Genomic DNA, 209,193 nt, shown 5'->3' with positions numbered 1-209,193 from the left:
CTGCATGCCAGTCGATCTTGCCGCCGGTGCGGCGATAGACGATCACGCTCTTGACCGCTTCGCAGCCGCCCAGCGCGATCGCCTCGTCGGCGATGCTCTTGAGCGGCAGCGTCTTGCCGCCGCGCGCCTGCTCGTCGGCGGTGATCAGCGCGACCGCGCCGACGTCGACGAGCCGCTCGTTCAGCGATTTCGCGGAGAAGCCGCCGAACACGACCGAGTGGGTCGCGCCGATGCGCGCGCAGGCCTGCATCGCGACGATGCCTTCGATCGACATCGGAATGTAGATGACGACGCGATCGCCCTTGCCGATCCCGCGTTTCTTCAGCGCATTCGCGAAGCGCGATACGCGCGCGAGGAGATCGGCATAGGTGACGCGGGTGACGGTGCCGTCGTCGGCCTCGAAGATCACCGCGACGCGCTCACCGTGGCCGGCTTCGACGTGACGGTCGAGACAGTTGTACGACGCGTTCAGCTCGCCGTCGTCGAACCAGGTGTAGAACGGCGCGTTGCGCTCGTCGAGCACCTTCGTGAACGGCTTGTGCCACGTGAGGCCTTCGCGCGCGAGACGCGCCCAGAAGCCTTCGTAATCCTGCTCGGCCTCGGCGACGAGCGCGCGATAGGCCGGCATGCCGGAAATGGCCGCCGTCTTCTCGAGCGCCGCGGGCGGCGCGAACTGACGGGTTTCGTGAAGAACCGATTCGATCTTGGACAAGCGTGTCTCCATGCGTTCATGTGATTCCTGACGGCGCTCGGGAAAACGCAACATGCGTGCCAGTCGCGTGACGGATGGATGCATGCGGCGCAAGCCGCGACAGTCCGGCGTGTCGCGCCCGCTCCCGGCTAAGCGACGGCATCGCGGACGGTAGCGCGATGCGGCGCGGCGTTCAGAAATGCAGCAGGTCGTGTTGCAGTCCTGAGCAGTTGAGGCGAGCCGGCAGGTGATCGTCCGGCACCGCCGCGTCAGGCGAGCAACGAGCGAAGTGCCGGTGCGTGCCTGAATTGCCGGATGCGTTCGAGCGCCGATACCTCGAGCTGACGAACGCGTTCGGCCGACAGGTTCAGTTGCCGGCCGATCTCGCGCAGCGAATACTCGTTGTCGACGTCGATGCCGTACCGCAGGCGCAGAATCCACGCTTCGCGTACCGGCAGGCTGTCGATCAGCTCGGCAACCGCCGCGCGCAACTGACCGGCGCTCGCGGCTTCTTCCGGCGTCGGCGCGTCGGCGTCGATCGTGACGTCGCACAACGTGAGGTCGTGATCGGGCGAAACCGGCAGGTCGGCAGAGATCGGCTCGCGCACGATGCTCATCAGCTCGCGGACCTTGTCGACCGGCAGTCGCATCTGCGGGGAGAGCGCTCGTGCGTCGGCGACGTCGCCGGTCCGTTGCCGATGGATGCGCGCGAGCCGTGACAGCTTGTTGAGCGAATCGACCGTATGTGCGGGCACGCGGATCGTGCGCCCCAGATCGGCGAGCGCATGCGTGATCGCCTGCCGGATCCACCACGTCGCATACGTCGAGAATTTGAAGCCGCGCCGGTGATCGTAGCGATCGACGGCCTTCATCAGGCCGATATTGCCTTCCTGGATCAGATCGGCGAACGGCAGGCCGCGGTCGGCATAGCGTTTGGCGACCGACATGACGAGCCGCAGATTGCTCTGGAACAGCTTCGTTCTCGCGGGCTGCATCGCGCGCTCGATCCGCGAGAGCCGCGCATCGAGCGCAATCGCGATGTCGAGCGGCAACGGAGACTGCGCCGCGAGGCGAGCGAGCGCGCCGCGCGCGTCGATCAGCGCCGGCGCGTGGCGGGCTAGGGTGGCGGCGCAGTCGGGATGCGCGGCGCTGCATGTGTGCAGCCATGCGCGTACGTCGTCGCACGGCGCGAAGAGTTCGTGGCGCGCGGCATCGAGCGGGATGCCCGTGGCGACCAGCGTGTCGACGAGCCGTTTTTCGAGCGTGCGCGCCTGAGTCGCGCGCTCGCCGTTCGCTTGCCTGATACGCTCGATCGCGCGCGAGGTGAAGCGGATGCGGCCGGTCGACGCGGCCGCCTCGCGCAGCAGCGCCCGGTAAGCGGTGGACGCGAAGCCGTCCGCGTGCAATGCGTGTTGCATCGCCGATACCGGTGCACCGGCGCGTTCGAGTGCTTCGACGACCGTATCGCGCCATGCGGGGCTGTCGAGGGCAAGGCCTGCGTCGTCGTCGGGCGCGGGTGAGGCCATGCTTGGATCGTCGGGTAACGTCGTCGGCGCACTTGCGGCCGATTCGGCATCGCCGGCAAACCCCGTCACGTAAACCGACGCCGCCACCTTGCCGGCGCGGATGTCGTTCGCGATCGCCGCGACGGCGGCGAGTGCCGCCGGATCGCGGCTCAACGCGTCGATGCATGCCGCGCGGCCGCTTTCCAGACGAACCGCGAGCGCGATCTCTTCGTCGCGTTCGAGCAGCGGCGTCGCGCTCATTTCCCGCAGATAGAGCCGAATCGGGTCGTTGGTCCGGCCCGCGAGCAGATCGTCGGCCGCGAGCGGCGTCGATGCGTCGGCGAGCGGCGACGCGACTTCCGTCACTTGCGCGAAATGACGGTCGAGCGTCCATGCGGTGTGCGCGCCGGCATGCTCGCGTACGTCGATGCCGAGCTCACGCAGCATCGACGCGGCGGCGTCCACATCCGCGCCGTCGGCCGCGTCGTCGGGCAACGCATCGGCGATTTCGCCGTGCGTCACATAGCCGCGATCGATGCCCAGCGCGATCAGCGCATGCAGATGCGCGGCGCGGTCGGCGTGGGCGCCGCGACACGGCGACGGCGCGCCGTCGCGTTCGCGAGCGGGCCCGGCGTCAAGCGAGCTTGGCATAGACGTTGCACCAGCCTTCCGCGGCAACCGTCTTGCCCGCGAACATCGGGCACGTCCCGGAGGATTCGCCCGCGGCGGCCTTGTAGAAGCGGCAGTTCGCACACGTCTGGCCGGCCTGGTACTTCGGGAACTTGCCGGCGTCGACGGTCGTCGCCTTGGCGCGGTAGCCGAGCGTCTTCGCCGTCGCGTCGTTTTCGTCGACGGACGGAGCGGCGGCGAATGCGCGCGTGCCGGCCGCGAGCGCGGCGCACAGGCCGGCGGCCTGCACGAAGAAGGTTCTGCGATGACGGGAGATCATGATGCGGTCCTGAATGAAATGAACGGAAAAAGCCCGGCCCGCGCGCCCGGCATGTTGCCCGGCGCGGCGGTCGATCGAAACGAAAGCGGGTGGAGCGGTTACTTGCGCGGCCCGGCGATCAGCGGCGCCTTCGACGCGTTGGCGATCTCGGTGGTCAGCTTGCTCTTCGACGCGTCGTAGCCGTTCGAATAAAGCAGGAACGCCATCAGATCCTCGTATTCCTGTGCGGTCATCTTGCCGGGGCGATCGGCCGGCATGTTGCTCGACATGTACAGGAAGATGCCGCCGACCGTGATGTGCGACTTGCCTTCGGGCGCGAACGATTCCCCGCTCAGCGCGGGTGCGGTATTGCCCTCGAGCTGGTCGCCGTGGCATTTCGCGCACGCATCGCCGTAGAGCTTCTTGCCGTGCTGCACCTGAGCCTGGTCGAACGACGGGACGCCGCTGCCTTCGCTCGTCGACACCTTGATGAAGCCGGGCCGCTGCGCGGACGCGATCGCGCCGTCGAGAAACCGGCCGGGCACGCGCGAGGCGGCGGCTTGCGCGATGCCGTCGGGCAGCGTCCAGCCGCGCGTGAGCGACGCGAGGCGGCCGTTGCCGCTCAGTTGCGACAGCGTGGCGTCGATGCGCTTTTGCAGCGCGTCCTTGCCCGGCCCGAACGCGAACGACAGTTGCCAGTCGGAGTACGGCGACGACGTCGCCGCCACCTGGAACCGTTGTTTCGGATGCGCACGCTCGTACGCGACGACGCTCGGATACCAGACGATCGCGCGTTGCGCGCGGCCCGCGGCGAGCGCGCCGATCGTTTTCTCGCTCGTGTTCTCGAGGTCGAAGCGGGCATTCGTCTGCTGCGCGGCGATCAGCTGCGACGGGCTGCCGTAAGTGGCCGCGATCGTTTCCTTCGCGCCGGACGGCGCGGGCGCATCGCGCAGCGACACGCTGACGTAGCCGGAGCGCAGATAGCCCTGCGAGAACGTCATCTTCGATCCCGACGCATCGGCGATGGCCGAACGCGGGAAGCCGGCGATCACGTCGCAGTCGCGTTCGAGCGATTTCGTCAGTTCGCTGGCGGAGATGCCGTCGTCGTCGCCGTTGTCGTCGACGCCACGTGTGTTGAAGGTCGCGGCGATGCCCGCGATGCGGAACACTTCGCGCGCGACGGCGCGATCGAGCGTGGTGGTCGGGCTGCCAGGCAGCGTGCAGATGCGCACGCCGGCCGATGCGGTTGCCGGTGTCAGCGCCACGCCCACGGCGAGCAGACTGGCGACGGCAACGGAAGTGAGACGAGTATTCATGGTCGTGTTTCCGGTTGAAGCGGGTGGGGCGTCGCGCCCGCATCGGGCGCATGCGGGCGCGACTCGGGCGTGGCGCCGGGTCAGTTGAGCGCGAACACGTAGAGCGTGCCGCCGCGCGGAACGTCCTTCGCGATGTCGGCCATCGGGCCGCCCCAGATCGGGTTCGCGCCGCCGTAGCCGGCGAGCACCGCGACATACTCCTTGCCGTCGACCTCGTACACCGACGGCTGCGAAATGATGCCGCTCGCCAGTTGCGGGCTTTCCCACAGCACCTTGCCGGTCGCCGTGTCGAACGCGTACAGGTGGCCGTCGAGCGAGCCGCTGAACGCGAGACCGCTCGCCGTGGTCGCGACGCCGCCGTTCCACGGTTTCTTCGACCAGTGGCTCCACAGCTTCTTGCCGGTGTTCACGTCGATGGCCGTCAGCTCGCCGTAGCCTTCGCTGCCCGGTTCGGGCTTGATCTCGAAGCCTTCGCCGAGGTACGGCAGGCCTTCCATGTAGCTGACCGACTTGCCCGTCAGGCTCATGCACGCATGCAGCGCCGGCACGACCGCGATGTTGCGTTCCTGGTCGTACGAGATCGACCACCAGTTCTTGCCGCCGAGGAAGCTCGGGCACGTCTCGATCGTCGTGCCGGCCTTCGGGAACTTCGACGCGTCCTGGATCGGCTTGCCGTCTTCCGTGTAGCCGGTGACCGACAATGCCTTCACGAACGGCGTCGCGTAGATCAGCTTGCCGGTCGTGCGGTCGATCGCGTGGAAGAAGCCGTTGCGGTCGGCGTGAATGATCGCGTCGTAGTCCTTGCCCTTGTACTTGATGTCCGCGAGGACGGCTGCGTTCACGCCGTCGTAGTCCCACGTGTCGTTGTTCGTGTACTGGTAGTGCCACTTCAGGTTGCCGCTCTTCGCATCGAGCGCGAGCAGCGAGTCGGAATACAGGTTGTCGCCCGGGCGCAGCGCCGCGAGCCACGGGCCGGGGTTGCCGACCCCCCAGTACAGCGTGCGCGACGCGGCGTCGTACGTGCCCGTGAGCCACGCGGCGCCGCCGCCATGGCTCTGCATCCCGTCGGGCCAGGTTTCCGCGCCCTTTTCGCCGGCGGCGGGGATCGTGTAGCGTTTCCAGACCTGCGAGCCGTCCTCCGGATTCAGCGCCGCGATGTAGCCGCGAATCCCGTATTCGCCGCCGGACGTGCCGACGACGATCGCGCCGTCGATCGCGAGCGGCGCGAGCGAAAACGCGTAGCCGAGGCCCGGCTCGAACATCTGCTTCTTCCACACGAGATTGCCGGTCTGCGCGTCGAGCGCCGCGACTTCGCCGTTCAGCATCGCGATGTAGACGTTCTTGCCGTACAGCGCGACGCCGCGGTTGACGACGTCGCAGCACGCGGTCTTGAACGAGGCCGCGCCGAGCTTCGGCTCGTATTTCCACAACTGCTTGCCCGTCTTCGCATCGAATGCGTAGACGTTGTCCTTCGGCGTCGTCACGAACAGATAGTTGCCGTTGACGATCGGCGTGGCCTCGAAGCCCTGCTTCAGGTCGGCGGGGAACTTGTACGCCCACACCTGCTTGAGATCCTTCGCGTTCGACGCGTCGATCTGCTTGAGCGGAGAATGCGAGCGGCCGTCGTAGGTGCGGTAGTAGGTCAGCCAGCCCGGGTCGCCGTGTGCATCGGTCAGGCGCTGGTAGGTCACGGCCGGGTAGTCCGCGGCCGCTTCGACGAGGCCGGGGTTCAGCGCGACGGCGGCCGCCACCGCGATTCCGATCGTCGCCAGCCGGCTCGCTGAAGCCGAGAGTTTCTTCATGGTTGTCTCCTGGGTCATTGTGGTCGCACCGCCGCGAACGTTGCGTCGCGCCGGCACGGTTGGGGTTTCCGGGCCGAGTGCCCTGCCCGTTACGCAAGTCGCATGCCATCGCGGCCGGAAGCCGGTACGGTGCGGCACACCGGCGCATCGCAGGCGATGCGTCGAGCGACGGCGTGCGCGGCGAGGTCGACGCAGGTGTTGCATTCAGGTACACCGTCGCGCGTGAAGTGTTGCCAAACATGACAGGTGGCGCAGTCGGCCGGACAGCGGCGCGCCGGTCGCGCGCATCGCGTACCCAGGTGATGCGCGGCGCGGCGTGCACCGCTCGTGCTCGCGGTGCTGGCACGGTTCTCGCACGCCGGCTTCGCGACAACCCGTCGCCGTGCGGTGCATCGCACGCGCCGGCGGCATAAAAGTGCGGAGACAACGGAATGATCAGGAGACCAAAGGCCGCCGGGTGGTACGGCGCGATGCGGCATGGCCGGCGTGCGCGATGCGTTGGCGTGACCGTTGGCACGTTGGCGCTGTTCGGCTTGCCGCCCGGCAGCGTGCGCGCGCAGCAGCCGGCGGACGGCGGCACGATCGCGCCGGCCGAGCCGCCGGCCGTCGTGCTGCCCGCGGTCGTCGTCGTCGGCACGACGCCGCTGCCCGGGATCGGCACGCCGCTGTCGAAGGTGCCGGCGAACGTGCAGACGGTGCGCGCGGCGGAACTCGACGCGCAGCACCGCGCGACGCTCGCCGATTTCTTCGCCGCGAACCTGCCGAGCGTGACGATCTCGGACGCACAGGGCAACCCGTATCAGGCGGACGTCAACTATCGCGGCTTCACCGCGTCGCCGCTGCTCGGCACGCCGCAGGGGGTGTCGGTGTTCGTCGACGGCGTGCGCGTGAACGAGCCGTTCGGCGACGTCGTGAACTGGGACATCCTGCCCATGCAGGCGATCGACCGCGTGCAGCTGATTCCGGGCTCCAACCCGGTGTACGGGCTCAACACGCTCGGCGGTGCGCTCGCGATCACGACGAAGAACGGCAGGTCGAACCCGGGCGGCGAAGCGGAGGTGTCGGGCGGCTCATGGGGCCGCAAGACCGCCAGCGTCGAGCAGGGCGGCACGATCGGCTCGAACCTCGACTACTACGCGACCGCGAACGTCGCGAACGACGGCGGCTGGGCCGACCACAACGCGAGCCGTGTGCGGCAGGCGTTCGGCAAGCTGCGCTACACCGATGCGGACACGACGCTGTCGATTGCCGCGGGCGGCGCGGACAACACGCTGTCCGGCACCCAGACGATCCCGCGCTCGTTCCTCGACAACCGGAAGCAGGCGTATACGTATCCGGACCGGAACCGCAACAGCGCCGGCTACCTGACACTGTCGGGCGAGCGATTTTTCGGCGAGCACGTCGAGCTGAGCGGCAACGCGTACTACCGGCACCTGCGCAACACCAACACGAGCAGCAACAACAATACGGATTACGGATCGGTGGACGAGGACGGCGCGATCGATACGGTGCAGGGCAGCAACGCGCAATCGACGATCGTCACCGACAGCTACGGCGGCAGCGTGCAACTCACGCTGCTCGGCAAGCTCGGCGGGATGGCGAACCGGCTGGTCGCGGGCGTCTCGGCCGATGTCGCGAATTCGAGCTACGTCGCGTCGTCGCAGGATGCATCGTTTACCGATGCGCGCGCGGCGATCGGCATCGGCGATTTCGTTCCGCAGACCAGCGCGAAGACGCGCAATGCGAACGTCGGTGTGTACCTGAGCGATGCGCTGTCGCTGACGCCGCACTGGACGCTGACGCTGTCGGGCCGCTACGACTGGTCGAAAGCGCGGATCGGCGACGAGAGCGGCGTGCAACCGCTGCTCGACGGCAGCCATGTGTTCTCGCGCTTCAACCCGGCTGTCGGACTCAACTGGAACCCGGTGCCGGGCTTGACCGCCTATGCGACGTACAACGAAGGCATGCGTTCGCCGACCGCGATCGAGCTCGCGTGCGCGGACCCGGCCGCGCCGTGTTCGCTGCCGAACGACTTCATCGCCGACCCGCCGCTCGAGCCGGTGATCTCGAAGACGTTCGAGGCCGGCATGCGCGGCCGCATCGGCGCGGCGACGACCTGGAGCGCCGCGGCCTACCGCACGACGCTGACCGACGATATCCAGTTCATCAGCAGCCCGGCCAGCGCACAGGGCTACTTCCGCAACGTCGGCGATACGCGGCGGCAGGGTATCGAGCTCGCCGGCCGCACGCGGGTCGGCCCGCTCGGTGTCGGGTTGTCGTACAGCTATGTCGACGCAACCTACCGATCGTCGTGGACCGAACACAGCCCGGCGAATTCGACGGCCGACGCGAACGGCAACGTGACGGTCAAGCCGGGCGACCGCATCCCCGGCATTCCCGCGCATACGGTGAAACTGCGGCTCGACTACGCGGCGACGCCCGCGTGGGACATCGGCGCGAACGTGACCTGGCGCGGCGGCGTGTATGCACGCGGCGACGAGAACAACGGGGACGTGAACGGCCGGCTTGCCGGCTACGTGCTGGTCGATCTCGACATGCGTTACCGGATCACGAAGCGGTTCGAGGTGTTCGCGAGCGTGACGAACCTGCTCGACAAGCGCTACGCGAGCTTCGGCGCACTCGGCCAGAATTTCTTCAACGGGCCGAACCATACATTCGACGGCGCCCGTCCGGTGAACGAACAGTTCGTCGGGCCGGGCGCGCCGCGCGGTGCGTGGGTCGGCGTGCGCTATGCGTGGGATTGAGCGGCGCACGATCGCGTGTGGCGCGCTTGCGTGTGTCGTCGCGTCATGACAGGAACGAGCGCGGGGCCGTCACGTGAGCGGCACCGTCGCGAACATCGCATTGACGGCGCGTGCGACGCTGCGCGCCAATGCCGGGTCGCTTGCCAGATGCCCGGCCTGCACGCGTTCGATTTCCGCTTCGGGTGTGGCCCGCGCGAGACGTTCGACGTTGCCGACCGGGCACACGGGATCGTGCCTCCCGTGCGCGGCGAACAGCGGCACGCCGGCTTGCGCGGCGCGTCGCGCGAGCGCGAGCACGCGGCGCTCGCCCAGCCAGCAGTCATGTTGCAGGTAGTGCGCTTGAACCCGGTATTTGTCGATCAGACGGCCGACGGTCTGGTTCGAACGGATCGTGCGGGCGGGCGAGCGGCGCGTTCGCACTGATGCGAGGATCGCGCTTTCGTATGCGTGCCACGCGAGCGCCACTGCGCGCTGGCGGGCTGTGTTCGCGCCGGGGCGCAGCCCGGCAGCGCAGCGCGACAGCAGGCGATCCGGCCGGCCGCCGCCGGCCGCTGCATGCAGGCGCCGCCACTCGCGCGGCGCACGCGTGCGGGACGTCATGAAGAGTCCGCGGATTTCGCGTCGCGACGTCAGGAACAGGCCGCGCAGCACGACGCCCGAGACCCGCGCCGGATGCGTGCCCGCATATGCGAGCGCGAGCGCCGCGCCCCACGATCCGCCGACGACTCCCCAGCGTGCAATGCCGAGCTGCTCGCGCACCGCCTCCAGATCCGCGATCAGCCGGGCGGTGGTGTTGTGGCGCGTGCCGCCGCGCGGCCCCGACGCACCCGCGCCGCGCTGGTCGACGAGCACGACGCGCAAGCGGCTGAGGTCGAACAGCCGCAGGATGCCGGCCTGGCTGCCGCTGCCGGGGCCGCCGTGCAGCACGACGACCGGGTGGCCCTGCACGGCGCCGGCCACGGCGAAGGCGATCGATTGCGCGTCGCGGTGCAGGTGCCGGCGCGCGGGCGTGGCCGATGACGCTGGGGTATCGGGCAAGGCCCGCGGCGCGGGCGATGGCGTGGATCGAGTCGGGCGACGCGTCATGTCGATAGGGTACGAGAGGGGGGAGTCATCGGCGGCGTGGCGGTGGCCGGGCTTGCCCTGCGACAAAGCGAGAAGCGAGCCAGAAACGCGTCAGCCGCGAAGATCCGGATTCGCACGGGTAGTCACGCGTCGGGAAATCACGGTATCACGAAGGCCTGGCCGTCGCGCGACGCGACACGCTCTGCCCGGACGATTCATTACATCGAGCTTTCAATGTATGCCGCGGCGCCGGTGTGGCCCGATGCTTGCTTGCAACGACGGCAAAGAGTCCGGCAGTTGACCGGAAGGATCCCCCGGAGGAGACAATGCGCGATGACGTAGAGCAGGCGGCCGGATCACGGGCCGCGCATCCCGCTGGCTGGCCCGCGCCGTCGATCCAGAAGGCCCACGAGCGCTCGGAGACGTTCGGCCTGCAGGTATCGGCACGGCCCGACTACGACGTGCTGTCGAACGCGGCACTGGTGCTCAAGCGCGAGCAGAGCCGGGTGCTGTGCGTGCACGCGATGCCGGTGATGGAGACGCTGCACGAGCAGATCGTCAACACGCAGAGCATGATCGTGCTGACCGATGCGGAAGGGCTGATCCTGCATTCGATCGGCGACGACGATTTCCTGCGCCGCGCGGAGAAGGTCGCGCTGCGTCCCGGCGCGAACTGGGCGGAGAGTCGCCAGGGCACCAACGCGATCGGCACGGCGCTGGCCGAGCTGTGTCCGATGGTCGTCCACGGCGACCAGCACTTCCTGGCCGCGAACCGCTTCCTGACCTGTTCGAGCGTGCCGATCCTGGATCCGTACGGCGACGCGATCGGCGTGCTCGATGTGACGGGCGACCACCGCAGCTATCACCAGCACACGATGGCGCTCGCGAAGATGTCGGTGCAGATGATCGAGAATCATCTGTTTACGACGACCTTTCAGGAAACGCTGCAGGTGTCGTTCCATGGCCGCCCGGAGTTCCTCGGCACGCTGATGGAGGGGATCGTCGCGTTCACGGCCGACGGCCGCTTCCTGTCGGCCAATCGCAGCGCGCAGTTCCAGCTCGGCATGCCGCTCGCCGCGCTGCGCGCGCACACGCTGTCGTCGCTGTTCGACGTCACCAGCGCGCAGCTGATCGACCGCATGCGCGCGAGCACTGACCGGCACCTGATGCTGAATCTCGGCAACGGCGCGGTGGTCTGCGCGCGCGTGCACTTTCGCCGCGCGACGCTCGCCGAAGGCAGCCGGCCGACCGACGTGCACGACGCGGCGGCGCCGGCCGCGCGCGCGAACGCGGTGCCCGCGCCGGCGGCGGGCACGTCGGCCGGCTTGTCGCGGCTCAACTATCTCGACACCGGCGATGCGCAGGTCGCGTGCGTGATCGCGAAGGTGCGCAAGGTGATCGGCAAGGACATCCCGATCCTGATCACCGGCGAGACCGGCACCGGCAAGGAGCTGCTCGCGCAGGCGATCCACAACGACTCGCCGCGGCGCGACGCGCCGTTCGTCGCGGTCAACTGCGCATCGATTCCGGAGACGCTGATCGAGTCCGAGCTGTTCGGTTACGAGGAAGGCGCGTTCACCGGCGCGCGCCGCAAGGGCGCGATCGGCAAGCTGCTGCAGGCGAACGGCGGCACGCTGTTCCTCGACGAGATCGGCGACATGCCGTATCCGCTGCAGGTGCGGCTGCTGCGCGTGCTGCAGGAGCGCCTCGTCAACCCGCTCGGGTCGACGAAGACGATCGCCGTGGACATCGCGATCATCTGCGCGACGCACCGCGATTTGCGCGACATGATCGCGCAGAACCGTTTTCGCGAGGATCTCTACTACCGGCTGAACGGCCTCGTGGTGCGCCTGCCGCCGTTGCGCGACCGCACCGATCTCGCGGTCGTCGTGCAGAAGATGCTGCAGCGGGAAGCGTTCGCGGGGCCGGGCCGGCCGCCGCTGTCGGTCGCGCCGGACGTGATGGAGTTGTTCGTGCGCTGCACGTGGCCGGGCAACTTCCGCCAGCTCGGCAACCTGCTGCGCACGGCGGCCGCGATGGTCGACGACGACGGCGAAATCCGCCGCGAGCACCTGCCGGACGACTTCTTCGACGACCTGCGGCGCGGTGATGCGCAGCCCGTGCAGGCGGCGCCCGATTCGCTTGCCGCGGCGAGCGCCGGGCCTGGCGTCGCGGACGCGTTGCCGCTCGCCGACGCGCGCCTGCAGGACGTCGCCGCGTCCGCGATCGCCGCCGCGCTCGCGCGTCATGGCGGCAACGTGTCCGCCGCGGCGCGCGCGCTCGGCGTGTCGCGCAACACGATCTACCGGAAGATGCCGGCCGCCGACGCGGGACGCCATCCGTCGGAAGAGAGCTGACGCGCGGCCGTCGCGCCGTGCGCGACCTGTCACAGCCGGTGTGTCAAGTTGCAACACCGGTGTTCAACGATTCAACACCTGTCACCACTCGCGGACATCGCGTCGCCGGGGTGGCGGACCGCATTCGCGCGAATCGTGTCGGCGATTCGTAAGGTTTCCGCGCCGATGCCCGGACGACGGCCGTCTACCGCCGCGGCGCCGCCGAAATACCGCTTCGGCACGCTCCTTGCTGAAGAGGAACCGACCGCTCGATTGCCGCGGTCGTTCGATTCATCCGGCAACACATCAACTCATCAACTCAACAGGAGACACACCATGCAGTGGACGACACCGTCTTACACCGACCTGCGCTTCGGCTTCGAAATCACGATGTACATCGCCAACCGCTGATCGCCGTGCGTGCCGCCCGTTTCGCCGTGGTCGGCGCGGGCGGCCTCGGGAGCTGACGCCCATGAAGATCAAGATACTCGGCTCGGGAGCCGGCGGCGGGCTGCCGCAATGGAACTGCAATTGCGCGAACTGCCGCCGTGCACGCAGCGGAAGCGGCCACGTGCTGCCGCGCACGCAGTCGTCGATCGCGGTCAGCGACGACGGCATCGACTGGGTCCTCGTCAATGCGTCGCCCGACATTCTTTCCCAGTTGCGCGCGGACCCGGACCTGCAACCGGCACGCGCGATCCGCGACAGCGGCATCGCCGCCGTCGTGCTGTGCGACGCGCAGATCGATCACGTGACGGGCCTGCTGATGCTGCGCGAGCGCTCGACGCCGCTGCCGCTCTACGCGAGCGCGCCGGTGCTCGACGACCTGTCGACCGGCTTGCCGCTCGTGCCGCTGCTCGGCCATTACTGCGGCGTCGCCGCGCATACGATCGCGCCCGGCGAGCCGTTCGCGGTGCCGGCGGCGAGCGGGATCCGGTTCACCGCGATCGCGGTCGACAGCAAGCCGCCGCCTTATTCGCCGCGGCGTGCGTCGGCCGCACCCGGCGACAACATCGCGCTGTCGATCGAGGACGTCGCGAGCGGGCGGCGCGCGTTCTATGCGCCGGGGCTCGCGTCGGTCACCGACGACGTACGCGCGGCCATGGACGGCGCCGATCTCGTGCTGGTGGACGGCACGTTCTGGACCGGGACCGAGATGATCGATCTCGGCCTGTCGCACAAGCATGCGGCCGACATGGGGCATCTCGCGCAGTGCGCGGAACACGGGCAGCCCGGCATGATCGACTGGCTCGACACGCTGCCTGCGCGAACGCGCAAGGTGCTCACGCACATCAACAACACGAACCCGATTCTCGATCCGCATTCCGTCGAGCACGCGCACCTGCGCGCGCACGGCATCGACGTCGCGCACGACGGCATGCAATTCCAGGTCTGACGATGAACGCACCGATCCCCGCTACGGCGTTGCACGCGACGCCCTGGACCGCGACCGAATTCGAGGCGCGCCTGCGTGCGCTCGAATCGCGCTATCACATCCATCATCCGTTCAACCGGCGGCTCAACAGCGGCGCCTGTTCGCCCGCGCAGATCCGCGGCTGGGTCGCGAACCGCTTCTACTACCAGATCTGCATTCCGCTCAAGGACGCGGCGATTCTGTCGAACTGTCCCGATCGCGACACGCGGCGCCGCTGGATCCAGCGGCTGATCGACCACGACGGGCAGGGCGACAACGCAGGCGGCATCGAGGCGTGGGTGCGGCTCGGCGAAGCGTGCGGCCTGACGCGCGACGAACTGTGGTCGCTCGAACACGTGCTGCCCGGCGTGCGTTTCGCGGTGGACGCGTACGTGAACTTCGCGCGGCGCGCGCCGTGGCAGGAAGCCGTGTGCTCGTCGCTGACCGAGATGTTCGCGCCGCAGATCCATCTCGACCGGCTCGCCGGCTGGCCGTCGCATTACCCGTGGATCGAGCCGGCCGGGCTGCATTACTTCCGCAGCCGCGTGCCGCTCGCGCAGCGCGACGTCGAGCATGGGCTCGCGGTCACGCTCGCGCATTTCACGACACCGGACGCGCAGCAGCGCGCGCTCGGCATTCTGCAATTCAAGCTCGACATCCTGTGGTCGATGCTCGACGCCGTCGAAAAGGCCTACCCGTGATGAACGCGATCGAAGCCGCCAGCGGCGTGCCGCTGCGCCCCTGCCTCAGGGGCATGTACCGCCTGCAATGGGAGGCGGCCCAGGATGCGTACGTGCTGCTCTATCCGGAGGGCATGGTCAAGCTCAACCCGAGCGCGGGCGAGATCCTCGCGCGCTGCGACGGCACGCGCGAACTGGACGACATCATCGGCGAGCTCGAGCGCCTGTTCATGCAGTCGGATCTCGCGACCGACGTCTACCGTTTCCTCGATCATGCGCGACTGCGCGGCTGGCTGGACTGACATGACGCCCGACACCCCCCGTCCGTCCGCGCCGCTGTGGCTGCTCGCGGAACTCACGTACCGCTGCCCGCTGCACTGCGCGTTCTGCTACAACCCGGTCGACTTCGCGACGCACGGCGCGGAACTCGACACCGACGCGTGGCGCACGGTCATCAGCGACGCGCGCGCGCTCGGCGCCGCGCAAATCGGCTTCTCGGGCGGCGAGCCGCTGCAGCGCGGCGACCTCGAGACGCTCGTCGCGCATGCGCGCGGGCTCGGCTTCTATACGAACCTGATTACGTCGGGCATCGGGCTGAACGTCGCGCGCATCGAGCGGCTCAAGGCCGCCGGGCTCGACCACATCCAGTTGTCGCTGCAGGATTCGACGCGCGAGCTGAACGATTTCCTGACCAGCACGCGCACGTTCGAACGCAAGCGCGACGTGGCGCGACTGATCAAGGCGCACGGCTATCCGATGGTGCTCAACTGCGTGCTGCATCGCTACAACCTGCCGCACGTGGGGCAGATCATCGAGATGGCGCTCGATCTCGGCGCCGACTACCTGGAACTCGCGAACACGCAGTACTACGGCTGGGCGATGCTCAATCGCGACCAGTTGATGCCGACCGTCGAGCAGGTGCGCGAGGCCGAGGATACGGTCAACCGCTATCGCAAGCTGATCGGCGAGCGCTGCAAGATCCTGTTCGTCGTGCCCGACTATTTCGAGCGCCGCCCGAAGGCCTGCATGAACGGCTGGGGCTCGGTGTTCCTCGGTGTGGCGCCGGACGGCACCGCGCTGCCGTGCCATGCCGCGCGGTCGCTGCCGGGGCTCGCGTTGCCGAACGTGCGCGACCGGTCGCTGCGGGAAATCTGGTACGACAGCGACGCGTTCAACGCGTTTCGCGGCGACGACTGGATGCGCGAGCCGTGTCGGACGTGCGACGAGCGGCATGCGGATCACGGCGGTTGCCGGTGTCAGGCGTACCTGCTGGCCGGCGATCCGAACGACGCCGATCCGGTGTGCGCGAAATCCGCCCATCACGGCCAGGTCGAACAGGCCGTGCAGTTCGCGCGCCGGCGCGCGCCGCGCGACGAACGGCCGCTGGTTTTTCGCAGCAAGGAGAATTCGCTCGCGCAATGCGGCGTGACGTGCGACGGTTGACGGGGCACGGCCGGGACGACGGCAGGCCGCGTCGTCGCCGCGCGTGTCGCTGCCGCCGGCAGTGGCTATCCGCGCTTCGATGCGGTGCTGCGCGATGCGTGGCTCACGCGCCGCTGCGCCACGCATGTAGAAAACGGCGCGCCGTCGCCGATCCGGGCGCGCGTGCCGATCACGTTCAATCTCGATGAATGACGGGGCCCGTCGCCGCCATTACCCGTCATCCGCCTTCGCCTGCAAATCCTTCAGCCCCTGAATCACGACCAGCAGCGCGCGCCCGTGCTCGTCCGAGCCGTCCCACGCGTCGACGATCGCGTCGCGCAGCAGGTCGTTGTACCGGCGGCGCGACGGCTCCGTGTCGACACCGTAGAAACTGCATAGCTTGTTGAATGGCGCGCTGCGGCGCAGCCGGCGCCCGTTCGACAGCCGAAGGCGCGACACGGTGGGCTGGCTGACCCCGGAAAGTCGCGCGATTTCGCTGGACGAGCGTGTATCTGCCAGCAGGCGGCGCAACAGGTCTTGAACGGGAAAATCTTGGTCCGGGGCTTCCATGCGATGCATTATACCTATACAGTTACGGCTGATGAATGGGCTTGCTGTCACCAGCGAGGCTGTATCCCGAGAAAGTTGATGACACTGAAACACCTCCCTCCCACGTTCTGCTGGACCAAGATCGGTACCGAGTCCGGCGAGGAACTGCCGACCGTCGTGCTCCGCAAGGAATGGGAGCGCCGGCTCGGGGGCGGGCGTTTTCTGTGGGGCATCAACCAGCCGCTCGGCAGCAGCGCGCAAGTCGCCGCGCATCGCACGGGTTCGCTGCTCGCGCTGTTTTCGCCGGTCGCGTCGCGTCCGCGCGCGGGCGAGCGCAAGGACGCGCTGCTGTGGAATGCTTGGGTCGACGCAAGCGGCCAGGTGCGGCCGTTGCCGCCGCATACGTTCATCGCCAGCCGCTCGACGTTGCCGTCGGGCCGGCGTCGCGAGCAGCACTACGCACTCGTGTGCGCGTCGTCCACCGCGCTGACGGTCGGCACGCAGTTGCGCGTGTTTCCCGACCACCTGCGCAGCGTGAGCACCGGCAAGCCGCTGGGCGCCGCGCAAGGGGCGGCCGTGGTCGACTGCATCGGGCGGGCGAAGGAGCAGACGGGCAAGAGCTATCCGCTCGCGCTGTCGGTCGAGCTCGAAGCACCGTATTTCGTGCGGCTCGCGCAGCCGTGCGTGCTGAAGGCGCGCGATCTCGCGGAAGTGAACAAGGCCACGCGCGCGGGCGATTTCGATCGCTTCGTCGAGCTGGTCGCGCGCTTGCGCGGCCGTTCGCCGACGGAAGCCGTGCGCGGCGTCACGCGCGATCTGTTCGACGTGCCGCCGCTCGAAACGGCGGCCGCGTATGTGCCGCCCACCCACGTCGCGCGCCTGCGCAACCGGCCGGCGGCCGAGCATCCGCGCGATCTCACCGGCGATCTGTTCGACCTGTCGCCGGGCGAGGCGGCCGCGTTCGCGGGGCTGGCGCATCCGCGCGTCGGGCGCGCGTGACGCCACGCGCGTAGCCGTTCGCGCAAGAATTTGTTGCAATCTCGCCGTAGCGGATCGGCGAGCGCGGAGGGACAATCGGCACGAAGCGCGCGGTGCGGCGGCCGATGCGTCGACACGCGACGGGCCGTGGTTCACGCCGCCGACATGCGTACCACGCACACTGAGCGTCGGCGTGCTTCACACTGCAATCCTGAGGGAGGAGTGTCGATGTCGACCCACATCTGTTCGCCGGAAGCACGGGCCGCACAACGCTTCGTCGAAGCGACGCGCAACGTCGATCAGGCGTTTCGCGCGGTGCGCGGCGAAAGCGACGACGACGGCTCGTCGACCGAATACGCACGCGCGATGTCGCGTCTCGATCGCGCGCTCGACGAGCTGGCGCGTGCACAGGAATTCTTCGATCGCGTCGTCGGCGCGGACACCGCGCACGACAACTGACCGGCTCGCCGCTTTCGTTTGCCGCGCGCGTCGGGCGACGCGCGTTCATCTTCTTGCCGGGCGCGCTGCGCGGCATGCCGGTTCGTCATCCCGTTTCGACTTTCGACGTCAGGCTTTGCCGTCTCGGGCGGTAGCCGCGCCTCGGCCCGCGCGCGTCATGCCCGGCGCGGCGGGCGTGGCACGAACGCGTAGCCGCGATGCTGGAACGACGTCGCGAAGAACCGCATCTGATAGCGGATCGCGTTCGCCCAGTAGTCCCACGTATGGCCGCCTGGCCGCTCCGCATAGTCGTGCGGCACGCCGAGCGCGACGAGCCGTTCGTGCAGTGTGCGGTTCGAGCCGACGAAGGCATCGTCGCGGCCGCAATCGATCGTCAGGTCGAGATGCGCGCGCACGAATGACCGCGCGCTTTCGACGATCACGTTGCGGTTCCAGAATGACGGATGGCGGTCGGGATCGCCGAACACGTGGGCGATCCCCGGCTCCTCCGTGCAGCAGCGCGGATCGACCGCGCCGCTGATGCTGCCGACCGCGCCGAAGGTGTCGGGCCGGTCGAGCGCGATGCGCAGCGCGCCGAAGCCGCCCATGCTGAGCCCGGTGATCGCGCGCGCGTGCTGGGTCGCGATCGTGCGGAAATGCAGGTCGACGTAGGACACGACTTCGTCGCCGATGAAGGTCTCGTAGCGGCTGCCCGAATCGAACGGGCTGTCGATGTACCAGCTTTCATGTCCGCCGTCGGGCATCACGAGGATCACGCGGTAGCGGTCGGCCAGCGCGGCGATGTGCGTGTTCGACGTCCAGTCGGTATGGTCGCCGCCCGAGCCGTGCAGCAGATACACGACGGGGTAGCGTTCGCCGTGGTTGTCGCGCGCGTAATCGTCGGGCAGCACGATGGTGGCCTTGAGCGTCTCGCTCATCGCGGCGCTCGGGATCGCGACGACCCGCGCATGGAATGCGAACGCAGGGGGCGTGACGGCGAGCAGCAGAAGCAGCCAGAAGGTACGTGCCAGGCGCATCGATCCTTGCATGTGTCGACCCAGTCCGGCCGGATGCCGGGAAAACCCTGTTGCGACGACTCTAGCAACCGCGCCTTTCAACCATATTTCGGCGAATCCTACGGGTTGTCAGGCGGCCGGCTTGCATACGATGCGCGCGAGGGCGGCGCGCAACGCATCGGGCCGCTCGGCCGCGATCAGGTGGCCGCAGCCGGCGATCGTGTCGAAGCCGGCGCAGCGGGCGAGCGCGTATTCGGGCACGTGCCAGTCCGCGCGCGAGCGTTCGCCGGCGATCAGCCAGACCGGATGACGCTCGAACACTTGCGCGAGCGCCGGCAGGTAACCCGCGTCGCCGGTCGTCTCGACCACCGAGCGGCCCATCGCGCGCAGCGTCGATGCCGGCTGATGCGCGAGCCAGCGGCGTGCGTCGTCGAGCTGACTCGGCGACGGTGCGTTGATCGCGCCGCGCAGCCAGTCGAGCGGCGCCGCGCGCAGGCCGTCGAGCATCGCGTCGGCTTCGTCGGGCGTCATGCGCCCGACCGATGCGGACCAGAACGCATCGTCGAGCGTGAAATTGCCTTCGACGTTGACGATGCGCCGCACGCGTTCGGGGTGCGCATGCGCGAACAGCATCCCGATCGCGCCGCCGACCGAATGGCCGACGACATCGACCGGCTGCATGCCGACGTGCATCTCGACGGTTTGCCGCACGTGCTCGACCTGTGCGGCAAGCGAGATCGCGTCGGGCGGCGTGGCGCGATGCGCGCCGTAGCCGAGCAGGTCGGGGCACAGATGCGGGCCGTGCCATCCGCGCACGTCGAACGTGCCGATGAAGCCGTGAATGAAGACGACGGGCGTGGGCTGGATCATGCGGCGTGTGCGGAAGGAAGCGGCGGCAATTCGAGTTCGGCGAGCAGTTCGTCGAGCTCGAGCAGGTGCGTGCGGTCGTGGTCGAGCAACTCGCGCACGAGTTCGTCGAGCGACATCCGGCGAATGCCGTCGCGCAGCCCGCAGCGTGCGAGTTGCGATGGGTCCAGCGCGGCCGCGGTGGCGCACAGCGCGGCGCGGCCGCTGCGGAACGCCGCGACGGCGAGATCGAGCGGCTGCGCGAGATAGTCGCGTTGCGCGGCGAGCGCGGTGCCGTCGACGGATTCGATCACGGGCAGCTCGGCCGTGCGCACGGCGTCGATGCGTGCGGCGAACACCGCATCGAGATCGCGCAGGTGGCACGCATGTTCGACGAGCGAGAAGCCGGTGCCGGCCGGGCGGCGCGTGGCCAGCGCCGCCGGTACATGCGCGGCACGGGCGGCGAGCCGGGCGGGCATGCGGGCCAGCGCGGCGACGACGTCGGCGAACGGCAGCCGCTGCGGGTGCGCGGCGAACACCGCGCCGTAGCTGAACAGCGCGCCGCCGAGCCGCCCGCGCGCCTGCACGACCTCATGGCCGTGGCGACGCATCACGTCGGCGACCATTGCGCCGCAGAACTGGCGGGCCGTCGTGTCGGCTTCGACTTCGGGGAATTTGCGTGCGATCTCGTCCTGGATCGCGCCGATCGCGGCGACGCCGACGCGCGACAGCGCCGCGAACTCGAGATAGCGCTCGGGCTGCTCGATCAGCGCTTCGAGCTGGGCGCCGAGCGCGGTCGAGCGGAAACGGTCGAAACGGGAATGCATGACGAAGCCCTGCCGAGTAACGTGACAAAACGATACGTTACTCGGCAGGGCTTCGTCAACGGGCTCGTCCGGGCGCGTGCGAGATTCGCGTGCGCCGCCCGCTTGCGGTTCAGGACTTCTGCCGGGCGTCGACCTCCGCACGCATCCGCGCCTCCTGCTCCTGCAACTCCGGCGTGAATGCGTCGCCGAAATCTTCCGCCTCGAACAGCGGGCGGATCTCGATGTCGGAGTCGCCGGGCATCGGGTTCGGGCAGCGCTTCACCCATTCGACCGCTTCTTCCATCGATTTCACTTGCCACAGCCAGTAGCCGGCGACGAGTTCCTTCGTTTCGGCGAACGGGCCGTCGATGACGGCGCGGCTCTTGCCGGAAAAGTGCACGCGTTTGCCGTGGCTGCTCGGGCGCAACCCGTCGGCGGCGAGCAGGATGCCGGCTTTCACGAGTTCTTCATTGAAGCGGCCCATTTCGGCCATGATTTCGGTGTCGGGCATTTGGCCGGATTCCGAATCGGCGGTGGCTTTGACGATGACCATGACGCGCATTGTCGTATCTCCTTGAACGTGAATAGGACGTTTGCCGACGGTGCGACGGCAAAACGATCGGTTACGACAACACGACGCGCGACGGCGACGCGAATCGACATCGCGGGTAAAAAAATTCAGCGGCGATCGGAATGGCGAGGGGCGCCGTGTCGGCAATGCGTCAGGCCGCGTCGGCCTGCGCATCGAGCACGCTGCGGATCCGCGCGGCGAGTTCGTCGCGCCGGTAAGGTTTGCCAAGCAGCATCACGCCGGGGTCGAGCCGCCCCGCATGGAAGATCTCGTCGCGTGTGTAGCCCGAGGTGAACAGCACCGGCAACGGCGGCTTGCGCAGCGCGGCGCGGCGTCCGAGTTCGCCGCCCTTCACGCGGCCCGGCATGATCACGTCGGTAAACAGCAGATCGATCGGCGTCTCGCTGTCGAGCACGCGCAGCGCGGCTTCGCCGTCGGACGCCGTGATGACCTTGTAGCCGAGCTGCGCGAGCATGTCGACCACCGTCAGCCGGACATCCGCATCGTCCTCGACGACGAGGATCGTTTCGCGGCCGCGCATCGCGTCGTGCTGCGGCGTGCGGGCAGGCTCGTCGGCCGCCTCGTGGCAGCGCGGAAACGTGAGGCGCACGGTGGTGCCCTGGCCGGGCGTGCTGTCGATCGACACGTGGCCGCCGCTCTGCTTGACGAAGCCGAACACCATGCTGAGCCCGAGCCCGGTGCCTTCGCCGTCCGGCTTGGTCGTGAAGAAGGGTTCGAAGACGCGTTCGAGCACGTCGGCCGTCATGCCGACACCCGTGTCGGCGATCTCGAACGTCACGTATTCGCCGGGCGGCATCGGCGCGCGGCGCGTGCCGGCCGCGGGGCCGGGCTGCGTGCTGTTGTATGCGGCGATCGTCAGCGTGCCGCCGCCGCGCATCGCATCGCGCGCGTTGATCGCGAGGTTCAGCAGTGCGTTTTCGAGCTGGTGCCGGTCGGCGAGTACGTTGCCCACGTCGGGCGACAGCGCGGGGACGATTCGCACCGCTTCGCCGAGCGCGTGGTGCAGCATCTCGTGCATGCCGTCGATCAGCCGGCACGGGTTCAGCGTGGTCGGCGCAAGCGGCTGGCGTCGCGCGAACGCGAGCAGGTGCGACGCCAGTTGCGCGCCGCGCCGCACGGCGTTGTTCGCGTTCTCGATCCGTGGCTGCGCGCTCGCATGCGCGCCGAGTTCGACGGAGAGGATCTGCAGGTTGCCGCTGATCACCTGCAGCACGTTGTTGAAGTCGTGCGCGATGCCGCCGGTCAGGCTGCCGATCGCTTCCATCTTCTGCGCGTGACGCAACTGTTCCTCGATCGCCGCGCGCTCGGCGATCGCGTCGGTCACGCGCTGTTCGAGCGTTTCGGTCAGGTTGCGCAGCTCGGCATTGGATGCCTGCAGCGCCGCTTCCGCGCGATCGCGATGGCGCGTGGCGAGCACGCGCTCGGTGGTCTCGACGACGACGGCGAGCACGCCGCCCGGCGCGCCGTCGTCGTCGGGCAGCGGGCTGTAGTGCAGATCCATCCACACGTCTTCGGGTCGGCCGCTGCGCAGCAGCACGAGCGCCTTGTCGCGATAGGACAGCGTGCCGCCGGCGAGACAGGTGTTCATCACGTTGCGGTTGAAATCGGCGACTTCGGGCCAGCCGAGTTCGACCGGCTGGCCGAGCAGATACGGATGGCGGCCGCCGGCGAACCCGGCATACGCGTCGTTGTAGATCATGTAGCCGGGGCGGCCCCACAGCATCACCAGCGGCAGCGGCGAGGCAAGCACGGCGCGGACTGCCGCGACGAGGCTGGCGGACCAGCCGTCGATCGGGCCCAGCCCGGTGGCCGACCAGTCGAATGCGGTAATGCGTCGGGCCATGTCGCCCTGCCAGCCGGGGCAAGCGTGATGCTGCGCGAACAACTCGACATGCATGGAAGCGCTCCGATGAGGACATGCGGCCGCGGGCGGTGCGGCAGGTCGCGTAAGCGTGGTCCATTTTAGAGCAGATCGATCCGCGCGGCCGCTGTCACGGAGCGCCTCGGCAAAACTGGTATGCTGGTCCACACCACGTTTACGCGGAGGGCGCCATGGCTGCTAAGGAAGTCTCGAAGAAGAAGTACCTGAAGATCCTGAACAAACGCCTGCGTGCGGAGCCGGCGGCCCCGGCCGGCGCGTCGTTCGTCTTTTTCCCGCTGGGTGCGAAGGCCAAGCACGCGACGGGCGTCGTGTCCGGCGACGCGCGCAGCAAGCGCGAACTGGCGGTGATGGCCGCAGTTCAGCGCAAGGCGGCCGAAGAGTTCATCGTCGCCGGCGCCTGACCGGCCCCGGCCCCGGCCGTCGCGCCGCCGGAAGACCGCCGCCGCGGCTTACGCGGCGCGGCTTCGCGATGAGCGAGCGCGCCGGCGAGCACGCGCGGGATGTCGTGCGCGATCACCGGGCCGTGCATCGGCAGGGCGATGTCGAGATCGAGCGCGTGGATCCAGCGCGCTCGCCAGGTGCGTGAGCGACGGCAGGTAGGCCGAGCGTGCGATCGAATCGACGATCGCCGGCAGCGGTCGTCCGTTTCCTCGTCGCCGAAACGCATCAGGATGTCCGACGACAGCAGCAGCGTGTACGCGGGCCAGCCCGGTGATCAGGACGCCTTGTCCGCCGCCGTCGCCGGATACCGGCCGCTGCCGCCCGCGTCGTCGCCTGCCGCCAGTTGCTCCAGCGCGAGGCCCTTCGTCTCGATTCCCAGTGTCCACACGGCGATGGCCGCCGCGACGAACGACAGCGCGCCGAGCGTGAACACGCCGCCCTGGCCGAACACCGGCAACACGACGCCGACCACGTAAGGCCCGATCAGCGAACCGACGCGACCGATCGCCGACGCGAAGCCCGAACCGGTCGCGCGTGCGCCGGTGCCGTACAGCTCGGGCGTGTACGTGTACAGCGCCGCCCACATCCCGAACAGGAAGAACTGCATCGCGAGGCCCGTGACGATCAGCAGCGTCGTGCTGCCGCCGTACAGCGCGCTCTGGCCGTATGCGTACGCCATCGCACCGCCGCCGATCAGCGATGCGATGCAGGTCGGCTTGCGGCCCCAGCGTTCGACGAGCCACGCGGCGCACAGGAAGCCCGGCACGCCGCCGAGCGAGATCAGCACCGTGTAGAACACCGATTTCGTGACTTCGAAGCCGGCCTGCTGCAGCAGCGCGCCGAGCCACGACGTGAGGCCGTAGAAGCCGAGCAGCGCGAAGAACCACAGCAGCCACACCATCACCGTGCGGCGACGGTACACGCCGCTCCAGATCTCGCGCAGCGCGCCGCGACCGCGTGCGGCGGCCGGCTCGGCGAGCCGCGACGGCGGCGGCAGCGTCGTGACGCCGGCCGAGCGCATCACCTTCGCCTCGATCGAGTGCATCACCGTGTCGGCTTCCGCGTGCCGGCCCGCATGTTCGAGCCAGCGCGGCGATTCCGGCACGATGCGGCGTACGACGAGCACGAACACGGCCGGAATCGCGAGCAGCGCGAACACGGTGCGCCAGCCGAACTGCGGCAGCACGAAATACGCGACGATGCCGGCCGTGATGAAGCCGAGCGGCCAGAAGCCGTCCATCAGCGCGATCAGGCGGCCGCGTTTCTCGGTCGGCACGAATTCGGACAGCAGCGTCTGCGCGACCGGAAACTCCATCCCCATCCCGATGCCGAGCAACACGCGATAGACGATCAACGCGTCGACGCTCTGCGCGGTCGAGCACAGGTACGACGCGGCGCCCCACAGCACCATGCTCCACTGGAACACCGGCCGACGGCCGAAACGGTCGGCGAGCAGGCCGGCGACGGCCGCGCCGAGCACCATCCCGAAGAAGCTCGCGCTCGCGACGAGGCCGGCGGCCGCGGTCGACAGCCCGAACTCCTTGCGAATCGAGCCGAGCACGAACGTCATCGTGCCGAGGTCGACCGAATCGAAGAAGAACGCGATCGCGATGATGAAGAAGATGCGCTTGTGATAGCCGGAGAACGGCAGGCGTTCGAGCCGGGCGGCGGCGGAGGCGGGAGCGGTGGCGGCGGGCATGGCGTCCTCTGAAATGAAAAAGGGGCCGCGCAGCGCATGCTCGAGGGCCCCGATGCTTCGTATTCAGTAGACGCGACCACAAACTGCCGCATCGGAGGAAAAGCGCCGCCCGCTTGCCGAAATGCGTCATCGGCGGGCGGCGCGCGACGCCCGCTCGCGTCAGTTCTTCAGCTTGTAGCCGGTGCGGAACATCCACGCGACGATCGCGAGCAGGATCACGAGGAACAGCGCGGTCGCGGCGAGGCTGATCCACACGTGCACGTCGGCGATCCCGTAGAACGACCAGCGAAAGCCGCTGATCAGGTAGACGATCGGGTTGAACAGCGTGACCACGCGCCACGCTGGCGGCAGCATGTCGACCGAGTAGAAGCTGCCGCCCAAGAAGGTGAGCGGCGTGATGATCAGCAGCGGCACGAGCTGCAGTTTCTCGAAGCTGTCGGCCCAGATGCCGATCACGAAGCCGAACAGGCTGAACGTGACGGCCGTCAGCACCAGGAACAGCACCATCCAGAACGGATGCAGGATGTGCAGCGGCACGAACAGGCCGGCCGTGGCGAGGATGATCACGCCGAGCAGGATCGACTTCGATGCGGCCGCGCCGACGTACGCGATCACGATCTCCCAGTACGACACGGGCGCGGACAGGATCTCGTAGATCGTGCCGGTGAAGCGCGGGAAGTAGATGCCGAACGACGCGTTCGAGATGCTCTGCGACAGCAGCGACAGCATCACGAGGCCCGGCACGATGAACGACCCGTAGCCGATGCCGTTCACGTCGCTGATGCGCGAGCCGATCGCGGAGCCGAACACGACGAAATACAGCGACGTCGAGATCACCGGCGCGATGATGCTCTGCATCAGCGTGCGGCGCGTGCGGGCCATTTCTGCGCGGTAGATCGCGCGGATTCCATGCCAGTTCATGGGTCAGGCTCCTTGCACGCCGTTGCGGCGGTTGTCGATCAGGCTGACGAAAATGTCCTCCAGCGAGCTCTGCGTCGTGTGCAGGTCGCGAAAGCCGATGCCGGCCGAGCCGAGCGCGTTGATCAGCTTCGCGATGCTCGCGTCGTCGCGCTGCGAGTCGTACGTATAGACGAGCGCGGCGCCGTCTTCCGCGCGTTCGAGACCGAACGGCGCGAGCGCGGGCGGCACCTCCGCGAGCGGCTGCTCGAGTTGCACGGTCAGCTGCTTCTTGCCGAGCTTGCGCATCAGTTCGCGCTTTTCCTCGACGAGCACGAGCTCGCCGCCGAGGATGATGCCGATCCGGTCGGCCATCTCTTCGGCTTCCTCGATGTAGTGCGTGGTCAGCAGGATCGTCACGCCGCTTTCGCGCAGCGAATCGACGAGCTTCCACATGTCGCGGCGCAGTTCGACGTCGACGCCGGCCGTGGGTTCGTCGAGGAACAGGATGCGCGGCTCATGCGACAGCGCCTTCGCGATCATCACGCGGCGCTTCATGCCGCCCGACAGCGTCATCAGCTTGTTGTCGCGCTTGTCCCACAGCGACAGCGCCTTCAGCGTCTTCTCGATGTACGCGGGATCGGGCGCCTTGCCGAACAGGCCGCGGCTGAACGACACGGTGGCCCAGACGGTTTCGAACGCGTCGGTGGTCAGCTCCTGCGGCACGAGGCCGATCATTTCGCGGGCCGCGCGGTATTGATCGCGGATGTCGTGGCCGCCGACCGTCACGCGGCCTTCGGTCGGCGTGACGATGCCGCAGATCGAGCCGATCAGCGTCGTCTTGCCGGCGCCGTTCGGCCCGAGCAGCGCGAAGATCTCGCCGGGGCGGATGTCGAGGGTCACGTGCTTCAGCGCCTGGAAGCCGGACGCGTAAGTCTTGGAGAGGTCGGAGACGGAAAGGATCGGTTGCATGCTCACGGATGGCACGGCCGCCCGGCGCGACGGCGGGCGCCGCGCGTGCCCGGCGCCGCCGCCGCTGCGAAGCGGCCGGGACCGGGGACGGCATGGCGAACGGGCGTCATGTCGAACGGCAGGGTAGTGCGGGATCGCGGGACCGCCATATTAGCAATCGGCAGATCGAAATGCATTCTGATGGAAAGGCTGGGCTGGACTGGCGCCGGATTTGCGGGAATTGCGGTGATATCGCTCAACGATTTGGCGTTTTATTTGAATGATGCGAATAATCCGGATGGTTTTCCGCGAATCGGGCCGCGAGCGCGTTGCCGCTCGACGGGCGGGCCGACTGTGCTGCCTACCGTCCCTCGCGCCGTACCGGGACGGCACGCGTGGCGCTCGCGATAATGCGTGCCTTTCACGGTGATACGGAGCGGGGCGCATGTCTTTGATCGATTTCAAGTCCGTGGCGGACGCGCAGGCCGCTGCATGGAAATCCACGATCGTCGGCGAAGTCGGGCCGGCCCGGATCAAGGTGCTGCGCATGGATGCGCAGCCTTACGAAGCGGAAGTGCACGACTACAACGAGGGGCTGCTGGTGCTCGACGGCACGCTGAGGCTCGAGGTCGAGGCGGAAACGGTCGTGGTCGGCGCCGGGCAGATGTATCTCGCGCGCGCCGGCACGCGCCACGCGGTGCTGCCCGGCAGCCACGGCACGCTCGCGATCATCGACGTATGAGGTGCGCCGCAACATGCGTGCGGGCCGCCGAGGGCCGGCTGGCCTGGCTCGGCGCGGATTGTCGTCCGTCGTTCAAACGCGTGTTCCATGGTCCGTGTATTTGTCTGAGCAAATAAAATGAAGGCTGTTTGAAAATCTGTCAAATACCGTATGAACGCTAGGATCGCGCGGTTTCATCCGTTTGGAACTCTGCATCCATTTACTTGTGGGAATGGTCCGATCATAGTCTCGACAAACGACGCATCACGATAACGAATCAAGCGTACGTATGGAGACCACACCATGAGACGCCTATCCGCGGGGCCAGCCGGACTGCCGTTTCCCGATTTTTCGCTGAATGCAGGCGCGACGCAGGTCGCGTGCCTGCCTCGTCACCACGCCGTGTAGCGGCGAACCGTAGCGACAAGCTACTTTCCGTTTCGATCGTTCCGACGGCGCCGTGCCGCATGACGGCGCTGCGGGAGCGCGCTCGTCTGCCGCCGCGGCATGTGCCGCATCTGCCTGACCGGCATCGCGGCGGCCTTGCGTGCATCGTCATGCGCCGCGCCTTCGTGCGGCGGCGCGATACCAACCGGCGGGCCATGCAGCCCGGCCGGACGAGACTTGTCGTACCTGAAAAGGAGGGGTTGATGATTTGCATTCCTGAATGGCGGAAGGCGGTCCTGTCGTGCGCGGTACTGGCGCTGCCGTTCGTCGCCGGTTGCGGCGGCGGCGACGATCCGGGGCCGATCACCGTGCCGCAGTGCTCGGGTAGCGCCTGCGGGCCGAGCGGCGCCGACACGACGCCGCCCGTCGTGACGAAGCTGTGTCCCGACGCGCTCGATTACACGACGACGTACACGGGCGGCGCCGGCAGCGGCGAATACGTGAAGGTGAAGTTCGACACGACGAAGCTCACCTACCAGCTGCAGTTCATCGAATCGTCGGTGCCGACCTCGGCGGGGCAAGTCAACAACACGCGCGCGGGCCTGACGATCAGCGGTGCATTCCATCATCCGACTAATCTCCCGACGGCCGAGCAGAACCGTTGCGCGTTCGTGCTCGACAGCGGCGCGACGAGCGACGGCGCGTATTCGGTGACGATCAACCGCGCCGGCCCGCCGATGCTGTTCGTCGGCAATGGCGTGGTGGGCGGCGGGATTCCGGGGGCGACGATTGCGTTCGCCGGTATCCCGCTGCTTCCGGGCATCACGCTCGGCGTCGTACCGTCGCGCACCTTCGATTTCTATCCGTTCATCGGCTTCACCGACACGGAGACGGACTTCAGGAAAGTGGCGGGCAACTACAACGAGGTAGGCATCCATCTGTCGCCCATCGGCGGTGACGGTCAGAGCCCGACCGGGGCGGTCGGCTGGGAATCCGACGTCGTCAACTGGAATCAGACGTTGAACGCGGACGGTTCGTGTTCGATCACGCAGGGCAGCGACTACTCGTGTCAGACGACCGGGACGCCGTGGGCGCTGCGCAAGAACGCGGACGGATCGGCGGACAATGTGTTCGTGAGCAATCCGGCCAGCGGGGCAGGGTATCCGATCGCGGGACAGGGCTCGACGCTGATCATTGCACCGAGCCAGGCGAAAGGCATCATGATCGTCGGCAGGCTGAACGGCGTACTGGTGCCGATCGTGATTCGTGTCGGCTACACGCACGTCGATACGGTCAATCTGCTCGCATCGGTCGCCGATGCCGAAGTCGGCATCTCGATGCTGTCGTCGACGAAAGCGATTGCCGCGAACTCCCTGAAGGGCGGGTACATCGGCGCGACCAGCGCCTCTGCATGCGGCATCGTGACATCCAGCGGCCAGGGGAACAAGTTGGCGTCGGCGGGGCCGAGCTTCAACCCCAACGTGCCGCACCCGGACCTGCCCGGCATCTTCGCCAACAACGCCTTCTATTCGGTAGCCGGCAGTTGCAACGACGGCACCGCGGTGTCGACGCTGGCCGCGAACTATACGTCCACGCTGTTCCAGGGCAGTACCGCGGCGTTCATCGATCCGCAGACGTCGTCGGTCACCTCGCAGTTCGCGCTGGACTATACGCAGGCCACGCCCGGCAAGATCAAGGTGACGGCCGCGCAGGACTTCAACGCGAAGGGCGCGAACGGCAACGCGGCGATCTTCGGCAAGGGCGACACGGGCTGGCTCGTGACGGCCGGCAACGTCTACGCGATGGTCGTCAACAACAACAAGGTCAACCCGTTCTTCACGATCGGCGCGTTCGTCCAGTAACCCCGCATTGAACACGTCACACCGGCGGCGCATGCGTCGCCGCCGGTGAATCGAATTTCAAGAGGATTCCTATGAATGTGAAACATTGGATGGTCGCGGCGTCGCTCGCGCCCGTGCTGGCCGCCTGCGGCGGTGACGGCGACCCGCCGCCCGCGCCGGTGGTCCGGCTGTGCCCGCAGACGATCGACTACAACACGGTGTTCATCGGCGGCTCCGGGTCGGGCGAGCTCGTGAAGGTGCAGCTCGACACGACGAAGATGACGTACCGGATGACCTACCTCGCGTCGCCGGTGCCCGCCACCACCGGTACCGTGCAGCCGACGCGCGACACCGCGCCCGCGAACGTGGTCGACGGCACGCTGGCCGACGAGACGGGGCTGCCGACGGTGAAGCTGAACCAGTGCACGTTCCGGATGCAGAACGCGAGCCTCGACCCGAGCCGGCCCGCGCGGCTGTTCCTCGGCGAAGGCGTGCTGGGCGGCGCGATCCCCGGCGCGACGATCCAGTTCGACGGCGTGATCGGCGTCGGCAAGATCACGAAGACGACGTTCCCGTACTACCCGTTCATCAGCTTCTCGTCGCTGGAAACCGACCTGACGAAGATCGCCGGCACGTACAACCAGCTCGGCTATCACCAGGTGCCGTCGCAGAACTTCCAGCCGGTGGCGCTCGACCAGCAGGTGACGATCAACGCGGATGGCAGCTACACGGAAACCGACAACTTCGGCAAGAAGAACGGCGGGCAGCCGCTTGCGTCGAGCGCGACGGTGAATCAGCCGTTCACGCTGCGCCCCGATGCGCCGGCATTCCAGTCGCTGAACTACCAGCCGCAGATTCCACCGACGCTCGCCGCGCTCGATCCGGCGAAGGCCGGCAAGGGGATCCTGATCGTCGGCAAGCTGCGCAACCAGCTCGTGCCGATCTTCATCCGCACCGGCGCCGCGAACGCGGACCTCACGCAAGGCCCGCCGAGCGCGGACGACGAATCGGGGATCTCGTTCCTGAGCCCGCGGACGGCGATCGCGCAGGGCTCGCAGGACGGCGAGTACACGGGCGTCGACAGCGCGTTCAACTACCGCGCGACCGCGCTCGTTGGCGCGCAGGCCACGCTGCTCGATCCGTTCAACGCATCGCAGGCCGCGCTCACGCGCGCGCTGAACCTCGACTACACGCAGAAGGTGCCGGGCGTCGTGACGACCGTGCATGCGGATGCGGCGTCGGGGCCAGCGACCGGCAAGTTCGTGTTCACCGGCGGCGTGTTCGGGTTCCTCGACATGGCCGATACGAGCAACCCGTACTTCACGGTCGGCGCGTTCGTGCAGTGACCGCGTGTGGATGGAGACACGGCGGCGCCGCGCGCGAAGGCGCGGCGCCCGGACAGAATGAGGGGGAGACTTCATGAAGAAGCTGATTGTCGCGGGTGTCGTCGCAGGCGTATCGACGCTCGCATCGGCCCAGCAGGCGGGCGACAACGTCGCGACGCTGGGCTGGCTGCACATCATGCCGCAGGATTCGACCAACGGGCTGACGACGAATCTCGCGAACATGCCGATCAACGGACCGTTGCGCCTGCCCGGTTCGTTCACGTCGCCGGGCACGAGCCTGACGGTCAACAACGCCGATACGGTTGGCCTCACGCTCACGCACTTCTTCACCGACCACATCGCGGTGACGTCGGTGCTCGGCGTGCCGCCGGAATTCACGCTGACCGGACACGGGGTGATCAAGCCGCCTGGCCCGGCCGGCGCGCTCGGTTCGGTCAACATGGACAATCCGGCGAACCAGCCGGCCGTGAAGAACGCGCGGCAGTGGAGCCCGACGATCATTCTGCAGTACTACTTCAATTCGTCGACGGCGAAGTTTCGTCCGTTCGTCGGGATCGGCGTGGCCTACAGCTGGTTCAGCAACATCGAACTGAATGGCAACTTCGCGAGGGACATCAACGAGAACCTCGGCAGCGTGCTCGCCGCCGGCGCCGGCAAGCCGGGGGCAACGTCGGTGGAGGGCAAAGCGTCGTCGTCGTTCACGCCGGTCTACAACATCGGCGCGAGCTACGCGATCGACAAGCACTGGGGGCTCACGGCGACGCTGACGTACATGCCGCTGAAGACCTACTCGTCGCTCGTGATCAAGGCGGCCGACGGGTCGACGCTCGCGACCACGCGCACGAAGTTGAAGGCCGATCCGCTGATCACGTTCGTCGGGATTTCCTACAAGTTCTGAGCCGACCGGCGCGCATGACGCGTGCCGGCGGCTTCCTGCGACCGGCTGGCCGGATCGTTCCGGCCGGACGGTCGCGTTCCTGGCGGCGTGCCGCCATTTGTGAAGAGAGGGGGCAGTTCAAATGAGCATTCGCAAAATCGTATCGCTTGTTGCTGCAGTGGCTTTCACCGCGGTTTCGGCCGCGCCTGCTTTCGCCGTCACCGTTTCGCGTGCCGACGGCCAGCCGATGAATCCGAACGGCGAGCCGTTCTCGGCGACGGGGCTCACGAATCTCAGCAAGGGATCGATCAACGCCAGCTGTACCGCGACCTTCAACGGCACGATCACGTCGACCGGCATCGTCAACATCACGTCGACGACGTTCGCGGGCGGCGCGACGTGCGGCCTGATCAGCGGCAGCGCGAGCAGCACGTCGCCGTGGACGGGGCAAGCCGACAGCACGACGCAGCTGTCGATCAACAACGTGAAGGTCAACGTCACGCTGCTCGGCACCTGCGGGCCGAGCAAGGTCGTGACCGCGTGGAGCGACGCGAACTCGTCGCTGGCGTTCAACAACTCCGTGCTGACGCCGGACTGCACGGTGACCGGTACGGTCCTGACGTCGCCGAAGTTCCACGTGCAGTAAGCGTCGCGCGAGCGAAGCGGGAACCCGCCGCGCGCGAGGGCCGTGCATGCGGTATGCGCGGCGGGTTTTCGCGGCTTCGATGGGTTCGCGCCGTCGCGCGTATCGGCGCGGCGGCCGGATTCGTCCGACAGCGTGGTCGTGTATGCCGCCATCCATGTATTGCCGAAGCGCCGCGTGCAGTAGGCGCCGCGAAGCGGGGCGCCCGCCGCGCATGTGAACCGCGCGGCGCATACGCGAGTTTCCGCATCTCCGATTCATGCGAGCCGTCATGCTTACCAGCGCGACGGCCGGTTGCCCGCCCGTGTCGCGATCCGATACGGGCGGACTTGCAGGGCCGGCGTGGCGTGTATTGCGCCACCCGATCCGATTGAAACAAAACCAGGCCAATTGACCAGAACCATCCCGGACGACCCATGCTGACCGATCCAGCAAAGTATGGCGATGCCCGCGGCGCGACGCCCGACCGGCTGCGCACGGCCGCGTGGTTGCAGTACCTGATCGACCATCTCGACACGCCGGTTTGCGCGATGGCGCCAACCGGCGTGGGCGACGCGACCGTCGCCGCTTCGCACGCGATCCGTGCGGGCGCAGGCGCGAACCTCTCCCGCGAAGCGACTGCGGTTCTTCATCGGCTCGTCCCGTGGATCGCGACGGACGGCGGCGGTTGCGCATGCGACCCGACCGATCCGCCCGGCGCGTGCTCGCATGTGCCTTCGGTCCAGCAACTCGCCGAGGCCGAGCGTTGCTGCCCCGGCTCGCGTGCCGTATTCGACACCGCGCACGGCGTGATCGGTGCATGCACGTTCGACGATCCCGACGTCGGCTGGGCCGCGCTTGAACGAATTGCCGATGGCGTCGAATGCGCAGGCCGCGACTCGGGCGCGCGCATCGCGGCTCGACATGACGGGCGGTGCGAGACGCCGCCTGCAAAGAACCTGAGAGACAGGCTGGCCGCTATCGCGGCAACACCGACTCGTCCCGGCGCGGTCATCGATGCGACCGTGTTGCGCGTATGCGGCCCGCGCGACGACGCGGCGCGCGTCGACGAGATGGCCGCACTCGCGATGTTCGCGGCCGAACTCGCCGCGGGCAACGGCGTTTCCGTTCAGGCGTACGGCGGTCGGCACAACTTCGTCGCGCAAGCGATCAGAACGCATCGCACCGATCTCGCGTCGAAGGACGGGCTGCTTGCTGCACTTGCCGTGTGCCGGCTCGATCGACTCGTTGGCGCCGGCAGCTTCTGGGCCTGCTACCTGCTGGCGGGCATCGTGATCGCCGCGCCGGACACGGTTCGGGAAATCGGCCACCGGTTTTGGGGCGACACATGGCAAACGTGGCTCGACCACGTGCTCGCATGGCCGGCGGTCAGCCGCTTCGGGGTGAAGGAAGATGTCGCATTCGACCGCCTGCGTGACGCGATGAGCCTGACGTCGCGCAGGAACCCGATCGTCCGCGCCAAGCGGATGCGCGGTGTTTCGGCAGCCCGGCCACGCAGCGCAAACGAGAAGGCGCAATGAAATGCGGCTCGCGGCGAGAACGCCGCGAGCCGCGCGGGTGGTATCGCGGCGCCCGGGCAGGCGCCTGCCTGCATCAGACCGTCTCGGGTTGCCGCACGGCCTTCGCGACATTCCTCGCCGGTGCGCCGTTCGCGACGAAGTACGGCACGTCGACCCGCGCGAGCGGCGTGCGGCCGCGGATCTTGTCGGCGATCTTCTCGGCGATCATGATCGTCGGCGCGTTCAGGTTGCCGGTCGTGATGATCGGCATGATCGACGCGTCGACGACGCGCAGCCCGTCGAGCCCGTGCACGCGGCCTTCTTCATCGACCACCGCCATGTCGTCGTAACCCATCTTGCACGAGCACGACGGATGGAATGCGGTTTCGGCGCGGGCGCGCACGAATGCGTCGAGTTCCTTGTCGGTCTTGCAGTCGGCGCCCGGATTCAGCTCGCGGCCGCGATAGCGGTCGAGCGCAGGCTGTCGCATGATCTCGCGCGTCGCGCGGATCGCATCGCGGAACTCGCGCCAGTCGAGCGCTTCGGCCATGTAGTTGAACAGGATGCTCGGATGGTCGTTCGGATCGCGCGAGCGCAGCTTCACGCGGCCGCGGCTCGGCGAACGCATCGAGCCGACGTGCGCCTGGAAACCGTGCATCTCGATCGCGTTCGAGCCGTTGTAGTTGATCGCCACCGGCAGGAAGTGATACTGGATGTTGGGCCACGGATCGTCGTCGCGCGTGCGGATGAAGCCGCCCGCCTCGAAGTGGTTGCTCGCGCCGAGGCCCGTGCCGTTCAGCATCCATTCGAGGCCGATCTTCGGCTGGTTCCACCACTTGAGCGCCGGGTACAGCGAGACGGGCTCCTTGCATTCGTACTGGATGTACATCTCCAGGTGGTCCTGCAGGTTCTGGCCGACGCCGGGCAGGTCGAGCACGACGGGAATGTCGAGTGCCTTCAGCCATGCGCCGGGGCCGACGCCCGAGCGCTGCAGCAGTTGCGGCGATGCGATCGCGCCGCTGCACACGAGCACTTCGCGACGCGCATGCGCGGTCGCGCGCTCGCTGCCGCGCAGGTAGGTGACGCCCGACGCGCGCTTGCCGTCGAACAGGATGCGGTCGGCGAGCGCGTGCGTGACGATCTCGAGGTTCGGCCGCGCCTTCGCCTGGTCGAGGTAGCCGCGCGCGGTGCTCGCGCGGCGGCCCTTCGGCGTGACGGTGCGGTCCATCGGTCCGAAGCCTTCCTGCTGGTAACCGTTCAGGTCGTCGGTGCGCGGATAGCCGGCCTGCACGCCTGCGTCGACCATCGCTTCGAACAGCGGATTCACGCCCGGCTTGCTGGTCGTGACCGACACGGGGCCGCTGCCGCCGTGATAGTCGTTCGGGCCGACGTCGCGCGTCTCGGCTTTCTTGAAGTACGGCAGGCAGTCGAGATACGTCCAGTTCTCGAGGCCCTTGTGCGTCGACCAGTTGTCGTAGTCGAGCGCATTGCCGCGGATGTAGCACATCCCGTTGATCAGCGACGAGCCGCCGAGCCCCTTGCCGCGGCCGCATTCCATCCGGCGGTTGTCCATGTGCGGCTCGGGATCGGTCTCGTACGCCCAGTTGTAGCGGCGGCCCTGCAGCGGATAGGCGAGGGCGGCCGGCATCTGCGTGCGGAAGTCGAAGCGGTAGTCGGGGCCGCCCGCTTCGAGCAGCAGCACCGTGACGTCCGGATCTTCCGTCAGGCGCGTTGCGAGCACGTTGCCCGCGGAACCCGCGCCGCAGATGATGTAGTCGTATTCGCGTGTCGTCATGACGGATCTCCTTGTCTTAAAACACCGGGTTGTAGCGGCCGAGCTCGACCTGCACCGACTTGATGCGAGTGTAGTGCTGGAGCGTCGTGATGCCGTTCTCGCGCCCGACACCGGATTGCTTGTATCCGCCAACCGGCATTTCGGCCGGCGACTCGCCCCACGTGTTGATCCAGCAGATGCCGGCTTCGAGGCGATGGATCGTGCGGTGCGCGCGCGACAGGTTCTCGGTCACGACCCCGGCCGCGAGCCCGTAGTGCGTGTCGTTCGCACGCGCGATCACTTCGTCCTCCGATTCGAAATCGAGGATGCTCATCACCGGCCCGAAGATTTCCTCGCGCACGATCTTCATGTCGTCGCGGCAATCGCCGAACACGGTCGGCGCGACGTACTGGCCGCTGCCGAAATGGCCGTCGGTCAGGCGCGTGCCGCCCGCGAGCAGCTTCGCGCCTTCGGCCTTGCCGCTTTCGATGAAGCCGAGCACCTTGTCGAGTTGCGCGGCCGACACGAGCGGGCCGAAGTTGGTGTCGGCATCGGTCGGCTTGCCGACGCGGATGCGTTTCACGCGTTCGAGCACCTTCTGCGTGAATGCGTCCTTGACCGAGCGGTGCACGAACACGCGCGTGCCGTTCGTGCAGACCTGGCCGGAGCTGAAGAAGTTGGCGGTGACCGCGATGTCGGCCGCGCGGTCGAGGTCCGCATCGTCGAACACGATCAGCGGCGACTTGCCGCCAAGCTCCATCGTCACTTCCTTCAGCGACGAGGCGCCGGCCAGCGACATCACCTTCTTGCCGGTTTCGACGCCGCCGGTGAACGACACCTTCGCGATGTCCGGATGGCCGGTGAGCAGCGCGCCGACCGAGCCGTCGCCCTGCACGACGTTGAACACGCCGGCCGGCACGCCGGCTTCCGTATAGATTTCCGCGAGCTTCAGCGCGGTCAGCGGCGTGACTTCGCTCGGCTTGAACACCATTGCGTTGCCGGCCGCGAGCGCGGGCGCCGTCTTCCAGCAGGCGATCTGGATCGGGTAGTTCCACGCGCCGATGCCCGCGCACACGCCGAGCGGCTCGCGGCGCGTATAGACGAACGACTCGGCGCGCAGCGGCACCTGCAGCCCTTCGATCGCGGTCGCGAGGCCCGCGTAGTACTCGATCACGTCCGCGCCGGTGACGATGTCGACTGCGAGCGTCTCGCCGATCGGCTTGCCGGTGTCGCGCGTTTCGATGGCCGCGAGTTCGTCGTTGCGTTCGCGCAGCAGGTCGACCGCGCGGCGCAGGATGCGCGAGCGCTGCATCGCGGTCATCGCGGCCCATTCGCGCTGGCCGTCCCGAGCGGACGCCACGGCGCGGTCGACGTCGGCCGCGCTCGCCTGCTGCACCTGCGCGAGCAGTTCGCCGGTGGCGGGATCGAAGGTGTCGAAAGTCTTGCCGCTGGTGGCGTCGACGTAACCGCCGCCGATGTAGAGGCGCTGCAAACCGTATACGGACATGAGGATCTCCTTGAGGGCGACTGCGTGACGCGTCAGTCGGACGCGAGCAGCAGGTCGATGTAATCGTGGGCGAGCTTCAACGCGGCTCGGGTGTCGATCGGGCCGCCGGCGAGTGCGCCGCGCAGCCACAGGCCGTCGATCAGCGCGGCGAGGCCGCTGGCGGCTTCGCGCGCTTTCGTCCGCGGCAATGCTTTCGCGAACTCGGCGCACAGGTTCGAATGAAGGCGCCGCGTGTTCACGTGCTGCAGGCGCTTGAGCATCGGGTCGTGCATGCTCTGCGACCAGAATGCGAGCCACGTCTTCATCACCGGCGCGCTGACCTGCGTGTCGTCGAAGTTCGCGGCGACGACCGCGCGCAACCGCGAACGCGGGTCCTTGCGTGCGGCGACGCGGCGACGCGTGGTGGCCGACCACAGGTCGCGCAGCACGTGTCGCATCGTCGCTTCGAGCAGGCCGTCCTTGTCGCCGAAGTAATGGCTGACGATGCCCGTCGAGATGTTCGCGCGTTGCGCGACCGATGCGAGCGTCGTGCCGGGCAGGCCCGCTTCGTCGATCGAGCGCAGCGTGGCGTCGATCAACTGTGCGCGGCGTATCTCCCGCATTCCGACTTTCGGCATCGCGACTCCCTTCGCCCGGGCGGGCCGTCCATGGAAGTCGAGAGCTTATCGGTTTTTTATTGATCGTTCAATCAACAAAAAATCGGGGCCGAACGAGGTGCGGTGTTCTAAACGGGGCACGGTCGTTCGTCGCGAGCGTCATGTGCAGGTGCGGAAAAACGCCTTGAAAGAACGTTAATTAAGTTTGAATCTGTTTAAAACGGTTCATGAAAAAATGACGCAATGCGATGGACCGTTTCCCCACCTGTTTCTATTACAAATCGAAAGAGTGTTGAAATCTGCAACATTATTCACGATGTGAAATTGTCAAATCGGATTGTGAAGATGCGCGGTTTTCTAAAAACCGTTTCAATCGGTCGATTGAAATGATGTAATTGATTGAAAACAATGCGTATTTACGGATTTGTGAATGCCGGCGTGGACTGCTCGCAAACGATTGCGTTCGTTCTTTTTGGGATTCCGCATACCATAGAAATTGATGAAAAAATTTGAATCCGGCGTATTTCCGGGCCGAGTAGAGGGATTTTTGGAATGACTTGAGTCAGTAATATCGACCGTATTAGTATGGCGCCGCACTACGAGGAATGAATGGCGCCGCCGGTCATTGCCGCGGTGCGTCGGCAATGGCCGCGCGGACGGATCGCGCGCCTGGCCGGCGCCAGCCATTGCGCACCTGCAGCATGCCGCGACGTCGAGACGCCGCATCCACCGGAGAACGACGATGCCGACCGAAAAACACGTGGTCCCGCTGCCGAATGGTCTGAAGGTCTACGTCGAACGGAACGTGTTCGACCCGGCGTTCGACACGGCGATGCTCGTCAACGGCGCGCTCGCGACGACCGCGTCGTTCGGCCAGACCGTCCAGTATCTCGGCGAGCGGATGAACACGATCTGCTTCGACCTGCCGTATGCGGGGCAGTCGCGCCAGCACAATCCCGGCTGCTTCATCCTGACCAAGGACGACGAAGCCGCGATCCTCCAGTACCTGGTCGAGCACTTCGCGCCGTCGTTCCTCGTGTCGGTGTCGTGGGGCGGCGTCGCGTCGCTGTTCGCGCTCGCGCGCGGCTGCCCGAGCGTGCGGCGCGCGGCGATCTGTTCGTTCTCGCCGTTCCTGAACGACGCGATGGTCGACTACGTGACGCGCGCCCGCGACCACATCGCGGCCGGCGAGAACCTGAAGGCCGCGCAGTTGCTGAACGACACCGTCGGCCGTTATCTGCCGCGCATCATGAAGCTGTACAACTACCGGTATCTGACGCGCCTGCCGCGCGACGAGCAGGACCAGGTCGCGTTCCACGTCGACCAGATCCTGTCGCTGCAGCCCGAGCGCTATTTCAGCGAATTCGCGAACATCGGCTGCGAGCTGCTGTTCCTGAACGGCGAGCGCGACGAATACACGACGCCGGCCGACGTGCGGCAACTCGGCGCGCACGTGGCGCGCGCGCGGTTCGCGACGGTGCCGGACGCCGGCCACTTCCTCGACATCGAAGGCCGTGCGCAGCGCGAATACACCCGTGCCGCGTTGCTCGATTTCTTCTGTGGCGAAGCGTCCGTCGCGGCCGGCATCGCACGTGCGACCGCGCCGGCGTGCATACCTGCACCGATGCACGCGCTGTCGTCGTGACGCCATCCGCCGCGCATCGCGTTCGTCCCGCGTATCCGAATTCCCATCCCAACGAGGCAGGCCAGCCGTGAATATCGTTCAGACCATCGCCATCGTCGTTCCGTGGGCCGCGTGGCTCGCGTACTGGATCGCCACGTCGCAGGGCGTCAAGACGACCGTGCGCAAGGAGGCGTCGCGCTCGCGCACGCTGCAGTCGATTCCGCTGATCGTCGGCGGCGCGCTGATCATCCTGCCCGATCCGTCGTGGCAGGCGCTCGTGCCCGACTGGCAGCGCTTCGGGCTGCAGGCGCAGTGCGGGCTCGCGGTGCTGGTGGCCGGCCTGCTGTTTTCGGTGTGGGCGCGGCTGCATCTCGGCACGAACTGGAGCGTGTCGGTCACGCTGAAGGAAAACCACGAACTCGTGCGCACGGGGCCGTATGCGCTCGTGCGTCATCCGATCTACACCGGCTGCCTGATCGCGCTGGTCGGCGCCGCGCTGATCGGCGGCGAATGGCGCGGTGCGATCGGCGTGCTGCTCGTGTTCGCGTCGCTCGCGTACAAGGTGCGCGTCGAGGAGAGCTGGCTGACCGGATATTTCGGGCCGGCGTATACGCAGTACCGCCGCGAGGTCGCGGCGCTGATCCCCGGCTTCTACTGACACCCGCGAGGCGCGCGATGGCGAAGATGATCGTGACCGCGATCGGCTCGGCGGGCGACGTGCATCCGCTGCTCGGCGTCGCGCGCACGCTCGCCGCGCGCGGTCACGACGTCGTGTTCTGCACGCATGCGCCGTTCGAGGCGGCCGTGCGCCGCTGCGGGTTCGCGTTCGTGCCGGTCGGCACCGCGGCGGAATACGACGCGGCGATGGCGAACCCCGCGCTGTGGGATCCGCGCACGTCGTTCCGCACGCTGTGGCAGGTGATCGCGCCGACGTTGCGCCCGCATTACGATGCGCTGCGCGCGCTGACCGATGCCGACACGGTGCTGGTCGGCACGCTGTGGGCGTTCTCCGCGCGCTTCATGCAGGAACTGCACGGCACGCCGTACGTGTCGGTGCAGGTGTCGCCGTCGACACTGCTGTCCGCGCATGCGCCGCCCACTCACCCGCGCCTGACGATTCCCGCGCGCTGGCCGCTGCCGGTGAAATCGGCGCTGATGACGCTGATCGAGCGGCAGGTGCTCGACCGCGTGTGCGGCCCCGCGCTCGACGCGGTACGCCGCGAGCTCGGGCTGCCACCCGCGCGGCGCGTGCTCGGCCGCTGGCTGCATTCGACCGACGGCGTGCTGTGCCTGTTCCCCGGCTGGTTCGCGCCGCCGCAGCCCGACTGGCCGTCGAATCATCTGCAAAGCGGTTTTCCGTTGTTCAACGATATCGCGACACCCGACGATGATGTGGCACTCGATGCGTTTCTCGCGGCCGGCGAAGCCCCGGTCGTGTTCACGGCCGGGTCGACGCTCGTCGATCATGCGGCGTATGCGCGTGCGGTGGCGGACGCGCTGCGCGCGACCGGCGCGCGCGGCATCCTGCTGACGCCGCACGATGCGGCGCCCGGCGGCGACCGGCTGCTCGTGCGCCGCTTCGTGCCGATGCGCACGTTGCTGCCGCGTTGCCGCGCGCTCGTGCATCACGGCGGGATCGGCACGGCGGCGCTCGCGTGCGAAGCCGGCATCGTGCAGGTCGTCACGCCGTTCGCGCACGATCAGTTCGACAACGCGCAGCGCGTCGTCGCAAACGGCTGCGGCGTGCGGGTCGACGGCCCGCTCGACGGCGCGCGGCTCGGCGCGGCGCTCGCGCGCGTACTCGACGAACCCGCGTTCGCGGTGCATGCGGAACGTACGCGCGCGCTGCTCGCGGCCGCGCCGGACGGCTGCGACGCGGCCGCCGGTTTCATCGAACGGTTCGTGCCCAGGCGCGGGCGCCTGGCCGCGCGGGCCGATGTCGCGGTGGCCGGCGCATGAGCGCCGCGTCGCCGCTTCACGACGGGCCCGTCGCGCCGTCCGCGTTCGACGCGCCGGCGCCCGCGCCCGCGCCCGCGGCGCAGCCGGTGCGCGGCATCCGGCTCGCGCTGCTGACGTTCGCGCTGTCGCTCGCGACCTTCATCGAGGTGCTCGACTCGACCGTGACGAACGTCGCGGTGCCGGCGATCTCGGGCAGTCTCGGCGTATCGAACAGCCAGGGCACGTGGGTGATCAGTTCGTATTCGGTCGCGGCCGCGATCGCGGTGCCGCTCACCGGCTGGCTGGCCCGCCGCGTCGGCGAGCTGCGGCTGTTCGTCGGCGCGGTGCTGCTGTTCACGCTGACGTCGCTGTTGTGCGGGCTCGCGCGCGACCTGCACGTGCTCGTGATCTGCCGCGCGCTGCAGGGATTGTGTTCGGGGCCGATGGTGCCGCTGTCGCAGACGATCCTGCTGCGCACCTTTGCGCCGACCAAACGCACGATCGCGCTCGCGCTGTGGGCGATGACGGTGCTGCTCGCGCCGATCTTCGGGCCGGTGGTCGGCGGCTGGATCGTCGACAACTTCTCGTGGCCGTGGATCTTCCTGATCAATTTGCCGATCGGGCTGTTCTCGTTCGCGGTCTGCACCGCGATGCTGCGCCCCGACGCGCAGCGCGGCGCGGCCGGCCCGATCGACGTGCCGGGCATCGTGCTGCTCGTGATCGGCGTCGGCTCGCTGCAGGCGATGCTCGATCTCGGCCACGACCGCGGCTGGTTCGATTCGCCGCTGATCGTCACGCTCGCGGTGGTCGCGGCGCTCGCGATCGTGTCGCTGCTGATCTGGGAAGCGGGCGAAGCGCATCCCGTGGTCGACCTGAGCCTGTTTCGCGACCGCACGTTCTCGTTCTGCGTGCTGATCATATCGCTCGGGATGATGAGCTTCTCCGTGGTCGGCGTGGTGTTTCCGCTGTGGATGCAGGCCGTGATGGGCTACAACGCGTTTCATGCGGGGCTCGCGACCGCGTCGCTCGGCGTGCTCGCGCTCGTGTTCTCGATCCTCGTCGGGCTGCATGCGCACCGCTTCGACGCGCGGGTGCTCGCGACGTTCGGCTTTCTCGTGTTCGCCGCTGTGCTCGCATGGGACGCGCATTTCACGCTGAAGATGACGTTCGCGCAGATCGCGGCACCCGGGTTGATCCAGGGAATCGGGCTGCCGTGCTTCTTCATCCCGCTGACCGCCGCGACGCTGTCGCGCATTCCGGACGACCGGCTCGCCGCCGCGTCGAGTCTGTCGAATTTCCTGCGCACGCTGTCGGCCGCGTTCGGCACCGCGATGAGCGTGACGCTGTGGGACAACCGCGCGACCTATCACTACGACGTCGTGTCGCAATCGGTCACGCATGCATCGGCGAACACTCAACGCTTCGTGCACGCGCTGAACGCGATGGGCGTGGACGGCGTGCGAGAGCTGACGACGCTGCACCACGTCGTGATGCAGCAGGCCTACATGATGGCGACCAACGACATGTTCTGGATGGCGAGCATGACGTGTCTCGCGCTCGCGGCGATGATGTGGCTGACGCGCCCCAAGCGCGGCGCGGCCGCGTCGTTCGGGCATTGAGGAGCGGACCATGACGACACTCGGCGCACTCGTGATCCTGTATCACCCGAGCGACGCGCAGCTCGACGCGCTGCGCGGATGGCGGCACGCGTGCGACGCGCTGCTCGTCGTCGACAACACGCCGCAGCCCGATGCGCGGGCTCGTGAACTGTGCGCACGCGAAGGCATCGCGCTGCTGCATCACGGCAATCGCGGCGGCATCGCGGGGGCGTACAACGCGGGGCTCGCGGCGCTGTTTCGCGACCGCGTCGACGCAGTCGCGCTGTTCGACCAGGATTCGTCGGTGCCGGCCGCGTATTTTCCGACGATGCGCGACGTCTGCGCGGGGCTCGCGGGGCGCGCGTTCCTGGCCGGCCCGCGCATCTTCGACGAGAACGCGCGCAGCTTCCTGCCCGAACTCGCGACCAACGGCATCGGCTTGCGCCGCCTGCGCATCGAGCCGGGCACGCCGATGCAGCGCTGCGCATTCCTGATCTCGTCCGGCTGCGTCGTGTCGCGCGACGCGTTCGACGTGCTCGGCCGGTTCGACGAGACGCTGTTCATCGATCACGTCGATACCGAATACAGCTTCCGCGCGCTGGCGCGCAACGTGCCGCTCTACGTCGTGCCGTCGCTGGTGCTGCCGCACCGGATCGGCGCGAAGCAGCGGCACGCGATCGGCCCTTTTGAAATGACGTCGATGAATCACTCGTGGCAACGGCGCTACTACAGCGCGCGCAATGCGGTGCAGCTCGGGATGCAGTACGGGCTGCGCTTTCCGGTGGCGCTCGTGCCGAACCTGCTGACCGTGTGGCAGGTCGTGCAGATCGCGCTCGTCGAGCGCGACAAGCGGGCGAAGCTGGCCGGCATCCTGTTCGGCGTCGCGGACGGCCTGTTCGGCCGGCTCGGCCCGCTCGAGCGCACGCGGCCGCGTCTGGCCGCGCGGGCGCAGCGCGTTCGACAGGGGTGACGATGCAGCCGACGAAGCAAGCGGCGGGTGTGCCGCGGGGCGTGAAGGGCGGTTCGTTGATCGCGGCGGCCGCCGCGGCAATGCTCGCACTGGGCGGGTGCGTGCCGTCGGGCTTCCTGCCGTCGCTGTCGCTGCGTGCGCCGGCCGACGATGCGCTCGTGCATACCGCCGGCCCGGGCGCGAACGGCGCGTGGCCTGCGCCCGACTGGGTGAAGCAGTTGCAGGACCCGCAGCTCGACGATCTGGTCGCCGAGGCGTCGCAGCACAACCCCGACCTGCAGGTCGCGCAGGCGCGGCTGAGGATCGCGCAGGCACAGCTTCAGCAATTCGATTCTCTGACCGGTTTGACGGGCACGGCCGGCGCGACGATCAGCCGCGCGCGGATGCCGAAGCCCGGCGACATCGCCGACGTGACGGCCGGCGGCTATCGCGTGCCGGTGCAGATTTTCGGTGATCCGAACGTGTCGCCGTCTTCGATCTTCGTCGGGCTGAACTACCAGCTCGATCTGTGGGGCAAGAACCGCGCGGCGACGAAGAGCCTGATGTCGTTGCGCGACGCGGCCGGCGTCGAGGCCGAGCAGGTGCGGCTCACGCTCGCCGTCGCGATCGTCACCGTGTATTGCCAGCTCGACCAGGCGTACGCGGTGCGCGACCTGTTGCAGCAGAAGCTGAAGATCAGCCAGCGCGTGACGGCCGTGCTGCGCGAGCGCACCGCGCGCGGCCTCGACAACGCGTACGACGCGAGCGATGCGTCGATCAAGCGCAGCCGCCTGCTCGAACAGATCGCGCTGAACGACGAGCAGATCAAGCTCGCGCAATTGCAACTCGGCGTGCTGTCCGGCCGTGGCCCGGAGCGCGGGCTCGCGCTGCAGCGGCCGCGCGTCGGCGCGTTCGCGGGCGGCGCGGTGCCGGCGCGGCTGCCGGCCGATCTGCTCGGCCGCCGGCCCGACATCGTCGCCGCGCGGCTGCGGGTCGAGGCCGCGTTCGCGAATGCCGACTCGACACGCGCGCAGTTCTATCCGGACGTGAACCTCGTCGCGCTCGGCGGTGTGTTCGCACTGACGCCCGCGTCGCTGTTCTCGCGCGATTCGATCGCGGGCTCCGTCGGCCCGGCGATTTCGCTGCCGATCTTCGATCGCGGCCGGCTGAAGGCGAAGCTCGGCGCGGACGTCGCGCAAGCCGACGTCGCGATCGGGTTGTACAACAAGACCGTCGACGACGCGCTCGGGCAGGTCGCGCAACTCATCACGTCGCTGCAGACGTCGCAGACGCTCGTCGCGCAGCAGCAGGACGCGGTCGCGGCCGCGCAGAAGATCGTGCAGATCGCGGCGGATCGGCATCGGCGCGGCGTGCTGATGCAGAAGGACGTCGATGTCGCGGATCTCACGCTGATCGACGAGCGCACGCAGATGATCGCGTTGCTCGGCAAGCAGCGCACGCTCCGCGTGGGGTTGATCGGCGCGCTGGGTGGCGGGTTCGATGCGGGCGCAACGGTCGCGCAGGCGCAGACGCCGGCCGTGCATCAGGCGCGCGGCGGGGCGGCCCGGCGCGGGGCCGCGACTGCCGTGGCCGCGAACCGGGCGACGGTGGCGGGGCCTTCGAACGACTCGCCGGCGGCCAGTACGGCGAGCACGGCGATGTCGGCGGCCTTCGCCACGACGCGGGCCGCGCCCGCCCCTGAATCCGCGCGACGCGACGACACGGCGCGCCCGTCGACGATCGGCGCGACCCGTCCCGACGCAGCGCCTCGCGGCACGCCCGTGCTCGCGCGCACGGCCGCGGCGAGTCCGGCGCGGAGCGCGTCGCCGATGCCCGCGATTCCCGTCTTCCAGCACGATCGTCTGATCGTTACGCAAAGCGACTGATGCACCACGACAACCTTCATTCCGCCGCGCCGCCTGCCGCGCTGGACGACCCGGCCCTCGATGGGCGCCGCGCGACGCGTCGCAAGCGCTTCACCGTGTTCTTCGCGATCGTGCTGCTGGCCGCGATCGCATGGACCGCGTACTGGCTGTTGAGCGACCGCTATTACGAAGACACCGACGACGCGTACGTCGCGGGCAGCATCGTGCAGGTCGCCGCGCAGATCCCGGGCGCCGTGACCGACGTGGTGGTCGCCGATACGCAGGCCGTGCGCGCCGGGCAGACGCTCGTGCGGCTCGACGACACCGAGGCGTCCGTCGCATTCGCGCAGGCGAAGGCGCAGCTCGCGCAGGCCGTGCGCCAGGTCGCGAACGCGAAGATCTCGAACACGATGTACGTCGAGGCCGTGAATGCGCGGCGCGCCGACCTGTCGCTGGCGCAGCGCGCGCTCGCCGCGCGTTCGGGTGCATCGGTCGAGATCGTCGCGCCCGAAGAACTGGCACGGGCCCGCGCGGCCGTGGCCGGTGCGCAGGCGAACCTTGCGGCCGCGCAGGCGCAGCTCGACGCGGCGCGCGCGCTCGGCGGCAAGCTGCCCGTCGACGAAAGCCCGGCCGTCGTGCAGGCGGCCGCGCAGTTCAAGCTCGCGTACCGGAACCTGAAGCGCACGACGATCGTCGCGCCCGTCGACGGCACGGTCGGGCAGCGCTCGGTGCAGGTCGGCCAGCAGGTCGGGCCCGGCGTGCCGCTGATGTCGATCGTGCAGCTCGACCGGCTGTGGATCGAGGCGAATTTCAAGGAAGGGCAGATCCGCCACATGCGCGTCGGGCAGCCGGTCGAGGTCGTGTCGGATCTCTACGGCTCGCGCATCGCCTATCGCGGCCGCGTGCAGGGCTTCTCGGCGGGCACGGGCAGCGCGTTCTCGATGCTGCCGTCGCAGAACGCGGCCGGCAACTGGATCAAGGTCGTGCAGCGCGTGCCGGTGGTGATCGCGATCGATCCGCGCGATCTCGCCGCGCATCCGCTGCGCGTCGGGCTGTCGATGCGCGCGACGGTCGACACGCACGACCGCAACGGCCACGCGCTCGACAGCGAGCCGCCGACGCCCGCCGTCAGCACGCGCGTGCACGACGGCGTCGCGAGCGACGCGGAAGCGGCCGCCGCCGCGATCATCCGCGAGAATCAGGGCGGGTAGCGCCGGCCCGTCGAGGTTGGGCCGGCCGCAAGGGCCGGTCCGGCCCCCGGTAGATTCCCGCCCGACTTTCGTATTTCCGCCATCGATGTCGGCGCCGATCAAACGCATGTCGCGTTTGAGACATCGGCGCCCCTGCCTCCCGGACTACTCTCGAACAGCACGTTGCGCGTGCGCCGCAAGGGCCGGCGCGCCGCGGCGCCATCCAACGAGACATGGAGACAATACGATGAGCAGCAATCGAGGTGTCGTCTATCTTGGACCGGGCCAGGTCGAAGTCCAGAAAATCGATTATCCGAAGATGGTCGACCCGAGCGGCCGCGCGATCGGCCACGGCGTGATCCTGAAAGTGGTCAGCACGAACATCTGCGGCTCCGACCAGCACATGGTGCGCGGCCGGACGACCGCGCCGGTCGGCCTCGTGCTCGGTCACGAGATCACCGGCGAAGTGGTCGAAGTGGGCCGCGACGTCGAGACGCTGAAGCTCGGCGATCTCGTGTCGGTGCCGTTCAACGTCGCGTGCGGCCGCTGCGCGATGTGCAAGGACACGCATACGGGCGTGTGCCTGAACGTGAACCCGTCGCGTGCCGGCGGCGCGTACGGCTACGTCGACATGGGCGGCTGGATCGGCGGCCAGGCCGAGTACGTGCTCGTGCCGTATGCCGATTTCAACCTGCTGAAATTCCCGGATCGCGACCAGGCGATGGCGAAGATCCGCGACCTGACCTGCCTGTCCGACATTCTGCCGACCGGTTATCACGGTGCGGTGAGCGCCGGCGTGAAACCCGGTTCGACGGTCTATATCGCGGGCGCGGGCCCGGTCGGGATGGCGGCGGCCGCATCGGCGCGCCTGCTCGGCGCGGCCGTGACGATCGTCGGCGACATGAACGCGGAACGTCTCGCGCATGCACGGGCGATGGGGTTCGAGACGGTCGATCTGTCCAAGGACGCGTCGCTCGGCGAGCAGATCGAGCAGATCCTCGGCGTGCCCGAGATCGACTGCGCGGTCGATTGCGTCGGCTTCGAGGCGCACGGCCACGGCTCGTCGGGCCATGCGGAGGAAGCACCCGCGACGGTGCTGAACTCGCTGATGGAAATCACGCGCCCGGCCGGCGCGATCGGCATCCCGGGCCTGTACGTGACGGACGATCCGGGCGCGAAGGACAAGGCCGCGCAGCACGGCAGCCTGAGCATCCGCTTCGGCCTCGGCTGGGCGAAGTCGCATTCGTTCTTCACGGGCCAGACGCCGGTGCTCAAGTACAACCGCAACCTGATGCAGGCGATCCTGTTCGACCGGTTGCCGATCGCGAAGATCGTCAACGTCGAAGTGATCTCGCTCGATCAGGCGCCGGAAGGGTACAAGAAGTTCGACGGCGGCGCGCCGCGCAAATTCGTCATCGACCCGCACGGGTTGCTGGCGGCGTGATGCACTAGCGTTCGACACGCGCCACACGAAGCGGGCGGTTCCGGAAACGGGCCGCCCGTTTTCGTTGCCGGAGCAAAGGCGGGGCCGCGCAATTGCTGCGATAATCATCGCCCGTTCCCGAACCCTCCACCGCCGCGCGGCGGCGCTCCACGGATGGCCAAGTCACTTCCCCTCGCCGCGTTGCACACGTTCGTCGAAGTGGCGCGTTGCGGCAGCATGAAACAGGCGGCCGACCTGCTCTGCATTTCGCCGGGCGCCGTCAGCCAGCATGTCCGCAATCTCGAGGATCGCCTCGCCGTGCGCCTGTTCGAGCGCACCGGCCGCGAACTCGAGCTGACCGGCACCGGCCGCGCGCTGTTCGACCAGCTCGCCGGCGGCTTCAACGAGATCGAGGCCGCGTGGGCGAGCGTGCACGGCGCGAACCGGCGCATCGTCCGGCTCGCGGTGACGACCACCGCGTCGTTCGCGAACACGTGGCTCGTGCAGCGGCTCGGGTCGTTCCATGCCGCGTACCCCGAAATCGAAATCACCGTCGAGACGCGCGCGCAACTGGTCGACTTGCGCCGCGACTACGTCGACGTCGCGATCCGGCACGGGCTGGGCCGCTATCCCGGGCATGCATCGTTCCGCATCTGGACGCCGGAGCTGTGGCCCGTGTGCAGCCCGCAACTGCTGGATCCCGCGCGCCCGATCGACGCCCCCGCCGATTGCCTGTCGTACCCGCTGCTGCAGGACGCCGACCGCGCCGACTGGGTGCTGTGGCTGCGCACGCAAGGCATCGAGGACGCGCGCGCGCCGCGCGGCGCGAGCTTCAGCGAGGATGCGTTGCTGATCAGGGCCGCGGTCGCCGGGCAGGGCATCGCGCTGGTGCGCGACATCTATGCGCGCGACGAAGTCGCGGCCGGGCGGCTGGTTCGCGTGCTGGCGCGGCCCTGGCCGACCGAGTTCTCTTATTACGTCGTGTGCAGCGAAGTGCGCCAGCACGAGTGGAAGATCGCCGCGTTCCGCGACTGGCTGGCGCGGGAGATCGGCCGCGACGAGCGCGACGCCCCCGATCTACTGGCTTGACCCGCGCACGGGAGCCGAGGCGAAGCCCTTGAGCTTGCCGGTCGCGAGCGCCGTGCCGAGCAGGATGATCGCGCACCCGGCGACCGTCTGCACGGTGATCGTCTCGTGCAGGAAGATCGCGCCCCACACCACGCCGAAGACCGGAATCAGGAACGTGACCGACGCCGCGTATTGCGCGCCCGCACTGCGAAGCAGCCCGAAATACAGCAGGTAGGCCACTGCCGTGCAGATCGCGCCGAGCAACACCACCGCGATCCATGCGGACGCATGCACGGGACCGTGCGGCCACATCGGCAGCGCGAGCGGCACGAGTGCGACGGCCGCGAACAACTGGCTGCCGAACGCGGACACGAACGGCCGCACGTTCGCGAGCTTGCGCTTCGAGTAATGCGCCGCGAACCCGTACGACAACGTCGCGAGCATCGCGGCGGCGATCGCGCCCGGCGCGCCGGGCGTGCCGGTGCCGAGCGCCGAACCGGCGAGAACGACGACCCCGGCGAAGCCGAGCGCGAGACCGATCGCCTGCGGTTTCGCCAGCGGCGCGCGCAGCCACACGTACGCGACGATCGCGGTCCACAGCGGGGTCGTTGCATTCAGGATCGAATCGGTGCCGGCCGTCACGAACAGGGCCGCATAGGTCAGCAGGCAGAATGGCAGCGCCGAGTTCGCGATGCCGACGACGAACAGCGGCACGACGTGCGCGCGGAATTCGTGCCGCGCTTGCGCATCGCGCAGCACCGGGGACAACAGCACGGCCGCGATCGCGACGCGCAATGCGATCAGCGGGACGACGCCGAATTCCGGCGCGCCCATGCGCATGAACAGGAAGGACGCGCCCCAGATGGCAGCCAGGGTCACGAGCTGCAGTGCATTCATCGACAGACTCCGTTCGGTGGATCGGACTGCGCCGGCGTGCGATACGCGCCGGCGCGGGCGAATGACCCATTGAACGTCATGCGTCCGTCGCGGCACAAACGAGGTTTCGTGAGGGGCGGTTTAGAAAATTGAATCGACGGGCACGCGGGCCCGGATCGCGCGCTCAGTGGCCGCGATAGAGCTTCGCGAGTTCGGCGTTGCTGGCCGCGGCGCGACGTGTCCGCCCGGTGTGCAGGCTGACGCGGCGGATCGCACGCGTGCGATGGGCGGTGTCGGGGTTGCCTTTCCAGTCGGCGACGCGGACCGCGCCGGTGCGCGTCCGGTCAGGCGCGCGCAACGACGGCGCGGCCTGTGCAACCGCCATCCGGCGCGCGGGTTTGCCGGCGAGCGGGGCGTCCTGTGGCGGATTGGCCAGTGGCGGACGGGCTGCCACCGCCGTTTCATCGGTCGAATGAAACGGGTAGACGGGTGCCGGCACGACCGGTATCAATGGCTCGTTCGACGCTTGAAGTACGGCTCCGGTCGCGACGGCGCCCGGCACACCGGAGCCCCGACAGACGGAATCGGCCTTGCAGGTCTGGTCGACCATCACGTAGCCGCCGACCAGCAGCACGAGCGTCAGTATGCTCAGGATTGGCGCGCTCGATGCGCGCGGCCGCTGGAAAGCCGCGTTGCGCAGCGCTCGGGCGACGCGCGACGACCATGTATGGAACGACCGCGGCGCATGCGCGGCACGCGCGTCGGCCGGTGTGTGGCCAATCGACTCGAACGGCCAGTTCCACTGACCGCAGACGGGGCAATGCTCGAGCGCGCGGAACGCCACGAAACCGCATTCGCGGCAGCGGCAGCAAGCGGCGTGCCGCGATTCGGCGCGCGTGTTCAGCACGGCCCGCCAGGCATCGCGCGCGCGGACACGCCGGTTGGGCAGGACGCGCATCGTCAGCGACCGGCGCGCGCCATCGTCGGGTTACACATCGGCGGTCGTTCGCATGCGGTGTTCATGTCATTCTCCATAACATCGGACGCGTGGAACCCGTTCGTCCGCGGCTGCCTGCCGCTTCATTCTTGGTCGTTCGCGCGTGAAACGCAAGGCGCATGTCGCGCGTCGCGTGCCGCACATTTCGTGCCGCCCGTCTCGTGCTAGCCGCCGTGCCGTTGCCGGGACGCGAGCGTGCCGAGCGTCTCCAGCGCGCGCTCGACGGCCGGTGTCCACGGCCGCCCGTAGTTGAGCCGCAGATAGCGGCGAAAGCCGCCGGTCGCGGAGAAGATCGGCCCGGGCGCGATGCTGACACCGCTCTCCATCGCGTCGTCGAACAGGTGCATCGCATCCATGTGCGGCGGCAGTTCGATCCACAGAAAATATCCGCCGCGCGGCGCGAACACTTCGGTGTCAGCCGGAAAATACGCGCGCACGGCCGACAGCATCTGAGCCTGGTGCGCGGCGAGATTGCGTCGCAGCTTGCGCAGGAACCGGTCGTATGCGCCGTCGCGCAGGTAACTCGAAATCGCCATCTGCGCGGGTACGTCGGCGGCCGGCCCGCTCGCGCCTTTGGCCTGACGGATCTGCCGCACGAAGCGGCCGGCCGCGACCCAGCCGATCCGGAACCCGGGCGCGAGACATTTCGAGAACGACCCGCAATGCAGGACGAGCCCGCTGTCGTCATACAGTTTCGCGGGGCGCGTGGGGGCCGTGCCGAACTGCAGTTCGCCATACACGTCGTCCTCGATCAGCGGCACGCCGCGCGACGCGAGCAGCTCGATCAGCGCGCGCTTGCGCTCGTCGGTCAGCGTCGCGCCGGTCGGGTTGTGGAACGACGTCATGAACCAGCACGCGCGCACCGGATGCGTGTCGAGCGCTTCGGCGAGCGCGTCGAGATCGAGGCCCGTGCGCGGGTCGACCGGAATCTCGACGGCCTTCAGGTGCAGGCACTGGACGACCTGCAGCACCGCGTGGAATGCCGGCCGTTCGATCGCGACGATGTCGCCCGGGCGCGTCAGCGCCTGCAGGCTGAGCGTCAGTGCCTCGATCGCTCCCGTCGTGATGACGATCTCCTCCAGCGGCAGCGACGCGCCCGCATTCAGGTAACGCAACGCGATCTGGCGGCGCAGCGCGTCGTAGCCGGGCGGCAAGCCCGCCAATAGCTTGCCGCGGTCCATGTTGCGGGCGGCCGACGCGACGTGACGCCACAGGCTGCTCATCGGGAACAGCGAATAGCTCGCGAATGCCGAGCCGAGCGGCACGACGTCGTCGCATTTGAGCGAGTCGAGCAGGCGGAACAACGCGTCGTCGTCGCCGGTTTGTGCCGCACCTGGCTTGCGCGGCGGATCGTGGCCGAACCGCACGTGCTTGTCGGCCAGGTTCGCCACGAAATAGCCGGAGCGCGCCCGCGCGACGATCAGGCCCTCGCTTTCGAGCGCGTAGTACGCGCGAAACACGGTGGACGGACTCACGCGATACGCGCGGCATGCCGCTCGCACGGTCGGGATACGTGCGCCGGCCGCGAGGTCGCCGCGCCGGATGGCGTCCGCGATCGTCTGTGCCAGCACCGCATAGCGCTTCATGCTTGTCCCCCGGCCGATCGGGCCTCGATGACAAAGAGTAGTACGGCAGCCGTCACGTGCAAGCGCGCCCCAAATCGCTGATCCGTATGTTTCAGGCGTCCTCTGATCCTTTTCTTTCGTCTGACCAGAAGGCACACTCCCGCAAGTTTTGTTCCCGATGTCCGACCGATACGGAATTCACGCTGCCCGACGGCGGATCCGTGGCGCCCGCGCTTTCCGCGCGGGTCCTTTTCTGCGGCCGTCCTAGTCCTTACCTTACCCGGAAGTATCCAGCGTGAAATTGAAGACCCTCGTCGCGGGCCTCGTGGCCGGCCTCGCCCTCAACCTGTTCAGCGGCGTGGCAGCCGCAGCCTGCGTCAACAATCCCGCCGCCCAGCCGAATGCGACGTTCCCCGCCGCGCTGACCGGCAAGCTCGTCTATCACAGCTACGTCAAGTACGGCGACGGCACGAGCCAGCTGTTCCTCTACGATTTCTCGGCCCGCACGCTGACGCAACTCAGCAAGAGCGCGTGGGGCATCACCGATCCGATGAACGGCGTGTTCAGTCCCGACGGCAAGTGGCTCGCGTTCATGGGCATCAGCAACGGCGCATGGAACGTGTTCATGCTGCAGCTCGGCGCCGGCACGCCGCCCGTCAACATGACGCACAGCACGGGCGCCACGCGCAACGAAGACCCGAAGTTCAGCGCGGACGGCAAGACGCTCGTGTTCAAGCAGAACGGCGACGTCAAGCAGGCGACGCTGTCGTACACGAGCGCGGGCCCGGTGTTCACGTCGATCGTGAGCCTGACGAACGCGCCGGCCGGCGCCGAATACTCGATGCCGTTCCTCGCGCCGGACGCGAGCGCCGTGTACTACGCGACCGGCACCGGCTCGAACATGGGGCTGATGAAGCGCACGATCGCGACCGGCGTCACCGCCGTGTTCGATCGTCCGGCCGGGCTGCAGACGTACTACCCGACCGTGCGTGCGGACGGCATGGTGTACTACGCGCGCTGGAAGGACAGCGGCGGGGCCGACCAGATCTACGCGAAGACGGGCGACCCGGCGTCGACGCCGAGCGCGCTGGCGCTCAACGACTGCATGAGCAACAACTCGGATCCGGCGCCTGTCAGTGGTACGAACTACCTGTTCTTCTCGTCGACGACGGCGGGCGGCTATCAGCTCTACGTCGGCGACGTGACGACCGGCCAGCGCTGGAGCCTGTCACAGTTCGGCGTGAATGCGGATGCGACGAAGGCGAAGCTCGGGGCGAACTACTACGGCGGCCCGGCCGCGGCGCGCACGCTGCTGTCGCAGGGGCGGCCGGCCGCGGCGTCGGCGAGCTACAACGCGTCGCTCACGCCGGACAAGGCATTCGACGGCAACACGACGAGCACGCGCTGGGATTCGCCGGAAGGCGCGGGCGTCGATCCGCAGTGGATCTCGGTCGATCTCGGCGCGACGAAGACGATCAGCAGCATCGATCTATACTGGGACGCGGGCGCGCTCGTCTACCAGATCCAGACGTCGAACGACAATGCGAACTGGACGACGATCTACTCGACGAGCAACGGCGTGTCGTACGGCCATGTGACGCTGCCGAACCTGAACGGGCAGGGCCGTTACGTGCGGATGCTCGGCACGAAGCGGGCGACGCAGTGGGGGTACTCGCTCGATGAAATGCAGGTGTGGGGATCGTAAGTACCAGCAAAAAGCGGCCTTGATTGAAGGCCGCTCTTTTTTTGCTTCAAATGCTGCCCGCTTCACGCATGCAGCACATGCGCCGGAAACGCCGGCGCTGCGCTCGCCGCCCCCTGCGCGAGCGGCGCGACCTGCTTGCGGCGCTCGCGCGTCGGCGCGACGCCGAACGCGTCGCGATAGCTCTTGCTGAAGTGGCATGCCGACTGGAACCCGCACGCCATCGTGATGTGCATGATCGACATGTCGGTCTGCAGCAGCAGCTCGCGCGCGCGGCGCAGCCGCAACGTCAGGTAGTAGTGCGTCGGCGTCATCCCGAGATGCTCGCGGAAGAGGCGCTGCAACTGCCGCTGCGACATGTTCGCGAGCCGCGCGAGTTCCTCGCGCGACAGCGGCTCCTCGATGTTGTTCTCCATCAGCGCGATCACTTCGAACAACGACTTGTTCGCCGAGCCGAGGCGCGCGACGAGCGGCATGCGCTGCTGCGCGCTCGTGTCGCGCACGTGTTCGACGATGAACTGCTCGGCGATCTGCGTGACGCGTGCGGTGCCGACGCGCGCGGCAATCAGGTTCAGCATCATGTCGAGCGGCGCGACGCCGCCCGTGCACGTGATGCGGTCGCGGTCGATCACGAACAGTTCCTTCAGGAAGCGCGTGTCCGGAAACTCCTCCTTCAGCGCCGACATGTTCTCCCAGTGGATCGCGCATGCGTAGCCAGCGAGCAGCCCCGACTTCGCGAGCGCATAGGTGCCCGTGCACAGGCTGCCGAGCGGGATGCCCGCGCGCGCGAAGCGGCGCAGGGTCGACAGATGGGCAGGCGTGGTCGCACGCTGCACGTCGACGCCGCCGCAGACGAACACGATGTCGGGTTGCCCCGCGCATTCGGCCGGGCCCGTATCGACCGTGAGGCCGTTGCTCGCCGTGACCGGGCCGCCGTCCGGACTGATCACCGACCAGCGGTAGAGCGGCTGGCCGCTCAGGTAGTTCGCCATCCGAAGCACCTCGATCGCATTGGTGAACGCGATCATCGTGAAGTTCGGTAAAGGCATGAACGCGAAGTGGGACAGCGACGCTGTGCGGTCGGGCGACATGGGGAGCGTTCCTTGAATCTCTAATAGCTTTTCGCCCGGGGCACGGATCGGGCTGCGGTATTGTGTGAGCGAGCGCAACAAGCGTGCCATACGGCTAAACCCTAGCTCCATACGTTGTCTGGGCGTAAGGCCGATGCTGCACTGCACCGTATCCGGGACAAGCCGCACCCCGAACGAGCGGCAAACGCACTGCCGGTGTGCGTGTCCATAGGTGAATCGTCGATACCGTTTCGGCAGGTCATCCCGAAAAGCACGACCGGTCACTTGTATAAAACGGACGCGCATGGCGGAAAAGGCAAAGAACGCGTCTAAATTCATCAATCCGCCGAAAATCCGAACGACAAGAATAGAGCCGTCGGCAGCCTTGCACTGGACGAGCGGGAAACCCAGGCACGGCGGGCCTTGAGCTTCGGTTACAGCCCTTTATTCTTCGTCACGGACGCACTATGTCGAACACCCAGCCTTTCTTCTCGCAGCCCCTTGCCGAGCGCGACGCGCCGGTGCGCAGCGCCATCCTGAAGGAACTCGAGCGTCAGCAGTCGCAGGTCGAGCTGATCGCGTCGGAAAACATCGTGTCGCGCGCCGTGCTCGAGGCGCAGGGCTCGGTACTGACCAACAAGTACGCGGAAGGCTATCCCGGCAAGCGCTATTACGGCGGCTGCGAATTCGCCGATGAAGTCGAGGCGCTCGCGATCGATCGCGTGAAGCAGATCTTCAACGCCGGCTATGCGAACGTGCAGCCGCACTCGGGCGCGCAGGCGAACGGTTCGGTGATGCTCGCGCTGGCGAAGCCGGGCGACACGGTGCTCGGCATGTCGCTCGACGCGGGTGGCCACCTGACGCACGGCGCGAAGCCGGCGCTGTCGGGCAAGTGGTTCAACGCGGTCCAGTACGGCGTGAACCGCGACACGATGCGCATCGATTACGACCAGGTCGAGGCGCTCGCGCACGAGCACAAGCCGAACCTCATCATCGCCGGCTTTTCGGCGTACCCGCGCGCGCTCGACTTCGCACGCTTTCGCGCGATCGCCGACAGCGTCGGCGCGAAGTTGATGGTCGACATGGCGCACATCGCGGGCGTGATCGCCGCGGGCCGCCACGCGAACCCGGTCGAGCACGCGCACGTCGTCACGTCGACCACGCACAAGACGCTGCGCGGCCCGCGCGGCGGCTTCGTGCTGACCAACGACGAGGAGATCGCGAAGAAGATCAACTCGGCCGTGTTCCCCGGCCTGCAAGGCGGCCCGCTGATGCACGTGATCGCCGGCAAGGCGGTGGCGTTCGGCGAGGTGCTGCATGCGGACTTCAAGACCTACATCGACAACGTGCTCGCGAACGCGCAGGCGCTCGGCGAAGTGCTGAAGGCCGGCGGCGTCGATCTCGTCACGGGCGGCACCGACAACCATCTGCTGCTGGTCGACCTGCGCCCGAAGGGCCTGAAAGGTGCGCCGGTCGAGCAGGCGCTGGAGCGCGCGGGCATCACCTGCAACAAGAACGGCATCCCGTTCGACACCGAGAAGCCGACCGTCACGTCGGGCATTCGCCTCGGCACGCCGGCGGGGACGACGCGCGGTTTCGGCGTCGCGGAGTTCCGCGAGATCGGCCGCCTGATCCTCGAAGTGTTCGACGCGCTGCGCGCGAACCCGGAAGGGGACCACGCAACCGAACAGCGCGTGCGCCGCGAGATCTTCGCGCTGTGCGAGCGCTTCCCGATCTACTGATCGCCCCCCACAAGAACAGTCACACGAGCGAGAGCAGATATGAGCACGCTGCATCAGGACAGCATCATCATCGACGGACTGAACATCTCGAAGTTCGAGAAGCCGGTGTTCGAGGACATGCGCCGTGGCGGCATCACGGCCGCGAACTGCACGGTGTCGGTGTGGGAGAACTTCACCAAGACCGTCGACAACATCGGCGTGATGAAGAAGAAGATCCGCGACAACGGCGAGCTGCTGACGCTCGTGCGCACGACGGACGACATCTTCCGCGCGAAGAAGGAAGGCAAGACCGGGATCATCCTGGGCTTCCAGAACGCGCATGCGTTCGAGGACAACCTCGGCTACATCGAAGCGTTCGCCGACATGGGCGTGCGCGTCGTGCAGCTTTGCTACAACACGCAGAACCTGGTCGGCACCGGTTGCTACGAGCGCGACGGCGGCCTGTCGGACTTCGGGCGCGAAGTGATCACCGAGATGAACCGCGTCGGCATCATGGTCGACCTGTCGCACGTGGGCGGCAACACGTCGTCGGAAGCGATCGCGTTCTCGAAGAAGCCGGTGTGCTATTCGCACTGCCTGCCGTCGGGCCTGAAGGAGCATCCGCGCAACAAGAGCGACGCGCAGCTGAAGGAGATCGCCGATGCGGGCGGCTTCGTCGGCGTGACGATGTTCGCGCCGTTCCTGAAGCGCGGGATCGAAGCGAACATCGACGACTACATCGAGGCGATCGACTACGTCGTGAACCTGATCGGCGAGGACGCGGTCGGCATCGGCACGGACTTCACGCAGGATTTCGCGAAGGAATTCTTCGACATGCTGACGCATGACAAGGGCCGCTATCGCCAGCTGACGAACTTCGGCAAGGTGATCAACCCGGACGGCATCCGCACGATCGGCGAATTCCCGAACCTGACCGCGGCGATGGAACGCCACGGCTGGAAGGAGTCGCGTATCCGCAAGATCATGGGCGAGAACTGGGTGCGCGTGTTCAAGGACGTGTGGGGCGCGTAAGCGCCACCCCCGCCGAACCCGCTACTCGCGTTTCAACATAAAAAAATCGGGACGTGCCAACGCTTGCCGCGTTGGCGCGCGGACGATGTCGCGCCTGCGCACTGAACCGCGCGGCCACTTTCCTCACGGAGTCACCACGATGCAACCGCAACTGCCGATCAACGTCGATCCCGATACCGGCGTCTGGACCACCGACGCGCTGCCGATGCTGTACGTGCCGCGCCACTTCTTCACGAACAACCACGTCGCCGTCGAGGAAGCGCTCGGCGTCGAAGCGTATGCCGAAATCCTCTACAAGGCCGGCTACAAGTCCGCGTACCACTGGTGCGACAAGGAAGCGAAGCTGCACGGCCTGACCGGCATGGCCGTGTTCGAGCACTACCTGAAGCGCCTGTCGCAACGCGGCTGGGGCCTGTTCTCGATCATCGAGGCCGATCCGGCGAGCGCCCGCGCGAAGATCGAACTGCGCCACTCGTCGTTCGTGCTCCAGCAGCCGGGCAAGGAAGGCAAGCTCTGCTACATGTTCGCGGGCTGGTTCGCCGGCGCGATGGACTGGGTCAACGACACGACGCCGGAAGGCAAGGGCGCCCCGCGCGCGCAATCGAAGGAAGTGCAGTGTGCGGCCGAGCATCACGACCACTGCGTCTTCGAAGTGTCGCCGATCGCGCACTGACGCATTGATTCACTGAAACAGAACAACACCCGCAACACGAGACATTCGAACGCCAGAGGTCGCCAGCGATGCGTTATCCCCACCTGTTCAAACCCATGCAGCTGAACCAGCTGACGCTGCGCAACCGGATCGTCAGCACCGCGCACGCGGAGGTGTACGCCGAGCCGGGCGGCCTGCCGGGCGACCGCTATATCCGCTACTACGAAGAAAAGGCGAAGGGCGGCGTCGGCCTGGCCATCTGCGGCGGTTCGAGCCCGGTGTCGATCGACAGCCCGCAGGGCTGGTGGAAATCGGTGAACCTGTCGACCGACAAGATCATCGACCCGCTCACGCGCCTGGCCGACACGATGCACAAGCACGGCGCGAAAATCATGATCCAGGCGACGCACATGGGCCGCCGCTCGTCGTTCCACGGCGAGCACTGGCCGCACCTGATGTCGCCGTCGGGCGTGCGCGAACCCGTGCACCGCGGCAATGCGAAGATCATCGAGATCGAGGAAATCCGCCGCATCATCGGTGATTTCGCGGCGGCCGCGAAGCGCGTGAAGGCGGCCGGCATGGACGGCATCGAAATCTCCGCCGCGCACCAGCACCTGATCGACCAGTTCTGGAGCAAGCGTTCGAACCATCGCACCGACGAATGGGGCGGCAGCCTCGAAAACCGCCTGCGCTTCGGCATCGAAGTGCTGACGGCCGTGCGCGAGGCGGTCGGCAAGGATTTCTGCGTCGGCCTGCGCATGTGCGGCGACGAATTCCACGAGGACGGCCTCGATCACGAGGCGCTGAAGGAAATCGCGCAGGCGATGTCGGAGACGGGCCTGATCGACTACCTGAGCGTGGTCGGCTCGGGCGGCGATACGCACAACACGATCGCCAACTGCATGCCGCCGATGGCGTTGCCGCCGGAGCCGTTCGTGCACCTCGCGGCCGGCATCAAGTCGGTCGTGAAGATTCCGGTGATGCACGCGCAGAGCATCCGCGATGCGGGCCAGGCCGAGCGCCTGCTCGCGAACGGGATGATCGACCTGGTCGGCATGACGCGCGCGCAGATCGCCGATCCGCACATGGTGATCAAGATCCGCGATGGCCGAGAAGACGAAATCAAGCAGTGCGTCGGCGCGAACTACTGTATCGACCGTCAGTACAACGGCCTCGACGTGCTGTGCATCCAGAACGCGGCGACGTCGCGCGAAGCGACGATGCCGCACATCATCGAGAAGTCGCGTGGCCCGAAGCGCAAGGTCGTGGTGGTCGGCGCGGGTCCCGCGGGCCTGGAGGCGGCGCGTGTCGCGAAGCTGCGCGGCCACGACGTCGTGCTGTTCGAGAAGAACGCGGAAGTGGGCGGCCAGGTGATGATCGCCGCGAAGGCGCCGCAGCGCGAGCAGATGTCGGGGATCATCCGCTGGTTCGACATGGAAACGAAGCGTCTGGGCGTCGACCGGCGCCTCGGCGTGGCCGCCGACGAGAAGATGATCATGGCCGAGAAGCCGGACATCGTCGTGCTCGCGACGGGCGGATCGAGCTTCACGTGGCAGGTGCCGGCGTGGGGCGTGGCCGAAGGCCTCGCGGTCAGCTCATGGGACATCCTGACCGGCAAGGTCGAGCCGAAGCAGAACGTGCTGCTGTTCGACGGCGTGAGCACGCATGCCGGCGCGGGCGTGGCCGACTTCATGGCGAGCCGTGGCTCGAAGGTCGAGGTGGTGACGCCCGACGTGAAGGTGGCCGACGACTGCGGCGGCACGACGTTCCCGATTTTCTACCGTCGCCTGTACGCGTTCGGCGTGATTCCGACGCCGAACACGATGCTCGATCGCGTCTATGAAGAGAACGGCAAGATGATCGCCGTGCTGCGCAACGAATACACGGAAGAACTGGAAGAGCGCGCCGTTGACCAGGTGGTGATCGAGAACGGTTCGTCGCCGAACGACGAGCTGTACTGGAAGCTCAAGCCGGAATCGGTGAACCGCGGCCAGATCGATCCGCACACGCTGTTCGCGGCCGAGCCGCAACCGTGCCTGTCGGAAGAGCTCGGCAACGGCCGTTTCCTGCTGTTCCGTGTCGGCGACTGCATCTCGATGCACAACGTCCACGGTGCGATCTACGACTCGCTGCGTCTCGTGAAGGATTTCTAAAAGATGAACCCGTCCTTCCTCATTACCGCCCTGTTGTGGCTGTCGGTGGCGGGGCTCGCGTTCGCGGTCGCGAAGCGCTCGTCCTACTGGCGTCTGGGTCGCGCGACGGCGCCCGGCTCGTTCGGCGTCGCGAACCTGTTCGCGATTCCGAAGCGTTATTTCGTCGACCTGCACCACGTGGTCGCCCGCGATCCGTACATCGCGAAGACTCACGTCGCGACCGCCGGCGGCGCGATCGGCGCGCTCGCGCTGGTGTTCGTCAACTACGGCCTCGCGATCTACTCGCCGTGGCTCGACAAGCTGATCTTCGTCGCGGCGCTCGCGATGCTGGTCGGCGCGGTGTTCGTGTGGCGCCGCCGCGCGGCGAAGGACGTGCCGGCGCGCCTGTCGCGCGGCCCGTGGAACACGCTGCCCTGGCTGCTCGGTTCGTTCGCGCTCGGCCTCGTGCTGTTCATGCTGGTGCCGACCGGCGCGATGTCGGGCGCGTTCGCGGTGCTCTGCGCGCTGCTGATCGGCATCGGCGCGTTCACGATGACGGTCGGCGCCGCGAAGGGCGGCCCGATGAAGCACGCGATCGCCGGCCTGCTGCATCTCGCGTTCCATCCGCGCCAGGAGCGTTTCGCGGCCACCCGTGAATCGTTCACCGGCAACGGCACGGCCACGCCGCCGACCGCACTGAAGCTGCCGGACATCGAGCATCAGGAGTACGGCGTCGCGAAGCCGGTCGAATTCCGCTGGAACCAGTTGCTGAGCTTCGACGCATGCGTGCAGTGCGGCAAGTGCGAAGCCGCGTGCCCCGCGTTCGCGTCGGGCCAGCCGCTGAATCCGAAGAAGCTGATCCAGGATCTCGTGGTCGGGATGGCCGGCGGCACCGATGCGGCGTACGCGGGCAGCCCGACGCCGGGCCTCGCGGTCGGCCAGCATCGCGGCGAGCCGAACGGCCCGATCGTGTCGGGCCTGATCGAGGAGCAGACGCTGTGGTCGTGCACGACCTGTCGCGCATGCGTGCAGGAATGCCCGATGCTGATCGAGCACGTCGACGCGATCGTCGACATGCGCCGCAACCGCACGCTCGTGCACGGCACGGTGCCGGGCAAGGGCCAGGAAGTGCTCGCGAACCTGCGCGAGACGGGCACGATGGGCGGCTACGACACGGCCGCGCGCTACGACTGGTCGGTCGACCTGAGCGCGCCGGTCGCGCAGCCGGGCAAGCCGGTCGACGTGCTGTTCGTCGCGGGCGAAGGCGCGTTCGACATGCGCTACCAGCGTACGCTGCGCGCGTTCGTCAAGGTGCTGAACAAGGCGGGCGTCGATTACGCGGTGCTTGGCCCGACCGAGACCGATACGGGCGACGTCGCCCGCCGGCTTGGCGACGAAGCGACGTTCCAGCAGATGGCGAAGCGCCTGATCGGCACGCTCGGCACGCTGTCGTACCAGCAGATCGTGACGGCCGACCCGCACGTGATGCACAGCCTGCGCAACGAATACCGTGCGCTCGGGCTGCGCGTGACGGTCAAGCATCACACGACCTATCTGGCCGAACTCGCCGACAGCGGCAAGATCGCGCCGAAGGCGGTCGAGGCGCTGCAGGAGAAGCGCACCACGTATCACGATCCGTGCTACCTCGGCCGCTACAACGGCGAGATCGAAGCACCGCGCAAGCTGTTGAAGACGATCGGCATCCAGGTCGTCGAGATGGAGCGCAACGGCATGCGCGGCCGCTGCTGCGGCGGTGGCGGCGGTGCGCCGCTGACCGACATCCCCGGCAAGCAGCGCATTCCGGACATCCGCATCGCCGACGCGCGCACGATCGGCGCGGACGTGGTCGCGGTTGCGTGCCCGAACTGCACGGCCATGCTCGAAGGTGTCGTGGGCCCGCGCCCCGACGTGCTCGACGTCGCCGAACTCGTCGCTGCCTCGCTGGAGTGAATCGATGAATACGATCAAACGAATCGATCCGCGCCGGCCGTTCATCATCACGGCCGCCGGCCTGAAGCGTATCACGCTCGGCGAGGAAGGCAGCGCCGATGCGAACGCCGCGCAGTGGTCCGCGCACGGTCATGGCGGCGCGGCCGCGAAGCCGCGCCGCGCGCTGCAGGACCCGAAGCACGTGATGCTGGTGGTCGCGCACAGCGAACGCGGCGCGCTCGACGACCATTCGCGGCAGGCGATTGCCGCTGCCGCCGTGCTCGCCGATGCGCAGACGGAAGTCGCGCTGCTCGCGTTCGGCGAACTGAAGGATGACGTCGCCGAACTCGGCGTCGACAAGCTGATCGAGCTGGCCGGCTTCGATCGCCGTGCGTTCGATCCCGAAAGCGAACTGCAAGCATTGCAGGCCTGCGTGGCCGCGCTCGCACCGAAGCACGTGTTCGTGCCCGACAACGCGACAGGCGACGGCGATCTCGGCCGGCGTTACGCGGCGGCCGCCGCCGCGAGCGTCGCGACCCACGTCGTCGAAATCGACGCGAAGCATGTGGGCGCGTATGCGCAGGCCGGGCGTGCGTTTGCCACCCGGGCGCTGCCCGACGTGATCCTGCTCGCGCAGAACGCGGTGGACGCGAAGCTGCCGTTCGTCGGTGCGGGCGAGCGCGTCGCCGCCGACTTCATTCGCCCGGCGCGGGATGCCGCGCAGCCGTACCGCGATCTCGGCCTCGACGAAATCGACGCGGCCCAGGTCGCGCTCGAGGAAGCCGATTTCATCGTGTCGGCCGGCAACGGCGTGTCCGACATCGGCGCGTTCGAGCGGCTGGCCGGCGTGTTCGGCGCGGCGATCGGCGCGAGCCGCGTCGCGGTCGACAACGGCCACTTCACGCGCGACAAGCAGGTCGGCGCGACCGGCAAGACGGTCGAGGCGAGCGTGTACATCGCGTTCGGCATCTCGGGCGCGGTGCAGCACCTGCAGGGGATCAAGGACTGCCGCCACGTGATCGCGGTCAACCTCGACGGCAGCGCGCCGATCGCGAAGCGCGCGAACCTGACGGTGGTCGGCGACGCGCAGGCGACGATCGCCGCGCTGATCGAACAGGTCCAGGCCGCGCGGGCCGCGCGCGGCGAATCGCCGGCCGCGGTCGGTACCCGTGAACCCGAAGGAGTCGCCGCATGAACGCCCCTCGTCCCTTGCAACGCATCGCGGTGCTCGTGTCCGTCGGCCGGCATCCGGTCAGCGGCGTCGCGCGCTACAGCCGCAACGATGCGGCCGCGCTCGAAACCGGCCGGCAGCTCGCCGACAAGCATCGCGCGACGCTCGATGTGATTCATGCCGGCGACCCCGCGAATGCGGCGCTCGCCGAGTATCTGGCGCTCGGTGCGCGAGAGGTCGAAGTGCTGGCCTGCCGCGACGGCGACGATGCCGTGCACGCACTCGCCGCGCGCCTCGACGGCTACGACCTCGTGCTGACCGGCACGCGCGCCGAGGGCGCGTACGACACCGGGATGCTGCCGTATCGCATCGCCGCGGCGCTCGGCTATCCGCTCGTGGGCTCGGCCGTCGACGTGACGGTCGACGGCGGCCGCGCGGCGGTTCGGCAATTTTTGCCGAAAGGGCTGCGGCGGCGTGTCGACGCGGCGCTGCCGGCCGTCGTCGCCGTGCATCCGCTTGCGAGCGTGGAGCCGCGCTATGCGTATGCACGGCTGCGCGCCGGCGCGATCCGGCCCGCGCTCGCGGCGCCCGGCGCGGACGCCGATGCGGCCGCGTGGACGGTCGGCCCGGTCGAGCGTAAACCCGTAAAGCTGGTCGCCGCCGAGAAGCGCTCCGGGCATGCGCGGATGCTGTCCGCGACGACGACCGAAAGCCGTGGCGGCAACGTCGTAAATGAAGGGAGTTCGGTCGAAAAAGCACAAGTGATCCTCGCGTATTTGCGCGAGCATCAGCTCATCGACTACTGATTTTGATGCCTGTCGGCAAGAACCCAGGGATGCAAGGAATCCGGAGCAAACGATGAAAGTATCGGCAGACATTCGTGCATTGATCGAGCGGCGCAAGGAAGGGCACAGCCTCGACGCACCGTTCTACACGAGCGAGGACATCTTCGCGCTCGACATGGAGGCGATTTTCCGCCAGCACTGGATCCAGGTGGCGATCGAACCGGACATTCCCGAGCCGGGCGACTACGTGACCGTGGAGCTGGGCAGCGATTCGATCCTGATCGTGCGTGACGACGACATGGCGATCCGCGCGTTCCACAACGTGTGCCGTCACCGCGGCGCGCGCCTGTGCAACGAAGATAAAGGCTCGGTCGGCAACATCGTGTGCCCGTACCACAGCTGGACCTACAACCTGACGGGCCAGCTGATGTTCGCCGAGCACATGGGCGAGAAGTTCGATCGCTGCAAGCACAGCCTGAAGTCGGTGCACGTCGAGAATCTCGCGGGCCTGATCTTCATCTGCCTCGCGGACGAGCCGCCGGTCGATTTCGCGCAGATGCGCGCCGAGATGGAGCCGTACCTGCTGCCGCACGACCTGCCGAACACGAAGATCGCCGCGCAGATCGACATCATCGAGGAAGGCAACTGGAAGCTCACGATGGAGAACAACCGCGAGTGCTATCACTGCGTCGCGAACCATCCGGAGCTGACGATCTCGCTGTACGAATACGGCTTCGGCTACCAGCGTTCCGACGCGAACGCCGAAGGCATGGACGCATTCGCCGAAACGTGCGTGCGGCGCGGCAAGGAGTGGGCCGAGATGGGCCTGCCGTCCGCCGAAATCGAGAAGCTGCTCGACGTGACGGGTTTCCGCACGCAGCGCCTGCCGCTCGATCGTCATGGCGAATCGCAGACGCTCGATGCGAAGGTCGCGTCGAAGAAGCTGCTCGGCGGCTTCGACAAGGCCGATCTCGGCGGGCTGTCGTTCTGGACGCAGCCGAACTCGTGGCACCACTTCATGAGCGATCACATCGTGACGTTCTCGGTGATCCCGCTGTCGGCCGGCAAGACGCTCGTGCGCACGAAGTGGCTCGTGCACAAGGACGCGAAGGAAGGCATCGACTACGACGTGAAGAACCTCACGGCCGTGTGGAACGCGACCAATGACCAGGATCGCGCGCTCGTCGAATTCTCGCAGCGCGGCGCGACCAGCAGCGCGTACGAGCCGGGCCCGTATTCGCCGTACACGGAAGGTCTCGTCGAAAAATTCTCGGCCTGGTACATCGGCCGGCTCGCCGAAAAAACCGGCGCGTAGTACTTAGCAGCGTATATGCGGAGCAAGACATGATGCGAGATGCGGCCAATTTCGAGCCGGCGGACAGCCGGGTGACGCACCCGGCGTTCTGGAACGCGCTGCCCGAGCGCTGGACGAGCGACGTCGAGGAAACGCTGGTGTGCTGCCACGTGCGGCAGGAAACCCACGACGTGAAGAGCTTCTTCTTCCGTTCGCCGCAGGGCCGCACGTTTTCGTTCGAGCCCGGGCAGTTCATCACGCTCGAGCTCGACATCGACGGCGAGACGATCAATCGCTGCTACACGATCTCGTCGTCGCCGGCGCGGCCGCACACGATCTCGATCACGGTCAAGCGCGTGCCGGGCGGCAAGGTGTCGAACTGGCTGCACGACAACCTGCAGCCGGGCGCGGCGGTACGCGTGCTCGGCCCGGCCGGCGAATTCACGTGCGCACGGCATCCGGCGCGCAAGTACCTGTTCCTGTCGGCCGGCTCGGGCGTCACGCCGCTGATGTCGATGAGCCGCGCGCACCATGATCTCGCCGAGGATCGCGACATCCTGTTCGTGCACAGCGCGCGTACGCCGGACGACATCATCTTCGCGCGCGAGCTCGACCTGATCGCGTCGAACCACACGAATTTCCGCACGTCGTTCGTCGTCGAGCGCGTCGGCGCACGTACCAACTGGCCGGGCGTCACGGGCTTCCTGACGCTGCCGCTGCTGAAGCTGATCGCGCCGGATTTCATGGAACGCGAGATCTTCACGTGCGGCCCCGCGCCGTACATGAAGGCGGTGCGCGACCTGCTCGACGAAGCCGGCTTCGATCGCAAGCAGTATCACGAGGAAAGCTTCTCGTTCGAGACGCTCGCGCAGACCGCGAGCGACGAAGTGCTCGCCGAACTCGTGCCGGCCGCCGACGGCGTCGACGCCGCGACGAAGCAGTACACGGTCAGCTTCGCGAAGAGCAACCGCGAGATCGCGTGCGGCTCGGAGCAGCACGTGCTCGACGCGGCGCGCCAGTCGGGCGTGCGGCTGCCGGCCTCGTGCACGCAGGGCATGTGCGGCACCTGCAAGGTGAAGCTGGTGTCGGGGCAGGTCGAGATGAAGCACAACGGCGGCATCCGCCAGCGCGAGATCGATCAGGGGATGGTGCTGCTGTGCTGCAGTAAGCCGCTGTCGGATCTCGTGATCGACAAGTAGTCGAAACAGGCCATCGGCTGTCCGGGCGCGTCGCGTCCGGACAAGCTTCCGTCGGAAAACAACGATACCGCGGATTTGTGGTTGAAGAACCTAGAGAGACAACGCGCACGGTGCGCAGACCAAGGAGATCGACCATGAAACTGTTCGGAAAGCTGTTGTGGACCGGCGCTCTGTCGGCGATGGTGGCATTGAGCGCATCGGCGCTCGCCGATACGAAGCCGACGCTGAAAATCGGCTACGTCGAAGGCTGGGACGACAGCGTCGCGACGTCGAACGTCGCGGCCCGCGTGATCGAGAAGAAGCTCGGCTACGAAGTGAAGCTCGTGCCGGTCGCGGCCGGCATCATGTGGCAGGGCGTTGCGCGCGGCGATCTCGATGCGACGCTGTCCGCGTGGCTGCCGGTCACGCACGGCTCGTACTGGGACGAGTACAAGGCCAAGGTCGTCGACCTCGGCGCGAATTTCCCCGATGCGAAGATCGGCCTGATCGTGCCCGCGTACGTGAAGGCGAAGAGCATCGACGACCTGAACGCCGAGAAGGGCAGCTTCGGCGGCCGGATCGTCGGCATCGATGCGGGCGCCGGCGTGATGCGCAAGACCGACGACGCGATCAAGAGCTACGGGCTGAACTACACGCTGATGCCGAGCTCGGGCAGCGCGATGACGGCCGAGTTGTCGCGTTCGGTGGGCGCGAACAAGCCGGTGATCGTGACGGGCTGGGCGCCGCACTGGATGTTCGCGAAATGGAAGCTGCGCTTCCTCGAGGATCCGAAGAAGGTGTTCGGCGGCGCCGAGCACGTCGACAGCGTCGTGAATCCGGGCCTCGAAACCAAGGCGAAGCCGGTCGTCGCATTCCTGAAGAAATTCCAGTGGAAGCCGGGTGAAATCGACAGCGTGATGCTGGCGATCCAGAACGGCTCGAAGCCGGAAGCAGCCGCCGACGCGTGGATCGCAGCCCATGCGGACCGCGTGAATTCGTGGACGGAAGGCGCGCAGTAAGCACCTCGACATACGTCGTACGAATCATCATAAAAACACGCCGGGAATGGCATGCAGGAATCCGAAACAATCAGGATGTAATGCGGCCATATCCCGGAATTCTTTTTCAGATTCTGCAAAAAAGCCCGTAAGTTGTTACACTACGGCGCTTGTGCAGAATCATCACAGGAGGAACTGGATGAGTCAGGCAGGACTGCGTGCGAACCGCACCAGTGATGTTGGAACACCCATCTCACATGATTCGACGGGCCACACGCTGCATCGTGGCCTGACCTGGAAAGACGCTTTTTGGGTGACGAGCGGCGTGCCGGCAGGCGTGCTGTTCACGATCGGCGGCGTATGCGCGACGATCGGCCAGCCCGCGTGGGCGATCTGGATCGCCGCGATCACGATGGGGCTGATTCAAAGCGCGACTTATGCGGAAATATCGGGGCTATTTCCCCATAAATCGGGCGGCGCGTCGGTGTACGGCGCGATTGGCTGGGTCCGTTACAGCAAGCTGATTGCCCCGGTGTCCGTGTGGTGCAACTGGCTCGCGTGGTCGCCGATGCTTGCGCTCGGCTGCGGCCTCGCGGCGAGCTATGCGCTCACGAGCCTCTTTCCCGCCGATGCGGCGGTGCTGCACTGGCAACTCAAGGTTGCGGATCTCGGTTTCATCAAGCCGGGTCTGTCTCTGCGAATCAACGCGACGTTCATCATCGCGACGATTCTGCTTCTCATCACGTTCAAGCTTCAGCATAGCGGCGCATCGAAGGCTGCGCGTACGCAGCGCATTCTCGGGATTGCATCGCTCACGCCGCTCCTGATCGTCGGCATCGTGCCGTTCGTCACCGGCGACGTGCCGATGTCGAACCTGCTCCCGTTGCTGCCGCTCGGTCACGACGCGCAGGGCAACCTCACGGCCGCGACCTTCGGCTCGTGGAACGGGCAGGGCGTGACGATGGCGCTCGGCGCGATGTTCATGGCCGGCTGGGCCTCGTACGGCTTCGAGACGGCCGTCTGCTATACGCGCGAATTCCGCGATCCGCGGCGCGATACCGCCAAGGCGATTTTCTGGTCGGGTGCGTTGTGTCTCGTCGTGATGACGCTCGTACCGATGGCGTTCCAGGGCGCGCTCGGCACGCAGGCGATGCTCGATCCGGCGATTGGCGACGGCACCGGCGTCGCGGCCGCGATGGCGAAGATCGTCGGCGGCGGCGCGTGGGTCGCGAACGCGGTCGTCGTGATGCTGATGCTGTCGATCCTGCTGATCGTGATGACGTCGATGATGGGCTCGTCGCGCACGCTGTACCAGGCATCGGTCGACGGCTGGCTGCCGAAGTACCTGTCGCACGTGAACGAGCATGGCTCACCCACGCGTGCGATGTGGACCGATCTCGGCTTCAACCTCGTGTTGCTGATGATGTCGGACTACATGACGGTGCTGTCGATCTCGAACGTCTGCTACATGCTGTTCGTATTCCTGAATCTCCAGTCCGGCTGGATCCACCGGATGGATCGCGGCAACTGGGACCGGCCGTTCCGCTGCCCGACCTGGCTGCTCGTCGCGGGCTCGATCTGCGGCTATGCGAACCTCGTCTACGTCGGCGCGGGCGCGAACCTGCAGGGTGAAGGCACGCTGCGCAACGGGCTGATCGCGATGCTGCTGATCGTGCCGGTGTTCCTGTTCCGCCACTACTGGCAGGATCGCGGCCGTTTCCCCGCGCAGATGCAGCGCGACATGGAGCTCGAAGTGCCGCAGCGCGCGATGTGGCTGAGCCTGATGCCGTATGCGGCGCTGATCGGTGCGGGGCTGACGATCTGGCTGTCGTATTACTTCGCGTGGGTGAAGTGATGCGGTAATGCATGCCGATGCGTGCGTGTGGCAGCACGCGATGGCTCCGGAAACCGCACACGGGGCCATCGCGAGAAGCGCCGGCGCAACACGACGGCAAAAAAAGGCCCGAACGGAACACGCCGGTCGGGCCTTGTTCGTTTCTGCCGCCTTCGAACGCGACGGCGGTCTGCTTACGGAAACACCACCGTCCGGTCGCCGTTCAAAAACACCCGCCGCTCGATGAACGCCTTCACCGCACGCGCGAGCGTGAGACTTTCGACGTCGCGTCCCACCGCGAGCAGTTGCTCGGGACGCAATGCATGATCGACACGCTCGACGACCTGCTCGATGATCGGGCCTTCGTCGAGATCGTCGGTGACGAAGTGCGCGGTCGCGCCGATCAGCTTCACGCCGCGCGCATGCGCCTGGTGATACGGCTTCGCGCCCTTGAAGCCGGGCAGGAACGAGTGGTGGATGTTGATCGCGCGATTCGCGAGCTTCGCGCTCGTCTCCTGCGACAGCACCTGCATGTAGCGTGCGAGGATCACGAGCTCGGCGCCGCTCGATTCGAAGAAGTCGAGCCATTGCGCTTCCTGCTGCGGCTTGGTCTCGGCCGTGATCGGGAAGTGCCGGAACGGCAGTCCGTGCTGCGCGGCGAGCGGCTCGAAGTCGGGGTGGTTCGACACGATGCCGACGATGTCCATCTTCAGCTCGCCCATCCGCCAGCGGAACAGCAGGTCCGCGAGGCAGTGCTCGAGCTTCGACACCATGATCAGCACCTTCGGCCGCGCATTGACGTCGTGGATCGCCCATTGCATGTCGCCCGCGTGGCCGCCGAGTCCGGCCGCGATCGGGGCGAATTCCTGGCGCAGCGCGTCGATCTGCAGCGTTTCATCCGTCGGATGAAAGACGCAGCGCACGAAGAAGCGGTTGCTGAGATCGTCGTCGAACACGTTCAGCGCATCGACATAGCAGCGATGGCGATCGAGAAAGCCGACGACGGCGGCGACCTGGCCGGCCGCGCTCGGGCACGACAGTGTCAGGACGAATTGATCGGGGCGGTGCTCGGCGGTCATGAGACTCCTCGGATGGCAGGGGCGCACGGCCGCGCGGCGGCGCACGACAGCGCCGCGCCGCGCGGGTAGCGGGAGACTCAAGTAAATCAGGACGATTTCGGGCGGGATAGAACCAACCCGCCGTGTGGCTGGTATCGGTGCGCCAGCGGGGCCAGCGGGACGGGCGCTGCGTCAGGCCCCCGCGCACGCGTCGAGCAGCCAGCGCCGGAACACGTGCGTCGCGTCCGGCTCGGGCCGCTGCGGCGGCCGCACCAGGAAGTAGCCGCGCGACGTGACGACGGGCGCATCGACCAGTTTCACGAGCTGGCCGCACGCGACGAGTTCGTCGACGAGCGGCGACCAGCCGAGCGCCACGCCTTCGCCGAGCAGCGCCGCATGGATCACGAGCGCATAGCTGTTGAAGGTCACGCCGCGGGCGGCGGGTGGCGGTTCCAGGCCGTGCGCGTCGAACCAGCCCGACCACGACAGCCAGCGCTCGGGGCGCGTCGGCTGCACGTGCAGCAGCGGTAGCGCGAGCAGATGGTCGGGCCGCGTGACGCCCGGGTGCGCGTCGCGGAACGCGGGCGCGCAGACGGGCGTCACGGATTCCGGAAACAGCCGCGCGGCCGTGCACGACGGCCAGTGGCCGTCGCCGAACAGGATCGCGATGTCGCCGTGGTCACGCTGCGCGTCGTAATCCTGTGACGTGACGACGCGCACGTCGACGTCCGGCATCACGCGCTTCAACCCGGCCAGACGCGGCATCAGCCAGTAGGTCGCGAAACCGAAGTCGGTGACGATCGTGAGCGCGCCGTGCTCGCGGCGCGCGCGCAGCGTCGCGGTCGCGCCGCGCAGCGTGTCGAGGCTCAGGCGCACGGCTTCGTACAGGCACTCGCCATCGGCGGTCAGCGTGACGCCGCGCGGGCTGCGTTCGAACAGCGGCACGCCGAGTTCGGCTTCGAGTTGATACACCTGCTGGCTCACGGCCGGTTGCGTCGAGCCGAGCTCGCGCGCGGCGGCCGTGAAGCTCGCGAGCCGGGCGGCCGATTCGAACGCGCGCAGCGCCTGCATCGACGGTAACGGTTCGGGTTTCGACATAAGTCCCTCTAATGGCCCCATAAGGGCCGGACGCCTACCCGCGCGAATTCGGGCGGGCGATAGTGCAGCGGACGGTGCGGCACACGCGCTCCGTGGCGGCCGACAGGCCTCCCGCGATTCTAGCCAGCGCGGCCCGCCCGCGCGGCAGTTTCTTCAGGCCGCCTCCGTCATGCCGGACGTCTCGCTGCCCGAACGGCGAGCCGTTCCATTCGAACACCGCTTTCCCCACGACCGCCGATGACGAACCCGACACCCAACATCCTGATCCTGATGGCCGACCAGCTCACGCCGTTCGCGCTGCCGGCCTACGGCAACCGCGTCGCCCGCACGCCGACGCTCGACCGGCTCGCCGCCGAAGGCGTGGTGTTCGACGCCGCTTACTGCGCGAGCCCGCTGTGCGCGCCGTCGCGCTTCTCGCTGCTGACCGGCAAGCTGCCGTCGGGGATCGGCGCCTACGATAACGCCGCCGAATTGCCGGCGCAAACGCTGACGTTCGCGCACTACCTGCGCGCGGGCGGCTACCGGACGATGCTGTCCGGCAAGATGCATTTCTGCGGACCCGACCAGTTGCACGGCTTCGAGGAACGCCTCACGACCGACATCTATCCGGCCGATTTCGGCTGGGTGCCCGACTGGGACAGCCCGACCGAGCGGCCGAGCTGGTATCACAACATGAGTTCGGTGCTCGACGCCGGCCCGTGCGTGCGCACGAACCAGCTCGACTTCGACGACGAGGTCACGTTCGCCGCGAAGCAGAAGCTGTACGACGTCGCGCGCGAGCGCGCGGCCGGGCACGATGCGCGGCCGTTCTGCATGGTCGTGTCGCTGACCCATCCGCACGACCCGTATGCGATCACGCGCGAATACTGGGATCGCTACGACGATGACGAGATCGACATGCCGGCCGTGCGGCTCGATGCGGCCGACAGCGATCCGCATTCGCAGCGGCTGCGCTTCGTCTGCGAGAACGACCGCACGCCGCCGACCGACGCGCAGATCCGCGCCGCACGCCGCGCGTATTACGGCGCGACGTCCTACGTCGATACGCAGTTCGGCAGCGTGCTGGCCGCGCTCGAGCAATGCGGGTTCGCCGACGACACGATCGTGATCGTCACGTCGGACCACGGCGACATGCTCGGCGAGCGCGGCCTCTGGTACAAGATGACGTTCTTCGAAGGCGGCTGCCGCGTGCCGCTGATCGTGCATGCGCCGGGCCGCTTCGACGCCGCGCGCGTGCGCGGGCCCGTGTCGCACGTCGACCTGCTGCCGACGCTCGTCGAGCTGGCCGGCGCCGCGCCCGCCGGCGGCTGGCCGGACCCGGTCGACGGCGCGAGCCTCGTGCCGCATCTGCACGGCACGCCCGCGCACGAAGTCGCGCTCGGCGAATACCTCGCGGAAGGCGCGCTCGCGCCGGTCGTGATGATCCGCCGCGGCGACTGGAAATACGTGCATTGCCCGGCCGATCCCGATCAGCTCTACAACCTGTCCGACGACCCGCGCGAACTGACGAACCTGGCCGGCCGGCCGGAAGCCGCCGACGTGCTCGCCGCGTTCCGCGCGCACGCCGCGCAGCGCTGGAACCTGCCCGAGCTGGACAGGCAGGTGCGCGCGAGCCAGCGGCGCCGGCGTTTCCATTACGCGGCGACGACGCAGGGCCGCATCCAGGCGTGGGACTGGCAGCCGTTCACCGACGCGAGCCAGCGCTACATGCGCAATCACATCGAACTCGACACGCTCGAGGCGATGGCGCGTTTTCCGCGCGTCGGGCGCTGAGCGTCCGGCATCGCGGTCATTGAAAAACGACGGAGGAAGCGAACCATGAAACGGCAAGGCAATGCAGCAATCCGAAGGATCGGCGCGGCGTTCGCCGCCGCCGCGTGCGTGGTGGCGATGCAGCCTGCGTCTGCCGCCGATCCGCAGACGTGCAGCGACGTGAAGATGGCGGCGCCCGGCTGGACCGACATCGACGCGACGAACGCGATGGCGGGCGTCGTGCTGAAGGCGCTCGGCTATCGGCAGGACGTGGCGAATCTGTCGGTGCCGATCACGTACCAGGGGTTGAAGAAGGGGCAGGTGGACGTGTTCCTCGGCAACTGGATGCCCGCCCAGGCGCCGCTCGTGAAGCCGTTCGTCGACGAGAAATCGATCGACGTGCTGCGTGCGAACCTGAGCGGCGCGAAGTTCACGCTCGCGGTGCCCGACTATGTGGCCGCCGCCGGCGTGCATACGTTCGCCGATCTCGCGCGCTACGCGGACCGCTTCGGCGGCAAGATCTACGGGATCGAGCCCGGCGCGCCCGCGAACCAGAACATCAAGCGGATGCTGTCCGACCACGCGCTCGGGTCCGCGAACTGGTCGCTCGTCGAATCGAGCGAGACCGGCATGCTCACGCAGGTCGAGCGCGCGGTGCGCGACAAGCGCTGGATCGTGTTTCTCGCGTGGGAGCCGCATCTGATGAACACGAAGTTCCATCTGACGTATCTGTCGGGCGGCGATGCGTATTTCGGCCCGAACTACGGCGGCGCGACGGTCAACACGGTCACGCGTTCCGGGTTCGCCGGCCAGTGCGCGAATCTCGCGCGGCTGTTCCGGCAGATGACGTTCTCGGTCGACGTCGAGAACCGCATGATCGCCGACATGCTCGACAACAAGACGTCGCCCGCGCTCGCGGCGCAGCATGCGCTGAAGGCCGAGCCCGCGCTGGTTGCCGCCTGGCTCGACGGCGTGACGACGGCGGCCGGCGCACCGGGCCTGCCGGCCGTGCGCGCGGCCCTCGACGCGCGCTGATTCCCTCCCATCGGGCGGCCGGTTTTCACCGTGCCGCCTGTCTACGTGTTTTCCCGATCCGTCGCATCGTGACCATTTAGTGTCGCCTTCAGACGGGTGACGCGAAATATGGGTTTGTATTTTTCGCCAATGGCTGCGTTATTGCGGAAAACGAAATGCCGAAGCCAGCGGGGCGGTCTGAATTCGAATCCACCGGCGCATCGCGGCACGCGTCGGGAAGCGATTCTATCCATCGAACGGTTCAGGGAGGGTGGTCGACAATGAAGCACACGAAAGTTGCCGTAGCCGCCGCGCTTGCATGCGCGGCCTGTATTCCCGCCATCGGGCATGCGCAAAGCAGCGTGACGCTGTACGGGATTCTCGACGCCGGGATCACCTACGTGAACAACACGGGCGGTTCGCACGTGGTCAAGTTCGACGACGGCGTCGCATACGGAAACCGCTTCGGCCTCAAGGGCACCGAAGACCTGGGCGGCGGCCTGAAGGCCGTGTTCGCGCTCGAGAGCGGCTTCCGTCTCGGCAACGGGCAACTCGGCTTCGGCGGCGCCGAATTCGGACGGCAGGCGTATGTCGGCCTGCAGAACGACTGGGGCACGCTGTCGTTCGGTAACCAGCTCGACATCACGAACGAACTGGTGTCGATCTACAACATCTCGGCGTGGGGCAGCGGCTATGCGATCCACCAGGGCGACTTCGACCGCTTCAACGGCGACCGCCTGCCGAACTCGGTGAAGTTCCTGTCGAACGACATGAGCGGCTTCAAGTTCGGTGCGATGTACTCGTTCGGCAACGTCGCGGGCAACTTCCATCGCAACAGCGCATGGAGCGCGGGCGCGAGCTTCACGAAGGGCGACTTCTCGATCGGCGCCGCGTACACGCGCCTGAACAACCCGAACGGCATCTACGCGTTCGATCCGTACGCGATGATCGGCACGCACACGTTCCTCGGCCAGCAGACCGTCACCGTCGATCCCGCGACCGGCGCGCGCACCGACCTGTTCGCGAACACGCCGATGGACGTCGACAGCCAGGGCACGTTCGGCATCGGCACGAGCTACACGATCGGCAAGCTGACGCTCGACGCCAACTACTCGTATACGACGATCAAGGGCTTCGGCCAGTCGTCGCACATGCAGGTGTACGAAGGCGGCGGCCTGTACCAGTTCACGCCGGCGCTGAGCTTCATCGCGGGTTACCAGCACACGCGCTTCGAAGGCCATCACTGGAACCAGGGCACGGCCGGCCTGCATTACCTGCTGTCGAAGCGCACCGACGTGTACATCTCCGGCGACTATCTGCGCGCGTCGCAGGGTGTCGATGCGGTGATCGGCTACAGCTTCACGCCGTCGACGACGCAAACGCAGGCCGACGTGCGGATCGGGATGCGGCATTCGTTCTAAGCGGGGTGGTGGGGTGGTGTGACGTCTTCAGCGAGGTCTCTCTTTGGCGCGAACCGCGGTTCGCGCTTTTTTTTTTGTGCGGTGTGCCGGCTCGACGGCGCGCGTGCCGGCGGCCGGCCGGTTTTCAGCCGTTGGCATATCATCGCGATTTGGCCGCGTCCGCACCGTTACCGCACGCCCACTCGCGTGCGGCGTCGCTTTTCCCGAACGGTTGCAGTGCGCACCGCCAACCGCCGAGACCCCGATGACTACCCCCGTGCCCGATTCCAGTCCGTTGTCCCCGTTACCCGCCAACCTGTTCCGCCACGCGCCGTTCCAGCGTTTCTGGGGCACGCGCGTGATGTCGTCGCTGGCCTTCCAGATCCTGTCGGTGGCCATCGGCTGGTACGTGTATGCGCTCACGCACAGTGCATTCGCGCTCGGTCTCGTCGGCCTCGCGCAGTTCGTGCCGATGTTCGCGCTGACGCTCGTCGTCGGGCAGGTGGCCGACCGCTACGACCGTCGGCGCATCGCGACGATCTGCCAGAGCGTCGAGGCGCTGGCCGCCGGCGTGTTCCTGCTCGGCGCGATGCAAGGGTGGCTCGCCGCGCCGGCCGTGTATGCGCTCGCGGCGATCGTCGGCACGGCCCGCGCGTTCGAGTCGCCGTCGGTGTCGTCGCTGTTGCCGGCCGTCGTGCCGCGCAGCGACCTGCCGCGCGCGACCGCATTGTCGACGTCCGCGAACCAGGCCGCGCAGATTCTCGGGCCCGCGTTCGGTGGGCTGCTCTACGGTGTCGGCGCGCCCGTCGCGTTCGGCACGAGCGTCGCGGCATTCGCGATCGCGGCGATGCTGAGCGGCACGATTCCGCTGCGCGGCGCGCCGCCCGCCCGCGAGCCGGTCACGCTGCGCTCGGTGTTTTCCGGCATCGCGTTCATCCGGCGCGAACCGGCGATTCTCGGCGCGCTGTCGCTCGACCTGTTCGCCGTGCTGTTCGGCGGCGCGACCGCGTTGTTGCCGATCTATGCGCGCGACATCCTGCAGGTCGGCCCGTGGGGGCTCGGTGCGTTGCGCGCGGCGCCGGCAGTCGGCGCGCTCGCGGGCACGCTGTGGCTCACGCGTTTTCCATTGAAGGGGCGGCCGGGCCGCGCGATGTTCGGCGGCGTGATCGCGTTCGGCGTCGCGACGATCGCGTTCGGGCTGTCGACGCATTTCGCGCTGTCGCTCGTCGCGCTGGCGGCGCTCGGCGCGTCGGATGTCGTGAGCGTCGTCGTGCGACTGTCGCTCGTGCAGCTGCGCACGCCCGACGACATGCTCGGTCGCGTGAGCGCGGTCAATTCGTTGTTCATCGGCACGTCGAATCAACTCGGCGAATTCGAATCGGGCGTGACGGCTGCGTGGTGGGGCGCGCCCGCGGCGATCGTCGTCGGCGGCGCGGCGACGATCGCCGTCGCGCTGACGTGGATGCGGCTGTTCCCGAGCTTGCGGAACATGGCGTCGCTGGAGCGCGATCATTGAGCCGACGCGAGAGGCCGATGCTTTCAGGTGAAGCCGGCTTCTCGTTCACTGCAGTTCATTTCAAATTGCTTTCTCGTTTCAGTCACATGCCAAACGACGGCCGTGCCGGACAATCATTCGACAAAACGGTTTTTCGGCACCCGGTTCGGTCGAATGGCAGTGTGTGCGGCCAGCGCGTCGCGGCGGACGGTCAGGCGCCGGCGGCATGTGCGACCTGCACGGCCGTGCCGTAGCAGATGACTTCGGTCACGCCCGAGCCGATCTCGGTCGAGTCGTAGCGCATCGCGACGATCGCATTCGCGCCGAGCTTGCGCGCCTCGGCGAGCATCTTGTCGAACGCCTGCTCGCGCGCCTTTTCGCACAGCGACGTATAGAGCGTGATGTTGCCGCCGAAGATCGTTTGCAGCGACGCGCCGAACGAACCGACGATCGAGCGCGAGCGCACGACGATGCCCTGGGCGACGCCGAGCGAGCGGACGGTCGTATGGCCGGGCAAGTCGAATGCGGTCGTGACGCGGGCGGGCGACAGGTCGTCGAGGGAGCGGTTGGATTCGGTCATGGTGCGAAAGCGTGTAGCGAGTGGTCGAACGACGATTCTAGCCGGCCGGAGACAACGTATTCGAACGGGCGCACCCGTGCGGGTGAACGCCCGTTTCGTCGCCGAACGCGACAACCGCTCGATGAAGGGCGCTCAGCGCTTGACCGTCGCGCCGGCAAGGCCGCCGAGATCGACCGCGTAGGCGAGCGCCAGCTTGCCGAACTTCAGCGCATGGTTGGCCTGGCGATCCGAGTTCTCCAGCATGTCGTTCACCGTGTGAATGTACGGGCTGTCGTTCTGGTCGGCCTCGAACGGGAATGACGCCGGATACCCCTGCGCATTCCACGACGCGTGATCCGAGCACGCATAGCCGCATTGCGACGTGCCGACCGCGAGCTCCGGCAGGTAGGTCGCCGCGAGGTTCTTCACGTAGGTGTTCTGCGCCGCGTTCGTGTAGTCGGTGATCAGGTAGATATCCTTCGGATCGCCCTTGTAGTTCGTCATGTCGAGCTGTAGCACGCCGACCACGTTCGCATTCTGCGTGCGGAACTGCTTCGCGATCGCCTTCGAACCGAGCAACCCGGCTTCCTCGGCCGCATACCCGACGAACTTGATCGTCCGTTTCGGCCGGTAGTTGTTCGCGAGCAGCACGCGCAGCGCCTCGGTCAGGCTGGCGATGCCCGACGCATCGTCGTCCGCGCCGGGCGAGCGCGTGTTCTCCGTCGTGCGGCCCACGGTCGAATCGAGGTGGCCGCCGAGCACGACGGTGCCCGCGGCCGGATCGCTGCCGCGGATCGTCAGGATCACGGATTTCTGCGGAAAGCCCGTGTGCGCGACCTGTTCGACGGTGATGTCGGCGCGCGCCCCCGCCAGCTGCTTCCACTGCAGCGCGAGCCAGTCGGACGCGGCGACGCCGTGCGACGTCGTGTAGTAGCGGTTCGTGAAGCCGGACAGCGACGTGATCGTGCCGACGATGTTGCTGGCCTGCAGTTGCTGGACCCACGTACCGATCTGCGGCACGTTCGACACCGTGTACGCGGCGGCGGCCTGTTTCGCGAGCGTCGCCGGCAACGGTTGCAGCGCCTGGCGTGCGTCGTCGAACGAATCGTGCACGACGTAGCCGGGCCCGTGGCCGCGCGTGTGGTGGACGGCGCGGGCCAGTTCGCCGAGGCGGGAATCGTCGATTTCGACGACGTGAACGGTCTCGCGACGCGCGGCGCCGTCGGCCGCCTTGCCGGCGTCGACGGTCGTGCTGTATTGCGCGGTTGCGCTTGCATCGATGCGTTGAAGCTGACGGAACGCGGTGTCGCCGAGCGTGATCCAGACGGGTGTCGCGTGCGCGGCGGCGGTCAGCAGCATGCCGCCCAGCGCGGCGCTCAGGCGGGTCGGTTTCAGAGTAGGCATGGTCGATCTCGTGAGGATGGCGATGTCGATGAAGGGAGCGCGCCGCAGATCGTGCGAGGCGCTCCCGCCTGCTGCGGTATTACGACTTCTGCGGGACGGTCACGCCGTACGTGCAGCTCTTGTTGTACGCGTTGCCGATCGCGGTGAGCTGCGCGCTGCTGTAGCCGAGCGCGGACGCGGCCGTCAGCACGGCCTGCGCGGCGGCCTTCTGGTTGGTCGAGCCGTTGGTCATCGACAGCCCCTTCAGGAACGCCTTGTCCATCGCCTGCGCGCCGATCGCGTCGCGCGCGACGAGGTTGCACGACGCCCAGTACTGGCCGGCCGTGTGGATCTCCGCGCCGCGCGCCTGCGCATAGGTGCGCCCGACGTTCCAGTTGGTTACGCGGCCGCCCCAGAACTCGTTGTGGCCGTCCCAGTTGTAGACCCAGTGATACTGCGCATCCGACGGGCTCCACTGGTTGAAGTCGCGGCTGTACGCGGCGGCGAGATAGTCGCCGGTGCCTTCCGACAAGCCTTCCTGTTGCGACAGGCCGCCGTTGGTGATCCAGTCGTGGATACCGTGGCCGAGCTCGTGGATCACGACGTCCGCGTCTTCCGCGTCGTCGACGCCGCCTTGCCCGAAGGTCAGCCGGCCGCTGCTCGACGAATACGACGAGTTGTCGTCGCCCGATTCGCCGTGCGGGTCGTACTGCACGCCGCCCGTGTACTGGTACGGCAACGCCTTGATGCCGAGGGTCTGGTTCACGTAGCGCAGGAACGTGTCGATGTGGTAGTACACGTTCACGGCCTCGAAATACAGGTTGCCGCGCGTGAATTCGAACGCGGGCGTCGACTGCGACGGGCACGCCTTGTCGAGCGGCGCATCGAAATCGACGCACGCCGCGTACGGGCCCGTCAGCGTGTAGCGGGTGCCCGACTGCGCGAGATCCTTCAGCGTCACGCGCACGCGTGCGGCCGTGAGCTGCGTCGAGTCGGCGTCGTTGCCGTCCTTGTAGCCCGTGCTGCCGTAGCTGCTTTTCGTCGGCGACAGCGGATCGGGGCGGAACACGAAGCCGGTGCCGTCGGTCGCGTAGAACGCCTTGTCCTCGGCGCGCAGCACTTCGCCGCTGCCCGAATCGATCAGCAGTTCCCAATCGCCCTTCGGGCCGTCCTGCGGGCGGCCGCGCACCTTCCACGCGGTATGCGTGCCGGCCTTGTCGACGAACGCGACGAGTTGCGCATCGAGATGCGTGAAGCCGCTCACGCCGAGATACGCACGGGCGCGGTCGAGCGCCTGCTGCTGGTCGACGGCCTGCGACTTGCGCGTCGTCGCGACCACGCCGTTGATCGTGTTGCTCGCGACGTACAGGATGCGGCCGTCCTTCGCGACGGTCACCGCGATCTCGCTGCCGTACACGGGCAATCCGGCGGCTTGCTGCTGCAGGCGCACGACGGTGAAGTCGGCGTCGTTGCGTTCCGACGTGACGACGAGGCTCGCGAGCGCGGCCGCGTCGAGCCCGAGTTGCGCCGCCTGCGACGCGACGAAGTCGCGCGCGGTGGCGGCAGGCGTCGCGGCGGCCTTCCTGGCGCGGTAGGCCGGGTTGTACAGCGTGACGGCGACGCCGTCCGCGCGGAATTGCCCGGCGGCCGTGTCGGCCTTCGCGGCCGGCGGCGCGACGCCGCGCGTCAGGCTTTCGCGCAGGCTCGCGGCCTGCGGGTTCGATACTTTCGTATCGGCCACGGTGCCGCCGACGATGCCGAAACCGAGCGCGAGACCCAGGGCGAACGGCAATGCTTTGCGTGATGTCTGCATACGTGATCCTCATCTCAACGGTTGGACACGCCCGCACGCTCGTGGCGAACAGGCACGACACGGCCCGCGCGCCGGTTCGATGGAACCGGTGCGGCGAAGCGGTGTGGAGAGTCTCGACTGACTAAGGAAACCTAAATGTCAGGTCGAAAAGAAGCGGGCAGGCGAAGCGGGGGACGCGCGTGAAGGGATGCGAACGGCAGGCAGGTGCGGCGACGGCGAAGCGAGCATCGTCATGTCATACCCCTCGGATCGGATCGATATCGGTTGGCAGCCTGCGTGGCGCGATGCGCGTCGAGACGCGGCGTGCCGGTCCGTTAGGCTGCCTATCTAACTTTTTTTGGTATGTTACAGAATATTTTCAGCGACATTCCAAATTATTTTCGACGATCGCTTCGGTCGGTCGATCAATCGCCGGCATTGTTCAGCGGGCGGCGGGAAACGCTGCCGGAACGCGCAATACCGCGCCGGATTGTGATTAAAAGCTGCGACGATCAGCGTGTCGCCCGCCGGTCGCTGCGCGGGCTCATCCCGAATCGCGCGCGATAGGTACGCGAAAAATGCGACGGCGATTCGAAGCCGCACGCGACGCACACCGACGTGATGCTCATGTCGGTCTGCTGCAGCAGTTCGCGGGCGCGATCGAGACGCAGGTTCAGGTAGAAGTGCGTCGGCGTGTCGTTCAGCGTCGCGCTGAACAGCCGCTCGAGCTGGCGCCGCGTGATCGAGACTTCCCGCGCGAGCGCGTCGGAGCCGAGCGGGTTGTCCATGTGCCGCTGCATCGTGCCGATCACCTGGATCAGCTTGCGGTTGTGCACGCCGTAGCGCGCGGCGATCTCGAGCCGCTGGCTGTCCGAGCGTTGCCGGATGCGGCTCACGACGAACTGCTCGGAGATCGCCGCCGCGAGGTCGGCGCCGTGCCGGCGACCGATCAGGTCGAGCATCATGTCGATCGACGCGGTGCCGCCCGCACAGGTGATGCGCCGGTCGTCGATCTCGAACAGCTCCTGCGTCGCATTCAGGCCGGGATAGCGCTCGCGGAATGCGGCCAGCGCTTCCCAGTGCAGCGTGAGCGGCTGCGACGCGTCGAACAGCCCGGCTTCCGCGAGCACGAAGCTGCCCGTATCGATGCCGCCGAGCGTTGCACCATGCCGGTGCTGGCGGCGCAGCCAGTCGCCGAGCGTGCGCGTGTAGCACACGAGCGGATCGAAGCCCGCGACGACGAATACCGTATCGACCTGCGGGACGTCCGCGCACGCGGCCTCGGCGGCGACCGGAATGCCGTTGCTCGCGGTGACGGGCGCGCCGTCCGCGCTGATCACGTGCCAGCGATACAGTTCGGTGCGAAAGCGGTTCGCGACGCGCAGCGGCTCGACCGCGGACATGAAGCCGAGCGCGGAAAAGCCGGGCAGCAGCAGGAAATGGAAATCCTCGGGCATCGGGGCAGGGGATCGAATCCGGTGGTCGTCGCGTATCGCGCGACGCGCCGAGCGAGCCGGCGTGGGCCGCGCCCGGTTCGCAGGCGCAGAACGGTCAAGCCGGGATTATCGCGGGTTTTGCCGGTGCTCAGCGCGTTTTTGCGTCGCGCATCGTGCGGCGCGCCGTTGCCGACGGCAGTTCGCCGAACTGGGCCTTGTACGCTTTCGCGAAATGCCCGAGATGAATGAAGCCCCAGCGTGCGGCCGCCTCGCTGATCGGCAGGTCGGATTGCCGCGTGTCGAGCAGCAGGCGTCGGACTTGCGCGAGGCGCAGCGAGCGTGTGTAGTTGAGCGGGCCCGTCTGCACGACCGACTGGAAGCTGTTCTGCATCGTGCGCCGGCTGACGCGCAGTTGCGCGCACAGGCTCAGGATGTCGACGGGCGCTTCCGGGTGCTCGATCACGTAGTCATGCACGCGGCGCACGATGTCGGCGTGGCATGCGTGCGTGAGCCGGTTCGGCGGCTCGGGCATCCGGTACGTGAGGAGATCGACCAGCACATTGCCGACCTCGGCGCGGATCGCGCACTGCGCGCGTGCCGCGTCGAACGTATCGGGTGCCGACAGCACGCGCTCGAGCAGCGTCGCGAGTTGCATGCTCGCACGTTCGCGCGCGGCGACCGGCACCTCCACGACGCCGTGCCGCAGCGTGCGTGCGTCCAGCCGGACGTCGGCGGCATCTTCGATCTGCTGCATCAGTTCGGGGTGGACGACCACCCCGATCAGCGACATCTCGTCCGGTGAATGGAGTTCGAACGGTGTGCCGCCACGCGCCATCACGATCGTGCCGCGCTCGACGCGCGCGCCGCCGAACGCGAAGGCGCCCGAGCCGGTGAGCGGCATCCCGAACACCGTATGGCCGTGTGGCAGACATCCGCGCTGGATGATGCGCACGTTTGCCGTTTCCTGGAACAGCTGCACGCCGTCGAGCACCGCGTGTTTGACCGCGCTGCGATACGCGCCGGAACCGATCTGGTCGTAACGCTGGTTCCAGCCGCGCAGCGCCTCGGCATGCCGGTCTGCGTCGTCGAACCTCTGATGTAACACGAGCACGGTGCCTCCGGCGATCGTTCGGACCGCGCAAGATTAAACCGACCGAGCGGTCGGCGCAATCAGGGCGAGCGCTATTCCGCGCGGGTGTTTCAGAGGGTCGGAAGGCACGCGGCCGCGCGGCTTTCACACGCATTTCCAATATCCCGAATCGGCACGCACACGTTGCCGGTCCGGGTGCTGACGGCATTTATTGTCGAACTACAGTCGCCCCACATAACGTGAATTCCCACTGGAGGCGGCATGAGGACAAGGCGACGAACCGCGGCGCTCGCGGCGACGCTGGCGTTGGCGGCGGCATGGGCCGGCAGCGCGAACGCGACGGAAAAACCCGAGGAACTGGTCGTGCAGAAGATGCCGCCGTGGCATCCGCACGAGATCTATATCGTCGACATCTCGATGCCGTCGATGACGGACGGGCGCATCTACGTCTACGACGCCGACGCGAAGAAGCTGCTCGGCCAGATCGACGGCGGCTTCGGTCCCGGCTTCGCGATCGCGCCCGACCGCAAAGCGAGTGTCGTCGCGACGACCTACTTCTCGCGCGGCTCGCACGGCACGCGTACCGACGTCGTCGAAATCATCGACAACACGACGCTCGATCATGCGGGCGAGATCGTGATTCCGGCGAAGCATGCGCAGCACGTGCCGTCGCCGTACAACACCGCGTTCAGCGCCGACGGCAAGCGGTTGTACGTCGCGAACATCACGCCGGCCGCCTCGGTGACCGTGATCGACGCCGTATCGAAGAAGGTGCTGTCGGAGATCGACACGGCCGCATGCGTGCTCGCGTATCCGGCCGGTAACGACCGCTTCACCGCGCTGTGCGAAAGCGGCAAGGCGCTGACCGTCACGCTCGACGCGAACGGCAAGGAGGCGAAGCGCACGATGTCGGACGCGTTCATCGACGTCGACAAGGATCCGGCGTTCGTGAACGCGTCGCGGTACAAGGGCGATTACCTGTTCACCACCTACGTCGGCAACGTGCGCAGCGCCGATTTCAGCGGCGACAAGCCGGCATTCGGCAAGCCGTGGTCGCTGCTGACGGACGCCGAGCGCGCCGAAGGCTGGCGGCCGGGCGGCATGCAGCAGACGGCCGTGCAGGCGAAGCAGAACCGTTACTACGTGCTGATGCACAAGGGCGCCGACGGGTCGCACAAGGATCCCGGCACGCAGGTGTGGGTGTACGACCTGAAGTCGAAGCAGCGCGTCGCGCGCTGGGATCTCGCGCAGCAGAAGGTCGAGCCGCTCGTGTCGATCCAGGTCAGCGAGGACGACAAGCCGCTGTTCTACGGGCTGACGGCGACCTCCGATCTCGTCGTGATGGATGCGCGTACCGGCGCGCTGCAGCACGTCGAGAAGCAGATCGGCAACACGTCGTCGCTGCTCGTCAACCCGTGAGGCCGCGATGACCCTCGATCCCGTACTCGCCACCAGCGCGCAGGCCGGCGCGGCCGTCGTGGTGCTGCTCGGCGCCTTCGCGAAGATGCGTCGGCCCGCCGAATTTCGCCAGGCACTCGCCGGCTACCGGCTGCTGCCCGACGCGCTGACCGCGCCCGTCGCGTTCGCGCTTCCGCTCGCGGAAGCGCTCGGCGCCGCGGCGCTGCTGTTTCCCGACACGCGCACGGCCGGCGCGATCGGCCTGATCGCGCTGCTCCTGGCGTTCGCGGCCGGGCTCGCGATCAACCTGCTGCGCGGCCACACCGACATCGACTGCGGCTGTTCCGGCTTCACCGCCGCCCGTGCGGACGCACCGCGCGGCATCGGCTGGCTGCATGTCGGCCGCGTGCTGCTGCTCGTCGCGCTGGCCGCGACCGCGTTCGTCGAGCCGGGCACGCGCGTCGTCGTGTGGTTCGACTACCTGACGCTGTTCTTCTCCGTGCTGCTGATCGTCTGCGCGCTGCTCACCGTCGACGTGCTGCTCGCCAACGTCCCGCGCCTTTCCCACCTGAGGAATTCATGATGCAAACCGCTCTCACCGTTTCCACCGCCCTGCTGTGGGTGGCCGTCCTCGCGCTCGGCGCGATCTGCCTCGCGCTGGTGCGCCAGATCGGCATCCTGTACGAACGCATCATGCCGGCCGGCGCGCTGATGATCGACAAGGGGCCGGCCGTCGGCGCGATCGCGCCGACGTTCGAACTGACCGACATTCGCGGCGCGCACGTGAAGGTCGGCGGCATCGACGCCTCAGGCAAGGCCACGCTGCTGTTCTTCCTGTCGCCGACGTGCCCCGTCTGCAAGAAGCTGCTGCCGCTGCTGCCGTCGCTGCAGGCCAGCGAAGCGACGCCCGTGAACATCGTGCTCGCGAGCGACGGCGATGCCGACGAACACACGCGCTTCGCGCGAAAGCACGACCTCGGGCGCTTCCCGTACGTGCTGTCGCAGGAGCTCGGCCTCGCGTACCAGATCGGCAAGCTGCCGTATGCGGTGCTGCTCGACGAAACCGGCACCGTGCGCGCGAAGGGGCTCGTCAACACGCGCGAGCACCTGGAGAGCCTGTTCGAGGCGAAGGAGCGCGGCGTCGCGTCGCTGCAGCAGTTCGTGCACGGCGATCACAGCCACGATGCGCACGACGCGCACGCGCAGCACGCATGACCGGCCGAACCTTTTTCAACGTCATTGGAGAACGACGACATGGGCGTGTTTGATTCATGGTTCGAGCGGTCGGCGCGCGGCGTCGCGCAGCACAGTTCGCGGCGCAGCGCGATGGCAAGGCTCGGCAAGGTGCTGGTCGGTTCGGCGCTGCTGCCGTTGCTGCCCGTCGATCGCACCGCGTATGCGGCCGATGCGGCGTCGGGTCCGTCGGGCGCATCCGGCACCGCCGCCGCGGGTGCGAGCGACGATCCGATGAGCTGCGACTACTGGAAATACTGCGCGATCGACGGCTGGCTCTGCAGCTGCTGCGGCGGCACGTCGAGCAGTTGCCCGCCGGGCACGACGCCTTCGCCGATCACGTGGATCGGCACCTGCCGCAACCCGCACGACGGGTCGGACTACATCGTGTCGTACAACGACTGCTGCGGCAAGACCTCGTGCGGCAAGTGCTTCTGCAACCGCAACGAGCGCGAGAAGCCGCTGTACAAGCTGTCGCTGAACAACGACATCAACTGGTGCATGGCGAACGGTAACTCGAATTACCACTGTTCGGTTTCGGTTCTGCTGGGAGCGGCGAAGCAATGAAAGTGAAGCAAGCAGGAAAGCGCATCGTTGCATGCATGACGGTCGCGACGGCCTTCGCGTTGCCCGGCGCGGGCAACGCACAGGAAACCGTGCGTTACCCGGCCGGGAAAGGCCTGTTCGACGCGCAGTGCGCGGTGTGCCACCAGGCGGGCGGGAAAGGGCAGGACGGCCTCGCACCGCCGCTGACCGAGTATCCGGGCAAGTACGCGACGGTGGAAGCCGGGCGTGCTCAACTGATCGCGACGCTGCTGCACGGGATGTTCGGCGAGATCGAGGTGCACGACAAGCGCTACAACTTCAAGATGCCGTCGTTCGCGAGCGCGAGCGACGACGACATCGCGCACTTGCTCAATTACGTCGTGTTCGACCTCGATGCGCAGCACGGTGACGCGAAACCGTTCACCGCGGCCGATATCCGGGCGGCGCGCGCGAAGCCGATGGACGGCGCGGCCGTGCATGCGCAGCGCGCGGTGGTGATCAAGGGGCTCGGCCTGTGAGCGGCGCGTGCTCGCCGGCGCGGCGCACGCGCTGCGCGGCGGCGTCGCGGCTGGGCAGCGTGGCGCGTCGCGTGTCGGGCTGGCTGCTGCTGGCGGGCGCGTCGGCGTGCGCGTTTGCTACGCCCGCACAGGCCGACGGCGCGGCCGACGCCGCGCTCGCCCGGCAACACTGGGTGCTCAACTGCATGGGCTGTCACACGGCGACGGGCGGCGGCATTCCCGGCAAGGTGCCGCCGCTCGCGAATTCGCTCGGCTATTTCACGCATGTGCCGGCCGGGCGCGAGTACGTGATGCGCGTGCCCGGCGCGTCGAACTCGGCGCTGTCGGATCGGGAACTGGCCGACGTGCTGAACTGGGTGCTCACGACGATGAACCGCGATGCATTGCCGCGCGACTTCAAGCCTTATACGGCCGCGGAAGTCGCCGCGCACCGCCGCCCCGCGCTGTCCGACGTCGCGACCGAGCGCGCTGGTCTCGTCCGCGCGTTGCAGGCGCGCGGCATCGACGGCGTTACGGATCGCTACTGACCGACTCACTCAACGAATGAAGGAAACGTGAACATGGAGACGAACGAAACCTTTGCGCTGCTCGACGCGACGCGCGCGTTTCTCGCGAAGCCGAAGCAGATGCTGATCGGCGCCGAATGGAGCGATGCCGCGTCGGGCCGCCAGCTCGATGTGGTGAACCCGGCCGACGGCACCGTGATTGCGCGCGTGCCCGAAGCGGACGAGCGCGACGTGCAGCAGGCGGTCGCCGCCGCGCGCCGCGCCTTCGATGCGGGCCCGTGGCGCACCGCGAAGACCACCGACCGCGAGCGCCTGATGCTCGTGCTGGCCGACCTGATCGAAGCCAACGCGCGCGAGCTGGCCGAGATCGAATCGCTCGACAACGGCAAGCCGGTGATGGTCGCGCAGGGGCTCGACGTCGCGATGGCCGCGCAGTGCTTCCGTTACATGGCCGGCTGGGCGACGAAGATCGAAGGCAGCGTGATCGATGCCGGCATGCCGTACCTGCCGGACAGCGAGATCTTCGCCTATACGAGAAAGGAACCCGTGGGCGTGGTCGGCGCGATCATCCCGTGGAATTTCCCGCTGCTGATGGCCGCGTGGAAAATCGCGCCGGCGCTCGCGACCGGCTGCACCGTCGTGCTGAAGCCTGCCGAGGATACGCCGTTGAGCGCGCTGCGGCTGGGCGAGCTGATCCAGGCGGCCGGGTTTCCGGCCGGTGTCGTCAATATCGTCACCGGCTACGGTCACACGGCGGGCGCCGCGTTGTCGCGCGATCCGCGCATCGACAAGATCGCGTTCACCGGATCGACGCAGACGGGCAAGACGATCGGCCACGCGGCGCTCGACAACATGACGCGGATGTCGCTGGAACTCGGCGGCAAGTCACCGGTGATCGTGCTGCCCGACGTCGATCTCGACAAGGCCGCCCAGGGCGTCGCGAACGCGATCTTCTTCAACCAGGGGCAGGTGTGCACGGCCGGCTCGCGCGCCTACATCCATTCGAAGGTGTTCGACGGCGTGATCGAGCGCGTCGCGAAGATCGCCGCGAGCCTGAAGATCGGCCCGGGGATGGACCCGGCAACGCAGATCGGCCCGCTCGTCTCGGCGAAGCAGCGCGAGCGCGTGTGCGGTTACATCGACTCGGGGTTCGGCGAGGGCGCGCGTGCCGCTGCGGGCGGCCGCGCGATCGACGGCCCCGGCTTCTTCGTCGAACCGACGGTGCTGGTGGATACGACGCAGGCGATGCGCGTGGTGCGCGAGGAGATCTTCGGGCCGGTGCTCGTCGCGATGCCGTTCGACGACGTCGATACGGCCGTGCAGCTCGCGAACGACACGCCGTACGGCCTCGGCGCGAGCATCTGGTCGAACGATCTGTCCGCGATCCACAAGCTGGTCCCGCGTATTGCCGCGGGGACCGTGTGGGTCAACTGCCACTCGCTGCTCGACAACGCGCTGCCGTTCGGCGGGATGAAGCAGTCGGGCTTCGGCCGCGAACTCGGTCGCGCGGTGATCGACCAGTACACGGAAAGCAAGTCGGTGATGATGAACTACGCGTGAGCGTCGCGGCGAGCGCGTGCGTGGCCGGCGGATCGGGAACGCACGCACGCGCTGTCAAGCGCGGATCAGCACGACCCCGAGGATGAGGCACGCCGCGCCCGCGACGCGGATCGGGCTCGCCGAATGCTGCTGGATGCCCAGTACGCCGAAGTGGTCGAACACGAGCGCGCCGGTCATCTGGCCGACGACGATCAGCGCGAGCGTCGTCGCCGCGCCCAGGCGCGGCACCATCAGGATCGCGACGCCGACGAATACCGCGCCGAACACTCCCCCCGTCCAGCTGAACCACGACCCCGCCCCGGAAAACGTGCCGCTCAGGCGCGGATGAGGCGACAGCAACGCGACCGCCAGCATCGCGGCGAGGCCGACGAGATAGCTGACCGAGCCGGCCCACCACGGTGAACCGATCTGCGCACGCAGGTTCGCGTTGAGCACCTGCTGCAACGCCACGCTGATGCCGGCCGCCACGACCAGCAGGTAAGACAGGAGGGTAGCCACGACGATGAACGCTCCGCAAGGATGGCCGCAACGGTGATTCCGGCACGGAAGGCTTTCATTCTGCGGAGCACGCCGGTATAACGCAAATATCGAATCTGGCGCTCATCCATCTCGTTTCAGCATGCCATCACTCCGGCAAATCCAGTATTTCCTGACCGTGGCGGACCTCGGCGGCTTCACGCCGGCCGCGGGCGCGCTTCATGTCGCGCAGTCGGCGCTCAGCCGGCAGATCGGCCAGCTCGAGGACGAACTCGGTTTCGTGCTGTTCGACCGCGAGCCAAGGGGCGTGCGGCTCACGCCGGCCGGCGCGATCTACCGCGAGCGCGTGGCGTCGATCCCCGCCACGCTGACGGCGGCTGCCGACGAAGGCTCGCAATTGTCGCGCGGGGAAGCCGGCGTGCTGCGGCTGCTGCATTCCAGTACCGTGCCCGTCAGCAGCCTGATGCCGGATCTCGACCGCTTCATGCGGGATTGTCCGGGCGCGCGGATCGATCTCGACCGCGCGTCGTCCGAGGATCAGGTGACCGAAATCGCGAACGGCCATGCCGATATCGGGATCGTTCGGCTGCCGGTGCTGCGGCGCGATGCACGCGTGCGCTTCGTCGAACTGGCGGCCGAGCGCCTGTGCGTGGCGGTGCCTGCCGATCACGCGCTCGCGGGCCGCAAGCGCATCGCGATCGCGCGGTTGCGGCGGGAGCCGTTCGTGTCGGCCGTGTATCGCGAGCGGGGCGGCCTCGCGCGCGTCGTCATCGATCTGTGCCTGAAGCGGGGCTTCGTGCCGGTGGCCGCGCGGATCGTGTCGCCGAAGACGTCGATGCTGAATCTCGTCGCGGCCGGCCGGGGCGTGGCGATCGTGCCGGCGCGGATGGCGAGCGTCGGGATCGACGGCGTCGTGTTCGTGCCGATTTCCGATGAAGACGCGAAGTCGGTATGCGCGCTGGTGCTGCCGGCGCAGCCGACGGTGCTGGCGCAGGCGTTCGCACGGGTGGTGACGGCGGGCTGAACGGCGCGCTTCCTGATCGACACGCGGGTTCGATCGAACCGACGTCATGACTCAGACGCGGTACCCCGCGTCGCGCATCAACCGCCGCGATAGCTCGCCGCGCGGGCCTTCCGCGTCGAATCGCGCGCCAAGTTTCGCATTCGCACCGCGCGTCACGCCGCGATGCATGGCCACGATGATGGCAAAAAGGGCGACGACGAAGAAAGCGACAAGCATCGTATTGCTCCTGGCCGAAGAAACCGGAGACGGACATCGCGACGGCCGGTCATGTTCGTCTCCGTCCATTTCAGTGATACGCAGTACCCGGGCCCGGGGCGGCGCGGCAACTGGCGGGCCGCGCGCGATCGCCCGGCGGCTTCCAGCATAGGGCCCGCCCACGGCATCCGGCGACGTGTCGGAAGTCTGTCAGCAAGGCCGTGGCAGAATCGAAAGGCGTGCGCCGCTTCCGGGCAATCCCGCCGATCCCCCAAAAAACCCCAAACCCCCGTCAGGAAAGCCTCAAGCGCAAGCTAGTGGTTTCCACTCATAGTCGCAAACAGGCAAGAACAGGTCGCCGCCGGTCTTCTCGCGGCGAATATGGCTCGTTACTTTTACTCCCACGATGCAGGCCGGCGCACACTCCGCGCACCGGCTGCCGCGAGACCAACCGGGAGGAATCGAACCATGAAGTCGACGAAGATCGCCGCGCTCGCCGCGGCCGTGCTGGCGACCGGCGCGTTCACGAACGCCGCGCTTGCCGAGACGGAGGCCGCGACCTGCCGCACCGTGCGTTTCGCGGATATCGGCTGGACCGACATCACGTCGACCACCGCGCTCGCGTCGACCGTGTTCGAGGCGCTCGGCTACAAGCCGACCACGACGATCGCGTCGGTGCCGATCTCGTTCGCCGGCCTCAAGAGCAAGCAGCTCGACGTGTCGCTCGGCTACTGGTGGCCCGTGCAGCAGAAGCAACTGCAACCGTTCCTCGACAGCAAGTCGATCAACGTCGTCGAACCGCCGAACCTGTCCGGCGCGAAGGCGACGCTCGCGGTGCCGAGCTATGAATACCAGGCCGGCCTGAAGACCTTCGACGACATCGCGAAGCATCGTGCGGAGCTCGACGGCAAGATCTACGGGATCGAGCCGGGCAGCAGCGCGAACGCGACGATCCAGAAGATGATCGACACGAACCAGTACGGGCTCGGCGGCTTCAAGCTCGTCGAATCGAGCGAGGCCGGGATGCTGGTGACGGTCGAGCGCGCGATCCGCGACAAGAAGTGGGTCGTGTTTCTCGGGTGGGAGCCGCATCCGATGAACATCCAGCTCAGCATGAACTACCTGTCCGGCGGCGACGCGGCGTTCGGCCCGAACTACGGCGAAGCGCGCGTGTACACGCTGACCGCGCCCGACTTCATCGCGCGTTGCCCGAACGCGGGCAAGCTCGTGACGAACCTGCGCTTCTCGACGCAGCTCGAGAACCAGCTGATGCAGTCGGTGATGAACAAGACCAAGCCGGCCGAGGCCGCGAAGGCATACCTGAAGAAGAACCCGCAGGTGCTCGATCCGTGGCTCGCGGGCGTCAAGACGTTCGACGGCAAGGACGGCCTGCCTGCCGTGAAGGCGTATCTCGGCCTGTAACGGCCGGCGCCCACGCGCTATCTGCAATGCGACACAACCCGAATCAAGCGAGGCATCCAGCATGAACCACGAAGTCATCATCACCTGCGCCGTCACGGGCGCGGGCGATACGGTCGGCAAGCATCCGGCGATTCCGGTCACGCCGAAGGAGATCGCGGCCGCCGCGATCGAAGCCGCGAAGGCCGGCGCGACGGTCGCCCACTGCCACGTGCGCGATCCGCAGACGGGGCGCGGCAGCCGCGACCCGAACCTGTATCGCGAGGTGGTCGACCGCATCCGCTCGGCCGACGTCGACGTGATCATCAACCTGACGGCCGGGATGGGCGGCGATCTCGAGATCGGCCCGGGCGAGGACCCGATGCGCTTCGGCAAGGGGACCGACCTGGTCGGCGGCCTCACGCGCCTGGCGCACGTCGAGGAGCTGCTGCCCGAGATCTGCACGCTCGACTGCGGCACGCTGAATTTCGGCGACGGCGACTACATCTACGTGTCGACGCCCGCGCAGTTGCGCGCCGGCGCGAAACGCATCCAGGAACTCGGCGTGAAGCCGGAACTGGAGATCTTCGATACGGGCCATCTGTGGTTCGCGAAGCAGCTGCTGAAGGAAGGGCTGCTCGACGATCCGCCGCTGTTCCAGCTGTGCCTCGGCATTCCGTGGGGCGCGCCGGCCGACACGGGCACGATGAAGGCGATGGTCGACAACCTGCCGCCGGGCGCGCACTGGGCCGGCTTCGGGATCGGCCGCATGCAGATGCCGATGGTCGCGCAGGCGATGCTGCTCGGCGGCCACGTGCGCGTGGGCCTCGAAGACAACATCTGGCTCGACCGCGGCGTGCATGCGACCAACGGCACGCTCGTCGAACGCGCCCGCGAGATCGTCGAACGCCTCGGCGGCCGCGTGCTGACGCCGGCCGAGGGCCGCCGCAAGCTCGGCCTGCCGGCGCGCGGCGAGCGACTGCTCGAACGCCGTGCGGTTGCCGAATTCGCGTGAGCCGTTTCACCGTCTCGCCGACTGAATGACATGGCGGCGTGCGTCCCCGCGCGGCCGCCCCCCGATTTCCCCTGATTTGAAGGATGCGTTGACATGGCTGTGAAGACCGACATCAAGACGTTTGCCGCCATCGGCACCGGCGTGATCGGCAGCGGATGGATTTCCCGCGCGCTCGCGCACGGTCTCGACGTGGTCGTGTGGGACCCGGCGCCGGGCGCCGAAGCGCGGCTGCGCGCGAACGTCGCGAACGCGTGGCCCGCGCTCGAACGCGTCGGCCTCGCACCGGGCGCCGATCCCGCGCGGTTGCGGTTCGTGTCGACGATCGAGGCGTGCGTCGCCGATGCCGATTTCATCCAGGAAAGCGCGCCCGAGCGCGAAGCGCTGAAGCTCGAACTGCACGAGCAGATCAGCCGCGCGGCGAAGCCCGACGCGATCATCGCGTCGTCGACGTCGGGGCTGTTGCCGACCGATTTCTACGCGCGGGCGACGCATCCGGAGCGCTGCGTGGTCGGCCACCCGTTCAACCCCGTGTACCTGCTGCCGCTCGTCGAGGTGCTCGGCGGCGCGCGCACGTCGCCGGAAGCGGTCGAAGGCGCGATGGAGATCTATCGCAAGCTCGGCATGCGGCCGCTGCACGTGCGCAAGGAAGTGCCGGGCTTCATCGCGGATCGTTTGCTCGAAGCGTTGTGGCGCGAGGCGCTACATCTCGTCAACGAAGGCGTCGCGACCACCGGCGAGATCGACGATGCGATCCGCTTCGGCGCGGGCATCCGCTGGTCGTTCATGGGCACGTTCCTCACCTACACGCTGGCCGGCGGCGACGCGGGCATGCGACACTTCATGCAGCAATTCGGCCCCGCGCTCGAACTGCCGTGGACGAAGCTGGTCGCGCCGACGTTGACCGACGCGCTGATCGACAGTGTCGTCGAAGGCACGACCGAACAGCAGGGCACGCGCAGCATCAAGGAGCTCGAACGCTATCGCGACGAGTGCATCACCGAGGTGCTGAAATCGATCGCCGCGGTGAAGGCGCGGCACGGGATGCGATTCGAGGACTAGACGATGACGGGCGATATCCCGCTGACGATTTACCGCGACGTGGTGCGGCCCGAATGGGTCGACTACAACGGCCACCTGCGCGATGCGTTCTATCTGCTGATCTTCAGCTTCGCGACCGATGCGCTGCTGGATCGCATCGGCCTCGACGACGCCGCGCGTCGCGAGCGGGGCCGCTCGGTCTATACGCTCGAAGCGCACGTGAACTACCTGCACGAGATCAAGGAAGGCGCGCCGGTGCGCGTCGATGCGCGCGTGCTGGCGCACGACGCGAAGCGGCTGCATCTGTATCTCGAACTGTTCGCCGACGGGCATGACGACGCGGTATCGGCGAGCGAGCAGATGCTGCTGCACGTCGATACGCGCGGCGGTGCGAAGTCGGCGCCGTTCGACGACGACGTGGCCGCGCGCGTGGCCGAACTGCACGCTTTGCAGCGCGATTGCGCGGCGCCTGCTTATGCGGGCCGCGTGATCGGGTTGCCGCCGCGGCGCTAGCAACGCGCGTCATCTTTTCCATCGTCGTCCTCGATCGCGGAGCGCACACGATGCTCGAACCGGAAATCGCGGCGTTCGTCGCGGCCGTCGACGCGTGGTATCCGGCCGATGCGGCGGCGCGCTCGCCCGACGAGCAGCGCCGCCTCTACGACCGCTTCGCGGCCGAATGGACGCCGGCCGCGCTGCCGGCCGGCATCGTGCGGCGGGACGCCGTGTGGCACGCGCCGGACGGCCGCCCGATCGCGCTGCGGCGCTATACGTCCGCGCACGGCACGCCACGCGGCACGGTGTTGTTTTTTCATGGCGGCGGTTTCGTCGTCGGCTCGCTCGACAGTCATGCGCTGATCACCGCGCAACTGGCGGCCGATACCGGCCTCGACGTGATCGCGGTCGACTATCGGCTGGCGCCCGAATACCGCGCGCCGGCCGCGCTCGACGATTGCGTGGAAGTCACGCGCGCCGCACGCGATGCGCGCTGGCCGTTCGGGCCGTGCGCGCATCCGCTGACGCTCGCGGGCGACAGCGCGGGCGGGATGCTCGCGGCGGCGGCGGCGACCGCGCTGCGCGATGCGGGCGAACGCAACGTGGACGGCATCGCGCTCGTCTATCCGATGCTCGGTTTCGAACCGCAATCGCCCGCGCGCGAAACGGAAGCGCACGCGCCGATGCTGACGCTCGACGACGTGCATCGCTACCGCGCGCTGTACTGGAACGGCGACCTGTCGGCCGTGCTGCTGAACGATGACCCGCTGCTGCGCGCGTCGGTGCCGCTCGAAGCCACACGCTTCGACGGCTTGCCGCCGGTGCTCGCGATCGGCGCCGAGCACGATCCGCTGCGCGACGATGCGCGCGTGTACGTCGAACGGATTCGCGCGGCCGGCGGGGTCGCGCACGGCTGGATGGGAGAGGGGCTGGTGCATGGCTGCTGGCGCGCGCTCGGAACGAGCCCGCAGGCCGCACGGATGCACCGGATGGTCGGCGGGTTCTTGCTCGCACCACACGCGTAGCGGGCGTTTTCGGGGAGGCAACGATGCAGGCAGCGGCGCAACACCGTATCGAGGACTGGCGGACGTTTTCGGCCGACGCGGCCATCGCGGCGGCGACGATCGGCGATGGCGCGGTGGACGTCGAGTGGAGCGACGCGCGACGCTCGCCGTTCCATTTCGACTGGCTGCGCGACAACTGCGCGTGTTCCGCGTGCGTGCACGCGATCACGCGCGAACAGGTATTCGAGATCGCCGATGCGCGCGAGGATCTGTCCGCGCTCACCGTGCACGTCGAAGCCGATGGCGCGCTGCATGTGGAATGGAACGACGGGCACCGCAGTGCGTGGTCGCCGGGCTGGTTGCGTGCGCACGCGTACGACGACGCATCGCGCGCGGAGCGTCTGGCCGTGCATCGGCGGCACGTATGGACCGGCGACGATGCGACGGCGATCGGCGTGTTCGCGTGGCGCGACGTGATGGAGGACGACCGCGCGTTGCTGGCATGGCTCGGCGCGTTGCAGCGCACGGGGTTGACGCTCGTCGAAGGCGTGCCGGCCGAGCGCGGCCGTGTCGACGAGATCGCGCGCCGCGTCGGCCTGATCCGCGAAAGCAATTTCGGCGTGCTGTTCGACGTCGAATCGAAGCCGCGCCCGGACAGCAATGCGTATACGTCGCTGAATCTTCCGCCGCACACCGATCTGCCGACGCGCGAATTGCAGCCGGGCGTGCAGTTCCTGCACTGCCTCGCGAACGACGCGACGGGCGGCGACAGCATTTTCCTCGATGGCTTCGCGCTCGCGGATGCGTTGCGGCGCGAACATCCGGACGATTTCGAGCGGCTCGCATCGACGCCGTTCGAGTTCTGGAACAAGAGCGCGAACAGCGACTACCGCTGTTCGGCGCCGGTGATCGGGCTCGATGCGCGCGGCCATGTGACGGAAGTGCGTGTCGCGAATTTCCTGCGCGGCCCGCTCGATGCGCCGGCCGGCGCGGTGCCGGCCGTCTATCGTGCGTATCGGCGGTTCCTCGCGCTGGCGCGCGAGCCGCGTTTTCGCGTGCAGCGCCGGTTGCGGGCAGGCGACATGTGGGCGTTCGACAACCGGCGCGTGCTGCACGCGCGCACCGAGTTCGACCCGTCGACGGGCCGCCGGCACTTGCAGGGCTGTTACGTCGATCGCGACGAGTTGCTGTCGCGGTGGCGCGTGCTGTCGCGATCGGCGCCGGCCGGGGCTGCGGCCGCGGCGCGCTGACCGGCACGCACGGCGCCTTCTCGCACACCTGTTCGGGAAAAAGCACCCGGACGCCAGGCGTCCGGGCGAAGCCACCCGCTGCCGGGCGGCGGAGGTATGCGTTTCACAAAAAAGACGAGCCCCGCGAAGGGGGCTCGTCCGGACTGCTTGACTTCAGCGCGCGACGCGCGGCGCCCGCCGGGGGCGCGTCGGCTTACTGGCCGAAGAAGATCGAGTCGCGTGCGTTCGACGACGCGGCAGCCGGTGCGCCCGAGTGGACGAGCGGAGCCGGTTGCGCGCCGTAGCCGCTGGTGTCGGCGCCATGAACGCGCGCTTCGGCGCTCTGGATGTCGTTCGGGTAGTACGGGCTCGACAGACCCGGCTTGTAGCCGGCCTTTTCGAGCTGGACCAGTTCGTTGCGCACTTGAGCGCGCGTCACGGTGCTTTGAGCGAATGCGCCGAACGAAGCGGACAGGGCGGCAGCGGCAACGACTGCGGAAACGAGCGATTTCATGGTGACCTCCGGTGTTTTATTGAGTTCGCTCTCGACACCATGTCTTGAGCGATTGATCAAATCTTAGTCACCGGGCGGTTCAGGGTAAACGCTGATTTTGACGATAGATTGTTTCCTGTCTGGTAACAGTGGAGCGCTGAATCAGTCTTTCAATGGGCTTTCTTTTCGGTTGCCGTAATAAGTATGAAGAATATCGAGATCGCGTGCGGGCGGTTCAGCGTGCTTCGACCGCCGCATCGAACGGCCGGCCCGGCGCGCGTCCTGCGGGCGCCCCGGCGCTGAGGAAGCGCACGCCCGTGGCGGCTTCCGAGGCCTCCCACAGCAATGCCGCCGACGCCACGTTGCGTGCCGCGCGCGGTACGCTCGCCGGCGCCGGCAGCCCGCGCGACTCGAACCAGCCGGACGGGCCGATGTACGCGCCGCCCGCCAGATCGGGCGACGTTGCCGCATGGATCGCGGGCAGCGCGCCCTGGTCGGCCGGCTGCGCGAGATAACGGTTCGCGGCACGCATCAGCGCGGCGCGGGCCGGGGAACTGTCCATCGCCGGGCCCGCGAACTGCAGGTTGGTCGCCGCGTAGCCGGGGTGTGCGGCGACGCTGATGCCGGCGAACGCCGCGCGCTCGAAACGGCGCTGCAACTCGATCGCGAACACGAGGTTCGCGAGCTTGCTGTCGCAGTAGGCGAGATAACGGTTGTAGCGCTGCGTGGCGCGCAGGTCGTCGACACGAATCCGGCCGCCGCGGTTGAAGCCGCTCGACATCGTGACGACGCGCGCCCGGCGCGCGGCGCGTAGCGCCGGCAGCAACTGGCCGGTCAGCGCGAAATGGCCGAGGTGGTTGGTGCCGAATTGCATCTCGAAGCCGTCGCGCGTGTGCCGCAGCGGCAGGAACATCACACCGGCGTTGTTGCAGAGGATGTCGACGCGGCCGTGGCGTTCGCCGACGTCGGCGGCGAAGCGGGCGATCGACGCGAGATCGGCGAGATCGAGCGGATCGACTTCGACGCGGGCATGAGGATGAAGCCGGCGGATCGCGTCGGCCGCCTGCGCGCCGCGTGCGGCGTCGCGGCAGCCCATCACGACCGTCGCGCCTTTCGCGGCCAGCGTTTCCGCGAGCTGCCAGCCGAGACCGCTGTTGGCGCCCGTCACGACCGCGATCTTGCCGCCTTGCGCCGGGACGTGGCGCGCGCTCCATGCATGCATGTCTGCCTCCATTGGCGCAGCCGGTCGGCCGCGGCACGTAATCGTTACATTGAGTGGTGTAACGATAGTGCGGGCGGACGGAGCAGACAAGCGGGGGAACTAGACCGGCGCTTCTAGGGCTGGCGCGTGGCGCCGCGAGCCCGGCGCGCGGCCGGCAGGTGTTACCTGCTGCCGGCCAGCGCGAGCACTTCGGCGGCGGAGATCATGGCGGCGGCGTTCGCGGGGGCCGGGCGCTCGGCCGGGCGGAACACTTCGTCGCCGCGATGGATGACCTGGCGCGACAGCGCGCAGGTGCCGGTGCGCTGCGCGAAGCGGCGGCGCCAGCGCTGTTCGCCGTAGTGACAGCGGCCGGGTTCGACCCAGCGGACGACGAGCAGCGTATCGGAACGTTCGAGGATTTCGACGTGGACGTCGGCGGGATCGAGCGCAGGCAGGGATTTGGAGGCCTTCATTTTGCCGTTTCCTAAAGCCCGTGCGGGTTCGGCCATGGCAGTGGGGTGTCACTACCCAAGGGGGAATCCGTAGGGGTTTCCATGAGTGGTGCGCTAAATGTAAGCGTCTGTGACCGGAAAAAACATCCTGTCTGGCTCAAATTACCTTTTGCCGATTTAGAAACAATCCACGCTTATTTTCTTGAAAAACCAAGGACAAAAAGCCCCGGACGGGGACGTCCGGGGCGGAAAATCGGCCCGCGCGCCGTGTCTGCTCGCCCAGTCACGGGATACATCGCCGGAGGACGGAGGTGCCCGCAGGGATCCTGCGCGGGCGGGGAGGCGATGTACCGGAAGCGCGGTCCGGCAACGCCATGATGGCGTGCGCCACCCGTTGACACCCTGACGCGAACATGACTTTTTTGTCAGGTTGCGCCGCTCGCCGTGCCGAACGACGCCGAACAATTGGCGCAAAGGCCCGCCCGTATTGGCTTTGCGCGGATCGCCCAAGCGAGGCCTCGACGCCGCTCTCACGCCGAATCCTTATCCGCGGGACGGGTTCGCCAGCCCCGGGTAAATACTGAATTCCGATTTCGTGACAAACGCGGGATCCGTTCCTATGATTGGTTGGACCTTTAGTCCTTTGTGCCAATCGGCCGACTGGCGGCCGGCTTTTTCGGAGAGTGCTCATGAGATTGCAGGGCAAACGCGCGCTGGTGACGGCGGCCGGGCAGGGCATCGGCCGTGCGACCGCGCTGCGGTTCGCGCGCGAGGGCGCCGACGTGCTGGCGACCGACATCAACGAAGCCGCGCTGGTGCGGCTCGAAGCCGACGCCGAGCGCGCGGGCGGCCGGCTGGTCACGCGGCGGCTCGACGTCACCGACGCGAACGAGGTGGCCGTGCTCGCCGCGAGCGAACGCGCATTCGACGTGCTGTTCAACTGCGCGGGCTACGTGCACCACGGCTCGATTCTCGACTGCGACGACGACGCGTGGGCGTTCTCGCTGAACCTGAACGTCACGTCGATGTACCGGCTGATCCGCGCGCTGCTGCCCGCGATGCTCGAAGCCGGCGGCGCGTCGATCGTCAACATGGCGTCGGCCGCGTCGAGCGTGAAGGGCGTGCCGAACCGCTTCGTGTACGGCACCACCAAGGCGGCCGTGATCGGGCTGACCAAGGCGGTGGCCGCCGATTTCGTCGAGCGGGGCATCCGCTGCAACGCGATCTGCCCGGGCACGATCGAATCGCCGTCGCTCGAGCAGCGGATCGCCGACCAGGCGCGTACGCGCCACGTGTCGACCGACGAGGTGCGCCAGGCGTTCGTCGCGCGCCAGCCGATCGGCCGCATCGGCACCGCGGACGAAGTGGCCGCGCTCGCGCTGTACCTGGCGTCCGACGAAGCGTCGTTCACCACCGGCACGATTCACCTGATCGACGGCGGCTGGTCAAACTGACCGTATCAAACTGACCGCCCCTTTCCATTCACTTTCCGTTTCCGTTCGGACGACGATATGAAACTGCTGAGATTTGGCGACAAACACCATGAAAAACCGGGCCTGCTGGATGCGCAGGGCCACATTCGCGATCTGTCCGGCGTGATCGACGACATCGCCGGCGACGCGCTGACGCCCGCGTCGCTCGCGCGGCTGCGCGACATCCCGCCGTCGTCGCTGCCGCTCGTCGAAGGCACGCCGCGGCTCGGCGCGTGCGTCGGCCGCGTCGGCAAGTTCATCTGCATCGGGCTCAACTACTCGGATCACGCGGCCGAATCGGGGATGGAGGTGCCGAAGGAGCCCGTCGTGTTCGGCAAGTGGACGAGCGCGATTTCCGGCCCGAACGACGACGTCGAAATCCCGCGCGGCTCCGAGAAGACCGACTGGGAAGTCGAGCTCGGCGTGGTGATCGGCCAGGGCGGCCGCTATATCGACGAAGCCGATGCGCTGTCGCACGTCGCCGGTTACTGCGTCGTGAACGACGTGTCGGAGCGCGAATATCAGCTCGAACGCGGCGGCACGTGGGACAAGGGCAAGGGCAACGACACGTTCGGCCCGCTCGGGCCCTGGCTCGTGACGGCCGACGAAGTGCCCGATCCGCACGCGCTGCGGCTGTGGCTGGACGTGGACGGCCACCGCTACCAGAACGGCTCGACCGCGACGATGGTGTTCCGCGTGCCGCACCTGATCAGCTACCTGAGCCGCTTCATGAGCTTGCAGCCGGGCGACGTGATCTCGACCGGCACGCCGCCGGGCGTCGGCCTCGGGCAGAAGCCGCCCGTCTACCTGCGCGCCGGACAAGTGATCACGCTCGGCATCGACGGGCTCGGCGAGCAACGCCAGCGCACCGTGCAGGCCTGATTCCCTTTAACGGACGGTTCGTCATGCCTATCATTCGATCGATGCGCGTCCTCGACGTGCGCTTTCCGACCTCGCGCCAGCTCGACGGCTCCGACGCGATGAATCCGGACCCCGATTATTCGGCGGCCTACGTCGTGCTCGAAACCGACCACGACGGGCTCGAAGGTCACGGGCTCACGTTCACCATCGGGCGCGGCAACGAAATCTGCTGTGCGGCGATCGACGCGATGCGTCACCTCGTCGTCGGCCTGGACCTCGACTGGATCCGCGAGGACATGGGCCGTTTCTGGCGGCACGTCACGTCGGACAGCCAGTTGCGCTGGATCGGCCCCGACAAGGGCGCGATCCACCTGGCGACGGGCGCCGTCGTCAATGCGGTGTGGGATTTGTGGGCGAAGGCCGTCGGCAAGCCGCTGTGGCGGCTCGTCGCCGACATGAGTCCGGAGGAGCTGGTGCGGGCGATCGACTTCCGCTACCTGACCGACTGCCTGAGCCCGGACGAAGCGCTCGAGCTGCTGCGCCGGCAGGCGCCCGGCAAGGCCGCGCGGATCGCCGCGCTCGAGCGCGACGGCTACCCGTGCTACACGACGTCGGCCGGCTGGCTCGGCTACAGCGACGACAAGCTGCGCCGGCTGTGCCGCGAGGCGGTGGAAGAAGGCTTCGACCACGTGAAGCTGAAAGTCGGCGGGAACCTCGAGGACGACATCCGCCGCGTGACGATCGCGCGCGAGGTGATCGGCCCCGACCGCAAGCTGATGATCGACGCGAACCAGGTGTGGGAAGTCGACGAGGCGATCGACTGGGTGCGCGAGCTCGCGTTCGCGCGGCCGTGGTTCATCGAGGAGCCGACGAGCCCCGACGACGTCGAAGGGCATCGCAAGATCCGCAAGGCGATCGCGCCGGTGCAGGTCGCGACCGGCGAGATGTGCCAGAACCGCGTGCTGTTCAAGCAGTTCATCGCGCGCGGCGCGATCGACGTCGTGCAGATCGACGCGTGCCGGCTCGGCGGCGTGAACGAGATTCTCGCGGTGATGCTGATGGCCGCGAAGTACGGGCTGCCGGTGTGCCCGCATGCGGGCGGCGTCGGGCTGTGCGAGTACGTGCAGCACCTGTCGATGATCGATTACGTGTGCATTTCCGGCACGAAGGAAGGGCGCGTGACCGAGTACGTCGACCACCTGCACGAGCATTTCGTCGAACCGTGCGTGGTGCGCGGCGCGGCGTACATGCCGCCGACGGCGCCCGGTTTTTCGATCGAGATGAAGCCCGAATCGCTGGAGCAATACCGGTTCCGCGGCTGACGCGGGGCGACGCGCGACGGCGCGCCGCGCGCGTCGTGCGCGGCGACAACATGAACGACGGAGACGCGAAGTGGATTTGAATCTGCAAGACAAGGTCGTGATCGTGACCGGCGGCGCGTCGGGCATCGGCGCCGCGATCTCGATGCGGCTGGCCGGCGAGGGCGCGATACCGGTGGTGTTCGCGCGCCACGCGCCCGACGACGCATTCTGGCGCGCACTCGCGCGCAAGCAGCCGCGCGCGACGTGCATGAGCGTCGAGCTGCAGGACGACGCGCAGTGCCGCGACGCCGTCGCGCAGACCGTCGCGCGCTTCGGCCGCCTCGACGGCCTCGTCAACAACGCGGGCGTCAACGACAGCATCGGGCTCGACGCCGGACGCGATGCGTTCGTCGCGTCGCTCGAACGCAACCTGATCCATTACTACGTGATGGCGCACTACTGCGTGCCGCACCTGAAGGCGGCGCGCGGCGCGATCGTCAACATTTCGTCGAAGACGGCCGTGACCGGGCAGGGCAACACGAGCGGCTATTGCGCGTCGAAGGGCGCGCAGCTCGCGCTGACACGTGAATGGGCGGTCGCGTTGCGCGACGACGGCGTGCGCGTGAACGCGGTGATTCCCGCCGAGGTGATGACGCCGCTCTACCAGAACTGGATCGCCGGTTTCGACGATCCGGAGGCGAAAGTCGCGGAAATTGCCGGCAAGGTGCCGCTCGGCCGGCGCTTCACGACGGCCGACGAGATCGCCGATACGGCCGTGTTCCTGCTGTCGGATCGCGCATCGCACACGACGGGCCAGTGGCTGTTCGTCGATGGCGGCTACACGCATCTCGATCGTGCGATCAGTTGAGGGCCGCGTTCCATGCAACCCGACCCGACCCCGAACACCCCGCCGCCGCTGATCGCGCTGACCGGCATCGGCAAGCGCTTTCCGGGCGTGCAGGCGCTCGACGATTGCCGTTTCGACCTGCATGCGGGTGAAGTGCATGCGCTGATGGGCGAGAACGGCGCCGGCAAGTCGACGCTGATGAAGATACTCGCGGGCGTCTACCAGCGCGACGCGGGCGAGATCCGGATGGACGGCCGCCCGGTGGAGATCGCCGACCCGCGTGCCGCGCAGGCGCTCGGCATCGGCATCATCCATCAGGAACTGAACCTGATGAATCACCTGAGCGTCGCACAGAACATCTTCATCGGCCGCGAGCCGCGCGGCCGCTTCGGCGTGTTCGTCGACGAAGACAAGCTGAACCGGGACGCTGCCGCGATCTTCCGGCGGATGCGGCTCGATCTCGATCCGCGCACGCCGGTCGGCCGGCTGACGGTCGCGAAGCAGCAGATGGTCGAGATCGCGAAGGCGCTGTCGTTCGACTCGCGCGTGCTGATCATGGACGAGCCGACCGCCGCGCTGAACAACGCGGAGATCGCCGAGCTGTTCCGCATCATCCGCGACCTGCGCGCGAACGGCGTCGGCATCATCTACATCTCGCACAAGATGGACGAGCTGCGCCAGATCGCCGATCGCGTGACCGTGATGCGCGACGGCAAGTACGTCGCGACCGTGCCGATGGCGGACACGTCGATGGACACGATCATCTCGATGATGGTCGGCCGCCAGCTCGATGCGCAAACCCGCACGCCGCCCGATACGTCCGCGAACGAGATCGCGCTCGAAGTGCGCGGGCTGTCGCGCGGCCGCGCGATCCGCGACGTCGGCTTCACGCTGCGGCGCGGCGAGATCCTCGGCTTCGCCGGGCTGATGGGCGCGGGCCGCACCGAGGTCGCGCGCGCGGTGTTCGGCGCGGACCCGGTCGATGCGGGCGAGATCCGCGTGCACGGCAGGGCCGTGACGATCCGCACGCCGGCCGACGCGGTGAAGTTCGGCATCGGCTACCTGTCCGAGGATCGCAAGCACTTCGGGCTCGCGGTCGGGATGGACGTGCAGAACAACATCGCGCTGTCGAGCATGCGCCGCTTCGTGCGCCGCGGCATGTTCCTCGATGCGCGCGGGATGCGCGAGGCCGCGCAGTCGTACGTGCGCCAGCTCGCGATCCGCACGCCGTCGGTCGCGCAGCCCGCGCGGCTCTTGTCGGGCGGCAACCAGCAGAAGATCGTGATCGCGAAGTGGCTGCTGCGCGACTGCGACATCCTGTTCTTCGACGAACCGACGCGCGGCATCGACGTCGGCGCGAAAAGCGAGATCTACAAGCTGCTCGACGCGCTGGCCGCCGACGGCAAGGCGATCGTGATGATCTCGTCGGAGCTGCCCGAGGTGCTGCGCATGAGCCACCGGATTCTCGTGATGTGCGAAGGCCGCGTGACCGGCGAATTGCGCGCGGCCGACGCCACGCAGGAAAAGATCATGCAGCTCGCGACGCAGCGCGAGTCGACCGTATTGTCCTGAATCAGACGCTCAGACGCCTACCCGATCATGTCCAACGATACGCATCCCGTTCCGTCCCTGGCCACCGGCGACACGCCGGCCGCCGCAGCGAGCCTGAAATCGCGCTTCTTCAACCCGGCCGCGCGGCAGAAGCTGCTCGCGTTCGCGAGCCTCGTGCTGCTGATCGTGTTCTTCAGCTTCGCGTCGTCGAACTTCCTCGAAGTCGACAACCTCGTGTCGATCCTGCAGGCCACCGCCGTGAACGGCGTGCTGGCCGTCGCCTGTACGTACGTGATCATCACGTCCGGCATCGACCTGTCGGTCGGCACGCTGATGACGTTCTGCGCGGTGATGGCCGGCGTCGTGCTGACGAAATGGGGCATGCCGCTGCCGCTCGGGATTCTGGCGGCGCTGGGCTTCGGCGCGCTGTCGGGCTGCGTGTCGGGCATCGTGATCGCGAAGATGAAGGTGCCGCCGTTCATCGCGACGCTCGGCATGATGATGTTGCTCAAGGGGTTGTCGCTCGTGATCTCCGGCACGCGGCCGATCTACTTCAACGACACGCCGGGCTTCACGTCGATCGCGCAGGATTCGCTGATCGGCAACCTGATTCCCGCGCTGCCGATCCCGAACGCGGTGCTGATCCTGTTCCTCGTCGCGATCGGCGCGTCGATCGTGCTGAACCGCACCATCTTCGGCCGCTACACGTTCGCGCTCGGCAGCAACGAGGAGGCGCTCAGGCTGTCCGGCGTGAACGTCGACGCGTGGAAGATCGCCGTCTACACGTTCAGCGGCGCGGTGTGCGGGATCGCCGGCCTGCTGATCGCGTCGCGGCTGAACTCCGCGCAGCCGGCGCTCGGGCAGGGCTACGAGCTCGATGCGATTGCGGCCGTCGTGATCGGCGGCACGTCGCTGTCGGGCGGCGCGGGCAGCATCGTCGGCACCATCATCGGCGCGTTCATCATGAGCGTGCTGACCAACGGCCTGCGCATCATGTCGGTCGCGCAGGAATGGCAGACGGTCGTGACGGGCGTGATCATCATCCTCGCCGTCTACGTGGACATCCTGCGCCGGCGGCGCCGCTGACGCAGGTACGGGCGCAAGCACGCATGGGCTTCACCGCCGGCCGGGCCGGCATTTCAGTCGATACCAACCAAGGAGACGCGAAGTGATCAGGAGCAAGGTGTTGAACGCGATCGTCGGGCTGACGTTCGCCGTCGGCGTCACGGCCGGCGCGCAGGCGCAGGAAACCTACATCCCGCTGATCTCGAAAGGCTTCCAGCATCAGTTCTGGCAGGCCGTGAAATCGGGCGCGATGCAGGCGGCGAAGGACTACAAGGTGAAGGTGACGTTCGAAGGGCCGGAAACCGAGGCGATGGTCGACAAGCAGATCGACATGCTGTCGGCCGCGATCGCGAAGAAACCGGCCGCGCTCGGCTTCGCGGCGCTCGACAGCAAGGCCGCGCTGCCGCTCCTGAAGAAGGCGCAGGCCGAGAAGATTCCGGTGATCGCGTTCGACTCGGGCGTGGACAGCGACATTCCGGTGACGACGGCCGCGACCAACAACAAGGCGGCCGCCGCGCTCGCCGCCGACAAGCTCGCCGCGCTGATCGGCGACGAAGGCGAGGTGGCCGTGGTCGCGCACGACCAGACGAGCCGCACCGGCATCGACCGCCGCGACGGCTTCCTCGAACGGATGAAGTCCGCGCATCCGAAGGTACAGGTCGTGACCGTGCAGTACGGCGAGGGCGACCAGCTGAAGTCGACCGAGGTGACGAAGTCGATCCTGCAGGCGTATCCGAAGCTCAAGGGGCTGTTCGGCACCAACGAAGGCTCGGCGATCGGCGTGGTCAACGGCGTGCGCGAGATGAAGCGCAAGGTCGTGATCATCGGCTACGATTCCGGCAAGCAGCAGAAGGACGCGATCCGCAGCGGGCTGATGGCCGGCGCGATCACGCAGAACCCGATCGGGATCGGCTACAAGACCGTCGAGGCGGCCGTGAAGGCGATCAAGGGCGAGAAGCTGCCGAAGGTCATCGATACCGGGTTCTACTGGTACGACAAGACCAATATCGACGATCCGAAGATCACGGCGGTGTTGTACGACTGAACGTGGCGAATGGTGGCGACGATGCGGGCCGTCGCCGCCGCGGCGATTGAACACGAGGGCATCATGGGCGCAGTGCGTATCGATTCGCATCAGCACTTCTGGCGTTATCGCGCGGCCGACTATCCGTGGATCGGCCCCGGCATGGGCGTGCTCGCGCGCGACTACCTGCCCGACGCGCTGTGGCCGCAGATGCATGCGCAGGCGCTCGGCGCGTCGATCGCGGTGCAGGCGCGCGCCGGGCGCGACGAGACGGCATTCCTGCTCGACCTCGCGCGCGACGACGCACGCATCGCGGCGGTGGTCGGCTGGGAGGATCTCGGCGCGCCGGCGCTGGCCGACCGTGTCGCCGAGTGGCGCAGGCCGAAGCTGCGCGGCTTTCGTCACCAGGTGCAGGACGAAGCCGACGTCGGCGCGTTCGTCGCCGATCCCGGCTTCAATCGCGGTGTCGCATGGCTGCAGGCGAACGGTTACGTGTACGACGTGCTCGTGTTCGAGCGCCAGTTGCCGGACGTGCGTGCGTTCTGCGCGCGGCACGACGCGCACTGGCTCGTGCTCGATCACTGCGGCAAGCCGGCGCTCGCCGCGTTCGAGCGCGACGACACGGCATTTCCGCGCTGGCGTGCGGCGCTGCGCGAGCTGGGCGCGCTGCCGCACGTCGTGTGCAAGCTGTCGGGGCTCGTGACCGAGGCCGACTGGCGGCGCGGTCTGCGCGGACAGGATATCCGGCATGTCGAACAGTGCCTCGACGCGGCGCTCGACGCGTTCGGCCCGCAGCGGCTGATGTTCGGCTCGGACTGGCCCGTGTGCCTGCTCGCGGCGTCGTATGACGAAGTGGCGTCGCTCGTCGAGCGCTGGGCCGAATCGCGGCTGTCGGCGGCCGAGCGCGACGCGTTGTGGGGCGGCACGGCCGCGCGTTGCTACGCGGTGCCGGGCGACATGAAGCGCGGCATATAAAATAGGCGCGAGCGGTCTGCCGATTCGTCAGACCGTCCGGAACGAAACCGATTACCAGCGTCAACGTATGTCCATCCAGCCGATTCAGAACCGCCGCCTCTACCAGCAGATCGCCGACAAGCTCAGCGCGATGATCGAGTCCGGCGATTTCCCGCCGGGCAGCTATCTGCCGCCCGAGCGCGAACTGGCCGAACGCTTCGGCGTGTCGCGCACGTCGGTGCGCGAGGCACTGATCGCGCTCGAAGTGAACGGGCTCGTCAGCGTGCGCGTCGGCGACGGCGTGAAGGTGCGCCACCCGGAAGCGGCTGCCGTGCCCGAACCCGCGCCGGCGCCCGACGCGAAGGTCGCGCCGTTCTCGATCGTCGAAATCGATCCCGAACTCGGCATCGCGCTCGACCTCGATACCGAAATCCCGCCGTTCGCGCTGCTGCAGGCGCGCCGGCTGATCGAGCCGGAAGCCGCGTCGCTGGCCGCGAAGCATGGCTCGGACGCGCAGATCGAAGGGATTCACGAAGCGTTCCTGCGCAACCAGGACGACAACCGCAGCGGCTCGCTCACGCACCCGGGCGACCGGCTGTTCCACATCCGCATCGCGGAAGCGAGCGACAACCCCGCGTATGCGCTGATGATCAAGCAGTTGCTCGCGCACAAGTACGATCTGATGTTCCAGCGGCTGCAGTCGCTGTACATGCCGAACGACATGCCGCACCGGTCCGAACTCGAGCATCGCGCGATCCTCGACGCGATCCGCGCGCGCGACCCGGACGCCGCGCGCCGCGCGATGGCCGAGCATCTCGACGAAGTGATCCGCATCTTCGGCCGCGCGCTCGACTGAGCGCACGAATCGATTTCCTGCATGTCGGGAAGCGGCGCACGCGACGCGGACCCTTCCGGGTGTCGATGCGGCGTCCGCACCGTGCGAGCGCACCGGCCGTCGGGACAGAACGAACGCTGCGCTGCGAGCGACGCGCGCCGGTCGACCGGCACGCCGCTCGCGCGCCGAATGGAGTGTGACGAATGCGCGTGAACGATTGCCACAATTTCCACGACTTCCGCGAACTCGCCAGGCGGCGGTTGCCGGGACCGATCTTCAACTACATCGACGGTGCGGCCGACGATGAAGCCACGTATCGACGCAACACGCGTGCGTTCGAACGCTGCGATCTGGTGCCGAACGTGTTGCGCGGCGTGCGTGATGTCGACCTGTCGGTGACGGTCATGGGGCAGAAGCTCGGCATGCCGGTCTATTGTTCGCCGACGGCGCTGCAACGCCTGTTTCATCATGACGGCGAGCGCGCGGTCGCCGCCGCGGCCGCGAAATTCGACACGATGTTCGGCGTGTCGTCGCTCGGCACCGTGAGCCTGGAAGAAGCGCGTGCGATCAGCCAGGGCCCGCAGGTCTACCAGTTCTACTTTCACAAGGATCGCGGCCTCAATCGCGAGATGATGAACCGCTCGAGGGACGCCGGCGTGAACGTGATGATGCTGACGGTGGACAGCATTACCGGCGGCAATCGCGAGCGTGACAAGCGCACCGGTTTTTCGATTCCATTCCGGCTGACTCTCGCGGGGCTGACCGAGTTCGCGTTGAAGCCGGCCTGGGCCATCAACTATCTGACCCACGAGCGGTTCCGTTTGCCGCAACTCGACCGGCATGTCGACATGGGCGGCGGCGCGATGTCGATCAGCCGCTACTTCACGGACATGCTGGATCCGTCGATGTCATGGGACGACGTCGCCGCGATGGTGCGGGAGTGGAACGGGCAGTTTTGCCTGAAAGGCGTGATGTCGGTCGACGATGCCCGCCGGGCGGTGGACATCGGCTGTACCGGCATCGTGTTGTCGAACCACGGCGGACGGCAACTGGACGGTTCGCGCGCGGCGTTCGATCAGCTTGCCGAGATCGTCGACGCGGTGGGCGACCGGATCGACGTGATGATGGATGGCGGCGTGCAGCGCGGTTCGCACGTACTGAAGGCGCTGGCGTTGGGGGCGAAGGCCGTCGGGCTGGGACGCTATTACCTGTTCCCGCTCGCCGCCGCCGGGCAGCCCGGCGTCGAGCGCGCGTTGCAACTGATGCGGGCAGAGATCGAACGGGACATGCGGCTGATGGGCTGCGCGTCCGTTGCGCAGCTCGGGCGAAATCAGCTGCGCTTTCGCTGACGACGCCGGATTCGACGCCATTCGGGGCGGCGCGTCGGGGGATCGCTTGCTCAGAAGCGATCCGCGCGATACGGCGCCGGATCGGTGAACGGCGCCTCGCCGGTCATCATCTCGGCGAGCAGGCGGCCGGTGACGGGGCCGAGCGTCAGGCCGTGATGGTTGTGGCCGAACGCGAACCACAGCCCGCGATGCGCGGGCGCGGGGCCGATCACCGGGCGCATGTCGGGCGTGCACGGCCGGAAGCCGAGCCACGGATGCGGGTCGAGCCGCTCGCCGAACCCGAACACCGGCCGCGCGACGCGTTCCGCGCGTTCGAGCTGCACGCCCGTTGGCGGAAGCCCGCGCCGCGCGATCTCGACGCCGGTCGTCAGCCGCAATCCGCGCCGCATCGGCGCGATCACGTAACCGTATTCGCGATCGACGATCGGCGCCGACGGCACGCCGCGCGCGGACGGCGCGTAGTGCATGTGATAGCCGCGCTTCTCGCGCAGCGGAATCTTGTAGCCGAACTTGCCGAACACCGTGTCGGACCACGGGCCGAGCGCGACGACGACGGCCGGCGCGGCCGCCGGGCCGTCGCCGGTCTTCACCTGCCAGCCGGGTGACAGCGCGTCGAGGCTCGCGGCGTCGCCCGTCAGCAGCGTGCCGCCGCCCCGCGCGAACAGCTGCGCATACGCTTTGACGAGCGCGGCCGGATCGACGACGCTTTTCGGGTCGAGCCAGTGCAGCGCGCCGCAGAAGCCCGCCGCGAGGCTCGGTTCATGCGCGAGCAGCGCGGCCGCGTCGAGCGGCGTGATGCCGAGCCCGTGGCGGCGCGCGGTGAGGCCGGCCTCGGCCACGCCGCGTTCGAATGCGGCCGGCGTGCGGAACGCTTCCAGCCAGCCGTTCGCGCGAATCAGTTCGCCGGCGCCGGCCCGGACGATCAGCGCGTCGTGTTCGACGATGCAGCGTTCGATCAGCGGCAGCATGTCGCGCGAGGCCGCCGCGTGACGTAGCGGCGCCGATTCCCACCAGAACCGCGCGAGCCACGGCGCGAACGCGGGCAGCGACGCGCTGTGCCAGTAGAGGTCGGTCGAGCGATTCAGCGCATAGCGCATCAGCGTGAACGGGCTGCGCGGGAACGGGTACGGTTCGACCGACGAGCGCTCGATCAGCCCGGCATTGCCGAAGCTCGTGCCTTCGCCGGGCGCGCCGCGATCGACGAGGGCAACCTTGCGCCCGCGATCCTGCAGGTGCAGCGCGGCGGAGACGCCGACGATGCCGGCGCCGAGAACGATGACGTCGAAATCCATCGATGATGAGTGGCGGTTGGCGGGGCATCGGTGTCGCTTGCGCCGTGCCGCCGCGTGTTGGAGAGCGTGCGAAGCACAAGCATACTCGCGGCCGCGGCGATGCGCATCAACTCATCGAGAACAGCTTTCCCCACCGCGCCAGCACGCCCGTATCGACGCCGGCCATCCGCAACGCCTTCCACACGACCGTCGACACCGTGTCGTAAGCCGCGATGCCCGTCGCCTGTTCGAACGGCCCGGCCAGATGCGCGGCATGCAGGTTCGTGCAGAACGTCGCCACCGCATCCGGCCACGCCTGTGCCGTCTTGCGCATCAACGCCGCGAGCTGCGTATCGGGCACGTCCGCGAAGCTGGCGTTGTCGCGCAGCCCGAGATGCCGTTCGGCCACGCAGTCGATGCCGAGCTGCGCATACTGACGCACGATCCGTTGCTGCACGTCGTCGAGATACGGCGTGACGAGGCCGAGCCGCCGCACGCCGGTGCGCTCGAGCAACTCGTTCAGCGCGAGCACCGACGTCGTCGCCGGGATGCCGGTCGCTTTTTCGATGCCGCGGCACAGCGCGGCATCGCGTTCGAAGCCGAGCCAGCCGGCCGACGTGCCGCTCCAGCCGATCACGTCGACGCGCGCGTCGGCGAGCTGCCGCGCCGCGACGAGGATGTGCGCCGCGTCGAACTGGTCGAGCGCGGCCGCGCTGAGCGCGATCTCGGTCACGGTGAAGCGCGCGAAATGCACGCTGACGTGTGGCAGGCCGGCGACGATCGCGCTCGTCAGCGGCTCGAGCGCGGTGTTCGACGACGGCGTCAGGATGCCGATGCGGATGCGCGGATTCATCGGATGGCCTCCCCTCAGTCGAGCAACTGCCGCACCGCGGCGACGGCCGCACGGCGCAACGCGGCAAGGTCGAGCCCCGGGATCTCGCCGTTGTCCACCACGATCCGACCGTTCACGATGTTGTACTTCACCGGCGCGGGCTCGCCGGCCGCCACCGGCGCGATCGCATGGTCGTGGAAACCGTTGAAGCGCGGTCCGCTCACGTCGTACAGCACGAGATCGGCGGCTTGTCCGACCCCGAGCGTGCCGACCGCATCCAGCCCGAGCACGCGGGCGCCGCCTTGCGTGCCCCAATGCAGCACGTCCTCGATCGTGGTGGCCGACGCGCCGTGCGCCGCGCGATGCACGAGCCACGCGAAATTCGCCTCGTGCGTCATGCTGCCCGATTCGTTCGACGCGACGCCGTCGACGCCCAGCGACACCGGCACGCCGGTCGCCGCCATGCGCGGCGCGGGCGCGATGCCGCTGCCGAGCCGTGCATTGCTGACGGGGCAGTGCGAGCAGCCGGTGCCGGTGTCCGCGAGCATCGCGATCTCGCTCGCCTCAAGATGAACGAGGTGCGCGAACCACACGTCCGGGCCGAGCCATTCGCGCTCGGCGACGAATTCGACGGGCAGCTTGCCGTAGCGCTCGCGGCAGAAATCGACGTAGCGGGTCGTCTCGGACAGGTGCGAATGCAGCCGCAGACCCATGCCGCGCGCCGCCCGCGCGACTTCCGGCAGCAGGTCCGGCGGCAGCGAGAAGGTCGGCGTCGTCGGCGCGACGACCACGCGGCGCATCGATGCCGCGCCCGCGTCGTGATAGCGCGCCTTCAGCCGTTCGATATCCGCGAGCATCTGATCGAGCGTCTCGGGCTGCAGCGCGGTGCCGGCGAACCCCGGATGATCGCCGGCCGCCTGCAATGCGCCGCCGCGGCACAGCACGAAGCGCATGCCGAAGGCGGCGGCTTCGTCGAACAGCAGGTCGCCGGTCTCGGTCGTGCCGCCCGCGTGGTACAGGTAATGATGATCGGCGCAGGTCGTCACGCCGGACAGCAGCAGTTCCGCGAAGCCGAGCCGCGCGGCGATGCGCGCGAGTTCCGGCGTGAAGCGGGCGACGCGCGGATACGGGACGGCGGCAAGCCATGCCTGCAGGTCGGCGTTGATGCCGGCCGGCACGCCTTTCAGCAGGTTCTGGAACAGATGATGGTGCGTGTTGATCCAGCCCGGATAGACGACGCAATGGCTCGCATCGATCACGCGCTCGCCGGGTAGCGGCGCGAGATCGGGTGCGATCGTCTCGATCCGGCCGTCGCGGATGCGCAGGTCGGGCCGGCCGAGCCGCGCGGCGTCGCCGGGGTGGCCGCTCATGACCGCGAGCGGGTGGCGGATCAGCAGCGAAGAAGAAGGAACGCTCATGGTCGGGTCTCCTCGGATTCGGATAGTCGGGGCACGGGTTGTCGTGCGCCGCGCGCCGCCGTGAGGCCGCGCGCGGCATGAAGCCGGTCAGTCGCACTCGCGCGCCATCGGGCTGCGGGGCGCGGCATCGGCACGGGCATGCGTTTCAACGGGGGCGGCCGCCGGCACGCCGTTGAGCAACGCATTGAGCAGCACCGACACGAGGCAGGCGATCACGACGCCGCTGTGCAGGAACGGCTGCGTCCAGTTGGGCATGTGCGCGAACACCTTCGGCGCCATCACCGGAATCAGCGCGGTCGCGATCGTGAAGCCGACGATCAGCACGTTGTAGCGGTTGTTCTCGAAATCGACCTTCGCGAGCGTCTGCACGCCGGCCGCGACGACCACGCCGAACATCGCGATACCCGCGCCGCCGAGCGCGGCCGACGGCGTCGACGCGACGATCGCGCCGATCTTCGGCACCAGCGCGACGACGCACATCAGCACGCCGCTGACCGCGACGATCCAGCGGCTGCGCACGCCGGTCAGGATCACGAGCCCGACGTTCTCCATGAACGCGATGAACGGAAACGCGGCGAACGTGCCGGCGATCGCGCTCGCGATGCCGTTCGCACGCAGCCCGCGCACGACGTCCTCCTCGCTCACCTGTTTCTCGACGATGTCGCCGATCGCGACGAACAGGCCCATCGATTCGACCATCTGCACGATCATCACGACGACCATCGTCAGCACCGGCACGATCGCGAACACGGGCGTGCCGAAATGGAACGGGTAGGGCACGGTGAACCACGGCGCGGCCGCGACGTTCGTGAAGTTGCCCATCCCGAGCGCAATCGCGAGCAGGCTGCCGGCCACCAGCCCGATCAGCACCGACAGGTTGCGCAGGAACGCGTTCGCGAAGCGGTTGACCGCGAGGATCACGACCGCGACGACGAGCGCGACCGCGAGGAACGACAGCTCGCCGAACTGCAGCTTCGCCGCGTCGCCGCCGCCGGCCCACTGATATGCGACCGGAAACAGCTGCAGCCCGATCACGGTGACGATGCAGCCCGTCACGACCGGCGGGAACAGGCGGCGCAGCCGGCCGACCAGCGGCGCCGCGAAGGTCGTGATGATGCCCGCGCCGATCACCGCGCCGCACACGCCGGCGAACCCGACGCCCGGCGTCAGGCCGATCGCGATCACCGGGCCGACGCTGCTGAACGCGACGCCCTGCAGGATCGGCAAGCGCACGCCGAGCTTCCACACGCCGACCGTTTGCAGGATCGTCGAGATGCCGGAACAGAACAGCGCGGTGCTGATCAGCACGGTCGTATCGGCGGGCGACATCTTCAAGGCCGATGCGACGATCAGCGGCACCGCGATCGCGCCGATATACGCGACGAGCATGTGCTGCAGGCCGAGCGTCAGCATCTGGCGGCGCGGCAGGACCCGATCGACGGGATGTGAAGCAGAGTTCATGGGCGTGTCTCCTGAGGTTCGTTATCGGGCGGGCGCATGGCGCACCCGCCTGGCGTGCCCGTCAGGCCGCGACCGGCGCGGCGAGACAGGCATGGAAACGGTCGGTCAGCGCGGCGCGATCGAGATCGCGGCCGATGAAAACGATGCGCGACGAGCGCGGCTCGCAGCCCCACGCCTGCGCGGCGCGCAGTTCGATCACGCCGTGCACGCCCTGCAGCACGTAGCGCTGCGCGCGACCCTGCACGGCGAGGATGCCCTTCATCCGGAACAGGTTCGCGGTGTCGGCGCGGCGCAGCTCGCCGAGCCAGGCTTCGAGCGCGTCGAGATCGACGTCCGCGTCGACTTCGATGCCGACCGAAGACACGCTTGCGTCGTGTTCGTGGTGATCGTCGTGGTGGTCGTGCGGATGATCGCCGTGTGCGTCGTGGCCGTGCGCATGCGTGTGTTCGTGTTCGTCCGCATGCGGCGCCTCGACCGCCAGTCCGTCGCTCTCGACGAGAATCTGCGCGAATTCGTTCGCGCCGATCCCGAGGATGCGATCGAGATCGACCTGCGCGTAGCTCGACGTCACGATCTCGGCGGTGCTGTTCAACTCGCGCAGCCGCGCGGTCAGCGCGCCGACGTCCGTCGCGTCGACGAGATCGACCTTGTTGATGACGATGCGGTCCGCGCAGACGATCTGGTCGACCGCCTGGTTGTCGCGGCCGTCGAGCACGAGATCGTCGAGGTGCGCGCGAATGTGCTTCGCGTCGACCATCGTGACGACCGCATCGAGCGCGACTTCCTTCGCGATCGGATCGTCGAGAAAGAAGGTTTGCGCGACCGGATACGGATCGGCGAGCCCGCTCGTCTCGACGATGATGTGATCGAGCCGGTCGGGCCGGGCGACCAGCATCCGCACGATCCGCACGAGATCCTCGCGCACCGCGCCCACGCAGCACACGCAGCCGTTCGTCATCTCGTAGATTTCCTCGGTCGATTCGAGCACGAGGCCGCCGTCGATGCCGATTTCGCCGAACTCGTTCTCGATCACCGCGATCTTGCGGCCGTGTTTCTCGCGCAGGATATGGTTCAGCAGCGTGGTCTTGCCCGCGCCGAGGAAGCCGGTCAGCACGGTGACCGGAATCTTCTGGACGTCGCTGTGGGTGGTATGGATGTGGGTCATGACGCGTCTCCGTTGAGTCGGTTGGGCTGCGGATGGGGCCGTGATTCGCTGTCTTTCCAGCGATGGACGGTGCGGGAATCGAGGTCGAACAGGTCGAGCACGCGGCCGAGCGTGTGGTCGATCATCTGCTCGAGGGACGCGGGACGCGCATAGAACGCCGGCACGGGCGGCGCGACGATCGCCCCCATCTCGGTCGCGGCGGCCATGTTGCGCAGGTGCGTGAGCGTGTACGGCGTTTCGCGTGCGAGCAGCACGAGCCGGCGGCGCTCCTTGAGCGCGACGTCGGCGGCGCGCGCGATCAGGCCCGCCGACAGCCCGCTCGCGATCTCGGCGAGCGTCTTCATCGAGCACGGCGCGACGATCATCCCGAGCGTGCGGAACGAGCCGCTCGCGATCGGCGCAGCGATGTCGTCGTTGCGGTACAGCACGCTCGCGTGCGCGGCGACGTCGGACAGCTTGAAATCGGTCTCGTGCGCCATCGTCAGCGCGGCGGCGCGGGACACGACCACGTGGGTCTCGATGTCGAGTTCGCGCAGCAGCGCGAGCAGCCGTATCCCGTACACGAAGCCGGACGCGCCGCTGATGCCGACCACGAGCCGCCGCGCGCTCATCGCGGCGCTCCGGCGAGTTGCGCGACGAGGTGCGCGGCACGCTGCATTGCAGCGTCGCCGACCCGGGCGCGCACGCCGTCGAAGCGCGCGCCGCGGGTCGCGTCGACGCCCATTCGCGACGTCGTGCCGTCGGCCGACGACGATGGGTCGAGCGGGCTGCCGGGCAGCCCGTCGACGACGAACAGGTCGCGATGCGGCTGGAAGTGCGTCGCGATCGCCCACAGCACCTGCGCGTCGTCGGTGATGTCGATGTCGCTGTCGACCGCGACGACGTTCTTCAGGTACGGGTCCCAGCCGAGCAACGCGAGCATGATCTGGCGCGCCTCGCCGTCGCGCGACTGCTTCAGCGCGACGTAGCAGTGAAAATGCGTGCCGGAATTCGGATAGTGGATCGCGGTGACGGCCGGAAAGCGCGCCTTGAGCTTCTCGCTCATCTCGGCTTCGCGCGGCAGCCGCGCGAGTGTCAGGTGTTCCGCGTACGGGCCGCCGACGACGTCGACGAGCCATGCGTCGTCGCGCCGCATCATCGTGTCGACGCGCAGCACGTTGTTGGTCGAGCGATCCGACGAGTAGCCGGTGAATTCGCCGAACGGGCCTTCTTCGGCGTGCGCATCGGGATCGATCGTGCCCTCGAGCACGAACTCGGCGGCGGCGGGTACGCCGATGCCGTGGCGCGGCGTGCGCACGAGCTGCAACGGCGCGCCGAACAGCCCGCCCGCGATCGCGCGTTCGTCCGCGCCGAACGGCACGCGCGCGGCGGCCGCGAGCATGACGAGCGGATGCGCGCCGATCACCATCGCGACTTTCAGCGTGTCGCCGCGGGCTTTCGCGGTTTGCAGCATCCGCCACAGATGGCCGCGCGAATGCAGGCTCGTCGCCAGCGCGTTGCGCGCGTGCGGCATCGAGCGGTGATAGCTCAGGTTCGCGATGCCCGTCACCGGATCTTCGGCGACGATCACCGCGTTGGTCACGTATGGCCCGCGATCCGTTTCGAAGTGGCGGATCATCGGCAGGTGCGCGAGATCGACCGCGTCGCCTTCGACCACATGATCGAGCACGGGGCCGTGCGGCACGACGACCGGCGCGACGGGCGCGTTCGCGCGCTGCTGCCACGCGTCGAACAGCCCGTTCGCGTCGACGCCGAACAGCCGGCCGATACGCGTGCGGGACGCGAAGACGTTGGTGACGAGCGGCGTCGACAGGCCGTCGATGCGCTCGCAGACGAGCATCTCGTGCCGGCCGCGCGCGGCGAGCGACGCGACGACGGCGGTGACGTCCTGGTCGGCGGACAGCGGCTGCGCGATCGTCAGCACGTCGTCCGGAAAGCGTTCGCGATAGGCGGTCGCGAAGTGATGAAAATCCTGCTGCTCGGCGAAAAGGCTCGACGCCATGATGCACTCCGTCGGATGCGGAAGGGAAAAGGCCGGACCGCGTGCACGGCGGCACGCGGTCCGGGCGCCGGCGCGTTACACGTAGGTCGCCGTCAGGCGCTTCCGTGCTTCGTCGAGATCCTTCGGCGGCCTGGTCGGCTCGATGCCGACGAGGCGGGCGATGTTGTTGCCCATGTAGTCCTCGAGGCCGTCCTCGTCGAGATCCATCCCCTGCGGCGCGGGCCCGCACAGCATTTCCAGCTCGCGCAGCCACATGCCGGGCTCGTTCGGCGGCGAATCGGTGCCGAACACGATCTTGTTGCGCGGCAGCTCGCGCGCGAATTCGACGATCCGCGACTGGTAGCACCAGCCCGATTCGCAATACACGTTCGGCGTGTCCATCGCCATCCAGAACGCTTCGAACGAGTAGTTGCCGCCCGTCTGGATGCCGAAGTGACCGATGATGAAGTTCACCATCGGAAACTCGCGGATGATCGGGTAGAACTGCGTCGGAATCGTGTATGGCCCGTCGCCCGTATGGATCAGCACGACGGTGTTGTACTTTGCGCACACCTTCATCGCTGGGCGCAGCCAGTCGAGCGCGCGGTCCGGCCGGTAGCCGTGCATGTTCGCGTGCAGCTTCACCATCTTGAAGCCGTACTCCCTGATGTGGAATTCCAGCTCCGCCGCGCCGTTTTCCGGGCCCCAGCGCGGGTTGTACGTGAAGTTGCCGATGAAGCGGTCGGGGTACTTCTGCGTGAGTTCGGCGATGTACGCCATGTAGTCGCGAATGCCGTCTCGGCCGCGGCGATTGCCGTCGCGATAGCCGGTGTTGCCGGGCGGCGGCTGGATGAATCCCATGTCGATGCGGCGCGGCTTGCCGTTGATGATGTACGGGCCGTCCATCATCTTCAGCAGGCGTTCGCCGGTGAACGGTTCGCCGGTATGGCGCCACGCCTCGTCGACGAGGTTGGTGGGGTGCAGGTGCGTATCGATGATCATGCAATGCTCCGGAATCGGGAGAGAGGGGCGCGCGTCAGGCGGCGAGCAACGCTTTCGCTTCGTCGACGGTGCGCGGCGCGGGCGTCGGTTCGAGGCCGATCATGCGCGCCGTGTTGTTGCCGAGGTAATCCTCGAGCGTGTCCTCGTCGAGATTCATCCCTTGCGGCGGGTCGAAGCACAGCACTTCGAGCAGGCGCAGCCACATGCCCGGTTCGTTCGGCGGCGTGTCGGAGCCGAACAGGATCTTGTGCTTCGGCAGCACCTTCGCGAATTCGACGATGCGCGATTGCAGGCACCAGCCCGATTCGCAATACACGTTCGGCAGATCCATCGCGAGCTGGAACGGCTCGAAGCAGTAGACGCCGCCCGTCTGCACACCGAAGTGCGCCATGATGAAATTGACCGTCGGGAATTCCTTGATCATCGGCACCCACTCGGTCGGGATGCTGTACGGGCCGTCGCCGGTATGCAGCTTCACGAGCACGCCGAGTTCCGCGCATTTCTTCAGCGCGGGACGCAGCCAGTCGAGCGCGCGGTCGGGCCGATACGCATGCATGTTGGCCTGGAATTGCACCATCTTGAAGCCGAGCTTGCGCACGTAGTGATCGATCGCGTTCACGCCGTTCTCCACGCCGCAGCGCGGGTTGTAGACGAAGCAGCCGATGAAGCGGTCGGGATGCCGGCGCACCATCTCGACCGTGTACGCCATGTACGCGTCGATCGATTCGGTGCCCGATTTTTCGCCGTCGGTATACGTATAGATGGTGTTGCCTTGCGGCGGCTGGATGAACGCCTTGTCCACGCGGCGCGGCTTGCCGTTGATGAGGAACGGGCCGTTCATCGTCTCGATCAGGCGTTCGCCGGTGAACGGCGGGCCGTCGTGGCGCCACGCGAGGTCGACGAGATTCGTCGGGTAACAGCTGGTGTCGATGATCATCTACTCGATCTCCTTGAGAGGAACCGGAAAAGCCGGTTGCCGGGTCGCGGGCAGGCACGTCGATGAAGCGACCTGTCGGTCGGATTCATGCGGCCCTTTGCAAGGCGCTTTTTTTTCGCGCCTTCCCCTCGCCGGCATCGAGTGACACACTGCGGCGTGCACTGCTGCTTGAGACCGAGTGTCACAAGCCGAATGTGCTCTGTACAATATTTTTTACTGACGCTCTTGATACGTTTGCGATATGGACATGCGTGTGTTGCGTTACTTCGCGGTGCTGGCCGACGAACTGCATTTCGGGCGCGCCGCCGCGCGGCTCCATATCTCCCAGCCGCCGCTGAGCCAGCAGATCCGGCTGCTGGAAGAGCAGCTCGGCACCGCGCTGTTCGTGCGCTCGCAGCATCGCGTCGCACTCACGGAGGCAGGGAAAACACTGAAGGAACAGGTGCCGCTGATCGTCGCGCAGTTCGATCGCGCGATCGATCTGACGCGGTGCGCGGGGCGTGGCGAAGTCGGGCGCCTCGCGGTCGGCATCATCAGCTCGGCGATGGTCGCGCCGATCCCACACGCGTTGCGCGTGTTCGCCGAACGCCATCCGCACGTGCACTGGTCGCTGCACGAGATGACGCCGGCCGCGCAGATCGATGCGCTGAAGGAGAAGCGGCTCGACGTGTGCTTCTTCCGGCTGTTCCAGGACGATCCGTCGATCCGCAGCGAGATCGTCGTGCGCGAGACGGCCGTGGCCGTGCTGCCGCCAGGCCATCCGCTCGCATCACGCGCTGCGATCGCGCTCGGCGAGCTGGCCGGCGAGCAGTTCGTGTCGTTCGGCCTGCGGCATTCGCAACTGGCGCGCTTCCTGCAGCAGAGTTGCGTCGATGCGCGCTTCACGCCGCGGATCGCGCACGAGGTCGTCGAAGTGCACACGCTGCTGTCGCTGGTGCGCGAAGGGCTGGGCGTCGCGCTGCTGCCGGCGTCGTCGCGGCAGATCTCGACGGGCGGCGTCGCGTTCGTGCCGCTGTTGCCGCCGGCGCTCGAGGTATCGCTGCAGGCGCGTTACCGCGCGGACGATACGTCGGCGGTGCTCGGCGCATTTCTCGATACCGTGCGCGAGGTCGCGGCGGAATTCACCGCCTGAAGCGCGCGGGTCAGCGCGCGAGCGATTGCATGACCAGCGCGCCGATCGCGTCGATCAGCGGTTTCACGCGTGCGTGCCGCTCGCGCGGCCAGATCGCATGGAGGTTGTAGTGGGTCGGAATCGCGATCGTGCAGAGCTCGACGAGCCGGCCGTCGCGCAATGCATCGGCGGCGAGCAGCCCGCGCACCAGTCCCGCGCCGCACCCTGACGCCAGCGTCGCGACGAGCCCGGCCGCGTTGTCGAACACGGCGATCGTCTCCGGTTCGACGGGCGCCAGCCCGGCCGCTTCGAGCCACGGAATCCACGAACGCTTCGTATAGCCGAGCAGCGGCAGCTCCAGCACCTGCTCGGGCGCGAGCGGCGCGGCGAGCCCGTAGCGGGCGAGCAGTGCCGGTGCGGCCATCGCGGTCAGCCGGTCGGGGCAGACCAATGCGCTGTCCACGCCTTCCCATTCCCCGTAGCCATAGCGCAGCGCAATATCGACACGATCGAACGCATCGCGGTCGTGGCGCGGCGCGGACAGCACCGTCAGCGTCGTGCCGCCGAGCGTGCGCATCAGTTCCGGCAGCCGTGCGGGCAGCCAACCCTGCATCAGTTCGGGATCGACGTCGAGCCGGAGCGACGGCGCGGTCGTGCGCCCCTTGACCGACGACAGCGCGCGATCGATCTGTTCGAGCCCGTCCGACAACTGGTTCGCGAACAGCGTCCCCGCGTCGGTCAGGATCACGCGGCCGCCGGCCCGCGCGAACAGCGGCTGGCCGATGAATTCCTCGAGCGAGCGGATCTGCTGGCTGATCGCGCTGTGCGTGAGCGCCAGCTGACGCGCCGCGCTCGAAAAACTGCCGACCCGCGCGGCCTGCAGGAACGCCTGCATCGACTGGATCGAAGGGTATCGCTTGAGCATCTGTTAGTCCGACTGACAGGGATTCGACGAAATGATCGCTGGCGTGGCCGCCCATCGCGTTTCGATAATGCTCCGAAACCGCGCACCGCCCCATGAATGCGAATCAGGAGACTGCACATGATCGACATCGTCGTGAACGATACACGCCATTCGCTCGAGGATGTACCGGACGACATGCCGTTGCTGTGGGTGCTGCGCGACCGGCTCAGGCTCACCGGCACGAAGTTCGGCTGCGGCAAGGGCCTGTGCGGCGCGTGCACCGTGCATCTCGAAGGGCAGGCCGTGCGGTCGTGCCTGATCCCCGCTGTCGCCGCGAACGGGCGGCACGTGACGACGATCGAAGGGCTGTCGCCGGACGGGCGCCATCCGCTGCAGCTTGCATGGGTGGCGGAGGACGTGCCGCAATGCGGCTATTGCCAGCCAGGGCAGCTGATGCAGGCCGCCGCGCTGCTGAACGGCAGGCAGCCGGTGGATGACGCGGCGATCGTGTCGGCGATGTCGGGCAACATCTGCCGCTGCGGCACCTATGCACGGATTCACCGTGCGATCAGGCGTGCGGCCGCCGGCGATCCGGCGTTGGAGGCTGCCGCCGAACCCGTGAAGGAGGCGTGACATGCGCGACGATCACGCAACGGATGCACCGAGCACCGACGACACGCCGCGTCGTCGCTTTCTCAGACAGACTTCCGCGCTGTTCGCCGCCGGCATCGCGATCGGTTTCCGGATGCCCGATGCGGCCGCCGCGGGCAAGCGTGCGAGCGGCGATCCGCATCCGTCCGCGGGCGAATTCGAACCGAACGCATGGGTGCGCGTGCTGCCCGACGACACGATCAAGCTGGTCGTGCACAAGCACGATTCGGGCACCGGCACGCGTACCGCGCTCGCGGCGGTGGTGGCGGAGGAACTCGACGTCGATCCGTTTCGCGTCGACGTGATCACGCCGGAAGATCCGTTCTTCGCCGACTACATCCATCCGCTGTGGAAGGTGTTCTCGACCGGCGGCAGCACGAGCGTCGCGATGGAATACGAGCGGTTGCGTCGCGCGGGTGCGACTGCGCGGGCGATGCTGGTGGCCGCGGCGGCGCGGCAATGGAGCGTGCCCGCCTCGACGTGCACGACGGCCGATGGCGCCGTGCTGCATGCGGCGAGCGGGCGCCGTGCGACATACGGGTCGCTTGCGCAGGCCGCCGCGCAACTGCCCGCACCGACGCAGTTCGCGCTGAAGGACCCCGCGCAGTTCCGCTACATCGGCAAGCTGCGCAGCAAGCGCGGCGCCGCGCAGAAGGCCGATGGTTCGTTTCCGTACAGCATCGACGTGTCGCTGCCCGGGATGCGGGTGGCGGTCGTCACGCGCGCGCCGGTGATCGACGGCCGCGTGCGCAGCGTCGACGCGAAGGCCGCGCTGGCGATTCCCGGCGTGCGCGAGGTATTGCAGATTCCGCCGCGCCCCGACGTGCTCGGCGGCAACCAGGCCGGCGTCGCGGTGCTCGCGGACGATTACTGGTCGGCCCACAAGGGACAGGCCGCGTTGACGATCGAATGGGAGGACAGCCTGTTCGAGACGTTCGACAGCGGCACGCTCGCCGCGCGTCAGGCGGCGTGGATCGACGATCCGACCGCGCGCGTCGTACCGACGATCGCCGACGGCGATCCCGCGCATGCGAAAGCGCCCGGCGCACGCACGATCGAAGCGTCGTATTCGATGCCGCACAAGGCCGCGAATCCGCTGGAACCGATCAACCTCACCGTGTGGGCGCACGACGGCGGCATCGAATACTGGGGCGGGCTGCAGGTGCCGTCCACCGCGATGGAAGCGGCCGACGTGATCGGCGGCATTCCCGCACATCGCGTGACGTTGCACGAGCTCGTGTCGGGCGGCAGTTTCGGCGCGCGCGAAGCGAAGTACTGGCTGTTCGAGGCGACGTGGCTCGCGGTGAAGACGGGCAAGCCCGTGAAGCTGATGAACAGCCGCGAGGACGAGATGCGCGCGTTGTTCTATCACGCGGCGAGCCACCACCGTGCGCGTGCGGTGCTCGATGCGCAGGGCAATCTCGCGTCGCTGTGGCTGCGTGGCGTGATGCCCGCGTCGCCGCAGCAGTGGGAGCCCGGTTATCTCGAGCGCACCGACCGGATGGATTTCAGCACGACCGAAGCGCTCACCAAATGGGAGTTCGCGTACCGTGCGCCGCATCGCGATATCGGCTGGATCCGCATGGAGACGGGCGTGCCGACCGGCTGGTTTCGCGCGGTGAGCTACATCCCCAACGTATTCGCCGTCGAATCGGTGATGGACGAAGCCGCGCATGCGGCGAAGCGCGACCCGGTCGAATTCCGGCTCGCGCACATGCATGACCGGCCACGTCATGCGGCCGTGCTGCGGGAGGCCGCGCGGCGTGCCGGCTGGGGGCAGCCGCTGCCGGACGGCGTCGCGCTCGGCGTGGCGACGAACCAGGCGTACGACAGCTATGTCGCGGTGGTCGCGCGGGTCGTGCGCCAGGACGGCGCGGTGAAGGTGGAGAAGCTCACGTGCGTGGCCGATTGCGGGATCGCGGTGTCGCCGTCGGGCGTCGACGAGCAACTGTACGGCGGGCTGATGTGGGGGCTCGGCCATGCAACCGCCGATCGCATCGATTTCAAGCACGGCCGCGTGCAGCAGTCGAATTTCGATACGTATCGCGTGATGCGGATGCGCGACATGCCCGACACCGACATCCATGTCGTGCAGGGCGATCCGGCGAAGCCGGGCGGGGTGGGGGAACTGTCGAGCCCCGCGGTGACGCCTGCGATCGCGAATGCGGTGTTCAGGCTGACGGGCACGCGGTTGCGGGAGACGCCGTTCGATTTGTCGGCGTTGACATAGCACGCGAAAGACAGTCGCGGCGACGCGCAGCATGCGCGGCGGGGATTGTTTCGCACGATCAGGCGCTTCGCACGGGGCATGCCGTACCGGGGCCCGGCTAACGAATCATCGCGCGCCATGCGGCCGAGAATTGCCGCGCGGCGACGAAGCACGCGGTGTCGTCGCTGGGCGAGCCGATCAACTGCACGCCGACCGGCAGTTCACCCGACGCGAAGCACGGTGCGCTGACGACCGGCAGCCCCGCGAATGAAATCGGTTGCGTGAGCAGGCCGAGCGCCTTCGCGGGGGCGAGCGCGACGCCGTTGATATCGACGGTTGCGTCGGCGAAGTGCGGCGCCGCGCACGGCGTCGCAGCGGCCAGCAGGACGTCGTAGCACGCGAACAGCGCTTCGAGGCGCGTGCGCCACGCGGCACGGCAGGCGAGCGCCTCGCGATACACGGCGCCGGGGACGGCGAGGCCGATTCCGATGCGCGAGCGCAGGTGTTCGGATACGAGTGCCGCCGGCCCGTCGAGCAACCCGCTATGGGCGCGTGCCAGCTCCACATTCGAGATCACGAGCGCCGCTTCGCGCACGTTCGCAACTTCGTCGCTGCCGACAGACACCGATTCGCGCGCCCGCAGGCAGGCGGCCACGCGCCGGACGGCGCGTTGCGCATCCGCATCGGCATGTGTTTCGAAATCGTCAGTCAGCACGGCGACGCGTAGCGGCACGCCCGGATCGCGCACCGGCTTCGAGCGCGGCGCATGGGCTTCGCACAGCGTGTCGTACAGCACCGCGAGATCGTCGATATCGTTCGCGAACCCGCCGACGGTATCGAGCGATGCGGCATACGGCAGGCAGCCGGTCCGCGACAGCCGCCCGTCGCCGGGGCGGAATCCCCATACGCCGCACAGCGCCGCCGGCGCGCGAATCGATCCGTTCGTATCGCTGCCTAGCGCGAGCGGCACGTATCCGGCGGCAACCGCGGCGGCGGAGCCGCTCGACGAGCCGCCCGTCATGCGCGTCGGGTCGGCCGGCAGGTGCACCGCGCCGTAGTGCGGATTCACGCCGGTGGCGCCGCATGCGAGTTCGTCCATGTGGGTTGCGCCGATCGGGACCGCGCCGGCCGCACGCAATCGTGCGACCGTTGCCGCGTCGGCGCTGGCGGGTGGCAACGCGGCGCGCGCGGGCGATCCCGCGACCGTCGGGTAGCCCGCCACGTCGACATTCCACTTCACGAGGAACGGCACGCCTGCCAAGGGGCCCGGGTCGTCCCCGTCCCGCACGAGGCGGTCGACGCGCAGCGCGTCGCGCCGTGCCCGTTCGTCGAAAGTGCGTGCGCAGGCATTGATCGCGTCATCGCGCGCGGCGATGTCGGCGAGCACGGTTTGCACGAGCGACTCCGCGCTCACCCGCCCGCTGCGCACGCCCGCCGCCAATGCCAGCGCACTGCGCATCGAAGGCGCCGCGCTCATGAGCGCACCATGAGCCGACGCGGAATCGCCAGGATCAGCGCGGCGGCGGCGAACAGCGTGAAGGCGAGCAGCGCGACACCGAGTTCGGTGCTGCCGGTCAATCCCGCTGCATAGCCCATCAGCGTCGGCCCGACGAATCCCGCGACGGCCGCGCCGATATTGACGAGCCCGGCGCCGCCCGCGGCCGCTTCGCCCGCGAGAATCCGCGACGGCAGGCTCCAGAACATCGCGAGCGTGCTCATGATGCCGGCCACACCCGCGGTCAGGCACGCGACCGCAAGCACGGGATGCGCGCGCATTCCGAGGCTCGCGAGCAACGCAACGCCGCCGAGCGCGACCGGCAGCGCCGTATGCCAGCGGCGCTCGCCGGTTCGCACCGAATGCTGCGCGTTCGCGACCATGGCGACCGACGCGACCAGATACGGGAAGGCGCTGACCAGCCCGATTTCGAGGTTGCTCGGCGATCCGAGCGCCTTGACCATCGTCGGCATCCAGAACACGAGCCCGTAGTTGCCGACGTTGTAGAGGAATGACGTCGCGAACAGCAGCCACAGGGTCGGCTCGCGCAGCGCAGCGCCGAGCCGGGTACGCTTGCCGGCCGCTTCCTGAGCCATTTCCGCGTGGATCATCCGTTTTTCCGTATCGGTCAGCCAGGCTGCGTCGTCGATCCGTTCCGTCACGCGGGCGAGCAGATAGCCGCCAAGCACGATGGCGGGCAGGCCTTCGATCAGGAACATCCACTGCCAGCCGCGCAACCCGAAGTCGCCGTGCGTGGCGTCCATGATCCAGCCGGACAGCGGGCCGCCGACGATCACGCCGAGCGGCATCGCGAGAAACAGGAACGCCATGACCTTCGCGAGCCGGTGCGACGGAAACCACACGCTGAAGTACGCGATCACGGCCGGAAAGAAGCTTGCTTCGGTCACGCCGAGCAGGAAGCGCAACGCATAGAAGCTCGCGGTGTCGCGGGTCGCGAGCGTGGCGACCGACACGACGCCCCACGTCAGCATCGAGCCGGCGAGACAGCGCTTCACGCCGATCCGCCGCACGAGCCAGCCGGCCGGCACCTGCAGCAGCAGGTAGCCGACGAAGAACAGGCCCGCGCCGACGCCGTAGGCCGCGTCGGTGAGATGCAGGTCGGTCACCATCTGCAGCTTCGCGAAGCCGACGTTGACACGGTCGAGATAGCCGAAGAAATAGCAGACCAGGATCAGCGGAACGATGCGTCGGCTCAGGCGCGCATAAAGTGCGTCGAGCCCGGGCGTGGCGGATTCGGCGTGCGGCCTCGAGCCGCGGTGCAAGCCGCGCGGCGTGGCGGCGCCGTTGGGATTCGTCATGGTGACTCCGTGCAGGTTGACTCGGGGCCGGTTGTCGCGATCGCGCGAGCGCGCGTCGCCGCCAGGCGATCCTGGACGTCGCGGCGCAGCGCCCGGCCGGGACGCGCGCCGGTGTGACGGCCATGTTCGAGCACGGCCCGTCCGTTGACGAAGACGTGTTCGATGCCTTCGGGGCGTAGCGTCGGGCTCGCGAACGTCGCGCGATCGATCACGCGTGCCGGATCGAACACGACGAGATCGGCGTAGTGACCGACCGCGAGCCGTCCGCGCCGTGCGATGCCGAACTGCTCGGCTGTGAGGCCCGTCATCTTGCGCACGGCGGTTTCCAGCGGGAACAGGCCGCGCTCGCGGGAGAATTCGCCGAGCACTCGCGGGAACGTGCCCCACAACCGCGGATGGGGGCGCTTGTCGTTGGGCAGTCCATCCGAGCCGACCATCGTCAGCTCGTGCCGAATGATGCGCTCGACATCCGCCTCGTCCATGACGAAGTAAATCGCGCCGGCGGGGCGTAGCGCGTCGATTGTGGCGTCCACCGAATTGCCGAACAGCGGCAGCAGTTCGTGGAAATCGCGGCCCGCGAGTTCGGGATGCGGCTTCGACCAGCCGAGAATCACGCGGGACGACTGACGGACGCGATCCGCGCGCAGCATCGTCGACGTGGCCGGATACGGATGACAGTCGAGACACAGCGGTTGCAGCTTGCGCCGCGCGTCGATATGCGCGAGCGTTTCGACCGAGCGGCCGTGGTTGGCCTTGCCGGCCACCTTGTGATGCGACAGCACGACGCGCACGTCGAGCGCGCGGCCGATCGAGAACGCTTCGTCGAGCGATGCGATGATCGCATCGGTTTCGTCGCGCAGGTGCGTCGCGAATACGCCGCCCGTCTCGCGCAGCGGCGCGCACACGTCGATCAGTTCTTCCGTCGGCGCGCCTGCCGCGGGCGGATAGAAGGTGCCCGACGAGACGCCGAACGCACCGGCCGCCATCGCTTCGCGTACGTCGGCTGCCATCGCCGCGATTTCGGTTGCGCTGGCCGCGCGGTCGAGATCGGCCATGTGCCGCACGCGCAGCGTCGAGTGGCCGATCAGGGCCGCTGTATTGACGGCGGCGGGCGTCGCGTCGAGCGCGTCGAGATAGGCGCGAAAGGACGGGAAGCGGAATGCCTGCCACGCGCCCAGCAGGTCGAGCGGCTGCGGCACCTCGCGGTTGGCGAGCAGCGGGGCGAGACTGATTCCGCAATTGCCGGCGATCACCGTGGTGATACCCTGCGCAACCTTCGGCTCGACGTCGGGATCGGTCAGCACGAATGCGTCATCGTGCGTGTGACTGTCGATGAAACCCGGCGCGACGACGAGGCCGCCCGCATCGAGCGTGTGCGAGGCCGTCGCGCCGCCCAGATCGCCGATCGCGGCGATGCGCTCGCCCGTTACGCCGAGATCGGCCTCGAAGCGTGCGGCCCCGGTGCCGTCGATCAGCTCGCCGCGACGCAGGATCACGTCGAAATGCATGGTGGTTCCTCCAGAATCCGCGCGGAGCCGGGCCGCGCCCGTTTCCGTCGTTCATGTTCGCCACCATCGTCTCCAGCCATTTTTCGCGAGTCCAATGCCGTTCGGCTCGCGATTCATGCGAAACCGGCATCAATGCGGGCGCTGTCGCGCCGTCGTGTGGCCCGCGGCGTTATGCGAACGACGCCTGCACCAGCGCAAGGAGGTCGCTCGCGAAGCTGGACATCGAGATGGCGCGATGCCGCACGATGCCGACCCGGCGCTCGATCGTCGGGCTCGCGATCGGCACCGTGCGTACCGCGGGCGAACCGTAAGCACGCAGCGCACTCTCCGGCAGGATCGCGCAACCGACCCCGGCCGCTACCAGTGCGGCAACGCACGAGATGTGCTCGACCTCATAGAACCAGCGGGTTCGTACCGCTTCCTGGCCCATCAGCATTTCGAGCAGCAGGCGATTGCCGCTGTCGCGACCGCCGATGATCAGCTTGGCGTGCCGCAGTTCACCGAGCGTGACGGCGTCGGCGTGCGCCAGCGGATCGGCGTCGTGGGCCGCGAGCACGTAGCGGTCGGTGAAGAGCGGCTCGAACACGAGATCGTCGTCGTCGCCGGGATGCAGGCTCACGCCGAATTCGGCGATGCCCGCGCGCACTTGCGACAGCACGAAGTCGTGATTGCCGTCGAGGATCTGCACGGCGACGTGCGGATACTTGGCGGCGTAGCGACGCAGCACGTCGGGCAGCGCCTGAGCGACGACCGTCGGGATCGACGCGAGCCGTACCTTGCCGTATCGCTTTTGCGCGATGTCCTGGATCGACGACAGCATCATCCCGAGCTGCGCGATCTGCTCGCGCGCCATCGGCAGGAACTGGCGGCCGACACCCGTCAGCGTCACGCTGCGGGTGGTGCGCTGGAACAACTCGACACCGAGCGTCTGTTCGAGTTTCTGGATGCGGCGCGACAGTCCCGGCTGGGTCAGGTTCAGCTTTTCCGCCGCGCGATGGAACGTGCCGAGTTCCGCAACGGCGACGAAGGCTTCGAGTTCCGAGTTTTCGACTTTCATGGCGTTCCAGTAGTTGACCGACTCCGGCATGCCGACGTATCGCGGCAGGCCTCGCGGATATTCTCGCCGGTCCTCGCTTCATGATCGCCGTAAGCGTACATGCATTGCCGGCCGGGTCGGCGACGAGTGGCCCGCGTACTGACGCACGAGCTGTCGCAGCGTTGACGAACGTCTGACGTTTGCCGCGCACCGGCATCTAATCCGCTGATCAATCCGTCGACGTCGATGATGAATCGACGTCGGCCCGCGCGTTCGGCCGCCTCCCCGGGCGGTGGCATCGAATCCGCATACTTTCCGACGTTTTCTCGGGTGTTTCCCACTGCTTGGTGATCCGAATTTTTACCTAAGATGAAGAAATCGTGCGCGTCATTCGGTGCTTGCATGCGCATGGAGGGAGGCAGGAGGCAGCGCCGGAGCGATGCCAGCGGATGTTGCCATCATGGAAGCGAAAGTGTGCGCGGCGGCTGCCTGTCTTGCGACGGCGGCGACGCCAACGGGCGCGGCGGAGATCGCCGCACGGACCACGAGCCGGCCCGGCCGGATCACTTCGCTGCGCCACGCGTTGCTCGCAATCGTTTGCGTTCTGGGGGCCGCGCCGGCCGTACTCGCCGGGGCACCGACCGATGCCGACGGCCCGCCCGACAACGCGCACATCGTCCCCGCCGCGAACCCCGTCGATTCGGGCATGTCGTCACACGACACGGCCGTGCGTCAGGTCGTGCTCGGCATCATCAGCTTCACGCGCTGGCCGACGACGCCCGTTCGTCTGCATCTGTGCGTCACCGGGCGGCCCGACTACGCGCGTGGCCTGACCGACACGCTGCAGGCCGGCTCGACGTTGCTCGACGTGCAACGCGTCCGCTTCGACGATCCGTCGCTCGGCATCGCGTGCGACGTCGTTTATCTCGGCACGTTGAGCAACGACGAGCGCGCGCGGGTGAGAGCCGCATTGGCCGGCCATCCGGTGCTGACGATCGCGGAACACGATCCGTCCTGCACCGCGGGCGGCATGTTCTGTCTCAACGTCGACGGCGACCGCGTGTCGTTCGACATCAATCTCGATGCCGTCGCGCGCAGCGGCGTGCGCGTGCATCCGAATGTTCTCAATCTCGCACGACGGCCGGTGACGCCATGACACGCTCCGCGCTCCCCGTTCCCGCTTCGCGCCTGCCGCGCCCGACGCTGCAAAGCGTGTTGCGTCGGGCGCACCTGCGCCTCGCGTTCGTCGCCGTGACGATGGCCGCCGTGTCGTTGATCGTTGTCGCAGTGATCGCGCTGCGCGCGTATGCCGGCAACAACCTGAACCTGCTGGCGCGCTCGCTCGGTTACACGGTCGAGGCGGCCCTCGTGTTCGGCGATCGCGTCGCGGCGAACGAGGCGATCGGCATGATCGCCGGCGACGAGGACGTCGCGCAGGTGGTCGTCACCGACAGCAACGGGCAACTGTTCGCCACGTGGCAGTTACCGGCCCGAAACGGGGTCGCGCGGCTCGAGCGCGCCGTCGCCGATGTGGCGCTGCCGGGGCCGGTGACTGTCCCGGTGATGCATGACGGCATCATCGTCGGCCACGTCGTCGTGCGTGGCCGCGGGCATCAGTTCTTCGGATTCCTGCTCGGGGGCGTCGGCGGCATTCTCGGCTGCCTGGCCGTCAGCGTATTCGGTGCGTATGTCAGCTCGAAGCGTCTGCTGCGCAACATCGTGTCGCCGCTGCGCGCGCTGGCGGGCGTCGCGCATGCGGTGCGACGCGAGCGTGCGTTCGCGCGGCGTGTCGAGCCGGCGGCGATCGCCGAACTGAACCAGCTCGGCGACGACTTCAACGCGCTGCTCGACGAATTCGAAGACTGGCAGAACACGCTGCGCGACGAGAACGCATCGCTCGAACACAAGGCCACGCATGATGCGCTCACGGGGTTGCCCAACCGCGTGCAGTTCGAATCGCGCCTCGCGCTTGCGCTTTGCGACGCCACGTTGACCGGGCAGCGGGTCGCCGTGCTGTATCTCGACTGCGACCGCTTCAAGGAGATCAACGATTGTCTCGGCCACGACGCCGGGGATGCGGTGCTGATCGGCATCGCGTCGCGGTTGCGCACGCGGGTGCGCGAGACCGATGTCGTCGCGCGCCTGGGCGGCGACGAATTTGCGGTGATGCTGGCGGCGGTGCCTGAAGCGGGCAGCGTGTGCCGGATCGCCGACGAGATTTTGTCCGGCATGGCGCCGTCGATCGAGTTGTCCGACGGCCGCGTGGTGGCCACCATGATGAGTGCCGGCGTTGCGCTGTATCCCGATCACGCGTCGGACGCGAGCGGCTTGCTGCGCGCGGCGGATATCGCGATGTACCGCGCCAAGCGCGCGCGGCCGGGATCGTGGCAACTGGCGGAGAGCGTTGCAGGGCCGGTGTGAGGTCGATCGACTCGCGCTGCGGGCGAGGCCGCGGCGGCGGTTAAAAGAAGCGCTTGCCGGGCGGGCGCAACGGAAGGGGATGCGAAATGAACCACTCGTTTCCTGTGAGCATGGGGCGGATGTGCGTCGGGAGCGCACTGCTGCTGTGCATGCTGCTGGGGGGCTGCAAGACGCCGCCGCTTCATCGCGGGCTGACGCAGACGCAGGTCACGGCGCTGAAGTCGGCCGGATTCCAGGAGACCGGACAGGGATTCGAGTTCGGATCGACCGGACCGATTCTGTTCGATTTCGACCGGTACAACCTCAAGCCGGACGTGCGGCGGATCGTCGAAAGGATCGGGCGGACGTTGCGGTCGGCGGGGATCAACGGGGTGCGGGTGTATGGGTACTCGGATGACGAGGGGACGGCGGCTTACGATCTCGAGTTGTCGAGACGGCGGGCTGAAGTCGTTGCCGTCGAACTGGCCGACGTCGGGCTGGATGCGAAGCGGATCGCGGTCGTGGGGCGAGGGAAGAGCGATCCGGTGGGGGACAACAAGACGCCGGTGGGGAGGGCGCAGAATCGGCGGGCCGCGATCGTGGTTTCGCCGCGGTGAGGAAAGTGCGCCGTGATGGCGATTGCACGCCTGCCGACCAGCAGGTTGCCTAGTATGTTTGTTCAAACACCGACCCGGGAATGCCTTGGTGCGGTCGGTCTGGACGGTTTCTTACCATTGTCACGCAGACACCCGAGCATCCTTGATCGTCACGGAGTTCCGGACGGTCCAGGTTATCGACACGCGCGCTGACACGGTTTTCATTGCAGACCGTCGTACTGCGCAGCCGTGGGCGATAGCCTTCAGTCAGCTTCACTGCTGGCTCAGTTCTTTCGGTTTTAGGGTCGGAAAGCAAACGTTTGCGCGAGACTTTCGCGCAGTCGGGTTTTACCCTACATTATCGGGGCTTCGGGCCGGCGAGCCGGCTCATGGAACCTGAGATCACACGCAAGGAACAAGAATGAGTTTCGCTCCGAACGGGGGTATTCCCAGTGGATTGGGTGGTGGTGCGCTCGGCTCGTTGAGCGCACTCGGGGGCCTCGCCGGCCCGGTGGCGTCGAGCGTGGCCGGCAGCCTCGGGCCGCTCGCCGGGCTAGCCGGGCACGTCGACACCGTCCAGCGCGCGATGCAGCTCGCGCAGACCGGCTTCTCGCTGATGGACAAGACGCCCGGCGCGATCGCCGAAGCGATCAACGGCGCCGCCAACCCGGCACGCCTGACCCAGCTCAACCGTTACGTGACGCTCGATACGCCGCTCGGCCCGGATGTGCTGCTGGTCAGCGCGGCCGTCGTCGACGAGCACGTGAACCGGTTGCCGGAAATCCACCTCGACCTGCTGTCGCATCGCCACGACCTGCGCCCGGAGGACCTGATCGGCCAGCAGGTCAAGATCCGCTTCGATCAGCAGGCGCGCCTGTCGACGCTCGAACGCGTCGTCGCGTCGGGGGCAGTCGAGGGCGACCGCTACTTCGACGGCTACGTCGCGTCGTTCGACCGGGCCGGCAATCCCGGGAACGTCACGCAATACCACCTGACGGCCGTGCCGTGGTTCTGGTTCCTCACGCGCTCGACCGACTGCCGGATCTTCCAGAACAAGACCGCGCAGGACATCCTCACCGAGATCTTTCAGGAACACGGTTTTTCCGATTTCACGTTCGACATCCGGACCAGCCAGAAGCCGCTCGAGTACGTCGTGATGTACCAGGAGAGCTACTACAACTTCTGCGCGCGGCTGATGGAGCAGGAAGGGCTCGTGTGGACGCACCGCTACGAGAAGGACAAGCACTTTCTCGTGATCGGCGACACGAACCTGCTGTTCCGCCCGATCGACGGGCTCGCCACCGTGCCGTTCGCCGCGACCGAGGCCAGCGAGGACAGCGGCATCGATCAGTTGCACGAAGGTCGGCGCTTCGGCGTCGGCAAGGTCACGTTCCGCGACTTCAATCACCAGAATCCGTCGTCGCCGCTGATGCTGGTCGAGGCCGGGCCGCAAAACCTCAAGCATGCGCGGCTCGATGCGACCGAGCGCTTCGAGCACCAGTCGCTGTACGACCACGGCGACGACGGCAACCGCTACGCCCGCTTCGCGATGGAGGCCGAGGAGGCGCAAGCCCATCGCTATACCGGCGGCGGCTACGCGTGGCGTATGACGACGGCCGGCGCCGTGACCGTCGCGAATCACCCCGTCCTCGAGAACAACCAGGAGTACGTGATCCTGCACGTGCGTCACGAGGCCGTGAACGACTATACGCAGCACAGTGCGAAGCTGCCGTACCGCAACAGCTTCGCACTGCTGCCGAAGAAGATTCCGTACCGTGCGCCGCGCGCGACGCCGAAGCCGGTGATTCACGGCACGCAATCGGCGATCGTCGTCGGGCCGAAGGGCGAGGAAATCTATACGAACGGCAGCGCGGTGAAAGTGCATTTCCCGTGGGACCGGCGCGGCAAGAAGGACGGCTCCGATTCGATGTGGGTGCGCGTGTCGCAGCCGTGGGCGGGCGACGGCTGGGGCGCGGCCGCGATTCCGCGGATCAAGCAGGAAGTGCTGGTGGCGTTCAATCAGGGCGATCCGGATAACCCCGTGATCGTCGGCCGCGTGTTCAACGGCGAGCAGGGCAACCCGTATCACGGCGCGGCCGGCCAGACGATGGGGATCAAGAGCCAGACGCACAAGGGGCAGGGGTCGAACGAGTTGCTGATGAGCGACGTCAATGGCGCACAGATGCTCTACATGCATGCGCAGAAGGACATGCATACCGTTGTCGAGGACGCGCAGTGGACTCAAGTTCTCAAAGGCGACCGGACCGTCGAGGTTGGCAAGGGCAACCATACGACGGCCGTCGCAGTTGGCAACCTGTCGGACGTTGTCGTGCAGGGCAATACGCTGCACCAGACTCCGCAGGGTGTGCACACACTGGAAGCCAAGGAACTCTGGATCAAGATCGGCGGCGATGGCGGCACGCGGATCCATATGACAGCCGACTCGATCGACATCTATAAGGGCGATTCGGTGATCCACCTGGATGACAGCAACATCAATATTCAGGCGGCTCGGACCGACATCAACCCGAAGAACGGCTAACACCAATAAGGATAACAAAGCATGTACCAGATGCAGGAAGGCACGTTGGCGCTGCCCGTGGAGTGGCAGGACAAAACGATGAACGTATTTGTGTCGGCAGCGACTGGCACGGAGGGTGTGAGTTTCGTGATCACGCGCGAGCGGTTGCCGTGGGGCATGAAGTTCGCCGAATATGTGTCAAGCGAAATCAGGAAGGTGGCGAAGCAGGTTCCGGATTATGCCGAGGTGGCAAATGAAGACGCCACGGTTTCCGGGCGCGCCGCGCATGTGCACGAGTTTACCTGGACGAACAACCAGGCGCCCATTCACCAGCGGCTGACGATGGTGGAATACGGGCAGGTTGTCCTGATGCTCACCTTCACTGCGCCCGGTACGCTGAGTGACACACAGCGCGAACAAATCCGGGCGGTGATTCAGAGCCTTCAGTTGCGCGATCCGATCTGAGGCTGCAATGTCGGACACGCCGAGTTACGACGAACCGAGCGGCAGCGCACAGGAACGTCTCGATCAGATCGCCAAGCTGGAGGACGGTGAAGCCGCGAAAGCGGCCGAGCAGCCGTTTTACGAGCACCTCAACTATGGGATGCTTGGCGCCGATGCGGGCCTGACCGCCGTTGAGGGGACGGCCGCCGGGCTGAGTGCGGCCGGTACAGCGCTGGCGGGTGGCGCGACCGGCGGGGCGGCACTGGGTGCGGGCGCGGTTGCGGCGGGCACCGTCATGCTTCCGCTCGCGATTGCAGTCGGGGGAGCTTGGGCGCTCGACAAGGTTGGCGTGACCGGCTGGCTGTCGAAGGAGTTCACACAGGTTGGCGACGCACTGGGCCTCACCATCGGCCGAGGCGATCCACACCCCGCATGCATTGGCGATCGGATCGCGCACTCGTCAGGTTTTATGGGGATTCTCGCCGGCATTGCCGTGGGGGTTGCGATTGGCGTGGCAGTGGCGGCGACTGTGGCAACAGGTGGACTCGCCGGGGCGCTGATCGTTGGCGCTTGCATGGCCGGCGGCCTGACGCTTGGTGGTGCGCTCGCGTCGGCCAGCCAAAGTATGGGCAGCAACTGTGGCGAGATCGTCACCGGTTCGAGCAACGTATATTTTGAAGGCAAAAAGGTGGCGCGTGTCACGGACCTGGTGAAATGCGATCACCATTCCGGCGCGCCGCAGGCGCTCGTCGACGGCAGCAAAACCGTGTTCGTCAACGGGCTGCCGCTGGTGCGGATCGGCCACGAGACCCACTGCAGCGGCAAAGTCAATTCGGGGCGCAACAGTATCTGGATCGACAAGACGACCGGAAATTATGGCCCGAAGAACCCGGAGCTGTCCGCGACGCAGGAATTCCTGGCGGGCTTGATCGGCGGGATTGTAGGCGGCGGAGTTGGAAAAGTTGGCGGCAAGGGGCTGCGGGCGGTGCGCGAAAAATTCCGGCCCGAACCCACCCGATCGGCGGAGCAGAGGGGTATCAAGGACGAGAATCGACCGAAGTGCAAGGACCCGGTTGATCCGGTATCCGGAGAAATGCTGGAGATCCGTACCGATCTCGTCATCCCCGGAATCCTGCCTCTTGAGTTCAAACGACGCTATCGGACTCGATCGGACGATCATGGATTGCTCGGTCACCGCTGGTCGGACAACTGGTCGCAGCGATTGACGTTCGATGGTGGCCGCTTCGTGAGATTCCACGACGGCGCTGGCCTGGTGATCGGCTTTGACGCGCCGGATATGGCGCTCAACGGCATCAACCTTCGTGAGCCGCGTTATCGGCTGGTCGGAAGCCGACTCGAACCGCGCATCTTCGATCGTGACGCGCGGCAACTGCGTATTTTCGCGCCGCTCGTCGACGGGCGCTCGTCTCGCCTTGAACGGGTCGAGGACCTCGACGGCAACGCGATCGTTCTTTCCTACGATACTGCTGGCCGTTTGAGCGGCATGGTCCATAGCGATGGCTATCGGCTCGAGATTGCCTATCCTGACCGCGACCGTCAGCTGCAACGGATCGTTCTCCATGATGCGGACGGTGGTTCCAGAACGCTTGTGGGCTACGACTACCAGAACGGCATGCTTACCCATGTGGCGAGCTTCCAGTTTGGGCAGTTCTATTACGCGTACGACGAACACGGCTGGATGACCCAATGGCGGGATACAGACCAGACCGATGTTCGATATCGGTACGACACCGCTGGTCGTGTAGTCGAAACAGGTACACGGCAGGGCTATCACACGGGCCGATTCATCTACGAAGCCGGCTGCACACGCGTGATTGACGTCGATGGCGAATGGACCTACGCCTATAACGACGAAGGCCTTGTAACGGCCGAAACTGATCCGCTCGGTCATTGCACTTACTCCGAATGGGAGCTTGGTCGTTTGATGGCCCGGATTGATCCGCTTGGCCGACGGACGGACTATCGATACGACGAGCGAGGCCAACTGACTTCGGTCGTCGAAAGCTCGGGGAGGACGGTTGACTTCGACTATGACGACGAGCAGCGCCTAACCGGGGCACGCTTGCCGAACGGCGGCACGATCAAGCTCGAGTACGACCATCTGTCTCGGTTGATCGCACGGACCGAGCCGGACGGCAACAAAACGACCTATCGCTATGGGCCCCGTGGCGAACTGCTGCGAGTGGTTCAAGGTGATCGCGAGACGCGCCTGGACTACGATGACCGGCTGCGGCTGACCGACATCGAATTGCCAACGGGTGCGCGCTTTAGGCGCAAGATAGACGCGCTGGGCCGGCTGCTGGAGGAAACGTCGCCCGACGGGCATGTGACGCGTTACGACTATGCTGACGGCCCGGCAAATCCGCGCGGTCTGCTGAGTGCGGTTACGCGCCCTGATGGCTCGGTATCGAGGGCACGCTATAACAGCGAGAGCCTGCCCGTCGAGTGGATCGATCCGCTAGGACGTACGATCCAGCGAACCTACGGTCCATTCGACCTGCTTACTGCGTCGATCGACGCGGCCGGACATGCAACGCGTTTTGAGTACGACCATGCGACCCGGCTGACGAAGGTTATCAATGCGCTGGGAGAGACTTACACATACCGCTACGACGCGGCCGGACGTCTCGCGGCCGAAATTGACTGGGGAGGCCGCGCGACCGAATACGAGCGCGATGCCGTCGGTCGCCTGCTGACGAAGACACTGCCCGACGGTGGCCAGTGGCGCTATACGTACGATGCATCCGACCGACTCATCGAGATCGATGCCGGCGACGTGAAGCTTGCCTACCGCTACGATGCGAGCGGCCGATTGGCGTCGGCGGAGGTCCAGGGTGAGCACGCTCATGTGACGCGCTTTGCCTACGACAGGAATGGCCGCTTGATCGGCGAAGATCAGCATGGCGAACTGTTGCGGCACGTCTACGACGCCGATGGACAACGCCGTCTGCGGATGACACCTAGGCGCGAGACCGCCTATGCGTACGATGTATCCGGGGCTTTGACGCAAGTCGGGGAACTGACGATCCGGCGTGATCGGTTAGGGCGCGAGATTGGCCGCGAGGCGGGAGATTTTGTCGCGCAGCAACAGTACGATGCGCTCGGCCGGATACGCCGGCAGATTGCTGGGCCTGCCGTAGCCTTCGATGCCTTGCAAGCCGATCCGGCCCGGGCGCTCGAGCAATTGACGCGGCAGGTCTATCACTACGACGCAGCCGGGCAACTGGAGCGAGTCGACACCGGCGCGGATACGCTCACCTACCAGCGCGATGAGCGCGGCCAGATCATCTGCGCAGAAAGTCTGCTGCAGCCGAGCGAGCACTTCCGCTACGACGCTGTGATGAACATTGCCGCGCACGGGCAACGGGCACCCGTGGATGCCCACCACTATCGCCGCGGAGGTCTGCCGGAACAGGTTGGCTACGCACGCTATCAATACGATGCACGTGGCCGCACGATCGAGAAGACGGTCGAACAGCCGGGGTTCAGGCCGAAAACGTGGCAATACACGTGGGACGGGCTCAATCGGCTCGTGAGGGTCGTTACGCCCGAGCGCGGTGTTTGGGCGTATCGCTACGACGCTTTCAATCGCCGGATCGAGAAGCAGCAAGTCGGCGGCCGCGAAACGGTGAAGTTCCTGTGGGACGGTCCGATGCTTGCCGAACGCTGGATCGAGCAGCGCGACGGCACGACGGGCCAAGTCGTGACCTGGCATATCGAGCCGGGCAGTTTTTCGCCGCTCGCGCAGGAGACAGACGATGGTCTCTTCCCTATCTTGACGGATCAAATAGGCCGGCCGAAGACGGTGTTCGATGAACAGGGGCGACCCGTCTGGAAAGCCGCCTATTCGTTATGGGGAAAGTTGTTGCCGGTCAAGCGACCAGCCAATGACGCGGACTGCGGCGCGACTTCAATCGATACGACACTGCGCTTCTCCGGTCAATGGGCGGATGACGAGACGGGACTGAACTACAACCTGAACCGGTATTACGATCCAGATTCTGGACAGTACCTAAGCGCGGACCCGATCGGACTGCTTGGTGGAGCTCGGACGCAAGCGTACGTGCATGATCCCTCCCAATGGATTGATCCGTTGGGTTTGCAGGGATGCAAGCCAGCAGGAAAGAAGATCAGTATGCGAGCCTATCGCTATGAGATGCCGGAGCGATTCGACACAACGTGGGACGCGCACGAATGGAACGTTGCGGCACGGCATCGATACACCAAGAAAGGTCTGGGTGGCGTCTATGGTGCGGATTCGCCCGCGACCGCTCTTGCTGAGGTGACGCATTGGGATGTCGATCTGTCGACACGGGAATTGATCAGCAAGGACGTGACGCTTAATAATGTCTTGGATTTGACGGACCCTAGCGTGCGAAAGCAAACTGCGGCGGCAATGGATATGCCGTTCACACTTGAAGACATCACCGGGAACAACTACGAATACACTCACAAACTGGGGGACTGGGCCAGCCAGAACGGCTATGATGGAATTCTTGCGCCGTCGGCACGGAATCCCGATGGTGCCAATTTAATTTCCTTTGGAGGGTTCTGATTTGAATCAGCTAGAACAGTATTATGCAGGCGACGATAGCTGGAAGGAGTTCTCCGATCTTTTCGCGAAATATAAGGATTTGCCAGAGGTCCAGAATCTCGCCAAGGATCTAAATGGTCAACTTGATCTTGCTTATACGATCTACTGGGTTGCTGGGCCGAAGTCTGCACAGAAGTGGATAAATTCGAGTGTCCCGGCGCTCGACAATATTCGCCCCATAGATTGCACTGGAAACCCAGAATTGATTAAGCGCTTGCGCGAATGTCTAATGCGCATGCCGTCTTAACGGCGCTGGCTTGATCGCGTATACCGATTGCTCGGGCAAGGTCACGCGGTTTGCGTCGCGGTTTGCGTATGACGCACGCGGTGCGCTCACGCGGGTGACCGATGCGGCCGGGCAGGCTACCGTGTGCGAAACGGATGCGATGGGGGGGCACGGGGATCGGGACGGTCGATGGTGCGCGTCTAACGTTTCGGTACGATGCGGCGGGGCGTCTCGTCGAGGTCATTGATGCGAATCAGGGCAGCACGCGCTACGAAGTCAATCCGCGGGGATTGCTCTCGTCTCGAACGGATGCGGCTGGGCGGGTCGTGCAGTTCGGCTATGACGAGGCGTACCGGTTGGCGAGCCTGACCGACGAGGACCGTGAGACTTATCGCTTTCAGTATGACCGTCGCGATCTCGTTTCCGCGCAGATTGGTCTCGATGGACACAAGCGTGCGTACGAGTACGACGTTTGCGGGCAAGGCACGATCGTGCGCGACGGGCAGATCGAGACGCGATACGAACGCGATGTGATCGGGCGGTTGACGGCGAAGCACGTCGCGCACGAACGTTGCGAATACCGGTATGACGAGGCGGGCCGGATCACATCGGCCGAGTTGTACACGCTCGCCGCGCGCGGACCATCGCTGAAGAATCGCGTCAGCCTGAAGTACGACAAGCGTGGAGAAGTCGTCGAGGAATACACGCCGACCGGCTGGCTCGCACACACCTACGACGAACTTGGCAACCGCGTCAGCACGACGATTTCTGGCGGGCGCACGATCGATTGGCTGCATTCCGGGTCGGGGCACGCGCACCAGATTCGTTTCGACGGTGCCGCGGTTGCGGACATCGAACGGGATGATCTGCATCGCGAGGTGCTGCGGACGCAGGGCAAGCTGATGAGCCATTTCGGGTATGACGCAGTGGGGCGCCGTGCTCGACAAACCGCACAGCACGGTACGGCGGGCGGCGAGTTGCTTGCGAAGCAGTGGCACTACGCCTGCTGCAGGCGACGTGATCAGAAGCGCGATCAACGCTACGGCGCGACGAGCTATCGGTATGACCCGACGGGGCGCATCGAACAGGCGGCGGGCCGGGATTGCCGTCGGAAGTGTTTCGCTGGGATGCGGCGGCTAACCTGGTGTCGAGCGATCACCCGGGTGGCTACGTCGAGCACAACCGGCTCAAGGTATTCGAGGACAAGCGCTTCGAGTATGACGTGTATGGGCGGCGGATCTGGAAGCTCAATGGTAGTTATCCCTCAGCCCGGAGGGTGTGAGAATCTATACTGACGGTAGCGCTGCTCTGGCGCCAACGGCACAAGGAACAGGGATTGTTGAATGCCAAATGAGATTTTGAATAGTATCGATTCGGAGATATCCAAGCCGGGCTTTTTCGATTTTTTTGCTAGACTGGATTTCGATGGCCTACTTGGCAAAAGGGATGCCGCATCATTCGACGATCACTGGATGCAGGCATTTAACGAGGTCGATAGACTCACCCTCGTGGCTGACGACAAGAAATTCTTGGATTCTATTAGAGAGAAGGCGTTCAAACTCTCGTTTCGAGTCTCGGGAAATTCCGACATCGCCGGAAGAGTTTCAGACGACGTCGAACTGATCGCAAAGAGCATGTTGGCAGGGAAACCGGATAGCTGGCCCGTTAGGGTTTTGTGGAGCAGCTATAAAAATGGGGACTTTCCCGCTGAATGAGGATGACGGGGACGTGGAATGTGGCTGATCAACGATGCGTGTTTTGTCCCGGGCGCGCAAGGCGCGGATTGATATTGAGCCGGGCAGGCGTAATCATCACGCACATGAAAAGGCAACGCCGCGAAATGCGACCGCGCAGCGCAACGTCGCGCAGCGTGCCGGGCAGGGTAGACCAGCCGTAAGCGGCCGCTACCCCGAAACCCCACTTCACCAAGCAATATCGCAAGACGACCGCGACGTCCTCGCACCACCGGTAGCCGTGCACTTCGTCCCCGATCCATTGTCATAAAACGTCCGCGTCTCTGGCTGCGGCACCGACGGATCGAACGGATTCGGCGCCCCGTGAGGACCACGCGGCGCATCGTACGGCCGCTGCGGCGCATACGAGCCGCCACGACCAGCAGGCCGAGAACCATTCGCGCGCAGGTATTCATTCCAGTTTTGCTCGCGCTGCTCATACCCGGGCACTGCGCGACCCAGACTATCGTTCCCGCCCGCGCCGAGCGCGACGCGGTTCGGCGGCAAGACGAAATCGGGTTCACGCCCGGAAGAAGCGGGCAGCGGCGCCACCAGCGCATCACTCGTTACCCGCAATGGCCGCGTATCCGGCGTATCGAACGGGCTACGTTCGGCAGGCGCGGCGAACTGTACGCGTGGGCGGCTCATCCTCACCGCGCGCCCGTCATCCCGAGCAGCCGCACGCCGCTCCGAGCGAAACACATTGGCACCGGCCGACCGATCGGTCAGCGTATCGCGTCCCGAAGCATGGGCAGCAGAAACAGAAAGCGCGCACGCGATCGCGGCGGCGGAAGAGAGGCGGACTGGGCAATTCATGGGCGATCCGAAGCAGGTGATGTGCATTGAACAAAAACGGCAGATCACTGGCTGGCGGCTGAGCGACGAGGGGGCGTCGAAGCGGCCCTGAAGCGACTGCGAGGCGCGGCGAACGCGACTTGCAGGGAGGCTGGCTGGATTGCAGAAGCGAGCTCGTATTATTTCATGAAAATATCAAAAAGCTTTCAGATTGTTTGGTTTCGCAGATAAACAGTAATATTTGCCGCCTCACTGAGCGCTCCGTCCTGGTGCGTGCCAACACAATCATCAGTCGATTGATCCCCAGCGACCAGGGCCCTTGGCAACCTAAAAAATGCATCACCGGGAAATCCCCGTCGCCGAACGCCAAGCCCAGCAAGGAACCCGCCCCCACCTCCTTGCCAAAATAGCAACCCGATTGCACTCGAAGCAAACGTTGTCGCCGCGCCGAGGTTGCGCCCGCATCGCCACCCACCCATCTCAAAAACGTACGTGTTTTCCCTCAATCGACAGGCATTTTTGACAGACGATTGAAAAACGCCCATATAATTTCGACTGCCTTGCCAATGGCTGTCGGACCATCCCTCCGAACGAGCGATTTGGCAAGCGGGGCAGGCGAAACGCTTGCGCAATGCAAGACGCATCACGATGTCTTTCCGAACCAGACGTCCCCTTCGGGGACTGCAAGAGCCGGGCCCCGCTACGCAACATTCCGCCGGAGTTCCGTCTTCTATGTGTCTCGGGCGTGTCCCATGTCCTCGCCCCGGGTGCTGTTCGATTGCGCAAGTCATGCCGCCTTTGCCCGTATGACTAAACAACATCGAGGAGCTCCCAGATGACGCTGTCCCGTCTTACGTCCATTTCCGTCGCCGCCGTGCTGTTCGCCGCCGGCGCCGCCGCCGCGCAAGCGGAAACCGTGAAGATCGCCATCGCTGGTCCGATGAGCGGCTCGGTCGCCCAGTACGGCGACATGGTGAAGGCCGGCGCGCTGACCGCGATCGAACAGATCAACGCGGCAGGCGGTGCGGGCGGCAACAAGTTCGAAGTGGTGATGATGGACGACGCGTGCGAACCGAAGCAGGCCGTCGCCGTCGCCAACAAGATCGTCAGCCAGAAGATCAAGTACGTGATCGGTCACGTGTGCTCGGGTTCGACGATTCCCGCGTCGGACATCTACGAGAACGAAGGCATCGTGATGGTCACGCCGTCGGCCACCGCGCCGCAACTGACGGAAGGCAAGAAGCGCCACTTCATTTTCCGCACGATCGGCCGTGACGACCAGCAAGGCCCGGCCGCCGCGCACTACATCATCAACAACGTGAAGCCGAAGAAGGTCGCGGTCCTGCACGACAAGCAGTCGTACGGCCAGGGCATCGCGTCGTCGGTGAAGAAGGACCTCGAAGCCGCGAAGATCCCGGTCGTGCTGTTCGAAGGCATCAACGCCGGCGATTCGGACTACTCGGCGATCATCACGAAGCTGAAGTCGCAAGGCGTCGATTTCGTCTACTTCGGCGGCTACCACCCGGAAATGGGCCTGCTGATGCGCCAGGCGCGCGAGCAGGGCGTGAAAGCGACGTTCATGGGGCCTGAAGGCGTGGGCAACAAGGACGTGACGGCGATCGCCGGCCCGGCTTCGGAAGGCATGCTCGTGACGCTGCCGGCCGACTTCTCGGCCGATCCGGCCAACGCGGCGCTCGTGAAGGCGTTCGCGGACAAGAAGCGCGACCCGAACGGTCCGTTCCAGATGCCGTCGTACGCCGCGGTGAAGATCATCGCCGACTCGATCGCGGGCGCGAAGACGACCGACCCGACGAAGGTGGCCGCGTACATGCACAAGACGACGTTCGACACGCCGATCGGCAAGGTCGCGTATGACGCACAGGGCGACCTGAAGGCGTTCAAGTTCGTCGTGTACACGTGGCACAAGGACGCGACGAAGACCGCCGCCAAGTAACAACGGAGTACCCGCCCGCGCACCCGCCCTGTCCGAAACCCGGACGGGGCGGGTGCGTATTGGCCGCGCATCTGCCCCATGCGCGCCAGCGGGCGGCCCGAGACGACACCGTGCGTTGCGCGCGGCCGAGCGCCGTGATCCGGCGACGGCATGTGACCCAGCGCCAACGGGAGCTTCCCGCACATGACTGACTTCTTTCCTCAATTCGCCCAGCAGCTGGTCAACGGCCTGACGCTGGGTGCGATCTATGCGTTGATCGCCATCGGCTATTCGATGGTCTACGGCATCATCGGCATGATCAACTTCGCCCACGGCGAGATCTACATGATCGGCGCGTACGTGGGCCTCGTGACCCTGACGGCCATCGGCATCTCCGCCGGCTATCCGCTGCCGCTCGTGCTCGGCGCCGCGCTGATCGTGTCGGTGATCGTCACCGGCCTGTACGGCTTCGCGGTCGAGCGCGTCGCGTATCGCCCGCTGCGCGGCGGCCCGCGCCTCGTGCCGCTGATCTCCGCGATCGGCATGTCGATCTTCCTGCAGAACTACGTGCAGATCGGCCAGGGCGCGCGCGACGTGTCGGTGCCCGTGCTGATCTCCGGCGCATTCGACATCCATCTCGGCGGCGACTACGACGTGACGATTCCGTATGCGCGTCTGCTGATCGTCTGCGTGACGATCGTGCTGATGATCGCGCTCACGCTGTTCATCTCGCATTCGCGGATGGGGCGTGCGTGCCGTGCGTGCGCGGAAGACATGAAGATGGCGAACCTGCTCGGCATCGACACGAACCGCGTGATCTCGTTCACGTTCGTGCTCGGCGCGATGCTGGCGGCCGTCGGCGGCGTGCTGATCGGGCTGACGATCGGCAAGCTGAATCCGTATATCGGCTTCGTCGCGGGCATCAAGGCGTTCACTGCCGCGGTGCTCGGCGGGATCGGCAGCATTCCGGGCGCGATGCTCGGCGGCGTGCTGCTGGGCCTCGCCGAAACCTTCGCCGCGGGCTACATGCCGGCCGAGTACAAGGACGTGGTCGCGTTCGGCCTGCTCGTGCTGATCCTGCTCTTCCGCCCGACCGGCCTGCTCGGCAAGTCGGACATCGAAAAGGTTTGAGGGAGACGCAGATGAGTCAAGTCATTTCCGTTCGCCGCCCGGCCGCCGACGCGTCGTTCGGCCAGGCGCTGAAGAACGCCGTGGCCGCCGCGATCCTGACGGCGATCCTCACGATTCCGGTGCTCGGGCTGCAACTGAAGCTCGACGGCTATCAGGTGGTGCTGACGCCGCACTGGCGCCCGGTGTGGATCGCGGTCGCGGCCGTGTTCCTGTTCCAGTTGTTCAAGCCGTGGCTGATGCGCGCGAAAGCGGTCGTGAAGCTGCCGGCGGCGCCGACGATGGGCGCGCGGCAGCAGCGCGTGATCATCTGGGTGCTGCTCGCGGTCGGCCTCGTGTGGCCGTTCTTCGGCTCGCGCGGCGCGGTGGACGTCGCGACGCTCGCGCTGATCTACGTGATCCTCGGCCTCGGGCTGAACATCGTGGTCGGTTTCGCGGGGCTGCTGGATCTCGGCTACGTCGGGTTCTACGCGGTCGGCGGCTATACGTACGCGATGCTGAACCAGTATTTCGGGCTGTCGTTCTGGGAATGCCTGCCGATCGCGGCGATCGCCGCGGCGACGTTCGGCTTCCTGCTCGGCTTCCCGGTGCTGCGGTTGCGCGGCGACTATCTGGCGATCGTCACGCTCGGCTTCGGCGAAATCATCCGCCTGCTCGCGAACAACCTGACGAGCCTCACCGGCGGCCCGGACGGCATCTCGAGCATTCCGAAGCCCACGGTGTTCGGCTTCGAGATGGCGCGCTCGGCGAGCGTCGAAGGCGCGAAGACCTTCCATGAACTGATCGGGCTGGAATACAGCGGCGAGCACATGGTGATCTTCCTGTACCTGATCGCGCTGCTGCTGGTGGGCTTCACGCTGTTCGTGACGAGCCGCCTGATCCGCATGCCGATGGGCCGTGCGTGGGAAGCGCTGCGCGACGACGAGATCGCGTGCCGTTCGCTGGGTCTCAACCCGACGCGCATCAAGCTGTCGGCGTTCACGCTCGGCGCGGCGTTCGCGGGGATCGGCGGCGCGTTCTTCGCGGCGCGTCAGGGCCTCGTGAATCCCGAATCGTTCACCTTCATCGAATCGGCGCTGATCCTCGCGATCGTCGTGCTCGGCGGGATGGGCTCGCAGCTCGGCGTGATTCTCGCGGCGATCCTGCTGACCGTGCTGCCGGAAGTCGCGCGCGGCTTCGCCGAATACCGGATGCTGATCTTCGGTCTCGTGATGGTGTTGATGATGATGTGGCGTCCGCAGGGCCTGTTGCCCGCGAGCCGTCCCCACGTGGAGTTGCCGCAATGAGCGCGAATGCAGAATTGTTGAAGGTGGCCGGGCTGCAGATGCGCTTCGGCGGGTTGCTCGCGGTGGACGGCATCGATTTCGACGTGCGCCGCGACGAGGTGTTCGCGATCATCGGGCCGAACGGCGCGGGCAAGACCACGGTGTTCAACTGCGTCGGCGGCTTCTACAAGCCGACCGGCGGCGACGTGGTGCTCGACGGCCACGCGATTGGCGGGCTGCCGAGCCACAAGATCGCGTTGAAGGGCCTGGTGCGGACGTTCCAGAACATCCGGCTGTTCAAGTCGCTGACCGTCGTCGAGAACCTGCTCGTCGCGCAGCATCGCAAGGTGAAGGCCGGGCTGCTGCACGGCCTGTTCGCGACGCCCGCGTATCGTCATGCCGAGCAGGCAGCGCTCGAACGCGCGGCCGTGTGGCTCGACCGGATGGGGCTGACGTCGGTCGCCAACCGGCCGGCCGGCACGCTGTCGTACGGGCACCAGCGGCGTCTGGAGATCGCGCGCTGCATGATCACCGAGCCGCGCCTGCTGATGCTCGACGAGCCGGCGGCGGGCCTCAACCCGCAGGAAAAGATCGAGCTGCAGCACCTGATCGACAAGCTGCGCCGTGAATTCGGCGTGTCGGTGCTGCTGATCGAACACGACATGAGCCTCGTGATGGGCGTGTCCGACCGCATCCTCGTGATGGAGCACGGCCGGCCGATCGTGATCGGCACGCCGGAAGCGGTCCGCAACGACCCGCGCGTGATCAAGGCGTATCTGGGGGAAGAGTGATGCTGAAGCTGGAACAGGTCCATACGCACTACGGCGCGGTCGAAGCGCTCGCGGGCGTGTCGATCGAAGTGAACAAGGGCGAGATCGTCACGCTGATCGGCAGCAACGGCGCCGGCAAGACGACGCTGATGATGACCGTGTGCGGCACGCCGCGCGCGTCGTCGGGCCGCGTGCTGTTCGAGGGCAACGACATCACCGCGATGTCGACGCACCAGATCATGCGGCAGGGAATGGCGATTTCTCCGGAAGGGCGGCGCGTGTTCCCGAGCCTGACGGTGCTCGAGAACCTGAAGATGGGCGGCTTCTTCGCGAGCCGTCACGAGATCGACGACGGCATCGAGCACGTGTTCAAGCTGTTTCCGCGCCTGAAGGAACGCGCGGCGCAGCGGGCCGGCACGATGTCGGGCGGCGAGCAGCAGATGCTGGCGATCGGCCGCGCGCTGATGAGCAAGCCGCGTTTGCTGCTGCTCGACGAGCCGACGCTCGGCCTCGCGCCGCTCGTGATCGCGCAGATCTTCGACATCATCCGCACGATCCGCGACGAAGGCGTCACGGTGTTCCTCGTCGAGCAGAATGCGAACAAGGCGCTCGGTGTGGCCGACCGCGGCTACGTGCTCGAAACGGGGCGCGTGGTGCTGGCCGACACGGGCGCGAACCTGCTCGCGAACGACCGCATCAAGCAGGCGTATCTCGGCGGTTGACGAGAGAAAGCCCGCCGGCCTGCAACGGGCCGGCGGCAGTTTTTCCGGCGGTTCACTTCTGCTTGCAAGGCCGGGTTCCCGGCCTTGTCTTCGTTATCCGATCCTGAACGTGCTTTTCAGTACGTCGCGCAGATGCAGCGCGGCGCGATTGCTGTCGTCCGTCAGCACCGTGATCAGGTGCGGCGGCAGATCGGGCAGCACGATCCCGGCGACGTGGCTCGTCAGGTTGCCCGACACGCGATCGTGCTCGATCAGGCCGACCGCCAGCCCGTTCGCGATACACGCTTCGACCGCCGGAGAACTGGCGCTTTCGAGCAGCATCCGGTGCGCGATCTTCGCCTTCTTCAGCGCATTCAGCGCGGTGTCGCGGTACGGGCAGCCCTGCAGTTGCACCGCGATCGGTAGCGGCGCATCGGGATTGAACTTGAAGGTGCGCGCGGCGACCCACACCGGATGCGTCTTGCTGAGCAGTTCGGCGTGCGGCAGCGCTTTCGGCACCACGGCGATCGTGATGTCGAGCTGGCCACGCGAGAACAGCAGTTGCAACTCTTCGCTGGAGCGCGCTTCGACCGTCAGTTCCAGCAGCGGCCGGTCGGCGGCGAAGCGCGGCAGGAATTCGGCCATGAAGTGCGCGGCGTAGGAATCGGGGATGCCGAGCCGCAGCTTGCCGGTCAGCATCTGCGGCGACAGCGATTCGACGAGCCGGTCGTGGCTCAGCAGGAACTCGGTGGTGTCGCTCAGCAGCTTGTGGCCGAACTGCGTGAGTTCGACCGCCTGGTTGTTTCGCGTGAACAGCCGCTGCGCGACCATCTCTTCCAGCTTCTGAATCTGCGCGGTGACCGACGACGGGCTGCGGTTTACATGAACGGCCGCATCCTTGAAGCGGCCGAGCTTCGCGACGGCGTGGAAGGTACGCAGCAGGTCGACGTCCAGGGTACGCGGCATGATTTGGTTTTTCCGAATCAGTGATTCAGGTAATGTCGATTGACGGAATTATTGGGCATCCCATATTCTCGGGTCAACAGGCAGACAACGGCAGGCAGCCGGTCGGGCGTTGCACGCATCCGGGGAACGATTCATGTCGATCAATGATTTTGTCGTAGATGCATTGGTGCGGGACAGGAAGCTGAAGGCGGAGTCGGTATGGACGGTCGAGAATCACGAAAAATATTCGACGTTGCATCGCACGGACGATGACGCGCGGCGGCGGGAAGCGGGGCGCGAAGTCTTTGCGCTGATGCGCAACCTGAACGAGCTGGGCGTGCGAAGCCCGGCGTTGTGCGCGGATCGCGACGGTAACGGGTCGTTACGCGAAGCGATCGGCGCATTGAGCGAGCGGCTCGCGACGTTGTCGCGCGGCCGCCATCTGCATTACATCGAGCTCGGGCCCGAGCCGGTCAAGACGACCGAGCTGATGAAGGCGGTCAGCGGCGGCGGCCCGAACCATCTGCGTTACACGGCCGTCGACATCAACGAGTCGTCGGAAGACGCGATGCGGCACGCGATCATGCCGTTCCTGAAAACGCCGGGCTGTTTCAACTACATCGCCGACGATTACCGGAACGTGCAGTGGAACCATATCGACCTGGGCCAGGACGTGACGTTCATCACGATGCTCGGATTCCAGGAAGGCAACGAGCTGCCGGTGACGATCGGCCGGCTGATTCGCAATCTCGGCGGCAAGTCGACTTACGTCGTGTCGGAGATGCAGTTGCTCGTGGAAGGGCGCGAAGAGCCCATCTACAACTTCTACCAGAACGAGAACATGGTGCGGTTCTCCGAAATCGTCAGCCGGCAGCAGGGTTTCGAGCCGCTCGGCAAGCATCACGTGTCGATCGTGCGGCTCAATCTGCTGGGCGACCAGTTCCATGTGGCGGTCACGCTGCAGCCGGTGTCGAAAGCGGGGGCCGACGGGCATCTGATCACCAACGTCTGCCTGAAATACACGCCGGAGCAATTCCGCCACGTTCGCCTGAGCCACGGCAATTGCCGCGTAATCGACGAGCTGCGCAGCGGGGATGGCAGCGTCGTGTACCAGATTGCGCAGTTCAAGGGCTGAATGGCGAAACGTCGACAGCGAGGCACGCGATGAACAAGGGAAATGCATTGCCGGTGTTTGCGCGCGGGTTCGGCCGGGTGAGGCTGGCGCTGCGGACGTCGCTGTCCGTCGGCGCGAACGTCGGCGGCAGGCTCGACGCATCGACGGAACCGATGCGCTGGTCCAGCGCGTGCCTGCGCGACGGCTACGAGGTGCGCTACCGCCGCAACCTCGACGATCTCGGCTATCGCGACGTGCCGATGCGCGGTACGCGCTCGGATGCGCTGAACGCGGTGTGTCACCTGCGCGGCTTGTTTTCCGACGAAGCGGTCGACGCGTTGCGCGAGATCGGCCGCGCGCTGGAGCGCAGTGCGTCGAGCAGCAACTGGATCATCTCGAAGCGCGTGCGTGCGGTGACGAACCGCTCGCGGTTCATCGACGACATGATGCACGATCGCGCGTTCCTGCTGCGGGTGTCGCGCCTCGCCGGCGTGCCGTTGATTCCGTACCCGATGGCCAATGCGCGCTCGCAGTTCAATTACTACTATCCGACGGACCAGCGCGACGGCAAGGAACAACTGGGCATGTGGCATACCGACGGCACCAGTTTCGTGCTGAACATCGTGTTGTCGGATCGCGCCGAGTACGAAGGCGGCAACTTTCTGTTCTACGAATCGATGGCGGAGACGTTCGATCGCCACGATCGGGCGCGCCGACACGTCAAGACCGCGAATCTGGACAACGCGGGCGATGCGCTGCTGATCTACGGCAGCAAGTTGTTTCATGGCGTCGAACCGGTTCAGGGCGGGCGTCGCATGTCGCTGGTGCTGTCGTTTCATTGCCCGACCACGCGCGAGGACGACAACGGGTTCTGGCATCTCGCGTCGGACGACGGTATTCCGCGCACCGTCGTCAACTGGCTGGCGCTGCAGCGTGCCCTTCGGGACGACGCCGAATTGCAGTACCTGCGCCTGGGGCTCGAACCGATCCGGCCGGAAGACCTGGGCGACCAGCGTCTGGCTCCGGCCACTTTCTGAGAACCGTCGCGCCATGCAGCTTTTCCTGCTCCAACTCGTTTTCGTCCTGTCGTGGAGTTCCGGGTTCATCGGCGCCAAGCTCGGCGCGGAGACGGCCGGCGCGTTCAATCTGCTGTTCTGGCGGTTCCTGCTCGTCACGCTGTGCCTTGCGATCGTCCTCAATCGCCAGCTCGCGCGTCTGACGCTCGAAAAAATCCGCTATCACGCGGTGATCGGCTTCCTGTCGCAGTTCCTCTATCTGGCCTGTGTGTACGTCGCGATCCAGCATGGCCTGCCGCCGGGCATCGCCGCGATCGTCGCGGCGTTGCAACCTCTCATCACGGCGGCGATGACGTCGTTCGGCGGCAGCGAGCGCAGCGGGGCGCGCCAGTGGGCCGGGCTCGTCGTCGGGTTCGTCGGCGTGGGCATCGTGATCGGCGGGCAATATGCGTTGCCGGCCGGGTCGGTCGGGATCGTGATGTACCTGCTGCCGCTGGTGTCCGCGTTCGGACTGTCGATCGCGACGATCTATCAGCGCCGCCGCGCGCTGACGGCCGCGCGCAGCAACGAGGACGGGCTGTTCCTGCCGCTGTTCGTGCAGGGTTGCGTGAGCCTCGTGCTGTTCGCGGCGTGCGGGCTCGTCACCGGCGACCTGCATGTGCCGACGCAGCCGAACGTGTGGGTGTCGGTCGTGTGGCTGACGGTGTTCTCGACTTTCATCGCTTACCTGTCGCTGTGGGCGCTCCTCAAGCGCATGCCCGCGACGCGCGTGGCGACGCTCGTCTATCTCGAACCGCCGGTGACGCTGCTGTGGGCCGCATGGATGTTCGGCGACCGGATCGAGGTGACGACCTACGTCGGCATCGTCGTCGTCGCGATCGGCGTCTGGCTGGCCGGCAAGCACGGCGCGCGGCCCGCGCGGCCGCGCTGCTCGGACATGGAGACGGCCGGCCGCTGACGCACTGGTTGCGCGCGCGGTTCCGGTGTAGCTTCGCGAGACTGCCCGACTCGTGAAGGAACCCGATGAAAGTCAAACGGATCGTCGCCAACGTCGATACACGCTCGATCGACGACGCCAGGCGCTTCTACCAACGGATCTTCGGTCTCGACCTGCTGATGGACCACGGCTGGATCGCGACCTACGGCAACGCCGAGCAGATGGACGTGCAGATCAGCTTCGCGTCGCACGGCGGATCGGGCACGCCGACGCCCGATCTGTCGATCGAGGTCGACGATGTCGATGAAGCGCTCGCGCGGGTTCGGGCGGCCGGCATGTCCGTCGAATACGGGCCGGCCGACGAACCGTGGGGCGTACGGCGGTTTTACGTGCGCGACCCGTTCGGCAAGCTCGTCAACGTGCTCGCGCATCGCTGAGCCGGCGACGGGAGTCGGGTACGCCGGCGTTCACGCATGCAGCGCCAGCCCCTTCACCGCCTTGTCGACGGCCTTCTTCGGCCCGTGCAGCGCCAGGCCGACCAGATCGGGATTGTCCGCATCCTCGGCGCGAAACGCCGCGCGGTTGGCCGCGTCGTGCCCGGTCGAAAACATCGCGCGCACGTAGGGCACGATCGTCAGTTCGCGCGACAGCGCCTGCCGGTGCGCGGCCTGCAAGCCGTTCAGGTCGGCCGCGAACACCAGCATCGGCTGGCCCAGCATCCGGCTGTAACGGCGCCCGGCCGCATCCTCGTAAGGCTCGCCGAGGGCGTCCGGCGCACCGGCCGCGACACCCGTCGCGAGAAACGCGACCACATTGAGTTTCTGCCACGCCGCGAGATCGTCGCGCACGATCAGCGCTACTTTGGTATCGAACATGCTTGCTCCTGGTTGGAGCGCCCATGATCGGACGGCGCGCGCGATCAGTCTGGAACGTTTGTGCAAAGTTGCCGGTACGCGGCCGGCGTGATCCGGTACGCGCGGCGGAACCAGCGGCCGAGGTGGCTCTGGTCGGCGAAGCCGACGTCGGCGGCCGCCTGCGCGGGCGTGCGGCCGGCGGCGAGCAGCTTGCGCGCGGCACGCAGCCGCAGGCGCACGAGATACGCGTGCGGCGACGTGCCGAACGCACGCTGGAACATCCGCGTCAGCCGGAACCGGTCGATGCCGGCGACGCTCGCGAGTTCGTCGAGGCCGAGGTTGCCGTCCATGTGTGCGTGCAGCAGGTCGCGCACGCGCGCGATCGCGGGCGGCACGACGGCGCTTTCCAGCGCGAGCGGGCCGCCCAGCTGGCTGCCGAGCCGCATCAGCAAGCGGTCGAGCGTCTGGTCGCGTGCGAGCCGGCCTTCGTTGTCGTGGATCGCGAAGAACGCGTTCCGGATCGCGTCGACGAGGCCGCGATCGTCGACGAGCGTATGGCCGAACGTCGCTTCGACGCTGCCGAGGCCCGGCAGGTCGAGCCGGCGCGCGGCGCGCTCGACCCATGCCTGCGGCAGGTACAGCATCCCGTACGTGAAGCCGCCGGCTTGGGGCGCGTGGCCATCGTGCATCGCGCCCGGCTCGATCAGGATCGCGCGGCCCGGCACGCTGGTATGCAGCGAGCGGTGGCACTGGAAGCGCTGCACGCCCTGTTCGGTGAAGCCCACCAGCATGTCGTCGTGGTCGTGCGCATCGTACGCATGGCCGGTGAAATGCGCGTGCAGGCTTTCGATGCCGGTGTCCGCATCGCGGCGCGCGACGAGCCAGTGGTCGGTCGTGCCGGTTCGGTTCGTCGCGGTCGTCATCGGGTTCCTCGCACGTCGTCATCGCGTGACGGGATGGATCCGCAGCCGGCGAGGCGACGGGGGCGGGCGGTGCGGTTCATGGTTCGATCGCTATCTGTTCGTCGCGCGCGTATTGCGCGGGCGGGCGGCCGACATGCCGCGTGAACGCGACGCTGAAGGTGCTCGCGGAGCGGTAGCCGACGCGCGCCGCGATTTCCGCGATGCGGCCTTCGTTGCGGCGGAGCAGATCCTTCGCGAGCGCCATGCGCCACGTCAGCAGGTACTCCATCGGCGCGACGCCGACCGCGCGGCTGAAGCGCTCGAAGAACGTCGAGCGCGACAACGCGGCCTCCTTCGCGAGCTCGACGATCGTCCACGGGTGCGCGGGGCGTTCGTGCATCCGGCGGAGCGCGGCCGCGAGGCGGCTGTCGGCGAGCCCGCGCACGAGGCCGGGAGATGCGTGGGTGCCGGTCGTGAACCGCAGCGCCTCGATCAGCAGCACTTCCAGCAGGCGCGCGAGCACGATCTCGCGGGCCGGCCGCTGTGCGTGCGACTCGTCGCGCACCAGTTGCACGAGCGTGGTCAGCCGCGGCTCGCCGCGTACGTGCACGAAGCGGGGCAGCAACGACACCAGCAGCGATGCATCGGGCGAACCGAAACTGCAGTTGCCGACCATCATCCGCGTATCGATCGGGTTGGTCGGGTCGCCGATCCGGTACTCGCCAGGGGCGAGCGGGACGGGCGGCGCGGTTTCGACGCCCGGCGCCGGCGCGTCGAGGCTCGACAGCGCCACGCCGTAGGCCGCCGGAATCAGCACGAAATCGCCGGGCAGCAGCTCGATCGGCGCGTGCCCGTCGATCGCGATCCGGCACCCGCCGTCGAGGACCGCACAGTAGAACGGCTCGCCGGCGACCACGCGATTGATCGCCCACGGGCTCGCGCCGCGCACGTACTTGGCGTGCCGCGCGCCGGGTTGCAGCAGCGTCACGACTTCGGTCAGCGGGTCGCTCATTGCCGGACTCTCGCAAAAGAAAAGCGGATTTTCGATTGTAGCGAATACGGTTCCGGCCATCTATCGTACGGACACATGCTCAACACACCCCAGGAGTTCGCATGAAGACCGTACTGATTACCGGCTGTTCTTCCGGCTTCGGCCTCGAAATCGCGCGCCATTTCCTCGCCCGCGACTGGCGGGTCGTCGCGACGATGCGCAAGCCGGGCGACGACGTGCTGCCGCTGTCGGAGCGCTTGCGCGTGCTGCCGCTCGACGTGACGAACGCGGACAGCATTCGCGCCGCGATCGAGGCCGCCGGCCCGATCGACGTGCTCGTCAACAACGCGGGCTTCGGTGCGGCCGCCCCGGCCGAGCTCACGCCGCTCGACACGGTGCGCGCGCTGTTCGACACCAACACGATCGGCACGATCGCGATGACGCAGGCGGTGCTGCCGCAGTTTCGCGCGCGCGGCGCCGGCGTGGTCGTGAACGTCACGTCGAGCGTCACGCTGAAGGCATTGCCGCTCGTCAGCGCGTACCGCGCGAGCAAGGCGGCGGTGAATGCGTTCACCGAATCGATGGCGGTCGAACTCGAGCCGTTCGGCGTGCGCGCGCATCTGGTGCTGCCGGGCCGCGCGCCCGACACGCGTTTCGCGGACAACGCGCGGGCCAACATGCACGGCTTCGACCATGAAGCGTATGCGGAATTCGTCGGCCAGGCCGTTGCGCGGATGCTCGATGCATCGGGGCCGATCACCCATGCGCAGGATGTTGCCGAAGCCGTGTGGCGCGCGGCGACCGATCCGTCGAGCCCGCTGCGGCTGCCGGCCGGCGCCGACGCCGAAGCATGGGCGGCGCAAGCGGCGTGATCGATCGGGAGTCCGTCGCACCGGCCGGTTGAGCCGGCGCGACGGCGCGCGTGAGGCGGGGGGCGTTACAGCGCTCGTGTGATCGCCTGCTCCAGCAGCGACAGCCCGAGGTCGATCTCTTCGTCGCTGACGGTCAGCGGCGGCGCGATCCGGAACACGCCGCCCATGCCGGGCAACTGCACGATGTTCATGCTGAGCCCGAGGTTCATGCACTCGCGCGTGATCTTCGCGCCGAGCCCGTCCGCCGGCTCCCTGGTGCGGCGATCCTTGACGATCTCGACGCCGAGCAGCAGCCCGCGCCCGCGTACGTCGCCGATGCAGTCGAAGCGCTCCATCAGGTCGAGCAGGCCGCGCCGCAGCCGCTCGCCCATCGTGTTGGCGCGCGCGACGAGACCGTCGCGCTGCACGACGTCGAGCACGCGCAGGCCGACCGCCGCCGGCAGCGGGTCGGACACGTGCGTCGTGTAGAACAGGTAGCCGAGCGCGTGCGCGCGCTCCTCGATGGCCGCGGACGTGACCATCGCCGCGAGCGGCAGCCCCGCGCCGAGCGTCTTCGACAGCGTCAGGATGTCGGGCGTCACGCCGTCGCGCTGGCACGCGAACATCGTGCCGGTGCGGCCGACGCCCGTCTGCGCCTCGTCGAGGATCAGCAGCATCCCGCGTTCCTCGCACTTGCGCTTGAGCGCGGCCATATAGCCTTCCGGCAATTCGATGATTCCGCCCGAACTGAGGATCGGCTCCGCGATGAACGCGGCGAGGTTGCCGCTCGACTGGCGGTCGATGAGGTCGAACGCGTAGTCGAGTTCGGCGAGCGGATCGTACGCACCGTTGCGCTCGAAGCGCGGCCGGTACGCGAACGGCGCCGGAATCGCGAACGAGCCGACCGACGCGGGGCCGACGCCCTTGCGGCCGGCGCTGTACGTGGCCGACGCGGCGGCGCCCGTCATCCCGTGCCACGACTGCGCGAAGCCGACGATCTCGTACTTGCCGGTGACGAGCTTCGCCATCCGGATCGCCGCCTCGTTCGATTCCGCGCCGGTGCTGAGCAGCAGCGCGCGGTCGAGGCCGGCGGGCGTGAGGTCGGCGAGGCGCGTCGCGAGATCGACGACCGGCCGCGACAGCATCCCGCTGAACAGATGGTCGAGCTTGCCCGCGTATTCGCCGATGACGGAGACGATCTCCGGATGGCTGTGGCCGAGCACCGCGCTCATCTGGCCCGACGTGAAATCGAGGATCGCGCGGCCATCGGCGTCGTAGACGAAGCTGCCTTTCGCGCGCTCGATGATCACCGGTTCGAACGTGCCGCCGTAGCGGACCAGGTGCTGCCTGGCGTTGCGCCAGAAGGTTGCATCGTCGTTCAGGGACATCGGGCGGCTCCGGCAAAAGGGCAGGGATCGCTTGCAGTCTAGGCGCGGGTCTGGTTTGATGGAAACGAATAGTCCTAATGCAAGGTAGAAAAGGAGCTAATACCTTGGCGCTTTCGCTCGACATCGACCTGCTGCGCTCGTTCGTCGTGATCGCCGAGGTGCGCGCGCTGAGCCGCGCGGCCGCGCGCGTCGGCCGCACGCAATCCGCGCTCAGCCAGCAGATGAAGCGGCTCGAGGAAGCGGTCGACCAGCCGTTGTTCCAGCGCACCGGCCGTGGCGTCGTGCTGACGCATCCGGGCGAGCGGCTGCTCGTGCACGCGCAGCGCATCCTGCGGCTGCACGACGAGGCGATGGCCGACCTGTGCGGCACGGGGCTGTCGGGGACGATCCGGTTCGGGTGCCCCGACGATTACGCCGAAGTGTGGCTGCCGTCGCTGCTGCGGCAGTTTTCGAGCCAGCATCCGCAGGCGATCGTCGAAGTCGTCTGCGGGCCGACGCCGCGGCTCGTCGAACACCTGGAGAAGCGCGCGGTCGATCTGGCGATGATTTCCGTGCCGGACGACGGCGCGACCGACGACGTCATTCGCCGCGAGCCGCTGGTCTGGATCGGTTATCCGGGGCTCGAACCCGCGCATTTCGATCCGTTGCCGCTCGCGCTGTCCGATCGCGACACGCTCGATCACCTCGCGGCCTGCGACGCGTTGAATCGCGCCGGCCGCGACTACCGCGTCGCGTATGCGAGCAGCAGTCTCGCCGGGCTGATCGCGCTGGTGCGCTCGGGGCAGGCGTTCGCGGTGATGACGCAGACGGCCGTGCCGGCCGACCTCGCGATCGTCCACGGCGATCCGCGCTTGCCGCCGTTGCCGGCGGTGGGCATTACGCTGAGGTTCGACCGGAAGCGGCCGTCGCATCTGACGGCAGCATTCGCCGGGCATATCCGGCAAACGCTGCCATTGCTTTGATCGTCGACGCGATCAGTCGACCATCGACGAAGCCGACGCCTGCGTGCGGCCCGGACGCTCCGCCGCCGCCTCGCGCACGCGGATCGCCGCCCGCATGCCGGACAGCTTCAGTTCGGTTTCCTGATATTCGTTGACCGGCTCGGAATCGGCGACGATGCCGCAGCCCGCGAACAGCCGGCACGCGCCGCCCGCGATCAGCGCCGAACGCAGCGCGACGATGAAATCGCCGTTGCCGTGCGCGTCGATCCAGCCGATCGGCGCCGCATACCAGCCGCGATCGAAGCCTTCGTGCGCACGGATATGGTCGAGCGCCGGCGCGCGCGGATGGCCGGCGACCGCCGGCGTCGGGTGCAGCGCCGCGACGACCTGCAACAGCGTCGCCTCCGCATTCAGCGTCGCGCGAATCGGCGTGCTCAGGTGCTGAAGCTTCGGCAACCGGTGCAGCGACGGTTGATCGGGCACGTCGAGCTCACGCGACAGCGGCGCGAGCGCGGCACGGATGGCGTCGACGACGAGCGCATGCTCGAGCCGTTCCTTCGCGGACGCCATGAGCGCGGCGCCGAGTGCGCGATCGTCGTCGGGCGTGGCGCCGCGCCGGATCGTACCGGCCAGCGCATGCGTGCGCACGTCGCCGGCCGCGACACGCGCGAGCCGTTCCGGCGTCGCGCCGACGAAGCACGCCCCGTCGCGACGGACCGCGAACAGGTGCGCATGCGCGTCGCGCCGTCGCAACCGGCGCAGCAGCGGCGCGATCGCGACGGGCCGTGCGTACTGTTCGAGCACGTCGCGGGCGAGCACGACCTTGCCGAACGCGCCGTCGTGGATCGCATCCACCGCACGGCGGACTTCGTGCTGCCATTCGCTGGCCTGCAGCGCCTGCGTGTGCAGCAGTTGCGGCGCGTCGTCTTCCGCGGCCGGCGCAAGCGCGCCGAGCGACTCGATCCGCGCGAGGCACGCATGCGCGAGCGCGGCCGGATCGTCGTGAGCGGCGACGACCTGCTGGCAGACGGCCCAGTGCGCATCGCCTTCGCGCACGATCAGCAGCTTCGCCAGCATCATGCTCGCATCGGGAAACGATGCCCAGTGCGCGCTGCGCGGGCCTTGCGCATCGAACCGGAAGCCGCCGACCAGCCGCGGCGGCTGCGGGCCCGCCGTGACCGCGTCGCGCACGAGGGCGCGCCAGCGCGCATCGATCTGCGCGAAGCGCGTGTCGCCGGTGGCGCTCAGTTCGGCCGCGCAGTCCCAGCCGTAGAGCGTGACGGACGCATCGCCGGCTTCGTGGAAGCACCATGGCGTCGCGCCGTCGTCCCACGCGGCGATCAGGTCGCAGAAGTCGAGCGGGCGCAGCGGCACCGAGACCGACGCGAGCGTCGGCGTGCCGGTGGCGGCGGCGCGGCGGGCCGCACGCGCGAACGTGTCGTGCAGCAGCGGAAGGCCGGCGTTCATGCGAGCCCCCGCTGTTGTCGCCAGTATTGCGTTTGCTGCGCGATGTACCACGCGATGAGCTGGGCGAACAGCGTCTCGACGTAGTCGGCGTCGAGGCCGGCCTGCTCGGCCCAGCGGCGCCGGTCGGGCAGCATCGCGGCCACCCGTTCCGGCGCGGCGATGCTCGCTTCGTCCGGCTTGAAGCGCGACGCGGCTTTCACGTACTGCATGCGCCGGCCGAGCGCGTCGATGATGTCGGCGTCCAGACGATCGATGGCTTCGCGAATGTCGGGAAGCCCCGTGCAGGCGTCCGGTGTTTTCATGTGTACTCCTTTCCGTAACGAAGGGATTGGTCGATCCGTTCGACCAGATGTGCGATCACCGCCGGGTATTGGTGTCGCAGGTAGAAGTGGTCGCCGTTGAACGTCTCGACGCGGATCGGCCGCGCCGCGACGTCCTGCCACGCATGCGCCTCGTCGCTGTCGAGCTCGGTATCGGCGAGCGGCAGCATCACGCCGAGCGGCGCATCGATGCGCGGCGGCCGCTCGCGCCGATACGTTTCGATCGCGCGGTAGTCGTGGCGGATCATCGGCAGGTAGATCGCGCGCATTTCCGGATCGGCGAGCAGCGCGGCGTGCTCGCCGGACAGCCGGGCGACGTCGCCGACGAGCGCGGCGTCGGATTGCAGGTGCAGATCCGATGCGCGCTGGCGATGCGGCGGCGGCAGTGCGGACACCGCCACGTAAAGCGGCGCGGCGCCGCGCGCCTCGAGCCGTACCGCGACCTCGTACGCGAGCGCCGCGCCGAGGCTGTGCCCGAACAGCACGAGCGGCGCGTGCGCATAGCGTTGCAGCGCGTCGGCGGCGGGGCCGGCGAGCGCTTCGATCGAGGGCAGGCACGGCTCGCCGAAGCGTTCCTCGCGGCCCGGATACTGCAGCGCGAGCAGATCGACGTCCCACGGCAGCGCACGGCTCCAGCCGCGAAAGAAATTCGCGGTGCCGCCCGCGTGCGGGAAGCAGACGAGCTGCGCACGCGGGCACGGCGACAGCCGCAACTCGCGAATCCAGTTCGAATCGGTCGGGTGCGCGCTCATGCGGCCGCCTGCAACTGGCGGCGCAACAGGTCGCGCAGCGATTTCTTGCTGGTCTTGCCGATGCCGGTTTCGGGAAAGCGCGGCATGAATTCGATGCGGTCGGGGATCTTGAAGGCCGCGAGCCCGCAGTCGCGCAGGTAGCGTTTCAGCACGAGTCGGGACGGGGCAGGCGCGCGCGCGACGACGAACGCGCAGGTCCGCTCGCCGAGCATCGGATCGGGCATCGCGACGACCGCCGCGTCGTGCACCTGCGGATGCGCGAGCAGCAGGTTTTCCACTTCTTCGGCCGAGACTTTCTCGCCGCCGCGGTTGATCTGGTCCTTGTCGCGGCCTTCGACGACCAGGTCGCCGTCCGCGGTGCGCCGCACGCGGTCGCCGCTGCGATAGAAGCCATCGGCCGTGAATGCCGTCGCGTCGTGCGCCGCGAGCCGGTAGTAGCCGCGGATCGTGTACGGGCCGCGTACCTGCAGTTCGCCGATCTCGCCGGGCGCGACCGGTGCGCCGGTTGCGTCGACGATGCGCACTTCGTCGCCGTCCGAGACCGGGCGGCCCTGCGTGTGCGCGATCCGTTCGGGCGCGTCGTCGAGCCGCGTGCAGCAGATCAGCCCTTCGGCCATGCCGAACACCTGCTGCAACCGGCAGCCGAGCACGGGCGTCACGCGTTCGGCCGCGTGGTCCATCAGCCGCGCGCCGCCGACCTGCAGCACGCGCAGGCTCGACAGGTCGGCCTGCCGTTGCGGCTGCTCGTCGAGCCACAGCAGCGCGAGCGGCGGCACGAGCGCGGTATGCGTGACACGTTCCTGCGCAATCAGCGCGAAGCTCTGGTCGGGCTCGGGCCGCGCGGTCGTCACCACCCGGCCGCCCGCGAGCAATGCGCCGATCGTGCCGGGGCAGCACAGCGTGAAGTTGTGCGCCATCGGCAGCGCGGCCAGATAGACGGTGTCGGCATCGAACCCGCTCGCGGCGCTGCACGCGCGCACGTTGTGCAGGTATTCGCGATGGCGGCGCGGAATCAGCTTCGGCGTGCCGGTCGTGCCGCCTGACAACTGGAAGCACGCGATATCGTCGGCGCGCGCCGCGCAGTCGAGCATGGGCGCCGCGTCGTACAGCGCGTCGAACGACGTGAATGCGTGGTCGTCGCCGGCCATCACGATGTGCTCGAGCGTCGGGCACTCGGCCTGCAAGGCGGCCGCGAGCGGCCGGCAGTCGAAATCGCCGAGCTGCGACGCGCCGAGATAAGCACGCGCGCCGGCGAAGCGGCAGAACGCGCCGATCTCGTAGTGACGGTGCGCGGGCAGCGCGAGCACCGGCCGCACGCCGAGCTGGAACAGCGCGAAGCACGTCTCGATGAAGCGCGCGCCGTTCGGCAACTGGACGACGACCGCGTCGCCGCGTACCAGGCCGAGGCGCGCGAGGCCGCCCGCGAGGCGGCGAATGCGCGCGAGCAGATCGCGATAGCACAGCCGCAGCGCGCCGTCGACGACGGCGAGCGCGTCGGGATGGCGCTGCGCGCAGGCATCGAGCGCGTCGAAGAACGTCGTGTCCTGCCAGTAGCCGGCGTCGCGGTAGCGGCGCGCGAAGTCGTCGGGCCAGTCGGGCGCGTCGGCCGGCACGGCCGCCGCCAGGGAGGAAGGGGAGGATTGCATGCGCTGACCTTGGGTTCCGGCAAGTTGTCAGAAAATGTAAATGAGAGGTATTATCATTTGTAACAGGTGCTGCGATAGCGCCGTTTCTTTCGATATCGCGGCAATTTCGTTCGATCGGGCGCCGGTCGCGCGGCACCCGCCCGGTCCGGCCGGACAATCGGCCGGTTGCCGCCGGCGCGCGCCGGTCCGCGCGTGCCGCCTAACCAACGGACCTCCGATGAGATCGACCTCCTTCGCTTCGTCACGACGTCACCCGCCGGTGCTCGTGCCCGGCAATCATCCGGGTGTGGTGCACATCGACACGGGCATGAAACTCATGAGCGGCACGCTGTGCTCGGATAGCCGCGACTGGTACGAGGAGCCGCTCGAAAAAGGGCTGAAGCTCGTCCTCGTGCAGAGCGGGCAGTTGCGCTGCCGCGTGCCGGGCCAGCCCGAGCAATGCATCAAGGGGCCGGGCCTGTGCGTGATCGCCAACGACGGCGAATTCACGACCCACCAGATCTACGACCGCGACGTGCCGCTGCGCTACACGATCGTGCAGCTCGGCCTCGACGCGCTCGACCGCAACCTGAGCCTGCTGCCGGAGAAGATGCTCGCGCCGACGGGCGGCGATCCGCGCATCGTCAGTTGCCCGGCGTCGAAGGCGCTGCAGGCGCTCGCCGTGCAGATCGCCACTTGCCCGTTCGAGGGTGCGGTGCGCGAGTACTACCTGAAGGCGAAGGCGTTCGAGCTGACCGCGCTGAGCGCGCAGTTGCTGGCCACGCAGCGGCAGTCCGCGCCGGCCGACGTGCGGGTCACGTCGTCGGATGTCGAGCGCGTGTATGCGGCGAGCGACATCCTGACGCGCGAGCTCCAGCACCCGCCGACGCTCGACGCGCTCGCGGGCCGCGTCGGGATGAATTCGCGCAAGCTGACGGCCGGCTTCCGCAAGGTGTTCGGCACGAGCGTGTACGCGTATCTGCAGGAATACCGGCTGCGGACCGCGCACGCGATGCTGTGCGCGGAGGATGCGAACGTGTCGACCGTCGCGTACCGCGTCGGCTACAGCCCCGCGCATTTTTCGATCGCGTTCCGCAAGCGCTACGGCATTTCGCCGAGCGATATTCGCGTGTCGCCCAACGCAATGGATCACGAGGAATTGACGGGCGCGGCGATCTAAAACAACTGACCGGCCGCCTAAAGGAATCGACCGGGCTCATGGGTGTTAATGAGATAGATTCTCATTCACAGGTGGCCGCCGCCGCGCGGATCCGCCGTCGAACGACCCATACAAGGCGTGCCCATGAGCCAGACCGTTGTCGATTCCACTACCGACCATTCCGATCCTTCCTGTTGTTCTCCCACTGACTGTCGCGCGCGGCTCGTTGCGCTGATCGCCGAGCTGCTCGACGAAGCCGTCGACGAGATCGCGTCGCTCGACGATGACGAGGACCTGCTGAGCTGCGGCCTCGATTCGATCCGGTTGATGTATCTGCAGACGCGCTTGAACCGGCTCGGTCATGCGCTGACCTTCGACGCGCTCGCGCGTACGCCGACGCTCGGCGCGTGGACCGCGTTGCTCGCGACTGCGCCGCGCATCGCGCGGGCGGAAGCCGTCGTCGCGGCCGAAGCCGTCGACGTGCACGCGCCGTTCGAGTTGTCCGCGGTGCAGCAGGCGTACTGGCTCGGCCGCGGCGACGGCGAGGTGCTCGGCAACGTAAGTTGCCACGCGTTTCTCGAATTCCGCAGCCGCGCGATCGATCCGGTTCGGCTGGACACCGCGTGCCGGCGCGTGCGCGAGCGTCATCCGATGCTGCGCGCGCGCTTCGACGGCGGCCGCCAGCAGATCGTCGCGGCGCCGGACGCGCCGGTGTTCGCGCACGCGGACTGGCGCGACCGGACGGCGGCCGAAGCGGAAGCCGAATGGGCGTCGCTGCGCGCATTCCGCTCGCACGAATGTCTCGACGTCGAGCACGCGCAAGTGTTCATGATGGGGCTCGCGCAGATGCCCGGCGGCGAGGATCGCGTGTGGCTGAGCGTCGACCTGCTCGCGGCCGACGTGGACAGCGTGCGGCTGCTGATGCAGGAGATCGGCGTCGCCTATGCCGAGCCGTCGGCGCTGCCGGCTGCGCCGTCGACGTGGTTCCCGGCCTGGCTCGCGCGTCGCGCGGCCGATACGCGCGATGCGCGGGCCGCGGCGCGCGACGCATGGCAGGCGCGGCTCGCGACGCTGCCGGAAGGGCCGGCGCTGCCGCTCGCCCGTGCGCCGGAAACGATCCGTGCGCCGCGTTTCAGCCGCGTCGCGCATACGCTGAGCACGGACGAGTTGACGCGCCTGCAGGCGCGGGCCGCGCAGCATGGCGTCACGTTGTCGTCGGTGTTCGGTGCGGCATTCGCGGCGGTGCTCGCGCGCTGGAGCGGCCGGCAGGCGTTCCTGCTCAACGTGCCGCTGTTCGACCGGCACGGCGATGCGCCCGATCTGGGCCGCGTGATCGCCGATTTCACGACGCTGTTGCTCGTCGAATGCGACGTGCACGCCGATGCGAGCGCGGCCGACACGGTGCGGGCGTTCCAGCAGCGGCTGCACGGTGCGATCGCGCAGGCCGCGTATCCGGCGCTCGACGTGCTGCGCGATGCGCGTCGGCAGGGCACGCCGCGCGCGGCGCCGGTCGTGTTCTCGTGCAATCTCGGCGACGAGCCGTTCGTGCCCGCTGCGTTCGCGCAGGTGTTCGGCGATCTGCACGACATGATTTCGCAGACGCCGCAGGTATGGCTCGATCATCAGCTCTATCGCGTGCCGGGCGGCGCGCTGCTTGCGTGGGACAGCGTCGACGGCCTGTTTCCGGACGGGATGATCGACGCGATGTTCGGCGCGTATGTCGCGTTCGTGCAGGCGCTGTGCGATCGCGACTGGCGGCTGCCGATCGCGGTCGAGTTGCCGTCCGCGCAGCGGCGCGTGCGCGATGCGCTCAACGCGTTGCCGGCCCCCGGCCGTGCGCGCACGCTGCATCACGATTTCTTCGCGCTGGCCGCACGCGAGCCGGCCGCCGTCGCCGTGCGGTGCGGCGATCGCGCGGTGACGCGCGGCGAACTGGCCGCGCAGGCGCTCGCGATCGCGGGCGGGTTGCGCGCGGCCGGGATCGGGCACGGCGATGCCGTCGAGATCAGCTTGCCGCGCGGGCCCGAGCAGGTCGCGGCCGTATTCGGCGTGCTGGCGGCCGGCGCGTGCTACGTGCCGCTCGACATCGCGCAGCCGGTCGCGCGCAAGGCGCTGATCGAGCGCGCGGCGGGCGTGAAGGCTGCGATCGTCGACACCGCCTGCGCGGACGGGCCGCTGCCACATGTCGGCATCGCCGCGCTGCTGCGGCATGCGCCGCTGGCCGCGCCGCTCGAGGTCGCGCCGCGGGCGACGGCTTACGTGATCTACACGTCCGGTTCGACGGGCGTGCCGAAGGGCGTCCAGATGACGCACGCGGCGGCCGTCAACACGATCGATGCGATCGATGCGCTGCTCGGCGTGCGCGCGGACGACCGGCTGCTGGCGGTGTCGGCGCTCGATTTCGATCTGTCGGTGTACGACCTGTTCGGCGCGCTGGGCGCCGGTGCGCAGCTCGTGCTGCCGACGCAGGACGAAGCGCGCGATGCGGCACGCTGGATCGAACTGATCGCGCAGCACCGCGTGACGCTGTGGAACTCGGCGCCCGCGCTGCTGGAAATGGCGCTGGCCGTGCCGGCGGCGCGCGACGCGTGCCGCAGCGTGCGCGCGGCGCTGCTGTCCGGCGACTGGATCGCGCTCGACCTGCCGGCGCGCCTGCGCGAGCGCTGCGGCGACGCCTGTGCGTTCCACGCGCTCGGCGGCGCGACCGAGGCCGGCATCTGGTCGAACGTGCAGACGGTGCGCGACGTGCCGCCGCACTGGCGTTCGATTCCGTACGGCCGGCCGTTGCCGGGGCAGGCGTATCGCGTCGTCGATGGCGACGGACGCGATGTGCCCGATTACGTGCCGGGCGAATTGCTGATCGGTGGCGACAGTCTCGCGCGCGGCTACCGGAACGATCCCGAGCTGACCGCGCAGCGTTTCGTGCAGCACGCGTCGGGCCGCTGGTATCGCACCGGCGACCGCGGCCGCTACTGGCCGGACGGGACGCTCGAATTCCTCGGCCGCGAGGATCGACAGGTGAAGGTGCGCGGGCACCGGATCGAACTCGGCGAGATCGAAGCGGCGCTCGCCGCGCATCCGTTGATCGACGGCGCATGTGCGAGCGTCGTCCACGGCGAGGCCGCGCGCATCGTCGCGGCGTTCGTGCCGGCCGACTGCGCGGCGGCGGACACCGCGCCATCGTTGCTCGCGGCAGTCGACATGGTCGACACGATGCCGGCGGAAACGGCCGTCGCGCACGCCGTCGCCGCCCGGCTGCTCGACGGCGACGCGGGCCTGCCGCCGCCGCCGCTCGCGCACGGGCGCGCAAAGGGCGCCGCATCGATCCCGATCGACGACGCGCTCGACCGGCTCGCCTGGCAGGCAACCGATCTCGACGCTCTGACGGCCGCGCTGCGCGCGCTCGCCGCCGATCCGGAGACCGCCGCGCAACGCGTGCCGCTGGACCCGTGCGTGGCGCCGCTCGCGTTCGCGACGCGCTTGCCGGACGGCGTTCGTGCGCTGCGCGAGTTCGCCGCCGCGCTGGACGCGCAGGCCGCGGCGCACACGGGTGCGCTGCGCATCGCGGTGCTCGATGCACGCGCGGGCCAGGCGCTCGATGCGGGGCTCGGCGTGCTCGACGATCCGCGCTTCGACGTCACGCTGTTCGACGTGTCGCCGGGCCTGCTGCACAACGCGCAGGCACGCTTCACGCGAACGCTGCCCGCATTGCAGACGATGCAGGACGGCTTGCTGCCCGCACGTCATCTCGGCGCATTCGATTGCGTGATCAGTTTCGCGGCCGCGCACCTGCGCGACGATCCGCGCGACACGTTCCGGATCGCGGCCGCGCTGCTCGCGCGGGACGGCCGCCTGCTGCTCGCCGACGTGCTGCGCGATTCGCCGCTGCGTGAACTCGTCGCGAGCGTCGCGGGCGATACGTCGCCGCCGCGGCCGTTCCCCGACGACGCGCTCGCGGCGGCCGCCCACGCGTGCGGCTTTGCGCTCGATGCGCGCAGCTGGCGCTCGACGGCGTTCGCCTGCCTCGACGCGCGCCGGGTCGGCGAGCCGATCGCGCAGGCGGCGCTGGCCGACTGGTTGCGCGACCGCTTGCCCGACGCGATGCGTCCCGATGCGCTGTGGTGCGTGCCGCGCTGGCCGCTCAACGCGAACGGCAAGATCGATCGCCGGACAGTCGGGGAGGCGCTCGCGCGCGCACTCGGCGACACGCCGGCCGCGCACGACGCATTCGTGCCGGCCGGCGAGCGGCACGCGATATTGCTCGCCTGCTGGGAACAGGCGCTCGGCCGCGCGGCGAACGCGCGCGACGCGACGTTCTTCGCGCTCGGCGGCGACAGCCTGCTCGCGACGCGCCTGCTCGCGCAACTGCGCGAGCGGCTCGGCGTGCGGATCGGGATGGCCGCGTTCTACCGGCAGCCGACACTCGCCGGTCTCGCGGCGCAGCTCGACGAACTGACGCCGGCGGCGCCGGCCGACGGCGACGCAGCGGTCGCGACGATCGAGGAGGGCGTGCTGTGAGTTTCGACGACGTGCTCGACCTCTGCCGCGAACGGCGGATCGAACTGTGGTGCGACGACGGCGGCCAGTTGCGCTATCGCGCGCCGGCCGGCGCGCTCGATGCGGATCTCGCCGCGCGCATCAAGGCCGAACGCGATGCGTTCGTCCGCTTCCTTCGGAACGGCGCATGGCGCGACGATCCGGCGCACCGGCACGAACGGTTCGCGCTGACGCCGGTGCAGGCCGCGTATGTGCTCGGTCGCCACGAATCGTTCGAGTTCGGCGGCAGCGCATGCCACCTGTACGTCGAATACGACGAACCGCAGGATCTCGACTGCGTGCGCTTCGAAGCCGCGTGGAATGCGTGCGTCGCGCGCCATCCGATGCTGCGCGCGATCGTCGAGGACAACGCATGGCAACGCGTGCTGCCCGACGTGCCGTGGCAGCCGCTCACCGTGCACGACCTGCGCGAGGCCGACGCGAACGCCTTCGACGCGCACCTGAGCCGCGTGCGCGAGCGCCTCGACCATGCGGTGCATGCGCTCGACCGCTGGCCGGTGCTGCAGCCGGAAGTGAGCCTCGGCCAGGAGGCGGCGGTGCTGCACCTGTCCGTGGATTTCACGCTGATCGACTACGCGAGCCTGCAATTGCTGCTCGCCGAATGGCGGCGCCGTTACGACGATCCGCAATGGCAGCCCGCGCCGCTCGATGCGACGTTTCGCGACTATGTGCTGCATGAAGCGCAGGCCGACACGCGTGCGGACCATGCGCGCGACAAGGCATGGTGGCTCGCTCGACTCGACGAGTTGCCCGCGCGTCCCGATCTGCCGGTCGTGCCCGCGAGGCGCACCGACGGGCGGCCGCGCTTCACGCATCGGCATGCGCGGCTCGATCGCGCGCAATGGGCCGCGCTGAGCGGCCAGGCGAGCCGTTTCGGGCTGAGCGCGGCGAGCGTCGCGCTGGCCGCGTTCGCCGAGGTCGTCGGCCGCTGGAGCCAGACGCCGGCGTTCTGCCTGAACCTGACGGTGCTGAACCGTCCGCCCGTGCATCCGCGCATCGATGCGGTGCTCGGCGATTTCACCGCGCTGAGCCTGCTCGCCGTCGACGCAACGCACGGGCGCGATTTCGTCGAGCGTGCCCGCACGATCGGCGCGCGGATGTTCGACGATCTCGACCATCGCGCGTTCACCGGCGTCGACGTGATGCGCGAACTCGCACGGCGGCGCGGCAAGGATGCGACGCTGATGCCGGTGGTGTTCACGAGCGGGATCGGCAGTGTCGAGCGCCTGCTCGGCGAGCACGCGGGGCACGCGGCGCGCGCCGCGCCGCCGCGCACCATGATCAGCCAGACGCCGCAGGTGTGGCTCGACTGCCAGGTGACCGACCAGTTCGGCGGGCTGGAAATCGGCTGGGACGTGCGCGACGACCTGTTTCCGGACGGCATGCCGGCCGCGATGTTCGATGCGTATGTCGCGCTGCTGGGTCGTCTGGCCGACGATGCCGCATGGTGGTCGCGTGAGGGTGACATCGTGCTGCCGTCCGCGGCGCCCGTCGCCGACGTGCATCCGGATGCCGATACGCATATCGCGGCCGGTTTCGCCGCGCAGGCGCTGCGCACGCCCGATGCGCCGGTCGTGATCGATGCACGGGGGCCGCGCACGTACCGCGAGGTCGCGCAACAGGCGGCGGCGCTGCGTACCGCGCTCGAACAGGCGGGCGTCGGCGTGGGCGATACCGTCGCGGTACTGATGCCGAAGTGCGCGCACCAGCTCGCGGCCGTGCTCGCGATCGTCCAGGCGGGCGCCGCGTACGTGCCGGTCGACAGCCGCCAGCCGGCGCTGCGGCAGCAGGCCATTCTGCGCAATGCGCGAGTGCGTGCGGTCGTCAGCGTGCAGGCGCTCGCATTCGACCATGACGGTTGCGTGCGCATCGATATCGATGCGGTGCCGATCGATCCGCAATGGCCGCCGCGCGCCGCATGCGACATCGCTCCCGATGCATTGGCTTACGTGATCTATACGTCGGGCTCCACCGGCGAGCCGAAGGGCGTGATGCTGAGCCACGCGGCGGTGTGCAACACGCTCGCCGACATCAGCGCGCGGCATGCGGTCGGCGCGGGCGACGTGGTGCTGGGCCTGGCCGAACTGAGCTTCGACCTGTCCGTCTACGATTTTTTCGGGGCGACCGCGCGCGGCGCGTGCATCGTGCTGCCCGATCCGGCGCGCGGCAACGATCCGTCGCACTGGGCCGAACTGATGGCGCGCCATCGCGTGACGCTGTGGAATTCGGTGCCCGCACAGGGGCAGATGCTGATCGACTACCTCGAAGGCGAACCGGCGCTCGACGTGCCGGGCCCGCGCCGCGTGCTGTGGTCGGGCGACTGGATTCCGGTGACGCTGCCGGCCCGCTGGTGGCGTCGCTGGCCCGACAGCGCGCTGTTCAGCCTCGGCGGCGCGACCGAAGCGTCGATCTGGTCGATCGAACATCCGATCCGTCCGGAAGATACGCAGCTCGCGAGCATTCCGTACGGCCGCGCGCTGACCGGGCAGACGATGGAAGTGCTCGACGCACTCGGCCGGCCGTGCCCGCCGGGCGTGCGCGGCGAGATCCATATCGGCGGCGTCGGGCTTGCGACGGGCTACGCGAACGATCCCGTGCGGACGGACGAGCGTTTCATTCGTCATCCGGACGGGCGCAGGCTTTATCGCACCGGCGATCTCGGGCGCGTGCGCGCCGACGGCTCGCTCGAATTCCTCGGGCGGCAGGACGATCAGGTGAAGATTCGCGGCTACCGGATCGAGCTCGCCGAGATCGATGCGGCGCTGACCGCGCATCCGCTCGTCGGCGCGGCGGCCACGATCGTGCTCGGCGAGGGCGCGGAGCGCCGGCTTGCGAGCTTCGTGTCGCTGCAGGGCGCGGAAGCGCCCCCGCCGGCGCAGGACGACGCGCTGCACGAGATTGCAACGCACGTGCGCACGGCGTTCGACGCCGCACGCTGGCCCGCGCAGGCGGACGTGTCGCGTTCGGTCGCGCAGCTCGACGCAGCGTGCGTGGCGTCGCTCGCCGCGTGGATCGTGCCGGCCGGCGGCTTGACGACCGATGGCGTGACCGGTTTCGCGACGCTGTGCGAGCGGCTGCGTGTGCCGGCGGCGCGACGACATCTGCTGCGCCACTGGCTCGCGATGCTGGTCACACATGGCGTGCTGGACGCGGACGCGGACGACGGCTGGCGCAGGCGGCCCGATGCCAGCGTCGTCGACGCGCGTGCATGCTGGGACGCATTCGCGCAGCACGCATCGCCCGCGCTGTGGCCGGCCGTCCTCGTCGATTACTTCCGCGCCAGTGCCGGATGCCTCGACGCGCAGATCGACGGCCGCGTATCGCCGGCCGGCCTGATGTTCCCGGAAGGGGCTTCGCATATCGCCGAAGCGATGTACAGCGACGGCGAACACGCCCGCGCGCTGCATCGCGGGATGGCGCAGGCCGTGCACGCCGTCGTCGCACGCGAACCGCGGCGCGCGTGGCGCATCCTCGAAATCGGCGCGGGCACGGCCGCCGCGACGCGGGCGATCGTCGAGGCGCTCGCGCCGCTGGTGGAAGCCGGGACGCGCATCGATTACCTGTTCAGCGACGTGTCGAGCTATTTCCTCGCGGCCGCGCGCGAGCGTTTCGCTGCGTATCCGTGGATGCGCTTCGTGCGTTTCGACATGAATGCGGCGTGCGACGCGCAGGGCATTGCGCCGCATTCGGTCGACATGACGATCAGCTCCGGCGCGCTGAACAATGCGCGCGACACGGTCGCGCTGATTGCCGGCTTGCGCGCACTGTCGGCGCCCGACGCGTGGTGGGTGATCCAGGAACTGACGGCCGAGCATCCGGAAATCAGCATCAGCCAGGGGCTGATGATGGAGACGCCGGACGATGCGCGGGCCGCATCGGCGCGGTTGTTCGTGCCGCATGCGCAGTGGCTCGACTGGCTGCAGGCGGAAGCGGGCGATCGCGCGCTCGGGTGCGTCGCGCCCGACACGCCGCTCGCCGCGCTCGGCTACGACATCCTGCTCGCCCACGTGAAGCGCGGCGCGGCGCGCATCGCGCCGGATACGCTGCTGGCGTTCGTGGCCGAGCGTGTGCCGGGCTACATGGTGCCGTCGCAACTGCGCGTGCTCGAACGTTTGCCGGTGACCGCGAACGGCAAGATCGACCGCCGTACGCTGGCCGGCATCGCCGATATCCGCGAGCCGGCGCCGGCCGTGGTGCGAGCGGTGCCCGCACCGGCAGCCGATCCGTTGCTGGCGCGGCTGATCGGCTTGTGGGAGACCGTGCTCGATACGCGCAACGTCTCGCCGGACCAGGACTTCTTCGCCGCGGGCGGCGATTCGCTGCTGATCGCGCAACTCGTGTCGCGGCTGCGCGGCGAGGAACCGCTCGCGCACGCGCATCCGTTCGACCGGCTGTTGCGCTGGGTGCTCGCGCAGCCGACGCCCGCCGCGTTCGCGCAATGCCTGCGCGACGCGGGCGAACAGCCGGCGAGCGCGACGCCGACGGCCGCGCCCGCCGCGTCGCGCACGGCGCATGGGTCGGCGGTCGTCCATGCGCCGGCGCCGCGCGTGCGCACCGGCGTGCGGCCGATTCCGCTCGCGCCCGGCGACGGCGTGCCGCGCGTGATCGTGCACGAAGGGCTCGGCACCGTGCATGCGTATCGTCCGGTGCTTCCGGCGCTCGCGCGGCTCGGCCCGGTGCTCGGCTTCGCGGTGCGCGACGCGCAGGATTATCTCGACCTGCCGGCGCGTCACCTGAACGCGACGCTGGGCCGGCGTTACGCGGATGCGCTGTGGCGCAGCGGCGTGCGCGAGGTCGACGTGCTCGGCTATTGCTCGGGCGGGCTGGTCGCGCTCGAAATGGCGAAGTCGCTGGTGCAGTTGGGCGTCACGGTGCGCACGCTCGACATCGTGTCGAGCTACCGGATTCCGTACCTGATCGAGGATGAACGGCTCGTGCTGTTCAACTTCGCGGCGACGCTCGGGCTGCCGCTCGACGCACTCGGGTTTCCGGAAACGTACGTGCTGGCCGACGCGCTCGCCGACGCATTGAAGGCCGACCCCACGCGGCTCGCGCCGGGCAGCCTGCAGGCGCAGCTCGAGATCTTCGGCGATCGCTGCGAGCCGCTCGACGTGCTGCGCGGCCGCGTGTTGCGCGCGGCGGCCGGCCTGTCGATGCAGGACGCGGTCGCGCATCCGCTGCTCGACGAGCGCGAGCGGCTCTACCGGCTCTTCATGCATTCGGTGCAGGCGTGCCACTGGGCCGGCGATGCGCCGTATGCGGGCGCGCTGCGGCTGTTCGTGCCGGAGCGCTGCAATCCGCTGATTCCGCAGCAGCGCGCGGCGCTCACGGACTACTGGACGGCGCAGGCGCTCGGCGGCATCACGGCCGTCGATATCCCCGGCGGTCATTTCGACTGCCTGAACGCCGCGTTCGTCGATACCCGCCTGAAGGAGGCACGATGAAGGTCCATCCGCTGCCGGTCGTCGTGGCCGGCTCCCGTTTCGGTCAGTTCTATGCGGCGGGCCTCGCGGCGTCCGGTTCGTATCACGTCGCCGGCATCCTCGGCCAGGGCAGCGCGCGCACGGCCGCATTGGCCGCGCGCGTCGGGGCGCCGGTGTTCGACCGCGTCGACGCGTTGCCGGACGACGTGCGCATCGCGTGCGTCGCCGTCGGCGGCGCGGCCCGCGGCGCGGAGGGCGCCGCGCTGGCCTGCCGGCTGCTCGAACGCGGGATCGACGTCGTGATCGAGCATCCGCTGCTGCCCGACGAATGGGCCGGCGTGCTGCGTACCGCGTCGCGCCAGGGCCGCCGTTGCCTGCTCAACAGCTTCTATCCGAACCTGCCGGTCGTCGCGCGTTTCATCGCGGTCGCGCGGCGGCTGCGCGAGACGAGCGCGCCGGTGCATGCGGACGTGGTGTGCTCGGTGCAGGCGAGCTACGCGGCGCTCGACGTGCTCGCGGCCGCGTTGCAGGGCGTCGGGCCGTGGTCGGTCGAACCGATCGGGCCGGCGTTGTCGTCGATGCGCGAATGCGCGATGGTGCTCGCCGAAACGCCGGTGTCGCTGCGCGTGCACAACGAGATGGCGGCGGCCGACGACGGCCGGATGAGCATGCTGTTCGGCATCACGCTGACGACCGACGCCGGCACGTGGACGCTCGCGTCGCCGCACGGCCCGCTGTGGTGGGCGCCCGCGCTGCGCGAGCCGGCGCAGGACGAGGACGGCCTGTTCCCGATCTTCGGCGAGCCGGCCGGCGACGACCTGCCGAGCCTCCAGATCTGCGACGACGCGCAGGACACGTGGGGCGAGATTCATGCGCGCAGCTGGCCGCAGGCGGCCGTGCGCGCCGTCGATCGCCTCGTGTCCGGCGAAGGGCTGCACGCGTGCAACCAGCGCAGCATCGACGTGGCGCGCGTGTGGCAGCAGTTGACCGCGCAACTCGGTTTTCCGGCGCAGCCGCCGGGCGATGCGCGCGCCGCGACGCTCGGCATGCTGCTGGAGCGTGCTGCATGAAGGGGCCGTTGCTTTCGATGTTGCGACCGTTCGCGGTGCCGCTCGTCGCGGCGGTGGCGTTGCAGGCGCTGGCCGGCATCGCGTCGCTCGTGCCGTGGCTCGCGCTCGCGCATCTCGCCGACGCATGGCGCGCGAGCGCGCAGCTCGACACGGCGGCGCGCGGCTGGCTCGTCGCGGCCGTGGCGGCCGGTGCGTTCTGGCTGGCCGGCCAGACGGTCGCGCTGCACCTGACGCACCGCGTCGACGCCGATCTCGGCGATCGCCTGCGCAAGCGCCTCGCCGATCATCTGCAGCGTTTGCCGCTCGGCTGGTTCGCGCGCGCGGGCAGCGACCGCGTCGCGCGCCACGTCGACCAGGACGTGCGCGCGCTGCACCAGCTCGTCGCGCATGCGCCGGCCGATCTCACGCAGCTCGTGGTCGTGCCGTGCGCGGCGCTCGCGTGCCTGCTTTACCTGAATCCCGCGCTGCTCGCGTTCGCGCTCGTGCCGCTCGTCGCCGGCGCGGCGCTGTTCCGCTGGATGCGCTCGGCACGTTTCGCGCCGGCCTTCGCCGCACGCAACGCGGCGCTCGAACGGTTGATGGGCGACTACGCGCAGCTCGCGCAGAACCCGGCGCTGGTGCGGCAGTATCCGGGCGCCGGCATCGAGGCGGCCGCGCTCGCGTCGAGCGGGCAGTTCTCGCGGGCGTTCTCGGCGTGGGTCGGCCGCATCGGCGGCCTCGGCGCGTGCACGCAGGTGCTGCTCGGCACGCCGTTGCTGCTCGCGTGGGTCGTGTTCGGCGCGACGTGGCTGACGGCCGGGCAGTTGCCGGTCGGCACGCTGTGCGCGTTCGCGCTGCTGATCTGGGCGGTCGCGGCGCCGGTGCGTGCGCTCGGTCATGGCGCCGATGCGCTGCGCGACGCGCGCGCGGCCGCCGCGCGGCTCGATGCGTTGCTTGCGCAGCCCGGCCTGCAGGAACCCGCCGACGGCGCGGCACAGGCGCCGCGCGATGCGTCGATCGAACTGCGCGGCGTGCAGGTGGACATCGACGGCGAGCCGATCCTGCGCGACATCGACGCGACGCTCGCGGCCGGCACGACCACCGCGATCGTCGGGCCGTCCGGCGCGGGCAAGAGCACGCTGCTGATGCTGCTCGCGCGCTTCATGGACCCGGATCGCGGCACGGTGCGGCTCGGCGGCGCCGATCTGCGATTGGTCAGTTCGCAGACGCGCCGCGAACAGATTGCGATGGTGTTCCAGCAGGCGAGCGCGCTCGACGTGTCGATTGCCGCGAACATCGCGCTTTATCGACCCGACGCCGATCGCGACGCGATTCGCGCCGCCGCGCGCGCGGCGTGTCTCGACGCACGCATCGACGCATTGCCGGGCGGTTACGACTGCGTATGCGGGCGCGACGTGCGCCTGTCCGGCGGCGAACTGCAGCGGCTGTCGATCGCGCGTGCGCTGCTGTCGCGTGCGCCGTTGCTGCTGCTCGACGAACCGGCGTCGGCGCTCGATCCGCAAACCGGGCGCGCGTTGCGCAACGCGCTGCGCGCCGACACGCGTACCCGTGTGATCGTCAGCCACGATCTCGACGCGATCCGGCACGCGGACCAGATTCTCGTGATGGAACGCGGCCGCATCGTCGAACGCGGCACGCATGCGGCGCTGCTGGCCGCGGGTGGGCTGTATGCGCGGCTCTGGCGCGAACGCGGCGCCGCAGGCGGGGAGGCCGCATGATGACGAAATCGCTCAAACGTTTGCAGTGCCTGCCGCGCGACACGCGCCGCGCGCTGTGGCGCGGGCTGGGCTGGGCGGTGGCCGCCGCGTTGCTCGACGGCGCGTGCGGGCTGCTGCTCGTGCCGTTGATCCGCGCGTGGTTCGCCGGCGCGCATACGGCCGCGCTGCACTGGACGATCGTGCTCGGCGCGCTGACGCTGGGCCATGCGCTCGTGCTGTACGTCGCGCAACGCGGCGGCTATCGCGCGGGCGGCGCGCTGGCCGTAGGCCTCGTCGAACGCCTCGTGCAACACCTGCCGCGCATCGCGTCGTGGCAGACCGTGCGCGACAGTCATCCGGCCGGGTTGCTGCGCGGGCCGGTGATGCAGGCGATGGGGATTCCCGCGCACCTGCTCGGGCCGTTGATCGGCGCGGCCGTCACGCCGCTCGCGGTGGTCGCGGGCCTTGCATGGATCGACTGGCGCATCGCGCTGTGCCTCGCGGCGGCGGCCGTGCTGCTGTTCGCGCTGCTGCAGCGCGGCGGCGCCCGCACGCTCGGGTTGGAACAGGCGCGCGCCGCGGGCGATCGCGAGATGGCCGTGCAGCTTCAGACCTTCGCCGCGCATCAGGGGCTGCTGCGCTTCGCGGGCCAGGACGGCGAAGCACGCGCGGCGTTGCAGCGCGCGTTCGATGAACAGCATCGCCGCACGCGGGCGCTGATGCGGCGCTCGCTGCCGCTCGAGCTCGGATTCGCGGCCGCGGTGCAGGGCGTGTTCGTCGCGATGCTGATCGGCGGCGCGTGGGCCGTCGCGGCTGGCCGACTCGACGCGGCGACGGCCGTCGCGGTGCTCGTGCTGCTCGTGCGCTTCATCGAGCCGCTCGCGCAACTCACGCAGCTCGATCAGGCGCTGCGCGGCGGCTGGCGCGCGCTCGACACGGTGCTCGCGGTGCTGCACGCGCCGCGCTTCGACAGCCCCGAGCGCGGCACGCCGGTACACGACGCGAGCGTCGACGCGCTGCGCGTCGGCTATCGGTCGGCCGGCGGCGCGACGCTGCTCGACGGGATCGACCTGCATTGCCCGGCGGGCGGCTTCGTCGCGATCGTCGGCCCCACGGGCGCGGGCAAGAGCACGCTGCTCGGCCTGCTCGCGCGGCTCGACGATCCGTGCGCCGGGCGCGTGCTGCTCGGCCGCGCCGACGTGCGGCACCTGAGCGAGGCGACGCTCGCCGCGACGCGCAACCTCGTGTTCCAGGACAACGGGCTGTTTCGCGGCAGCCTCGCGTGGAACGTGCGGATGGGGCGACCGGACGCGACCGATGCCGAGCTGCGCGCCGCGCTGGACGCGGTCGGCCTGCTGCGCGACGCCGAGCGCCTGCCGGACGGTCTCGACACCGACGTGGGGCCGGGCGGGCAGGTGCTGTCGGGCGGGCAGCGCCAGCGGGCGTGCCTGGCGCGTGCGCTGCTCGCGCGGGCGCCGGTGCTGATGTTCGACGAGCCGACCGCGAGCCTCGACGAACTGAGCGCGCGGCGCGTGCGCGACAGTCTCGTCGCGCTGCGCGGGCAGCGCACGCGCATCGTCGTCACGCACCAGCCGGCGCTGGCGGCGGCCGCCGACACGATCGTCGTGCTCGACGCGGGCCGCGTGCGGGCGACCGGCACGCACGCGCAACTGATCGAGACCGATGCGTGGTACGCGGCGTTCGCCCGCGCCGGACGGCCACCCGACGGGGCGCCGCCCGCCGGCGCGGACGCGGAATTCCGCCCGGCCGAATCCGAACAGTGACGTGAACAATACGGGCCGCCGTGCCCGGAATCGATAGGAAAAGCCCCTCGATCGAAAAATCGCCTGCCGGTTCTAATTGATAATGAGAATGATTATCAAATACGGGGGCGTGAATGCGGTACGAGGTACGGGAACCTGAGAGATCGATGATGCAGGGCGCGCGCGTCGCCCGTTTCGGGCGCTGGCGTCCGTCGCTGTACCTCGGCCTGCTGATCGCCGCGCATCCGGCGGCGGCGTTCGCCGATGCGGCGCCGGCGGGCGGCGCGGAAGTGCGCAAGGAAGAGACGGCCGCCGCGCAGCCTGCCGGGGGCGAGTTGAAGGCGATTGCGGTGAATGCGTCGCGCAGCGTGGCCGACGATCCGTCGGTGGCGACGGTCGGCAAGATGCCCCTCGCGTTGCGCGAGATTCCGCAGTCGGTCAGCGTGACGACGCGCGAGCGGATCGACCAGCAGAACCTGTTCTCGCTCGACGAGGTGATGCAGCAGTCGGCCGGCGTGACGGTCCAGCCTTACGTGCTGCTCACCACCGCGTACTTCGTGCGCGGCTTCAAGGTCGATTCGTTCGAATTCGACGGCGTGCCGGTCGTGATCGGCGACATGGCGAGCGCGCCGCAGGACATCTCGGTGTACGAGCGCGTGGAAATCCTGCGCGGCGCGAACGGGCTGCTGCACGGCTCCGGTAATCCGGCCGCGACCGTCAACCTCGTGCGCAAGCGCCCGCAATACCAGTTTTCCGCGCATGCGACCGCAAGCGTCGGCAGCTGGGACCGCTATCGCGCGGAAGCCGACATCGGCGGCCCGCTCAATGCGGCCGGCACCGTGCGCAGCCGGCTCGTCGCCGCGTACGAGGATCGCCACTTCTTCTACGACCATGCGAAGCAGGACACGCGTTCGATCTACAGCGTCACGGAAGTCGACGTGACGCGCGACACGCTGCTCACGTTCGGCGCGCAGTACCAGACCACGTCGTCGGTGCCCGACATGTCCGGCGTGCCGATGGCGCGCGACGGATCGAGCCTCGGCCTGTCGCGCTCGACGTTCCTCGACACCGCGTGGGGCCGCTTCAACTGGGACACGACGCGTGCGTTCGCGTCGGTCGAGCAGAAGCTCGGCGCCGGCTGGAAAGCAAAGGTCAGCGGCGAATACCAGAGCGTGCGCTCGGACCTGAAGTACGCGGGTTCGTTCGGCGCGATCGATCCGGCGACGGGCGCCGGCGGCCGGCTGACCGGCGCCGCGTACCAGTTCAGCAGCTACAGCCGCAGCCTGGATGCGAACGTGCAGGGCCCCGTGCATGCGTTCGGGCTCACGCACGACCTGCTGTTCGGCGTCACCTACGCGAACAGCAGCAGCGGGCAGATGACGGCGCCGCTGCTCGGCGACGTGGCCGGCACGCCGGTGAACGTGTATCGCTGGAACCCGAGCAGCGTGCCCGAGCCCGGCATCGGGCCGTACCAGCAATCGCAGCAGAACGACATTTCGCAGAAGGGCGTCTACGGGCTCGGCCGCATCAAGCTCGCGGAACCGCTGACGCTCGTGCTCGGCGGCCGGATGAGCTGGTGGAACCAGGACAGCCTCGGCGCGCACTACAACACCGGCCACCAGTTCACGCCATACGGCGGGCTGATCTGGGATTTCGCGCGCGACTGGTCGTGGTACGCGAGCTATGCGGAGGTGTTCCAGCCGCAGACCAAGTCGATGTGGGGCGGCGGCATCCTGACGCCGGTGAAGGGGCGCACCTACGAAACGGGCGTGAAGGGCGAACTGGCGGGCGGCAAGCTCAACGTGTCGCTCGCGGCGTTCCGCATCGATCTCGACAACAACCCGCAGGTCGACCTCGCGCACCCGTGCGCGGGGCCGAGCTGCTACTACGTGAACGGCGGCAGCGTGCGCAGCCAGGGTTTCGAGTTCGAGGCGAACGGCCGCATCACGCCGTGGTGGAGCGTGTGGGCGAGCTACACGTACGACACGATGCGCTATGCGGACAACCTCGCGAACGCGGGTTCGTTCGCGCCGCTGCTGAATCCGCGCCACCTGTTCCGGCTGTGGACCAACTACGACCTGCCGTGGCAGGAGCGGCGCTGGAGCATCGGCGGCGGCGTGCAGGTGCAGAGCAGCTACTCGGCGCAGGCGAACGGCGTCACGATGAGCCAGGGCGGCTACGCGCTCGCGAGCGTGCGGCTCGGCTACCGCTACGACAAGCACTGGAGCGCCGCGCTCAACGTCAACAACCTGTTCGACCGCCACTACTACCTGAGCCTGAGCCAGCCGGGCTGGAACAACCGTTACGGGGAACCGCGCAACGTGATGCTGACCGTGCGCGGGCAATTCTGATGGCGTCCGGCTGGGGGGCGCGGGCGGCGATCGCGATCGGCGGCGTGCTGCCGGGTGCGGTCGCGCTCGCGCTCACGCTGGCCCGTCATTACCCCGACGACGGCCTGAACCGGCTCTATGCGGCCGTGTTGCTGACGCTCGCCGCGAGCGTCGCCGCGCTGCTGTGGGTGCTCGTCGCACCCGGCTGGCGGCAGGCCGCGTGGCGCGCGGGTGTGTGGCTCGCGGTGCTCGTGCCGTGCGCGATGTTCTGGGGAGGGCGCTGACATGGATGCTTCGTCGCGTTCGCGCTGGCGCGCGCTGCATCGCGGCGCCGGTGCGCTGTTCGGCGTGGTGCTGTTCGTCGTGCTGTTCAGCGGCGCCTGGAGTCTCGCATTCGATTCGATGCAGGGCTGGTGGCGGCCGCCGGCGGTGGCCGTCGCGCGGCCGACCTTGTCGCTCGATGCGCTCGTCACGCGCGCGGCGTCGCTCGGGGTGGCGTTGCGCGACGCGCGCATCGTGCTGCCGCGGCCGGACGATCCGGCCATCCGTTTCTGCGACGCGCGCCAGACATGCACGCTCGCGCTCGATCCGGCAACCGGCGCGCCGCTGCCCGACGCAGGGCGGGCGACCTTGATCGTCACGCTGCACAAGACGCTGTTCGCCGGCTTCCCCGGGCGCATCTTCGTCAGCCTGTGGGGCATCGTGCTGCTCGTGCTCATCGTCGCGGGCATCGTCGTGCATCGCAAGCGCTGGCCCGATGCGGCGCGCATCCGGCGCGGCCACGGCTTGCGCGTCGCGCTGTTCGACCTGCACGCATGGATCGGCCTGTGGGGCACGCCGTGGCTCGTGCTGTTCGCGTTCACCGGCGCGTTGTCGGGGCTCGGCGCGCTCGGCACGGTGTCGCTCGCGGGCGTCGCGTATCCGGGGCAGCCGCAGCGTGCGTTCGCCGAACTGCTGGGCGGGCCGCCGCCCGTGGAAGCCGGCGGCCCGTGGCGACATGCGCCCGGTCTCGATGCGCTGCTGCGGCGCGACGCGGTGCGCAGGCCGGATTTCCGGCCCGAAGCCGTCGTGCTGCATCGCTGGGGCGATGTGAATGCGCGCGTCGAGATTGCCGGCACGACCGCGGGCCTGCCGAGCACCGCCGTGTTCGAACGCCACCTGTACCGTGCGACGGACGGGCAATGGCTCGCCGATGCGACGTCGCGCGGCCGCGGCTTCTGGCTGCGCGCGTTCATCGCGGTGCAGCCGCTGCATTTCGCGCAATACGGCTGGGTGGGGGCGGCCGGTGATGGGCTGCGCGTGCTGCATTTCCTGATGGGACTCGCCGCGTGCGCGTTGTGCGCGACGGGGTTGCACCTGTGGATCGAGCGGCGGCGTGCGCAGCGCGAGCGTTCGGCGGACGTGCTGGCCGCCGCCGCGGTCGGCGTGTGCGGCGGGCTCGTGCTCGCGGGCGGCGCCCTGCTGTTCGCCGGCCGTGCGCTGCCGGACGGCGTGCACGTCGACCATGCGCTCGCGATGCTGTTCTGGGCCGTGTGGGTCGGCGCGATCGCGCTCGCGGCCTGTGTCGCCGATCGCGCGGCATGGCTGCGCGTGCTGATGCGTGCGGCCGGCATCGCGTACGGGCTGGCCGGCGCGACCCATTGCGCGCTCGCGCTGCGGGGCGCGGGCCAGCCCGTGTACTGGCCGATCGACGTGGCGCTCGTCGCCTTCGGCGCATTGCTGCTGCGTGCGGCGCGCCGTCCGCGGCGCGACGCGATGCAGCCTGCGCGCGTGCCGGCCGGCGCCGAACCTTTTTAACCTCATGCAACTGGAGACTTCGATGCGCGACCTGCTCGAACATCGCCGCCTGGTCATCACGATCACGCTGCTTTACCTGTCACAGGGAATCCCGATCGGCATCGCGATGGACGCGATGCCGACGCTGCTGCGCCACGACGGCGCGCCGCTTCACGCGCTCGCGTTCCTGCCGCTCGTCGGGCTGCCGTGGGTCGTGAAATTCCTGTGGGCGCCCGTCGTCGACAACTGCTGGTCGCCGCGCATCGGCCGGCGGCGCAGCTGGATGCTGCCGATGCAGACGATCGTCGTGCTGTGCCTGGCCAGCCTTGCGCAGATCGGGATGACGGTCGCGACGGCCGGCTGGGCGGTCGGGCTGCTGGCCGTCGCGTCGCTCGCGAGCGCGACGCAGGACATCGCGAACGACGGGATGGCCGCCGAGCATTTCAGCGGCGACACACTCGCGAAGATCAACGCGATCCAGATCGCGGGCGTGATGATCGGCTTCTTCGGCGGCGGCGCCGGCACGTTGACGCTGATCGGCCTGTTCGGCCAGCCTACCGCGTTTCTCGCGCTGGCCGCCGTCCCGCTCGCGAGCCTCGTCTGCGTGCTGTGGGTGCTGCCGCGCGACGCGGATCGCGCGCGCGTCCGGCCCGAACACGATGCGAGCCTCGTGCGCTTCGCGAAGCGGCCGCGTTCGTGGTCGCTGCTGTCGCTCGCATTGCTGTCGGCGATGACCGCCGTATCGGGCTTCGGCCTGTCGAAGCTGTTCCTCAACGACGCGGGCTGGTCGCTCGACGCGATCGGCAAACTCGGGATGGCGGGCGGCGTCGTGACGGTCGTGCTCGGTTGCGGCGGCGGCGCGTGGCTCGTGAGGGCGCTCGGGCTGTGGCGCGCGTTTACGGCCGGCGTGAGTTGCGCGGGCGCGGCCGCGCTGCTGTGGTTCGCGCAGGCGAACGGGTGGCTGCCGGTGTCGCCGTCGTGGGCGTGGCTGTGCACGGTGCTCGGCTCGTTGGCGACCGGCATCACGTCCGTGTCGATCATGACGGCCGGCATGCGTTTCGCCGGCGGCAGCGATCAGGCCGGCACCGACGTGACGGCCGTGCAGAGCACGCGCGATCTCGGCGAGCTGATCGCGTCGTCGACGATCCTGTCGCTGACCGCGAAGGTCGGTTACACGGGCGGGTTTCTCACCGGCGTCGCGCTCGCGGTGCTGGCGGCGCTGATCGCGATGAAGCTGCGGCGGCGCGAGGCGGCGTATGCGGTGAAGGGGGACGATGCGCTGGTGTCGTGACGGCTGCGCGGCCGGCGCGCGATGCAGGGTGCGCATCGCGCCGCGCCGCGTCGGGTCACGCGTGGCTGAGCGCGGCTCAAGCGCGGCTCAACTGCCGCGCCGCCAGCAATGCGATGACGAGCAGCACCGCGACGTACGCGGCGACGCTCGTCCACGCGCCGCGTTGCCAGAACGCGCCGCCGACCGAGCCGAGCATGCTCGACCCGACGTAGTAGGCGAGCAGATACAGCGAAGCCGCATGCCCCTTCGCGGCGCCCGCGAGCGCGCCGACCCAGCCGCTCGCGACCGAATGGGCGACGAAGAAGCCGATCGTCACGAGCACGATGCCGACGACGATCGCGGCGAGCGAGTGCGACAGCGTCAGCGCGAGGCCCGCCGCGAACACGACGATGCCGCTGACGAGGACCGGCGCCCGCCCGAGACGATCGGCGAGCGCGCCGGCGCTCGACGACGACACCATCCCGAACAGGTACGCGCCGAAGATCAGCCCGCACGCGGTCGGGCTCAGGTTGAACGGCGCGGCCATGAGCCGGAAACCGGCGTAGTTGTAGATCGTCACGAACGCGCCCATCACGAGGAAGCCGATCGCGAATACGAACGGCAGGCGCGCGTGCTGCAATTGCGCGTGCCACAGCCGCAGGTGGTGACGCAGCGTCAGGTCGGTGCGCTTCACGAAGCGTCGCGACGGCGGCAGCAGCATCACGAACGCGATCGCCGCGAGCAGGTCGACGACGCCGATCGACAGCATCGCGGTTCGCCACGAGAAGTGCTCTTCGAGCGCGCTCATCCCGATCCGTCCGATCATGCCGCCGAACGCGGTCCCGCCGACATAGAGCCCCATCGAGAAGCCGAGGCCGTCCGCCGCGATTTCTTCCGCGAGATACGCCATCGCCACCGCCGGCACGCCGCCCAGCGCGAAGCCTTCGAGCGCACGCCAGACCAGCAGCAGGTGCCAGTTCGGCGACCACGCGGCGAGCAGGTTGAACAGCGCGGCCAGCGTCATCGACGCGAACATCAGCCCGCGCCGCCCGACGCGTTCGGACAGCGCGCCGGCGCACAGGATCGACACCGCGAGCATCCCGGTCGACAGCGACAGCGAGAGCGAACTCGACGCCGCGCCGACGTTGAACTCGCGGGCGAACGCGGGCAGCAGCGGCTGCACGCAGTACAGCAGCGAGAAAGTGGAAAAGCCGGCGAGGAACAGCGCGAACGCGATGCGCTTGTACGCGGCCGAGCGCGGGGACACACCGGCCGGCAGCGCATCGGGTGCGGTGTTCTGCGTGCCGGGCAGGGAACGGGAAATCGAAGCGGAGGACATGAAGGCACTCGTTGTGCGACGGAATACACGAATTCTTGCGCACGGTCATGTATATGTCCAATATATGAAATGAACCGCAGCCATATCTTTTAACACTGGCTGACGGATTAATCCGACTCACCGCGAGGTCACGTCACGCATGGAACTCCGGCATCTCCGCTACTTTCTGGCCGTCGCGGCCGCGTCGAATTTCACGAAGGCCGCCGAAACGCTCGGCATCGGCCAGCCGCCGTTGAGCCAGCAGATCAAGGCGCTCGAGAACGAGCTCGGCGTGGAGCTGTTCAAGCGGACCGCGCGCGGCGCCGAGCTGACGCTGGCGGGCGAGGTGTTCGCGGAGGAGGCGCGACGCGTGCTCGACGACGCCGAGCGCGCGGCCCGGGCGGCCAGGCGCGCCGCGCGCGGCGAAACCGGCCATTTGCGGGTCGGCTTCACCGGCACGGCCGCGTTCAATCCGAAGGTGTCGGATCTGATTCGCCGCTTTCGGGAGGCGTTTCCGGAGGCCGAGCTGACGTTGCAGGAAGCGACGTCGGGGGTTTTGCTGGAGGCGCTCGAGGCCGGGCGCGTCGATGTCGCGATCGTGCGGCCCGAGCGTCGCGTCGCCGCGACGCTGCGGGTGTCGGACTGGGACGAGGAGCCGATGTTCGTCGCGCTGCCCGTCGCGCACCGGCTCGCGCAGCGGCGGCGCATCGAGCTGGCGGAACTGGCCGACGAGTCGTTCGTGCAGGTGCCGCGCGCGGCCGGCGGCGCGCTGTTCGACGACATCGTCGCCGCGTGCCGGGCCGCCGGGTTCGAGCCGCGCATGGCGCAACCGGCGCCGCAGATCGCGTCCGCGGTGACGCTGGTGGCGGCCGGGCTCGGCGTGTCGGTTGTGCCGAAGGCGATTACGCAGGTGCAGGTTCCCGGGGTCGTGTACCGGCCGTTCGCGGGTAACCGGTTCCGCGCCAGGCTGGCGATTGCGTCGCGCTGCGACGAGCCGTCCGCGGTCGTGCGGAATTTTTTGTTGTTGGCGTAGCGGAAAACAAAAAACCCGCGAAGCCAGGTGCTGTCGCGGGTTTCAGAGAATGCTGGAATGCGGGGAAAACGCATCTGGTGCCGACGGCGAGACTCGAACTCGCACAGCTTTCGCCACTACCCCCTCAAGATAGCGTGTCTACCAATTTCACCACGTCGGCACTGCAAGGGGCGCAATTCTAACGTCACATCGCGCGTTTGTGAAGGGGGTGTGACAAGGTCGTGCACGGGCACCCGATCGATCCCGGTAGAATTCGTCCGATCGACCCGACGATCAACGCAACCGCCACCCGTTTTCTTCCCGTGACCCACACCCTCGAACACCTGCAGGCCGGCCAACTGGCGGGCGCGCGGCAACTCAAGCTCGCGTGCGGGCTGACCGAATTTCCGCGCGAGATCTTCGATCTGGCCGACACGCTCGAAGTGCTCGACCTGACCGGTAATGCGCTGTCCGCGCTGCCGGATGATCTGCCGCGGCTGCATCGCCTGCGCATCCTGTTCGCGTCGGGCAACCGCTTCACCGCTTTCCCTGGCGTGCTCGGCGCGTGCGAGCAGCTCGACATGATCGGCTTCAAGGCGAACCGGATCCGCACCGTGCCGCATGGCGCGCTGCCGCGTGCGCTGCGCTGGCTGATCCTGACCGACAACGCGATCGACGAACTGCCGGCCGACATCGGCGACTGTGCGCGGTTGCAGAAGCTGATGCTCGCCGGCAACCAGCTGCGCGCGCTGCCCGCGGAACTGGCCGCGTGCCGCGCGCTGGAACTGGTGCGCCTGTCCGCGAACCGGCTGGAGGCGTTGCCCGACTGGCTGCTGCGCCTGCCGCGTCTCGCATGGCTCGCCGTTGCCGGCAATCCGCTCGGCGCGGTGCCGGAGGCCGCGGCGTCCGCGGAACCGGACGTCGCGGAGATCGACTGGGCGGCGCTGTCATGCGAACAGAAGCTGGGCGAGGGCGCGTCGGGCGTCATTTACCGTGCGCAGTGGCGCGCGGACGGCCATCCGCCGCGCACGGTCGCGGTCAAGCTGTTCAAGGGCGCGGTGACGAGCGACGGCCTGCCCGATTGCGAAATGGCCGCGTGCCTGCATGCCGGCGGTCATCCGAACCTGATCCCGGTGATCGGCAAGCTGCGCGGGCATCCGGACGGCACGCACGGCCTGGTGATGGCGTTGGTCGATCCGGTGCTGACGAACCTCGCCGGGCCGCCGAGCTTCGCGTCCTGCACGCGCGACGTCTACGCCGCCGATGCGAGGTTCGATCCGGCGCAAGCGGTGCGAATCGCGCACGGCATCGCGTCGGTCGCCGGTCATCTGCACGCGCGTGGCATCATGCATGGCGACCTGTATGCGCACAACATCCTGCACGACGGTGCAGGCGGCGCGTTGCTCGGGGATTTCGGCGCGGCGTCGCTGTACGACCCGAACGCGCGTATATGGGGCGCCCGGTTCGAGCGGCTCGAAGTGCGCGCGTTCGGCTATCTGCTCGGCGAATTGCTCGAGCGTTGTGGATCGCACGCCGACGTGCTCGATGCGCTGGCGGCGGCCTGCGTGAACGAGGACGTCGATGCGCGGCCGTCGTTCGACGAGATCACGGCCGCGCTGGCCGAGCGCATGCGCTGACCGGATGGGGCCGACTCATGCCTGCCGTGCACTCAGCAGCTTGATGCCGAGCCCGACGAACAGCAGCCCGCTCGCACGCTTGAGCGCGCGCACCGCGCGGCTCATGCCGAAGCCGCGATGCAGGCGGCGCACGCCGGCCGAATAGACGCTGTGAACGACCACGACCGTGCACGCGATCGTCGCGTACATCACGACGAACTGCAGCGCGAGCGGCCGGTCGTGCACGACGAACTGCGGCATGAACGCGGACAGGAAGATCATCGTCTTCGGATTGCTGCCCGATACGAACAGCGCTTCGCGGAACAGCTTGCGGCGATCGGGCACGGCGATCTCCGTTGGGCCGCTCGATGCGGCGGCCTTGCGGTCGCCGCGCAACTGCCGGACACCCAGGACCATCAGGTACGCGGCGCCGATCACCTTCATCGCGACGAACAGCGGCGGCATCGCGGCCAGCACCGCGCCGACGCCGAGCGCGACCAGCAGCACGACCACACCCTGCGCGACGAGGTTGCCGGCGATCGTCGCCGCGGTGCCGTGCGCGCCGTAGCGCACCGTGTTGCGGATCACGAGCAGCACGTTGGGCCCCGGCGACAGCGTCGTCGCGAGATAGGCGGCGGCAAACAGCATCCAGGTCTGAATGGACATGCGGCGCTCCGAGAGGCGGTTCCGGCGGTCGGGATGACGCGATGATGCCACGCCAATAATGGTGCGGGCCGCCGCCGGAACCGTGCCGTCCGGCGTGTCAGCGCGCGTCGCGCATGCAGTACGCGGGAATCGACGGCGGTGTATCGATGGCGGTGTATCGATGGCGGCAGGCCGCGTCATCCACGCGATCCATGCGGCCCACAACCCGCAGACGATCAGTACCGCGACATTCAGCGGCGTCCGGTAGCGAACGATCAGGTCGGCCAGCGGCAGGCGGTCTTTCATGTGCGTCTCCTTCGGTCGTGAGGCGGGCGGCGTTACTGGCCGGCGTAGGTCGGCGCCTTCGCGTCGCAGGTCACGGACACGGTCGAGCCGTCCGCGAAGTGCAGCCGGAACGGCACCTTCGCGCCGGGCGCGACGGCCTGGCGCGGCTCCTCCAGCATCACGTGATAGCTTTTCGGCTTGAACGTCACCGCGCCGTGCGCCGGCACGACGACCGAATCGACGTGCACCATCTTCGCGGTGCTGCCGCTCGTCTGCGTTTCATGCACCATCGCCATCCCGTAGGCGGGCGTGTCGATACCGGTCAGCGTCGCGGGCGCGTCGCCGTGGTTCTTCAGCGTGAAGTAGCCGGACGACGGCACCGTCGCCGGCATCGTGCGGATCCAGCACGCATCGGCCTGGATGGCCGGCGCGGCGAACGTGGCGGTGGCGTGCAGCGTCAGTGCCATGAGCAGGCCGGTCGGAATCGGGCGTTTCATCATGTGTTCTCCTTATTGGGTGCGATGCCGCGGGCATCGATGCGAATGCGCTCGGCACGAAGCGCCGATGCGCACCGCGTGCGTGCCATGCGTTACTTCAGCGTGAACGTGTAGCGGCCGTGCGTGCGATGGCCGTCGCTGGCCACCGCGATCCACGCGACCGTGTAGGTGCCGGGCTTCAGGTTCGCGAGTGGGACGTGCATTCGCTTCCGGTTGCCGGCGTCGACGGCCGATTTCCCGTCGACGACCGATTGCCCTTGGCTGTCGGTCACGGCGATCGAGCTGAACGCCGGCTCGAGCGCCTCGCCGAAATCGATCGTCACCGCGTGCGGCGCGGTGGACAGCGTGGCGTCGGGAGCCGGGTCCTGCGTTTTCGGGAGCGCATGCGCGTGGGCGGCCTGGATGACGACGAAGCCGAGTGCGGCGAGTGCGCCGCGAACGAAAAGGGTGGTTTTCATGGCTGGATGAGCGAATGACGAATCGGATGAAAAAACGGATTCGACGGACGGCTGCGCGGAGCGGCATCGATGCCGACGCCGGTCGGCGCGGACCTGCGCGGCCAGGCATTCGCATGCGGGCGAATGCGGGCGCGGCAATCCGAACCGGCGGCGGCCAACCACATGCCCGGCACGACGCCGTGCGCAGCAGGATGAGACATGATCGTCCTTCGAAACGTGACACGTCGCGCACGCCGGCGGCGTGCGCGGACGGCGCGATGCACGACGGCATCACGCGCAATGACGACGGATCAGGACGTGAACGGAGGGGCGCGCGGTTGCGCGGACGTGAGCGGCAGCGCGCGGCGCAGGCTTTCGAAGCGGGTGGCCGCGCGATGCTCGATTGCGTGCACGTGAGCCGCGAACGTCAGTTCGGGCGCGGGCAGCGCGGGGGTATGGGCAAGCAGGCTGCAGTAGCCGCATGCCTGGAGATGGGCCTGCAGGCTTTTCGTCGCCGCATCGGCGGACGGCGTGCCGGCGGCCGGCGCGGACGAACAGTAGCCGGCCAGCAGCGCGTCGACGCGCCCTTGCGTGGTCAGCGCCTGCGAGATCGTCGGCGCGAGCGCCGTCATCAGGATGGCGAGCATCCCGATCAGACTGCCGATCTTCCGGAGACGACGACTCAGCATGCGATGCGCGGCGGCGGGTGGACGACGATGCCGCCGATTATGCCATGCACGTCGATGCGCCGGTCGGCGCGGACGTGCGGCGTAGCGGCGCGCTACGCGTGCAGCGCCAGATACTTTGCGATCAGCGTCATCTGCGCGGCCCAGCCCTGGTCGTTCATGTCGCGCGCGGTCGCGCGACGCGCTTCGATCAACTGGTCGAAGCCCGTTTCGGTGACGGTGAGCAGCGTGCCGCCCGCCTGCGCCGCGAGCGTGAACGTGACGAGCGTCATCGGCTCGGGCGCGTAATCGACATTCGGATCGATCGCGAACGGATGCCAGCGAAACGAGAACAGTTGCTTGGGTTCGATACGATCGACGACGATTTCGAACACAGTGCCCGCATAGGGCTCCTGCGCCTTGGCGACGTCGTCGTCGACGCGGGTGGGGGTGATGCGGCCGAACAGCGACTGGCCGGCCTCGAACGGGCCGTCGAACGACACGCCGAACCACTGGCCGAATTCGCCGGAATTGCTCACGGCTGCCCAGACGCGGTCGGGCGATGCGGCGAGCAGCGTCTGTTTTTCGATGCGATCGGTTGGCTGGACCATCACGTTCTCCATGCAGGATCGAGCGTTGCAGGACGACGCGCGCGGTCGCGCGCCGCGTCTAGTCGAGCATGACCGCGTCGGGCACGTCGAGCACGAGGTCCGACGTCGCGACGGCCACGCACGGCAGCGTATAGCCGTCGGCCTTTTCCTCGCGGGAGAGCCCCGGCCATTCGATCGTGTAGCGTACGCTGCCGCTGACGATCCGGCAAAGGCAGCTTCGGCACGTGCCGTTGCGGCACGAGCGCGGCAGCGATACGCGCGCGAATGCGGCGGCTTCGAGCACGGTCAGCGCATCGGGCGCGTCGAAGGTGGCGCCGAGCGGCTCGATGCGCACGACGGGCGGGTGTTCTGGATCGGTCATGACTGAAGCGGGCGGCGGTTCGGCGGCAACGCGCCAAGCATACCCGAACGCGCCGGCGGCCGACGGCCGCCGGCCGTGTGCATCAGTGCCGCCGCAGATACCGGTACACGGTATTGCGGGCGAGGCCGAGTTCGCGCGCGGCCGCCGACACGTTGCCGCCGTGCCGCGCGAGCACCGCGTCGATCATCGCGGCCTGGTGGCTTTGCAGCGTCGTGCCTTCGTGCTTGCCGGCCGACGGGGCCGATGCGGCCGGGGTGGCCGCCGCTGGCCCAGCCGGCGCATCGTCGCAGTCGAGCCAGAAATCGTCGGGCAAATGCGCGAGCGTGATTTCGGCTTCGTCTTCGGCGAGCATGCCGGCCGTGCGCAGCACGTTGGTCATCTGCCGCAGGTTGCCGGGCCAGCGGTGGCGCGCGAATGCATCGAGCACGTCGGCCGCGAGACGGCGCGGCATCGGCTCGCTGCGCGCGAGCCGCGCGAGGATGCGCTCGACGAGCGCCGGGAGGTCGGTGCGGGCGGCAAGCGCCGGCAGCGTGACCGCGAGCCCGTTGATCCGGTAGAACAGATCCTCGCGGAACGTGCCTTCCGCGATCATCGCGCGCAGGTCGCGGTGAGTCGCGCAGACCACCCGCACGTCGACCGGCACCGCGCGTGCGCCGCCGAGCGGCATCACCGCGCGCTCCTGCAGCACGCGCATCAGCCGCACCTGCTGCGCGAGCGGCATGTCGCCGATTTCATCGAGAAACAGCGTGCCGCCGTCGGCCTGCGCGATCTTGCCGGGGCTGCCGCGCTTGCGTGCGCCCGTGAACGCGCCGTCTTCGTAGCCGAACAGCTCGGCCTCGATCAGCGAATCGGGCAGCGCCGCGCAATTGACCGCGACGAACGGGCCGTCCGCGCGCGGCGACGCCTGGTGCAGCGCGCGGGCGAGCCATTCCTTGCCGGTGCCCGTCTGGCCGAGGATCAGCAGCGGCAGGTCGCGCCCGCGGATCTTCGCGACGCGTTCGAGTACGGCGGCCATGCGCGCGTCGCCGGTGTCGAGCGTCGCGAACGTGATCGCGTCCGGGTCCGGTGCTCGCGCGCGCGCGGCCGGCGCCGGCGGCGTGACGGCGACGGTCGTTTTTTGCGCTTCCGGGAATTCGCAGCGGGCGAGCACGCGCACGCCGGTCGACAGCGTGAGGCGGAACGTGGCGCTCGGCGCGCGCGCGGCCTGCTGCGCGAGCTGGGCGAAGCGCATGCCGAACAACGCGTCGCTCGCCTGATGCTGCAGTGCGTCGAACGACGCGCCGAGCTGGAACTGGGCGCTGCGGTTCGCGGCGATCAGCCCGCCGTCGGGGCCGAAGGCGACGAGCCCGGCGAACAGCGAATCGACGCAATCCTCGTGCGCGTGAAAGCGCAGCCGCAGCGCTTCGCCGCACTGGTTCGCGAACAGGTGGTTCTCGATCAGTTGCGCGGACATTCGCACCAGCGCGAGCGTATGCGGGCTGGAGCCGCGCGGGTCGCCGCTCACGTCGAGCGTGCCGAGCGTGCGGCCGAACGGATCGACGATCGGCGCGCATGCGCAGGTGAGGATGTGGTTCGCGCGCAGGAAATGTTCGGAGCCGTGCACGACCACGGCCTGGCCCGACGCGAGCGCGGTGCCGATCGCGTTGGTGCCGCGCGCGCCTTCGGCCCACGACACGCCGTTGCACAACGCGACGCGGTTCGCTTTCTCGATGAAGTCCGCGTCGCCGATGCTGTGCAGGATCACGCCGTCGGCATCGGTCAGCAGCACGAGGCTTTGCGTCTCGGCGATCTGCGCGTGGAGGTCCTCCATCACCGGGCGGGCGTGCGAGAACAGCGTGTGGTTCGTGTCGAGCAGTTCGCGCAGCGCGACGCGCGACAGCGGCGAGAAATCGGGGCGTTCGTGCGCGCGCAGGCCGACCGCGGTCGAACGCGCATGCGCCTGCGCGAGCAGGTCGGTACGCCCCGCGGTGGCGGGCAGCACGAAGGGTTGCGGCATGATGTGTCTCCTGTTCCCGGGGCCGCCGGGGCCGACCGAATCGGAATCGGCGGCGGAGTGCGGCTCCGCTCGCGGTGCACCATTCGGCGCGACGGCCGACCGTCCGGGTACGCATCATCATACAAGCGCCACGTGCGATGCGCGACCGCGAACAAAATCCCCTTGCTTTTAAGCGCCCGCCTGCAATGATGGAAATGGAACACGCACGCGCCGTGTTCCGCAGTGCAACATGCATGCGACGCGACATGCATCCGTTCGGGAGACGCATCATGGTTCGGGCGGAACTGAGAGTCGTGCTGGCGGCCATCGCCACTTTCATCATGCTGGGCGGCATTGCCGTGGCGATCCACGGATTGCTGTTCGATCTGACCGATGCGGTGAGATACGGGGCGGCCGCGATTGCGGTGGGCGTCACGACCGCCGCGATCGCGCTCAACATCTGGCCGACCGATCCGCACTGACGTCCGTTGCTGAAACGGTGCCGGATGCCGCGCAGATCAGACGAAATGCGCGTCGGAACGACGCACACCGAAATTTTTGTGTCCCGCGCGAAACCGTCTAAAGTGGAATTCAACCGGCATGCATCGACCGCGCCACACTCCGCGGCCGGGGCCTCCGCCGGCGAGCCCGCGTACATTTCGTCCGGCCGGTAGCGGACGACGGACGCGGTCATTCGTTTTCTACCGGTCGAGGCGGCTCCATGCAGATCCATTTCACGAACGAGAAGCCGGAGTATTCGGGGCGTGACCTGATGCTGGCGTTCACGGCACTGGTCAATGGCGAGCGCGTCCAATGTCAGATCACCGCCGAGGCGCTGGAAGACCACTTCGGTGCGGCGTCGCCGCGCTTCGAGGACATGGTCGGCGCATTCGACCAGCACCGCGAGCGCATCGAGGCGGCCGCGCGGCGCCTGCTGTCGGAAACGCGCGCGCAATGCGTGACGCTGCGCAGCGGCTACGTGCGCTTCTACGAGGCCAACTGGCGCTGACGACACGACGCTCGTCCGGCGGCGCGCGCGACCGAGCGCGGCGCACGAAGACGTTGCCTTTCACGCAATGCCGTTCGGTGGGGCCGGGCGGCATTTTCGTATGCGCGCCGGGCGGGATGAACGAGCATCGATAGGGGCGTGTGCGTCGATTCGTCAGGATCGCGGATGAATCGTGCGAAAACGAAAACGCCACCCGAAGGTGGCGTTTTTTCGTTGCATCGTGCGGCGCGGCGATGCGCTTCGCTTACTCGCTGCCGAGATAGAAGAAGCGGAACAGGAACACGGCCGCGATGATCCAGACGATCGGCTTGACCGTGCGGCCCTGGCCCGTCAGCAGCTTGAGGCCGCCGTACGCGATGAAGCCGAACGCGACGCCGTTCGCGATCGAATACGTGAACGGCATCAGCAGCGCGGTCAGCGCGGCCGGCACGGCTTCCGTCGCGTCGTCCCACGGCACCTCGACCATCTCGCGCAGCATCAGGCACGACACGTACAGCAGCGCGGGCGCCGTTGCGTAGGCCGGCACGACGCCGGCGAGCGGCGCGATGAACAGGCACGCGAGGAACAGCACCGCGACGGTGATCGCCGTCACGCCGGTGCGGCCGCCGGCCTGCACGCCCGACGCGCTTTCGATGTACGCGGTGGTCGACGACGTGCCGAGCACCGAGCCCGCGACGATCGCCGTGCTGTCGGCGAGCAGCGCCTTGTTCAGGCGGTTCATCTTGCCTTCGACGAGCAGGCCCGCGCGATTCGCGACGCCCATCAGCGTGCCCGTCGCGTCGAACAGCTCGACGAGGAAGAACACGAGGATCACGTTGATGATGCCGGTCGACAGCGCGGCGCCGATGTCGAGCTTGAACAGCGTCGCGTCGATCGACGGTGGCGCGGAGAACACGCCGTGGAACTGGTTGCCGGCGAAGAAGAACGACAGGATCGTCACGCCGATGATGCCGATCAGGATCGCGCCGCGCACGCGCAGGTGGTCGAGCGTGACGATCGTGAAGAAGCCGACGATCGCGAGGATCGTCTCGTGCTTGTGCAGGTCGCCGAGCGTGACGAGCGTGGCCGGGTTGCCGACGATCACGCCCGACGTCTTCAGCGAGATGATGCCGAGGAACAGGCCGATGCCGGCGGTGATGGAAATCCGCAGCGATTTCGGAATGCCGTTGACGATTGCCTCGCGCACGCGGAACAGCGTGACGAGCAGGAACAGGCAGCCGGAGATGAACACCGCGCCGAGCGCCGCCTGCCACGTGAAACCCATCCCCTTGACGACCGTGTACGCGAAATACGCGTTCAGGCCCATGCCGGGCGCGCAGGCGATCGGGTAGTTCGCGTACAGCCCCATGATGATCGACGCCAACGCCGCGACGAGGCAGGTCGCGACGAACACGGATTCCTTCGGCATGCCGGCGTCGCCGAGAATCGCGGGGTTGACGAAGATGATGTAGGCCATCGTCAGGAACGTGGTGACGCCCGCGAGTATTTCGGTGCGGAAGTCGGTGCCGGCTTCAGCGAAGCCGAAATACCGCTTGATGGATTCCATGAAGGCGTTTCTCCGGTCGGGTTGTCGTGTTGATTGTTGTGCCGAATTGTTGTAAAGGCAGCGCGCGGCCGGCTAACTGTAACCAGCCACTATTGTCCGGCTATCGGCGGATTGTAATAGCGTGGATAGCTCGGACGATATAGTTGGGGGCACGATCGGTTGCCTGCGCGCGAACGGTCTGGCAGCCCGCCCGCGCGACGAAGGCGCGCATTTTACCGGTTCGCGCGGCGCGGGCCGGCAGAAATGGCTGAAACGGCGGGAGCGGTGGAAACGACGGGAAGCGACGGGAAGCGGCGCGGGGCAGGCGGGCGAGACGGGCCGATGCGTGCGCAACGGCACGCCGGCGGCATCGCACGCGGCCGGTGCGCGATGACATGCGACTGAAACGGAGCGCCCGCATGCTGCACGAACGCGGTGCAGGCGGCGGTGCGCGCGAACGCGCGTGCGCGGCCGATGCGGATGCGCGGCCGCGGCGTGCGGCGGCCATTCGTCAGTCCAGGCAGTTGCAGGTATCGGGCTATCGTGCGCCGAAGCCGTCCCGTGCGCAACCGTCATTTCGCGATGCGGGGGCGACTGTGGTTTCTGTGTAAAAGATTGCAAGACCCCATCGCGTAAACCGGCAAGTCTTTCTAGGATAGATACACCGCGCATGCACACGCCGGCCGGTCATTGCCGACGCGGGGGAGTCGCAGTCCGTGCAGGCCAGGCGATGAATGGCGGTCAAGGCCGTTGCGCGTTTGGGCAGGCACGGCCGGTTGCGATTGCCCGATGCGGGTTCGTCCGTAATCACGGAGGTCAGCATGTTGAACTGGATCAGCCGCTGGGCGATGCGACACGCCCCCACGCCGGAAAAAACCGCTGCGTCGATGCTCGTGACGGCGCGCATGGAACTGTTCGCAGCCGAACAGCGCGTCATCGATGCGAAATTACAGGCGGATTACTGGCGCACACGTGTGTCATTCCTCGAAGAGGTGCAGAAGCAGGGCATCGATCCGTGGGTGACCTCGCAGGCCGCGCAACGTCCCGACCTCGATTCCACTCCACGAAGCACGGGCCCGCGTCTCGCCGCCAGCACCTGATGCCTTTGCTGCATCCCGTCGCTGCGCACGGCGCGCGATCGCTCGCGGCACGCACCGGCGTGCCGCGTCCTTCGATGCGCACCTGCGGCGTGTTGCGCCGCGGGTGCGTCTGTTTCCGGTCGCGGCCGCTCCGCGTGTCGCGCGCGTGACGCGTGCGACACGGCACGTCGCTCATCCGCTCCTTCTCCCTATCCCGACGAGCAAACGTTGCACTTGCGCGAGCATGCGCTTGACGCGCTCGCCGCGCCGCACGTACGCGGTCGTGATCGTCGCTTCGGCCGACCGGTCGGCATCGGTGCCGAGCCAGATGCGCTCGCCGCGCGCGATGCGCAGCACCTCGCCGGGCCGCACCCAGTGATCGTCGACGCTTGGCGGCCGCGTGATCCACAGCGCCGCGCCGTGCGCGCGGATCTCCGCATCCTGCGGCGCGCGCCAGGTCATCGTCGTGCGTGGCGCGACCGCGAAACGGATCACGACGGTCGGTAATGCGATCGTGCCGGCGTGGCGCCGATCGCGGCGTTCAAACAGCGGGCTTGCCTGGTCCATCGTCTTCTCCATTCAGTGAGCCGGACGGATGACGTGCACCAGAACAAAAAGGCCTCATCCGTTTCCGGCGAGGCCTTGTGTGACATGCGGTACTGCCCGATTGCTAACGCACAAGCGCCTCCCGTGATCCATTCTTTCGAATGTTCACCGGGCAATGCATCGTGATGGCGATGAGCTTGAACGTAGGCATGCGAACGATTTTGTTGTCGGCGTGCGGCGTTGTCAACGACTATTTTCGGGATATGCGCGGGCGATACAGGATGCGTCACTCGCGCGTTCTTCGACCTCGTCTGCCCAGCATGTCGCGCATCCGTGCGATCGCCCGCCCCAGCGACGTATCGCGCCGCATCACGTACGCGGTCGCGATCGACGCTTCGGCGGGCTGGGCGTCGCCGGTGCCGATCCAGATGCGGTCACCGCGCCGTACGCGCAGCACGTCGCCGGTGCGCAGCCGGTAATCGTCGATGCTGCCGAGCCGCGTGATTCACAGCGTTGCGTCGTGTACGCGAATCTCGGCGTCGTGCTGCGCGCGCCACGTCAGCGTCTTGCCGGGCGCGACCATGAAATGCAGCTCGACGCTCGGCAATGCGATCGTATCGGTGCGGCACCGATCGGGGCAGACAACCAGCCGGCTTGCGTGGTCCATCGTCATCTCCATCCGTTGAGCCGGGCGGGATGACGCGCACCCAAACAAAAGGCCTCATCCGTTTCCGGCGAGGCCTCGTGACATGCGTGACTGAATCTCGATGCTAACGCACAAGCGCCTCCGGTGACCGCCGCGTATGGGCGTTCACTCGGTTTTCATGCGCGATGGCGACGGGCTTGAGCATAGGCATGCGAACGAGTGTGTCGTGGCCGCGCTGCCGTGTCAACGGCAATTTCGAGAAACGTGGCGATTACGCGTCGCGTTGCGCGAGGCCGTTCACGAGCAGTTCCGACAGCAGGCCCGTCATCCCTTCCGGGTGCGTGGCCGCGCGTGCCTTCAGCTGTTCGACGAGCGCGGCGTTGAGCTTGCACGCGAACGGCACGAGGCCCTGTTCCTGGTCGAGCTTGCGCTGCGCGCGGCGGTCCAGCTTGGCCGCTTCGTCGGCGCCCTTGCCGAAACGCGCGGAGCTCGACTGCTTCATCGCGTGCGTCAGTTTGAGCGCCTTGTTCTTTTCGAGATCGGTTTTCTTCATGGCCATCGCGGCACCTCCGGGAAATGAAGCCGCGATTGTACGCATTTCGGCGGGCGCCGCCTGCCGGGCCGGCCGAAAACCCGGTCACGCGCCTTTCGTCGTGCCCCAGTTGCCGCCGTGCGCGGCCGCCTGCGCGGCCGGCGAGCGGGCGAGGTACGCGAGCGCCTGCTCGGTCGAGCCTTCGTGATGCGGCGTATAGCCCGGCTTGAAATAGCGCAGCGCCGCGCCGATCACCTTCCAGAACGACGGCAGGTGCCCGCGCCGCGAACCCTGCCACCACGCGAGCACGAAGCCCGGGTAGCGGCCGGCGTCCGGATCGCGCCGGTACATGAATTTCGCGCCGGTCGTGATGTAGTAGAGCAGCAGCAGGATCACGAACGCCATGTGCACGCACCGCTCCGGATAGGTGCCGCCCATATGCCGGTAGATGTCGAACGCGACGGTGCGGTGCTCGACTTCCTCGGCGCCGTGCCAGCGCAGCAGGTCGACCATCGTCGGGTCGGCGCGGCCTTCGTCGAGTCCGTGCGCGTTGAGCACCCAGTTGCCGAGATAGCCGAAGAAATGCTCGAGCGACGCGATCACGGCCAGTTGCTGCCGCAGCCAGAAGCGCGTATGGCCGATCTTCAGCCCGAACGGGGCTTCGCCCAGCACGCGCGTGAACAAACGGTTGAGCTTCTGCGTAAACGGCTTCGTGTCGATGCCGTGGCGGTCGTAGTAGTGCTTCAGCACGCCGCCGTGCGAGCGCGAATGCACGGCTTCCTGCCGCAGGAAGCCTTCGGCTTCGTCGCGCAGGCGTGCATCGGTGATCAGCGGCAGCGCCTTGTTGTACACGCGGCAGAACCACAGCTCGCCTTCCGGGAACAGCAGGTTCAGCGTGTTGATGATGTGCGTGCTGCCCGGATCGTTCGGCACCCAGGTGACCGGCGTGTCGCTGAAGTCGAACTTCACGTGCCGGGCCTTGATCTTGTGATAGTCGGCGGTATCGGTCATGTTGTCTCCCTGTGCGGCGTCGTGCGCCGTCAATGCGATGCCATGCTGACGCGGGCGATCATCCGGCCGAGCCACGGCATGAAGCGGCCGACGAAGCGCAGCGCGTGCGCTTCGCCGCCGACCGCGACGACGGGGCGGTTGCGCAGCACGCCGTCGACCATCGCCTGCGCGACGGTTTCCGGTTTCAGGCCGCGCATCTGGTACAGCTTCGTCGCGCGCGTGCGCAGCCGCGCTTCGTCCTGTGCGTTGGCGCCCGCATAGTGCGTCGACGCCATGATTCCCGTCTCCGCGAAACCGGGGTACACGGCCGTCACGCCGATGCCTTTCTCCGCGAGTTCCGCGCGCATGCATTCGCTGAGCATCAGCACCGCGGCCTTGGTCGTCGCATAGGCGGGCAGGTCCCGCGACGGGCCGAATGCGGCTGCCGACGCGGTATTGACGATATGCCCGCCGGTGCCGCGCGCGGCCATCTGCTGCGCGAACAGCCGCGAGCCGTGGATCACGCCCCACAGGTTCACGTGCAGGATCCGCTCCCAGTGCCGCGCGCTCGTGTCGAGGATGCCGCCGGCCATGCCGATGCCCGCGTTGTTGATCACGACGTCCGCGCCGCCGAGTTCGCTGCCGACCCAGGCCGCGAGCGCTTCCATCTCGTCGGCGGACCCGACGTCGACGCGTTTCGCGTGGGCCTGCGCGTCGGTCAGCCCGATCAGCAGCGCGGTGCGCTCGGCGCTCGCGAGATCGATGTCGCATGCGACGACCGTCGCGCCTTCGCGTGCGAAGGCCAGCGCCGCGCAGCGGCCGATGCCGCTGCCCGCGCCGGTGACGACCGCGACCTTGCCGCTGAAGCGCCCGCTGGTGGCGCGGCGGCGCGCGTTCGCGAGCGCGGGCGGTTCGTTGCCGGATTCGACTGCGTCGATCAATTGCCCGGCGAGATCCGCGAAGCGCGCGGGATCGGCGAGCGGCAGCCAGTGACCGGCCGCGACTTCGCGGCGGTAGTACTGCGGCACCCAGCGCGACAGGTTTTCGGACAGCGCGGGGCTCACGTACTTGTCGCCGAGCGGCACGATCGTCTGCACCGGTGCGTGCGCGTAGCGTTCGCGCGGCGCGAACAGGCAGCGGATGAAGTTCGCGCGATACAGGCGCACGCCGCGCGCGCCGTCGTCGGCCTGCGTCGGGCGCGGCGCGGCGGGCGTTTTCTCGAGCCGGCGCAGCAGGCCCGGCCACGCGCGGCCGAGCCACAGCCGCCAGCCGAGTTCGGGGAGGAACGGCAGGTGGAACAGGTACACGTACCACGAGCGCATGAGCTGGCCGCCGAGCTTGGCGAGCGACGCGGGCGTCGGCCGCAGCACGCGTTCGCGCAGCCAGAAGCCGACGTGGTCGAGGCACGGCCCCGAGCACGACGTGTACGACGCGATGCGACCGGCCAGGCGCGGATCGGTGACGAATTCCCAGCCCTGGATCGAGCCCCAGTCGTGTGCGACGAGGTGCACGGCGCGGCCGGGGCAGAGCGCATCGATCACCGCGACGAAATCGTCGGTCAGCTTCGCGAGATGGTAGTCGGCCGTGCGCGTCGGCACGCCGGACAGGCCCGCGCCGCGCACGTCGTACGCGATCACGTAGTGGCGGCGCGCGAGCAGCGGCGCGACGTGCTGCCAGACGCTGCTGTCGTCGGGATAACCGTGCACCAGCACGACCGGCGAGCGGGCCGGGTCGCCCCAGGTCCGGACCGCGAGCGTCAGGTCGCCGGAGGCGACCGCCGTTTCGTTGTGAACCGATTCGAACAGGGCCAGCGGCGCTTCGTCGGAAAGAGGCTGCATCGTGAGTCCGTCGTTCAGGGAGTCGTGAGGAAGGGGCGCGTCAGGCGGCGGCCGGCACGGTCGACGCCGCCTGCGCGCGTCCGGCCTGGCGGCGCTGCCAGCGGCGCACGTGCGGCAGGTCCTCGTCGAGCCAGTACGCGTCGTCGTCGGTGATCACCAGCAGTTCCTCGAATTTCGCGCCGACGCCGGCGAAGCCGAGATGCGGCTCGACGGCCCACAGGCCCGGCACGGGCGCATGCTCGGAGCGGCGGTCGATCGACCACAGCGGCGACCAGCCTTGCTGCTTCGCCGCGCGGCCCTGGTCGAGCAGCAGGTTGCGCGTCGCGTTCAGCCCGAAGCGCGCGACGAAGCGCGGCTTCGACAGCTTGTGGATCTTCGCGACGCGATGCGCGAGCACCTTGAACGGATAGGCCTTGTGGCGCGGCTCGACGCCCTGGCGGCGGCACAGCGCGTCGACTTCCTGCGCGACTTCCGCCATCGACCGGCGCTCCTTCACGAGCCGCACGATCATGTCGCGATGGTCCATCAGGTCGTCCTGCAACTGCTCGAGGATCGGGTTGTGGCCCAGGCAGTGCGCGTAGCCGACGTCGGCGACGATGCCGTCGAGCACCGGTGCGACGTCGAGGATCACCGGCATGTCGGTTTCGAGTTGCCGGTTGCTCGGAAAGAACGCGAGATTGAAGCCGCCCATGTGCTTGAGGCCCGAGAAGCCTTCGAACGCGGTGCGGTCGCCGAACCACGCGAACGGCTTGTGCAGCCAGTCGTGCACGCCGTTGTCCTGCAGCCATTCGGTCAGGAGGCGCGCGGCTTCCTTCTCGGTGATGCCGGGGTAGAGCATCGCGCCGACGGTTTCGACGCAGCGGTACGCCAGTTGCTGGACCGCGCGGAATTGCGGCAGCTCGTCGAGGTGGACTTCCGGCAGCGGATGGTGGTCGGCCATGATGCGTCTCCATGTGTCGGCCCGCGTTTGCGTCTCGGCGCAACGCGGGTCCTGGGCAAGGCTGGGGTGCTGATCCGGAATGCATCCGCCGGCGTCCATCGCCGCACGGTTTATTCAGTCAGCATTTAATGTGTCATTGAATAATGTAATGATCATAGCCGGTTCGACGTCGCGCGCCAGCCCCCCGGAGATGAGGGCTTCTCCTAATGAAAGGCCGAAATGGAGGGGAAGCTCTAGATTTCCGGCGAGCGGGGCCGGATGGCCGTTGCTTGTTCATGCTTGCCGAACGGGGAAACCGGTCGGGGCACCCCATGCAAGGCTTCCGCACGGTCCGGCATGTCGCGCCGGATCAACTCGCCGTCGTGTCGCGGCGGGACGCTGTCAAATTGCCGAAATAATTTCGTCACATCATCCGCCCCGATTCGAAGCCTTTGCGGCTTCGCGAGGCCGGTGTGTCGCGCGTCGCGCGGGGCCGCGACCGAGGCCGATTCGGCATATCAACGGAGAGACCATGCAACGCCGCCAGTTCATGAACACCCTTGCCGCGGCGACCGCTGCGACGCCGCTGATGCTCAAGGCCGGCCTCGCCGGCGCGAAGAGCGCCACCGCGCCGGACGCGCTGGACCCCGGCCGCTGGTCGCCGTTCAACGCCGCGCGCCTGCAGGCGGTGCTCGACCAGCATGGCGTCGCGAGCGCCCGCTACGACGGAAAGCGCCGCCCGTACGCGGTGTTCGACTGGGACAACACGTGCATCATGAACGACTGCGAAGAGGCGTTGCTGATGTACCAGATCAACCATCTGCAGTACAAGCTGACGCCGGACGAATTCGTTGCCGTGATGTGGAAGGACGTGCCGAAGGGCGCGTTCATGAAGGACTACACGACCGTCGACGGCAAGCCGGTGACGATGGAGGACCTCGCGGCCGACGTCGAATCCGACTACCGCTGGCTCCATGCGAACTACCAGGGCCTCGGCGGCGACAAGAGCCTCGACGAGATTCGCGAGACCGATCAGTTCAAGGATTTCCGCGCGAAGCTGTACTTCATGTACGACGCGATCTGCGACACGCATCCGCTCGAAGTCGGCTACAAGTGGATCATCTACTTCTACCAGAACATGACGACCGCCGAGCTGCAGGCGATGGCGCAAGCGTCGAACAACTACGGGATCGGCGACGCGCTGCGCAAGGTCCGCTACGAAAGCCCGAAGACGCTGCCGGGCAAGGCCGGCGTGGTGGCCGATACGCATTTCCACGGCATCCGCATTCACGAGGAAATCCGCGCGGTGATGCACACGCTGCGGGCGAACGGCATCGACGTGTACGTGAGCACCGCGTCGCTCGACGACGTCGTGCGCGTGTTCGCCGGCAATCCGAACTATGGCTATGGCGTGCCGCCCGAGAACGTGATCGGCTTGCGTCTCGATATGCAGGACGGCAAGTACACGAGCACCTATCCGGCCGGCTGGCATTTCAACTGGGGGCCCGGCAAGACGGTGGGCATCCGCAACGTGCTCGCGTCGAAGAAGGGCTACGGTCCGCTGCTGGTGTTCGGCGACAGCGATGGCGACGCGTGGATGCTGCGCGATTTCAAGGACACCGCGGCCGGCGTGATCGTCAACCGGATGAAGAAGGGCGAGATCGGCGCGGACAGCAAGCTCGCGGCAGAGCAGATCGGCAACCCGGACGCGCGCTTCCTGCTTCAGGGCCGCGACGAGCACACGGGCCTGATGATCCCGGACGAGAAGTCGATCAAGTACGGCAAGGCCGAGCGCAAGCTGCTGGCCTGACGCGGGCGGGCCGCTGGGCCGCCGGGCGCTGGCCGCCGCGGCTCCCGCGCCCATCGGCATCGGCCCGCGGCGTCGTGCGGCCGGCGCATGCGCGTCTCAACGCTCGCGCGGCGGGCCCAGCCGATCCAGCAACGCCCCCAGCAGATCGACCGGCAACGGAAACACGATCGTCGAATTCTTGTCCGCCGCGATCGTCGTCAGCGTCTGCAGGTAGCGCAACTGCATCGCCTGCGGCTGCAGCGCGAGCCGCTGCGCGGCCTGCAGCAGCTTCTCCGACGCCTGAAGCTCGCCTTCCGCATGAATCACCTTCGCGCGCCGTTCGCGTTCGGCTTCGGCCTGCCGCGCGATCGCGCGGATCATCGTCTCGTTCAGGTCGACGTGCTTGATCTCGACCGTCGACACCTTGATCCCCCACGCATCGGTCTGCGCATCGAGCGTCTTCTGGATGTCTGCGTTCAATTGCTCGCGCTCGGCGAGCAGCGCGTCGAGTTCGTGCTTGCCGAGCACCGCGCGCAGCGTCGTCTGCGCGAGCTGGCTGGTCGCCTCGAAGAAGCGCGCGACCTGGATCACGGCCTTCTCCGGATCGACGACGCGGAAATACACGACCGCATTGACCTTCACCGACACGTTGTCGCGCGTGATCACGTCCTGCGCCGGCACGTCGAACACGACGGTGCGCAGGTCGATCCGCACGACCTGCTGGACGATCGGGATGATCAGCACGAGCCCCGGCCCCTTCACTTTCCAGAACCGGCCGAGCATGAACACGACACCGCGCTCGTACTCGCGAAAGATGCGGATCGACGATGCGACGAGGACCACGACGAAGACGACCAGGACGCTGCTGAAGCCGAACGTGTAACCGATCATGAAGGTTCTCCCTGGGGATGGGCGGGGGCGGGCACGTCGTAGAGCGGCGCGACCGTCAGCGTCAGCCCGTGGCGGCCGGTGACGCGCACGCGGCAGCCGGCGGCCAGCGGCGTGCTGCTCGCCACGCGCCAACGCTCGCCGTGCACGCGCGCCCAGCCGGCGGCCGACGGCGCGGCGTCGGTCGCGCCATGCGGCTGGTCCGGCTGCAGGCCGTCGTCGAGCACTTCGCCGATGCTGCCGAGCATCGCCTCGGCGCCCGTCACGACCGGGCGGCGCCGCGCGCGCAGCGCGACGCTCGACACGCCCGCGACGAGCAGCGCGCCGCCGAGCGCCAGGCTCGCGATCACGGGCCACGGAATCCCGTAGCCGGGCACGTCGGTGTCGATCAGCATCAGCGCGCCGATCGTGAACGCGACGATCCCGCCGAACCCGAGCACGCCGAAGGTCGGCAGGAACGCCTCCGCGACGAGGCAGCCGAGCCCGAGCAGCACGAGGCCGAGGCCCGCATAGCTGATCGGCAGCAACTGCATCGCGAACAGTCCGACCAGCAGGCAGATCGTGCCGGCGACGCCCGGCAGCACGAAACCGGGGTTCGCGAATTCGAAGAAGAGGCCGTAGATGCCGATCGTCAGCAGGATCAGCGCGACGTTCGGATCGGCGATGATCGCGAGGAACCGGCTGCGCCAGTCGGGCGCGAGCACGACGAGCGGCGCGTGCGCGGTCGCGAGATGCAGCGTGCCGGCAGTCGTCGTCACCGTGCGGCCGTCGAGCTGGCGCGCGAGGTCGGCCGGGTCCGGCGCGATCACGTCGACGACGTGCTGCGCGCGCGCTTCGTTCGCCGACAGGCTCACGGCCTCGCGCACCGCGCGCTCGGCCCATTCGACATTGCGTCCGCGCAATTGCGCGAGGCCGCGGATGTATGCGGAAGCGTCCTGGATCGCCTTGCGGATCTCGGTCGATTGCGTATCGGTCGGCAGCACGGCAGCCGCGTCCGACACGCCAGACGCACCCGATGCACCGGTCGGTCGCGGCGCGGCGGGATTCGCGCCTGGCGGCGCCGCGCCGCCGATGCCGAACTGCACGGGCGACGCCGCGCCGAGGTTGGTGCCGGGCGCCATCGCCGCGAAGTGGCTCGCATAGACGATGTAGGTGCCCGCGCTCGCCGCCCGCGCGCCGCCCGGCGCGACGAAGGCGGCGACCGGCACCGGCGAGCGGAGGACGGCCTTGATGATCTGCCGCATCGACGTATCGAGGCCGCCGGGCGTGTCGAGCTGAAGGATCGCGAGTGGCGCGTGCTCGCGGGCCGCGCGGTCGAGCGAACGCACGATGAAATCGGCGCTGGCCGGGCCGATCGCGCCGTTGACGGGAATCACGACGACCGGATGCGCGGCGGGCGCGTCGGCCGATGGCGGCGCGGCGAGCGCGGCGCACACGACGAGCAGCGCCGCGAACAGCGCGGCGCGCGCGACCCGCGCGGACAGCGGGTGACGGGGGCGGCCGTCGGGCGCGGCAG

General features: G+C 67.9%; 179 protein-coding genes, 1 tRNA gene and 3 pseudogenes. 106 read left to right on the top strand and 77 right to left on the bottom strand.

All coding sequences use genetic code 11. The annotated features are described in order from the left end of the window. From MMB92_RS04270 to MMB92_RS04250, 5 genes are all read right to left on the bottom strand, one after another. Positions 1-766, bottom strand: a 766-nt coding sequence (locus tag MMB92_RS04270; RefSeq protein WP_277562546.1) for an AMP-binding protein, incomplete at its 3' end; no start/stop codon positions are given. 194 nt (positions 767-960) lie between these two features. Further along, on the bottom strand, positions 961-2,847 hold the full coding sequence (locus MMB92_RS04265) for a sigma-70 family RNA polymerase sigma factor (RefSeq protein ID WP_058903484.1): 1,887 nt from the start codon (positions 2,845-2,847) through the stop codon (positions 961-963). Then, entirely contained in the window at positions 2,831-3,145 is a 315-nt protein-coding gene (locus MMB92_RS04260; protein WP_069352602.1) for a high-potential iron-sulfur protein, read from the bottom strand. The genes MMB92_RS04265 and MMB92_RS04260 overlap by 17 nt, the downstream gene beginning before the upstream one ends. Positions 3,146-3,243: 98 nt before the next feature. Continuing rightward, the gene (locus MMB92_RS04255) at positions 3,244-4,440 is read right to left on the bottom strand and encodes a c-type cytochrome (RefSeq protein ID WP_077056642.1); all 1,197 of its coding nucleotides are present in this window, start codon (positions 4,438-4,440) and stop codon (positions 3,244-3,246) included. A gap of 80 nt (positions 4,441-4,520) precedes the next feature. After that, complete coding sequence (locus MMB92_RS04250) at positions 4,521-6,242, bottom strand: methanol/ethanol family PQQ-dependent dehydrogenase (RefSeq protein WP_048985152.1); 1,722 nt, start codon at positions 6,240-6,242, stop codon at positions 4,521-4,523. A gap of 431 nt (positions 6,243-6,673) precedes the next feature. On the opposite strand from MMB92_RS04250, the gene MMB92_RS04245 reads away from it, so the two are divergent. Beyond that, positions 6,674-9,007 (top strand): TonB-dependent receptor, encoded by a 2,334-nt coding sequence (locus MMB92_RS04245; RefSeq protein WP_062884946.1) that lies wholly within the window; start codon positions 6,674-6,676, stop codon positions 9,005-9,007. Positions 9,008-9,076: 69 nt separating this feature from the next. On the opposite strand, the gene MMB92_RS04240 is transcribed toward MMB92_RS04245, so the two are convergent. Next, positions 9,077-10,093 carry an alpha/beta fold hydrolase gene (locus MMB92_RS04240; RefSeq protein ID WP_077056640.1) on the bottom strand — a complete coding sequence of 339 codons (1,017 nt, stop codon included), beginning with the start codon at positions 10,091-10,093 and terminating at the stop codon, positions 9,077-9,079. Positions 10,094-10,398: 305 nt separating this feature from the next. Here MMB92_RS04240 and MMB92_RS04235 point away from each other — a divergent pair, with 305 nt between their 5' ends. The 6 genes from MMB92_RS04235 (at position 10,399) to pqqE (ending at position 15,945) form a co-directional block, all read left to right on the top strand. Continuing rightward, on the top strand, positions 10,399-12,429 hold the full coding sequence (locus tag MMB92_RS04235; RefSeq protein WP_006498714.1) for a sigma-54-dependent Fis family transcriptional regulator: 2,031 nt from the start codon (positions 10,399-10,401) through the stop codon (positions 12,427-12,429). A gap of 315 nt (positions 12,430-12,744) precedes the next feature. Further along, positions 12,745-12,819: a pyrroloquinoline quinone precursor peptide PqqA gene (gene pqqA, locus MMB92_RS04230; protein WP_006485436.1), complete on the top strand. Its 75-nt coding sequence runs from the start codon at positions 12,745-12,747 to the stop codon at positions 12,817-12,819. 61 nt (positions 12,820-12,880) lie between these two features. Beyond that, positions 12,881-13,804, top strand: coding sequence for a pyrroloquinoline quinone biosynthesis protein PqqB (gene pqqB, locus MMB92_RS04225; protein WP_048985145.1), 924 nt, complete (start codon positions 12,881-12,883; stop codon positions 13,802-13,804). A 2-nt stretch (positions 13,805-13,806) separates the two neighbouring features. Next, entirely contained in the window at positions 13,807-14,523 is a 717-nt protein-coding gene (pqqC, locus tag MMB92_RS04220; protein ID WP_043206078.1) for a pyrroloquinoline-quinone synthase PqqC, read from the top strand. Continuing rightward, the gene (gene pqqD, locus MMB92_RS04215; RefSeq protein WP_006480620.1) at positions 14,523-14,804 is read left to right on the top strand and encodes a pyrroloquinoline quinone biosynthesis peptide chaperone PqqD; all 282 of its coding nucleotides are present in this window, start codon (positions 14,523-14,525) and stop codon (positions 14,802-14,804) included. Before pqqC ends, pqqD begins: the two co-directional genes overlap by 1 nt. 1 nt (position 14,805) lies before the next feature. Beyond that, a complete protein-coding gene (gene pqqE, locus MMB92_RS04210; protein WP_077056638.1) occupies positions 14,806-15,945 on the top strand; it encodes a pyrroloquinoline quinone biosynthesis protein PqqE in 1,140 nt (379 codons plus the stop codon). Between the two features lie 210 nt (positions 15,946-16,155). On the opposite strand, the gene MMB92_RS04205 is transcribed toward pqqE, so the two are convergent. Next, complete coding sequence (locus MMB92_RS04205; RefSeq protein ID WP_006493567.1) at positions 16,156-16,494, bottom strand: hypothetical protein; 339 nt, start codon at positions 16,492-16,494, stop codon at positions 16,156-16,158. A gap of 78 nt (positions 16,495-16,572) precedes the next feature. Between MMB92_RS04205 and MMB92_RS04200 the strand changes: the two genes are divergently transcribed. Both MMB92_RS04200 and MMB92_RS04195 read left to right on the top strand, forming a co-directional pair. Beyond that, complete coding sequence (locus MMB92_RS04200) at positions 16,573-17,472, top strand: hypothetical protein (protein ID WP_048985141.1); 900 nt, start codon at positions 16,573-16,575, stop codon at positions 17,470-17,472. Positions 17,473-17,679: 207 nt separating this feature from the next. Further along, positions 17,680-17,910: a hypothetical protein gene (locus tag MMB92_RS04195; protein ID WP_048985139.1), complete on the top strand. Its 231-nt coding sequence runs from the start codon at positions 17,680-17,682 to the stop codon at positions 17,908-17,910. A gap of 155 nt (positions 17,911-18,065) precedes the next feature. Here the strand turns inward: MMB92_RS04195 and MMB92_RS04190 are convergent, their stop codons facing one another. The 5 genes from MMB92_RS04190 to MMB92_RS04170 form a co-directional block, all read right to left on the bottom strand. Beyond that, positions 18,066-18,926, bottom strand: a complete 861-nt coding sequence (locus MMB92_RS04190) for an alpha/beta hydrolase family protein (protein WP_006498721.1) — start codon at positions 18,924-18,926, stop codon at positions 18,066-18,068. Between the two features lie 108 nt (positions 18,927-19,034). Next, on the bottom strand, positions 19,035-19,775 hold the full coding sequence (locus MMB92_RS04185; RefSeq protein WP_077056637.1) for an alpha/beta fold hydrolase: 741 nt from the start codon (positions 19,773-19,775) through the stop codon (positions 19,035-19,037). Then, the gene (locus MMB92_RS04180) at positions 19,772-20,578 is read right to left on the bottom strand and encodes a DinB family protein (RefSeq protein ID WP_006498723.1); all 807 of its coding nucleotides are present in this window, start codon (positions 20,576-20,578) and stop codon (positions 19,772-19,774) included. Before MMB92_RS04180 ends, MMB92_RS04185 begins: the two co-directional genes overlap by 4 nt. A 109-nt stretch (positions 20,579-20,687) precedes the next feature. Beyond that, entirely contained in the window at positions 20,688-21,119 is a 432-nt protein-coding gene (locus MMB92_RS04175; RefSeq protein WP_006481960.1) for a YciI family protein, read from the bottom strand. 160 nt (positions 21,120-21,279) lie between these two features. Further along, the gene (locus MMB92_RS04170) at positions 21,280-23,046 is read right to left on the bottom strand and encodes an ATP-binding protein (RefSeq protein WP_006481958.1); all 1,767 of its coding nucleotides are present in this window, start codon (positions 23,044-23,046) and stop codon (positions 21,280-21,282) included. 155 nt (positions 23,047-23,201) lie between these two features. Here MMB92_RS04170 and MMB92_RS04165 point away from each other — a divergent pair, with 155 nt between their 5' ends. Next, positions 23,202-23,432: a hypothetical protein gene (locus tag MMB92_RS04165; RefSeq protein WP_006481962.1), complete on the top strand. Its 231-nt coding sequence runs from the start codon at positions 23,202-23,204 to the stop codon at positions 23,430-23,432. Here the strand turns inward: MMB92_RS04165 and MMB92_RS04160 are convergent. From MMB92_RS04160 to MMB92_RS04145, 4 genes are all read right to left on the bottom strand, one after another. Beyond that, positions 23,390-23,698 (bottom strand): hypothetical protein, encoded by a 309-nt coding sequence (locus tag MMB92_RS04160; protein ID WP_227739687.1) that lies wholly within the window; start codon positions 23,696-23,698, stop codon positions 23,390-23,392. The genes MMB92_RS04165 and MMB92_RS04160 overlap by 43 nt on opposite strands. Before the next feature lie 48 nt (positions 23,699-23,746). After that, positions 23,747-25,171, bottom strand: a complete 1,425-nt coding sequence (locus tag MMB92_RS04155; protein WP_062884942.1) for an MFS transporter — start codon at positions 25,169-25,171, stop codon at positions 23,747-23,749. Between the two features lie 159 nt (positions 25,172-25,330). Beyond that, complete coding sequence (locus tag MMB92_RS04150; protein WP_006481964.1) at positions 25,331-26,092, bottom strand: ABC transporter permease; 762 nt, start codon at positions 26,090-26,092, stop codon at positions 25,331-25,333. 3 nt (positions 26,093-26,095) lie between these two features. Next, positions 26,096-27,040: an ABC transporter ATP-binding protein gene (locus MMB92_RS04145; RefSeq protein ID WP_006481959.1), complete on the bottom strand. Its 945-nt coding sequence runs from the start codon at positions 27,038-27,040 to the stop codon at positions 26,096-26,098. Positions 27,041-27,464: 424 nt separating this feature from the next. Here MMB92_RS04145 and MMB92_RS04140 point away from each other — a divergent pair, with 424 nt between their 5' ends. From MMB92_RS04140 to MMB92_RS04115, 6 genes are all read left to right on the top strand, one after another. Then, a complete protein-coding gene (locus MMB92_RS04140) occupies positions 27,465-27,761 on the top strand; it encodes a cupin domain-containing protein (RefSeq protein ID WP_006482698.1) in 297 nt (98 codons plus the stop codon). 629 nt (positions 27,762-28,390) lie between these two features. Further along, positions 28,391-29,989, top strand: coding sequence for a DUF2957 domain-containing protein (locus tag MMB92_RS04135; RefSeq protein WP_277562549.1), 1,599 nt, complete (start codon positions 28,391-28,393; stop codon positions 29,987-29,989). A 71-nt stretch (positions 29,990-30,060) separates the two neighbouring features. Beyond that, positions 30,061-31,314, top strand: coding sequence for a DUF2957 domain-containing protein (locus MMB92_RS04130; RefSeq protein WP_006482703.1), 1,254 nt, complete (start codon positions 30,061-30,063; stop codon positions 31,312-31,314). Positions 31,315-31,387: 73 nt separating this feature from the next. Then, positions 31,388-32,212, top strand: a complete 825-nt coding sequence (locus MMB92_RS04125) for an OmpW family outer membrane protein (RefSeq protein WP_006482693.1) — start codon at positions 31,388-31,390, stop codon at positions 32,210-32,212. A 121-nt stretch (positions 32,213-32,333) separates the two neighbouring features. Next, positions 32,334-32,837 (top strand): hypothetical protein, encoded by a 504-nt coding sequence (locus MMB92_RS04120; protein WP_006480638.1) that lies wholly within the window; start codon positions 32,334-32,336, stop codon positions 32,835-32,837. A 413-nt stretch (positions 32,838-33,250) separates the two neighbouring features. Then, a complete protein-coding gene (locus tag MMB92_RS04115; RefSeq protein WP_077056635.1) occupies positions 33,251-34,354 on the top strand; it encodes a hypothetical protein in 1,104 nt (367 codons plus the stop codon). 73 nt (positions 34,355-34,427) lie between these two features. Here MMB92_RS04115 and betA read toward each other — a convergent pair whose 3' ends face one another. The 3 genes from betA to betI are packed head-to-tail and all read right to left on the bottom strand — an operon-like array spanning position 34,428 to position 38,231. After that, a complete protein-coding gene (betA, locus tag MMB92_RS04110; RefSeq protein ID WP_006482695.1) occupies positions 34,428-36,128 on the bottom strand; it encodes a choline dehydrogenase in 1,701 nt (566 codons plus the stop codon). 16 nt (positions 36,129-36,144) lie between these two features. Further along, entirely contained in the window at positions 36,145-37,614 is a 1,470-nt protein-coding gene (gene betB / locus MMB92_RS04105; RefSeq protein ID WP_062884940.1) for a betaine-aldehyde dehydrogenase, read from the bottom strand. Positions 37,615-37,646: 32 nt separating this feature from the next. Further along, positions 37,647-38,231 carry a transcriptional regulator BetI gene (gene betI, locus MMB92_RS04100; RefSeq protein ID WP_006482690.1) on the bottom strand — a complete coding sequence of 195 codons (585 nt, stop codon included), beginning with the start codon at positions 38,229-38,231 and terminating at the stop codon, positions 37,647-37,649. Between the two features lie 721 nt (positions 38,232-38,952). On the opposite strand from betI, the gene MMB92_RS04095 reads away from it, so the two are divergent. From MMB92_RS04095 to MMB92_RS04055, 9 genes are all read left to right on the top strand, one after another. Further along, positions 38,953-39,855, top strand: coding sequence for an alpha/beta hydrolase (locus tag MMB92_RS04095; RefSeq protein WP_006498732.1), 903 nt, complete (start codon positions 38,953-38,955; stop codon positions 39,853-39,855). 67 nt (positions 39,856-39,922) lie between these two features. Next, on the top strand, positions 39,923-40,492 hold the full coding sequence (locus tag MMB92_RS04090; protein ID WP_006482692.1) for an isoprenylcysteine carboxylmethyltransferase family protein: 570 nt from the start codon (positions 39,923-39,925) through the stop codon (positions 40,490-40,492). 17 nt (positions 40,493-40,509) lie between these two features. Further along, positions 40,510-41,793, top strand: a complete 1,284-nt coding sequence (locus tag MMB92_RS04085) for a nucleotide disphospho-sugar-binding domain-containing protein (protein WP_006498733.1) — start codon at positions 40,510-40,512, stop codon at positions 41,791-41,793. After that, on the top strand, positions 41,790-43,391 hold the full coding sequence (locus MMB92_RS04080) for a DHA2 family efflux MFS transporter permease subunit (RefSeq protein ID WP_006498734.1): 1,602 nt from the start codon (positions 41,790-41,792) through the stop codon (positions 43,389-43,391). Before MMB92_RS04085 ends, MMB92_RS04080 begins: the two co-directional genes overlap by 4 nt. Positions 43,392-43,401: 10 nt before the next feature. Continuing rightward, a complete protein-coding gene (locus tag MMB92_RS04075; protein WP_006482184.1) occupies positions 43,402-44,340 on the top strand; it encodes a glycosyltransferase family 2 protein in 939 nt (312 codons plus the stop codon). 80 nt (positions 44,341-44,420) lie between these two features. Next, entirely contained in the window at positions 44,421-46,205 is a 1,785-nt protein-coding gene (locus tag MMB92_RS04070; protein WP_346828514.1) for an efflux transporter outer membrane subunit, read from the top strand. After that, positions 46,205-47,395 (top strand): efflux RND transporter periplasmic adaptor subunit, encoded by a 1,191-nt coding sequence (locus tag MMB92_RS04065; protein WP_059721826.1) that lies wholly within the window; start codon positions 46,205-46,207, stop codon positions 47,393-47,395. Before MMB92_RS04070 ends, MMB92_RS04065 begins: the two co-directional genes overlap by 1 nt. Positions 47,396-47,621: 226 nt before the next feature. Then, positions 47,622-48,818 (top strand): formaldehyde dehydrogenase, glutathione-independent, encoded by a 1,197-nt coding sequence (gene fdhA / locus MMB92_RS04060; RefSeq protein ID WP_006488979.1) that lies wholly within the window; start codon positions 47,622-47,624, stop codon positions 48,816-48,818. A gap of 153 nt (positions 48,819-48,971) precedes the next feature. After that, on the top strand, positions 48,972-49,886 hold the full coding sequence (locus MMB92_RS04055; protein ID WP_006498737.1) for a LysR substrate-binding domain-containing protein: 915 nt from the start codon (positions 48,972-48,974) through the stop codon (positions 49,884-49,886). Here the strand turns inward: MMB92_RS04055 and MMB92_RS04050 are convergent. The 3 genes from MMB92_RS04050 to MMB92_RS04040 form a co-directional block, all read right to left on the bottom strand. Further along, on the bottom strand, positions 49,875-50,762 hold the full coding sequence (locus MMB92_RS04050) for a DMT family transporter (protein ID WP_048985121.1): 888 nt from the start codon (positions 50,760-50,762) through the stop codon (positions 49,875-49,877). The two genes, MMB92_RS04055 and MMB92_RS04050, sit on opposite strands and share 12 nt — an antisense overlap. 163 nt (positions 50,763-50,925) lie before the next feature. Beyond that, entirely contained in the window at positions 50,926-51,699 is a 774-nt protein-coding gene (locus MMB92_RS04045; RefSeq protein WP_277562544.1) for a hypothetical protein, read from the bottom strand. Between the two features lie 203 nt (positions 51,700-51,902). Further along, complete coding sequence (locus tag MMB92_RS04040; RefSeq protein ID WP_006498742.1) at positions 51,903-53,324, bottom strand: PLP-dependent aminotransferase family protein; 1,422 nt, start codon at positions 53,322-53,324, stop codon at positions 51,903-51,905. A gap of 274 nt (positions 53,325-53,598) precedes the next feature. Between MMB92_RS04040 and MMB92_RS04035 the strand changes: the two genes are divergently transcribed. Further along, on the top strand, positions 53,599-55,008 hold the full coding sequence (locus MMB92_RS04035; protein WP_080322405.1) for a discoidin domain-containing protein: 1,410 nt from the start codon (positions 53,599-53,601) through the stop codon (positions 55,006-55,008). Positions 55,009-55,070: 62 nt separating this feature from the next. On the opposite strand, the gene MMB92_RS04030 is transcribed toward MMB92_RS04035, so the two are convergent. Further along, positions 55,071-56,186 (bottom strand): GlxA family transcriptional regulator, encoded by a 1,116-nt coding sequence (locus tag MMB92_RS04030; RefSeq protein ID WP_077175816.1) that lies wholly within the window; start codon positions 56,184-56,186, stop codon positions 55,071-55,073. A 356-nt stretch (positions 56,187-56,542) separates the two neighbouring features. Here MMB92_RS04030 and MMB92_RS04025 point away from each other — a divergent pair, with 356 nt between their 5' ends. The 11 genes from MMB92_RS04025 to MMB92_RS03975 all read left to right on the top strand — a co-directional run bounded on the left by MMB92_RS04025 (position 56,543) and on the right by MMB92_RS03975 (position 70,822). Further along, positions 56,543-57,817, top strand: coding sequence for a serine hydroxymethyltransferase (locus MMB92_RS04025; protein WP_006488995.1), 1,275 nt, complete (start codon positions 56,543-56,545; stop codon positions 57,815-57,817). A 39-nt stretch (positions 57,818-57,856) separates the two neighbouring features. Continuing rightward, positions 57,857-58,828 (top strand): dipeptidase, encoded by a 972-nt coding sequence (locus MMB92_RS04020; protein WP_006488981.1) that lies wholly within the window; start codon positions 57,857-57,859, stop codon positions 58,826-58,828. A gap of 139 nt (positions 58,829-58,967) precedes the next feature. Then, on the top strand, positions 58,968-59,501 hold the full coding sequence (locus tag MMB92_RS04015; protein ID WP_006488993.1) for a DUF5943 domain-containing protein: 534 nt from the start codon (positions 58,968-58,970) through the stop codon (positions 59,499-59,501). A 68-nt stretch (positions 59,502-59,569) separates the two neighbouring features. Beyond that, complete coding sequence (locus MMB92_RS04010; protein ID WP_006488987.1) at positions 59,570-61,633, top strand: NADH:flavin oxidoreductase; 2,064 nt, start codon at positions 59,570-59,572, stop codon at positions 61,631-61,633. A 3-nt stretch (positions 61,634-61,636) separates the two neighbouring features. After that, the gene (locus MMB92_RS04005) at positions 61,637-63,562 is read left to right on the top strand and encodes a (Fe-S)-binding protein (protein WP_006488989.1); all 1,926 of its coding nucleotides are present in this window, start codon (positions 61,637-61,639) and stop codon (positions 63,560-63,562) included. Positions 63,563-63,566: 4 nt separating this feature from the next. Then, entirely contained in the window at positions 63,567-64,736 is a 1,170-nt protein-coding gene (locus tag MMB92_RS04000) for an electron transfer flavoprotein subunit alpha/FixB family protein (protein ID WP_080322406.1), read from the top strand. Beyond that, positions 64,733-65,518, top strand: coding sequence for an electron transfer flavoprotein subunit beta/FixA family protein (locus MMB92_RS03995; RefSeq protein ID WP_006491387.1), 786 nt, complete (start codon positions 64,733-64,735; stop codon positions 65,516-65,518). The genes MMB92_RS04000 and MMB92_RS03995 overlap by 4 nt, the downstream gene beginning before the upstream one ends. A 52-nt stretch (positions 65,519-65,570) precedes the next feature. Further along, complete coding sequence (locus MMB92_RS03990; protein WP_006486272.1) at positions 65,571-66,812, top strand: aromatic ring-hydroxylating dioxygenase subunit alpha; 1,242 nt, start codon at positions 65,571-65,573, stop codon at positions 66,810-66,812. Positions 66,813-66,841: 29 nt separating this feature from the next. Continuing rightward, positions 66,842-67,990, top strand: a complete 1,149-nt coding sequence (locus MMB92_RS03985) for a hybrid-cluster NAD(P)-dependent oxidoreductase (RefSeq protein ID WP_006498749.1) — start codon at positions 66,842-66,844, stop codon at positions 67,988-67,990. 134 nt (positions 67,991-68,124) lie between these two features. Next, positions 68,125-68,988: a glycine betaine ABC transporter substrate-binding protein gene (locus MMB92_RS03980; RefSeq protein WP_006486270.1), complete on the top strand. Its 864-nt coding sequence runs from the start codon at positions 68,125-68,127 to the stop codon at positions 68,986-68,988. A gap of 178 nt (positions 68,989-69,166) precedes the next feature. After that, the gene (locus MMB92_RS03975; RefSeq protein WP_006486278.1) at positions 69,167-70,822 is read left to right on the top strand and encodes an APC family permease; all 1,656 of its coding nucleotides are present in this window, start codon (positions 69,167-69,169) and stop codon (positions 70,820-70,822) included. Between the two features lie 173 nt (positions 70,823-70,995). On the opposite strand, the gene purU is transcribed toward MMB92_RS03975, so the two are convergent. After that, entirely contained in the window at positions 70,996-71,880 is an 885-nt protein-coding gene (gene purU / locus MMB92_RS03970; RefSeq protein ID WP_277562543.1) for a formyltetrahydrofolate deformylase, read from the bottom strand. A gap of 171 nt (positions 71,881-72,051) precedes the next feature. Then, positions 72,052-72,957 carry a LysR family transcriptional regulator gene (locus MMB92_RS03965; RefSeq protein WP_006486273.1) on the bottom strand — a complete coding sequence of 302 codons (906 nt, stop codon included), beginning with the start codon at positions 72,955-72,957 and terminating at the stop codon, positions 72,052-72,054. 237 nt (positions 72,958-73,194) lie between these two features. Here MMB92_RS03965 and betC point away from each other — a divergent pair, with 237 nt between their 5' ends. The 4 genes from betC (at position 73,195) to MMB92_RS03945 (ending at position 78,639) form a co-directional block, all read left to right on the top strand. Beyond that, positions 73,195-74,730, top strand: a complete 1,536-nt coding sequence (betC, locus tag MMB92_RS03960) for a choline-sulfatase (protein ID WP_077020994.1) — start codon at positions 73,195-73,197, stop codon at positions 74,728-74,730. 45 nt (positions 74,731-74,775) lie between these two features. Further along, a complete protein-coding gene (gene choX, locus MMB92_RS03955; RefSeq protein ID WP_277562542.1) occupies positions 74,776-75,744 on the top strand; it encodes a choline ABC transporter substrate-binding protein in 969 nt (322 codons plus the stop codon). Between the two features lie 260 nt (positions 75,745-76,004). After that, positions 76,005-77,144, top strand: coding sequence for a porin (locus MMB92_RS03950; protein ID WP_048985105.1), 1,140 nt, complete (start codon positions 76,005-76,007; stop codon positions 77,142-77,144). Between the two features lie 244 nt (positions 77,145-77,388). Then, positions 77,389-78,639, top strand: a complete 1,251-nt coding sequence (locus MMB92_RS03945) for an MFS transporter (RefSeq protein WP_277562541.1) — start codon at positions 77,389-77,391, stop codon at positions 78,637-78,639. 190 nt (positions 78,640-78,829) lie between these two features. Here MMB92_RS03945 and MMB92_RS03940 read toward each other — a convergent pair whose 3' ends face one another. From MMB92_RS03940 to MMB92_RS03920, 5 genes are all read right to left on the bottom strand, one after another. Next, positions 78,830-79,198 carry a YbjQ family protein gene (locus MMB92_RS03940; RefSeq protein WP_006491379.1) on the bottom strand — a complete coding sequence of 123 codons (369 nt, stop codon included), beginning with the start codon at positions 79,196-79,198 and terminating at the stop codon, positions 78,830-78,832. A 132-nt stretch (positions 79,199-79,330) separates the two neighbouring features. After that, the gene (locus MMB92_RS03935) at positions 79,331-80,581 is read right to left on the bottom strand and encodes a M20/M25/M40 family metallo-hydrolase (RefSeq protein WP_277562540.1); all 1,251 of its coding nucleotides are present in this window, start codon (positions 80,579-80,581) and stop codon (positions 79,331-79,333) included. A gap of 79 nt (positions 80,582-80,660) precedes the next feature. Next, on the bottom strand, positions 80,661-82,373 hold the full coding sequence (locus MMB92_RS03930) for a M36 family metallopeptidase (protein ID WP_048985100.1): 1,713 nt from the start codon (positions 82,371-82,373) through the stop codon (positions 80,661-80,663). Positions 82,374-82,864: 491 nt separating this feature from the next. After that, positions 82,865-83,809: a GlxA family transcriptional regulator gene (locus MMB92_RS03925; protein ID WP_006483802.1), complete on the bottom strand. Its 945-nt coding sequence runs from the start codon at positions 83,807-83,809 to the stop codon at positions 82,865-82,867. Between the two features lie 127 nt (positions 83,810-83,936). Next, positions 83,937-84,899 carry a helix-turn-helix domain-containing protein gene (locus MMB92_RS03920; RefSeq protein ID WP_060263707.1) on the bottom strand — a complete coding sequence of 321 codons (963 nt, stop codon included), beginning with the start codon at positions 84,897-84,899 and terminating at the stop codon, positions 83,937-83,939. A gap of 240 nt (positions 84,900-85,139) precedes the next feature. Here MMB92_RS03920 and MMB92_RS03915 point away from each other — a divergent pair, with 240 nt between their 5' ends. Genes MMB92_RS03915 through MMB92_RS03885 form a run of 7 tightly spaced genes read left to right on the top strand, consistent with a single transcriptional unit; the run spans position 85,140 to position 90,639 of the window. Continuing rightward, on the top strand, positions 85,140-86,297 hold the full coding sequence (locus MMB92_RS03915; RefSeq protein WP_060263711.1) for an amine dehydrogenase large subunit: 1,158 nt from the start codon (positions 85,140-85,142) through the stop codon (positions 86,295-86,297). Between the two features lie 7 nt (positions 86,298-86,304). After that, the gene (locus MMB92_RS03910; protein WP_124633251.1) at positions 86,305-86,859 is read left to right on the top strand and encodes a MauE/DoxX family redox-associated membrane protein; all 555 of its coding nucleotides are present in this window, start codon (positions 86,305-86,307) and stop codon (positions 86,857-86,859) included. Beyond that, positions 86,856-87,491, top strand: a complete 636-nt coding sequence (gene mauD, locus MMB92_RS03905) for a methylamine dehydrogenase accessory protein MauD (protein ID WP_043206082.1) — start codon at positions 86,856-86,858, stop codon at positions 87,489-87,491. The genes MMB92_RS03910 and mauD overlap by 4 nt, the downstream gene beginning before the upstream one ends. A gap of 39 nt (positions 87,492-87,530) precedes the next feature. Continuing rightward, entirely contained in the window at positions 87,531-88,076 is a 546-nt protein-coding gene (locus tag MMB92_RS03900) for a methylamine dehydrogenase light chain (protein ID WP_034201987.1), read from the top strand. Then, entirely contained in the window at positions 88,073-88,573 is a 501-nt protein-coding gene (locus MMB92_RS03895; RefSeq protein ID WP_058903450.1) for a cytochrome c, read from the top strand. Before MMB92_RS03900 ends, MMB92_RS03895 begins: the two co-directional genes overlap by 4 nt. Then, positions 88,570-89,100 carry a cytochrome c gene (locus MMB92_RS03890; RefSeq protein ID WP_058903449.1) on the top strand — a complete coding sequence of 177 codons (531 nt, stop codon included), beginning with the start codon at positions 88,570-88,572 and terminating at the stop codon, positions 89,098-89,100. Before MMB92_RS03895 ends, MMB92_RS03890 begins: the two co-directional genes overlap by 4 nt. 33 nt (positions 89,101-89,133) lie before the next feature. Beyond that, positions 89,134-90,639, top strand: a complete 1,506-nt coding sequence (locus tag MMB92_RS03885; RefSeq protein WP_058903448.1) for an aldehyde dehydrogenase family protein — start codon at positions 89,134-89,136, stop codon at positions 90,637-90,639. Between the two features lie 54 nt (positions 90,640-90,693). On the opposite strand, the gene MMB92_RS03880 is transcribed toward MMB92_RS03885, so the two are convergent. Further along, positions 90,694-91,137: a DMT family transporter gene (locus MMB92_RS03880; protein WP_006498764.1), complete on the bottom strand. Its 444-nt coding sequence runs from the start codon at positions 91,135-91,137 to the stop codon at positions 90,694-90,696. Positions 91,138-91,258: 121 nt separating this feature from the next. On the opposite strand from MMB92_RS03880, the gene MMB92_RS03875 reads away from it, so the two are divergent. Then, positions 91,259-92,140 carry a LysR substrate-binding domain-containing protein gene (locus MMB92_RS03875; RefSeq protein ID WP_006484721.1) on the top strand — a complete coding sequence of 294 codons (882 nt, stop codon included), beginning with the start codon at positions 91,259-91,261 and terminating at the stop codon, positions 92,138-92,140. A 51-nt stretch (positions 92,141-92,191) separates the two neighbouring features. On the opposite strand, the gene MMB92_RS03870 is transcribed toward MMB92_RS03875, so the two are convergent. Then, positions 92,192-92,425, bottom strand: coding sequence for a hypothetical protein (locus MMB92_RS03870; protein ID WP_124550714.1), 234 nt, complete (start codon positions 92,423-92,425; stop codon positions 92,192-92,194). Positions 92,426-92,803: 378 nt separating this feature from the next. On the opposite strand from MMB92_RS03870, the gene MMB92_RS03865 reads away from it, so the two are divergent. From MMB92_RS03865 to MMB92_RS03840, 6 genes are all read left to right on the top strand, one after another. Further along, positions 92,804-93,757, top strand: a complete 954-nt coding sequence (locus MMB92_RS03865; protein ID WP_062884928.1) for a choline ABC transporter substrate-binding protein — start codon at positions 92,804-92,806, stop codon at positions 93,755-93,757. A gap of 61 nt (positions 93,758-93,818) precedes the next feature. Next, positions 93,819-94,748, top strand: coding sequence for a 3-keto-5-aminohexanoate cleavage protein (locus MMB92_RS03860; protein ID WP_006484708.1), 930 nt, complete (start codon positions 93,819-93,821; stop codon positions 94,746-94,748). A 93-nt stretch (positions 94,749-94,841) separates the two neighbouring features. Continuing rightward, the gene (locus MMB92_RS03855; RefSeq protein WP_006484739.1) at positions 94,842-95,807 is read left to right on the top strand and encodes an L-carnitine dehydrogenase; all 966 of its coding nucleotides are present in this window, start codon (positions 94,842-94,844) and stop codon (positions 95,805-95,807) included. Positions 95,808-95,810: 3 nt separating this feature from the next. Then, positions 95,811-96,299 (top strand): thioesterase family protein, encoded by a 489-nt coding sequence (locus MMB92_RS03850; RefSeq protein ID WP_277562539.1) that lies wholly within the window; start codon positions 95,811-95,813, stop codon positions 96,297-96,299. A 50-nt stretch (positions 96,300-96,349) separates the two neighbouring features. Further along, the gene (locus MMB92_RS03845; protein WP_277562538.1) at positions 96,350-97,306 is read left to right on the top strand and encodes an alpha/beta hydrolase; all 957 of its coding nucleotides are present in this window, start codon (positions 96,350-96,352) and stop codon (positions 97,304-97,306) included. Positions 97,307-97,329: 23 nt separating this feature from the next. Then, the gene (locus MMB92_RS03840) at positions 97,330-98,535 is read left to right on the top strand and encodes a TauD/TfdA family dioxygenase (protein WP_080322411.1); all 1,206 of its coding nucleotides are present in this window, start codon (positions 97,330-97,332) and stop codon (positions 98,533-98,535) included. 193 nt (positions 98,536-98,728) lie between these two features. Here MMB92_RS03840 and MMB92_RS03835 read toward each other — a convergent pair whose 3' ends face one another. The 3 genes from MMB92_RS03835 to MMB92_RS03825 all read right to left on the bottom strand — a co-directional run bounded on the left by MMB92_RS03835 (position 98,729) and on the right by MMB92_RS03825 (position 100,681). After that, positions 98,729-99,028 carry a DUF4148 domain-containing protein gene (locus MMB92_RS03835; RefSeq protein WP_006484704.1) on the bottom strand — a complete coding sequence of 100 codons (300 nt, stop codon included), beginning with the start codon at positions 99,026-99,028 and terminating at the stop codon, positions 98,729-98,731. A gap of 214 nt (positions 99,029-99,242) precedes the next feature. After that, the gene (locus MMB92_RS03830) at positions 99,243-100,229 is read right to left on the bottom strand and encodes an oxidoreductase (RefSeq protein ID WP_062885617.1); all 987 of its coding nucleotides are present in this window, start codon (positions 100,227-100,229) and stop codon (positions 99,243-99,245) included. Positions 100,230-100,390: 161 nt separating this feature from the next. Then, on the bottom strand, positions 100,391-100,681 hold the full coding sequence (locus MMB92_RS03825) for a DUF3331 domain-containing protein (RefSeq protein ID WP_006484717.1): 291 nt from the start codon (positions 100,679-100,681) through the stop codon (positions 100,391-100,393). 668 nt (positions 100,682-101,349) lie between these two features. Here MMB92_RS03825 and MMB92_RS03820 point away from each other — a divergent pair. The 10 genes from MMB92_RS03820 (at position 101,350) to MMB92_RS03775 (ending at position 111,919) form a co-directional block, all read left to right on the top strand. After that, the gene (locus MMB92_RS03820) at positions 101,350-102,114 is read left to right on the top strand and encodes an SDR family oxidoreductase (protein ID WP_060263728.1); all 765 of its coding nucleotides are present in this window, start codon (positions 101,350-101,352) and stop codon (positions 102,112-102,114) included. Positions 102,115-102,171: 57 nt separating this feature from the next. Further along, positions 102,172-103,014: an ureidoglycolate lyase gene (locus tag MMB92_RS03815; protein ID WP_006484749.1), complete on the top strand. Its 843-nt coding sequence runs from the start codon at positions 102,172-102,174 to the stop codon at positions 103,012-103,014. 23 nt (positions 103,015-103,037) lie between these two features. After that, a complete protein-coding gene (locus MMB92_RS03810) occupies positions 103,038-104,315 on the top strand; it encodes an L-fuconate dehydratase (protein WP_006484705.1) in 1,278 nt (425 codons plus the stop codon). A gap of 70 nt (positions 104,316-104,385) precedes the next feature. Next, positions 104,386-105,162, top strand: coding sequence for an SDR family oxidoreductase (locus MMB92_RS03805; protein ID WP_277562537.1), 777 nt, complete (start codon positions 104,386-104,388; stop codon positions 105,160-105,162). A gap of 12 nt (positions 105,163-105,174) precedes the next feature. Then, a complete protein-coding gene (locus MMB92_RS03800) occupies positions 105,175-106,713 on the top strand; it encodes a sugar ABC transporter ATP-binding protein (RefSeq protein ID WP_034201994.1) in 1,539 nt (512 codons plus the stop codon). Positions 106,714-106,740: 27 nt separating this feature from the next. Then, positions 106,741-107,778: an ABC transporter permease gene (locus tag MMB92_RS03795; RefSeq protein ID WP_006484738.1), complete on the top strand. Its 1,038-nt coding sequence runs from the start codon at positions 106,741-106,743 to the stop codon at positions 107,776-107,778. A gap of 82 nt (positions 107,779-107,860) precedes the next feature. Continuing rightward, positions 107,861-108,802, top strand: a complete 942-nt coding sequence (locus MMB92_RS03790; RefSeq protein ID WP_006484743.1) for an ABC transporter substrate-binding protein — start codon at positions 107,861-107,863, stop codon at positions 108,800-108,802. Between the two features lie 63 nt (positions 108,803-108,865). After that, positions 108,866-109,756: an amidohydrolase family protein gene (locus MMB92_RS03785; protein ID WP_277562536.1), complete on the top strand. Its 891-nt coding sequence runs from the start codon at positions 108,866-108,868 to the stop codon at positions 109,754-109,756. A 67-nt stretch (positions 109,757-109,823) separates the two neighbouring features. Then, on the top strand, positions 109,824-110,591 hold the full coding sequence (locus MMB92_RS03780) for a FadR/GntR family transcriptional regulator (protein WP_006484716.1): 768 nt from the start codon (positions 109,824-109,826) through the stop codon (positions 110,589-110,591). A 182-nt stretch (positions 110,592-110,773) separates the two neighbouring features. Further along, positions 110,774-111,919 carry an alpha-hydroxy acid oxidase gene (locus tag MMB92_RS03775; RefSeq protein WP_277562535.1) on the top strand — a complete coding sequence of 382 codons (1,146 nt, stop codon included), beginning with the start codon at positions 110,774-110,776 and terminating at the stop codon, positions 111,917-111,919. A gap of 50 nt (positions 111,920-111,969) precedes the next feature. On the opposite strand, the gene MMB92_RS03770 is transcribed toward MMB92_RS03775, so the two are convergent. The 9 genes from MMB92_RS03770 to MMB92_RS03730 all read right to left on the bottom strand — a co-directional run bounded on the left by MMB92_RS03770 (position 111,970) and on the right by MMB92_RS03730 (position 121,986). After that, positions 111,970-113,211: an FAD-binding oxidoreductase gene (locus MMB92_RS03770; RefSeq protein WP_062884922.1), complete on the bottom strand. Its 1,242-nt coding sequence runs from the start codon at positions 113,209-113,211 to the stop codon at positions 111,970-111,972. Between the two features lie 106 nt (positions 113,212-113,317). Next, positions 113,318-114,043 (bottom strand): aspartate/glutamate racemase family protein, encoded by a 726-nt coding sequence (locus tag MMB92_RS03765; protein ID WP_062884921.1) that lies wholly within the window; start codon positions 114,041-114,043, stop codon positions 113,318-113,320. Between the two features lie 14 nt (positions 114,044-114,057). Next, a complete protein-coding gene (locus MMB92_RS03760) occupies positions 114,058-115,440 on the bottom strand; it encodes an amidohydrolase family protein (RefSeq protein ID WP_058903434.1) in 1,383 nt (460 codons plus the stop codon). Between the two features lie 87 nt (positions 115,441-115,527). Beyond that, positions 115,528-116,901 (bottom strand): nucleobase:cation symporter-2 family protein, encoded by a 1,374-nt coding sequence (locus MMB92_RS03755; RefSeq protein ID WP_006484715.1) that lies wholly within the window; start codon positions 116,899-116,901, stop codon positions 115,528-115,530. 61 nt (positions 116,902-116,962) lie between these two features. Beyond that, entirely contained in the window at positions 116,963-118,066 is a 1,104-nt protein-coding gene (locus MMB92_RS03750; protein WP_059721871.1) for a GTP-binding protein, read from the bottom strand. Further along, entirely contained in the window at positions 118,063-118,677 is a 615-nt protein-coding gene (locus MMB92_RS03745; RefSeq protein WP_277562534.1) for a UbiX family flavin prenyltransferase, read from the bottom strand. The genes MMB92_RS03750 and MMB92_RS03745 overlap by 4 nt, the downstream gene beginning before the upstream one ends. Next, a complete protein-coding gene (locus MMB92_RS03740; RefSeq protein WP_048985079.1) occupies positions 118,674-120,068 on the bottom strand; it encodes a UbiD family decarboxylase in 1,395 nt (464 codons plus the stop codon). Before MMB92_RS03740 ends, MMB92_RS03745 begins: the two co-directional genes overlap by 4 nt. 75 nt (positions 120,069-120,143) lie before the next feature. Continuing rightward, positions 120,144-121,049, bottom strand: a complete 906-nt coding sequence (locus tag MMB92_RS03735; RefSeq protein WP_034202000.1) for an amidohydrolase family protein — start codon at positions 121,047-121,049, stop codon at positions 120,144-120,146. A 34-nt stretch (positions 121,050-121,083) separates the two neighbouring features. Beyond that, the gene (locus tag MMB92_RS03730; RefSeq protein ID WP_006498781.1) at positions 121,084-121,986 is read right to left on the bottom strand and encodes an amidohydrolase family protein; all 903 of its coding nucleotides are present in this window, start codon (positions 121,984-121,986) and stop codon (positions 121,084-121,086) included. Between the two features lie 241 nt (positions 121,987-122,227). Between MMB92_RS03730 and MMB92_RS03725 the strand changes: the two genes are divergently transcribed. Next, complete coding sequence (locus MMB92_RS03725) at positions 122,228-123,118, top strand: LysR substrate-binding domain-containing protein (RefSeq protein ID WP_006484720.1); 891 nt, start codon at positions 122,228-122,230, stop codon at positions 123,116-123,118. A gap of 10 nt (positions 123,119-123,128) precedes the next feature. On the opposite strand, the gene MMB92_RS03720 is transcribed toward MMB92_RS03725, so the two are convergent. Next, positions 123,129-124,022: a LysR substrate-binding domain-containing protein gene (locus MMB92_RS03720; protein ID WP_006498783.1), complete on the bottom strand. Its 894-nt coding sequence runs from the start codon at positions 124,020-124,022 to the stop codon at positions 123,129-123,131. 117 nt (positions 124,023-124,139) lie between these two features. On the opposite strand from MMB92_RS03720, the gene MMB92_RS03715 reads away from it, so the two are divergent. Beyond that, the gene (locus MMB92_RS03715) at positions 124,140-124,634 is read left to right on the top strand and encodes a (2Fe-2S)-binding protein (RefSeq protein WP_277562533.1); all 495 of its coding nucleotides are present in this window, start codon (positions 124,140-124,142) and stop codon (positions 124,632-124,634) included. Between the two features lies 1 nt (position 124,635). Beyond that, positions 124,636-126,882 (top strand): molybdopterin cofactor-binding domain-containing protein, encoded by a 2,247-nt coding sequence (locus tag MMB92_RS03710; RefSeq protein WP_277562532.1) that lies wholly within the window; start codon positions 124,636-124,638, stop codon positions 126,880-126,882. Positions 126,883-126,979: 97 nt separating this feature from the next. On the opposite strand, the gene MMB92_RS03705 is transcribed toward MMB92_RS03710, so the two are convergent. The 4 genes from MMB92_RS03705 to MMB92_RS03690 all read right to left on the bottom strand — a co-directional run bounded on the left by MMB92_RS03705 (position 126,980) and on the right by MMB92_RS03690 (position 132,240). Then, positions 126,980-128,320, bottom strand: coding sequence for an amidase family protein (locus MMB92_RS03705; protein ID WP_277562548.1), 1,341 nt, complete (start codon positions 128,318-128,320; stop codon positions 126,980-126,982). 14 nt (positions 128,321-128,334) lie between these two features. Then, positions 128,335-129,675 (bottom strand): MFS transporter, encoded by a 1,341-nt coding sequence (locus MMB92_RS03700; RefSeq protein WP_277562531.1) that lies wholly within the window; start codon positions 129,673-129,675, stop codon positions 128,335-128,337. Further along, the gene (locus MMB92_RS03695; RefSeq protein WP_277562530.1) at positions 129,672-131,183 is read right to left on the bottom strand and encodes a D-aminoacylase; all 1,512 of its coding nucleotides are present in this window, start codon (positions 131,181-131,183) and stop codon (positions 129,672-129,674) included. The genes MMB92_RS03700 and MMB92_RS03695 overlap by 4 nt, the downstream gene beginning before the upstream one ends. Before the next feature lie 169 nt (positions 131,184-131,352). Continuing rightward, positions 131,353-132,240 carry a LysR family transcriptional regulator gene (locus MMB92_RS03690; RefSeq protein WP_012493516.1) on the bottom strand — a complete coding sequence of 296 codons (888 nt, stop codon included), beginning with the start codon at positions 132,238-132,240 and terminating at the stop codon, positions 131,353-131,355. 439 nt (positions 132,241-132,679) lie between these two features. On the opposite strand from MMB92_RS03690, the gene MMB92_RS03685 reads away from it, so the two are divergent. From MMB92_RS03685 to MMB92_RS03645, 10 genes and pseudogenes are all read left to right on the top strand, one after another. Then, entirely contained in the window at positions 132,680-133,375 is a 696-nt protein-coding gene (locus MMB92_RS03685) for a YfiR family protein (protein ID WP_058903426.1), read from the top strand. Continuing rightward, the gene (locus MMB92_RS03680) at positions 133,372-134,640 is read left to right on the top strand and encodes a diguanylate cyclase (protein ID WP_006484728.1); all 1,269 of its coding nucleotides are present in this window, start codon (positions 133,372-133,374) and stop codon (positions 134,638-134,640) included. The genes MMB92_RS03685 and MMB92_RS03680 overlap by 4 nt, the downstream gene beginning before the upstream one ends. An 86-nt stretch (positions 134,641-134,726) precedes the next feature. Then, positions 134,727-135,236 carry an OmpA family protein gene (locus MMB92_RS03675; RefSeq protein ID WP_012493515.1) on the top strand — a complete coding sequence of 170 codons (510 nt, stop codon included), beginning with the start codon at positions 134,727-134,729 and terminating at the stop codon, positions 135,234-135,236. A gap of 400 nt (positions 135,237-135,636) precedes the next feature. Next, the gene (tssI, locus tag MMB92_RS03670; RefSeq protein ID WP_048985068.1) at positions 135,637-137,757 is read left to right on the top strand and encodes a type VI secretion system tip protein TssI/VgrG; all 2,121 of its coding nucleotides are present in this window, start codon (positions 135,637-135,639) and stop codon (positions 137,755-137,757) included. 21 nt (positions 137,758-137,778) lie between these two features. Beyond that, the gene (locus MMB92_RS03665) at positions 137,779-138,201 is read left to right on the top strand and encodes a DcrB-related protein (RefSeq protein WP_006484761.1); all 423 of its coding nucleotides are present in this window, start codon (positions 137,779-137,781) and stop codon (positions 138,199-138,201) included. A 7-nt stretch (positions 138,202-138,208) separates the two neighbouring features. Further along, positions 138,209-142,756, top strand: coding sequence for a DUF6531 domain-containing protein (locus MMB92_RS03660; RefSeq protein ID WP_277562529.1), 4,548 nt, complete (start codon positions 138,209-138,211; stop codon positions 142,754-142,756). 296 nt (positions 142,757-143,052) lie between these two features. Beyond that, positions 143,053-143,112: pseudogene (locus tag MMB92_RS35245) on the top strand (hypothetical protein); the annotation flags it as partial. Positions 143,113-143,143: 31 nt separating this feature from the next. Next, positions 143,144-143,245: pseudogene (locus MMB92_RS35240) on the top strand (hypothetical protein); the annotation flags it as partial. Between the two features lie 102 nt (positions 143,246-143,347). Further along, positions 143,348-144,316: an RHS repeat domain-containing protein gene (locus tag MMB92_RS03650; protein WP_230391273.1), complete on the top strand. Its 969-nt coding sequence runs from the start codon at positions 143,348-143,350 to the stop codon at positions 144,314-144,316. A gap of 48 nt (positions 144,317-144,364) precedes the next feature. After that, positions 144,365-144,736, top strand: coding sequence for a hypothetical protein (locus MMB92_RS03645; RefSeq protein ID WP_043206087.1), 372 nt, complete (start codon positions 144,365-144,367; stop codon positions 144,734-144,736). A gap of 207 nt (positions 144,737-144,943) precedes the next feature. Here the strand turns inward: MMB92_RS03645 and MMB92_RS03640 are convergent, their stop codons facing one another. Next, positions 144,944-145,597, bottom strand: coding sequence for a hypothetical protein (locus tag MMB92_RS03640; RefSeq protein WP_077189085.1), 654 nt, complete (start codon positions 145,595-145,597; stop codon positions 144,944-144,946). Positions 145,598-146,384: 787 nt separating this feature from the next. On the opposite strand from MMB92_RS03640, the gene MMB92_RS03635 reads away from it, so the two are divergent. From MMB92_RS03635 to MMB92_RS03615, 5 genes are all read left to right on the top strand, one after another. Next, positions 146,385-147,503, top strand: coding sequence for a branched-chain amino acid ABC transporter substrate-binding protein (locus tag MMB92_RS03635; RefSeq protein ID WP_006484706.1), 1,119 nt, complete (start codon positions 146,385-146,387; stop codon positions 147,501-147,503). A 183-nt stretch (positions 147,504-147,686) separates the two neighbouring features. Beyond that, positions 147,687-148,613, top strand: a complete 927-nt coding sequence (livH, locus tag MMB92_RS03630) for a high-affinity branched-chain amino acid ABC transporter permease LivH (protein ID WP_006484734.1) — start codon at positions 147,687-147,689, stop codon at positions 148,611-148,613. An 11-nt stretch (positions 148,614-148,624) separates the two neighbouring features. Next, the gene (locus MMB92_RS03625; RefSeq protein WP_006484731.1) at positions 148,625-149,896 is read left to right on the top strand and encodes a high-affinity branched-chain amino acid ABC transporter permease LivM; all 1,272 of its coding nucleotides are present in this window, start codon (positions 148,625-148,627) and stop codon (positions 149,894-149,896) included. Beyond that, positions 149,893-150,666: a high-affinity branched-chain amino acid ABC transporter ATP-binding protein LivG gene (gene livG / locus MMB92_RS03620; RefSeq protein ID WP_006484760.1), complete on the top strand. Its 774-nt coding sequence runs from the start codon at positions 149,893-149,895 to the stop codon at positions 150,664-150,666. Before MMB92_RS03625 ends, livG begins: the two co-directional genes overlap by 4 nt. Then, on the top strand, positions 150,666-151,367 hold the full coding sequence (locus MMB92_RS03615) for an ABC transporter ATP-binding protein (RefSeq protein ID WP_006484776.1): 702 nt from the start codon (positions 150,666-150,668) through the stop codon (positions 151,365-151,367). Before livG ends, MMB92_RS03615 begins: the two co-directional genes overlap by 1 nt. 93 nt (positions 151,368-151,460) lie before the next feature. Here the strand turns inward: MMB92_RS03615 and MMB92_RS03610 are convergent, their stop codons facing one another. Beyond that, positions 151,461-152,312, bottom strand: coding sequence for a LysR substrate-binding domain-containing protein (locus MMB92_RS03610; protein ID WP_006498800.1), 852 nt, complete (start codon positions 152,310-152,312; stop codon positions 151,461-151,463). A 133-nt stretch (positions 152,313-152,445) separates the two neighbouring features. Here MMB92_RS03610 and MMB92_RS03605 point away from each other — a divergent pair, with 133 nt between their 5' ends. The 4 genes from MMB92_RS03605 (at position 152,446) to MMB92_RS03590 (ending at position 155,795) form a co-directional block, all read left to right on the top strand. Further along, the gene (locus tag MMB92_RS03605) at positions 152,446-153,426 is read left to right on the top strand and encodes a hypothetical protein (RefSeq protein WP_034202012.1); all 981 of its coding nucleotides are present in this window, start codon (positions 152,446-152,448) and stop codon (positions 153,424-153,426) included. Positions 153,427-153,455: 29 nt separating this feature from the next. Next, the gene (locus tag MMB92_RS03600; protein ID WP_059721893.1) at positions 153,456-154,442 is read left to right on the top strand and encodes a 2OG-Fe(II) oxygenase; all 987 of its coding nucleotides are present in this window, start codon (positions 153,456-153,458) and stop codon (positions 154,440-154,442) included. 13 nt (positions 154,443-154,455) lie between these two features. Continuing rightward, positions 154,456-155,379 (top strand): DMT family transporter, encoded by a 924-nt coding sequence (locus tag MMB92_RS03595; RefSeq protein ID WP_058903423.1) that lies wholly within the window; start codon positions 154,456-154,458, stop codon positions 155,377-155,379. A 65-nt stretch (positions 155,380-155,444) separates the two neighbouring features. Then, on the top strand, positions 155,445-155,795 hold the full coding sequence (locus MMB92_RS03590; protein ID WP_006484732.1) for a VOC family protein: 351 nt from the start codon (positions 155,445-155,447) through the stop codon (positions 155,793-155,795). A gap of 30 nt (positions 155,796-155,825) precedes the next feature. Here MMB92_RS03590 and MMB92_RS03585 read toward each other — a convergent pair whose 3' ends face one another. From MMB92_RS03585 to MMB92_RS03575, 3 genes are all read right to left on the bottom strand, one after another. Then, complete coding sequence (locus tag MMB92_RS03585; protein ID WP_006484757.1) at positions 155,826-156,233, bottom strand: DUF2000 domain-containing protein; 408 nt, start codon at positions 156,231-156,233, stop codon at positions 155,826-155,828. A gap of 44 nt (positions 156,234-156,277) precedes the next feature. After that, the gene (locus tag MMB92_RS03580; RefSeq protein ID WP_277562528.1) at positions 156,278-157,135 is read right to left on the bottom strand and encodes an AraC family transcriptional regulator; all 858 of its coding nucleotides are present in this window, start codon (positions 157,133-157,135) and stop codon (positions 156,278-156,280) included. Positions 157,136-157,211: 76 nt separating this feature from the next. Beyond that, positions 157,212-158,186, bottom strand: a complete 975-nt coding sequence (locus tag MMB92_RS03575; RefSeq protein ID WP_006493043.1) for an AraC family transcriptional regulator — start codon at positions 158,184-158,186, stop codon at positions 157,212-157,214. Between the two features lie 41 nt (positions 158,187-158,227). Between MMB92_RS03575 and MMB92_RS03570 the strand changes: the two genes are divergently transcribed. Continuing rightward, positions 158,228-158,977, top strand: coding sequence for an SDR family oxidoreductase (locus tag MMB92_RS03570; RefSeq protein WP_277562527.1), 750 nt, complete (start codon positions 158,228-158,230; stop codon positions 158,975-158,977). Between the two features lie 65 nt (positions 158,978-159,042). On the opposite strand, the gene MMB92_RS03565 is transcribed toward MMB92_RS03570, so the two are convergent. Then, the gene (locus MMB92_RS03565; RefSeq protein ID WP_048985056.1) at positions 159,043-160,344 is read right to left on the bottom strand and encodes an aspartate aminotransferase family protein; all 1,302 of its coding nucleotides are present in this window, start codon (positions 160,342-160,344) and stop codon (positions 159,043-159,045) included. 77 nt (positions 160,345-160,421) lie between these two features. On the opposite strand from MMB92_RS03565, the gene MMB92_RS03560 reads away from it, so the two are divergent. Continuing rightward, complete coding sequence (locus MMB92_RS03560) at positions 160,422-161,306, top strand: LysR family transcriptional regulator (protein ID WP_084751703.1); 885 nt, start codon at positions 160,422-160,424, stop codon at positions 161,304-161,306. A 12-nt stretch (positions 161,307-161,318) separates the two neighbouring features. On the opposite strand, the gene MMB92_RS03555 is transcribed toward MMB92_RS03560, so the two are convergent. From MMB92_RS03555 to MMB92_RS03540, 4 genes are read right to left on the bottom strand one after another with little or no spacing between them, the layout of a single operon-like run. Next, positions 161,319-162,752, bottom strand: coding sequence for an isochorismate synthase (locus MMB92_RS03555; protein ID WP_006484730.1), 1,434 nt, complete (start codon positions 162,750-162,752; stop codon positions 161,319-161,321). Continuing rightward, positions 162,749-163,054, bottom strand: a complete 306-nt coding sequence (locus MMB92_RS03550; RefSeq protein WP_006484772.1) for an isochorismate lyase — start codon at positions 163,052-163,054, stop codon at positions 162,749-162,751. Before MMB92_RS03550 ends, MMB92_RS03555 begins: the two co-directional genes overlap by 4 nt. Then, on the bottom strand, positions 163,051-163,824 hold the full coding sequence (locus tag MMB92_RS03545; RefSeq protein WP_277562526.1) for an alpha/beta fold hydrolase: 774 nt from the start codon (positions 163,822-163,824) through the stop codon (positions 163,051-163,053). Before MMB92_RS03545 ends, MMB92_RS03550 begins: the two co-directional genes overlap by 4 nt. Continuing rightward, positions 163,821-165,470 (bottom strand): AMP-binding protein, encoded by a 1,650-nt coding sequence (locus MMB92_RS03540; protein ID WP_059721897.1) that lies wholly within the window; start codon positions 165,468-165,470, stop codon positions 163,821-163,823. Before MMB92_RS03540 ends, MMB92_RS03545 begins: the two co-directional genes overlap by 4 nt. 217 nt (positions 165,471-165,687) lie before the next feature. On the opposite strand from MMB92_RS03540, the gene MMB92_RS03535 reads away from it, so the two are divergent. From MMB92_RS03535 to MMB92_RS03490, 10 genes are all read left to right on the top strand, one after another. After that, the gene (locus MMB92_RS03535) at positions 165,688-166,629 is read left to right on the top strand and encodes an AraC family transcriptional regulator (RefSeq protein WP_046338026.1); all 942 of its coding nucleotides are present in this window, start codon (positions 165,688-165,690) and stop codon (positions 166,627-166,629) included. A 123-nt stretch (positions 166,630-166,752) separates the two neighbouring features. Then, the gene (locus MMB92_RS03530) at positions 166,753-171,126 is read left to right on the top strand and encodes an amino acid adenylation domain-containing protein (protein WP_277562525.1); all 4,374 of its coding nucleotides are present in this window, start codon (positions 166,753-166,755) and stop codon (positions 171,124-171,126) included. Then, on the top strand, positions 171,123-176,609 hold the full coding sequence (locus MMB92_RS03525; protein ID WP_277562524.1) for a non-ribosomal peptide synthetase: 5,487 nt from the start codon (positions 171,123-171,125) through the stop codon (positions 176,607-176,609). The genes MMB92_RS03530 and MMB92_RS03525 overlap by 4 nt, the downstream gene beginning before the upstream one ends. Then, on the top strand, positions 176,606-177,658 hold the full coding sequence (locus MMB92_RS03520; RefSeq protein ID WP_059721902.1) for a Gfo/Idh/MocA family oxidoreductase: 1,053 nt from the start codon (positions 176,606-176,608) through the stop codon (positions 177,656-177,658). Before MMB92_RS03525 ends, MMB92_RS03520 begins: the two co-directional genes overlap by 4 nt. After that, positions 177,655-179,376 (top strand): ABC transporter ATP-binding protein, encoded by a 1,722-nt coding sequence (locus tag MMB92_RS03515; RefSeq protein ID WP_034202021.1) that lies wholly within the window; start codon positions 177,655-177,657, stop codon positions 179,374-179,376. The genes MMB92_RS03520 and MMB92_RS03515 overlap by 4 nt, the downstream gene beginning before the upstream one ends. Continuing rightward, a complete protein-coding gene (locus MMB92_RS03510) occupies positions 179,376-181,139 on the top strand; it encodes an ABC transporter ATP-binding protein (RefSeq protein WP_277562547.1) in 1,764 nt (587 codons plus the stop codon). The genes MMB92_RS03515 and MMB92_RS03510 overlap by 1 nt, the downstream gene beginning before the upstream one ends. A 113-nt stretch (positions 181,140-181,252) precedes the next feature. Continuing rightward, the gene (locus tag MMB92_RS03505; RefSeq protein WP_277562523.1) at positions 181,253-183,469 is read left to right on the top strand and encodes a TonB-dependent siderophore receptor; all 2,217 of its coding nucleotides are present in this window, start codon (positions 181,253-181,255) and stop codon (positions 183,467-183,469) included. Then, entirely contained in the window at positions 183,469-183,732 is a 264-nt protein-coding gene (locus tag MMB92_RS03500; protein WP_006486734.1) for a hypothetical protein, read from the top strand. The genes MMB92_RS03505 and MMB92_RS03500 overlap by 1 nt, the downstream gene beginning before the upstream one ends. A 1-nt stretch (position 183,733) precedes the next feature. After that, entirely contained in the window at positions 183,734-185,245 is a 1,512-nt protein-coding gene (locus MMB92_RS03495) for a PepSY-associated TM helix domain-containing protein (protein ID WP_277562522.1), read from the top strand. 22 nt (positions 185,246-185,267) lie between these two features. Then, positions 185,268-186,515, top strand: a complete 1,248-nt coding sequence (locus tag MMB92_RS03490) for a RhtX/FptX family siderophore transporter (protein WP_200062208.1) — start codon at positions 185,268-185,270, stop codon at positions 186,513-186,515. Between the two features lie 76 nt (positions 186,516-186,591). Here the strand turns inward: MMB92_RS03490 and MMB92_RS03485 are convergent, their stop codons facing one another. Next, positions 186,592-187,833: an MFS transporter gene (locus tag MMB92_RS03485; RefSeq protein ID WP_258258258.1), complete on the bottom strand. Its 1,242-nt coding sequence runs from the start codon at positions 187,831-187,833 to the stop codon at positions 186,592-186,594. Positions 187,834-187,972: 139 nt separating this feature from the next. Between MMB92_RS03485 and MMB92_RS03480 the strand changes: the two genes are divergently transcribed. Then, positions 187,973-188,845 (top strand): LysR family transcriptional regulator, encoded by an 873-nt coding sequence (locus MMB92_RS03480; protein ID WP_006486745.1) that lies wholly within the window; start codon positions 187,973-187,975, stop codon positions 188,843-188,845. A gap of 75 nt (positions 188,846-188,920) precedes the next feature. Here the strand turns inward: MMB92_RS03480 and MMB92_RS03475 are convergent. Then, positions 188,921-189,005: transfer RNA gene (locus MMB92_RS03475), tRNA-Leu, on the bottom strand. 142 nt (positions 189,006-189,147) lie between these two features. Here MMB92_RS03475 and MMB92_RS03470 point away from each other — a divergent pair. Beyond that, complete coding sequence (locus tag MMB92_RS03470) at positions 189,148-190,461, top strand: leucine-rich repeat-containing protein kinase family protein (protein WP_277562521.1); 1,314 nt, start codon at positions 189,148-189,150, stop codon at positions 190,459-190,461. 15 nt (positions 190,462-190,476) lie between these two features. Here MMB92_RS03470 and MMB92_RS03465 read toward each other — a convergent pair whose 3' ends face one another. From MMB92_RS03465 to MMB92_RS03435, 7 genes are all read right to left on the bottom strand, one after another. Continuing rightward, entirely contained in the window at positions 190,477-191,106 is a 630-nt protein-coding gene (locus MMB92_RS03465) for a LysE family translocator (RefSeq protein ID WP_080331601.1), read from the bottom strand. A gap of 317 nt (positions 191,107-191,423) precedes the next feature. Further along, positions 191,424-191,867, bottom strand: a complete 444-nt coding sequence (locus tag MMB92_RS03460; RefSeq protein ID WP_043206152.1) for a copper chaperone PCu(A)C — start codon at positions 191,865-191,867, stop codon at positions 191,424-191,426. A 92-nt stretch (positions 191,868-191,959) separates the two neighbouring features. Next, positions 191,960-192,325, bottom strand: a complete 366-nt coding sequence (locus tag MMB92_RS03455; protein ID WP_006486759.1) for a copper resistance protein CopC — start codon at positions 192,323-192,325, stop codon at positions 191,960-191,962. Between the two features lie 290 nt (positions 192,326-192,615). Continuing rightward, entirely contained in the window at positions 192,616-192,993 is a 378-nt protein-coding gene (locus tag MMB92_RS03450; RefSeq protein WP_012493505.1) for a DUF2946 domain-containing protein, read from the bottom strand. Positions 192,994-193,085: 92 nt separating this feature from the next. Then, complete coding sequence (locus MMB92_RS03445) at positions 193,086-193,580, bottom strand: SRPBCC family protein (RefSeq protein ID WP_265225128.1); 495 nt, start codon at positions 193,578-193,580, stop codon at positions 193,086-193,088. Between the two features lie 58 nt (positions 193,581-193,638). Further along, positions 193,639-193,941, bottom strand: coding sequence for a 2Fe-2S iron-sulfur cluster-binding protein (locus MMB92_RS03440; RefSeq protein ID WP_006486753.1), 303 nt, complete (start codon positions 193,939-193,941; stop codon positions 193,639-193,641). An 82-nt stretch (positions 193,942-194,023) separates the two neighbouring features. Further along, positions 194,024-195,937: a sigma-54-dependent Fis family transcriptional regulator gene (locus MMB92_RS03435; RefSeq protein ID WP_275524511.1), complete on the bottom strand. Its 1,914-nt coding sequence runs from the start codon at positions 195,935-195,937 to the stop codon at positions 194,024-194,026. A gap of 269 nt (positions 195,938-196,206) precedes the next feature. Between MMB92_RS03435 and MMB92_RS35235 the strand changes: the two genes are divergently transcribed. After that, complete coding sequence (locus tag MMB92_RS35235; protein ID WP_034178269.1) at positions 196,207-196,398, top strand: DUF2964 family protein; 192 nt, start codon at positions 196,207-196,209, stop codon at positions 196,396-196,398. A gap of 239 nt (positions 196,399-196,637) precedes the next feature. Then, complete coding sequence (locus tag MMB92_RS03425; RefSeq protein WP_006480750.1) at positions 196,638-196,925, top strand: DUF1488 domain-containing protein; 288 nt, start codon at positions 196,638-196,640, stop codon at positions 196,923-196,925. A 244-nt stretch (positions 196,926-197,169) separates the two neighbouring features. Here MMB92_RS03425 and MMB92_RS03420 read toward each other — a convergent pair whose 3' ends face one another. Then, the gene (locus MMB92_RS03420; RefSeq protein WP_006480751.1) at positions 197,170-198,471 is read right to left on the bottom strand and encodes an NCS2 family permease; all 1,302 of its coding nucleotides are present in this window, start codon (positions 198,469-198,471) and stop codon (positions 197,170-197,172) included. Between the two features lie 121 nt (positions 198,472-198,592). Here MMB92_RS03420 and MMB92_RS03415 point away from each other — a divergent pair, with 121 nt between their 5' ends. Together MMB92_RS03415 and MMB92_RS03410 are read left to right on the top strand one after the other, a co-directional pair. Next, on the top strand, positions 198,593-198,844 hold the full coding sequence (locus tag MMB92_RS03415) for a hypothetical protein (RefSeq protein WP_277562520.1): 252 nt from the start codon (positions 198,593-198,595) through the stop codon (positions 198,842-198,844). A 427-nt stretch (positions 198,845-199,271) separates the two neighbouring features. Then, the gene (locus MMB92_RS03410) at positions 199,272-199,550 is read left to right on the top strand and encodes a hypothetical protein (protein WP_006480752.1); all 279 of its coding nucleotides are present in this window, start codon (positions 199,272-199,274) and stop codon (positions 199,548-199,550) included. A gap of 171 nt (positions 199,551-199,721) precedes the next feature. Here MMB92_RS03410 and MMB92_RS03405 read toward each other — a convergent pair whose 3' ends face one another. From MMB92_RS03405 to MMB92_RS03380, 6 genes and pseudogenes are all read right to left on the bottom strand, one after another. Further along, complete coding sequence (locus tag MMB92_RS03405) at positions 199,722-200,096, bottom strand: DUF2917 domain-containing protein (RefSeq protein ID WP_006493550.1); 375 nt, start codon at positions 200,094-200,096, stop codon at positions 199,722-199,724. 265 nt (positions 200,097-200,361) lie between these two features. After that, positions 200,362-200,742: pseudogene (locus tag MMB92_RS03400) on the bottom strand (DUF2917 domain-containing protein). A 250-nt stretch (positions 200,743-200,992) separates the two neighbouring features. Then, positions 200,993-201,280, bottom strand: coding sequence for a hypothetical protein (locus MMB92_RS03395; protein WP_006486730.1), 288 nt, complete (start codon positions 201,278-201,280; stop codon positions 200,993-200,995). A gap of 78 nt (positions 201,281-201,358) precedes the next feature. After that, positions 201,359-202,264, bottom strand: a complete 906-nt coding sequence (locus MMB92_RS03390; RefSeq protein ID WP_012493501.1) for a metal-dependent hydrolase — start codon at positions 202,262-202,264, stop codon at positions 201,359-201,361. 29 nt (positions 202,265-202,293) lie between these two features. Further along, positions 202,294-204,081, bottom strand: coding sequence for an SDR family oxidoreductase (locus tag MMB92_RS03385; protein ID WP_277562519.1), 1,788 nt, complete (start codon positions 204,079-204,081; stop codon positions 202,294-202,296). A 40-nt stretch (positions 204,082-204,121) separates the two neighbouring features. Further along, positions 204,122-205,021: a M24 family metallopeptidase gene (locus MMB92_RS03380; RefSeq protein WP_006486262.1), complete on the bottom strand. Its 900-nt coding sequence runs from the start codon at positions 205,019-205,021 to the stop codon at positions 204,122-204,124. Between the two features lie 511 nt (positions 205,022-205,532). Here MMB92_RS03380 and MMB92_RS03375 point away from each other — a divergent pair. Further along, entirely contained in the window at positions 205,533-206,810 is a 1,278-nt protein-coding gene (locus tag MMB92_RS03375) for a haloacid dehalogenase-like hydrolase (protein WP_059721920.1), read from the top strand. Between the two features lie 96 nt (positions 206,811-206,906). Here MMB92_RS03375 and MMB92_RS03370 read toward each other — a convergent pair whose 3' ends face one another. Continuing rightward, entirely contained in the window at positions 206,907-207,680 is a 774-nt protein-coding gene (locus MMB92_RS03370; protein WP_006483242.1) for a slipin family protein, read from the bottom strand. Continuing rightward, a partial coding sequence (locus tag MMB92_RS03365) for a nodulation protein NfeD (protein ID WP_277562518.1) occupies positions 207,677-209,193 on the bottom strand: 1,517 nt, incomplete at its 5' end. The genes MMB92_RS03365 and MMB92_RS03370, both read right to left, overlap by 4 nt.

Origin of the sequence: Burkholderia sp. IO2, from assembly GCF_029522185.1 — a bacterium.
Lineage (GTDB): Bacteria > Pseudomonadota > Gammaproteobacteria > Burkholderiales > Burkholderiaceae > Burkholderia > Burkholderia cenocepacia.
The sequence above is the reverse complement of the archived record's forward strand: the minus strand, read 5'-3'. Positions and strand labels throughout refer to the sequence as shown.

Excerpts from the sequence above, each read along its gene's own strand:
- MMB92_RS03875 (WP_006484721.1), top strand. The coding sequence starts at position 91,259 with ATGCCATCACTCCGGCAAATCCAGTATTTCCTGACCGTGGCGGACCTC.
- MMB92_RS03840 (WP_080322411.1), top strand. The coding sequence starts at position 97,330 with ATGCAGGCAGCGGCGCAACACCGTATCGAGGACTGGCGGACGTTTTCG.
- MMB92_RS03555 (WP_006484730.1), bottom strand. The coding sequence starts at position 162,752 with ATGAACGCCGGCCTTCCGCTGCTGCACGACACGTTCGCGCGTGCGGCC.
- MMB92_RS03570 (WP_277562527.1), top strand. The coding sequence starts at position 158,228 with ATGAAGACCGTACTGATTACCGGCTGTTCTTCCGGCTTCGGCCTCGAA.
- MMB92_RS03740 (WP_048985079.1), bottom strand. The coding sequence starts at position 120,068 with ATGGCGTCGAGCCTTTTCGCCGAGCAGCAGGATTTTCATCACTTCGCG.
- choX (WP_277562542.1), top strand. The coding sequence starts at position 74,776 with ATGAAACGGCAAGGCAATGCAGCAATCCGAAGGATCGGCGCGGCGTTC.
- MMB92_RS03710 (WP_277562532.1), top strand. The coding sequence starts at position 124,636 with ATGCGCGACGATCACGCAACGGATGCACCGAGCACCGACGACACGCCG.
- MMB92_RS04260 (WP_069352602.1), bottom strand. The coding sequence starts at position 3,145 with ATGATCTCCCGTCATCGCAGAACCTTCTTCGTGCAGGCCGCCGGCCTG.
- pqqB (WP_048985145.1), top strand. The coding sequence starts at position 12,881 with ATGAAGATCAAGATACTCGGCTCGGGAGCCGGCGGCGGGCTGCCGCAA.
- MMB92_RS03910 (WP_124633251.1), top strand. The coding sequence starts at position 86,305 with ATGACCCTCGATCCCGTACTCGCCACCAGCGCGCAGGCCGGCGCGGCC.
- MMB92_RS03455 (WP_006486759.1), bottom strand. The coding sequence starts at position 192,325 with ATGAAAACCACCCTTTTCGTTCGCGGCGCACTCGCCGCACTCGGCTTC.
- MMB92_RS03575 (WP_006493043.1), bottom strand. The coding sequence starts at position 158,186 with ATGGCCGGAACCGTATTCGCTACAATCGAAAATCCGCTTTTCTTTTGC.
- MMB92_RS03530 (WP_277562525.1), top strand. The coding sequence starts at position 166,753 with ATGAGCCAGACCGTTGTCGATTCCACTACCGACCATTCCGATCCTTCC.
- tssI (WP_048985068.1), top strand. The coding sequence starts at position 135,637 with ATGAGTTTCGCTCCGAACGGGGGTATTCCCAGTGGATTGGGTGGTGGT.
- MMB92_RS03870 (WP_124550714.1), bottom strand. The coding sequence starts at position 92,425 with ATGGACGGAGACGAACATGACCGGCCGTCGCGATGTCCGTCTCCGGTT.
- MMB92_RS03750 (WP_059721871.1), bottom strand. The coding sequence starts at position 118,066 with ATGACCCACATCCATACCACCCACAGCGACGTCCAGAAGATTCCGGTC.
- MMB92_RS03725 (WP_006484720.1), top strand. The coding sequence starts at position 122,228 with ATGGACATGCGTGTGTTGCGTTACTTCGCGGTGCTGGCCGACGAACTG.
- fdhA (WP_006488979.1), top strand. The coding sequence starts at position 47,622 with ATGAGCAGCAATCGAGGTGTCGTCTATCTTGGACCGGGCCAGGTCGAA.
- MMB92_RS04180 (WP_006498723.1), bottom strand. The coding sequence starts at position 20,578 with ATGCATTCCCGTTTCGACCGTTTCCGCTCGACCGCGCTCGGCGCCCAG.
- MMB92_RS03440 (WP_006486753.1), bottom strand. The coding sequence starts at position 193,941 with ATGACCGATCCAGAACACCCGCCCGTCGTGCGCATCGAGCCGCTCGGC.
- MMB92_RS03755 (WP_006484715.1), bottom strand. The coding sequence starts at position 116,901 with ATGAACTCTGCTTCACATCCCGTCGATCGGGTCCTGCCGCGCCGCCAG.
- MMB92_RS03445 (WP_265225128.1), bottom strand. The coding sequence starts at position 193,580 with ATGGTCCAGCCAACCGATCGCATCGAAAAACAGACGCTGCTCGCCGCA.
- pqqD (WP_006480620.1), top strand. The coding sequence starts at position 14,523 with ATGAACGCGATCGAAGCCGCCAGCGGCGTGCCGCTGCGCCCCTGCCTC.
- MMB92_RS03895 (WP_058903450.1), top strand. The coding sequence starts at position 88,073 with ATGAAAGTGAAGCAAGCAGGAAAGCGCATCGTTGCATGCATGACGGTC.
- MMB92_RS03610 (WP_006498800.1), bottom strand. The coding sequence starts at position 152,312 with ATGCCGCGTACCCTGGACGTCGACCTGCTGCGTACCTTCCACGCCGTC.
- MMB92_RS04240 (WP_077056640.1), bottom strand. The coding sequence starts at position 10,093 with ATGACGCGTCGCCCGACTCGATCCACGCCATCGCCCGCGCCGCGGGCC.
- purU (WP_277562543.1), bottom strand. The coding sequence starts at position 71,880 with ATGACCGCCGAGCACCGCCCCGATCAATTCGTCCTGACACTGTCGTGC.
- MMB92_RS03945 (WP_277562541.1), top strand. The coding sequence starts at position 77,389 with ATGACTACCCCCGTGCCCGATTCCAGTCCGTTGTCCCCGTTACCCGCC.
- MMB92_RS03510 (WP_277562547.1), top strand. The coding sequence starts at position 179,376 with ATGACGAAATCGCTCAAACGTTTGCAGTGCCTGCCGCGCGACACGCGC.
- betI (WP_006482690.1), bottom strand. The coding sequence starts at position 38,231 with ATGCCGAAAGTCGGAATGCGGGAGATACGCCGCGCACAGTTGATCGAC.
- MMB92_RS04135 (WP_277562549.1), top strand. The coding sequence starts at position 28,391 with ATGATTTGCATTCCTGAATGGCGGAAGGCGGTCCTGTCGTGCGCGGTA.
- MMB92_RS03690 (WP_012493516.1), bottom strand. The coding sequence starts at position 132,240 with ATGAAAGTCGAAAACTCGGAACTCGAAGCCTTCGTCGCCGTTGCGGAA.
- MMB92_RS03845 (WP_277562538.1), top strand. The coding sequence starts at position 96,350 with ATGCTCGAACCGGAAATCGCGGCGTTCGTCGCGGCCGTCGACGCGTGG.
- MMB92_RS03855 (WP_006484739.1), top strand. The coding sequence starts at position 94,842 with ATGGCTGTGAAGACCGACATCAAGACGTTTGCCGCCATCGGCACCGGC.
- MMB92_RS03950 (WP_048985105.1), top strand. The coding sequence starts at position 76,005 with ATGAAGCACACGAAAGTTGCCGTAGCCGCCGCGCTTGCATGCGCGGCC.
- MMB92_RS03860 (WP_006484708.1), top strand. The coding sequence starts at position 93,819 with ATGAACCACGAAGTCATCATCACCTGCGCCGTCACGGGCGCGGGCGAT.
- MMB92_RS04130 (WP_006482703.1), top strand. The coding sequence starts at position 30,061 with ATGAATGTGAAACATTGGATGGTCGCGGCGTCGCTCGCGCCCGTGCTG.
- MMB92_RS03465 (WP_080331601.1), bottom strand. The coding sequence starts at position 191,106 with ATGTCCATTCAGACCTGGATGCTGTTTGCCGCCGCCTATCTCGCGACG.
- MMB92_RS03385 (WP_277562519.1), bottom strand. The coding sequence starts at position 204,081 with ATGCAGCCTCTTTCCGACGAAGCGCCGCTGGCCCTGTTCGAATCGGTT.
- MMB92_RS03420 (WP_006480751.1), bottom strand. The coding sequence starts at position 198,471 with ATGGAATCCATCAAGCGGTATTTCGGCTTCGCTGAAGCCGGCACCGAC.
- betC (WP_077020994.1), top strand. The coding sequence starts at position 73,195 with ATGACGAACCCGACACCCAACATCCTGATCCTGATGGCCGACCAGCTC.
- MMB92_RS04150 (WP_006481964.1), bottom strand. The coding sequence starts at position 26,092 with ATGAACTGGCATGGAATCCGCGCGATCTACCGCGCAGAAATGGCCCGC.
- MMB92_RS03685 (WP_058903426.1), top strand. The coding sequence starts at position 132,680 with ATGGAAGCGAAAGTGTGCGCGGCGGCTGCCTGTCTTGCGACGGCGGCG.
- MMB92_RS04195 (WP_048985139.1), top strand. The coding sequence starts at position 17,680 with ATGTCGACCCACATCTGTTCGCCGGAAGCACGGGCCGCACAACGCTTC.
- MMB92_RS03745 (WP_277562534.1), bottom strand. The coding sequence starts at position 118,677 with ATGAGCGCGCGGCGGCTCGTGGTCGGCATCAGCGGCGCGTCCGGCTTC.
- MMB92_RS04140 (WP_006482698.1), top strand. The coding sequence starts at position 27,465 with ATGTCTTTGATCGATTTCAAGTCCGTGGCGGACGCGCAGGCCGCTGCA.
- MMB92_RS03965 (WP_006486273.1), bottom strand. The coding sequence starts at position 72,957 with ATGTCGAAACCCGAACCGTTACCGTCGATGCAGGCGCTGCGCGCGTTC.
- MMB92_RS04160 (WP_227739687.1), bottom strand. The coding sequence starts at position 23,698 with ATGCGTTTCGGCGACGAGGAAACGGACGACCGCTGCCGGCGATCGTCG.
- MMB92_RS03615 (WP_006484776.1), top strand. The coding sequence starts at position 150,666 with ATGCTGAAGCTGGAACAGGTCCATACGCACTACGGCGCGGTCGAAGCG.
- MMB92_RS03675 (WP_012493515.1), top strand. The coding sequence starts at position 134,727 with ATGAACCACTCGTTTCCTGTGAGCATGGGGCGGATGTGCGTCGGGAGC.
- MMB92_RS04080 (WP_006498734.1), top strand. The coding sequence starts at position 41,790 with ATGAGCGCCGCGTCGCCGCTTCACGACGGGCCCGTCGCGCCGTCCGCG.
- MMB92_RS03560 (WP_084751703.1), top strand. The coding sequence starts at position 160,422 with ATGCAAGGTAGAAAAGGAGCTAATACCTTGGCGCTTTCGCTCGACATC.
- MMB92_RS03505 (WP_277562523.1), top strand. The coding sequence starts at position 181,253 with ATGCGGTACGAGGTACGGGAACCTGAGAGATCGATGATGCAGGGCGCG.
- MMB92_RS04010 (WP_006488987.1), top strand. The coding sequence starts at position 59,570 with ATGCGTTATCCCCACCTGTTCAAACCCATGCAGCTGAACCAGCTGACG.
- MMB92_RS04115 (WP_077056635.1), top strand. The coding sequence starts at position 33,251 with ATGCTGACCGATCCAGCAAAGTATGGCGATGCCCGCGGCGCGACGCCC.
- MMB92_RS03640 (WP_077189085.1), bottom strand. The coding sequence starts at position 145,597 with ATGCACATCACCTGCTTCGGATCGCCCATGAATTGCCCAGTCCGCCTC.
- MMB92_RS03850 (WP_277562539.1), top strand. The coding sequence starts at position 95,811 with ATGACGGGCGATATCCCGCTGACGATTTACCGCGACGTGGTGCGGCCC.
- mauD (WP_043206082.1), top strand. The coding sequence starts at position 86,856 with ATGATGCAAACCGCTCTCACCGTTTCCACCGCCCTGCTGTGGGTGGCC.
- MMB92_RS03595 (WP_058903423.1), top strand. The coding sequence starts at position 154,456 with ATGCAGCTTTTCCTGCTCCAACTCGTTTTCGTCCTGTCGTGGAGTTCC.
- MMB92_RS03900 (WP_034201987.1), top strand. The coding sequence starts at position 87,531 with ATGGGCGTGTTTGATTCATGGTTCGAGCGGTCGGCGCGCGGCGTCGCG.
- MMB92_RS03810 (WP_006484705.1), top strand. The coding sequence starts at position 103,038 with ATGCCTATCATTCGATCGATGCGCGTCCTCGACGTGCGCTTTCCGACC.
- MMB92_RS04120 (WP_006480638.1), top strand. The coding sequence starts at position 32,334 with ATGAGCATTCGCAAAATCGTATCGCTTGTTGCTGCAGTGGCTTTCACC.
- MMB92_RS04200 (WP_048985141.1), top strand. The coding sequence starts at position 16,573 with ATGACACTGAAACACCTCCCTCCCACGTTCTGCTGGACCAAGATCGGT.
- MMB92_RS03800 (WP_034201994.1), top strand. The coding sequence starts at position 105,175 with ATGCAACCCGACCCGACCCCGAACACCCCGCCGCCGCTGATCGCGCTG.
- MMB92_RS04145 (WP_006481959.1), bottom strand. The coding sequence starts at position 27,040 with ATGCAACCGATCCTTTCCGTCTCCGACCTCTCCAAGACTTACGCGTCC.
- MMB92_RS03940 (WP_006491379.1), bottom strand. The coding sequence starts at position 79,198 with ATGACCGAATCCAACCGCTCCCTCGACGACCTGTCGCCCGCCCGCGTC.
- MMB92_RS04085 (WP_006498733.1), top strand. The coding sequence starts at position 40,510 with ATGGCGAAGATGATCGTGACCGCGATCGGCTCGGCGGGCGACGTGCAT.
- MMB92_RS04030 (WP_077175816.1), bottom strand. The coding sequence starts at position 56,186 with ATGGCACGCTTGTTGCGCTCGCTCACACAATACCGCAGCCCGATCCGT.
- MMB92_RS03545 (WP_277562526.1), bottom strand. The coding sequence starts at position 163,824 with ATGAGCGCGCACCCGACCGATTCGAACTGGATTCGCGAGTTGCGGCTG.
- MMB92_RS03550 (WP_006484772.1), bottom strand. The coding sequence starts at position 163,054 with ATGAAAACACCGGACGCCTGCACGGGGCTTCCCGACATTCGCGAAGCC.
- MMB92_RS03775 (WP_277562535.1), top strand. The coding sequence starts at position 110,774 with ATGCGCGTGAACGATTGCCACAATTTCCACGACTTCCGCGAACTCGCC.
- MMB92_RS03645 (WP_043206087.1), top strand. The coding sequence starts at position 144,365 with ATGCCAAATGAGATTTTGAATAGTATCGATTCGGAGATATCCAAGCCG.
- MMB92_RS03930 (WP_048985100.1), bottom strand. The coding sequence starts at position 82,373 with ATGCAGACATCACGCAAAGCATTGCCGTTCGCCCTGGGTCTCGCGCTC.
- MMB92_RS03485 (WP_258258258.1), bottom strand. The coding sequence starts at position 187,833 with ATGTCCTCCGCTTCGATTTCCCGTTCCCTGCCCGGCACGCAGAACACC.
- MMB92_RS03540 (WP_059721897.1), bottom strand. The coding sequence starts at position 165,470 with ATGCAATCCTCCCCTTCCTCCCTGGCGGCGGCCGTGCCGGCCGACGCG.
- MMB92_RS03380 (WP_006486262.1), bottom strand. The coding sequence starts at position 205,021 with ATGGCCGACCACCATCCGCTGCCGGAAGTCCACCTCGACGAGCTGCCG.
- MMB92_RS03390 (WP_012493501.1), bottom strand. The coding sequence starts at position 202,264 with ATGACCGATACCGCCGACTATCACAAGATCAAGGCCCGGCACGTGAAG.
- MMB92_RS03780 (WP_006484716.1), top strand. The coding sequence starts at position 109,824 with ATGTCCATCCAGCCGATTCAGAACCGCCGCCTCTACCAGCAGATCGCC.
- MMB92_RS04075 (WP_006482184.1), top strand. The coding sequence starts at position 43,402 with ATGACGACACTCGGCGCACTCGTGATCCTGTATCACCCGAGCGACGCG.
- MMB92_RS03405 (WP_006493550.1), bottom strand. The coding sequence starts at position 200,096 with ATGGACCAGGCAAGCCCGCTGTTTGAACGCCGCGATCGGCGCCACGCC.
- pqqC (WP_043206078.1), top strand. The coding sequence starts at position 13,807 with ATGAACGCACCGATCCCCGCTACGGCGTTGCACGCGACGCCCTGGACC.
- MMB92_RS03425 (WP_006480750.1), top strand. The coding sequence starts at position 196,638 with ATGCAGATCCATTTCACGAACGAGAAGCCGGAGTATTCGGGGCGTGAC.
- MMB92_RS03830 (WP_062885617.1), bottom strand. The coding sequence starts at position 100,229 with ATGCATGCATGGAGCGCGCGCCACGTCCCGGCGCAAGGCGGCAAGATC.
- MMB92_RS04255 (WP_077056642.1), bottom strand. The coding sequence starts at position 4,440 with ATGAATACTCGTCTCACTTCCGTTGCCGTCGCCAGTCTGCTCGCCGTG.
- MMB92_RS03925 (WP_006483802.1), bottom strand. The coding sequence starts at position 83,809 with ATGCCCGAGGATTTCCATTTCCTGCTGCTGCCCGGCTTTTCCGCGCTC.
- MMB92_RS04155 (WP_062884942.1), bottom strand. The coding sequence starts at position 25,171 with ATGCCCGCCGCCACCGCTCCCGCCTCCGCCGCCGCCCGGCTCGAACGC.
- MMB92_RS03995 (WP_006491387.1), top strand. The coding sequence starts at position 64,733 with ATGAACGCCCCTCGTCCCTTGCAACGCATCGCGGTGCTCGTGTCCGTC.
- MMB92_RS04000 (WP_080322406.1), top strand. The coding sequence starts at position 63,567 with ATGAATACGATCAAACGAATCGATCCGCGCCGGCCGTTCATCATCACG.
- MMB92_RS03590 (WP_006484732.1), top strand. The coding sequence starts at position 155,445 with ATGAAAGTCAAACGGATCGTCGCCAACGTCGATACACGCTCGATCGAC.
- MMB92_RS04235 (WP_006498714.1), top strand. The coding sequence starts at position 10,399 with ATGCGCGATGACGTAGAGCAGGCGGCCGGATCACGGGCCGCGCATCCC.
- MMB92_RS03370 (WP_006483242.1), bottom strand. The coding sequence starts at position 207,680 with ATGATCGGTTACACGTTCGGCTTCAGCAGCGTCCTGGTCGTCTTCGTC.
- MMB92_RS03600 (WP_059721893.1), top strand. The coding sequence starts at position 153,456 with ATGAACAAGGGAAATGCATTGCCGGTGTTTGCGCGCGGGTTCGGCCGG.
- MMB92_RS03395 (WP_006486730.1), bottom strand. The coding sequence starts at position 201,280 with ATGGCCATGAAGAAAACCGATCTCGAAAAGAACAAGGCGCTCAAACTG.
- MMB92_RS03500 (WP_006486734.1), top strand. The coding sequence starts at position 183,469 with ATGGCGTCCGGCTGGGGGGCGCGGGCGGCGATCGCGATCGGCGGCGTG.
- MMB92_RS03705 (WP_277562548.1), bottom strand. The coding sequence starts at position 128,320 with ATGCGCAGTGCGCTGGCATTGGCGGCGGGCGTGCGCAGCGGGCGGGTG.
- MMB92_RS03680 (WP_006484728.1), top strand. The coding sequence starts at position 133,372 with ATGACACGCTCCGCGCTCCCCGTTCCCGCTTCGCGCCTGCCGCGCCCG.
- MMB92_RS03490 (WP_200062208.1), top strand. The coding sequence starts at position 185,268 with ATGCGCGACCTGCTCGAACATCGCCGCCTGGTCATCACGATCACGCTG.
- MMB92_RS03985 (WP_006498749.1), top strand. The coding sequence starts at position 66,842 with ATGATGCGAGATGCGGCCAATTTCGAGCCGGCGGACAGCCGGGTGACG.
- MMB92_RS03730 (WP_006498781.1), bottom strand. The coding sequence starts at position 121,986 with ATGATCATCGACACCAGCTGTTACCCGACGAATCTCGTCGACCTCGCG.
- MMB92_RS04065 (WP_059721826.1), top strand. The coding sequence starts at position 46,205 with ATGCACCACGACAACCTTCATTCCGCCGCGCCGCCTGCCGCGCTGGAC.
- MMB92_RS03715 (WP_277562533.1), top strand. The coding sequence starts at position 124,140 with ATGATCGACATCGTCGTGAACGATACACGCCATTCGCTCGAGGATGTA.
- MMB92_RS03825 (WP_006484717.1), bottom strand. The coding sequence starts at position 100,681 with ATGAAGGCCTCCAAATCCCTGCCTGCGCTCGATCCCGCCGACGTCCAC.
- MMB92_RS03375 (WP_059721920.1), top strand. The coding sequence starts at position 205,533 with ATGCAACGCCGCCAGTTCATGAACACCCTTGCCGCGGCGACCGCTGCG.
- MMB92_RS03820 (WP_060263728.1), top strand. The coding sequence starts at position 101,350 with ATGAGATTGCAGGGCAAACGCGCGCTGGTGACGGCGGCCGGGCAGGGC.
- MMB92_RS03635 (WP_006484706.1), top strand. The coding sequence starts at position 146,385 with ATGACGCTGTCCCGTCTTACGTCCATTTCCGTCGCCGCCGTGCTGTTC.
- MMB92_RS03695 (WP_277562530.1), bottom strand. The coding sequence starts at position 131,183 with ATGCATTTCGACGTGATCCTGCGTCGCGGCGAGCTGATCGACGGCACC.
- MMB92_RS03815 (WP_006484749.1), top strand. The coding sequence starts at position 102,172 with ATGAAACTGCTGAGATTTGGCGACAAACACCATGAAAAACCGGGCCTG.
- MMB92_RS03770 (WP_062884922.1), bottom strand. The coding sequence starts at position 113,211 with ATGGATTTCGACGTCATCGTTCTCGGCGCCGGCATCGTCGGCGTCTCC.
- livH (WP_006484734.1), top strand. The coding sequence starts at position 147,687 with ATGACTGACTTCTTTCCTCAATTCGCCCAGCAGCTGGTCAACGGCCTG.
- MMB92_RS03535 (WP_046338026.1), top strand. The coding sequence starts at position 165,688 with ATGAGATCGACCTCCTTCGCTTCGTCACGACGTCACCCGCCGGTGCTC.
- MMB92_RS04045 (WP_277562544.1), bottom strand. The coding sequence starts at position 51,699 with ATGCGCGTCCTGCCCAACCGGCGTGTCCGCGCGCGCGATGCCTGGCGG.
- MMB92_RS03915 (WP_060263711.1), top strand. The coding sequence starts at position 85,140 with ATGAGGACAAGGCGACGAACCGCGGCGCTCGCGGCGACGCTGGCGTTG.
- MMB92_RS04055 (WP_006498737.1), top strand. The coding sequence starts at position 48,972 with ATGGCCAAGTCACTTCCCCTCGCCGCGTTGCACACGTTCGTCGAAGTG.
- MMB92_RS03720 (WP_006498783.1), bottom strand. The coding sequence starts at position 124,022 with ATGCTCAAGCGATACCCTTCGATCCAGTCGATGCAGGCGTTCCTGCAG.
- MMB92_RS04095 (WP_006498732.1), top strand. The coding sequence starts at position 38,953 with ATGCCGACCGAAAAACACGTGGTCCCGCTGCCGAATGGTCTGAAGGTC.
- MMB92_RS35235 (WP_034178269.1), top strand. The coding sequence starts at position 196,207 with ATGGTTCGGGCGGAACTGAGAGTCGTGCTGGCGGCCATCGCCACTTTC.
- betA (WP_006482695.1), bottom strand. The coding sequence starts at position 36,128 with ATGACGACACGCGAATACGACTACATCATCTGCGGCGCGGGTTCCGCG.
- MMB92_RS03660 (WP_277562529.1), top strand. The coding sequence starts at position 138,209 with ATGTCGGACACGCCGAGTTACGACGAACCGAGCGGCAGCGCACAGGAA.
- MMB92_RS03785 (WP_277562536.1), top strand. The coding sequence starts at position 108,866 with ATGGGCGCAGTGCGTATCGATTCGCATCAGCACTTCTGGCGTTATCGC.
- MMB92_RS04050 (WP_048985121.1), bottom strand. The coding sequence starts at position 50,762 with ATGAATGCACTGCAGCTCGTGACCCTGGCTGCCATCTGGGGCGCGTCC.
- MMB92_RS03480 (WP_006486745.1), top strand. The coding sequence starts at position 187,973 with ATGGAACTCCGGCATCTCCGCTACTTTCTGGCCGTCGCGGCCGCGTCG.
- MMB92_RS03980 (WP_006486270.1), top strand. The coding sequence starts at position 68,125 with ATGAAACTGTTCGGAAAGCTGTTGTGGACCGGCGCTCTGTCGGCGATG.
- MMB92_RS04170 (WP_006481958.1), bottom strand. The coding sequence starts at position 23,046 with ATGCATGTCGAGTTGTTCGCGCAGCATCACGCTTGCCCCGGCTGGCAG.
- MMB92_RS03865 (WP_062884928.1), top strand. The coding sequence starts at position 92,804 with ATGAAGTCGACGAAGATCGCCGCGCTCGCCGCGGCCGTGCTGGCGACC.
- betB (WP_062884940.1), bottom strand. The coding sequence starts at position 37,614 with ATGTCCGTATACGGTTTGCAGCGCCTCTACATCGGCGGCGGTTACGTC.
- MMB92_RS03580 (WP_277562528.1), bottom strand. The coding sequence starts at position 157,135 with ATGACGACCGCGACGAACCGAACCGGCACGACCGACCACTGGCTCGTC.
- MMB92_RS04205 (WP_006493567.1), bottom strand. The coding sequence starts at position 16,494 with ATGGAAGCCCCGGACCAAGATTTTCCCGTTCAAGACCTGTTGCGCCGC.
- MMB92_RS04005 (WP_006488989.1), top strand. The coding sequence starts at position 61,637 with ATGAACCCGTCCTTCCTCATTACCGCCCTGTTGTGGCTGTCGGTGGCG.
- MMB92_RS03760 (WP_058903434.1), bottom strand. The coding sequence starts at position 115,440 with ATGAGCGTTCCTTCTTCTTCGCTGCTGATCCGCCACCCGCTCGCGGTC.
- MMB92_RS04265 (WP_058903484.1), bottom strand. The coding sequence starts at position 2,847 with ATGCCAAGCTCGCTTGACGCCGGGCCCGCTCGCGAACGCGACGGCGCG.
- MMB92_RS03410 (WP_006480752.1), top strand. The coding sequence starts at position 199,272 with ATGTTGAACTGGATCAGCCGCTGGGCGATGCGACACGCCCCCACGCCG.
- MMB92_RS03795 (WP_006484738.1), top strand. The coding sequence starts at position 106,741 with ATGTCCAACGATACGCATCCCGTTCCGTCCCTGGCCACCGGCGACACG.
- MMB92_RS04025 (WP_006488995.1), top strand. The coding sequence starts at position 56,543 with ATGTCGAACACCCAGCCTTTCTTCTCGCAGCCCCTTGCCGAGCGCGAC.
- MMB92_RS03700 (WP_277562531.1), bottom strand. The coding sequence starts at position 129,675 with ATGACGAATCCCAACGGCGCCGCCACGCCGCGCGGCTTGCACCGCGGC.
- MMB92_RS04190 (WP_006498721.1), bottom strand. The coding sequence starts at position 18,926 with ATGCGCCTGGCACGTACCTTCTGGCTGCTTCTGCTGCTCGCCGTCACG.
- MMB92_RS03585 (WP_006484757.1), bottom strand. The coding sequence starts at position 156,233 with ATGTTCGATACCAAAGTAGCGCTGATCGTGCGCGACGATCTCGCGGCG.
- MMB92_RS03515 (WP_034202021.1), top strand. The coding sequence starts at position 177,655 with ATGAAGGGGCCGTTGCTTTCGATGTTGCGACCGTTCGCGGTGCCGCTC.
- MMB92_RS03665 (WP_006484761.1), top strand. The coding sequence starts at position 137,779 with ATGTACCAGATGCAGGAAGGCACGTTGGCGCTGCCCGTGGAGTGGCAG.
- MMB92_RS03735 (WP_034202000.1), bottom strand. The coding sequence starts at position 121,049 with ATGATCATCGATACGCACCTGCACCCCACCAACCTCGTCGACGAGGCG.
- MMB92_RS04040 (WP_006498742.1), bottom strand. The coding sequence starts at position 53,324 with ATGAAGCGCTATGCGGTGCTGGCACAGACGATCGCGGACGCCATCCGG.
- MMB92_RS03460 (WP_043206152.1), bottom strand. The coding sequence starts at position 191,867 with ATGAAACGCCCGATTCCGACCGGCCTGCTCATGGCACTGACGCTGCAC.
- MMB92_RS04020 (WP_006488981.1), top strand. The coding sequence starts at position 57,857 with ATGAGCACGCTGCATCAGGACAGCATCATCATCGACGGACTGAACATC.
- MMB92_RS03435 (WP_275524511.1), bottom strand. The coding sequence starts at position 195,937 with ATGCCGCAACCCTTCGTGCTGCCCGCCACCGCGGGGCGTACCGACCTG.
- MMB92_RS03765 (WP_062884921.1), bottom strand. The coding sequence starts at position 114,043 with ATGAATCCGCGCATCCGCATCGGCATCCTGACGCCGTCGTCGAACACC.
- MMB92_RS03520 (WP_059721902.1), top strand. The coding sequence starts at position 176,606 with ATGAAGGTCCATCCGCTGCCGGTCGTCGTGGCCGGCTCCCGTTTCGGT.
- MMB92_RS03990 (WP_006486272.1), top strand. The coding sequence starts at position 65,571 with ATGAAAGTATCGGCAGACATTCGTGCATTGATCGAGCGGCGCAAGGAA.
- MMB92_RS04165 (WP_006481962.1), top strand. The coding sequence starts at position 23,202 with ATGGCTGCTAAGGAAGTCTCGAAGAAGAAGTACCTGAAGATCCTGAAC.
- MMB92_RS04015 (WP_006488993.1), top strand. The coding sequence starts at position 58,968 with ATGCAACCGCAACTGCCGATCAACGTCGATCCCGATACCGGCGTCTGG.
- MMB92_RS04070 (WP_346828514.1), top strand. The coding sequence starts at position 44,421 with ATGCTCGCACTGGGCGGGTGCGTGCCGTCGGGCTTCCTGCCGTCGCTG.
- MMB92_RS04125 (WP_006482693.1), top strand. The coding sequence starts at position 31,388 with ATGAAGAAGCTGATTGTCGCGGGTGTCGTCGCAGGCGTATCGACGCTC.
- MMB92_RS04175 (WP_006481960.1), bottom strand. The coding sequence starts at position 21,119 with ATGCGCGTCATGGTCATCGTCAAAGCCACCGCCGATTCGGAATCCGGC.
- MMB92_RS04185 (WP_077056637.1), bottom strand. The coding sequence starts at position 19,775 with ATGATCCAGCCCACGCCCGTCGTCTTCATTCACGGCTTCATCGGCACG.
- MMB92_RS03565 (WP_048985056.1), bottom strand. The coding sequence starts at position 160,344 with ATGTCCCTGAACGACGATGCAACCTTCTGGCGCAACGCCAGGCAGCAC.
- MMB92_RS03495 (WP_277562522.1), top strand. The coding sequence starts at position 183,734 with ATGGATGCTTCGTCGCGTTCGCGCTGGCGCGCGCTGCATCGCGGCGCC.
- MMB92_RS03885 (WP_058903448.1), top strand. The coding sequence starts at position 89,134 with ATGGAGACGAACGAAACCTTTGCGCTGCTCGACGCGACGCGCGCGTTT.
- MMB92_RS03935 (WP_277562540.1), bottom strand. The coding sequence starts at position 80,581 with ATGCCTACTCTGAAACCGACCCGCCTGAGCGCCGCGCTGGGCGGCATG.
- MMB92_RS03975 (WP_006486278.1), top strand. The coding sequence starts at position 69,167 with ATGAGTCAGGCAGGACTGCGTGCGAACCGCACCAGTGATGTTGGAACA.
- MMB92_RS03450 (WP_012493505.1), bottom strand. The coding sequence starts at position 192,993 with ATGCTGAGTCGTCGTCTCCGGAAGATCGGCAGTCTGATCGGGATGCTC.
- livG (WP_006484760.1), top strand. The coding sequence starts at position 149,893 with ATGAGCGCGAATGCAGAATTGTTGAAGGTGGCCGGGCTGCAGATGCGC.
- MMB92_RS03625 (WP_006484731.1), top strand. The coding sequence starts at position 148,625 with ATGAGTCAAGTCATTTCCGTTCGCCGCCCGGCCGCCGACGCGTCGTTC.
- MMB92_RS03605 (WP_034202012.1), top strand. The coding sequence starts at position 152,446 with ATGTCGATCAATGATTTTGTCGTAGATGCATTGGTGCGGGACAGGAAG.
- MMB92_RS03835 (WP_006484704.1), bottom strand. The coding sequence starts at position 99,028 with ATGAAATCGCTCGTTTCCGCAGTCGTTGCCGCTGCCGCCCTGTCCGCT.
- MMB92_RS04250 (WP_048985152.1), bottom strand. The coding sequence starts at position 6,242 with ATGAAGAAACTCTCGGCTTCAGCGAGCCGGCTGGCGACGATCGGAATC.
- pqqE (WP_077056638.1), top strand. The coding sequence starts at position 14,806 with ATGACGCCCGACACCCCCCGTCCGTCCGCGCCGCTGTGGCTGCTCGCG.
- MMB92_RS04245 (WP_062884946.1), top strand. The coding sequence starts at position 6,674 with ATGATCAGGAGACCAAAGGCCGCCGGGTGGTACGGCGCGATGCGGCAT.